Here is a 184,464-nt window from a genome sequence, read left to right on the forward strand (position 1 = left end):
TTCCAGACGCTGCATGACACGCGCGTCGAGCTGGGCTCCGCAAAATGCGATGCGTCTGTATCCCTTGTCCAGCAGATGACGGGTCATTTCAGCGCCAGCTGCAATCTGAGAAAAACCTACGCTGTAGCAATCGGGCCCCGTGCCAGGCTCGCGCAACTCCATGAGATGCACGCGCGGCACGGGATTGGCAGCCAATAATTTCCGCGACTCTTCGCTGTGATCAAACCCGGTCAGCAACAGCCCGGCAGGCCGCATGGGCAGATAGGCCCGCAGCAACTGCTCTTCCTCCGCAGGGTCGTAGTGGGTCACACCGATCAGCATGTGATAGCCCTGGGCAAACAGCACCTTGTGCACAGCCTCCAGGACCTCCACAAACAAGGTGTTGGAGAGCATGGGGACCAGTACCAGCACCTGGGTGCTTTTTTGCGAGGCCAGTGCACGTGCAGCCAGATCGGGCACATAACCCAGAGAAGCCGCAACCTCGCGCACTTTGTCGACCAGGGCTGCAGCCACTCTGCGCTCTCCGCGCAAGGCTCTGGAGACCGTCATCGGACTCACGCCCGCAGCCTGTGCCACATCACTGAGGGTGACACGCCCGCTGGCACGAGATCGCCTTGAAGAAGCGCTGTCTGCCGGGGTTTCACTCTTGGTACGGGTCTCGAGAGGCAAGGGAATCTCCTAGTCAGATGCCTGAGGTTTTTTGAGTATGATAGCGCTATCCAGACTTGAAATGAAGTCTGTAGAAGCAGCTTGATGAAAGCACTGACTTGCCTTCGACCAAGGTCTGAAGCCAATCGCAGAAAGCAGCAGGCTGCTCATTTTTTAACCACGTCGGATAGCGCTATCCAAAAATGACTCAAAGCAAGATCCAGCCTCATGGCACCATGTCGGCACTCGTCGTCATGGGAGTTTCCGGCTGCGGCAAATCGAGCGCAGGAGAAGCCATCGCCCGTCAACTGGGGTGGACCTTGGTAGAAGGAGACAGCTACCACTCCCCCCAGAGCGTGGCCAAGATGCAGGCCGGCATTGCCCTGACGGATGCCGACCGCGAAGGCTGGCTGGAACGCCTGGCGCAGCGACTGGCTCAGGCAGATGCCGAACACGGCCTGGTGCTGACCTGCTCGGCGCTCAAGCGCAAGTACCGCGACCAGTTGCGCAGCGCCCAGCAGCTGGGTTTTGTGTTTCTCGATCTCGACTATGCCACGGCCCTGGAACGCGTCCAGACCCGACCCGGGCATTTCTTCTCGCCCGACCTGGTGGCCAATCAGTTCACGACGCTGGAAGACCCGCGTCAGGAGCCCGATGTTCTGACCGTCAGCGCCACCATGAATCTCAACGACATCGCGCTCGCGGCCCGGCAATGGGCAAGGCGCGAATCCCAAGCATAAAGACAGCAGGAGACAGCCAATGTCTGAAGATCGCAAAGAGGCACAGGGCCGCAAGCCATGGCTCAAGCGCCTGGCCGAAGGCCTGATGGTGCTGGCCCTGGCCGGCATGGTGGTTGCCGTTTTCGTCAACGTGGTGCTGCGCTACGTTTTCCACACCAGCATCGTCTCCTATGAGGAGATCTCGCGCCTGCTGTTTGTATGGCTGGTGGCCATCGGCGCCATCGTGGCGGCTTTCGAAGGCGCCCACCTGGGCTTTGACATGGTGACATCGCGGGTTGGCCCGATCACCCGCAAAGTCCTGTTCTGGGTCTCGCAACTGCTGATCGGCGCCTGCATGGCCCTGCTGCTGTGGGGCTCCTGGGAGCAGGTCGTTGCCGGCTGGAGCAGCTACAGCACCGTGCTGGGCTATCCCCTGGCTCTGGGCGCAGCGGCGACGCTGGTGCTGGCCATAGGCATGCTGCTGGTCGTGGTGCGCGACATGCTGCGCGGCACCCCGTCCGAATCTTCTGAAACCAGCGTGGAGTAAGGAGAGCGCCATGGTCGTTACCCTGATTTTTCTCGCCGTGCTGATCGGCGGCATGGTGATCGGCATGCCGATTGCGCATGCACTGATACTCACCGGTGTCGCACTGATGTGGCACCTGGACTTTTTCGACACCCAGCTGCTCGCGCAGAACCTGCAAGCCGGGTTCGACAATTTCCCGCTGCTGGCCGTGCCATTCTTCATCCTCGCAGGTGAGCTGATGAATGCCGGCGGCCTGTCACGCCGCATCATCGATCTGGCCCGCGCCTTTGTCGGTCATATCCCGGGTGGCCTGGGCTATGTGGCCATCGGCGCTGCCGTGCTGCTGGCCTCGATGAGCGGATCGGCCATTGCCGACACCGCCGCGCTGGCCACCATCTTGCTGCCGATGATGCGCGACCAGAAGTATCCCGACAGCTACAGCGCCGGCCTGCTGGCTTCAGGCGGCATCATCGCCCCCATCATTCCGCCTTCGATGCCGTTCGTGATCTACGGCGTCACCACCAACACCTCCATCAGCAAGCTGTTTCTCTCGGGCGTCGTTCCCGGCCTGTTCATGGGCAGCTTTCTGATTGCTGCCTGGTGGTTCATCGCGCGCAAATACCAGCTGACCTCGGGTGAACGCGTGAGCTGGGGCCTGCGCCTCAAGGCACTGGCCAAGAGCTTCTGGGCCATGATGATGCCTGTCATCATTCTGGGCGGCCTCAAGGGCGGCGTCTTCACGCCGACCGAAGCCGCCGTGGTGGCCGCGGTCTACGCGCTGTTCGTGTCCATGGTGGTCTATCGGGAGATGAGCTGGAGCAGGCTCTACGAAGTCTTTCTGGGCGCATCCAAGACCACCGCCGTGGTGATGTTCCTCTGCGGTGCGGCCACTGTGACCGCCTACATGATCACGCTCGCCGACCTGCCCAATATGCTGGCCGACAGCTTCTCGGGCCTGCTGGATCAGCCCATGCTCTTCATGGCCGTGATGATGCTCTTCCTGCTCGTGGTCGGCACCGCCATGGATCTGACCCCGACCATTCTGATCTTCGGTCCGGTCTGCGCACCGCTGGCCGTCAAGGCCGGCATCGATCCCGTGTACTTCGGCTTCATGTTCATCTATGTGGGCTGTATCGGCCTGATCACCCCCCCTGTGGGCACGGTGCAGAACGTGGTGGCCGGGGTTGGCAGGCTGCGCATGGAAACCGTGATTAAGGGCACCAATCCCTTCCTGATGGTCTATGTGCTGCTGGCCGTGCTCTTCGTGATCTTCCCTCAGCTGGTCACGGGTCCGCTCAAATGGATGCACTGAGAACGGCATGCCATCCATGAAAGATCTTAGATTCATAGCATGGTGCGCACTGCAATCAAGCGCATCACGACAGTTCCAATTTCATCAAAGGGCCCAGGCCCAATCAAGCAAGGAGACGGGTATGCGTATCAAATTTGCAGTCGCAGGACTCACGGCAATGCTGCTGGCCGCCGGCGCCGTTCAGGCGCAGGACTTCAAACCCCGCCTGGTGCGGTTCGGCTACGGCCTGGTGGAGGACTCCAACCAGGGTCGTGCCGTGCGCATGTTCGCCAAGGAAGTGGAAAAGGCCAGCGGTGGCAAGATGAAGGTCCGCGCCATCGGCAACGCATCCCTGGGCTCGGACACGCAGATGCAGCAGGCCCTGATCGGCGGAGCCCAGGAAATGATGGTCGGCTCCACCGCCACGCTGGTGGGTCTGTCGCCCGAAATGGCGATCTGGGACACCCCTTTTCTGTTTGCCAACACCAAGGAGGCCGATGCCGTGCTGGACGGCCCCGTGGGAGAGAAGGTCAAGGCCACTCTGGAGCCCAAGGGCATGGTGGGTCTGGTCTATTGGGAAAATGGATTTCGCAATCTGACCAACAACAAGCGCCCCATCACCAAGCTGGAAGATCTGCAGGACGTGAAGCTGCGCGTGATGCAGAACAACGTCTTCCTGGACAGCTTCAAGACCCTGGGTGCCAATGCCGTTCCCCTGCCCTTCTCAGAGCTGTTCACGGCGCTGGAAACCAAAGCCGTGGACGGTCAGGAAAACCCCTTCAACACGGTGCTTTCGAGCAAGTTCTATGAAGTGCAGAAGTACCTGACCGTCTCCAACCATGTCTACAGCCCCTGGATCGTGACGGTCAGCAAGAAGTGGTGGGACACGCTGAGCCCCGCCGAGAAGAAGGTGCTGCAGGATGCGGCGATCAAGAGCCGTGAATTCGAGCGCAAGGACACGCGCGAAGAAGCCGCCAAGGCTCTGGCCGAGATCAAGACCAAGGGCATGCAGGTCAACGAGCTGCCAGCCGCCGAAGCAGGCCGCATGCGCGACAAGCTCGGCACCGTCAATGCCGGCATTGCCAAGTCCGTGGGTCAAGGTACCTGGGACTCTGTGCAGGCAGCCGTCAAGCAAGCTCGCGCCAAATAAGCGCCCAACCATGGAGCCATGCCCCGGGCATGGCTCTGACTCATTCCAAGACAATGCCTGCGCCCCAAGCACAGGCCTTGCTGCCCAAGGACTTTCATCATGGCACTTCACCCCGTTCTGGACCAGGTGACGCGGCGCATCCAGGAGCGCAGCCGCGCCAGCCGCTCCGACTATCTGGCACAGGTCGATGCCATGGCCGCGCGCCCTCCACAAGTACGCACCATGGGCTGTGCCAATGTGGCCCACGCCTTTGCGGCTCTGCCCGGCACGGACAAGATTCGCATCGTTGAAGAAAAAGGCTCCAATGTCGGCATCGTCACGGCCTATAACGATGTGCTCTCCGCCCATGCACCGTTTGCGCATTACCCCGATATTCTGAAAGACGAGGCCAGGCGCAACGGCGCAACGGCTCAGGTGGCCGGCGGTGTGCCGGCCATGTGCGACGGCGTGACCCAGGGCATGCCCGGCATGGAGCTGAGCCTGTTCAGCCGCGACACGATTGCCATGTCCACCGCCGTGGCTCTCACGCATGACACTTTCGATGCGGCCCTGATGCTGGGCGTCTGCGACAAGATCGTTCCCGGCCTGCTGATCGGCGCCCTGCACTTCGGCCACCTGCCCATGGTGTTCGTGCCTGCCGGCCCCATGACTTCGGGCCTGTCCAACAGCGACAAGGCCAAGGTACGCGAGCAGGCGGCGCAGGGCCTGGTCGGCCGGCAGGAGCTGCTGGCAGCAGAAAACGCGGCCTACCATGACCAGGGCACCTGCACCTTCTACGGAACGGCCAACAGCAATCAGATGCTGCTCGAAGCCATGGGCCTGCATGTTCCCGGCACAGCCTTCATCAACCCCGCCGACGCAGAGCGTGAACTGCTCACGCGCGAAGCCATGCGTACCGTGCTGTCCATCACCCGGGGCCGCCGCTTTGCCCCCATAGGGCATGTCGTGGACGAGCGCTGCATCGTCAACGCCATGGTGGCCCTGCTGGCGACCGGCGGCTCCACCAATCACCTGATCCACTGGGTGGCCGTGGCCCGAGCTGCCGGAATCGTCATCGACTGGGATGACTTCGAGCAGCTGTCCGCGGTGGTTCCCCTGCTGGCCCGCGTCTACCCCAATGGCAGCGCCGATGTGAATCAGTTCCAGGCCGCAGGCGGCCCTGGCTACGTGATCGCCCAGCTGCTGCAGGCCGGACTCATGCATGGCGATGTGCTTACGGTTAGGCCCGAGGGGCTGGCCGCCTTCGGGCGCATCCCCCATGTCGAAAACCATCAGTTGCAATGGCAGGATGCGGGCATCTCCGGCGATGACACTGTTCTGCGCCCTGCCAGCCGCCCCTTCAGCCCTACGGGCGGCTTGAAGCTGCTCAAAGGCAATCTTGGCCGCAGTGTCATCAAGATCAGCGCCGTACCTGAAGATCGCCACGCACTGCGGGCACCGGCATGGGTCTTTGATTCGCAGGATGAATTGCAGGCGGCCTTCAAATCCGGTGCGCTGGAGCAGGCCTGCCAGACCAATGGCTTCAATGGCGTCGTCTGTGTGGTGCGCTGGCAGGGTCCGCAGGCCAATGGCATGCCCGAGCTGCACAAGCTCACCCCTCCGCTGGCCGTTCTGCAAGGCAAGGGCTATGTCGTGGCCCTGGTCACCGACGGCCGCATGAGCGGCGCATCGGGCAAGGTCCCGGCGGCCATCCATGTCAGTCCCGAAGCGCTGGCTGGCGGCCCGCTGGCCAAGGTACAAAGCGGAGACATCATCGTGCTCGATGCCCCCACCGGCCTGCTGCAAGCCGAGCTGACGGATGCCGAATGGGAAGCCAGGCCGCTGGCCATCATGCCGCCAGCGTTGCAACAAGCCAATCACCGCGGCCTGGGCCGTGAACTGTTTGCCGGATTCCGGCGCAATGCGCTGAGCGCAGAAGAAGGAGCTTGCACATGGCTGCTCAAATGACCGCCTTGTCCATCATGCAGGATGCACCGGTGATTCCGGTCATCGTGCTGCACAACGCAGAGCATGCGGTGCCCATGGCCAAAGCACTGCTGGCCGGCGGCATCAGGGTTCTGGAGGTCACGCTGCGCACGCCTCAGGGCCTGGCCTGCATAGAGGCCATCGCCAAGCAACTGCCCGAAGCCATCGTCGGTGCGGGCACCGTGCGCAATGCAGCCGATGCCGCGGCGGCTGCTCGGGCCGGCGCAAGGTTTGCCGTCAGTCCCGGCTATACCTGCAAGCTGGGCCAGGCCTGCCGCGATCTGAACCTGCCGCTGCTGCCCGGTGTTGCAACCAGCAGCGAAATCATGATGGCTCAGGAAGATGGCTTTACCGAGCTCAAGTTCTTCCCCGCCGTGCAGTCGGGCGGCATCCAGATGCTGAAGGCCTGGCAAGGTCCGTTCGGAGAGCTGCGTTTCTGCCCCACGGGCGGCATCTCGCCCGGCAACGCGGCGGAGTTTCTGGCGCTGTCCAATGTGGTCTGCGTGGGCGGCTCCTGGCTGGTCCCCGCCAGTGCCGTGGAGAGTGGCAACTGGTCGCTCATCACCGAGCTGGCTCAGGCCACGCAGGCGTTGAGAAGCTCTCGCACGGCCTGAGCAAGACAAGGCCTCATCCATAAAAAAAAGCCCGGTCAGCTCCAAGCCGACCGGGCTTTTCCATGTCTTGGCGACTCAGGCATCCGGCAGCGACTTGGTTCGCTCCAGAAGCTTGCGACGCGTTGCCTCGTCATCCATCAACTCGAACCAGATCGCATTGAGCACGGCAAAGGCTGCTGCCAGCGGCAGACCCAGCAACCAGGCGAAATACCACATAAGTTTCCTTTCATTCGGCCCATCCAATGCATGGGCCAACAATATTCGAACCGCCCCCCACACAGAAGGAAGAACGCAGCATGGCGTCTGAGGGGCGTCCCATCTCAATACGAGTGGCCCTGACCGGTCACGATGGCCTTCACGTCCACCTTGCCTCGCAGCACCGAGTACACCCAGCTGGTATAGGCCAGGATCAAGGGCAGGAAGATCAGCACGCAGACCAGCATGATGAACAGCACAACATGGCTGGAAGACGAGTCCCAGACCGTCAGACTGAAGCGCGGATCAATGCTGGAGGGCAGGATCATGGGGAACATGGCAGCGCCCACGGTCAGGATGATTCCGGCAATCGCCAGGCCGCTTGCCAGCAGCGCCAGCCACTCGCGACGGCTGCGCAAGCCGATGGCCACGATCAGCGGCATGAGCAGGCCGATACCGGGCACCAGCCAGAGCCAGGGATAGGACTTGAAGTTGGCCATCCATGCACCGGCAGCCACGGCTGCGGTCTTGTTCAAGGGGTTGGAGGGACCGACGGGGTTGATCTCGCTGGTAATCACATAGCCGTTGATGCCTGTAGCCAGCCACAGGCCGGCAACCGCAAACAGCACGGTGGTCAGCACGGCAAACCATGTGCCATACCTGGCGGCGCGGTTGGCGACTTCTCCATCGGTCTTGAACATCAGCCAGGCCGCACCATGCATGAGCAGCATGGACAGCGAGACCAGACCGCACAGCAATGCGAAAGGCGTGAGCAGGCCGAAGAAGCTGCCGTCGTAGTAAATGCGCATATCGTCACCCAGACGAAATGGCACGCCGAGGATCACATTGCCCACTGCCACGCCGAACAGCAGCGCTGGCACCAGACCCGTGATGCACAGCACCCAGTCCCAGCGGTTGCGCCAGGCTGCATCTTCATGTTTGCTGCGGAACTTGAACGCCACGGGACGCAGGATCAGCGGCACCAGCACGGCAAACATGGCCAGGTAAAAGCCCGAGAAGGACACGGCGTAAAGCTGGGGCCAGGCCGCAAAGATGGCACCGCCACCCAGAATCAGCCACACCTGATTGCCTTCCCACACGGGGCCGACTGAGTTGATGGCCGTACGGCGCTCGACATCGGTCTTGGCCGTGGCGCGCAACAGGCCCATGGCGCCGAGGTCAAAGCCGTCGGTGACGGCAAAGCCCACCAGCAGCACACCGAGCAGCAGCCACCAGATGAGGCGCAGCACGTCATATGAAATCAGTTCATGCAAGATCATTTGGTTGCTCCTCTCAGCTTTGGCCGCGTGCCAGCTTCTTGATCATGGGTTCGTAGAGGCTGAGGTGAGGTTCGCTCTCATGCTCGGGGCCCTTCTTGATGGCCTTGACCATCAGCTTGAGCTCGATAACCAGCAGCACGGTGTAAATCAGCACAAAGCCGGCAATGGTCAGCAACAGCGTCTTCGCGCCCAGATTGGAAACCGCCATGGCCGTGGGCAGCACGCCTTCGATGATCCAGGGCTGACGACCCAGCTCGGCCACCACCCAGCCGCATTCGGCGGCGATCCAGGGCAGCGGAATCGAGAACACGGCAACCTTGAGCAGCCAGGGGTAGGCATCCAGCCTGTGGCGGGCAGCCAGCCAGAAGAAGGTGCCGGTCAGCACGATGAAGAACATGCCCAGGGCCACCATGATGCGGAAGGTCCAGAACAGCGGACCGACCGGCGGCACGGTATCCATTGCTGCCTGATGGATCTGTGCTTCGGTCGCCTTGCGTGGGTCATCCACATAGCGCATCAGCAGCAGGGCGTAGCCCAGATTGGCGCCATTGTTCTCAAAGCGCAGGCGTGCCTCGGCGGGAATCTCGGCATCGGTCCTGGCCTTGCGAATGGTTTGCAGCGCGTCATAGGCGTCGATACCGTTGCGGATATTGCCCTCGGCGCTCTTGACCAATTCGTTGATGCCGGGAATTTGGGTGTCCAGCGAACGCGTACCGATCAGGCCCATGACCCATGGGATGTGCACGGCAAAATGGGTCTCGCGCGCCTCGCGGTCGGGGAAACCAAAGGCCGTGAAAGAGGCCGGTGCGGGCTCGGTCTCCCACATGGCTTCGATCGACGCCAGCTTCATCTTCTGGTGTTCCGAGGACAGGTAGCCGGATTCGTCACCCAGCACTACCACCGACAGCGAAGCAGCCAGACCAAAGGATGCGGCCACCGTCATCGAGCGCTTGGCCAGATGGATGTGACGACCCTTGAGCAGATACCAGGCCGAAATACCCAGCACGAACAGCGAGGCCATGACATAGCCCGCCGACACCGTGTGCACAAACTTGGCCTGTGCCACGGGATTGGTGAGCACGGCAAAGAAGTCATTCACTTCCATGCGCATGGTCTGGGGGTTGAAAGTAGCACCCACGGGGTTCTGCATCCAGCCATTGGCGACCAGAATCCATAGTGCCGAGAAGTTGGTGCCTATGGCCATCAGGCAGGTGACGATCAGGTGCTTGACCTTGGAGAGGCGATCCCAGCCAAAGAAGAACAGGCCGACAAAGGTCGCCTCCATGAAGAAGGCCATCAAACCCTCGATCGCCAGCGGCGCACCAAAGATGTCGCCCACATAGTGGCTGTAGTAGCTCCAGTTCATGCCGAACTGGAACTCCATCACCACGCCGGTGGCCACGCCCATGGCGAAGTTGATGCCGAACAGCACGCCCCAGAACTTGGTCATGTCGCGCCAGATGGCTCGTCCGGTCATCACATACACCGTCTCCATGATGGCAACGAGTATGGACAGGCCCAGTGTCAGCGGCACAAACAGAAAGTGGTAGAGCGCCGTTATCGCAAACTGCAGTCGCGATAAATCGACGATGTCGAGGTCCATGGTCAGGTCCTTTCTCTCGGTACTTCAAAAATCAATCGGAAAAACATATGGACTGCGGTGCAACAGCACCCAGCGCATCGGGTCGCAGCCTTGCCATCAACTGCTCAAACTCTGGCGTGCCGCGCAGGGCTTGCGTTCTTACCTGTCCTGCCTGCAGATACACAATGCGATCGGCGAGGCTCGCCTCACGCTGCCAATGCGTGGCAAAAATCAGCGTTCGCGAGCCGCTCTCAGCCGCCTGCACCAACCGCTTCAGCACATCGGCAGCAGTGACGGCATCCAGTCCCTCCGTCACCTCATCAAGCAGCCAGCAGCGGTCCGGGCTCAGCAGCAGTCTGGCCAGTGCCAGCCGGCGCGACTGGCCTCCGGACAGACCCAGGCCGCCTTCACCCAGCATGGTGTCCAGCCCCTGTGGCAGGGCCATGACGTCGCTTCTGAGACCTGCAGCCTGCAGGACGCCCCACAGTTGCTCATCGTCGGCCTTGGCATCGGCAAGCCTCAGGTTGTTGCGCAGGCTGTCCTGAAAAAGCTCGGTTCTCTGTGTCATCCAGCTGCAGCCGCGGGCCTGAACCACGCCTTCGTCCGGCTGCAGCTCACCCGCCATCAAATGCAGCAAGCTGGTCTTGCCTGCACCGCTGCTGCCGATCAGCACCACGCGCTCGCCCTGGCGCACGTTCAGGTCTATCGGACCCAATTGACGAAGTCGGACAGACTGCAGGCTGACGGCCAGCTTCTGCACAGGCTGCTGCGGACTCTCTGCCGCTTCGGCCTTGGCCGCCAGCGGTGGAGCCAGCCTGCGCAGCGCCAGCCAGGTACGCCCGGCCTGTTCTGCCCCTCTGCGCAGAGCTGCAAACGGCTCCATTGCCGACAGTGCCAGCAAAATACCCAGCGCAGCAACCGGCGCGTTGATGCGGCCCTGTTCCATCAACCAGGCCATCAACAGCACGGATGCGCTCAAAGTAATGGCAGACACCGCACCATAAGCCTGGGCGGCAGCCGCTTCGGATTGATAAAGCCGCTCATCGGCCTGGGCGCAGCGCGCATCGCTGTGCAGCACTTGCTGCACCTGGGCAGGCAACTGGCCTGCCATTAGCAGCTCGGTCTGGCCTGCAACCAGATCCACGGTTTGGGCACGCATGGCCTCCAGTGCCATGGCACGGCGTACAGCGGCCTTGCGGCTGCGCAAGCCATGCCACAGGGCAATGCCCCAGCCAGTCAGCAGCATCCACGCCAGGGTCAACAGGCCCAGCCACCAGCGCATGAACCCGTAGGCCAGAGCCGCCAGCAAGGCCGCGCCCAGCGCCGCTACGGCGGGCACCAGCAGGCGCAGATAAAGATTGTCCAGGGCATCCACATCGGAGGTCAGACGCTGCAACAGCCTGGCCGGGCGCTGCAGCAGCAGACGGGCGGCCTGCGGGCGAGCCCAGCTCAGGAACAGTCTCTGGCGCAAAGCGGCCAGCACAGCCAGTGTGGCGTCGTGAGTCACCAGGCGCTCGGCATAGCGGGCACCGGTGCGGCCCACAGCCAGCAGGCGAATGCCGGCCGAGGGCATGAACACATCGAACACCAGGGCCGTGGCAGGCACCAGCCCGGCCAGGGCCGTGGCCGTGATGAACCAGCCCGACAAACCCAGCAATGCCATGCCCATCAGCACCGTAAGCGCTGCCAGGGCGGCACCTCCCAGCCACAGCTTGTGCGGCGCCATCTGGCCCAGCAGCTTCAGCATCTCGCGCATTGAAATGGCTCGCATCTTCATGGCTGCGGCTCCCGCGCCGGTCGCAGCAGCGGCAGCTCGATCACGCGATCCATGGCAGCGGCCAGCTGTGCATCGTGGGTGGCGACCAGCATGGTGCGCCCCCTGGCCATATGGCGCAGAGACTGCGTAATCTGGGCTGCTGTCTCGGGATCCAGATGAGCAGTAGGTTCATCGACCAGCAGCAGTCCGGCCCGTGTCTGCGCGGCCATACGTGCCAGAGCCAAACGTACCACCTCGCCACCGGAAAGGCCTGCGCCGCCCTCACCCAGGCTTGCGCCGGGGCGATGCTCCAGGGCCTCATCAAGTGCCGCCAGCTGCGTAGCTTCGGCAATCTGCTTGGGTCCTACCGAGCTGCGCCCCAGCGCAATATTGCGCGCGGCCGAGCCGGCAAAGACATGGGGCAACTGACCCAGCCAGGCCATGCGCCGGCGCAGCTGGGTAGCACTGCCGGTCTCAAGCGTTTGCCGGTCGATTTCGATACGGCCTTGCTGTACCGGCAAAAGGCCAGCAATCTGCGCCAGCAGCACGGATTTGCCGCTGCCGCTGGGACTCCACAGCGCCACATGCTCGCCGGCCTGTATGTGCAAAGACAGCGGCGCGAGGCTGGAGTCACTGCCTGGCGCCTGAACCTTGAGTCCCGAAACGCTTACGGACACAGGCTGGCCAGGCCATGACTGCTCATCGACCGGAGATGCTTCAGCGGCATGTTGTGCACCGACAATCTGCATGGACTGCGCCTGCATGCTCTGCAAGGTCTGCAGTGCGGCCTCGCCTGCGGCTCTGTCATGCCAGACGGCCGAGAGATCGCGCAAAGGCTCGAAAAATGCCGGCGCCAGCAGCAGCACGAACATGGCTTGGCCCAGACCGAGCTTGTCGCCCCAGGCGCCGAAATTCAGCGTGCCCAGCAGGTGAAAACCTATATAGACGGCCACCATGGCCACACCCAGTGCCGAGAAAAGCTCCAGCACCGCAGAAGACAGAAAGGCAATGCGCAGCACGCGCATGGTGCGGGTGCGCAGGTCTTCGGCATGGTCACGCAGCCGCTGGCCCGTCAGCTCCACGGCATGCAGTGCACGTAGCGTGCTCAGGCCACGCAGGCGGTCCAGCAAGAAAGCGTTCATATGACCGAGCTGCAGCATCTGCTCTTCGCTGGCCGCCTTGGCACGCCAGCCCACGATCGCCATGAAAAGCGGAATCAGCGGCGCGGCAACCATCAAAATCAGAGCAGCGACCCATGACTGCAAGGCCACGGCAGCCAAAATCACCAAGGGCAGCAGACGCACACGCCACATCGCGCTCTGGTAACGCGCCAGCCACGGAACAATGGCCTCGGCCTGCTCGGCCATGGCGCTAGCCGCCTGGCCGGAAGCTGGGCGGCTCTTGTCCAGCGGCGATGTCTGAGCCAGCGACTGCGCCACCCGGGCGCGCAAGCTGCTGAGCTGCGCGCGCGCTGCACGGTTAGCCAGCATGCCGCCATGGCCTTCTGCCCAGGCTCGCAGCAAGCCCAGCAACAACACGCCAGCAGCCATGGGCCAGACGGCGGCCCTGCCCTGACCGTTGGCCATGAGTTGCACAGCCCAGGCCAGCAAGGCTGCCTGCGGCAGCCATATCAGCCCGGCAAACACCTGCCACACAGCTCCCGCGCTGAGGCGACGGATGACGCTCGCCAACTCGGCATGTGCTGTATCGACCTGTTTGTCGGTGGAGGAAGAAGGGGTGTGTTGCATTTCTCAATTTTCAGTATTTACTGAAATTAACGGAATACTACTCTTCTTTTGACAATCATCATGACTTGATATGCAAAAGCCAATTGCAGGACCAGGCCTACATTGATACGCATCAACTCCGAAGCGATTTAATAAGGGTTAACCCTTGCACAAGTCGTGCTTGAGCAACATCAAGTGAGCAAGCCGCCCATAAAAAACGGCGTCCGAAGACGCCGTTGACACAGAAGATAGTGAGCTGCCTCAGGCAACCAGCAGGCTTGCCTTGGCTTCGGCGTACTCACGCTTGAGGCGAGCCACCAGCTCCGCCGTGGACTGCACCTTGTCAATGGCACCGATACCCTGGCCACAGCCCCAGATATCTTTCCAGGCCTTTTGCGCACCGCCGCCAAAATTCATCTTGCTGGGGTCTGATTCGGGCAGGTTTTCCGGATCCAGACCGGCCGCACGAATCGAAGGTGCCAGATAGTTGCCATGCACGCCTGTGAACAGATTGCTGTAGACCACGTCGTCGGAGCTGCCCTCGACGATCGCCTGCTTGTAGGCTTCTACGGCACGCGCCTCGTCGGTGGCAATGAAGGCCGATCCGATATAGGCAAAGTCCGCACCCATGGCCTGGGCCGCCAGAATCGAGCCACCCGTGGCAATCGAGCCGGACAGCGCCAGAGGGCCGTCAAACCATTGGCGAATTTCCTGCACCAGGGCAAATGGGCTCTTCACACCCGCATGGCCGCCAGCACCGGCTGCCACGGCGATCAGGCCATCGGCACCTTTTTCAATGGCCTTGCGAGCAAACTTGTTGTTGATGATGTCGTGCAGCACCACACCGCCCCAGCCATGCACGGCCTGATTCACATCTTCACGCGCACCCAGGCTGGTGATGATGATGGGCACCTTGTACTTGGCGCAGACCTGCATGTCGTGCTCCAGACGGTCATTGCTCTTGTGCACGATCTGATTGATGGCGAATGGTGCAGAAGGGCGATCGGGATGGGCCTTGTCCCAGGCCGCCAGAGTCTCGGTGATCTCTGCCAGCCAGTCCTCCAGCTGCTCGGCCGGGCGGGCATTGAGAGAAGGCATGGAGCCGACGATACCGGCCTTGCACTGCTCGATGACAAGCTTGGGATTGCTGATGATGAAAAGCGGCGAGCCGATGACAGGCAGAGCCAGCTTTTTGAGGGCAGGTGGCAGCTTGGACATGTGTTGTCTCCTTCTTCGTTTTATCAATAAAAAAGGGCTGTAGCGTTTGTTCCAGATACGCAGGCAGCTCTTATTTCAGAAGCAGTTCGAAGGACGGCTCACTGTTTGCACCCCTGTGCCGACGGTGAAGCCGTCCGACTGGCCTTTGGCCAGTTTCGCCTGCCATGGCGCCACTCCCTGTCCCCAGGGCAACAGTTTTGCCTTCTCTGTGTACGGAGGAGCATCGTGATGGGAGCAGGCGCAAAAAAGGCCTGAGCGCGGTGCTGCGTCAGGCCTTGGTTTCTTACTGCGTCACACGCCCGGCGGCATTGACGATGGACAGGTCCACATATTTGGATCCCACTTGACCGGGCTTGAAGTTCACCCAGTAGCCACCCAGGTCATAAGACTCCAATCCGCGCAAGGCGGCACTCATTTTTTCCGGCGTCACCGGCTGGCTGCGACGCATGGCCTCCACGATGACTTTGGCATTCACAAAGCCTTCCATCATCGCAAAGCTCACCGGAACGTCCAGGGACTTGCCCGCAGCAATCGTCGCGTCGCGAAACTCCTTGTTGAGCTTGCCCGAGACCTTATAGGGACTGGGCACCACCTGGGCAATCGACAGACCGCTCATGTACTCCACAGGAAGACGCTTGGCCAACTGCTCGATATCGGCCTCGGCCGTGGCATAGACCTGGGCAGTACCGCCCTCCATGCGATATGCCTCGACAAATGCCGCCGTGGCAGGGCTGGAAGCCACCAACAGGATGGCTTGAGGCGAAGTCTTCGCAGCCTGCAGCTCCTGCACAGCCTTGTCCGAGCCACCTCGGCTCTTGAGCATGGCCGATGCGACCAGCTTGGCCCCGCTGGGGTTCACGGCCTTGGTCACCAAGGCCGTCAGCTCCTGTGCATCGGGACGCTCCTCGAACACCAATGCCAGCCGCGTGATGCCTACGGTGGCCAGGTGGGTGGAAATCTTTGCGATCTGCTCGACAAGCCCTGCACGCGTGGAGAACATCTGGGGTGATGCCAGCACACGGGTATCCGTGCTCTGATAACCCACCAGCGGAATCTGCGAGCCATCCAGAGCCTTGCTCTCCAGCAAGGCCAAGAGATTGCGATTGCCGAAATAGCCTGCCAGCACCACGGGCTTGGATTCGCTCAGCAGCTTGCGCGTCTTGGTCACGGTCTCTTCGGGATGGCCCACATCATCGAGCACGGCCAGCTCCACAGGCTGGCCCTGTACACCACCGGCCTTGTTGACTTGGTCAAAGTACAGACGCATGCCCTGCGCATAGGCCCGCCCCTGACTGGCTTCGGCCCCCGACATCGGGGCCACCTGCCCTACCGTCCAGGCCTGTGCCACCAAAACAGCACCTGCACACATGGCGACCAAACCGGCTCGCGCCAACACCCAATGCTTGCGATTCATTCAGAGTCTCCCTCTCCATCAATGCAGTGGGTCTGAAGCGCCCATGCAGCTGCCGAATTATTGTTGATGACCTGACCTGTACGAGCCAGGCGCCCATGGAAAAAGAGGGGCTTGAAGCCCCTCTTTTGATGTGCGCCAAATTACAGCGCGTTGACCAGTTCGGGCACAGCCGTGAACAGATCGGCTTCCAGACCGTAATCGGCCACCGAGAAGATCGGTGCTTCGGGGTCCTTGTTGATCGCCACGATCACCTTGGAGTCCTTCATGCCCGCCAGATGCTGGATCGCGCCCGAGATGCCGCAGGCAATGTACAGCTGGGGCGCCACGATCTTGCCCGTCTGGCCCACTTGCAGGTCGTTGGGCGCGTAGCCCGCATCAACGGCCGCACGGCTGGCACCGATGGCCGCACCCAGCTTGTCGGCCAGAGGGGTGATCACTTCGGTGAACTTCTCGGCCGAGCCCAGAGCACGGCCACCGGAGACGATGATCTTGGCTGCCGTCAGTTCGGGACGGTCGCTCTTGGTCACTTCGCGGCCCACAAAGGCGCTCTTGCCGCTGTCGGCCACGGCTGCCGCCGTTTCCACGGCCGCCGAGCCGCCAGTGGCAGCGGCTGCGTCAAAGCCGGTGGTACGCACGGTGATGACCTTGACGGCATCGGCGGACTGCACGGTGGCAATAGCGTTGCCCGCATAGATGGGGCGCTCGAAGGTGTCGGCGGAGTCGACCTTGGTGATGTCGCTGATCTGGGCCACGTCCAGCTTGGCGGCCACGCGGGGCGCCACGTTCTTGCCCGAGGCGGTCGAGGGGAACAGGATGTGGCTGTAGTTGCCGGCAATCGCCAGCACCTGGGCGGCGACGTTCTCGGCCAGGCCGTCCTTGAGGCTGGCGCCGTCGGCATGGATGACCTTGGAGACACCGGCGATCTGGGCGGCAGCGGCTGCTGCAGCGGCTGCACCTTCGCCAACCACCAGCACATGCACATCACCGCCGCAAGCCTTGGCAGCCGTCACGGTGTTCAGGGTCGCAGTCTTGATCGAAGCGTTGTCGTGTTCTGCAATAACGAGAGAAGTCATTTGTCGTTCTTCCTTTAGATCACTTTGGCTTCATTTTTCAGCTTGTCGACCAGAGCGGCCACATCGGCCACCTTGACGCCAGCGCCACGCTTGGCAGGCTCGGAGACCTTCACGGTCTTGAGGCGGGGCGTCACGTCCACGCCCAGGTCTTCGGGCTTGAAGGTGTCCAGCTGCTTTTTCTTGGCCTTCATGATGTTGGGCAAGGTGACGTAGCGGGGCTCGTTCAGGCGCAGGTCGGTGGTGATGACGGCGGGCGTGGACAGGGCCACGGTTTCCAGGCCACCGTCCACTTCGCGAGTGACGTTGACCTTGTCGCCGGCGACTTCGACCTTGGAGGCGAAGGTGGCCTGGGGCAGATCGGCCAGGGCCGCCAGCATCTGGCCGGTCTGGTTGGCGTCGTCGTCGATGGCTTGCTTGCCGCAGATGATCAGGCCGGGTTGCTCCTTGGCGACCAAGGCATTGAGCAGCTTGGCCACGGCCAGGGGCTGCAGCTCGACATCGGTCTCGACCAGGATGCCGCGATCGGCACCGATGGCCATGGCCGTGCGCAGGGTTTCCTGGCACTGGGCCACGCCGCAGGAGACTGCGATGACTTCGGTCACCACGCCTTTTTCTTTCAGGCGCACGGCTTCTTCGACGGCGATTTCGTCAAAGGGGTTCATGCTCATCTTGACGTTGGCGATGTCCACACCCGTGCCGTCCGACTTCACGCGGACCTTGACGTTGTAGTCCACCACGCGCTTGACAGGGACCAATACCTTCATTGCTGCGGCTCCTTAATGATTACTGCATTGACGTTTACGTAAACTGGATTCATTTTATGCGGCACCGCAACACTCTCTGCACAATTTTCCAGACAATCTGCCCGGAGATCTGTGCAGCAGCCTTCGCAGGTGGAACGGCATAAAAAAGAACGACCGTTCAATTTTATGCACAAGCCTTGCGAAATCATGGGTCTCAGATGGGTCAAATCAGGGTAAAACCTAGGAATTGAGTCCATCAGTGCCATGCCTGCATCCAGATAGGCCTCACGGTAACACTGCCAGAAAGCGGCCTCGTCGTTCAAATGGACGGGCCGAAAACACAAGACTCCGCGCTGTGAACGACGCCATCCACGCAGCTCCGCCTGCCCAACAACGAAGGCCGGGGAGCGCAAATCCAGGGTTTAGCGCCAGCGAGGCCGGCGCTTTTGCGCAAAAGCCTGAGCGCCTTCCTGCGCGTCGGCATCCAGCATATTGGTAGCCATGGTCTGACCCGCCAGCTGATAAGCCGACTCCAGGCCCATTTCACGCTGGCGATAGACCAGCTCCTTGCCCATTCTGATGGCCACCCGGGGCTTGCTCACGATGGCAGACACCACCTCTTCCACCCCGGCATCGAGCCGCTCCGGCTCGACCACGCGATTGAGCAGACCGTAGTGCAGAGCCGTCTGCGCATCGATGAACTCACCCGTCAGCAGCATTTCCATGGACTGTTTGATCGGCATGTTGCGCACCAAGGGCACGCTGGGCGTGGAGCAGAACAAGCCGTATTGAATGCCGCTGGTGGCAAAGCGAGCCTCGCTGCTGGCCACGGCCAGATCACACTGCGCCACCAACTGGCAACCTGCTGCCGTTGCGATGCCCTGTACTCTTGCAATGACGGGAACAGGCAGCTTCTGAATCGAGAGCATCATGCGGCTGCACTGGGCAAACAGCTGCTGGTAGTAAGCCAGCTCCATATGGGCCGCCATGTCCTTGAGGTTATGCCCGGCGCAAAAGGCCTTGCCTTGGGCGGCCAGCACCACCACACGCGCCTGCTCGTCCTTGGCCACGGCATCCAGCGCCGACTGCAGGGCCATGAGCATTTCACTGCTCAAGGCGTTGAAACGCTGCGCGTCGCTCAACGTGATGCGTGCCACGCCGCGCTCATCCTGACTCAGTTGTACCAAGGAATCGCTCATTGCTGTCACCCTGCTTTCGGACTAGATATCGGCCAATACGCGCAGATGTGCTTCCACGCTGCGCGCCAGCGGGTCCATTACGTAACCGCCTTCGAGGCAGGAAACAATGCGACCCTTGGAAAAACGCCGTGCGATGTCCTTGATGCGAGTGGTGATCCAGGCAAAGTCGTTTTCCGTCATGCCGAGCTGGCCCATATCGTCTTCGCGATGCGCATCAAAGCCGGCGCTGATGAAGATCATCTCGGGCTTGAATGCTTCGAGGCGCGGAATCCACATCATCTCGATGATCTCTCGAATGTCCATGCCCTTTGTGTAAGCGGCCACGGGCACGTTGAGCATATTGGAGGCCGGGTCCTTGTCGCCGCTGAACGGGTAGAAGGGATGCTGGAAGATGCCGCACATCAGCACGCGCGGATCACCGGCCAGGATGTCTTCCGTGCCGTTGCCGTGATGTACATCAAAGTCGATCACGGCCACGCGCTTGAGATGGTGGCGCTCCAGCGCATACTTGACGCCCACGGCCACATTGTTGAAAAAGCAAAAACCCATGGCCTGGTTGCGCGTGGCATGGTGACCAGGCGGGCGCACGCTGCAAAAGGCATTTTCCAGTTCACCGGCCAGCACGGCATCGGTAGCAGCCAGTGTGGCCCCTGCAGCACGCAGTGCGGCCTTGAAGGTGTGGCGGTTGATGGAGGTATCTGTGTCGAGCTGCCTGTGCTCGGGCCCGCCAGCTGCCAGCTCCTGCTCCAGCCGGTCGGTCAGGCCCTGCAGGGCGGCAATATGCATGGGGTCATGCGCCAGCTCGATCTCTGCCAATGATGCCAGCGGCACATTGCAGCGCTCCAGCGCATCGCCCACGCCGCTGACCAGCAGCCTGTCCTCTATCGCGTCCAGCCGCGCCGGGCATTCAGGGTGGCCCGGCCCCATCTCATGCAACCAGCAATCCCGGTGGGTGAAATAACCTGTCTTGCCCACAGTCATGTCTCCGCTATCGCTTATTTAGGATATGTTTCTGCCATGCATGCACAGAACACAATTAATGCGCTTTTGAGTCAGCTTAACACGGTGATGGAGGGCAAGCCGGATCAGGTCAGAGACGGTGTCGCCTGTTTGCTGGCAGGCGGTCACCTGCTGATCGAAGACGTTCCTGGTGTAGGCAAGACCACCCTGGCCCATGCGCTGGCACGCAGTTTCGGCCTGCAGTTCTCTCGTGTGCAGTTCACCGCCGACCTCATGCCCAGCGACCTCACGGGGGTCTCCATCTACGATCGCGGACAAGAGGCTTTTGTGTTCCATCCCGGGCCGGTGTTTGCTCAGGTATTGCTGGCCGACGAAATCAACCGCGCCAGCCCCAAGACCCAGAGTGCGCTGCTCGAAGCCATGGAGGAGCGCCAGGTCACGACCGAAGGCAAGACCCACAGCCTGCCCGCACCCTTCTTTGTGATTGCCACCCAGAACCCCCTGGAGCAGCTGGGAACCTTCCCGTTGCCCGAAAGCCAGCTGGACCGTTTTCTCATGCGCATCAGCCTGGGCTATCCCTCGCGCGATTCCGAGCGCAAGCTGCTCGCGGGCAATGGCCGGCGCGCCGCTGCCGATGCACTGCTGCCCGTCATCTCCCAGCAGCAGCTGCAGCAACTGCAGGCTGCTGCTCTGGCCGTGCATGCCAGCGACGCCCTGCTCGACTATGTGCAGGATCTGATTGCCGCCACACGCAACGGCCAGTGGTTTGCCCAGGGCCTGTCACCACGCGCAGGCATCGCGCTGCTGCGTGCGGCCAAGACCATCGCGCTGATGGAAGGCCGCGACTATGTGGCGCCCGACGATGTGCAAGCCATACTCCCTCAGGTGATTGCCCACCGTCTGGTTCCCGTGGGCCATGCAGGCCGTGGTGCCGTGGAGCAGGTGCGCGCCATGATGCAAGCCGTACCGCTATCTTGATGCTGCCGATGTATTTCGTCATGAATTTCATAACATGAAGCGCTCGGCATCAAAGGGCGAGCAGCCAGAGACTTCCAATATCTTCCAGCGGCTCTCGCCCCGCGCCAGGGTGCGCGAGTGGATGTTTGCACGTCTGCCGCGCAGCGACCAGCTCACGCTGACCCAGGGCAATGTCTACATCCTGCCCTCGCGCGCGGGCTGGGCCATGCTGGCCACGCTGATCGTGCTGTTGATTGCTGCCATCAACTACCAACTTAACCTGGGCTACCTGCTCACGTTCCTGCTGGCAGGCAGCGCGGCCGCCAGCATGGTTGTGGGCCATGGCAATCTGCGCGGTCTGCAGTTGAGCCTCAGCGGCGCAGGTACTCAAGGCAACGCGTCGGGCGGCTGCTTTGCCCATGCGCCCTGCCCCATGCATATCAGCCTGCACAATGCCCGCCGCTCGCGTCGCTGGGGCATAGGCCTCGCATTGCACAAGACCCGGCACAACACCGATCACTCTGATGCCTGGACCTGGGTCGACATTCCCGAGCAGGGCAGCACCGCCGTGCAGCTGAGCTTCATGCCCACACGTCGCGGCCGGCAGGAGCTGCCCGCCATCTCCATACTCACGCGCTACCCGCTGGGCGCATTTCGCGTCTGGGCTCTGTGGCGGCCCCAAACCCTGGTCTGGGTCTATCCCGCACCTGAAACCCATGCCCCGCCGCTGCCAGCCGCCAGCCCCGAAGCCGGCGGCCGCAGCAGCGCCCAGGTACGCAGCGGTGATGAATTCGATGGCGTGCGCAGCTATCAGACTGGCGACCCGCTCAAGCTGGTGGTATGGAAGAAAGCGGCTCAGTCCTTTGCCGCAGGCAGCCACCAACTGGTCAGCCGCGACCGGCCCATGGCCCACCATCACCGTCTCTGGCTCGATGCGCGCCATACCGGCCTGGCCGACCATGAGGCGCGGTTGTCGCGCCTTGCCGCCTGGGTGCTGATGGCTCAGCAGCAAGGCCGTACCTGGGGCCTGCGCCTGCCCGGAGGCCAGGAAATCGCGCCGGCCAGCGGTGTACAGCACACCACGCGCTGCCTCGAAGCATTGGCCGCCTGTCCATGAAAGCAACCGCCTCTTCCGCCGGCAGCAGCTGGCTGCAGCGCCTGACTGCCCTGCCGCGCGATGCACGGGACACGCTGTTTCTGCTCGCCGTCATCGCTTGGATCATGCTGCCTCAGGTTCAGCACACACCTTGGTGGACCAGCGCCTTTGCCTCAGTCCTGTTGCTGTGGCGCGCACGCCTGGCACTGACCAGCGCCCCCCTGCCCAGCCGCTGGGTGCTGGCGGGCGTACTGACCATCGCCATTGGAGCGACCTGGGCCACGCACAAAACGATTGTGGGCCGCGATGCCGGCGTGACCCTGGTCGTCATGCTGCTGTCGCTCAAGACACTGGAGCTGCGCGCGCGGCGCGATGCCATGGTGGTGTTCTTTCTGGGCTTTTTTGTACTGCTCAGCAACTTTTTCTATTCGCAGTCCCTGCCCACAGCCATGGCCATGGTGCTCGGGCTGATGGGCCTGCTCACAGCCCTGGTCAACGCCCATATGACGGCCGGCAAGCCTCCATTGACACAGGCTCTGCGCACTGCAGGCTGGCTCGCGCTCTGGGGAGCGCCCGTGATGGTGTCGCTGTTTCTGTTTTTTCCGCGCATGACACCGCTATGGGGCGTGCCATCCGATGATATGGCCGGGCGTTCGGGCCTGTCCGAAAGCATGCGCGTGGGCGAGGTCGCCTCGTTGGCCATGGACGACAGCGTGGCCCTGCGCATCCGTTTCGATACCCCCGAGGGCAAAGAGCCGCCGGCCAACGCCCTGTACTTTCGCGGCCCGGTTCTCAGCCAGTTCGATGGCCGCCGTTGGCAGGCCGACCCTGTGCTCGACGCCATGGCCATGCCTCAGTTGCGCGTGAGCGGTGAACCCATCCACTACCAGATGCTGATCGAGCCGAGCAAGCGTCGCTGGCTGACCCTGCTGGATGCCGCCAAGACCGAACCGCAGATTCCGCCGGGCGCCTCGGTAGGCAGGCTTCGCATGAGCTCCAGCCTCCAGTGGCTGAGCTGGCGCCCGATTATCGATGTGCTGCGTGTCGATGCCCAAAGCCATCTCGACTTCAGTCATGGGCCGCTGCAGCTCACTCCAGAGCTCAAGCGCTATCTGCAACTGCCAGCCGGCAGCAACCCACGCACACAGGCTTTGGGCGAACATTTGCAGGCCGAATTGCGCGCCCAGCCGGGCGCCGGCGCGGATACTGACAGGCTGATCGCCTCCGCCCTGCAGCGCCTGAAAACCGGCGGCTACACCTACACACTGGAGCCCGGCGTGGTCGACAGCGACCACACCGCCGATGACTTCTGGTTTGACAGCAAGCAAGGCTTTTGCGAGCACATCGCCTCAGCCTTTGCCGTGCTCATGCGCAGCATGGGAGTGCCCGCGCGCATCGTGACCGGCTACCAGGGCGGCGACCGCAACAGCGTGGACAATTACTGGACCGTGCGCAACAGCGATGCCCATGCCTGGACCGAGGTCTGGATTGCCGGCCGGGGCTGGGTCCGTGTGGATCCCACGGGCGCTGTCGCACCCAGCCGGGTCGGCCAGTTCCAGCGCCTGAGCCCTCCCCCCGGTGCCTTTGCCAGCGCCGTTGGCAACTTCGTCGATACCGGCACGCTGGAGAAGCTGCGCGCCGTCTGGGAGGCCGTCAACAACCGCTGGAACCAGTGGGTAATCAACTACACGCAAAGCCGTCAGCTCAATCTGCTGCAGAGCCTGGGCTTCGAATCGCCAAGCTGGACGGATCTGCTGCGCCTGCTGGCGGGCAGCTTGAGCGCTCTGGCGCTGCTGTGGCTGATCTGGGCCCGCGCCACACGTCCGCAACGCGACGGCTGGAGCCAGCTCATGCACGCTGCCAGACTGCGGCTGCAGCGCGCAGGCATAGCGAGCGGTGCCTGCGACTCCGCGCGCAGCCTTTCGCGCCGCGTGCAGGAGAGCTGGGCCAAGGAATCTGCATCCGCACCCCTGGCTACGGCCGTATCCGACTGGCTGCTGGACATGGAAAGGCTACGCTATGCGCCATCCTCCAATACCGAAGTCACCGAATTGAAGTCCTTGCGCCGACGCTGGCTGTCCATCCGGAAGCAACGCTGGCCCTATCCCTCAAGAAATAAAACATGAGCATCACCCTCAATAACAGCAAGCACCTCAAAGCTAAAACACTGAGTACTCTGGCCCTGTGCCTGCTGACCGCCAGCGTCATCGCCGCACCGGCCAAAAAAGCCGTCCGCAAGGCAGCACCGGCTGCCGTAGCCACGGCTGCAGCCGCCACGGCCGTGGCCTATGCCGGTCGGGGCGACGCCATGCAACTGGCCGAAGAAATCGCAGTCCGCCGCGATCTGCCTGTCGACTGGGTGCGTGCGCAGCTGAGCGAAGCGCGCAACCTGCCCGTGGTCACACGCCTGATGACGCCGGCCGGCAAGACCTTTGTGAAGAACTGGACGGTATACCGCAGCCGCTTTATCGACCCCGTGCGCATACGCGCCGGCGTGAAGTTCTGGCAGGCCAACCACCAGGCGCTCGCGCGTGCCGAGCAGCAGTTCGGCGTGCCCGCAGAGATCATTGTCGGCATCATCGGCGTGGAAACCATTTACGGCCGCAACATGGGCAACTTTCGCGTGATGGATGCCCTGGCCACGCTGGCACTGGACTTTCCGCAATCCCACCCTCGCGCCCAGGCCCGCACCGACTACTTCCGTGGCGAGCTCGAGCAGGTGCTGGTCACGGCCAGCCGCACGGGCGGTGACCCGTTTGCGCTACGCGGCAGCTATGCCGGCGCCATGGGCCTGGGTCAGTTCATGCCCACCAGCTGGGACAAGTACGCGGTCGACTTTGACGGTGACGGTCGCATAGACCTGTTCAACAGCGCCACCGACGCCATCGGCTCGGTCGCCAACTACTTCGTCGGCCATGGCTGGAAGCCAGGCCTGCCCACAGCCTTTACCGTGGACATGCGCGCCCAGGGTGAGAATCTGGCAACCCTGCTCGCACCCGATATCAACCCCACATTCACTGCCGCGCAGATGGCAGAACGTGAAGTACGTGTGCTGGGCGCCGACAACTATGAGCGTCCGCTGGCACTGATCGAGCTGAAAAACGGCAGCTCCGGCCCCACGGAGTACATCGCGGGTACCGAGAACTTCTACGCCATCACGCGCTACAACTGGTCGGCGTTCTATGCGCTGTCGGTGATAGAGCTGGGGCGCGAGGTACATGAAGCCTATCTGGCCAGCCAGACCGCCTCTGCCACACGCAACTAGATTCATTCGAGCTGCAGCGCATTTCCAACAAGCGCTGGCAGCTATTGATTCGATAGTTCTCCGGCCACTCAAAAGCGCTTCATCTGGCACTGACCAGGCATCTCTGCCCTGGCCGCAGCAATCTCGCGCACTACCTTGAAGCCGTAGCCCGAGCCTTCCACATCGAAGTCCACGCCTGCGCTGCCTCTTTTTTCCATCATGCCAACCACCAGCGATTGCTGAAACTGGTGGTCTGCCGCCCGCATGCTGCCCGAGCGGCCCGCCATCTGGACCCTGGCATGCTCCATGGCGTGGGCCACGGCGACGGTGTCCGTGCTGCCGGCTTTTTCGAGGCTCTGCGCAAGAGCCTCGATCATGAGCTGCATGCGCATATGCACATAGTCGTCCTGCGGCCTGGGAAAGCGCTGACGGAAGGACTGGTAGAAGGCGCGGCTCTCGGCCGTGGGCACATTGGGCAGCCAGTCGGCCACTGCCAGCACCTTGCCCACACCGGCATCACCCAAGGCCGCCGGAGCGCCCAGTGCATTGCCGTAGAAGGTGTAGAAACGCCCTTCATAGCCTGCCTCGCGCGCAGCCTTGACGAGCAGCATCAGATCATTGCCCCAGTTGCCGGTGATCACGGCCTGGGCACCGCTTTGCTTGATCTTGACCGCATAGGGCGCAAAGTCCTTGACGCGGCCCACGGGATGCAACTCGTCGCCCACGATGCGCACATCGGGCCGTTGCACGCCAAGCTGGCGCCTTGCCTCGCGCAGCACGGCCTGGCCAAAGCTGTAGTCCTGCCCGATCAGATAGGCACTGTGTACGGCCTTGTCGTCCTTGATGACCTCCATCAGCGCAGCCATGCGCATATCGGCATGGGCATCGAAGCGGAAATGCCAGAAGCTGCAGCGCTCGTTGGTCAGCGCCGGGTCCACGGCCGAATAGTTCAGATACAGCACACGGCGCGAAGGGTCTCGGCTGTTGTGCTTGTCGATGGCGTCGAGAAGCGCCGCCGCTGTGGCCGACGAGTTGCCCTGCATGATAATGCGCGCACCGCTGTCTATGGCCGCGCGCAGCGCCGACAGCGCCTCTTCGTTCTGGCCCTTGCTGTCATAGCGCTCTATCACCAGCTCATGCGGACCGTCGGCCAGGCTCACACCGCCGCGCGCGTTCACCCGCTCGGTCGCCCACAGCAGATTGCGGAACACGGCCTCGCCCGTGTTTGCAAACGGGCCCGAAAGACTCTCCACCAGTGCCAGCCTGATGGGTTGCGCAAGCTTGGCATTGGCTGCAGCCACAGCAGCGCCAGCAATGCCGAACGGCGCGCATAGTAGTGGCAACTGCAGGTATTTCAAGACATCACGACGCAATTTATTCATCAAAAAAACCTCTTGAAATGCGCTTGCCACCACCTACCTATGAATCAAGCGGCAACAACGCAAGCCGCGCAGTTTAAAGGAGTTAAACACCATGTTCTTCGCCCCTGTGATGAGCCGTAATACCTTTGTATCCCCTCGCGCCGCCGACTTGGCCCTGCAACGTTTTCTGCAGGAAACCCTGGGCGCTGCAAGCCCCGTACAACGCCAGGTTCAAGTCAGCCGCGACGACCAATTCACGACCCTGACCCTGGATGTGCCAGGCCTGGCACGCGAGCAACTCAAACTCTCGCTGGAAGGCTCTGTCGTCAAGCTCGAAAGCGTGGAAGGCGCTGCCCGCCAGGTCAGATACACCTGGGATCTGGGCCATGAAATCGATGCTGCCAACAGCAAGGCCAAGCTCGAGCATGGAGTGCTGACGCTGACCCTGGCCAAGCTCGAGCCCCAGAGCAAGGCCGTGACGCTGAGCATCGAATAAGCGCTGGTTTACGCCGACCGGCCAGCCTCATCCTTTCTTCCATCTCCTCTTAGCAAGAGGTCGGCCGGAAAGCACAAAGCCCGCACTGCCTTGGCGTTGCGGGCTTTTTTCATGCCAATGCCATGGCCGATTCCGGGAGTTGAGCTGATTCGGCGCTTTGGCCTACAGGCGCAGACTGCCGGTGCGTGTCGCGCCGCCATCTTGAATTCCTACACTGTGGGTTCAGCCGGGTGCGCCATTGCTGCACCGCTTTCCAACCCCCGCTTGAGGAATTCACCCATGGCGAAAGTGCTGGTTCTCTACTACTCCATGTACGGACATATCGAAACCATGGCTCAGGCCGTGGCCGAAGGCGCCCGCAGCGTCAGCGGTGCCGAGGTCACCGTCAAGCGCGTGCCCGAAACCATGCCCGAGGATGTCTTCAAGAACGCAGGCGGCAAGGCCAATCAGGCCGCAGAGGTCGCCAGCCCCGCCGAGCTGGCCGGCTACGACGCCATCCTGTTTGGCGTGCCCACGCGCTTTGGCAATATGCCGGGCCAGATGCGCAGTTTTCTCGACCAGACCGGCGGTCTCTGGGTCAAGGGGGCCTTGATCAACAAGATCGGCAGTGTCTTCACCTCGACCGGCACCGGCGGCGGCCAGGAAATGACGGCCACTACCACCTGGGCGACACTGGCCCATCACGGCATGATCATCGTGCCGCTGGGCTATCCGCTGCCCGAACAGACCAATCTGAGCGCGGTCAAGGGCGGCAACTCGCCTTATGGTGCCTCGACGATTGCGGGTGCCGATGGTTCGCGCCAGCCTCATCCCGACGAGCTGAGCATTGCCCGCTACCAGGGCCAGAACGTAGCGAAACTGGCCGTAAAGCTGGCCGGATAAACGCAGGCAACCATGAAAAAAGCAGCCACCTGGGCTGCTTTTTTGCTGTACGGACTCACCTGAGCGAATCCAGCGGCCAGCGCGGCTTCACATCAAACGCGTATTCATGCAGGGCCTGCTCGCGTCCCGCCTGTATCCGCATGGCGGCAGCCATGGCAATCATGGCGCCGTTGTCGGTACACAGATGCAGCTCGGGGTAATGCACGCGGATCTTGTGCTTGGCGCAGGCTTCATTGAGCTGTTCGCGCAGCTGCTTGTTGGCACCCACACCTCCCGCCACCACCACCCGCTTCATGCCGGTCTGCTTGAGTGCAGCCATGGTTTTCTTGACCAGCACATCCACAATCGCGGCCTGCGTGCTGGCGGCCAGATCGGCCTTGCGCGCTTCCAGCTCTTCACCCAGCTTCTTGGCCTGGGTCAGCACAGCCGTCTTGAGGCCGGCAAACGAAAAGTCCAGGTCACCCGAATGCAGCAAAGGGCGAGGCAGCTTGAAGGCCTGAGGATCGCCGCCCTCCGCCAGCTTCGAGAGCACGGGACCGCCCGGATAGGGCAAGCCCATGAGCTTGGCCGATTTGTCGAAAGCCTCGCCCGCAGCATCGTCGATGGTTTCACCGAGGATTTCGTATTCGCCCACGCCGTCCACACGCATGAGCTGGGTGTGCCCCCCCGAGACCAGCAGGGCCACAAACGGGATCTCCGGTGGGTCGGCACTCAGGAAAGGCGAGAGCAGATGGCCTTCGAGGTGGTGCACGCCCAGCACAGGCTTGTCCAGCGCGGCTGCCATGGCACAGGCTGCACCGGAGCCGACCAGCAAAGCCCCGGCAAGACCGGGTCCGCGCGTAAAGGCAATCACATCGACGTTTTCGAGCTGCTCTCCGGATTCGGCCAACACCTTCTCGGTCAGCGGCAGCACACGGCGAATATGGTCACGGCTGGCAAGCTCGGGCACCACGCCGCCATAGGCGCGGTGCATTTCAATCTGGCTGTGCAGCGCATGACTCAGCAAGGTGGGCACACCTTGACCGTCCGGCGTGCGCACCAGGGCCACACCGGTTTCATCACAAGAGGATTCGATTCCCAGGATCAGCAAACTCATGGCCGCAAGTGTAGGACTTGCGCCCTCCAGATGCAGAAAAGGCGGGCATTAGCCCTGCCCGCCTTCGCTATTCAATTCATAGCATCCTACGGTTGATTCACATTGGGGGTCCCGGAAATATAGTGTTCCAGCTGATGAATCGTGAACTGCTGGGCCGAGATGATTTCCTTGACGATGTCACCAATCGAAATCAGCCCCTGCAGCTCGCGGGTCTCGTTGATCACGGGTAGATGGCGCATGCGATTGCTGGTCATCAGTGACATGCACTCCTCGCTGGTCTGGCGCGGCAGCACGCAATGCACCTTGCGCGTCATGACCTCGTCCACGCGCGTGCTGGCCGAGCTTCGCCCTTGCAAAGCGATCTTGCGCGCGTAGTCGCGCTCGGTCACGATGCCCGCGATCTCGCCACCTTCCAGCACCAGCAGTGCGCCAATGCTTTTTTCCGCCATGAGCTGCAGTGCAGCCAGCATGGTGTCGGAGGGAGAAACGCTGTAGATAGTGCTGTTGCCCTTGGTGCGCAGAATTTCGGCGACGGTCGTCATCTGGTTCTCCTTTCTGGATCGGCCTGTCATGCAAAACGCATGACGACATGACCAGTGTGAGAATCCTGCTGCATTGCGGCAATCAGGCTATGCCCGTATACAAAAACAAAAAAGGCAGCCAAAGCTGCCTTGATACTGTCACTCAATCCGGGCTCAGCGCCGACCGCCCAGCAGTCCCGCGCCCAGCTTGAACAGATCTCCGGCATCAAGCTTGCCGTCGCCATTCTGATCGAGCAGGCTGCCAAGGATGCCTCCTGCCGCACCGCCTTGCGACTGGATCTGGCCACGCTCCTGATCCAGGGCATTGCCCAGGTCGCCGGCCCCCATGCCCTGCGTCTGGACCCGATTGGCCAGAAAAGACATCACCAGCGGAGCCAGCAGGGCCAGCAACTGACCTGCATTGCCACCCAGGCCCGTGGCCTGACCCAGCCGGGACTCGGCCTGCTGCTGCTGACCGCCAAAGATATTGCCCAGGATGGCACCTGCATCCAGCTGCGAGTTACCGGCACCGGAGCCGCCTCCCAGCACCGAGCCCAGAATGCTGCCCAGCCCACCCAGGCCGCCAGCCGCACCGGCGCCACCGCCCGCTGCGCCCAGCAGGCCACCGAGCCCGCCCAACAGCCCTCCCATATCCATCGCTCCATTGGCACTGCTGTGATCGCGCTGCAGCGCACCGAACAGATCGGCAGCTCCCTGAGGCTGGGCCGTGTTCTGGCCCAGCGCACCAAACAGCATGGGCAGCGCCACACCCACGGCCTGCTCGGCCTGCACAGAGTCGATGCCCAGCTGCTGGGCCAGACCCTGCATGGGAGCGCCCTGCAGCTGGCCCATGAGTTCGTCGGTCAAAGATGCGTTAGCGGTCATTTCAACACTCCTCAAAAACAGCGCACATGGTACGCGCGCCCTGTGTCCCGAAATGTGATCAATGTTCATTCACTACGCAAGCCCCTCCCGGGCTATAGACCATTGAGGCGGCCCGCGCCCTGGACAGGGCCTCCTGCAGGCCGCAGCGTCCGGTGACGGCTTGTCTCAGAAGGAGTGCGAGATGCCCACCAGCAGCGAGCGTGGCCTGCTGCCCTTGGGAACCGAAGGTCCGGCATTGCTGGCGCTGTTGATGGTGAACGCTGCGTCGGCCTCGTTGCGGATTGCGGAGACACCCGCATACAGCTTGGTGCGCTTGGACAGCGCATGGTCGTAGCGCACGCTCAGGGCACGGGCATCGCTGTTCGCACGCGCACGCCCCTGGAACTGCCCATAGGACAGCAGCACCTGCCCTGCCGTGCTGACCGGTATGGTCATGCTGGCTTCAAAGAAGCGTCCGCGCTTGCTGGCTGCATCCGGTAGATCATCTTCGCGGGTGGAAAGCAGCAAGGCCGCCCTGGCCACCTTGAAGTCATAGGAGCCGCCCAGCAAGCGATAGCGGTCGGTGTTCTGGGCCGTGGTGCGACGCTCCCACAGCGAGGCCCCCAAGCTCCAGGGACCGCGCGTGTAGTCCAGCGAGCCGCCGAACTGGCGCCCCACACTGGTGCCGGCGTTCTCACCGAACGAGTACATGCCCCGCACCACCAGTCCCGCCATGGAAGCCGACTGAAAGCGCAGCGAGTTGTCGGCGCGCAGCACCGTGCCGTCACGGAAATAGTTGGCGGCGTTGCCCCAGATCAGGCCCGTCAGAGCATAGGAAGCCAGCGAGGTATGAAACGTGGTGTAGTGGCGACCTACCGTCAGCTGACCCCAGTCGCCGCCCATGCCGACAAAGATCTGCCGACCGAAGGCCAGCCCTCCTTGACCGCGCTCGCCGGTATCGGCATTCAGTCCGGCCTCCATCACGTACAGCGCACGCAGGCCACCGCCCAGATCCTCAGTCCCGCGAACACCCCAGCGCGAGCCCGCCAGGACACCGCTTTCCGCGCGCAGGGTGCGACCCGCGCCGGTGGACACCGACTCGGCGGCCATGTCCACCACACCGTACAGCGTGAGCTGGGATGTGGCGGGCGCTGCGGTCTGGGCCTGAGCCAGCGAGCATGTGGAGATGAAGGCAGCGGCCACGGCCAAGCCTCCCGATTGCAAGGATGTCATGAAGTCTCTCTTTTTTAATAATGGATGGGGCTCGCGGCAGAGTCCTACCGCTATCGAGCCGCTGACAGCAGCATCCGCCGCAGTTGCGGGGACACCGTGTGGGAGTCCGACGCCTCAGATGGCGCCGGCCGCGCTCATTCGAGGCGGATGTTCTTTTGCGTGATCAGGCTGCCGTAGATGCGTGCATCGTTTTCGATGCGCCTGGCCAGCGAGGCGGCGCTGGTATCGTCGATGCGCCAGCCCTGGGCAAGCAGCTTGCTGCGGATATCGGGAGCATGAAGAATCTTTTCCAAGGCCGCGGCCAGCTTGGCGCGATGCTCTGCAGGCATGGAGGCCGGTGCCATGACCGCATTCCAGACTTCGATGTCCACATTGCCGGCACCAATCTCGGGCATGGCCGGGACGCCGGGCGCGAGCGGGCTGCGCTTGCTGGAACTCACGGCCAGGGCGGCCAGCTTGCCGGACTGGACCAGGGGCATGACGGTGGAGGCCGGCAGCAAGGCCATCTGCACCTGATCGCCCATCAAGGCGTTGACCACGGCAGGACCGCCGTTATAGGGCACATGCTGCAGATTCAGGCCCATGGCTTCCTTGATCAGCTCCACGCCCAAGTGGCCGCCGGACCCCGTGCCCACCGAGCCGTAGTTGCCCTGGGTCCCGGTCTTGAGCGCCTTGAAATAGGCGCCCGCATTCGCAGCCATGGACTTGGGAGCCACCAGCACCAGAGGGGCCGAGCCGATCATGGCCAGCGGTGCGAGATCCTTGATCGGATCGTAGGGCAGCTTGCTGTAGAGAAACTTGGAGCTGGTCAACGGGCCGTTGCCGATCACGCCTATGGTGTGGCCGTCGCCGGCCTTGGCCACGGCGTCGGCGCCGATATTGCCGCTGGCGCCCCCTTTGTTCTCCACCACCACAGGCTGCCCCAGGGCCTTGGTCAGGGGCTCGGCCAGCAATCGGGCCTGCACATCGGGCGAAGAGCCGCTGGCATAGCCGACGATCAAACGTATGGGGCGGGTGGGCCAGTCAGCCTTGCCCTGGGCCTGAGCCACCAAGGGCAGGCAGACAGCGGCGCACAGCAGCAGGGCAGCCCGGCGCACGGGCATCGATTTTTTTGTCATCTTCATGTCTCCAGAATCTCGGTCTCAGTCTCGGATCAACAATCGGCGTATCCAGCCATCAGTTCCATCATCGGTGGCAGGCGTCCGCTGGCGGGCAGGGCAAGCTGCGAACGGTACACCCGGGTTTGCAGGACAAAGTCCCTCTGCTGCGGCTTTTCGAGGTGATGCGCCTGCATTCGGTCGGCCCACCATTGGCTGCCTTGGGCGCATGCCGGTCCATCCAGATGCTCGGCCAGCATGACCACCGTGACTTCCCCCTGGGCCTGCTCGACAATGCGCTCCCCGCCAACGGGGTAGTGCAAGCAACGCTCCACAGGCACCACGCCCGCCGTGACACGCAGCAGACGCCCTTGCCGCACCGCCTGCTCCGCCCAGCGGGCTGCCTGCGCGGCCCAGGCCTGCGCATCGGTGGTGACGGCCTTGAGCGTCGTCAACGCCGCACCGCTGGATGCTCCAGCCTGGACCTGCAATAGGCAGGGCCTGCGCATGAAAGCACTCAGGCACGGCCGCATGCGTGCCGACCAGGGCGTGGGATTGGCGATCACATCCGCATACTCGGCCGAGTCCAGGGCTGCCAGAGACTCCAGACCGTAGAGCGTGAAGTATCCACAGGCGCCGACATAGCGATGGCCGTAGACAAAGCCTGGCAAGCCCACGCGCTCGGGAACATGCTCGAGGGCATGCCAAGCCTCGTATTCTGCGCGAGCCTCGGGCCGGTCGATGTCGTTCCACAAGGCCAGAAAGGCGCTGCTCATGATGCAGAACCCGCGCCGGGCTGAATCAGCACCTTGCTCGCCAGCCGCGCGCGCGCCAGGTCAAAACCCTGCCCGGCCTGCGCAAGCGGCACGCGATGGGTGATCATGAGGCGCAGTTGATCTTGATGGGTCTGCATGAATTCAACAACCTCCAGCCAGCAGCGCTCGGGCGTGCGATAGGAGCCGCGCAGCTGCTGATGACGTCGCACCAGGGCCGTCAGATCCAGCGGCACGGGAGCGGAATGAATGCCGGCGATCACCAGCACGCCATGGGTCTTGAGCGCTCGCAGGGCCGGCGCCAGCACGGCAGCCGCCCCGGTGGCTTCGATCACCACATCAAAGAGAGCTTGTTGCGTGTACGCGGCAAGGGCTTCGTCGATGTCCTGCCCCTCGAAGTCCAGCAAATCCTCGAACCCCATGGAGCGCAGGACCTCCAGCCGCGCGGCATCGCCATGGCCGGCAACCACCACCTGGGCCGCCCCTGCGGCACGCGCAAACAGCGCAATGCCCTGACCGATATTGCCGGGCCCCAGGATCAGCACGCGATCGCCAGGCTGGACATTGCCCGTGCGCACGGCTTCGAAGCTCACCGACAGCGGCTCGGCCAATGCCGCAACCTCGGGGTCCACGCCGTGTGGAATCGGCACGCAATTGCGCAGGGGCACGGCCACATACTCGGCAAAGCCCCCATGGCGCATGACACCGATGCCGCGGCGGGTGGTGCAGGCATCGAAGTCGCCGGCACTGCAACTGGGGCATCTGCCGCAGGTGACCGAAGGCCGCACCGCCACCAACTGGCCCAGGGGCAGGTGCTCGGCCCCCTCGCCTCTGGCCACGATCTCGCCGCTGAACTCGTGACCCACGGTCACCGGCAGCGCGGCCTGCAAAAAGTGATAGCTCGCCGTCCAGGCATCGATATGCAGATCCGTACCACAGACACCGGTGGAATGAACCCGCAGCAGCACCTCACCTGCGGCAGGCGACGGCATGTCGACCTCGTTGAGCTTCAGTCCCTTGGCGGACTCGGTTTTTTGCAAGGCTTGCATGAGAGAGGCAATGCATGCGTGGACATGCATCTCAGAACGAACAGGATCGGCAGTGTTGCCGCCATTCATTCATATGTCCAACACTGATTTAATATAAAACTCATACTTTCTAAATATGGATTTATTCAGGCATGGAACTGAGACATCTGCGCTATTTCGTGGCGGTTGCCGAGCAGGGCAACGTCAGCAGGGCCGCCCGCAAGCTATTCATCGCCCAGCCGCCGTTGTCGCAGCAGCTCAAGCAACTCGAGGATGAGGTCGGCACGCAGCTCTTCACCCGCCTGCCGCGCGGCATGCAGCTCACCGCTGCGGGCGAGTCGCTGCTGGAAGATGCGCGCGCCATATTGGCGCGTGCCGAGCAAGCCCCCTTGCGCGCGCGCGAACGAGAGCGCAGCAGCCAGACCGTGCTGCGCCTGGGGCTGGTTCCCTCGGCCATGCAGTCACTGCTGCCCGGCTTGCTGCGGGATGTGGCAAAGGCCGGCTGTGATGTGCAGATCGAAGCTCGCGAAATGATTTCCTCCCAGCAGCAGCGGGCCTTGCGCCAGGGCGAGCTGGAACTCGGCTTTGCCCGCCCCGGGCACAGGGAGGCCGACGAGCTTGAGCTGGCCAGCATTGATGACCCCTATTGCCTGGCAGTTCCGGCCTCCCACCCTCTGGCCGGAGGCAGTGGAATGCTGGATCTTCAAGCTGCCGTGCATCAGCCCTTTGTGGGCTTCACCCGCTATCAGGACACTGACTACTTCGATCGCACTGTCGCGCTGTGCGCCGAGGCCGGCTTCACTCCGCTGATACGCCACGAGGCTGGCCAGCTGGTGAATGTGCTGGCACTCGTGGCCTGCGGTCTGGGCGTGGCCATCGTGCCGGCATCCTTCGCGATGTTCCACCGCGAGCAGATCGTGTTCCGGCCGCTTCGGGCTTCGCGCCAGGTCAGCCGGCTCGCCGTCCTGGCGTCTGCCGAAGCGCTCAAGAGCAACCCGATGCTGGACCTTGTCGTCCAGCTCGCGCAATCCCAGCTGCAGGCCCTGGCTGCACAGCTGGCGCAACAGGGAGCGACGGAGTCTCGAGCACAGCCGGTTTGATTTATATAACCAAATCGTCTGACAACTCATGGTTTTTATAGCGACAATTACGTTAATCATGAGCATCAGCCACTACATCAAGGAAATCGGTCGCGGCACCAAGGGCGCGCGCTCTCTTTCGCGGGCCCAGGCCTGCGATCTGATGGGGCAGGTGCTGGACGGCAAGGTCAGCGATCTGGAGCTGGGCGGCTTTTGCATTGCCATGCGTTTCAAGGGCGAAAGCGCCGAAGAGCTGGCAGGCTTTCTCGACGCCACCCAGCAACGTCTGCCCGTGTGGCCGCAGGCCCATAAGGCCCAGCCCGTGGTGGTCATCCCCAGCTACAACGGCTCGCGCAAGCTGGCCAACCTCACACCGCTGCTGGCTGGTTTGCTGGCGCAGCAAGGCCTGCCGGTGCTGGTGCACGGCAGCCATACCGAAGACAAGCGCCTGGGCACGGACCAGGTGTGGCGGCAACTCGGCTGGACGGCCATCGAGCGCCCCGTCGCTCTGGAGCCTGGAGACAAGGTCTGGATGCAGACCCGTCACCTGCTGGCGCCGCTGGATCGGCTGCTGCAGATTCGCCGCCAGATGGGCCTGCGCAACCCCTCGCACAGCATCGTCAAACTGCTGGACCCCATCCATGGCAGCAGCACCGCGCAATCCGGGCTGGTGCTGGCCAGCTATACCCACCCGGCCTATGCCCAGCCCATGCTCCAGACGCTGGCCCTGCGCGCAACCAGTGCGCTGCTGGTGCGCGGCACGGAGGGCGAGGCCGTGGCCGCTCCTCACCGCGAACCCGTGAGCACGGGTGTGATTGCCGGAGAAATCTGCTTTGAGCGCTCTTCCCTGCACAGCAGCCAGCTCGCATCCGGCACCGAGATCAGTGCCCCGGAACAAGATCTGAATGCCGAGCAGACAGCCCGGCTGACGCTGGACATTCTGAACGGCCAGTTGCCTGTGCCGGCGCCGATCGCGCAACAATTGGAACAGATACAAGCCCTGCACCAGGCCATGCAGGTCACCGATGCCGGCGCTGCCGCCAGCCGCGCCGCACTGCAAGCCTATAACCGCAGCCCCGACTGAGACCCCCACAATGACTGCCATTTCCCACAGCCCCAATCAGCGCGGCTCCTGCACCCTGGTGGGTGCCGGCCCCGGCGACCCCGAGCTGCTGACCATCAAGGCCGCCAAGGCCATTGCCGCAGCCAGCGTGCTGTTTGTCGACGATCTGGTCAGCGATGGTGTGATGAGCCACGCCTCGCCATCTGCCCGCGTGGTCTATGTGGGCAAGCGCGGCGGCTGCAAGAGCACCCCCCAGGCCTTTATCGAAAAGCTCATGATTGCTGCCGTGCAGGACGGCGAACGCGTGGTGCGCCTCAAGGGCGGGGACCCCTTCATCTTTGGCCGTGGCGGCGAAGAGGTCGAACATCTGCGTGAGGCCGGTATCGAGGTGGATGTAATCAATGGCATCACCTCCGGTCTCGCGGGCCTGACCAGCCTGGGCGCCCCGCTGACCCACCGCGACCGCGCGCATGGCGTGCTTTTCATGACCGGCCATGCCAAACCCGGCGACAGCGGCCCCGACTGGCGCCAGATTGCTGTCACGGCCCATGCGGCCAAGCTGACGCTGGTGATCTACATGGGAGTGAGCAGCGTGGAGCGCATCAGCAGCGAGTTGCTCAGCGGCCTGCCCGGCAGCACGCCCGTTGCCGTGATCCAGCATGCCAGCCTGCCGCAGCAGCGGCATGCGCTGACTTTGCTGAAGGATTTGCCGCAGAGCATTGCCGAGCATCAGCTGGGCAGCCCCAGCATCATCATCGTCGGCGATGTGGTCCAGGGTATTGCCGCCTGGCAGAACCAGCCCCAAGCCTTGCCGCAATCAGCGGCCGCCTGAGACTGGACCGCCCCCGGGCTGTCCCGCAACCCAGGCTAGCGGCGACCCGACTCAGGGCGTACGAGTCTCGGCGAAGCGCTCGGCCAGCTCCTTGCGCAGTTCCTTGCGGATGATGGCGGCGTCCCAGCGGCGCTTTTCCTCGTCGGTTTCGAGCTGCAGCGGAGGCACGGGGGCAGGCTTTTTGTCATCGTCCACGGCCACCATGGTGAAGAAGCAGCTGTTCACGTGGCGCACCACCTGGCTGCGAATCTCCTCGGCAATCACCTTGATGCCGATTTCCATGGAGGACTTGCCGGTGTGGTTCACGCTGGCCAGAAAAGTCACCAGCTCACCTACGTGGATAGGCTGCAGAAACATCACCTGATCCACGCTCAGCGTCACGACATAGCGGCCCGCATAGCGGCTGGCGCAGGCATAGGCAACCTGGTCCAGCAATTTCAAGATGGCGCCCCCGTGCACATTGCCGGAGAAGTTGGCCATGTCAGGCGACATGAGCACGGTCATGCTCAGCTGGTGGGATGGTGTATTCATGGGGCGCGATTCTAGAAGTGATCCGGAACGCACGCTGAACCCTTGCGCATACCCCAATGGGACAATGGGCTGCAGATATAAACAAGTACCGACTTACACCGTGCTGTAAGTCTCAGGAGTGCGTCTTGCAAGTTCTGTTTCCCAACCCCTTCGGCCAGCCCGCCGCCAGCGCACAGGAAGTTGCAGCGCTGCAGGCACACATTGGCTTCTCAGATGCTTATGCGCAGTTTCTGATCACACAGAACGGCTTTTCCATGTATGCGCTGGAACAGGCCTCAGACCACGCCAGCTATCTTCATGACAGCACCGAGATTGCCAGCGAAAGCCACGCCAACTTTGCCGACCTCTTCAGCTTTGGCGCGCAACAGCATCAGGAAGACCTGAAAACCGTACAGTCCGAATTTCTGCTGGCCCGCTGGTTCGTGGCCATTGGCCACGACCAGGGTGGCAACCCATTTGTGGAAGTTCTGCACGGTCGGCACAAAGGAAAGATCGGCAGTCTGGACCACGACCTTTTTCTGGGCGCCAGCGATCTGCAGGAATTCTTCGGCGATATGGAGCTGGAGCATATTGCGGCACTCAGCCTCGCCGATCAGGCCGACGCACTGTGCGACTCCAAGCTGGGCCTGATCTGGTTTCACGCCAGTGACCTGAATCACTTTACGGCCTGCTGCATTCACTGCGACGACGGTTTCTGGGGCTTTGTAGTGGACGAGCCCAAAATCTGAGGCATCTGGGACAATCGCGGCCTTGTTCTTGCTCCATCGCTCTGCCTGCCGTGTCCTCCTCTTCACAGGTCCCCTTCCAGATTTTTGACGCCATCATCATCGGCGCCGGTGCCGCCGGCCTGTTCTGCGCGGCCCAGGCCGGCCAGCAGGGCCTGAAGGTGCTGCTGATCGATCATGCGCCCAAGGTGGCCGAGAAGATCCGCATCTCGGGCGGCGGACGCTGCAACTTCACCAACCGCGATCTGGACGTGCGTGCGCCGCACAAGCATTTTGTGGGGCAGAACCCCCAGTTCTGCCGCTCGGCCCTCTCGCGCTTCACGCCTGCCGACTTCATCACGCTGATGGACAGGCATGGCATTGCCCACCACGAAAAGCACAAAGGCCAGTTGTTTGCCGACCATTCGGCCGAGGACATCATCGCCATGCTGCTGGCCGAGTGCAGCGCGGGCGGCGTGCAGCGCTGGCAACCTTGCCAGGTCAAGAAAGTAGTATTTTCGTCATCAAACCAAGATACAGAAAGCGATTGCAGCTATCAGATTGAAACCGATCGTGGCCTGGTAGAGGCCACCAATCTGGTCATTGCCACCGGCGGCCTGAGCATTCCCAAGATAGGCGCCACCGACTTCGGCTACCGCCTGGCCCAGCAGTTCGATCTGCCGCTGATCGAGCGCACGCCTGGCCTGGTGCCCATGACCTTCGACGGCGAAGGCTGGCAACCCTACGCGGGCCTGGCCGGTCTGGCCCTGCCCGTGGAAATCAGCACCGGCAGTAAAAAGGAGCGCATGAGCTTCCACGAGGATTTGCTGTTCACCCATCGCGGCCTCTCCGGCCCTGCGGTACTGCAAATCTCCAGCTACTGGAAGCCCGGCACCCCGCTGCAGATCAATCTGCTGCCTGGCGTGGATCTGGCAGAGGTGCTGGCCCAGGCCAAGCTCCACTCGCGCAAGCTTGTGGCCAACGAGCTGGCCGCCCACCTGCCCGCGCGCCTGGCCGATGCCTGGGTCAGCCGCATGCCCGAGTTGCAGCGCCCCATCAACGAGGCCAGCGACAAGGCCCTGGCCAGACTGGCCGAGCAGCTGTCGCGCTGGGAGATCACTCCCACGGGTACCGAGGGCTATAAAAAAGCCGAGGTCACGCTGGGCGGCGTGGACACCAAGGTGCTGTCCCAGCAAACCATGGAATGCAAGACCCGGCCGGGCCTGTACTTTATCGGCGAGGTGGTGGACATCACCGGCTGGCTGGGTGGCTACAACTTCCAGTGGGCCTGGGCCAGTGCCGCCGCCTGCGCCCAGGCCATGGCGGAAAAGCAATCGGTCATGGCTTGAGCGACTGGAACCGAAGCGCCTGCCGCCATGAAAAAAGGATGGTTGAGCCATCCTTTTTTGCTGCCAGCGCCTCCGGCGCACCATCCGGTCAGGCAGAAAACTCCTTGCCTTCATAGTGCTCGGGAACCTTGAGCTGCCCCGAGGCGATGGCAGCCGACGCCTTGGCCACGCGCTCGCGCACAGCGGCGGCCACGCCCTGGCCCATTGTCAGGCGTACGGCCGCCGGGTCGCTCAGACCAATCTTGCGAATACCCGGGCCGGGCGCACCGCGCTCCTGCATGTCCTTGACGGCCAAGAACGCGCCAATGCCCACATCGGCCCAGGCGGAAGCGACGAACACCTGCGGGTCCACCGTGGTCCAGTCGATCACATTGCCAATCTGGCGCGTGCCCGCTTCGCGGCAGGCCTGAGTCACGCCATCGCGGCCGGAGTTGAGCATGGTGAAGATCACATCGGCACCGGCAGCCATCTGAGCCTTGGCAATGCGGTGCGACAAAGCGTTGTCGTCCTGATCGCCCGAGAAGTTCGTCAGCAGCTTGACCCTGCGGTCGGTATCGCGCACACCGGCCGCATAGGCAGCACGCCCCTTGAGCCCCGGGGGCACGCGAATGCCCGACATATGGCCGACCACACCGGTTTTGGTGGTCAGCGCCGCCAGCACGCCCGCCAGATAGGCCGACTCTTCCTGCAGCACGTCATAGCTGCAGAGATTGCCTCCCTGTACCGCGCCCTGGGTCACGACGAACTGGGTTCTGGGAAAGCGCGCTGCGACTTCGGCTGCGGCCTGATTGTTCTGCCCGCCATGGGCAATCACCAGTTGCGCACCCTGCTCCGCAAGCTGTGCAAGAGCCGGCACCAGCAACTCCTTTCTGGGCGCCATGCCGTCGAGAAAGCGGGTCTGCACGCCCAGCTCCTGGCGTGCTTTTTCCAGGCCGCGCCAGCCGGCCTCCATAAAGCCCTTGTCGCTGCGCGAGCCCGCAAACAGACCGCCCACCACCAGGGAACCGCCGGATGCGGCAGGCCCGGAAACTCCGGCCCTGCCGGCACAGGCCGTCAATGCCAGCAAGCCCGGCACGGCTACGGCCGAAGCCATCCATTGGCGACGCGAAATAAATGAGAAATGAGAAGCGCTGGACAAGATGAAAGCTCCTTGAACACAGAAAAACAGCGACGCGCACAGGCACGAAACCCACTTATTCCTCGACCTCGGTCACGAAATAAAGCCTCCAAACTGTATGCAATTTCCGTGCACACGGTGCTCCCAAGAAACCCCAGCGCCGGGCTCGGCTGTCCTGGCGCCTGGGCAGCACCGTGCTCTTGCATTGCGCATCCGGCCTCGCTCCGCAATACACGCGACTTGAACGCGCCGACAGTCCAAAAGGCACAATGGCGGTGCCTGAATCTGGTCTGCGACAACGCCCTGCCTGCTGCCGCAAAACCATGCACGCGCGACCGATGCCGAATTGCTTCACGCCCCATTCAAGACGCAGCCCAAGTCTTGGTCTATAATGCTCGACTTTGCTGGCATTACCCCGTCGGCCATACTAGTTAAAAAGTGGCGGGGAAACCGCTGTTCACGGCTCTCAGGCCCGATCTTCCCGAGAACCCTCTGTCAGCACAGATATATCTGGAAATTAAATGACTACCATCCGCGTCAAAGAAAACGAGCCCTATGAAGTTGCCCTGCGCCGCTTCAAGCGCACCATCGAAAAGCTGGGTCTGCTGACCGATCTGCGTGCTCGCGAGTTCTACGAAAAGCCCACAGCCGAGCGCAAGCGCAAGAAGGCTGCTGCCGTGAAGCGTCACTACAAGCGCGTTCGCAGCATGCAACTGCCTAAGAAGCTGTACTAATCGTTGATTAGGACCAGTCGGCCTTAAAACAGCCGCAAACCCGCGCTCGGGACGCCAGGCGCGGGTTTTTTGTTTTCTGGCCACTGCCAAGCCTGCCCGGCTGCGCAGTGACCTCCCAGCGCATGGACAGTCAGCGTCCGTTCGCCCACCCCAAGGAGAAAGCCATGAGCCTGAAAGCCCAGATTACCGAAGACATGAAGACCGCCATGCGTGCCAAGGACAGCGCGCGCCTGGGCACCATCCGCCTGCTGCAGGCCGCGATGAAGCAAAAGGAAGTGGACGAGCGCATCGAGCTCGACGACGCCGCCGTCATCGCCATCGTCGACAAGCTGATCAAGCAGCGCAAGGACTCCATCGCCGCCTTCGAAGCCGCCAACCGCAGCGATCTGGCCGATGTGGAAAAGGCCGAAATGGAAGTGCTCAAGGTCTATCTGCCCGAACGCATGGGCGAGGCCGAGATCACCACAGCCGTGCAGGCCATCGTGGCCGAACTGGGTGCCTCCGGCCCTGGCGACATGGGCAAGGTGATGGGCGCCGTCAAGGCCCAGCTGGCCGGCAAGGCCGATATGGGCCTGGTGTCCGCTGCCGTGAAAGCCGCGCTGACCCAATAATTGGCAACCGGCCTGAGCCGTCACGCGGCATCAGGCTCAAAAACAGAAGCTGCTTGCGCTTGCTGTACATATCTTTCAAATTAAAAACAGTCTGAAATTCATGTATATCAAACGATAGCAGCTTCTTTTTTTATAGCATTTCTGAATCCCATGGGCGCCTGTTTGCTGAAGAACTCCTGCAGGAACTCGACGCAGACCCGCACCTTGGCCGAGCGCTCCAGCCGTGTCGGATAGACCGCCCAGATATTCGCCTGCTGCTGCCACTCGGGCAGCAACTGCAGCAGGCTGCCGGCCTGCAGATCGGCCGCCACATCCCAGAGCGAGCGCAGCACGATGCCATGGCCGTCGCGCGCCCATTGCACGGCCATCTCGCCATGATTGGTGGACAGCGGCCCGGTCACTTTCACGCTGCGCTCCTGACTGCCCGAGCGCAGTTTCCAGACACCGAAGGGATGGTCACGCTCCTTGATGACCAGGCAGTCATGCGCAGCCAGCTCGTCGAGCGTGCGCGGGCTGCCGCGCCGCTGCACATAGGCCGGGGCCGCACACAGCACGCGATGGTTGTCGGCCAGATGCCGGGCAATCAGGTGCGGGGCGATCTCGTCGCCCACGCGTACGTCTAGATCGAAGCCCTCGGCCGCAACATCGACGATGCAGTCAAACACCTCCAGGCGCAGCTGCAGCGCCGGATATTGCGCAATCAGCTGCGACAGCGCGGGCGCCACCACATTGCGACCAAAGCCGAAGCTGGTGGACACCCGCAGCAGGCCGCGCGGCTGGCGCCGCGTCACATCCACCTCCTGCAGCAGATGCTCGACCTCGTCCAGAATGCGCTGCGCCCAGTGGTAGACGCGCTCGCCCTGCTCGGTGACAGCTACCCGCCGTGTGGTGCGATGCAGCAGCTTCACGCCCAGCTCCTGCTCCAGCAGGCGGATGCGCTTGCTGACAAAGGCCGGCGAAGCATTGTGCGCGGCCGCAGCCTCGGCAAAGCTGGCTTTGCGCACCACGGTGGTGAAGACACGCAGGTCTTCGGGCGAGGGCATTTTCTGCACGATCTGTAAACAATCAGGCCACGATCAGTCAATTGTATTCAGTTATGTAAGGTGCAGAATACCGCCAGGCACAGGCTGAGCCGCTGCCTCGCCACCCAACACATTCACGAGAGAGCACCATGTCCACTCCCAAAAAGATTGCAGTCATCGCCGGCGACGGCATCGGCAAGGAAGTCATGCCCGAAGGCCTGCGCGCGCTGGAAGCCGCAGCCAAGCGCTTCGACCTGCCGCTGGAGTTCCACCATTTCGATTGGGCCCATTGCGACTACTACGCCGAACACGGCCAGATGATGCCCGACGACTGGAAGGCCCAGCTCTCGGGCATGGACGCCATCTTCTTCGGCGCCGTGGGCTGGCCCGCCACCGTGCCCGACCATGTCTCGCTGTGGGGGTCCCTCCTCAAGTTCCGCCGCGAATTCGACCAGTACATCAATCTGCGTCCGGTGCGCCTGTTCGAAGGCGTTCCCTGTCCCCTGGCCGGTCGCAAGCCCGGCGACATCGACTACTACGTGGTGCGCGAGAACACCGAAGGCGAATACACCTCGCTGGGCGGCGTGATGTTCGAAGGCACAGACCGCGAGATCGTGATCCAGGAATCGGTCTACTCGCGCAAGGGCGCCGACCGACTGCTCAAGTACGCGTTCGATCTGGCCCAGAGCCGCGCCAAGAAGCACGTGACCCTGGCCACCAAGAGCAACGGTATCGCCATCAGCATGCCCTGGTGGGACAAGCGCGCCGACGATGTGGCCAAGGACTACCCCGAAGTCACGCTGGACAAGCAGCACATCGACATCCTGACCGCGCGCTTCGTGCTTCAGCCCGGCCGCTTCGACGTGGTGGCCGCCACCAATCTGTTTGGCGACATCCTGTCCGACCTGGGTCCCGCCACCACGGGCACCATCGGCCTGGCACCATCGGCCAACCTCAACCCCGATCGCAACTTCCCCTCGCTGTTCGAGCCCGTGCATGGCTCGGCGCCCGACATCTACGGCAAGAACATCGCCAACCCCATCGCCATGGTCTGGTCAGGCGCGCTGATGCTGGACTTCCTGGGCCGCAGCGAAGGTGCCTGGCGTCAGGCCCACGACACCATCGTGGCTGCCATCGAGCACACGATCAAGGCCGGTCCGCTGACGCCCGATCTGGGCGGCAAGGCCGATACCACCGAGGTGGGCAAAGCCATCGCGGCGGCCATCGCCAACGCCTGATGACTCCTGGCTGGCTGCGGCCGGCCTGATTCAAGATGAGAAGCACCCCGTGCAGACAGGACCTGCACCTGGGTGCTTTTTCACGCCTGCGCCGCCAGGCCACCGGCTGCGGCGCGGCTTCAGCCCGGGGATTTGGCTTTGGCTTGCGAAGCCGGTTTTCTGGCCGCCCGGGCCTGGGCATTGCGCTGCGCAGCGGCCTGCACCAGCGCCTGGAACGCTGCGCCGTCGAGCGCTTCGCCGACATGCAGGTCTATGGCCCGGCGCGTGGCTCCTTCAAGACTGGCATTGAACAGGCCGGCCGGATCGGCCAGGGCCGCGCCATGCGCGAAGGTCAGCTTGACCACGGCCTTGTAGGTCTCGCCCGTGCACAGAATGCCGTCCTGCGACCATACGGGCGTTCCACGCCATTTCAGTTCTTCCACCACGGCGGGCAAGGCCTCGCGGATCAGCGCCCGCACGCGGGCCAGCATGGCGCCGCGCCAGTCGTCCAGGCCGGCAATCCTGGCATCGATCAGAGCCGAAGCCTCGGGGCCGCTGACAGGTTCGGCCGAAGGTGCAGGCATGGGTAGCAAGGCAGTCATAGATGGGTCTCCATGGTTGGACCTGGAACCATGTCCGGCACAAGGCTCAAGACATGGGACAAGGATTGCACCACGGTAGCACGCCAGAGCAGAGCGGTCCCAGAGTGCCAGCCCGCCCTATATCAGGCTCATACCAGGCTCAGCCCAGCTCCCCCGCAACCTCGCGCAGGCATTCGACCAGCAAGCCCGTGGTCGGCGTCAGCGGCTGGCCACGCAAGGTGATCAGCCCCACGGGCGGCAGATCAATGGGCACGACCAGATCCAGCATGGCCAGTGTACCCAGGGCAGCATGGCAGCGGGCCACGCCACGCGCCATGAAGGCCACGGCCCCGCGCTGGTGCACAAAGGTCAGCTGCGAGAGAAAGGACGCAGTCTCCACGATGTCGGCCGGCGGATGCAGGCCGTGGGCATAGAACTGCTGCTCCAGCTTCACACGCAGCGAGGCCCAGGGCGGCGGCAGCACGCAGGGATGCTCCGCCAGGGCCTGCCAGCTGGCCGCGCCCGGCGCCAGCAGCGCATGCCCAGGCCGCACCACGGCCACCATGGGATCGTCGTACAGCGCCTCGGTCTCCAGATCGGGCGCGGCATAGCCGGGCTCCAGCCGTCCCACGAACAGATCCAGTTCGCCCAGGCGCAGTTTGGGCAGCAGGCGCGTCAGATCCCCCTCCTCCACCATCACCGTGGTCTGGACCGAACGCGCCTTGAGCCGCTCCACGGCGCGCGCCAGCAGCACCGGCGTGGCCACCACCATGGCCCCCACACTGGCGCGCCCGCGGGCACCGCTGGCCTCGGCAGCCATCTCGTCGCGCGTGCGTTCGAAACCGGCCAGCACCGAGCGTGCAAAACGCACCATGCTGACACCGGCTGCCGTGGGTTCGGTGCCGCGCGTGGAGCGCTCGAACAGAGCCATGCCCAGCATGCGTTCGACCTCGGCCAGAGTCTTGGAGACGGCAGGCTGGGTCACTGCCAGAAACTCGGCCGCACGGCCCAGGTGGCGGAACTGGTCCAGCGCCACCAGCAGCTGCAGATGGCGCAGCTTGAGGTTGGAGCGCAGCACACGATCGATCTTGCTCATGGGGCTTCATTACCTAATAGTTATGAAGAGAGTCTATCTTTTCATTGGATTGTCATGGAGCAGTTTTGAACAATCGGGGCTGGCAGTTCATATAACGACAGGAGACAAGCGATGATCCCCCCACACAGCAGCCGACGCAGCTTTGTGCTCGGCACCCTCGGCGCAGCCACGCTCGGCACTTCCACCCGCCTGCTGGCCCAGACCTGGCCCGAACGCCCCATCACCTTCATCTGCCCCTGGCCTGCCGGCGGCACGGCCGACCAGTCCATGCGCGCGCTGTGTACCGTGGCCAGCCGCATCCTGGGCCAGGCGATTGCAGTGGAAAACCGCGCCGGAGCCTCGGGCATGATCGGCTCCAAGGCCCTGGCCTCGGCGAAGCCCGATGGCTACACCATCGGCCAGATCCCGATCTCGGTCACGCGCTTCTCCCAGCTGGGCACGCTGCAGGCCGATCCGCGCAAGGACTACACCTATATCGCGCGTACCTCGGGCCAGACCTTCGGTATCGCCGTGCCGGCCAACTCGCGCTTCAAGACCCTGCAGGACTTCGTCGCCGCCGCCAAGGCCAAGCCCGGCAGCATCACGTACGCCCACGCCGGCGTGGGCGGCGCCACGCATGTGGGCATGGAAGAATTTGCGGCCGCAGCCGGCATACAGCTCAGCCACGTGCCCTACAAGGGCGGCGCCGAGGCGCTGCAGGGCGTGCTGGGCGGCCATGTGGACGCGCTGGCCGACTCCAGCTCCTGGGCTCCGCATGTGGAAGCCGGCAAGCTGCGCCTGCTGGCCACCTGGGGCGAGCAGCGCACGCCGCGCTTCAAGGACGTGCCCACGCTCAAGGACCTGGGCTACAACGTGGTCGTCGATGCGCCCAACGGCATCGGCGCGCCCAAGGGCCTGCCGCCCGCCGTCGAAGCCAAGCTGCGCGATGCCTTCCGCCAGGCCGTGGCCAGCCCCGAGTTCAAGTCCGTGGCCGACAGGCTGGACGCCCCACTGCTCTACCTGGACGGCCCCGACTACGCCAAATATGTGAACACGGTCTACCAGAAGGAAGCCGTGCTCATCGACAAACTCAAACTGCGCGAGCTGATGCGCTGACGCGCCGCGTCCCCGCCGCATCCCCACCGCCTCAAGCCCGCCATCCCCGGACTCCAAGATGCTCTCCTCCTCTTCCCTGCTGCACCTGCACCCCAACGACAATGTGCTGGTGGCCAAGACCGCCCTGGCCCTGGGCCAGGACATTCCCGAGCTGGGAGTGCGCACGCGCGCCCAGGTGCCGGCCGGCCACAAGATCGCGGCACGCCGCATCGCCGAGGGCGAGCAGGTCAAGAAGTACGACACGGTGATCGGCGTCGCCACACGCGACCTGGAGCCTGGCGACTATGTGCACAGCCACAACCTCAAGCTGGTGGACTACTACCGCGACCCCTCGTTCGGCGCCGACGTGCGGCCCGTCCAGTATGTGCCCGAGGAGCAGCGCGCCACTTTCCAGGGATTTGTGCGAGCGGGCGGCGGCGTGGGCACGCGCAACTTCATCGGCATCCTGTCCTCGGTCAACTGCTCGGCCACCGTGATCAAGCGCATTGCAGCCCACTTCACGCCCGAGCGGCTGGCAGCTTTCCCCAATGTGGACGGCGTGGCCGCCTTTGCCCAGAGCAGCGGCTGCGGCATGTCCTCACCCAGCGAGCACTTCGATGTGCTGCGCCGCACCCTGGCCGGCTATGCGCGCCACCCCAACCTGGCGGGCGTGCTCATCGTGGGCCTGGGCTGCGAACGCAACCAGGTCGATGCATTGGTGGATTCGCAAGGCCTCAAGGAAGGCCAGTTGCTGCGCACCCTGGTGATGCAGGAAGTGGGTGGCACGCGCGCCACCATCGAAGCAGGTATTGCCGCCATCGAAGAAATGCTGCCCATCGCCAACCAGGCGCAGCGCAGCACCGTCAGCGCCGCCCATCTCAAGATCGGCCTGGAATGCGGCGGCTCGGACGGCTTCTCGGGCATCACTGCCAACCCCGGCCTGGGCGCGGCCATGGACATTCTGGTGCGCCACGGCGGCACGGCCATTCTGTCCGAGACACCCGAGATCCATGGCGTGGAGTTCATGCTCACGCGCCGCGCCATCAGTCCCGAAGTCGGCCAGAAGCTGCTGGACCGCCTGGCCTGGTGGGAACGCTACGCAGCCGGCCAGAACGCCCAGTTCAACGGCGTGGTCGGTCATGGCAACCAGGCCGGCGGCCTGGCCAACATCTTTGAGAAATCCCTGGGCAGCGCCATGAAGGGCGGCACCACGCCGCTGCGCGCCGTCTATGAATATGCCGAGCCCATCACCGAACACGGCTTCGTCTTCATGGACTCGCCGGGCTACGACCCGGTGGCCTCCACGGGCCAGATCGCCAGCGGCGCCCAGCTGATCTGCTTTACCACGGGCCGCGGCTCCATGTTCGGCAGCAAGCCCGCACCCACCATCAAGCTGGCCAGCAACACCCCCATGTACAAGCGCCTGCAGGAAGACATGGACATCAACTGCGGCGTGGTCGTCGACGGAGAGCTGACCGTGCCCGAGCTGGGCCAGCAGATCTTCGAGCAGATCCTGCACCATGCCAGCGGCGAGCCAACCAAGAGCGAAGCCCTGGGACTGGGCGACCATGAATTCGTGCCCTGGCATCTGGGCATCGTGAGCTGAGGAAAACGCATCTTCCAGAGCTTCCCGCCCATATCCAATCTTCACTTTCTGCGATTTTCACCATGAACGCCACGCCACTCAGACTGCAACGCACCGAACTGCAGCGCAGCGCCAACTTCATCGCCGGTGTCTGGATGCCTGCTGCCAACGGCGCCAGCTTTGCCGTGACCGATCCGGCCACGGGCAACACCATCACCAGCGTGCCAGATTCAGGTGCGGCCGATGCGCACGCCGCCGTGGACGCCGCCCAGGCCGCCCTGCCCGCCTGGCGCAAGCTGCCGGCCAAGCAGCGCGCTGCCATCATCAAGCGCTGGAACGATCTGGTACTGGCCCATCAGGACGATCTGGGCACGCTGATCTCGCTGGAGCAGGGCAAGCCGCTGGCCGAGGGCAAGGGCGAAGTGGCCTATGCAGCCAGCTATATCGAATGGTTCGGCGAGGCCGCCACGCGCATGAATGGCGAAGTCATCCCAGCGCCCGTGCCGGGCCGGCGCATGTTCGCCCTGCTCGAACCCGTTGGCGTGGTCGCCGCCATCACGCCCTGGAACTTCCCGGCCGCCATGATCGCGCGCAAGATCGCACCCGCGCTGGCTGCGGGCTGCACCGTGGTCTGCAAGCCGGCCGAGGACACGCCGCTGACCTCGCTGGCTCTGGTGCTGCTGGCGCACGAAGCCGGCGTGCCGGCCGGTGTGCTCAACATCGTCACGGCTTCGCGTGAGCGCACGCCCGAGGTGGTCGATCAATGGCTGGATGACAGCCGCGTGCGCAAGATCACCTTCACAGGCTCCACGCCCGTGGGCAAGCATCTGGCACGCCGCAGCGCCGACACGCTCAAAAAGCTCTCGCTGGAACTGGGCGGCAATGCGCCCTTTATCGTCTTCGAGGATGCCGATGTGGCAGCCGCCGTGGACGGCTTCATGGCCGCCAAGTTCCGCAACGGCGGCCAGACCTGCGTCTGCCCCAATCGCGTCTTTGTGCACCGCACCGTGTACGAGGCCTTTGCCCAGCAACTCAGCGCCCGCGTGGCAGCCCTGCACGTGGGCCCGGCCAGCGACCCGGCCTCGCAGATCGGCCCCATGATCAATGACCGTGCGGTCGAGAAGATCGCCCGCCATGTGGAGGACGCGGTGACCAAGGGCGCCAAGGTCCTCACCGGCGGCAAGCGCCTGACGGAACTGGGCCCCACCTACTACGCCCCCACCGTGCTCTCGGGCGCCACGGCCTCCATGGCCTGCGCCTGCGAAGAAACCTTCGGCCCGGTGGCTCCGCTGACCGTGTTCGACGACGAGGCCGAGGTCATCGCCGCCGCCAACGACACGCCGTTCGGTCTGGCCGCCTATTTCTACAGTCAGGACATACGTCGCATCTGGCGTGTCGCCGATGCCCTGGAGTCGGGCATCGTGGGCGTCAACGAAGGCGCTCTGGCCGCCGAGGCCGCGCCCTTTGGCGGTGTCAAGGAGTCAGGCTACGGCCGCGAAGGCTCGACCCACGGGCTCGACGATTACCTGCACACCAAATACGTCTGCCAAGGTGGATTGGATTGAATGCAGGACACCTCCCTGAGGCGCTGCGCGGCCAGCCCAGACCCTTGCTTGGCGTCTCTGGCTTGTGCCGCGCCAGTTACAGGCGCCACGCCTATTCACCGGCACTCAGCCCTTTCACTGAATCGAGACCCTCATGCCCGCACTGAACCCCTTCAAGACCGCCATCGCCGCACGCCAGCCCCAGGTCGGGCTATGGCTGTCCATGGCCGCCCCCTACCTGGCCGAAGCGGCCGCCACCACAGGCTATGACTGGTTGCTGATCGACGGCGAGCATGCGCCCAACGATCTGCGCAGCACGCTGGGTGCGCTGCAGGCCGTGGCGCCGCACGGCGCCCAGCCGGTGGTGCGAGTCGTGGAAGGCAGCACGGCCCTGATCAAGCAGATGCTGGACATTGGCGCCAAGACACTGCTCGTGCCCATGGTGGACACGGCAGACCAGGCCCAGGCCATCGTGGCCGCCACGCAATACCCGCCCCTGGGCGTGCGCGGCGTCGGCAGTGCCGTGGGACGTGCCTCTCAGTGGAGCAGCCGCGCCGACTATCTGAATGTGGCCGACGACGAGGTCTGCCTGCTGGTGCAGGCCGAGACCACCACGGCCCTGAAAAATCTCGAAGCCATCTGCGCCGTGGACGGCGTGCACGGCGTCTTCATAGGCCCGGCCGACCTGGCTGCCTCCATGAGCCACCGCGGCAACCCCGGCCACCCCGAGGTGCAGGCTGCCATCGAGGCAGCGATGCGGACCATTGTTGCCAGCGGCAAGGCTGCAGGTACGCTGACCTCGGACCCCGCGCTGGCACAGCGCTACCTTCAGCTCGGCTGCAGCTTTGTGGCCGTGGGCGTGGATGTGCTGATGTTCGTGAATGCCGCGCGCAAGCTACGTACCCAGTTTGCCGGCTCCACGGTGGCGGCCCCGGCACTGCCAGGAGCCGCCTACTGAAGCCTTGAAGCACCGTGCAGAAGTTGCAACCATGCCCGCATATCCTGATGGAAATGTCGCAGAGCCGCCCAAACCTCGGTCGCATCACAATGCGCGTGGCCTCTCAGCCACATCTGCACATCAAGTCATCGCTGCTGGAGCGCTCTGTGCCGAACCTCTGCACCGCAAGTTCATGCGGCGACGGCGCCTGGCGCGGTCGGCGGGTTGGCGGCCAGCCAATGCTCAAACTCCTTCGGTGCCAGCGGCCGGGCGAACAGAAAGCCTTGCGCCACCGGGTAGCCCTGCTCGCACAGCATCACGCTCTGCGTTGGCGTCTCCACTCCTTCCGCCACCACGGTCAGGTGCAGACTCTTGCCAATGCCCAAAATAGCACTGCTCAACGCCCGAGCCGCCTCGTCATGTTCAAGATCGGCCACGAAGCTGCGATCCAGCTTGAGTTCGCTGACCGGCAGGCGGCGCAGATAGCTGAGGCTGGAGTAGCCGGTGCCGAAATCATCCATGGACAGGCGCACGCCATGCGCATGCACCTCGTCTATGGTCTTCATGGTGCTGGGGTTGGTGTCCAGCAAAATGCTTTCCGTCAGCTCCAGGGTCAGGTCCTGCGGCACCAGATCGTTTCGGTCCAGCGTGTCGGCGATCATCCGAGGCAAATCCAGATTGTGAAAGCTCGATGGCGACAGATTGACCGATACCGCGGGAACTTCCATCCCCCTGGCCCGCCACTGCGACAACTGGCGACAGGCTTCTTCCAGTGCCCAGCTTCCCAGATCGGCGATCAGCCCGCACTCTTCTGCCAGCGGGATAAAGCGGGCAGGCGAAATCTCGCCCAGCTCGGCATGGGTCCAGCGCGCCAGGGCCTCCACGCCATACAGACGGCCGGTGGCCATTTCGATCTGAGGCTGATAGTGCAGACGCAGGCCGCCGCTTTTGAGCGCCTTGCGCAGTGCAGTCTCCAATGCCAGGCGCTCCTGGGCCAAGCGGTTCATTTCGCTGCTGAAGAAACAGAAACGGCCGCGCCCCTTGCTCTTGGCCTGGTACATGGCCATGTCGGCACGATGCACCAGGGTCTCCATATCCCTGCCGTCCATGGGAAACATTGCAATGCCCACGCTGGCGGATATGGTCAGCGAGGTGTCGGCAATATTCAGAGGCTCTGACAGCAACTCCTGCAGGCGTTCGATGGTATTGGCCACATGCTCCGCATCGCATTGCGGCAGCACGGCAACAAACTCGTCACCCGACAAACGCCCGGCAATATCGGAACTGCGCAGCACGCGCTGTAATCGCGTCGCGACATTGCGCAGCAATTCATCCCCGACAGGATGACCCAGAGAGTCATTGACCTGCTTGAACCGGTCCAGATCGATGAACAGCACCGCCAACTGCTCGTCATTGCCGGCAGCCGACGCAATCGCCTGATCGGCCTTGGCCTGCAGCAGACTTCGATTGGGCAATCCGGTCAGGCCGTCGTAGAAAGCCAGCTGACGAATGCGCGCGCGCGACAGCTCACGCTCCAGCGCCAGGGCGCACAGATGAATGCAGGCATCCACCAGTTGCTGGTGAAAAGCCGAGGCATCCCCGGTCAGCTGCTCCCGGTAATAGAACGCGAAAGTACCGATCGGCTTGCCGCCACTGTTGCAGATGGGAGTGGACCAGCAGGCTTTGAACCCCAGCGGCAGGATCAGGTGCTTGAAATCCGCCCACAGCGGGTCTTTTGCAATATCGTCCACCAGCACCGGCGCGTTGCGCCAGGCTGCTGTGCCGCACGAACCCACGTTAGGACCTATGGCCAGCCCCTCGATCAGCGCCGAATAGGACTGGGGCAGGCTTGGCCCGGCCAGCGGGTGAAGCAGCCCCTGGGCATCCACCTCGAGAATCGATGCCGTCACCTCCGGAGCAATCCTCTCGACCTCCAGGCACACCATCTCCAGCACCTCCACCAGCGGCCGCTCGCGTGCCATGGCTTCCAGCACGCGGTGCTGCAAGGCCTCATGCATCTTGGAACGCGTGATATCGGTCAGCATCGACACCGTGTATTGCCAGTGCCCGTCCGCGTCGAGGATGGGGTTGCTGATGACCTTGGCCCAGTAGCGCTGACCGTTCTTGCCGACCACTATTTCCTCGCGCCCCACGGGCTGGCCGGCGCGCAGCTCCGAACGGTACAGATCCACCGAAGCCTCGGACACCTGGGGAGCCAGCAGGGCAATCGGCATGCGTCCCGCGACCTCCTCGGAGTGCCAGCCGAACATGCGCGTAAAGCCGCCGTTGACATGCACGATGCGTGAGCTTCCATCACTGATGACCACTGCCGTATCGGAGGCATCGGCCACCAGGGACAAGCGACGCAGGTGCTCCTGCTGCGCCTGCTCCCGGGCGCGCCGCTGCGTGACGTCGGTAGCGATCTTCAGAATATGCATCACCCGGCCCTGGGCATCCATCACCGGTGAATAGGTAGCCTCCAGCCAGCAACTGCTGCCATCGCTGCGTAGTCGCTCCACCACTCCGGAGTAGGCATTGCCTGCACACAGATGCGTCCAGATTTCCCGATACCTGGCACTGTCGGCCAGACGCGCAGAGCAAAAACTGCGATGTGGGCGACCCAGAGACTGCTCACGCGTAAAGCCCATGAGCTGCAGATAGTTGTCATTGGCACGGTGCAACGCCCCATCCAGGCCAAATTCAGCCATGGCCATTACCCTGTCCAAGGCCTGCAGCTGGGCCAGCTGCAGCTCAGGAGGCATCGCGCCAATATCTCCCTCTCGCATCATTATTCCTTTGCATATTCGCATCCCAGGCCGGCTCGAATCCGGAATGGAAAAGTCATGCTTTTATCTGGATGCCGGCAATAATAATGACGAAAACGAGATTCAATATTCGTGATTCAGGCCGAGTGTTCAAAAAAACTTCGATCGACAACCGCTATTGACTTGCGAGCCTGTGCTGCGCTGGCAAAGTGCTCTGCCGGGCAGTCACAGGCTGCTGCGGCAGAGCAGCGGTGTGCCCTGCTATCAGCCAGCCGGTGTCTCAGCGCCGCCATTTGCCGCCAAACTGGTTGACCACCATGCCCAGCAGAACGCCCAGCGTACCCAGCCATTGCAGGCCATTGGGGGCTTCTCCCAGCAGCAGCATGGCCGACAGCAGACCGATCACCGGCACCAGCAGCGACAAAGGTGCCACGGTGCTGGCCGCATAGCGCTGCAGCAACCGCGTCCACAGACCATAGCCCAGCAAGGTGGACAGAAAAGCCAGATAGGCGATCACCCCAAGCTCGCTCCAGCCTATGGACTGCAGCTGCGAAGCCACCGAATCCGCGCCATCCACCCACAGGGACAGCAACAGCAGCGGCAGCATGGGGAAGACGCTGGTCCAGACGATGAAGGACACCGGCTCATACGAGCCTTGCTTGGCCGCCATCCGCGTCAGCAGGTTCGAGCCGGCCCACATGGCAGCGGCGCCCACGGTCAGCACAAAACCGATCAGCGTCATATCCGATGCCCCCTCACCATGGGCTGCACCGATCAGCAGCAGTCCGGCAAGAGCGATGAGCAGACCCAGCCATTGCCAGCGCTGCGGTTTCTCGTGCAAGAACGCAGCCGCCAGCAGCATGGTGATGAAGGCCTGGGTCTGCAGCACCACGGATGCCATGCCGGCAGGCATGCCCAGCTTCATGCCGGTGAACAGCAGGCCGAACTGCCCGACCCCTTGCACCAGACCGTAGGCGGCCAGCAGACCCCAGGAAAGATTTTTGGGCGGACGCACGAACAGCAGAAATGGCAGCGATGCCGCGGCAAAGCGCAGCGCGCACAGCAGCAGGGGCGAGAGCTTGGCCAGCCCCCACTTCATGACCACGAAATTAAGACCCCAGACCACGATGACGATGATGGCGCTGAGCCAGTCCGGACGGCTCATGCCGGAGGTGGGTGAGGATGCAGAACTCATGACACTGACAACTGATATTGGATTTTCTAGATCAAGCCCCCTAGTATGACTTGCCATCAGTCATGGCTGGCTGCGAAAGCGGTCAAATCGAACACCGGGACTGCAAACGGTCTTACTTGAGCAGATACCGGTCCATTTTGATCGGCAGCATGAGCAAGGCCTTGAATACATACAGGACGATCAAAGTGCCGCTGAAGTCGCCCAGAATCATCACCAGAAGCTGGTCCATCTGAAAACCATCCCCTATGACGACGGACCAGGCCTGGTGCAGCAAGGCATTGCTCAGTCCGTAGATCACACTGAGCCACAGCAGGCGACGCGGCGTGAGATCACTGAGAGATCGCCCGAGCCCCATCCATTTGCGAGCTGCGCAATAGGTGCCATAAGGGGCAAGCGTGGCCATGATGCCGCCCGCAAATGCCCGCAGCCAGTCATCCGGGAAAAAGTAGAAGTTGCAGACCAGCCATGACACGGCAAAAAGCCCGACCACGCCCGCCTCCGCAAAAAGCAGGGTACAAAGCAGACGAGCGCCTGCAGGCAGGTAAATCCAGTTGACGCCCCTGACAAATTCCAGTTCGGAGAAAATCCACTGATTAAGAGCCAGCATCGCCAGGAACAGCAAAGCCGTGATAACCGCCACCGAAAATTGCGTCCAAATGTTCTTCATGCGCTGCCGCCGAGCTTGTTCACTGTCTGCACAGTATTATGAGTGCCGTTTATTCGCTCTTCGTTAGCGGCGCGTCGCCTGTTTTTGCCTTCTCATGCCAAAGTCCCTGTCTGCCGATATCTATTTACGCTTTCTGCACCTGGCAGCGACCATCCGCAACCTGCCAGTGCTGCCCGCACTGGATCCACTGGAGGAACGCCTGCTGGAGCAAATCGCCAATGCCGGCACGCGCCAGGAGCGTCTTTGCGTCCGGGATCTGATGGCCCAGCGTGAACTGGGGTCTCCGGCCACGATTCACACCCGTCTGAAATCCATGCGCCAGAAAGGCTGGATCCTGCTGGCCGATACCGAGGATGCCAGACGCAAGCAGATCGAGCTCAGTGCCGATGCCCACAAGCATTTCGAGAAACTCTCGCACTGCATAGTTCAGGCCGCAGCCGAGAGCTGATGCAGAAATGAAAAAAAGCAGCCACCGGGCTGCTTTTTTTCATGGAGCGACCGACAGCGATCAGCTGCCAGCCACCTTCATGCGATTGATCAGCATGGAGCCCACGGTCTTGGCACCATAGTTATAGGCATCGGCTCCGATGGCCTCTATGCCCTTGAACATGGTCTTGAGGTTGCCCGCGATCGTGATTTCGTCCACGGGGAAAGCGATCTCGCCGTTCTCCACCCAGAAGCCGCTGGCGCCGCGCGAATAGTCGCCGGTCACATAGTTCACGCCCTGGCCCATCAGCTCGACCACGAACAGGCCCGTACCCAGCTTCTTGAGCATGGCATCCAGATCATCGCCCGCCTTGGTGCGGCGCGAAGTCATGACCAGATTGTGCGAGCCGCCGGCATTGCCCGTGGTCTTCATGCCCAGCTTGCGCGCCGAGTAGCTGGACAGGAAATAGCCTTCCACGCGACCGGCATCGACCACCTTGCGAGCCTGCACGCGCACGCCCTCTTCGTCAAAGGGCGAGCTGCCCTTGCCGCCCAGGACAAAGGGGTCTTCCTCGACATCGATGTGCTTGGGGAAGATGGGCTTGCCCATGGAGTCGAGCAAGAACGTGCTCTTGCGATAGAGCGCGCTGCCGCTGACGGCCTGCACAAAGCTGCCCAGCAGGCCGGCGGCCAGCGGAGACTCGAACAGCACCGGGCATTCGGTGGTCGGGATCTTGCGGCTGCCCAGACGGCTCAGTGTGCGCTCTGCGGCGTAGCGGCCCACGGCCTCTGGCGAGGCCAGATCGGCAGCATTGCGCATGGAGCTGTACCAGTAGTCGCGCTGCATCTCGCCATTCTTGCCGGGCAGCTTGGCGATGGGCGCCACCGACATGCTGTGGCGCGAGCTGGCGTAGCCGCCACGAAAACCGTTGGTATGGGCCGTGAAGAAATGGCTTTGCTGGGCCGAGACGCCCGCACCTTCGCTGTTGCTCACGCGGCGGTGGGTCTTGAAGGCGGCCTCCTCGCAGCGCAGCGCCATCTCCGCAGCGGCTTCGCTGGTGATATCCCATGGATGGAACAGATCCAGATCGCGGTGCGTGCCGGGCAGCGCGATATCTGCGCTGTCTGGCAGGCGGGCAAACGGGTCTTCTGCGGTGAAGCGGGCGATGTCATAGGCAGCCTGCACGGTCTGCTTGATGGCGGCTTCGGAGAAGTCCGAGGTGCTGGCATTGCCCCGGCGCTGGCCCAGATAGACGGTCACGCCCAGCGACTTGTCGCGGTTGCGCTCCACGGTCTCCAGCTGGCCCTTGCGCACGCTGACCGACAGGCCGCAGCCTTCGGAAGCCTCGGCGCCGGCGTCCGTCGCACCCAGCTTTTTGGCATGCTGCAAAGCCTGGTCCACCAGCCCCTCGAAAAAGGCTTGGCTGAAGCTGAAACCGGCTTGCGGTGCGGATTGGGCCTGTGCACTGGAAGTGCTTGTATTGCTGGAGCGAGGTTTTTTCATAGCGGCGGATATGATAGCCGCCACTGCGGCGCCCTCTGCGCTGCCACCGATATTGCCCCCTTACCATGTCACGCAAACCCACCAAAGGCTATTTTGTTCGCGGAAAGTTCGTTGCCGAAGGCAGCGAGCTGGACCTTGAGCTGAAGGCCGAACTCAAAGGCACTTACGACTCCACCAAGACCGACCTCAAGCGCGAAAGTGATGCGCTGCAGGATCTGGGCAAGGAGCTGATGACGCTGCGCAGCGACCTCTTCAAGCGCCTGCAGTTGTCCGACCAGTTGATCGACGCGCTGGCCGAAGCCAAGCGCATCACCAACTTCGAAGGCAAGCGCCGCCAGATGCAATATGTCGGCAAGCTCATGCGCAAGCTGACGCCGGAACAGGTCGCGGCCGTCAAGCAGGCACTGGACGAGCAGCGCAATGGCTCGGCCAGCGAAAAAATGTCGCTGCAGGTGGCCGAGCAATGGCGCGACCGCCTGATCGTCGAGGAAGCGGCACTGTCCATCTGGCTGGAGCATTTCCCCGGCACCGATGTGCAGCAACTGCGCTCGCTGATCCGCCAGTCGCGCAAGGACATCGACAAGGCCAAGGAGCAAGCCGCCGCAGCGGCCGCTGCCGCCGGCCCCGATGCCGAGCCCAAGGAAGTCAGCAAGGGCCGCGCCTACCGCGACCTGTTCCAGCTGGTGCGTGAGCAACTGGCCAGCGCCGGCAAGGCCGGTGCGAGCGCCGAGGATGACGGCGATGAGTGATGCGCCCGTATATCTTCACGATGCCGTGAAGATCGGCATTGTCTCCATCAGCGACCGCGCCAGCAGCGGCGTCTATGAAGACAAGGGCCTGCCCGCGCTCCAGGAATGGCTGAGCCGCGCGCTCAAGAACCCCATCCAGTTCGAGCCGCGCCTGATTCCCGACGAGCAGGCCGGCATCAGCGCGACGCTGATCGAGCTGGTCGATGCAGGCTGCAGCCTGGTGCTGACCACCGGCGGCACCGGCCCCGCGCTGCGCGATGTGACGCCCGAGGCCACCCTGGCCGTGGCCCACAAGGAAATGCCGGGCTTTGGCGAGCAGATGCGCCAGATCAGCCTGGCTTTTGTGCCCACGGCCTTACTCTCGCGCCAGGTGGCGGTGATACGCGGCAGCAGCCTGATCATCAATCTGCCGGGCCAGCCCAAGGCGATTGCCGAGACGCTGGAAGGCCTCAAGGACGCCGACGGCAAATCCAAGGTCAATGGCATTTTTGCCGCCGTGCCCTATTGCATCGACCTGATCGGCGGCCCCTATCTCGAAACCCATGACGAGATCTGCAAGGCCTTTCGCCCCAAGACCGCGATTCGCGCACCGCGCACTGCATAGCCTGCAGCACCAGGTGCAATCCCTGCCAAAACGTCCACCAAAGCAGCCTCCGGGCTGCTTTTTTCATGGCGCTCACGTGGCATGGCTGCTGCGGGTATCTCGCTGCAATCGCTATCAGAATAAAAGCACTTTGCGCCTTTCATTCATGGACTTCAGCAATAAATCAATATGAAATCCATGGACAACAAGCGCTAGCAGCTATCAAAGCTGGTGTATCCCTTGGGATTTCCCGCAAGTGCTTGCCCCGATGCCAGACGCAATCGCCGCCCCTAGCATGTTTGCTGCGATGCAGCGACAGCGGCCACCCGCCGCCCGGACGCTGCACGCTCTCTCCACATTTCTCATAATTTTCAGGAGACTCCATGCATCGCTTGTCCCAGTCTGCGCCCTCTGCCTGCCTGCTGGCTCTCGCCCTGACGGCGGCCTTCGCGGCCCCCGTCATGGCACAGGAAAAAGTCAAGATCGGCTTCATCACCGACATGTCCAGCCTCTATGCCGATGTGGAAGGCAAGAACGGTGCCGTTGCCATACAGATGGCAATTGACGACTTTGGCGGCAAGGTACTGGGCAAGCCCATCGAGCTGCTGACGGCCGACCACCAGAACAAGGCCGATATCGCGGCCAGCAAGGCCCGCGAATGGATAGACACGCAAGGCATCAGCCTGGTGTTCGGCGGCACCAACTCCGCCACCGCCCTGGCCATGGCCAAGGTCGCGCAGGAGAAAAAGCGGGTCTTTATCGACAATGGCGCGGGTAGCTCGGCACTGACCAACGAGCAATGCAGCCCCTATACCGTGCACTACGCCTTCGATACCGTGGCCCTGGCCAAGGGCACGGGCGGAGCCGTGGTGGACACCGGCGGCAAGAACTGGTTCTTTGTGACGGCCGACTATGCCTTCGGCCATGCACTGGAAGCCGACACCAGCAAGATCATCGAAGCGCGTGGCGGCAAGGTGCTGGGCTCGGTCAAGACGCCGCTCAACGCCAGCGACTTCTCCAGCTTCATGCTGCAGGCCCAGAACAGCAAGGCGCAGATCCTGGGCCTTGCCAATGCCGGCGGAGACACCATCAACTCCATCAAGGCGGCCAAGGAATTCGGCGTCACCAAGAACATGAAGCTGGCCGGCCTGCTGGTTTTCTTCAGCGACATCCACAGCCTGGGCCTGAAGAACACCGAAGGCATGCAGTTCACCGCCCCCTGGTACTGGGACATGAACGATGGCTCGCGCAAGTTTGCCGACGCCTTCATGGCCAAGACCCAGCGCCGCCCCAGCGAGATCCAGGCTGCCGACTACTCGGCCACCATGAACTACCTCAAGGCCGTGGAAAAAGCCGGCACGCTCGATGCCGACAAGGTCATGGCCACCTTGAAAAGCACCAAGATCGACGACTTCTTCGGCCAGGGCTACATCCGCGAAGACGGCCGCTATGTGCACGATATGTACCTGATGCAGGTCAAGTCGCCGGCCGAATCCAAGGGCACCTGGGACTATTACAAGATCATCAAGAAGCTGCCTGCCGAGCAGATCTGGACCACCAAGGCGGAAAGCAAATGCCAGTACTGGCGGTGACTTGAACCCGCGAGGCATACGCCCCGCATCGGAACAACGGACAGCAAGCCGCGGCAGCTGTCCGTTTTTTCATGGCAGCAGTTCCAGCAGCTCCAGGCTTCAACCCGTAACAAACTTACATCGCGATATTTGCGCCTTATCGAGATGGACCTGACGGGCGGCGTCCCCAGCGACCCTTTCCAAGCCGAACGCCGCAGACTCTGCTCCATTACGGAACAAAAAGGCAGGCCCTCGTGCCTGCCTTTTTTCATGGCGACGGGCGAAAGCGCCTGATGCACAAGCGCCGCAGCCCGGCTTCAGCTCAGGTCAACGTGCCGTGGTGTCGGTCGATGCATTGACGATGGGAATGTAGAAATCGCCGCCCGCCTGATTGAACTCCGCCGCCTTGGCCTGCATGCCCACGGCAATGCTGTTCTCGGCGCTCACGCCTTGCTGCTTGGCAAAGTCGCGCACTTCCTGGGTGATCTTCATGGAGCAGAACTTGGGTCCGCACATGGAGCAGAAATGGGCCACCTTGGCGCTGTCCTTGGGCAGGGTTTCGTCGTGGTAGGCCTGGGCCGTGTCGGGATCCAGTCCCAGGTTGAACTGGTCCTGCCAGCGGAAATCGAAGCGCGCCTGGGAGAGGGCATCGTCACGCGAACGCGCGCCCGGATGGCCCTTGGCGACATCGGCGGCATGGGCCGCAATTTTGTAGGCGATGATGCCCTGCTTGACGTCGTCGCGGTCGGGCAGACCCAGATGCTCCTTGGGCGTGACATAGCACAGCATGGCCGTGCCGAACCAGCCGATCATGGCCGCGCCGATGGCCGAAGCGATATGGTCGTAGCCGGGGGCGATGTCTATGGTCAGCGGGCCCAGGGTGTAGAACGGAGCCTCGTGGCAATGCTTGAGCTGCTCGGTCATGTTCTGCTGGATCATGTGCATGGGCACATGGCCGGGGCCTTCGATCATGGTCTGCACATCGTGCTTCCAGGCGATCTGCGTCAGCTCGCCCAGCGTGGCCAGTTCGGCAAACTGGGCATCGTCGTTGGCATCGCTGGCGCAGCCGGGACGCAGGCCATCGCCCAGCGAGAAGCTCACGTCATACTGCTTCATGATGTCGCAGATATCCTCGAAATGCTCGTAGAGGAAGCTCTCGCGGTGATGAGCCATGCACCACTTGGCCATGATGGAGCCGCCGCGCGAGACGATGCCGGTGCGGCGCTGGGCCGTGAGGTGGATGTAGGCCAGGCGCACGCCGGCGTGGATGGTGAAGTAGTCCACGCCCTGCTCGGCCTGCTCGACCAGGGTGTCACGGAAGATCTCCCAGGTCAGATCCTCGGCAATGCCGCCGACCTTTTCCAGCGCCTGGTAGATGGGCACGGTGCCGATGGGCACGGGCGAGTTGCGCACAATCCAGTCGCGCGTGGTGTGGATGTTCCTGCCGGTGGACAGGTCCATGACATTGTCCGCCCCCCAGCGAATGGCCCAGACCAGCTTTTCCACCTCTTCCTCGATGCTGGAAGTCACGGCCGAGTTGCCGATGTTGGCGTTGATCTTGACCTTGAAATTGCGGCCGATGGCCATGGGCTCGATTTCAGGGTGGTTGATATTGGCCGGAATGATGGCGCGGCCGCGCGCCACTTCGTCGCGCACGAATTCGGGTGTGATGATCTTCGGGATCGCTGCGCCCAGGCTGTTGCCGGCCAGGCGCAGCTCGCGCGCCGCGTCCTGCTGGTACTGCGCCATCCATTCACGGCGACCGTTTTCACGCAGGGCCACATACTCCATCTCGGGCGTGATGATGCCGCGCTTGGCATAGTGCATCTGGGTCACGTTCTGGCCAGATTTGGCACGGCGCGGCTGGCGCTGCAGCGCGGCCGCCTCGGCGCGCAACTGGTCCACGCGTGCATCTTCCTCGCCGCGCTTGCCGCCGTCGTCCAGCGCCACACGCAGGCGACCCACGTAGTATTCGCTGTCGCCGCGCGCTTCGATCCAGGCACCTCGCACGCTGGGCAAGCCCTGGCGCACGTCGATCTGTACGGCGGGGTCGGTATAGGGACCCGAGGTGTCGTAGACGCTGACCTGCTCTCCATTGGTGAGCGCAATATCGCGGACCGGCACACGCAGCTGCGGATGCAGCGCGCCACTCAGATAGCTCTTGGTCGATGCGGGAAACGGCTGGCGCGACTGTGCCAGCAGCTCGGCAAAACGGGCGGCATCGGGGGCATGACCTGCAGCAGGCGTAAAAATGGAATCAGGGGCGTTCATCGCAGTCTCCTCAAAGCGGTTGAAGTGCATCAAACGCTCCGTGGAGTGCGGCCCTGCTCTGATCTTGCCCTGCACGGGCCCGGCCCGCTATGGGGTATCCGGCCTGTGCCGCCGAAATTCTGCAATTTCGGCCTGGTTCTTCACGCACCGGCTGTCCAGAAAAGACAAAACCCCAGTGCGCGAGGCGCCTGGGGTTTGCTGTGCCTATGGCTTTCAGGGTTGGCACTCGCGCCAGTTGCCCTGTCAATCCATCGGCCCTGCGTCAGGGTCCCGCTCTTCTTCCGCCGGTATGAACCGGATCAAGTTCGTCGGGTTCGCCTGCACTGTTTTCACAGTGACTGGCATCTCAGCGCTTTCGCACACCCCGGAGCTGCACGCAGTATAGGCTGGTTTTGCCACAATTTGCGCACTCTTGAAGCTGTTTAACTATCCTGACCCTCAAGCGTCTAATCCGCCGTTCAATCCAGCCCCTGCAACACCAGCCATTCATTGCTGGCAGCACGGCTTGCGCGCCACTGGTTGATGGGCGCGCTGACATCCTCGTAGCCCAGGGCGATGCCGAAGGCAATCTGGTAGCCATCCGGCAATGCCAGCTGTTCGATCAGCATGTCGTTGTACATGCGCCAGAAGCCCTGGGCACAGGTGGCCAGACCTTTCTCCACGGCCAGCAGCATGAAGGACTGCAGATAGATGCCCAGATCCACCCATTGCGCATAGCCCATGCGCTCCTCCACGGCCACGAAAATGCCCACGGGCGCACCGAACATCTGGCCGTTCTTGGCCAGTTGGGCCAGACGTGCTGCCTTGTCCTCTCGACCGATATTGATTGCGCGGTAAAGATCTTCGCCGTTTCCAAAGCGGCGACTGCGGTAGGGTTCCCACAAACCGGGTGGATAGGACAAGCCGGGGCGCTGCACGGCCTCGGTCTCCCTGGCCCTGGCGCACAGATCCTTGAGCGCCTGTCCGCCCACTGCGGTCACACGCCAGGGCTGCATATTGCCGCCGGACGGCGCCTGTGCTGCGGTCTCCAGCAAGTCCCGCAACGTGGCAGCAGCCACGGCCTGCGGCAGAAAAGCGCGCACCGAACGACGCTGCTGCAATGCTTGACGAATATCCATCTCTTCTACTTTCCTAAATCGCTGGTGTGCAGTGTAGGAGCTTGCGGCATTTTCCCGAGTCGCCGTGGATACCTTGTCGCAGCCGCCCCGGTGCTTGCCCTGATGGCGCGCCCTGCTCCAACTGCGACCATGCTGGCTGCCCGTCGCAGTGACTGGGTACTCACCACCTCAGGAGATGACTCTGATGAAGCCTCGCTCTGTTTGCTCCGCTACCGCTTTTTCCCCAAGAACATTGACGCTGGCACTGGGATGCCTGCTGACCGCTGCAGGCGCTCAGGCGCAGGACAAGATTCGCATCGGCTTCATCACCGATATGTCGGGCCTCTATGCCGATGTGGACGGCAAGGGCGGAGCCATGGCCGTGCAGATGGCCGTGGACGACTTTGGCGGCAAGCTGCTGGGCAAGCCCGTCGAGGTGCTGACGGCCGACCACCAGAACAAGGCCGATATCGCGGCCAGCAAGGCACGCGAGTGGTTCGACACCCAGGGCATGAACATGCTGATCGGCGGCACCACCTCCAGTGCAGGTCTGGCCATGGGCAAGGTAGCCGATGAGAAGAAAAAGGTCTACATCATCAACGGCGCGGGCACTTCGGCCCTGACCAACGACCAGTGCAGCCCCTATTTCGTGCACTATGCCTATGACACCGTGGCGCTGGCCAAGGGTACGGGCAAGGCAGTGGTGGAGCTGGGCGGCAAGAGCTGGTTCTTTCTGACGGCCGACTATGCCTTTGGCCAGGCGCTGGAAGCCGACACCACCCGCGTGGTCAATGCCGCTGGCGGCAAGGTGCAGGGCAACGTCAGGCACCCGCTGAACACAGCCGACTTCTCTTCCTTCCTTCTGCAGGCTCAGAACTCCAAGGCCCAGATTCTGGGCCTGGCCAATGCAGGTGGCGACACCATCAATGCCATCAAGTCGGCACGCGAGTTCGGCCTGACCAAGACCATGAAGCTGGCCGGCCTGCTGCTGTTCAGCTCCGACATCCACAGCCTGGGCCTCAAAGCCACGGAAGGCCTGATGTTCACCGACAGCTGGCATTGGGACCTGAATCCCGAAAGCCGCAAGTTCTCGGATCGCTTCTTTGCCAAGTTCAAGAAGATGCCCACCTCGCTGCAGGCAGCCAACTACTCGGCCGCCATGCAGTATCTGAAGCTGGCCGAGAAGCTGGGCACGACGGATGCCGACAAAATCATGGCCGGCTTCAAGGCCACGCCGCTATCGGACTTCTATGCCAAGGGCGTGATCCGCCCCGACGGCCGCTACGCTCACGATATGTATCTGCTGCAGGTCAAGGCACCGGCCGAATCGAAGAAGGCCTGGGATTACTTCAAGGTGCTCAAGACCCTGCCCGGCGACCAGGTCTTCACCACCAAGGAAGAGAGCAAGTGCGCTCTGTGGAAGTAGTCGGTCGGCATTGAAGAAGCGGCCGGGTTGCCTGCATGGCACCCGGCTTGATGCCTTGCGCTTCGTCCTCGCCTTCTTGCCACGCAAGAAGAAGCGTCAAGCGACTGCCCGCACCGGCATCAAGACAAGGCTCATTCGAACCCGCGCATCTCGCACCATTCCCCGGGCTCTGCCCTGGTGGAGCGCCACTGGTTGATGGGTGCCGCGCTGTCCTCATAGCCCAGTGCCATGCCAAAAGCGATCTGGTAGCCCTGCGGCAGCGCCAGATGCCGGCTCACAAAATCGCTGTAATTGCGCCAGAAGCCCTGGGCGCAGGTGGCGAGCCCCTTTCCGGTCGCCAGCAGCATCAGCGATTGCAGATAGATGCCCAGATCCACCCACTGCGCATGCAACATGCGGTTCTCGACCGCGACGAATACGCCTACAGGTGCGCCAAACATGTGAGTGTTCCGGGCTAGCTGCAGCAGCCGCCCACTCTTGTCCTCACGCCCCATGCCTATGGAACGATAGAGATCCTCGCCATTGTCAAAGCGGCGGCTGCGATAGGGCTCCCACAGCTGAGGTGGATAGACCAGGGCCGGATCAGAGTTGGGGGTCGCCGCAGGCATGGCCTGGCGCAAGGCCTGAAGGCTGTCCCCCGTCAGCGCTATCACGCGCCAGGGCTGGAGGTTGCCGCCTGAAGCCGCAAGTCCGGCCTGCGCCAGCAAATCCCTGACCAGCGCCGCATCCACCCTCCTTGGCAAAAAAGCACGCACCGAATGGCGCTGCTGCATGGTCTGTTCCACATTCATCATTGCTTGCCTCGGGTTTGAGTTGGCAAGCAGTCTCGGCCGGACAGGCAGGGCTTTCGCCCCTCAAATCGACTACGGGCAAGCACCATGAAAAAAGCCAACGACAGGCGTTGGCTTTCACTGGCAGAGCAGAAGTATCAAGCGATCCATGGACAAGCGCCTGGGGTTTACTTGCCCAGAATCTGATCGATCTTGTCCTTCTGGAATGCCTCGGGTCGTTCGGACTCGCAGGGCACACAGTCCTTTACATGGCCTTGAATCGAGAGCTTCTCGATGGCAGCCCACAGCAGTGCAATCTGCTTTTCATGGCCGGCAGCGCCTTCGGACAGAGAGCGCATGGCCTGGGCCACGGGGTCGACTTCGGCCGTCACGCCATAGGCGGTGAAGCCGCTCTTGCCGCAATCCTCGTCAATCACGACAGCCGTTTGCGCCTTGGCCTCGACCTTGGGTGCCGACTCATGCTCGGTCACATCGGCGCTATGCCCGGTCTTGCTGGGAATGATGCGCGCCGGAATGCCCACGGCAGTCGCACCTGCAGGCACGGGCTTGATGACCACGGCATTGCTGCCTATCTTGGCACCATCGCCTACCTCGAAGCCGCCCAGCACCTTGGCGCCGGCACTGACCACCACGTTCTTGCCCAGCGTAGGGTGGCGCTTGGCGCCCTTGTAGAGCGAGGTACCTCCCAAGGTGACACCGTGATAGATGGTGCAGCCATCGCCCACCACCGCGGTTTCGCCGATCACGACACCCATGCCGTGATCGATGAAGACCTCGCGACCAATGACGGCACCGGGGTGGATTTCAATGCCGGTGAACCAGCGCCCCATGTGCGAGATGAAGCGCCCCAGCCATTTGAAGCCATGCGTCCAGCACCAGTGCGCAGGACGCTGCAGCCAGATGGCGTGCAGCCCCGGATAACAGGTGATGACCTCCCAGGTGCTGCGGGCCGCGGGGTCGCGGTCAAGAATGCACTGGATGTCGGAGCGCAGGCGATCAAGCATCAAATAACAACGTGAGGAATGTTTAGCTTGTGAAGTCTAGCGGGTTGGTGGCTGGCTCTGCAGCATGGCTTTGGCAACACCGCGAAGAATATGGATTTCTTCCTGGGTCAGCTGCGCGCGGTTGAAAAGCTGGTTAAGCCTGGGCATGAGCTTCTTGGGTGCTGCCGGGTCCAGAAAGCCGATATGGGCCAGGGCCTGCTCCCAGTGGCCCAGCATACCCTGCACCTGGGCCATGTCGGCGCGATGCGCCTCAGGCGTGTGCTCCACCACGGGAAAACCACCCAGTGCCACGCGCCAGTCATAGGCAACGACCTGAATGGCCGAGCCCAGATTGAGCGAACCGAACTGCGGATTGGACGGAATCGACAGCGCCACATCACAGCGATAGACATCGTCGTTGCTCATGCCAAAGCGCTCGCAACCGAACAGAAATGCCACGCCCTTCTGGTTGCAGGCCGCACCGGATGTGGGCAGGTTATCGGTCAGACCTGCGTCTACTTCAGACACAGAGCGCACATCGAGCTCTCCTTTCAGGAGCAACTCGAAATGCTCGCGCGGAGTGCGTGTAGGCGGGCCGAAGTCGCGTGGCGTCATTGCCGTCGCGCACATATGGCTGATGCCATCCAGGGCTTCCTCCAGGGTGTCGACCACGCGGGCCTTGTCCAGCACATCCAGTGCGCCACTGGCACGCTGAATGGTTTCTTCCTTGCGCAGCACGTTCTTGTAGCGTGGGCGCACCAGCACCAGGTCGTCGAAGCCCATGGTCTTGAGCGCTCGGGCAGCCGCGCCCACATTGCCGGCATGGCTGGTTTCAATCAGTACGAATCGGGTTTTCATCAACGCAGAACAATGCAAAAGGCCCCACTTGTGGCCTTGATAAGACAGCAGACTACGCGGCCAGCTCTCTCTGACATCCGCAAGCACCGCAGAGAAGACCCTCGGGTCGCCGGGACGAACAAGCAAAAAACGCGCAGCCTGGGTAGAATTGCGCCCATTGTCGCCGCCCCGCATCGCCGGTCGCGGCTTTTACGTTCTTACCCGCGTAGTTCAGCCCAGTTTTGCTCCGGGCTGCATCGCCAACGCACTCACAATTTATGTCGAACTCCCTGCACCCCATGCTCAACGTGGCCATCAAGGCTGCTCGCGCCGCTGGCGCCCTCATCAACCGTGCCGCACTGGATGTGGAATCGGTGCGCGTTGCGCAAAAGCAGGTGAACGACTTTGTGACCGAGGTAGACCAGGCGGCCGAGCGCATCATCATCGAGACGCTGCTCAACGCCTACCCCCAGCATTCCATCCTGGCCGAAGAATCGGGCAGCGAACACGGTGCCAAGAACTCCGACCATGTCTGGATCATCGACCCCCTGGACGGCACCACCAACTTCATCCACGGCTTCCCCGTGTACTGCGTGAGCATCGCCCTGGCCTACAAGGGCAAGATCGAGCACGCAGTGATCTATGACCCCAGCCGCAACGACCTGTTCACGGCCACCAAGGGTCGCGGAGCCTATCTGAACGAGCGCCGCATCCGCGTCTCCAAGCGCACCCAGCTGCGTGATTGCCTGATCTCCACGGGCTTCCCCTTCCGCCGTGGCGACAACTTCAAGCAATACATGCTGATGCTGGGCGAAGTCATGCAGCGCACCGCCGGCGTGCGTCGCCCCGGCTCCGCAGCCCTGGACCTGGCCTATGTGGCTGCCGGCTTTGCCGACGGTTTCTTTGAGTCCGGCCTGTCCATCTGGGACGTGGCTGCCGGTTCTCTGCTGGTCAGCGAAGCCGGTGGTCTGGTGGGCAACTTCACGGGTGAAGCCGACTTCCTGGAACAACGCGAAATCTTGGCCGCCAACCCACGCATCTATGGTTCGCTGATCCCCGTGCTGGGCAAGTTCAGCAAGTTCGCCACCGCTGGCGAAAAAGCGGCCGTGCGTCAGGCTGTCAAGACTGGCGAATTCGAAGCCCCCGCCGAGGAAGACACCGAGGCGGTGGCCGAAGAAGGCCAGATGAACGCAGAATAAAAAAGGCGGTCGCCCCACGACTGCGGAAAGGGCCTGGTCCGGTGGACCAGGCCCTTTTTTATTGCTGCCAGGCCGCCCCGAGGCAATAGACGCTCCTTGGGGGCAGCGTCCACAAGCAATGGACAAGCGTCGGAGGTGTATTTCTCTCCACAGAATCCACAAACTCCCGGTCCAGAATCTGCCCGACGATAAATGGGCAGAACAATATGATGGACTTCTTCAGCCAGCACTGGGCGCTGGCCATTGACTGGGTATCCATGCATGCGGTGACTCCCGTGGTCAACGCACTCCATATTGCCGAGGCAGCGGGCGATCCGCGCGAGATAGCCGCTGGCATCCTGATCGCGCTGCTGCAGCTGTTTCTGATCGGCTGTGTGATGCGGCCGCTGGAGAGCCTGATCCCCGCCGAACGCTGGGCCGACCGCCGCCACACCACGGTGGACCGCAACTACACCCTGCTCATGCTGCTGGGCCTGTTTCCGCTGTTCAGCTTTTTGATCCTCATGCCGGTCGCCCATATGCTGGGCGGCGGGCCAGCCACCGAGGTGGCCAGCGGCCTCAAGGCCTGGCTGCCCTGGTTTGAAGGCCACCCCTATATATTGTTTGCCGTGTACTACGTCGTCTACGACTTGACGTATTACTGGATGCACCGCGCCCAGCACGTCATTCCCTGGTGGTGGGCCATGCACAGCATGCACCACAGTCAGCGCCAGATGAGCTGCTGGAGCAACGACCGCAGCAACTATCTGGACGGCATGCTGCAAAGCTTTGTGCTGGCCAGCGTAGGTCTGGCCATGGGTGTGGAGCCATCCGAGTTCGCCATGCTGGGTCTGCTCAGCGAGCTGGTGCAGAACTTCTCCCATGCCAATGTAGCGCTGCGTCTGGGCTGGCTGGGCCAAATGGGCGAGCGCCTGCTGGTCGGCCCACGCTTTCACCGCAACCACCATATGCTGCGCGATGCCGAGCGCCCCGAGCGCCACAACTGCAACTTCGGCCAAGTTCTGCCCTGGTGGGATCAGTTGTTCGGCACCGCCCTCTATCACGACGAGGAACTACGCCCCACGGGCGTGAGTGACCCCGAGGTCGATGCCGACAACGAGCGCGGCCTGATCGCCATGCAGTGGTACACCTTGAAGCGCTTCTGGGGAGCCTTCAGTTGCCGCGCGGGCTGGAGGCTGGGCGATGTGTCCTTCGGCCCGGGCTACCGCCCCATTCATGACGACGATCAAGGCTCTGGCTCTCAATCCGAGCAAGGCGTGCAGACGGCCTCTGCCAAATAGCCAAAAAACAGCCATGCCCCCTGCTATTGGGCATCACGGATAATGCAGCATTCGGCGCCCGCCCAGCACCGGCGCGGCGCCCCATGTTTTGCATACCGCTGAAGCGATGACCCAGACAAGCACAGAATCCCCGTCGCTGCCCTACTCCCCAGACATGACTGACCTCTCGGCGCATACGCCGATGATGCATTGGTTTTTTCACCTCTGAAGAACATACAGATTCCGAAAAACTTACGCCAAAAGCTACGCCATCAAAAGCACAAAAAAGCCTCCACTGTCGGAGGCTTTTTTTGTTTCACAGGAACTGAGCTAACCGGCTTTGCAATCCTTGATACCTATTATCAATCAATAGGTTACATAGCAACCGCGCACACCCGCATAAATATCAGAACCCCAACCTACCCCACCGCACCAGCAGCCCGTAGTTCAACATAGTCGCAGAAATAGACAAGAAGGTTGTAGTCTCATTCACTCATAGGCGGAAAAGAAGCTATCGTTGATTCAAACCTTTAATAGGAGGAGCTTTGAATATCTATATCCCTGCAATTATTCGCCCTGGAACGTGGTTGCAACTTCCTGACCCAGAGATATCGCGTGAAGTAGAACAGATGTTGTACAACATGGAGGATAAGGTAGCTGAGGCGTCTATCACGTTGTCTTTGTTTGAAGCAGCCAATTCTTCAAGCTCTATCGAGTCCAATGATGACCAGGAGAAGGTCAGGGAAATTCGTAAGGAAGTGCGCGAGCTGGTTAAGCAGGAATTTGGTGATCAGTACCATCAAGACTATGACCGCTACAGCCTAGAGTGCGATCTGAGAATTTTAAGGCGCAAGACAGAGCTTGGGATTGTGCCTCGTTCATACAAACACAAGGTCCCTTTCATTCACGCTCACTCATTCATCTATGCAGTTGATTCCTTCGGGAAGTTCTTGGACGCGATATGTAGCTATCCAAATTTACCGGGGGCAGTTACAACACTTAAAGACAAATTTTATACAGATCTACCAACAATACGAAAGATTCGGAACTCAGCTCTACACATAGAAGATCGATCCCGCGGCTATGGCAGTCCAAGGGAGAGAGACAGAGGAATAAGAATGCAGACTAATGGATTCTTGGGGCTTAGCAATCTCGAAGGCAGCCATCTTTGCTACACCATCGATGATGGGACATACCAAAGGGTTTCCATTAGCAGTGACACACTAGGTACTATGGTCGAGATATTGAATCAGCTGCTCAGCTCATTCGAGTGGGAAGGACCTCCTCGGGTTTCGCCATAATGAGCTGCAGCGCTGCTGTCACAACCGGGGCAATGTAACTTCACGCGAGCCTCTCGGCATAAACCGTTACCCCAAAAGATCAAGTCGGCACCAAAAAAAAGCCTCCCCCAGTGCCGAAGCACCAGGGGAGGCTTTCATTTTTCCACGGACTTGAGCGGCTGCTTGCAGTTGGCCAGGGCCGTCCGCAGCAGGATCTCATAGCCCTTCCGGCGCTCAATCTCGGCGCCGGCAGCTTGGACATACATATCCACATCAGCGTCGCCAGGCAGGTGCTCGGTCGGCATATTGGGTCGCTCAGGCTCGGGCTCATCGCAGGGCACCGGCACAGCGACCTTGACCTGCTGGATCTCGACCCTCGCCGGCGGCGTCGCACCGCAACCAGCCAGGAGGACAGCGGCCGCCAGCGCAGCCGAGAGTAGGGGTAGACAGCGCATCACTGGCCTTCTCCAGGCTTCCGGGACGCCAGCAGCTCAGCCACTCGGGCCTGTGCGCTTGCGCATGCGTCACCTGGCACAGCGGCCGGCGTGCTCAGGATCTTGTCCGAGCGGGCCTTGTGGCCAGCAGCCACAGCAGCGGCTTGCACACGGGCCTGATCGCGCTCCTGCTTGAGGCCTTCACCGGCCAGCAGCAATGCATCGACCGCCTTTGTGCACACGTTTGCACTCTCGCGCGCCAGCGATTCCTTATCGGCCGCATGATCGGCATCGGATCTGGCCAGGGCTGCATTGTCGCGCTGCCCCACGTACATCCAGGCCAGGCCCACATTGCCCGCTAAGCTCAACAGCAGCGCCAGGGCAAGCGCTGCCGCAGCTTTTGCTGCGGCCGTCATACCGACTGAATCCCCACCATAGTGGTTTTGCCGTCGACCGTGATCACGCGGTTGACCGCCTGCAGGGGGATGCGGGTGGACAGGTGTACCCACTGAGCGCCGCCCACGCTCTCGTAGATGATCTGCCCGATGCCCAGCACACTGATCTGCGGTGCCAGAGCCTTGGCCACCTCATAGGGCGTGCCGTATGCCGGGATCTTCACATCGGCTGCCATGCCCTGCGCGTGGTCGCTCGATGTGACACCACCGACAGCCGCATTGACTTGGCGATTGCGATAGCCACTGGTGACGATGACGGCCTTGCCGCCGAGGAATGTGCGCACGCGCTCCAGCATCTGGGCCGTGCGGTGCAGTTGCTGCAGGGCATCAGCGGTCGGGGTGTTGTCCAGCCCGAGCTTGCGTGCGGTGCTACTGGCCACCAACTCGGCCAAGGTGAAATGTTCTGTCAACTTCATGGATCAACCCTCCTTAAAACGGGTGCGAATGATGAGAAAAGTGAAGCCTGCGATGACGCAGACATCGGCAAGGGTTGGTGGTGTGGGCCGCAGCCATGGCGCCACCAGGGCGCCAGCACCACCCAGAGCGAGCAGCGCCCAGGCGATGGCCTTGAGCCAGGCCACCAGGCGAGTGCGAGGGGCAAGCCCCGGCATGCAGGGCGCAGTGCGCTCCAGCTTGTTGAGCGCCTCGGCCACGACGACCAGGCCGCAGAGCCAGTGCAGCACGCTGAGCAAAGTGATCACGGGATAAAACATGGTCAGCCCCCTTCCGCCTGGTCAGGCTTTGGCAGGTACTTGCCAATGAGTGCCCGCAAAAAGCTCTGCGCGCCCGCGCCCACCAGGCAAGCCATGGGCAGCAGGACGGTCTCGGGAACGATGGCCACCAGCAGCACCAGAGGCGTGAGGTAACCCGCCGTGATGGAGCTGGCCCAGGCCACGGCCATGCGACGCATAGCCAGGCGCACCATGTCCCGCCATGTGTCGCTGCTGCCTGGCACGGTGTTCAACAAGATGATTGCGATCAGGCTGCCCAAAAAGCCGGCGAGCAGCACGTCAGCACGCAGACCCAGCGGCACACCGAATGCCGTGAGCGCTTGCGTGGAGACGGCGGTGCCGACGAGGGTCACTGCCGTCGCGGTCGATGAAGGTTCTGCCATCTGATGCCCTCCCTCGGGCAGAAAAAAACCCGCACAGGGCGGGCTCGGTGGGTTTGAATTGGAGTCAACGGGTGTGCAGCCAGGTCTGGGATGCAGCGTGCAGGTTCACGGGATCAAAGCGCCAGGCCTCCTCCTCAGCAATGCCCAACGCTGCGGCCGCTGACTCGCTGCAGGTCCAGCGCTGGGACTTCTGAGGGATCACCCAGGACACAAAGCCCAGGATGAGCTGCCAGTCGTATAGCTCGCCCTCATGGGCCTTGAACCATTGAGCAGCCGCAAGCGGGTCGCAATCGACCTTGACGATGTCCCAATGGTCAGGGTCCAGCACCACGCGCTTGAAGCGGACGCCGCCCTTCTTGCCAGGCCGGCGCGGGGAGAACGCCGGCAGCGCCTCGGCAGCCACGCTGCTGGCACACCACAAAGAACCGTCCTGGCCATAGGCTGCAGTGCCATCAGGCATGAGCTGGCCCACTCCATCGCTCGGCTCAAACACCACCTCTGAATGGCTGTACGGCGCCCGCAGGCGCAAACGGATGATGCGATTGAACAGGCCCTGCAGGCCTGGCCGCGTTACCTTGTAGCTCGCAACCAGCATCACAGGGCTCCTGCTTGAATGAACAGCTCATCAATGCCGGCGTCATCCAGGCCGATGGCGTGGCCCAGCTCGATGAGCAGCGGTCGCTCGCGCTCAAAGTCCTGGCTGTCATCCCATTCGATCTGGGCGAGCTGCCGCTGCTGTGGATCTGGGATGGCATCAATCGCCGGTTGGACTGCAGCGAACAATCCGGCCAGCGCCAAGGCCTGGCGCGCTTGGCGGCGGGTTACGCGGGCAGGAACACGCGGGGGCGCCACGTCATCACTGCCGGCAAACACACGGTCCGGCGTTGCAGGTGCATCAATCTCGTATTGCTGCAACTCGGGCACACGCTCGGATAGGTTGACGTGCCATCCGGGAACGGCCGCCATCTCGGCCACATCGCCCTCCGGGCCATGGATAACGTTGCCAGTTGGGCGCTGAACGAGCCCCACTACATCAACAGCCACTGCACCGATGTACGCGGGTAGAAAGCCGTCTACCGCCCAGGGGGCAAGGGCATGACGCCCTGCCGCTTCATCCTCAAACCGCAGGTAAATCATCATGCTGTGAGCCTTTTAAGTTGTGCATCGGTGATCTGACCGCTGTAGATAGCAAGACGCGAGAGACAGCCACCCAAAAACCCGTTGTTAACCACACTGCGCCCCAAACGTATCTGCGAGAGATTCACAGGGAAGTCCCGTGGGCGTGAAGTATCTTGCGCAATGAGAGAGCCCGCAGCTAATGCCGCAGTCTTGGCAATCGCATCAAAGCTCAATCCCACATTGAGTGGCCGTCCCGTGACGTTCCCACCAGACTGGCCGACTCCGCCTTTGTTGACCCACCAGCTTGTGCGATTGTTGGCGCCCGAAAAAAAGGCGTAAGCGTGATCTGCACCGGTATCTGCAGGATTGAGGGCGGTCCACAGATATGCATTGGCAGTGTTAGCCGTTGCCAGGCCTGCGATCGAGGCAACAACAGCACCGATTGAGGGAAGCGTGTAGTCAATGCTTAGCAGGTCTGCAGCACGAGTCACCGCCGCGTTGACTGTCGGTATAAATGTCGTTGCGAACTCACCCTGCTCGAACTGTCCACATGCAAACTCGCAGTTGACGATGTCAGTGTCTCCAGGCGTTCCGAAAATGGCAGCCGCGAACGTAATCCCCTCACCGATAGTCAACGCAAAGCTGTAACGAGTCCAACGGTCAGTCAATATCAGTGGCGACGAGTAGATATTGTTGCCATCAGACTGCCGCACACGAAAGATGACGCGATTGGACGGCGAGTCCGGAAGCAGTCTCGCGTATATCGAAAACACATGACGCGCGCCAGCAGTTACAGGCACCGAAGTGTTATAGAGACTGGCCGCATCGGGTGAGATAGTGAAGTTGCGCAGACCCAGCACCCGCCCATGACTTCCGCTGCTCAGAAAGCCGGTCGTAGTGCTCCACTGCGCAGCAGAGCCCTTTGTCCAGCCTTGAGCCATATCGGTGGCATAGGTCAATACATTGGTCCTGGACTCCTCAATCAGCAGACCCAGGCACTTCCCGTTCAAATCGTGATGGATGCGCGGGACGTTGGCAGCCAGCGTACGTAGTTTGCCGTCAGGACCAATGCATGTGGCAGTGCTCGCCCGGGTGCATTGGATCAATGGATGCACGCGGCCGCTGTTGGCAAAGTCCAGAAGCAGGGACGGCCGCAGGGCCGGATAGTTTTCAATCACGCTCATGTCCAGCTCTCCGAGCGGCTGCGGATAACTCCGTCGAAGCCGTGAAACTTGATGGTGGTGGTGGTGTCGCTGACGTACTCGCGCCAGATATCGCCTGGCCTGCTGTCGCGCACATGGCGGCTGACGACAGTGGTGGACAGGGCATCTAAGAAGGCGAGCTGGCCCAGGTGCTGGCCCGCTGGGACTTGATCTGGCCCCGTGCCCACAGGCAGGTTCATGACCTCGGTCCAGTTCACCGTGTCCGTGCTGGGGTCGGCGGTGGTCCTGCCTGCGACCAGGCGGCGATAGATGAGCCCGCTAATGGGGCTCCATGCCTGATTGCCTGCAGCGTATGTGACCGTGGCGTCCCAACGTGCGGCCGCAGCGCTGGCCACAACCAGGTCAGAGGCATTCTTCGCACTGGCGGCCGACAATGCCGCCGCAGCAGCTGCTGCAATCGTGCTCAGGTTGAACTGGTTGTTTTCCGCAGCCTGCAGGTTTGCAGCCTCTGCAAAAGCCACCAAGGCCAACAGAAAGGCATCCGCTCTCGGGTCGAAGTTCACCGGGTCCGTGGACTGTGGCGGTGGCGGTAGTTGTGGAATCAGCGTCATGTGAGACTTTCAATTTCCAGGGAACACAGGTTCGTCGTCGAATAGGCGACCTCCAGGGAAAAATCCCGGTAGAAGCCATAGATCGTCATGGGGCTGTAGCGCTCTACGTCAGGCACGCCCAGCCAGACGCATGGCGTAGCACGCACCTTTTCTAGCTCGCGCTGCACAGATGGATAACGTTCACCGGGCTGCTCCAGGACCACCGACATGCGGCGGCTGAAGCGCCCTGGCTCAAAGGTCTGCACACCGTCTGCGCTGGTGGCCTTCTTGCTGTAGTCAACGATTGAAGTGCTGGCCCCCAGCTTGGCGTTGCCCAGGTCAAACTGATTGCCCACCACAATGGCAGCGCATGCCGCCGGCCCCTTGATGGTGATCTCCAGCCTGGAGCCAGTGGATGGCACCAGGCCGGTAAACACAGCATCGGGGATCTGCTCGCTGGTGCGGTAGAAATACTCGTACCAGCTGGCAGGCGGTCGGATCAGCTGCTTGTCAAAGGTCGCCAGCACCGTGTTGGCGGCGCTGCGTTGCGTGATCTGCAGGCGTGAGCCCACCAGGCCAAACAGCGCGACCGCATTGATACGGCCAGGAACAACCACCGTGGTGGTGAGGTCTCCGGTCGTCACAGTCGAGGTGCTGGGCTCCCCATCGAACATGGACCAACGGTTAGACGGCGCTGCCAGTTTCCAGTACAGCGGCTCAGTCGGCGGGTACTTGCCCAGCGCAGGGCCCTGCACGCATTCGTAGGTCTTCCCATTCGCTGGCAAATACACCCGACTGTTGAGCGCATAGCTGACGGTGGCCGAGTAGTCGGGGTCCGCAGCCCCTGCACTACTGGCCGTCACCATGGCCGGCGTGAGCTTAGTTGGCCGGATCAGCAGCATCAGCAGCCTCCACCTGCACCACCAGGTGCTCGTTTTCAACATTGCGCACAGGCATTCCCTCCACAGTGATGCGGTCGACGTTGCGCTGCAGTCGACCTGTATTGACAGCGCCTGCCTCCGCAGCAGCGGCCACCTTTTGCAGCAGCCCAGTGAAATCGCGCCGCTGCTGCTGCATCTCGTCGACCAGCGGCCGCAGATCCACACCAGGGCTTTGCATCAGCTGAGCAACCACGGGCGGCTGAGCCCCGGCCAGCAGGCGGGCGGTCTGCTCGGCGCTGTAGTACCGGGCCGCCCCGGTCACTTCCAGCTCGCGGCCGCGCTCACCCACGAGACGCAGGCCGCCGGCGTGCAAACCACCCTCGGCAAATGCAGGAACCGCCTGACCGCGCAACACCGCGATCACGGCCCGCAGGCCATCCCGCGTGGTATCCGTGCCCGCCTTGATGGCCTCCACCATCAGCTGCTCGGTGCTTTTGGCACCGGCCTCCAGGGCGGCCAGCGTGCTGTCGATCTGGCCCAGCAGGCCCAGGCTTTCTTCCTGGTAGTTCTTGGGCGCCTCCTTGTCCAGGCGGTTGGCCACAGCCTCGGCACGGGCCAGCATGGTTTGCACCAGGCTGCTGTATTCGGAGCTGGATAGCCCCGCCTCCTGCGCCTTCTGCAGCAGTGGGTTGAGCAGCGAATTCAGCTCATTGCCGTAGCCGGCCAACGTCTCCCCGGAGGTGGACATGGCCATGCTGTAGGCGACGTTGAAGCGCTCCTGCAGGTTGGCAAACTGAGCCGGCGTGTCCAGCATGCTGAAGCGCACATCGGCCACGGTTTGGCGCAGGCCTGCAGCGCTGTCGCCCATGGTCTGGGCCAGTTGAGCCTGGCTTTGATACCAGGCCACCGTCTCTTCCCGCAGCTTGCTGAGGTTGGAGACGGCCTTGCCGCTGTCCATGCTGTACTTCTGCAGGGCCGCCACATAGTCCAGCTGCGCCTTTTGAGCGTTGCCGGTCGCGGCAGATTGCTGTGCCCGCGCTGCCGCGAGTGCCTGCTCTGCCGTGGTGGCCTTGGCCGCCAGTGCTGCAGCCTGCTCTCGCAAGCCTGCCGCCTTGGCCTGGTTGGCTGCTTCATTGGCTGTTGCCGCCTTGTACGACTCCATCATCTGCAGGTAGGTGGCGGTGCTGCTGTAGCCGTCACTCAGGCCCGACTTGCCCAGCCTTGTGAGCTGGTCCGCAAAGGCCTGGATCTCGGCCGTAGGCAGGTTCTGCATCTTGGCCAGCATGTTGGCCTGCGTGTCGTTGTAGGTCGCAAGGCCTGCCAAGCCGCCAGACATTGACTCGCCCCAAACCCCATCCTGCACTTTGCCAAAGCGCAGATAGGTAGCCACCAGGTTGCGCGCCGCGTTGCCGCGCTGCGCCTCCAGTTGGGCCGCAGAGTTGTACAGACCTGGTGAGCGGTTGGCGTTGTTGGCAACGGCCGCAGACCATTCAGCCTCGCGCTGCTTGACCAAGGTATCAGCCTTGGCCAGCGCCGCCTGCGCGGACGCGATGCCGTTCTGATTGGGCAAGGCCACGGTTTGCGCCTTGACCTGCTCGCGGATCTGCGCCGGCGTCATGACGCGCGGCGCGATGATGCTGATGGCCGCCTCACGCACCGCCTCGCGCTCGCTGGCAATGTCTGCCAGATTGCTGCGTATGCGGTTGGCGATCAGGTCGAACACGCCCACCACCGTGGCAGAGAACGTGCGAACGTCTACCCCATCCAGCGCCTTGGCCAGCCCGTCGATGTCCACCACCGTCCCGGATGCCGAAGCCTGCATGTCCATGATCTCGGCACGCAAGCGCTGCACAGCAAGCTGCGCAGGGTCGAGCGCCGAGGTCACGGTCTGCACACGGTCCCCGAACACCAGCACACCGCTGGAGGAGTCCCCCAGGATTTTGTTGATGATGGAGACACTGCCTGCAAACCGATCCGACTGCGTGACCACGGCCGCCATGGCGTCCTGCGCGATCTTCATGCCCGGCGCCACTGCCGCCGCCTTGGTGTAGGTGGCGATCAGATCGGCCGCAGCAGCACGGGCCAGCTCGTCCAGCATGGTGGCCGTCTCATCGAACTGGGGCGCCATCTTGATCAGCGTGGCATAGGCCTCGCGGCCGCTGGCCGTAGTCAGATCCAGGCTGCCCACCAGCTGACGGAACTGCTCGCGCGACTGCGGCAGCGTCAGGCCCAGGGCCTCCAGCTGCTTGCGCATTGCGTCGGTGCTCTGGTTCGCCCGCTCGGCCTGCGTGTAGTAGGCCTGGTAATAGGCCTCGCTGGCAGAGATATAGGCATCCAGGCCGCCGAAGCGGTCCACCAGGTCGCTGGCCATGCTCGCACCAGCCAGGCCCACATCAAACAGCTTGCCCCGTGTGACCTCCAGCGTGGTATTGACCACGCCCAGGCTACCAGTGAGGCGCTGCAGTGTTGCGGTGGCCGTCTCGCCGGCCTTGGTGTACTGGGCTGTACCCAGCACCAGGGCGGCCATTTCATCGCCAGCCGCAGCCATTTCCTCTTGCAGACGCGCTGCCACCTGGTCGCCAGACAGCCCCTCGGTGGAGAAGCGGATCTTGCGGGTGTAGGTGGCAACGGCATCGGCAGAGACGCCAAGCGCCTTTGCCTGCTGCGTGATGCTGGTCTGCAGGGCCGCGAAAGTGGCCTGGATCTGGGCATTGCCCTCCATCGCACCATAGTCGGTCCAATACTTATTGGAGCCAAACCAGCCGCCCGACTTCTTGTAGTCAGCATAAGCCCGAAGATCGCCCCCCAGCTGACCGTCGATGCCCTCGCCTCGCTTAGTGACCTTGCCGCCAAAGATTCCTTTGAGCCCACCAGCCAGGCTGAGCACAGCCAAGCCACCAGCAACCCAAGGCAAGGCCGAAGCAACAGTAGCCCCCAGCCCCACCGCACCAGAAGCGCCCGCCGTTGTTGGCCCCGCAAGGCCTGCAGCAAGGCTGGCGCCCTTCATGCCGGCAGCAAAGCTGGTCAAAGCATTGGAGCCCAACATCGTGCCCAGCGTGCCAATTGCGCCGCCGACAGACGAAACCAATCCACCGCTCACAGCGCTGTACAAGGAAGAAAGGCTATTGACGCCCCCCAACATACCGGCTGCACCATTGGCTCCTGCTGTCTGAGGACCAAGCCCCAGAATAGAGGTAACCGATGAGCCCACGGGCTGCGCAATGGTCTGGATCACCGGACGGAAGACCAGTGTGCGCCCCAGGTTCTCTAGGTATTCACCGAATGTTCTCCCTCCATCCATCAGCTGGTCAGTCAAGCTTTGACTGATTTGATTCACGCCTGTCTGCCACTCTTGCACGCTGGCCTGTGCAGCTTGCGCCGATGCCTCACGGGATTCTCGCGTGCCCATCAGCACCATGCGCTCACGCAACAGCTCGATCTCCTGCTGCAAAGAGGCCTGCTCACGAGTCATCGTCCCTGTCAGTTGCGCTGCTCGCTCCATCTCGGCAAGCTGTTGCTCCTTGGTGAGCAGCACGGATTGCGCTCGCAAGCGCAACACATTGGCCTGCTGAACCGCATTGAGACCGATCAGCTCGATCTCTTCGCGCAGAGACTTGTTACCAGCATTGAGTTCATCTACGGTCTTGGCCTGGTCGCCCCACCACTGCTGCCGATATGCCCTCTCCTCTTCCAGCGCTTTGACCTGTTGCCGCTGTAGCTCTAGCTCCTGCTCCAACGACTCGATACTGTTGAGGCGGGCCTGCACCACTTCACGCTGGGCCTGAGACAATCCCGACAGTGAGCTCTTCAGATCCTGCTCAACCTTTAGGCGCAACTTGGCGGACTCGGTCAGTGCATCGCCCGTGCTCAGCTCCAGCTTCTGCGCTGCAATCTTGTCGTCAAGCGTCTTCAGGGTGCCTGCATAGGAGGTTTGCAACTGCTTGGCTGATTGCGCAGAGCCTTTTGCGCCCTCATCCATAGACTTGAGCTTTTCACCCACCCCCTGCAGGCGGGCCTCCAACTTCTGCGCTTCTGGCGAGTCGCCCAGGCCCTGCGCCCGCAGACGCTTGAGCATGGCATTGATTTCATCGCCTTTTTTGCGCACTTCAGCCATGGACTCTGCCGATGACTTGAAGCCGGATGAGGACTTGAGCAAGCCATCTGCCAGCCCTTTCAGCGCATCATCGGTTACTGTGAGCGCCTTGTAGCCATTCACGCTGTTAGCCAATGCCGCCAGATCGCTTCCTGCCGAGGGCTTGTTGGCTGCTGCGCTGGCAGCACGCTGACGTGCCGACAAAATGGCCTCAGTCTGTGCATCAACAGCAATGCGGGCCGCCTGAGCATCAGACACCATCTGCCGATGGATCTCTGCTGCGCCCGCAAAGTCACCACGCGCTATGGCTGCAGCCTGTGCAGCCAAGCCGCCAAGCTCCGTGCCAACGCCCTTCAACACATACTTGACGTTGGTACCCAGCACTGCGACCGTCTCAAACGCAACGGCCAGACCATCCTGCACAGTTTTGAAGGCACCGCTCGCAGAGGCTCCCTCAGTGGCTACCTCATTCGTAGCCTGCAGGATAGTGTTGAGATTCTCCAGGGCTGTGGAAGCGAGCGTGACGCTCTCATAGATGAAGCCGCCAGTATTGTTCTGGTTGACTGTGCGAAACAGTTCATCCCAGGTATCACCCAAAGCAGCAATAGCACCGTCCAGCGTCTGAGCTCGCTCAGCCATAGCTGAGGCAAACTGGTTATTGCCGATGGCCTCTAGGTATGCCGTGATTTCCTCGGAGCTTTTGCGCACCGTCGTTGTCACGCCCTGAAACGTGAACTTGACGTTCTCGCCCTCTTGCGAGGACTTGACGCCAAATTCCTTCAGGCGTTCAAACTCTCCAGACGATGCATCAGCCACTGCCTCGATCATCTGCAGCAGATCCTTGCCCATGGCTGAGGCCGTGTTGCCAAAGCTGGTCAGGGATTCTCGGGTTGGATTCAACCCCAGAGCCTTCATCTTGACAAAGGCCTCTGTGGCTTGTGCCAGACCATAGGGGGTGTCCTTGGCAAAGTCCTTGAGCCACCCCATTTCACGCTGCGCTGCAGCCGAGCTGCCTGTCACCGTGACGAGCGAGCTATTGAGCACGTCAAACTCGCGCTGCACGGAAACCAGCTTGTTGACAGTCCCGGCCACTGTGATACCTGCAGCCAGCGTTTTGAAAAGATTGCCTGCTGTGGTGCGCACAGAATCAACAGAATCCTGAATGCGCTTGGCAGAGGCCAGCGCCTGCTGCTCGCTCTTGTTGAGCCCTTGCGTGAACTGGGCATACTCCAGCGCGAGCTTGACGACCAGCGAACCCAGTGCCGACATAGCTACTCCTGCTCTTCCGCCTCGCGGATCTCGTTGAGCGCCTGCAGGGCAGCGCGCTCCATTAGTTCGATATCACTCATGACCGCACGCCGAAGACGGGGCCGCACGTGGATCTGCAGCCAGGCCAGCACGCCGGCGTAGTTCAGACCGACCCGCACACCGGCCATGCCGGCAAACTGCCATTGGGTACTGATGCCCAGCCAGGCGCGCACGCTGCGCAGGTTGTCGTGATGGACTTCAAAGGCTGCGTGCTCAGCGGCTTTGCTGCCATCCTCGACAAGCTGGGCCGCGCGCTCGATGTCCTCAGCGGGTGCGCCAAAGGCCCGCATGGCCTCCAGGACCGATTCATCCACCGCCCAGGGGTCGGGCTGGACCTGACGAATCCCGGCCCACCAGCGCGCGGCCTCGATCAGTTTTTTTGCTTGGCGCCGCTGTTGGCACTCATGAAGGCCAGCACGACTTCACGTGCTGCACCAGGCAGGGCCTTCAAGGCCATCAGGTTATCGGGAGTGAATTCGACCGGCTTGCGCTGCAGGTCCTCCATTTCCCAGCCGACCAGCACCTCGTCCACCACGTCCTTGAAGGTCATGCTGGCGAGTTCGCGCTGACGGTCATCGTCCACGCGCTTGAAGATGCCGATGAAGTGCTCTTCACGCCAGCCGCTGTCGGTCTTGACTTGGACGGTGACTTTTTCCTTGAAGGTTTCCTTGCGGGCCAGGTCAAACATGGGGTATCTCCTGAAATCAAACGAGAAAAGAAAAAGGGCCGCAGCAGTTGCGGCCCTTGTCGGGGTTGTTGAAAGTGGGAGCGGTCAGCGGACGATGACCACCAGCTCGTCATTGCCCACCACTGGGTTGACGTCGAAAGGCATGGTCATCATCACGTTGGATGCATCGTCCTGCAGGGTGAACGGGCCAGGCTGGATGGACGGCATCTGCAGCTCCACGATGTTGCCGGCCGTAGTGCCGTGCACGATGTTGAGCGGGCCGCCCGTGCTGGTGCGCACGACCTCTGCCCAGTCCTTGGTGGTGACCTTGGGGAACTCCATGGTGATGGAGCCCGTAGGCTGACGGTCGGCGCTGGAAGGGCCCGCGCAGTTGATCAGCTCGCGCCAGGCCAGTTGGTTGGCCCAGTTGATGCTGAATGCGCTGGTGCAGGCTGCATGCCCGTGGATCTCCAGCGTGGGTGTGTTCTTCTTGCCCACCGTGAACGGTTGCTTGAACTTGGTGTAGTCCACGCCCGTGGGCATCGCCACCTCGGAGGCCGGGGAGTAAGTGCCCAAGAACTCGAACTTCATCACGGGGATGCCCTTGGCGTTCAGCTCAAAGGTGACCGTGCCGCGCGCATCCTCCATCTTGAAGAGCGTGCCGTCCACATAACCGTACATGGTCATGACGGGCTCGCCATCGCTCACGGGCGAATAGCGCACGTCCGTGCCAGCCGTGATGGTCTGCGAGAAGCCGCATGCCATGAGGATCGGTGCCCAGGCCGGCACCGTGCCGACGGCACCGCTTCCGGCCAGCTCCACTTCAAAGCTGAATTTGCGGTGCTCGCCCACCGTGAGCTTGCCGCTGTTGCCCTTGTAGGGACGGATCAGCTCGCGGGAGACTTGCTCTGCAGCAATGGGCTCGGGGGTGAAGCCGCGCACCAGAACGGCATTGGCTGCAGCAGTGGGAACCACTGCCGTGCCCACCACCGTCTGCACGGCCGCCAGCAGCAGCATCTTTTTCATAGACTTTGCCATGGTGATCTAACCTTTCTTCAGTTGAATCATTCAGCCGAGGGCTCGGCGGCAGGCGCCTGCACTTCGGCCGCCGGATCGGGCTTGCGCTCGCCTGTAACTGGGTCACGCACAAAGCAACCGGCTTTGCCGTGGAACTCATCCACGGGAAGCGGTGCACTAGGTTTGTGCTCGGCGGGCTTCTCGGGCTTGGTTTGTGCAGACGTGTGCACAACCTGCGCAGCCTTGGGCGCAGTCTTTTCTTTAGTGGTCATGGTGATGTGAGAGAGTTTCAGTAGCGAGGTGTACGCAGCACCACCGTGACGTGGCGCCCATACTTCTTAGGGTCGGGCTCATAGACGGCATCGCCGCTAGAGTCCTCGTACTGGAAGCAGTCCAGGGCTTCCATAGCGGCGCGGATCGGGCCGGTTGCGGGCGAGGTCGGGATCAAAGCATCCAGTTCCTCCAACGTGTCGGCCAGGGCCACGATCTGGACCGTGTGCTGGTCGTAGCCACCGCCCATGCACCAAGCGTCCTCGGGGTTGGTCTCCACGTTGAAGACCACCGCAGGGAACTGGGGCCGGGGCGGCAGCTCGATGGCCCAGCTGTTGGGCACGTCCTGCAGGGCAGCAGTAATGGTTTCGTGAATGGTCGGCATCAACTGCCCCCCTTGAGCACTTCCTGCACCACCGCCTTGCCCATGGCGTCGATGGCCTGAGTGCGCTTGCGCTCCAAAGCAGGTTGGATGAAGGGCTTGGGCGCCACATGGGCAACCGCCTCCTGGCGACGCTTGCGAATGGACCGGCTGCCGCTGGCACTGCGCCGGGGAACGATCTTGTGACCCAGCTCCACAAAGCGCCAGTAGTAGGGGTCGTTATCGCGGCGGGTGACGACACGGCCCGCGCTGTTGACGGCCAGGGTTTTGTTACCCTGGTTGCGCACCTTCTTGGTCTGCTCGCGGCCATGACGCACACCCAGGTGAATCTGCTCAGTGCCTGGTGGCGCCTTGGATTCACGCTTGATGGCGATGTTTTTGATCATGTCTCCAGAGACCTTGGAGCCGTTGGCCGTGGCAATCGCAATCGCCTCGGCCTTGAGCACGCGCCCGCCGGCCACCACCACCTTGCGCGCAACACGCTTTTGCATGTCAGTGCGCACTCTCGTGAACTCGGCCCGCATCTCGCCAATGCCGAGGGTTTCGGTTTTAGCCATTGTTCAGACCGCTTTCACAAGTAAGAACAAGAGATTCACGGCGCCCAGCAAAGTTGTTCACATGCTTGATGTCGAAGACTTCATCGCCGTGCAACAGCCGCATGGTGGCTTTCACGCCTGGCATCCAGCGAATGATGAACTCCGTGCGAGCTGTAGCAACCTCGCCACCCTGCGAGGTGGCACTGCGCTCATTGCCGCTGAAGTCGCGCCGGCTGGCTGGCAGATCTGTCGCGAAGTCCAGCCAGGTGCGGGTGATGCCGCCGCTCCTGCCCTTGCCCACCTCCAGGCGCTGCAGCGAAACGCGTTCATTGAGTTTGCCCGCCTGCATGTCAGCACCCCATACGCCGCAAGGGCCTCAAGCACGCGCGAGCACCAGTAGGCAGCTGCGTTGCAATGGTGCCGGTCACTGTTTCTTCACGATTGGCATAGAGATCACCAAGCATCAACAAGATGCCAGCGCGAACCATGTCAGTCACGATCAGCGGGTCAGGCTTCAAGGCCTGGCCGGAAGCCTCCGCATCTGCCAGGTCCTGCGCCGTTGCAAACACATCGCGGTCAAGGTATTCGACGGCAATCTGGATGGCGGCATTCAGCTTGAGCTGGATGTCGGGATCTTCCAGATCAGAGACAACTCGCAAATGAGCCTTGGCCTGCGCCAGGGTGACAAGCGGAGTTGCCATGATCAAGCCTCGGGTTGTGCCGGCCCCGACTCGGCAGCAGGGTCTGCAGCGGGAGACTCTGCCGCGTCTTGTGCAGACGTATGCACAGGGGCGTCAGGCTGGCCGTCGCCGCCAACGGGAGCCTGACCAGCGCTCGCCGATAGATCAGCCGGCCCCGCGTTCTGGCTGTTATCACCAGGGCCGGCAGGCTTTGTTTCTCTCGGTCGCTGGGTAGCCGCACGACGTTTCGAGGCTTCAGGCTTGGTTTCCTGCGGCTTGACTTCGCGCACCATGCCGTGGCGCTTGTAGTGATCAAGCGTGATCTTGTCCAGGCCTTCAGGCAAGTCATCGCCAGGGCGCAGCAGTGTGCCGCCACGCATAAATGTCTTGGCTATTTCAAATTCCATATCAATCTCCAGAAAGGCAAAGGCCAGCCGCTTTGCAGTGGCTGGCCTTTGCGGTTGAAAACCGGCAGATCAGGGAGCAGTGAAATCGCCCGACACGATAGCGGCGGGACGCTCCACCGTGAAGCCCAGGCGCTCTTCGATCAGAATGGCGACCATGTTCTTGACAGCGAAGTCGGCATGCTGTTCCAGGACACGCACTGTGACCTCTTCACGGTCATAGATCGTTGCCGCAAAGCCGGAGCCAGCCAGGAAGTTATTTGCGGGCAGGCTGTACGCCTCCACAACCTGCTTACCCCAGATACGCGGAGCAGCACCGTCCGTAGGCGTGCCGAAGATGTAGGCCCCGTCGGTGGTCTTCATCATCTGGATGATGGCCCAGTCGTCAAGGCTGAGGGTGGCGAAGGTGGCCGGATAGCCTGCCTTGGCAACCTGCAGGAATGCCCAGCGCAGGTAATCAATAGAGGTATGCGCAGGTCCACCTGCGGCCACCACAGGCATGCCCGCCTTGCTGAATGGCGTGGCTTGCGGCTCCAAACCCAACAGTGTGCCGTTGAGACCGTCACCGAACAGCAGCTGCTGCTCTTCGTTGAGTTTGATGCCATAGCGGCCGCGGCCGTCGATCAAACCCTGCAGCTGCGGCGCATCAGACAGCACCTGGCGGCTGGCAGGGAACCAGTGCGCAATCGTTTCGACAGAGCTGGTCTTCTTCTCGAAAGTCAGGCCCGACTCGTTCTTGGCCGAGCCTTCACCATTCTGGGGACCTGCGTTGTTGGTGAAGAGCTTTTCCTGCACCCACTCGATGGCATTGGTAGCAATGCTCACGGCCTGGAACAGATCGCGCACCAGCAGAGGCTGCTCAGGCCCCATGACCAAAGCCGCCTGGTAAGGCTGAATCAAAGCGCCCGCGCTTGCTGCCGCGCTGGTGATGGCTGCCTTACCAAACAGCGGGGCATTCATGGTAACGATCTCGACAGAGCCACCGCGATAGCTCTTGCAGACATCGGATGCTGCGGCCAGCTGCCCCAGAGACTTGTGCTGATCACCGCCACCGCCCAGCAGATTCGCGGCCTTCTTGGCCAGTTCGGTCACCTCGTCGTTCAGACGCTCCAGCGTCTTTTCGGACTTTTCGACCTTTTCGACCGCGTCCTGAAATGCGGCCTTGGTCACTGCATCGGCCTTGCCGTCCTGCATTTCTTTGTGGAGCTTTTCCACGCGGCCGTCCAAGTCGGTGTGTGCCTTCTTCATGTCGGCGACGGCATCTTTTGCGGCCTTGGCCACATCAGTCAGCTCGCCCAGTGCCTTGCGCACATCGCCGCCGACCTCACCAGTCATAGCCATGGGCATAGCACCAGCCGCCGCCAAAGCAGCCCAGGCGTCATGAGAGATGAGCGGCATTCCGGCCAGGGTAGCGACGGCCAGAATTGCCATGACGGTGATAAAGCCGACCGTCAGATGTTTACGGGTAATTTGCATATTTCAACTCCAGTCAAAGTTGCGCGTGAGGTTTTTGAGTTCGTCTGCCAGCGTCTCGCTGTCCAGGCCACCATCGCGGTGGTCTAGCGACTTGAAGCCGCCAGCAGCCAAGGCCTTGGCCTCGCGCTGGCTGTATCCGAGGCCACGCAGCTGCGCCTCGAAATCTCGAATGCTTTTCACGGAATCCACCAGGGCCGAGGGGTTCATGCCGAAGGGAACCAGGCTGAACTCCCACAGAACGGCTTCCTTGATGATGCGAACGTAGTCACCGCCACGTTCTTCGTAAGTGGCCCCGCCGTAGGGGATGTCGAACCCAACGCTGAGCCCGTCCAATACGCCGGACTTCATCAGCTCATAGGCATCGCGGACATAGCTCACGCCGAGCGTGAGCTGGCCATCCACACGCAGCCCGTGCTCGTCCTGCTCAAACTTGGCTTTGCCAGCCAGTTGGTTGAGGTTGTGGTGCATGGCAATACGCACCTGGCCATCACGAGTGGTCTTCACACTTGTGAAGGCGCCGGGCAGAATGACATCCCGCCCGAGATCCACGTTGTTGAAGACTGCCGCATACCCAGTAAAGCTGCCGTCAGCCTTGGCTTCCTTGATTTCAATCGGCGCTATCAGGTGATCCATCAGGCACCTCCTTTGTTTTTGAGAAGTACGTCCTCCAACAAGCCGTTGGGAGCCATGTTGATGGGGACCATCAGGTCGTCGCAGTTGCCGCCGCGCAAAGGCAAGTCCTCCCAGGCCCGGATCTCGTCTTGTGAGATCGCACCGGCAAGGCGCAGCTTGTAGTAGTAGTCGGCGCGCTGAGTGCTGTCGCCCCGCAACAGACCTCGATAGTCGAATGCGAAGAACATGCCGTCGCGCCGCTCCTGCGGCGTGAGCAAGCAGCTGTTCATCGACTTCTCAATGCGGTTGGTGTACGGCATGAAGGTGTAGTCGATGAGATGCTTGTTGGCCTGCTGATCGTTCGCATAGCTGGACTGGTCGTCCTCCATCAAGAAGCGCAAAGGCGTGCGATAGATGCGGGCCATATCAGCGATCTGATGCTTGCGCGATTCAAGGAACTGCGCTTCGTTATTTGGCGTGCTGATCGGCGTGTACTGGGTTTCCCCGTCCAGCACCGGCAGCTCGCCTTTCTCGCGGCTGTCCTGCAGGTATTTGGCAAAGCCCGCCCGGATCTGGTCTCTGGGCTTCTCGCCAAATTCGGCCTTTGTAGTCAGGATGCCCTGCGGGCGCCCGCCGCTGCCAAAGAACTCGGCCGCATATTTGTCCAGCGCCATGGTGAGCGCCATGCTGTTGCCATGCAGTCGATGGGGAGCGAAGCCTTCCAGCTCACCCACATTGCCAAACCCGCGCACAGGCATGATCTGTTCGCGCTTGAGCGGCAGAAGCTGCCCGTTACGCATGGAGAGGTAATACAGAAGGCTGCCGTCCTGGCGCACCTCTGGACGCACCCTGCTCTTTAGCACTGGCTGGATACTGATAATCCGCCCTGTTGATTCAAACCTGGGGCAGTAGTTGTAGGCCTGCCCCTGGGTTGCAATGCTGACGCACATGGCCTCGATCCATTCGGGCGAGGTCATGTATTCATTGGGCTGGCTGTGCACCATGTCGTAGCGGTAGTCGTCTTTGGCCTTTTCGCGCCCGGTCTTGGTGGTGCGATACAGGTGCAAAGGCAGCACGCCGATAACTTCAGAGATCAGCCGAATGGCCGAAAAGGCCGCAGTGATCTGCAGTGGCGTCACGTCATTGACGTTGACCTTGGCCCATGTTTGACCAACGCCCAGCACGTTCCAGCCCTTGGGGTCGGTAAGCGTGAGGTCTGATCCTTTGAGCGCCCAGTTTGCAGTCTGCAGCAGGGCGCGGCGAATGAGGTTCATGTCGTCTCTTCTGCAAACGATTCCCAGAAGGCCTTGGTCTTCTGAGATCGGGTTTCGGGTTCCGCAAGCGCCATGGCACGACCAAGGGCCATCAGCATTGCGATGGCGCCGTCGATCTTGTCTTCGCTGCGGTTCTTGGTCGGGCTTTTCAGCTCGTTGTATTTGCTGGTGAGAACCACCAGATTGCTCACCATCCACGACATGACAGGGTTGCCGTCGTGCCGGAGCTTTCCGGCCTTCACCAAGGCTTCAATCTCCTGCAGCGGCTGCGTGAAGAACAGGCTGCGCTGGGTGATCTCGACCATAGGCAGACCAGCATCAATGCACTGCCTCGCCCAATAGCTGGAAAGCGCGGGGTCATATCCCACTTCCTGCAGGTCGTGCAGATCCCGGTCGGCCTTCAGGTCGGTCGTGATCATGTCGAAGTCAGTCAGATTTCCAGGACTGACCTTGACCCACCCCTGATCGATCCAGCCTGGCATCTGAGCAGTCTTGCTTTCCTTGGCAGCCACCTCGTTGTAGTACAGACGTGTGCACACGTTCCATATGCCATCACGCTGGAATACCTTCACGTTTGCTGCGAAGTCACTTTTCTCTGCCAGGTCTACCCCGTTCCAGGTTGCGACATCTGCGAAGTCGGTATCGCGCAGTGAATGGTCGGCACAGGCATGCCAAGCCTCCATGTCCATCCAATTGGTGCCGGCGTTGGTCCAGACATTCAAATGCTTCGTGAGGAAGTTTCCCCGGCTGCTGGGTGTCGCCAGCGCCTTGGTGCGCGTGGCCTCCAGCTTGTCTAGCTTGGCGCTGATGCCCAGATTGGGATTAGCCTTGCGCCAGACCTTGGAATCTTTCCAATCGTCGCCCTCGTCAATCGTGTAGATGACCCCGAACCAGGTCTCATCAGCATGTGTGCCTTCCAGTACCTTGATGGTGTAGCTGCGCAGCTCAAAGCAAATGCCGCCCGTGTCTTTGCCGGCCGTGGTGATGGCAGAGATCAGAGGCTGACTGCGCGCGCCGTCAGCGGACTCGATCACGTCCCAGAGGTCGCGCTTCTTGTGAGCGTGCACCTCATCGACTGCTGCGCCGTGGACGTTCAAGCCGTCCTGGGTGCTGGCCTCAGCATTGAGAATCTTGAAGCTGCTTGCAGTGGTCGGGCACGTGATGTCGTGACGGCCGACCGTGACACCGAAGCGCTCACGGAATTCGCTATCGCGCAGCACCATCTCACGGGCCGTGTCGAAGACTTCGCGGGCTTGCTCCCCTGTGGTGGCTGCGCTATAGACCTGCGCGCCGGGTTCATCGTCGGCAAATGCGAGAAACAGGCAGCGGCCAGCGGCACGTGTGCTCTTCGCGTTTTTTCGGGCAATCTCCTCGTAGCTGCGACGAAAGCGGCGCAGGCCAGTGTCCTTGTGCACCCAGCCGAATAGCTGGAACTCGCAGAAGATCTGCCAGTCCTCTAAATGGATCTTGGCGTATCGCACCATGCCGTCTTCATAGACGGGCTTGGCCCACTCCCCCTTGATGTGGCAGAGCAGCTCCTGAAACTGGCACTCACGCCCGCCTTTGCGAACGTCGATGACGTACGGAAAATCATCGGTGCCTTGGTTCTCCAGATCGCGCATGAAGCGCTTGCAGGCCAGTCGTTCGTACTTGCCCGCAACCTCCTCGCCGGCAATGACACGCTGGGCATAGGCCTTGGAGCGTTCAAAGTATTCGGCGTGAGGGCGTGACATGGCAATCAATCGAAGTCGTTGAACCCTCGCGGCGACGCACCACCAGCTGGCGGCGCAGCAGGATTCGATTCATTTTTTCCGCCATCGCCTTCAAACAGCTGCAGCTGCGCGCGAATCGCGGTCGTGACATTGGCCTGCTCTGCAGGCGATAGGCCGAACTTGGCCAGGAGCGACAGCATCATCTGGCGCTCGCTCTTCAGGATCTGATACCTGGGGTGCTGCATCGGCAGCCCATTCGGGCTGACCACCTCGAAAGCTTCCATTGGGTCTTTGCCCTGGGACCGCAAGAGGTTCTGCTTGGCACGCAGCGAATGGCGCAGCTCTTTCACATCCGAGACCGTCTCGCACAGCTCCTCGAAGATGTCGGAATAGACAACCGATATCAGGTTGTAGCGCAGCAGCTCGACACTCAAGCGCTTCCAGACTTTGCGCGCACCAGGGCTCAAGCCCTTGGGCACACTGGGCATGCCCGCCTCGGGACGGAATGTGCTGTCCAGGTTGACGGCCAGCGGACGCTTTCCCCGATTTCCTTCCAGCACTTTCAGCTCTGCAGGCTTAGCAGCTGGTCCACGTTTTGCCATTGAATCCTCCTTCCTCGGCTACCCCCCCCCACCCCCTGAAACCTGCGCACGCAAAAATTTGGCGGGGCGGTCGGTTTCCGGTCGGGTCAAGGTGGACTTTTTTCACCCCCCTCCCCCTGCCCGGTCTCACAAATGAGAATCCCTCTCATTCGCCTCGATATCCGGCCCACGCCCGCCTGACGCCGCGTGTCCGCTCGGCCTTGCTCTTGGTGTCGTGGTGCTCATCGCACAGGGGCTGCACGTTGGACTCAACGTCCTGGCCGCCCTCTTCCAAAGAGACGATGTGATCACGCTGAGTGGCCAGCTTGACGAGGCCCAGCTTGACGCACTCACGGCACAGCGGCTCGCGGGCAAACAACTCAGCGCGCAGACGCTGCAGCGGCCTGCCCGTTATGCGCTTGGCAGCGGCGGGCTTCTTCGACCAGGACTGCTTCGGATGCTTTGGACATCGGCCCGTGCCATCGCGGACCAGCACGCCACAGCCAGGATGCGAGCAAGGGCGCGGGGCAGCTGATGGCACGGTGATGTCTCCTGAATATTTGCTGGTTACGGCTCCAGCGTTGATGGCGCAACCGTTGAGTGGTCTCGCATTCAAGTGCCAACCTCAAATGCTGTGTCGTTCACCCAGACACACGGCCCCTAGCGCTCTAGGCATCGCGGTAATGGGGAGGCCCGGCATTACTCCACCTCTGTGGTGCCAGTTGGTTTTTATTGCTCGTACCTCAGCGAGCTGTTGGGGCTTGAGGATTCCGGCTCAAGCGCGCCCAAAAGAAAACCCCGCACAGCGCAAACTGGCGGGGTTCCTGGGCAAGTACTCAGCGGTTAGGGGCACTGAGCACTAGCTTGCCGCAAATGTACTGCAACTCTCTATGTGGAAAAACTCCCCTGCTGCTGCGCATGGGGCCGTTTCCGCTCTTTCTCTTGGGCCAAGGCCACGAACCAGGCATCAATGGCACGGTCTGCAGCATCCAGCTGCGCATGCACTGTTGACGGAGCGCGGCCTATCTGGCGGGCGGTGCCCGTCACGCCCAGGTCAAGGACATAGATGCAGTGCAGCGTCTGATACAGATGGGACTTGCCGCCCTTCAACGACTCCACCGCCTTGTCCGTCTCCTCGGCCTCCAGGTGCAACACTGGCATGACGGACTCGCGGTTCTTCTGTGGCTGCTCAACGCTGGTACCCCAAACAGCCAGGATGTTCTGCGACGGGAAGCCTAGCCCATTGTTGTCACGCCGTGCCCGCCACAGCGCCCAGTTGTCCAGGCGGCGCTTGATGTGCTCAATCCGCGCCATGGTCAGGAGCCCCCCAGATCACCATGCCCGGCGATCATGCACACGTGTGCACAACCAAAACGTGCCATCAGACGCGAGACCTCAACCGCCCGAGCAAACCGCGTGAACGGAGCACCAACCACTTCACCACCCTCGCAGGCCCAGAAGAAGTCGGGCCGCCCAGTCAGGCCCATGCGCACGATGCCCCACACAGCCTTGTCCTTCTCGGCGTAGCGCAGGATCGTCTTGTAAACCTCGGGCATCTTGGCCCTGATTCGGTGCTGCCCCTGTGTGATCAACCAACGCTCATGTTCTGACCACTGACTGCTCACTTTCTGATCTGTTGTCCCTTTGTCCATTCTGTCCACCCTTTGTATATAGAGTTCAGAGAACCCGCCTGCAAGCCACGCGCACGCGCACCTGCACCCCTAACGCATCGGCCTGTGCCCGCCCGCCAGTCCAACTTCGCAGACACCAGGACACCGCAACCATTCGGCAATGCAGCAGCCTCAACCCTGAAAATCAGGAGAAGGGGTATCTGGTGAGGTCCATGCAAAACGCATGGACATCGTGGACATGGACAGACATCAACCGATAGGCACACCAAAGCAGGCCATCCCCGCCACTGCACCGCAGGCCTGGCACACCATTGCCATAGCCACTACGTGGACGCGAATCACGCCTCCAGCCACGTAGGCAGTGCAGCGCGATTCAGGCGCTGCCCTCCATTGAAAAGATTGGTAATCAGAAGGGCGCATCGTCCCCGTCCCATGCCACGGCGTGGTCAGGCGCAAAGTCAGCCGGCAGGGGCGGAGCAACATAAGTCACGCCCTCTTCCACGACAGCGGCCGGAGCCATCGCTGGCGCCTGCTCATCCAAACCACCCACACGCTCTTGCGGCGGCCAGTTCTTCGGGCGCACATAGCCCCAAGGCCTCGGCGCCACACTGCTACGCTTGCGCTCCCAGCCCTCATGCTTGAGCCAGCTGGTGATCTGCCCCTGCAGTCCAGGCGGCGCCTTGGCCGGGTCTGCACCCAAGGCCTGCACCAACTGCGGCAAGGTCACAAAGTCGGCCAGTTCATTGACCACGCTCTGGATACCGTTCTGCATGGGCACCCGAGTCAGCACATACAACAGCTCGCCATCGACGGCGGTTTCCACCAGGCGGCTCTCCTGCATCGGCTTGAACAGGCGCTCCTCCTGCTCACCCGAGGGCGAGTAAGCCTCGCCCTGCAGATAGCGCGCAAAGGCCTCGGCCAACAGCTGCTCGCGGTACTTGGCCACGAACTCGGTATTGATCTGGCGCTTGACCGGGATCGGCCAGAAGCGCCGGTTGCCCGTGCGGTCGCGCAGGTATGTGTCCTCATTGGTGGTGCCCACCAGCACGCACTGGCGCGGGAAGGATTCCACCGTGCTGCCATAGGCCACCCGGTAGCGGTCCACCTTGGCCGAGATAAAGGCCTTGATCGCGCCCACCTCTGACTTGCTGAAATGGGTCAGCTCGGCAATCTCATACAGCCACAGGCCTTGCACCTGCTCCTGCGCTTCCTTGCCCTTGCCCACTTCAAACGGCGTATCGCTGAAATATTCGCTGGTGGCCAGCGTCTCCACCAGCGTGGACTTGCGCAGGCCCCCGTTGCCCTCAAGCACCGGGCAATAGTCAAACTTGCAGCCTGGCTCCATCACGCGGTAGACCATGCCCAGCAGCCAGAACCGGCCCACCAGGCCCAGGTACTCAAACAGCGCGGGCTTGATCGTGTCGGGCTTCTCGCCCAGCACATGCACCAGCCAGTTATCCACGCGAGGCTTGCCATCCCACTTCAGGCCAGTCAGATAGTCCCTGATCGGGTGATATCGGCGCGTGGCCGCGACCGTCAACATGCCCTCTTCCAGCGCGGCCTTGCTGATGCTCGGCAGCCCATAGGTATCGGTCAGCCACTTGCCCAGCAGCAGAGAGTCAGCATTGCGAATCTCGCCGGGCTTGGCATAGGGCCAGGGCCAGGCCTTGCGGCACTGCACCGTATTGCGCAGCTCATCAAAGCCCAGCACATCCTTGATATCCGGCAGGCGCTCCAGGCAGCGAATCACAAACTTGCGCGAGACATTCCAGCGCGACTTCTCGCTGTCGTAGTAGTACGACATCCAGCTCGGCACCAGATAGCCGCCGATCTTGACCATATCGTCGTCAAAATCGTCATCATCAGTGCCGCCCGTGCCAACGGGATCATCGTTTTTTGGCGGCTTGCCACCGCTGCCACCCGCTGCCGCAGGGGCGTCAGCCTGAGCGGGCGCGTCTGCAGTCGCATCCGCAACCGGCAAAGGCTGCGCCCGGCCAAAGAAGGCCAGCACATCCTCACCCGTCCAGCCTTCATCATTGATGGCGTCCTTGCAGTCCCAGCCGCTGGGCTTCGCGCCCGGCTCAGGAATGGGCAGCAGTTGCACCGTGCAGCCATGGTCAGCCTGTAGATGCGCGCCGATGCCCAGCATCGCTCCCATGCCGGGCTGCTTGTGTGCAGGCAACAGGGGCTTGGTCAGCTGCAGCGCTTCCTTGGCTACAGGGTCATCTTTGACACTGGCTTGCTCATCGCGCGTCAGGCGCTCACGCTGGGCATCGCAGTCAGGCCACAGCAGCACCGTGCCCCCGGCCAGCCAGTCCCAGCCTGCCTTCTTCCACGCCTTGCTGCCACCAGCCCAGCTGGCCACGCAATAAATGCCGGGCGACACTGCATCCAGCACCTGCTGCAGCACATCCGCCTTCAGCTCCCCCTCAACCAAAATGACCGTGCGGCCATCGGGCAGGGCATGACTGGGGAAGTACAGCGGGCGCGGCTCGTCCCATGTTTTCCACTTCCAAGACCGCGAGCCATCCCGCGCACTGCTGCAGAAGGTATAGGGCAGCGTATCCTTGCTGTCATTGCTGGTGCGGTAACGCATCACAAAGCCATGCAGGTCATCACCAACGCGGTACTCGGCCTTGTGCTCCAGATCCTGAGGTTGACGATGATGGTGGGCAAAGGTCGGCTGCTGTGCGTTCTCAGGCACAGGGCGCAGCGTGCTCCACTCTTCCTTTTGGCTGGTCTTGTCAGCCTTGGGCGCAGGTGCTGGGCGCGGGTTCGCAGCAGGCACCACTGCTGCCCCGCTGGCCTGCTTCACCAGCCCGGCCACACTCTCCAGCTTTTCTTCACGCGCCACCTGAATGGCAGCCTTGGCATTGCTTAGGTCGTGAATGGCCGCATACAAGCCAATCAGATCATTGCCCTGGTCGCCAGTCGCAAAGTCGGCCCACTTCCCGGTTTTCACATTGACACTGCAGCTATGCCCGTGCCCACCGCTCAAGTCGGCGCACCGGTACTCATGCCCGTCAAACTGCCCACCAGGCAGCCAGCGCGGCACCAGATTCTCTGCATCGGCCAGCAGCGCTTCACGCAGCGGACCGAATTGAATGGGCGGCAAAGATTCACGGTGCTGGTTCATGCAACACCCCCTTGCCACCCCTGATAGAACATCGACACGCCGGCGTCCCTAACACCAGCGACGTGCACCAAAACCATCCCTTACCCCCAGAGCTGCATGGCCTGCGAGAGGCCGACGAAATCCGCCTCATTGGCGGCATGAACTTGATGTGGCAGCGCGTACTCGGCTGCCGGTCGATTGCGTCTAGGCACCTTGCGCTGCCCACAAATCACAAGGCGGCCATAGCGCTTCATCTTTGGGACCGTGTTGCGGATGGCGTTGAAGGCCACGGGTGCCGAAGCCATCAAATGGGCGGCAATCTCTGCCAGGGTCGGGCTGCGCTCAGGCGTCCAGAGCTGCTCCACGGCCTGCTCGATGGCCAGGCTGATTTCTCCTGCGGGCCTCATCGCACACCACCCTTGCCCCAGCGCGCCGTGGTATCTGCGTTCTGGGCTTTCAGATCTTCCATCAGCACATGCCCTGCAGCCAGCACGCAGGCCCAGGCGGCATAGCATTCGCGCAGCTCGTTGTCGCAAAGCACGCCGTCAGCGCGGGCCTTGGTCACCACGCCCACCAGATCGGCGCATTCATGCATCACCCTGGCCAGGCTTTCCAGCGTCATCTGGCCGCGCTCCACACTGGGCAGCGGCACCAGCATCTGGCCCACGCGGGCAGCCTGCAGCTGCAACAACTCCAGCGCACCAGGCGCCCCCACGTCGTGGCAAAACTCCATGGCCTCCTGAGCGTCCTGCAGGCCCAGCTTGAAGCCCGCTGCACCGCGAATTTCCTTGTCCAGGGTGCTGTGCGGCTTTTTCATGCGCTCTGCCAGCACAGTCAAACCGCCGGGGTAGTTGCGCGCCATGCGGCGCAATGCGTCGTTCAGTTCCATATCCACCCCCAGGACTTATTCGCCATAGCTGCAGGAGCCATGTGCAAGCACACTGCCCCCATGAATAAAAAAGCCCACCACCCGCAGCACAGCAAGCCGCACACACCTTCCCGCGTGTGCAGCGCCTTGATGGATCGAGGAGACGAAACGCCCGGCAGCTGTACAGCTCCGATCTGGGCGGTGGGTGAAAGTCAGGCCGTCAGCCATGGGCCGACTCCTGCGAAGAACACTGCTGGCCGTTGACTTCAGCCACTTGCGCCATATCACGCGCATGGAAGTGATCAAGCAGCGGCTGAATCGTGTTCACGCGCGGATCTGGCCGACCGCCATAGAAGAATTTGCGAATGAAGCTCACCTTGACCCCTGTATCAAGGGCCAGCTGCTCAAAGCCAGCCGTACCGACTTCGGTCAGCTTTTGATGGAGATATTCAGTGATTGGGACGTTCATTAATAAACCCATAGACCGATTTCGGTATGAGTATGCCATACCGATATCGGTACAACAAGGTCAAACAATGTTTGACATGAACAAACCAGCCAATCAGACACTTGTGGACAACGTGGCCTTGCTCATCAAAGGCAAAGCGATTGGACGCCTGCGTGATGAGATGAAGGCTGCAGGCTATGCAATCGGACAGGGCACGCTTGCTCGAATCATTGCGGGTGACACAGGCGTTCGCATGGAGTCAATCCAAAAATTCGCTGACTTCTTTCAGATCAGTACTGGTTCACTACTCCATGAGCCCATCGAAGAAGGCGAGAACGACTTTGTTCCCGTGGCACGCCTCAGCGTCCAGGTTGGCGCAGGCAACGGCCGCCCGGTTGATGTAGTGACAGAGCTAGGCCTTCTCCAGTTCCGTAGAGACTTTCTACGATCAGCGGGAGTCAGCCCCATAAATTCCGCCGTTGTCACTGTTAAGGGAATGAGCATGGAACCGACCATCCGCGACGGCTCCGTGCTGCTACTAAACCGCGCCGACCGGGAACCACGTGCAGGCCAAATCTATGCATTTTCTTGGGATGGAGAAATGCTAGTGAAACGATTCCAGCTTGTTGGAGGCCAGTGGCGCGCGGTCTCGGACAACGCGGACAAGAGCGAGTACCCAGACATCATCATTGATGGCAAGGCTGAAACCCTCATCCAGGGCAGAGCAATTTGGGTAGGTTCAAAACTCTGATCCAAATACCACCAGCAAGGGCCGCAAGGCCCTTTTTTGTTGCCTTTGTACCGAAGCACATGCTGACACACAAAATAAATGTCGCATTCATACCGATTTCGGTATTGATCTTTCATACCGATATCGGTACATTCCAAACCGTCGCAGCAATGCGATGGGCTCCACGGCATCGACCGGGCCAGCCCCGGTCGTTAACAACCTGCTGAGCACATACGGCACCCCTTGGTGCCTTGCCCTGCCCCGTGCAGGGCAAACCTAAGCGTTTTGCCACCCCGGCCAAAGCGCTTAGGTTTGTGCCGCGCCCGTGGTTCTTCTCCTCCCTCCCTTTCTTACTTGCCACGGGCTATGCGGCCTTTTCTTCAGGCGCAAAAAAGCCTGCTGCTTGCAGGCCTGGTGTCTAAACGGCGCGGTCAGTTCTTGGGTGTGACCTGCCAGGCAGCCCAGTCCGGAGCGCCGTCATTGAGCGGTGGAAGATCAGACCAGGAGCAGCGCTTAGCAAGGCTGTTGCGGGCCTCCTTCAACCCCCTGAGACTGATGTCGAGTGAAATTCCTGTACGCAGCACAGTTCCACCAGTCACTCGCAGGTTGGGCATATCCAAAACCTCGGCGACAAAGACCGGCACAGTGATTACGTTGTTGTCCGCGTCAGGGACCGTCTCCATCTCGCTAGGAATGGCTTTCCCGAACCGGTATTGAAACGCAGTGATACCGCCATGCCCCTTGAAGTCGAGCTTGAAAGCATCCTTGCTTGTGTAGTAGACATTCCTGGCTTTGACAGGCTTTTCATACAAAACAGTACAGACCTGCTCATCAGTCATTGGGTGAGTAGAGATCACCGCGCGCCAATCGCCAAACTTCTTTTGGTAAGTGATATCTGAGGCCACTGCAGGCAAAGTAATAGCCAGCAAGCAGGCGCACACACAGCGTCTGAATTTCATTGATCCCTCTCCCTGCTAATTGATTAGCCAATCCTACCAGCCACCCCGAGTGGTGCCGCATGTGCTCAGCAGGACCAGCCCGCCCCGACCAGGCGGGTTTTTTCTTGCCCAAGGAGCAGAGGATGAGCACCACACAAGCCTGTGCACACGTGTGCACAGCACCCCGAATACAGAGTGCACACGCGTGCACTAGCAAGCATCCATTGAACGGGTTCCCCTTTATGTCGGCTCTCGCGCGATGCGATATCTGGATCTTGATCGCAGCTGAAAACCGAGCATCAGCCGAGGTCTTGCGCGCGCACTGGTCGAAGCTCAAGAACAGCAAAGTATCGAACGCCATCCTCGACGGTGAATTTGCACTAACCGAATGCGCACGAACCGACGAAGACAAAGCAATTCAGTACGGCGGACTCCTTCACATCGGTGTAAACGCCGCTGTTCAAAAGGCTCGAGAACTACACGAGCTGCGTGCAAAAAGGCGCCAGGAGGGCAAATGCTGACCCGCTACATCGTCACCTGTGGCGGCAAGCGCCGCACCACCCTTGCCACCAGCAGCTGTGCCGCAATCGACCGCGCAATGGTTCGCTTCGGCAACGCCCATCCCATCAGCGCACGGAGGGCCGCAGCGTGAAGACCATCCACAACACCAACAAGGCCCTGCTGCGCGTGCTGGGTCTGGAGGACATGAAGTACATCCAAGCCGTCGATGTCGCGCTGCGCCCTCGTCAACTGCCCGAAGTGACCGTCCGCATGACCGTCGATCTTCCCGCTGGGAGCGATACCCAGGTCTTCCGGTTGATCGCGCCGCTAACTGCTGTACCACGCCCCTGCCTGGATCTGGACGCGATGTGCCGTCTGGCCTGCGAGCGACTGCGGCACCGCATCGAGGACGACGCACACGAGGCCATCAACCACTGCGCCTACGACAGCTACGACCGCGCAAAGCAGTACACCGGCTTTGTCCGCGAGTTGATCGAAGAGAGCAACCCCTATCCATTTTGAGGGCGGACATGAGCGCACCAATCATTCAACTGGACGGGGAACCCACACCCCGCATGCTCAAACGTACCCGGCAGGCCTATATCCGCTGGGCGGCATTCTGTGCAGCGGCCCTGACCTTGACTGCACTGCGCGTGGCGATTGACGCGGGAGTCATTTGATGCCCAACGCATTGACCGACACCCAGATCGAACTGAGCGGCGTGCTGCTGCAGGACGCCGAGGTTCGCACTCGCCCCATGGGCGACGACAACACCGCCATGCCCGTGCTCTGCCTGGTCATGCAGACAGACGGCCGCTCCACCGCCCCCGTGCGGGCAGAGCAGGTCTACCCAGCCGCAATGCGTGGCGATGCCGACCGTGCAGCCCGCGCCTTGAAGAAAGGCATGCGCGTCACGGTCTGGGCACCCATCGCCGAGCTGCGCACCACGCTGGGCATGTCCACCCGCATCCAAGTCCACGGCCGCGACACGCAGGCCCACGCAACCACACCCAAGGAGGCAGCACATGCCCACGCTTGACCCCGTTATCGTTGCCCTGACCGGCCCCGCCGAAGTAGGCAAGGACACCGTAGGCGACTACCTGGTTGAACACCATGGCTTCGCAAAGCTGGCCTTTGCCGACACGATCCGCAATGAAGTCGGCCGCGCCTTTGACTTGTCGGTCAAGCTGCTGGAACAGCGCGAGACGAAGGATCACCCCATGTCTGCGCTGGCCCTTGGCCGCTGCATGGATGCTGCTTTCGTCCACCGCGTCTGGAGCCACCCCGGTCGTCGCGGCGCCGACGACCTGCGAACACCCCGCAGCCCGCGCCAGATCACGCAATGGTGGGGCACTGAGTACCGCTGCGCTGATGATCCTTACTACGTGGTCGATGCGCTCACTACGCGATTCGTCAAGGCTCACAGTGAAGGCCAGCAGCGCTTTGTAGTGACTGATGTACGCAAGGGCATCGAGGCCGACCTGCTGCGTGAACTGGGCGCCAGCCTCTGGCAGATCACCCGACCCGGCTTTGATCCCAAGCCAGATGCACACAGCACCGAAACCACCGGCGCCGAATTCAAACCCGATCACCAGCTGGTCAACAACCACAGCATCACACACCTGCACAAGCAGGCCTATGCGCTCCTGGCCAAGCTCGTCAAAGCTCAGGAGGCAGCATGACCACGTCGAAGCTCACCCCAGAGCAACTGGCAGAAAACCGCCGTCTGTCTGACCTCGCCATCAAGAACGCAAAACGAGTCTTGAAGCCCGGCGACCGCCTACGCGTCACAAAGTGCCCCGGCACCAAGCGCTGGATCACCTTCGCAGGATGGGACGGCATATGGATCGTCTCCAAATCAGGGATCAACGACTTCAGCCCACGCTGCGTAGACCGCTTGAACGATCAAGTAATTGACTTCACCCAGGAGGCAGCATGACACGCACTGTGTACGTGGCCCGTCGCCCCTGCGGCTGCCTTCAGGGCTTTGCCGTCACAGGCACGCCAAGTCAGGACAAGGATGCCAGCAAGTATGTCGGCCGCTGGATACGAGATGGTTTCCCCGTGGATCGACTGGAACTCACGGATGACGAACAGATAGCAGCCACCCGATGCGAGGAGCACACAAGCCATGACTGATACCCAAGATACCGTCACCCTGGCCATGCCCACGCCCGGTGGCGGCGAGGCCATGCAGCACCTGCGGGTGCTGAGCATCATCGCCAGCAAGACCAACCCTCGCAAGTTCTTCTGCCCCTTCAAACTCACCGAACTGGCCGAGAGCATCAAGGCAACCGGGGTGCACCAGCCCATTCTTGTGCGCCCCCTGCCTGAATCACGCATTCAAGAAGAGCTTGCCCAGGCCAGGCTGGAGGGGCGTGAGCCCGCCCAGTATGAGCTGGTGTGCGGCGAGCGACGCTGGCGCGGAACCCAGATGGCCGGCCTGGAGTACATCCCGGCAATGATCCGCGAAATGACGGACGCCCAAGCCCTTGAAGCGCAAATCATCGAGAACCTGCAGCGCGAGGATGTGACAGCGCTTGAGGAAGCCGAGGGCTATCAGGCTCTGATGAAAGAAAGCGGCATGAATGCCGATGAGGTCGCAGAAAAGATCAAGAAGAGCCGCGGCTATATCTATGCCCGTCTGAAGATCCTTGACCTGTGCCCCGAGGGCCGCGAGGCCATGCGCCAGGGGGAGTTGGATTACAGCTGCGCTCTACCCATTGCCCGCATTGCCACCTTCGACCTGCAGCGCGAGGCCCTGGAGTGGGCCACCAATTCCAGATCCAGAACCCACTGGGGCGAGAAGCCCAGCGCCCGAGAAGTGCAGGAGCACGTCAAGTCCAACTACATGCTGGACTTGCGCAAGGCACCGTTCAGCCGAAAGGATGCGGATCTCTGCCCCACTGCCGGCGCCTGCGTTACCTGCCCCCATCGCACCGGCGCCGCAGCCGAGCAGGAGGAGGAAAACAAGAGTGCAGACGTGTGCACAAACCCGCCTTGCTACCGCAACAAGGAGCAAGCCCACGCCGACCAGCTCCGCAAACAGGCCCAGGAGCGCGGCTGCGAAGTTCTGGACGAGAAGGAAGCCAAGCAGTTGATTGGCACCTACTACAGCGACTTCAGCGGCGTGCCTGGCTACAAGCGTCTGGATAGCCAGCGGGACTGCCCCATCGAGGGCAAGACGCTGCGCAAGGCCATCGGCGCCAAGATCATGGAGCAATCGGGCATCAAGCCCACCATGATCACGAACCCCAACAACCCCAAGGAACTCATACCCTGCGTGACCTCCGAGCAGGCCCAGCAGCTGCTGCAGATGGCCGGCCACGCAGAGGCCGAGGAGAAGCTGGCCACAGAAGCGCTGCAGCGCGCCGAGCGCGAGGAAAAGGAAGCCACGACCCAGGCGAAGGAAAACTACGAGCGCGCCTGGCGCCTCGATGTTCTGCAGTCTGTCGTGAAGCGCCTTCAACAGGAAGAGCAAGCCCACCAAGCCTCCCTCACGCCAATGTCCAAGGCCGGCATTCGCTTGGCTGCCCAGCGTCTGGCAGGCCAGCTCAACGGCGACGACTCCAAGCTGCTGTGCAAGCTGCTGGATCTGGGCAAGGTCGTGCCCAAGGAAGCGATCAAGCAGGCCGCCGACGACTGGAGCAATCCCGAACTGCTGACCGGCTGCATCATCGCCCTGCACGACCGTGGTTTTTGGAACCGCTACGACTACGACACAGACAGCTACAAGCCCAACACCAACACCGAGCTGCTGGCCATGGCCGAGGCCTGCGGTGTTGACGTGGAGGCTGCAAAGGCCAAGGCCCAAGCCAATATGCGCGCGGCCGAAGCCGCCCGAAAGGCCGCTGCCACCCCTCAAACTGCCGCCCCGAAGGCCGATCTACCCCAACACCCCGCTGCGCGCGCTGGCGGTGATGGCGGGCAAGGCAAGGCCCAAAAAGGCAAGAAGCCCGCTGCGCAGGCCAGCGAAAAGCCGAAAACCAGCGCTGCGCATGCGTCTGCCCAGATCGCTGAGGCGTTGCAAGAGTTGGAAGGATCAGGCGCGGCCGCAGCCGCGCAGGGCAACGATGGGGCGCCTGTGGCTGTCGCCCAGGCACCCATATCAGGCGCTAAAGCGCAAGGCGACAAAGCAGCCCCTGTAGCCGCAAGGGCGGCTCATGGTCTGCCGCCCTCCTCCGAGATCGAGGACGACTTCCCCTACCCGGACGATGACGCACAGCAGCCTGCTGATGCGCAGGCTGCGGCCGCGGACGGTGGCCAAGGCAACGCAGACGCGAAGACAGGGGCTGCACTCAAGGTATGGACTGCCGACGAGCTGCTGGGTGAGCGCGTGCGTGTGCTCGCCAACGCCACAGGCAAGAAGCAGAAGCCTTGGATTGACTACGAAGGCACTGTGACCGTCAAAACAGGAGCAGACAGCGTGATCGCAAGCATCTATCGTGCGCCCCGATGCAGCCCTGTCATCGTGGAATTCAAAACAGACATGTTGGAACTCATCACCCCCGAGGTGCAGGCATGACCAGCGACGAAAAAATCTGCACCAAATGCCGTGAGTCCTGGCCGAACACCACGGAGTTCTACCGCCGCACTTCTTCGAGAAAGAAGCACCTGCAAGGGTACTGTATTGCCTGCCTCAGTGACTACAACAGAGGCCCGGCTCCGACTGAATGGAAGACCCCAATCAGCAGCCAAAGCGGCCTGCCCGCAACCGCCTTGCAGGGAATTTTCCGCAGCCTCGTGATGGGAGCAAGAGCATGAGACGCAAGCACTTCTTTCAATCCGGTCCGCGTCATGTTCGTGACCCGCGCATGGTCCTCAACCAGCACAACAGCAAGCTCAAGCCTGCCGAGGTTGCCGAGACCATGGGCTCACTGCGCACAGCCTTTGCACACATGCGCGAAGGCGTGGCCACCCACAACGAATACGCGGTTCTGCATTCCAGCATGCTGATTGCACAAGAGATAGAGCAGATCGGCGTGGTGCGCGGCCTGCAGGAGCACATCACGGCCGCACTCCAGGCCTGCGCCTCCTACCAGGAGCGCAGCGGCTATGCCGAGAACTGGGTGCCCAGCGATATCCACTTCCATGAGCTGGATGCACTGGGCTCGATGCTAGATCTGCACGAGTACCAGTTGCAGCAGCTCACCGCACGCGAAGTGCACCTAGCTGCACAGCGCCTAGTGGCCCGCACCAAGTCCGCCGGCGGCGATGTCTACCAGGCAGACAACAGCATGACCACCCTGACACCCCACAAACAAGAACAAAGAAAGCGAGCTTAACCATGGCCACCATCGCATTCAACTGCACTCCCGCAGCACTGGACAAAGAAATGGCTGCTGCCTACTGCTCCGTAGGCATCACCATGTTTGAACAAATGGTCCAAGACGGCACAGCGCCGAAAGCCCGTCGCTTCCCTGGACGCCGACGCGTGGCCTGGCTGCGCTCAGAACTCGACGCCTGGCTGGCTGGACTGCCACTGTCCGACCTGCTGCCGCCGGATAACACTGGAGCGAAGAAGCCACGCAGAGCAATCCCCTAGCCCACTAACCGAACTGAGCCATCGTGTGCACGATGGAATGAAACACGAGTGGGCGTGGGCAGGCATCTCCAACAATTCAGCCCGCCTCACTTCGCCACCAGCTCTCTCTCCTTACATTCCCTCTCAAAATCCAGCGCAGCTTTTTTGTCACCAAGGTAACGTGGCACTCCTTCAATCGCCATAAACCCACCCATTGGTCTCTCGTGGTGTCCGAGCATTAGCCCCCCGTGACAGTTATGAGCATGGCAATCACTGATATAAAAATTATTGTTTGTCACGAGTATGTTTTCTGGCCTAACAAGAACCTCTACACCGTTCCTTAGGAATCGACCACGTTTAATAATTACCTTGTTTGGTGGGGCAAACTCAATCTCCAGAAGAATCTTCCGGTGCGCCTCACGCAAAGTCAGGGTAGTACCAACCAGCTGAACATCCCATGGACTCATTGCGTAAAACAACTGATTGTTTTTGATGTGTAGGACAGGGACATTGAACTCGTCGAAAGCGACAAAGTTCAACAGCAAATGCCCATCGGTAAGAACGAGGCCAACCAAGGCGACTCCGTCAATGCTTAATGGAACCATCACAGTTCCGTATCCTTTATCCTCACAAGTGAAGCTATTACCACCAATAACCACCTCCGCCCGCTTGCCTGAGAAATGAAGGTTGTATGGCTTTGAAACGCCTTCGCGCAGATTAAAAGGTGCTGCATTAGCTTGGCGGACGACTTCTTTGGGCATCAATCCTCCAGTCTTTTCACGATGGTGCTGGTCGCATAGAAGCGTAATTTCATCAGCCACGTGACGCTTGACTTGCGCCCACTCCTCCATGTGTTCGTATTCATAAAGGGGTAAACCACAAATAACGCAGCCAAATCCGCAGCGCTGACGGATCTCCCTCTGAATTGGCAGTGGTATGTTTCTGCTAGTGCACTCCGCTTGTTCAGTCATGGCTCCCTCTTCTTAATAGGCTCAAACAGTACCATCTAGCCATAAACATCATTGCAGGACAAGTTCTTCCCAATGCTGAGACAGCCTGGTTAGCCACTCTCGCCGCTCTTTGTCATACGTGTGACGGTTGTAGACACCCACAATGCCGCTGGGCAAGTGCCCAAGTACCGCTTCGGCCACGCCGTCTGGGCACCCCAGCATTGCGAGCGTCGTTCGGACCGTGCGGCGCAGGTCATGCGGCGCCCACGGCTCAATATCCAGCTTCATCTTCCCGTTGGCACCCAATCGGCCGCTGGTTCCCGGCCGACTGCACCACGCGGCAACACCTAGCACTTTCTGCTCGACATGAGGCAGAGCCGAACCAGGCTGCGAAGGGAAGAGATGGCCAGCCCCATATGCCGCAATGCGCCGGCGCACCAGCACCAGGGCACGCCCCACCAATGGCACTCGTAGGTCAGTTGCCAAGTCATTGCGAGCCATCTTGAGCTTGCCACGCGGAATGGTCCACCACCAGCCATCTGCTTCTTGAGTGACCTCCTGGCCCATCATCTGCACCAGCTCGGAACCACGGCATCCCGTCCACAGGTACAACGTAAAAAGATCATCCAGCAGGCTGGACAAGTTGGGCAAGAACCGAATCAGCGCCACAACCTCAGCGCCTTGAAGCGCACGGAGGTTTACCCCCTGGTGCTCGCCATCGACGATCTTCCCCCGGCTGCGCAGCTTTCCCTTGAGTATCAGCCGCCACCAATTAGGGGTCTCTTCAGAGATCCGGCCAGCATCGAGGGCATAGTCCCAGGCAGCCCCCAGCTCCGTGCGCAAATTGTTGGCCAGGACAGGCGTGCTCGCACCGACCTTCTCCAGCAATGCAAACGCGTGCGTGCGCTTCACATCCTCTGGCTTCATGGGCAGCAGAAAATCGCTGTAGCCCAACATCAGGCGCCGTGTCTCCTTCTGCCCCTTGAGCTTTCGGTGCCGCTCCACATGGCCCTGCAGATAGTCCTCGATAAGGCGCTCGACGGTATAGATACCCTGCGCCCCTTTGAGATGCGCCTTGGCCTTGGCCACTGCGCCGGCACGCTTCTTTTCCTTGGCCAGGTCTTCGCCTGCATCACGCCTGGTGCGCAATTCATCCCATACACCCAGCGCTGCAGCGTAGGTCATGCCAGGCCATTGCCCCATGGCCACCTGGCGCATGCGCCCATCGATGGGGCTTTTATATCTGTATGTCCAAGTCTTGCGCGTGGCAGTAGCCACAAGTCGCAGGCCAGGAGCATCATCGACAATAATGTGCTCCCCAGCCGCCAGAGCCTTGGCCTTCTTCGCATCGAACCCCATGCCGCAGTTCCTGATTGGCGTAGGTTTCCCGAGAGGACCCCAACCAGCTCGGCGTAGATTCATAAAGATCAACGCCAAAAACCTACGCCAAAGTGCGAAGTTTAGATGGGTTTTGGCATGACACAGACATACTGTAAATAAAAACAGCAAACCATACTAAGTGATTGATTTAATTAATTGTTATGAGTGAATCCTGGATAAATCAAGCACTTAGCGGCGGCGATATCTCTGCACATACACCTATGATGCAGCAGTACTTCAAGCTCAAAGCCGACCACACCGACACGCTGGTTTTCTACCGCATGGGTGACTTTTACGAGCTGTTCTTTGGCGATGCCGAAAAAGTCACGCGCCTGCTGGACATCACGCTGACCACGCGCGGCCAGACCGCAGGCCAGCCCATTCCCATGGCCGGCGTACCTTTCCACGCCCTGGAAAACTATCTGGGCCGCCTGATCAAGATGGGCGAGTCGGTGGCGATCTGCGAGCAGGTCGGCGAAATCGGCGTGGGCAAGGGTCCGGTGGAGCGCAAGGTCGTGCGCGTGGTCACGCCCGGCACACTGACGGACAGCGAGCTGCTCTCCGACAAGAGCGAAGCCATTCTGCTGGCCCTGCACACCGCCGGCCGCCAGCGCGTGGGACTGGCCTGGATGGCCATGACCCAGGGCCGCATTCACATGGCCGAATGCGCGGCCGATGAACTGGGCGCCTGGCTGTCGCGCATCGCGCCCAGTGAAGTGATCTACAGCGCCGGAGTCACCGAGCGCTTCGAGCAAGCCCTGTTTGCCGTCAAGCACAGCGGCGCCATCAGCTGCCCTCTGTCACCCCGCCCTGACTGGCAGTTTGACTCGGGTCTGGGCGCGCGCAAGCTGCTGGAGCTGCTGGGCGCGGCCAGCCTCAAGGCCTGGGAGGCCGAGGGTCTGCCGCTGGCCCATGGTGCCGGTGCCGCCCTGCTGTCCTATGCCGAACATACCCAGGGCCGCAATCTCACCCATATCCACGCCATCCAGGTGCAGCGTGACGACGAGCTGATTGCCCTGCCGCTGGCCACACGCCGCAATCTGGAGCTGGTCAAGACGCTACGCGGCGAAGATACGCCCACGCTGTTTTCGCTGCTGGACAGCTGCATGACCGGCATGGGCAGCCGCCTGCTCAAGACCTGGCTGCTGGAGCCAGAACGCAATCGCAAGGCCGCCATGCAACGCCTGGAAGCGATTGGCGTGCTGCGCGGCACGGGCGCGGGCATGGCCCCCTGGCAAGCCCTGCGCGCCGAGCTCAAGGGCGTGAGCGATGTGGAGCGCATTACCGCCCGCATCGCCCTGCGCCAGGTGCGCCCGCGCGAGCTGGTGGGCCTGTCCAAAACACTGGAAAAAGCGAAGCTGCTGGCACAGTCCGGACAGGCTCCGTCGGCCTATCTGACGCAGATCTTCAGCGACCTGATTCCGCCCGAAGGCTGTGCCGAGCTGCTGGCGCGCGCTATTCATGAAGAGCCCGCAGCGCTGGTGCGGGACGGCGGCGTGATCGCCACAGGCTTTGACGCCGAACTCGACGAGCTGCGCGCCATCCAGAACAACTGCGACGAGTTTCTGCTGGAGCTGGAAGCCAAGGAAAAGCTGCTCACTGGCATTCCCAACCTGCGCGTGCAGTTCAACAAGGTGCATGGCTTCTATATCGAGGTCACCAACAGCTACAAGGATGCGGTACCCGAGCGTTTTCGCCGCCGCCAGACGCTCAAGAACGCCGAGCGTTACATCACGCCCGAGCTCAAGGCTTTCGAGGACAAGGCCTTGTCGGCCCAGGAGCGAGCGCTGCAGCGCGAGAAGTTCCTGTTCGAGCAACTGCTCGACCAGCTTCAGCCCCATGTGCCCCAGCTCACGCGCGTGGCCCAGGCGATTGCCGCACTGGACGTTCTGTGCACGCTGGCCGAGCGCTCGCTGACGCTGAACTGGGCCAAGCCGCAGTTCGTCAGCCAGCCCTGCATAGAGATCGAGGCCGGTCGCCACCCCGTGGTGGAGGCACGCATGGCAGAGACCTCCAGCGGCAGCTTCATCGCCAACCACACGCGCATGAATCTCAACACGCGCATGCAGATCATCACCGGCCCGAACATGGGCGGCAAATCGACCTATATGCGCCAGGTGGCCTTGATCGTGCTGCTGGCCAGCATGGGCAGCTATGTGCCCGCCAGCGCCTGCCGCCTGGGGCCCATCGATGCCATCCACACGCGTATCGGCGCCGCCGACGATCTGGCCAATGCCCAGTCCACCTTCATGATGGAGATGACCGAGGCCGCGCAGATTCTGCATTCGGCCACGCCCCACTCCCTGGTGCTTATGGACGAGATCGGTCGCGGCACCAGCACCTTCGACGGACTGGCCCTGGCCAGCGGCATTGCCAGCCAGCTGCATGACAAGACCAAGGCGTTCACGCTGTTTGCCACGCACTACTTCGAGCTGACCGAGCTGCCCGCCAAGGCCAAGGCCGCCGTCAACGTGCATGTCAGCGCAGCGGAGTCGGGCAGCGACATCGTGTTTCTGCATGAGATTCAGGCCGGCCCCGCCAGTCGCAGCTACGGTATCCAGGTCGCCAAGCTGGCCGGCATGCCCGCTGGCGTTCTCAACCATGCGCGCCATGCGCTGGAGGCACTCGAATCCCAGGCCGGCGAGAACGAGCTGCAGGTCAATCTGTTCGATGCGCCGGAGCTGGTGGACGCTAGCGCCGCGCCCAGCCCGCTGGACCAGGCCATGGCCGACGTCAACCCCGATGCGCTGAGCCCGCGCGAAGCGCTGGAAGTGCTCTACCAGCTCAAGAAACTGAGCACCAGCGCCGCCTAGGAACACGTTCCAAGCCTTGCGGACTCAAGCCCGGGCCTGATCTCTTCAGGCCCGGCTTGCGTTCAGGCCTCCAGCAGTTGCGGCTGCCGCTCCTGCACGGACAGGCTGCGCTGCGGTACTTCGCCCAGCTTGAAGGCAGACACCTCGCCTATCAGGCGTGCAGCCTGCTCGCGCAGGCTGGTCGCTGCAGCGGCCGACTGCTCGACCAGCGCTGAGTTCTGCTGCGTGGCATCGTCCAGCCCGGCCACGGACTGGTTGATCTCGGCAATGCCGCGCCCCTGGGTCTGCGAAGCATCGCTGATCTCCTCGATGATCCGCGTCACCCTGGCCACGGCGTCCAGCAGCTCCTGCATGGTGGCGCCCGCATGCTCCACCTGCTGCGATCCGCTGCCCACCTGGGTCACGGAGTCGGTGATGAGCTGGCGCACTTCCTTGGCAGCTTCGGCCGAGCGCTGGGCCAGGCTGCGCACCTCGGCCGCCACCACGGAAAAGCCACGGCCCTGCTCGCCGGCACGCGCAGCCTCCACGGCTGCGTTCAGCGCCAGGATATTGGTCTGGAAGGCGATGGAGTCGATCACGCCGATGATGTCGGCAATCTTGCGCGACGAGTGGTTGATGCCCTCCATGGTCACCACCACTTGCTGGAAAGCTGTTCCGCCACGCTCGGCCACGCCGCGCGCCGACTGCGCCAGCTCACCCGCACTGCGCGTGGCCTCAGTATTGGCCTGCACGCTGTCCGTCAGCACCGACAGCGATGCCGCCGTCTGCTGCAAGGCGCTGGCCGCCTGTTCGGTGCGCTGACTCAGGTCCTGGTTGCCCTGGGCCACCTCGGAGCTGGCCACGGAAATCGAATCGGCGGCCTGGCGCACAGCCCCAACCATGCGCTCCAGCGACGAGACAAAGCGGTTGAAGGCCGAGGCCAGCGCCCCCACCTCGTCATTGCTCTCCACCGGCATGCGACGGCTCAGATCGCCATGGCCGTCGGCAATCTCCTCCAGCATGCGCGCCGCGCGCCCCACGGGTGCGGCAATCGCCCGGCTCACCAGCCAGATCACCAGCAGACCTATGCCGCCGCCCACCAGGCCGGCCACGGCAGAGGTCAGCGCAATGGTTCGCCGCACGCCGCCGAGCACCTGGGCCTCGGGCAGCTCGGCAATCACGTACAGATCCAGCTCGGGCACATAGGAGGAAGCGATCAGCTGGCGGCCCGACGGCGCCTCGTACATGGCATGGGCAAAGCGCTCGCGGTTCAGCAGCGCAGCGCTGAGCTCGGCGCTGAAGCCGGGCCGGTCCTTGAGCCAGTGCTTGCCATCCACCAGCACCGGGTCGCGGTGCACGAGAATGCTGCCGTTGCCGCGCACCAGGGAGACCGAACCGGACTCGCCCACCTGGTAGGCGCGCACGGCCTGCGCCAGCTCATCCACCGACAGGCCCAGGCCCGCAATGCCTTGTCTGCCCTGGCCCGCATCGAAGCGGACATTGATGAAGAGCATATAGGCGTTGGAGCTCACGTCCTTGTCGATTTCCAGCACCTGCGACTTGTCCCCGGCCAGCAGCTCATAGAACCATTGGTCACCCTGGCCCTTGGGCGCCAGCTTGCGCATCGGCCCCTGCTCACCGAAATACTGGCCCGTGGTTCCCGACACCCAGAACACCGATGAGGCCCCGGCCTGCTGCTTGACGGCCTGGGCGTATCTGGCCCACGCGGCATTGCCATCCTCGGGCTCGCCCGCGGCTTCCCAGTCCAGCACAAAGCTGTTGCCGGCGACCGACCTGGCCATGGCCAGCGGCGTACCGATCTGGCGCAGTATGTCGTTGCGGATCTCCCCCACCACGGCCGGCAGCTCCTGACCAACCACACGCTCGCGCAGGCTGGCGCCCGTCAGCACAAAACCCAGCGCCGTGGAAATCGCCACGAACAGCAGCAGGCAGCTCACCATGCTGGACATGAGCTTGGTCCGTATCGACAGGTTGCGAAATGCGTGCATGGGATTCCCTCTTCTAACCAGCTGTAAGCAAGTGTTCGATCAAGGGGCGGCATCTTCTCACGCATACAGGCGCTGCATCTCAGGGACTTCCTCAGCCCGGCCCCACAGCCGTGCCTGGGCAGGGCATTGGCAACAGTTACAGGGCCGCCAACGGCACTATTAAAACCCTTCTAAAATCGCGTTGCAGCCTGCGTTTACAGCTATACATTCAGAAGCACTCGACGCTTGCTGCATCTGGTGTTCATACGTTTTTCATTATTGTCTCTATCAGCCATGACATACTGCGTCGCCCTCAAGCTCAACGCCGGCCTGGTGTTTCTGTCCGACTCCCGCACCAATGCCGGACTCGACCAGATCAGCACCTTCCGCAAAGTCATGCTGTATGAGCAACCGGGCGAGCGCTTCATGGTGCTGCAATCGGCCGGCAATCTGTCCATCACCCAGTCGGTGCGCGAGCTGCTGGAGAGCTTTCAGCTGCACGACACGACCACGGACGAGATGCTGACCATCTGGAATGTGCGCAGCATGTTCGATGCCGCGCGCGTGCTGGGCGCGGCCGTGCGCCATGTGCATGAGCGCGAAGCCACGGCGCTGCAGCGCGCCGGGGTGGACTTCAATGTCTCCATGATTTTTGGCGGCCAGATCCAGGGCGAGCGCATGCGCCTGTTCCAGGTCTATTCGGCGGGCAACTTCATCGAGGCCACGGGCGAGACGCCCTATTTCCAGATCGGCGAATCCAAGTACGGCAAGCCCGTGCTGGACCGCGTCATCACTTCCGAGACCCCGCTGGACGAAGCCGCCAAGTGCGCGCTGGTGTCCATGGACAGCACGCTCAAGTCCAACCTCTCGGTGGGCCTGCCGCTGGATCTGATCGTCTACGAGAACAACCGCTTCGCCACGGACCGCATTGTCTGCCTGGACGCCGACAACCCCTATCTGCGCATGCTGCACGACAGCTGGGGCGAGCGCCTGCGCCATGTCTTCGACAGCATCGACGATCCGGCCTGGGACGGCGGCCAGACCGACACGCCGATTCGCATCCACAGCCCGCGCGCCCATCCTCTGGTTAAAGTGGGAGCACCTGCTGCATCACGCTCGGCCCATGGACTGGGTGCAGGCAATATTCCGCCCGCCGCGCTGCGCCAGCCCGTGGTGCCGGCTCAGGCTGGCCTGAGCATGGCCGATGAATACCAGCGCCTGCAGACGGCAGAGGAGCAGGCGCGCATGCAAAGACAGGCAGGCCTTTCAAGGCGCTAAACTGATCGACGCTCCGACGCCCCTTTGGGGCGTTTTTCATATCCAGCCCGCCTCTCATGTCCCAGCCCACTGCAACAACCGGCAAGCCCAACACCCTGCCCGTGGTCTTCGCGCACGCCAACAGCTTTCCCATCGGCACCTATCGCCTGCTGTTTTCTCTGCTGCGCCAGCGCGGCATCGAAGCCGGCGGCGTGCAGCGCTTCGGCCACGACCCTCTGCATCCCGTCACCAACCACTGGCCGCATCTGGTGGACGAGCTGATCGAATACATCGAGCAGCAGGTCGAGCGACACGGCCAGTCGGTCTATCTGGTGGGCCACTCGTTGGGCGGCATTCTGAGTTTCCAGGCCGCCTCCAAACGCCCCGATCTGGCGCGCGGCGTGCTGCTCATCGACTCGCCCCTGCTGGGCGGCTGGAAGGCGAACGCCGTGGGCCTGGCCAAGCAGACGCAGATCGTGGCCTCGGTCTCCCCCGGCAAGATCAGCCAGCGCCGACGCACCACCTGGGCCAGCAACGAAGAGGCGCTGGAGTATTTCCGCGGCAAGAAGGCCTTTGCCCAGTGGCATCCGCAGGTGCTGCAGGACTATGTGCAGCACGGCCTGGAGGACGACCAGGGCAAGCGCAGCCTGCTGTTCAGGCGCGAGGTGGAAACCGCCATCTACAACACCCTGCCCAGCAATCTCAACAACCAGCTCAGGCGTCACCCGGTGCGCTGCCCGGTGGCCTTCATCGGCGGTCGCTCGTCGGTGGAGATGCGCCAGGTGGGCATGGAGATGACGCAGCGCATCACCCGCGGGCGCATCACCATGCTGGACGGCGGCCATCTGTTTCCCATGGAGCGGCCCGAGGCCACGGCTGCCGCCATCGAGGCTTCGCTGCTCAATATGGAGCAGACCATTTTGCAGAAATCTGCTGGCAGCACTCATAAATAAGTAGCATCTTGCGCTTTTCAGCTAACGATTTCAGTATCAAAACAACCTGAAATTCAATCAGAACAAGCGCTGCAAGCTATTAAAAAAGCCGCTTGCTATCACGCAAGCGGCTTTTTTGTGGGCAGCGCCAAGCCGCTCAATGGTGCCAGTCCACGATGCCGGTATAGGCCGTCACCAGCACGATGATGCCGAAAACGATGCGGTACCAGGCAAAGGGCACAAAGCTGTTGGTGGAGATAAAGCGCAGCAGCCAGCGCACGCACAGCCAGGCGCTGATGAACGAGAAGATCAGGCCCACGGCAAACAGAGGCACATCCGCCATGGACAGCAGCGCGCGCTCCTTGTAGAGGCTGTAGACGCCCGCGCCGATCAGCGTGGGCATGGCCAGGAAGAACGAGAAGTCCGTGGCGGCCTTGCGCGACAGGCCCATGAGCATGCCGCCGATGATGGTGGAGCCGCTGCGGCTGGTGCCGGGCACCAGGGCAAAGCACTGCACCAGGCCGACCTTGAGCGCATCGAGAGCCGTCATATCGTCCACCGACTGCACGCGGGTGGCAGCGGCAGGGCGGTTCTCGGCCCACAGAATCACGAAGCCGCCGAGGATGAAGGTGGTCGCCACGATGACCGGCGTGAACAGATGCTCCTGCACATATTTGCCGAACAGCAGCGCCAGCACCACGGCAGGCAAAAAGCCGATGATGACGTTGAGCGCGAACTTCTGTGCCTGGCGGCTGCTGGGCAACTCCACCAGCGTGTCCCGGATCTTCTGCCAGTACACCAGCATCACGGCAAAGATGGCGCCGGTTTGGATCGCAATCTCAAACACCTTGGCCTTGCCTCCGACAAAACCCATCAGCGAACCCGCCAGGATCAGGTGGCCGGTTGAGGAAATCGGCAAGAACTCGGTCAGCCCTTCCACAATGCCCATGATGGCGGCCTTGACCAGCAATAAAGTATCCACGCGAATCGTCCTTTGGATGCAGGGTTGAAGCAAAGCCGCCCATTATCCGCTCGCCATTTTCCCGCTCGCGCTCACAAGACCTTTTCCGCCCGCCAATCGACAGACAATCGCAAACTTTTACAAGACATGGTTGGTGATTCTGGGCAAAGTCACGCGCCTGTGCTGCAATAGCTGCGCGCCGGTTGTCGGCGTTTTTTCAAAAATCACACCATCATGAAAAAATTTGTGGTCCTGGCTGTCGTGTCCCTGGCCTGCAGCATGAGCATGGCTGCCGGCGACAAACCCAAAACCGCCCAGCAGCAGCTCATGGGCACCTGCAACACTGAAGCCACCGGCAAAAAAGGCGATGAACGCAAGGAGTTCATGAAGTCCTGCCTGTCCGACGGCAAGAAGCGTCAGCAGGAACGCATGAAGAGCTGCAATGCCGACGCCGCCGGCAAAAAGGGCGACGAGCGCAAAGCCTTCATGAGCGAGTGCCTGAAGAAGGACTGAACCGCCTTAGCGGCTTTGCCGATTCCGCGCAGCGCGCAATGCACAAAGCCACCGCAAGGTGGCTTTGTGGTTTCAGGCAGCGGCCGAGGCCGTTCGCCGGGCGCGGCGTTTTTTTAACCAGATGACGACGCCGGTAATGGACAGCATGGCCACCATCACGCCGACCACCGATATCAGCACACGCCCGAAGGTGCCCAGGATGCGGCCGCTGTGCAGCGGCAGCTGCAGTTGCACGAAGACATCGGCTCCCGTGCCGTGCCAGGGACGATAGCTGCCCAGCACCTCGCCGCTTTCCGAGCTCACATAGACATTGGACAGCCCCATGCCCATGGCCCCGGTCTCGTCATCGGGATCGAAGAAGGACACGTTGTAGAACGGGAAATCCCCGCCATACCAGATGCCGCCGGCCTCGGTCTTGATGCCCAGCCGCACCGCCTCCTTGCGTGCGATCTCAATGGCCGTGGCAAAACCGATCTTAGGCTCGATAAAGCTGCCCAGAGGTGCCGGCTTGAGCGTCTCGTAGGGGCCGGGCGTGGTGGTCGACACCTTGCTCATCACGGGATAGAACACCTCGCGGTAGAGATTGATCGAGAACGAGGTGAAGGCCACGATGACGATTACCCCCCAGATCCACAGCGCACCTGCGCGGTGCAGGTCGAAATTGAGCTTGTAGGCACCGGCGCCCCAGCGTATGCGCCAGGACGGCATCCAGCGCGCCCACCAGGACTTGCCGCCAGCCTTGGCGGGCGCGTCCTGCGCCGCAGCCGCCTTCTTCTTCACCGGCAGGGTCAGCACCAGCGCCCAGAAGCTGTCGGCCAGCCACAGCAGTGCGAGACCGCCCATGAACCAATAGCCCCAGCGGTTGCTGCCCGCAAACGTGGGACTGAGCAGGCTTTCATGCAGATGGCGCAGCCAGGGCATGAGATTGCGCCAGCTCAGGGCCAGGCTCTTGGAGTCACGGTGGCCGGTGATGACTCCCGTCACCGGGTCCACGAACACCGTGTTGTAGCCCAGCACATGGGGCTTGCCCGTGGCCTGGGCCACCAGCGGGCGCACCAGAAAGGAAGCCGCCTCGCCCTCGCGCAGGCCCAGGCTCATATACGAGATCTCGGCGCGCGCATCGGCTGCCTGCACGGCCTGGGCCAGTTGCAGCGGCGTCTGCAGCGGGCCGCGTCCCGGCGTGTGCAGCATGTCGGCATTGAGCCAGTCGTCGATTTCATGATCCCACGAGAGCACCGCTCCCGTGAGACCGGTCATGACCAGGAAGGCCGCGAGAAACAGGCCGACCCAGCGATGAACCACGGTCCACAGAGCTCGCATCAGAAGTCCACGCTGGCGGTCAGCGAGAAGGTACGCGGCGCGCCCTGCACCAGATAGCCGTTGGTGGCATAACCGCCGACCGAGGCCCAGTAGTTGCGGTTGGCCACGTTGTCCACGCGTGCATTCAGGGTCACCAGCTTGCCGCCGACGTCCATCAGATAGCGGGCGCCCAGGTCAAAGCGGGTCCAGGCCGGCACGCGCTGGCTGTTGCCGGCATTGGCGTACTGCGCGCCGGTATACATCAGCCGCGCATTCAATGCCAGGCCGTGCACGCCCGGCACGTCCCAGTCAGCGCCGATATTGGCCTGGCTGCGGGGCACGCCCACCACGCGCTTGCCATCATTGGCGCCACTCGCCGTGGTCAGGTATTTTGCGTCCAGCAGAGTCAGGCCGCCGAGCAAGCGCAGGCCCTTGACGGGCTCGCCGAACACATTGAACTCCAGACCGCGATTGCGCTGCTTGCCGAACACGCCGTAGACATTGTTCTGCACATAGGCGCTGGGCATGCTGGTGGTGAAGAAGGAGACGCTGGCGCCGATATTGCCGCCGTCGTATTTGAGGCCTGCCTCCTTCTGGCGGGAGACATAGGGAGCGAACACCTGGCCAGCATTGCTGACCACCTGGCCTCCGTTGGTCATGGGTGCGCTGCCGCCCTTGGCCAGCCCTTCGATGTAGTTGGCATAAGCCGACACCTCAGGAGTCAGCTTGAACACCAGGCCCGCCACCGGAGTCACGCGGCTCTTGTCGTAGTTGCCCGAGCTTGCGCCCGTCGTTGCATCGAAGCCGTCGACCTTGATGCTCTGGTAGCGCATGCCCACCGTCAGCAGCAGGCGCTCGTCCATGAAGCCCAGGGTATCGGCCAGCGCCAGACTGCTGGTCTTGATGCGCTCGGTCTCGCGCGGGCTGCCCAGTATGCCTCCCAGTCCGGTATAGCCAGGCGCAGGCAGGGCCACCGGGTTGTAGATGTTGTTGCTCTGGCCGGTTGCGTAGTTATAGCCCCAGGCATTGCGCTCGCTGGAATCGAAGGCCGACAGCGAAGCCACCACCGAATGCTTGACCGAGCCGGTCTCAAACTTGCCGCGCAGGCCCAGCTCGCCGGTCTTGACGCGGTTCTTGCGCGTGTTGTCGAAGCGGTTGACCGTGGCATCGCCTGCCGCGCTGGACAGCGTCAGGCCCGACAGCGCGTTGTCCTCGCTGCCCCGGCGCATGCCCACAGCGGCCCAGCCAGTCCATTGGTCGTTGAAGTCGTACTCCCCGCGCACCGTGCCGAACAGGTCACGGCTGTTGGAGTAGGTCCAGGGCTGGGCGTAGTTGGTCTTGCTGTCCGGAGCAGCCGGAATGGGTAGATTGCCCGAAGGTGTCAGCGAGGGACGCGGCGCCGTCAGCTTGTGTTCCTGCCAGCCCAGATCGGCCGACAGGCGTGCACGGCTGCTGCGCCAGTCCAGGCCCAGCGAGCCGACTGTGGTGTGAACCTTCTCGCTGCTCACGCCGGTGCCACCGCTGCGCCGCGCAAGATTCAGGCGCACACCTGCTGCATCATCGGGGCCGAAGCGGCGAGCCACATCAGCAGCCGCGTAGGCCTGCCCGCCACTGGCGCCACCCAGGGTCACACGATTGAGCGGCTCGTTGCCCGCACGCTTGGGCACCACATTGATGAGGCCGCCCAGACCGCCACCGCTGACGCTGCCGGCGCCCGCGCCGCTGAGAAAGGCATTCGCTCCGCGAAACACCTCCACACGTTCCACGAACTCCGACGCCATGTACTGGCGCGGCACCAGACCGTACAGGCCGTTATAGGCCACATCGTCGGAATACAGCACAAAGCCGCGCACAAAGTAAGCCTGCTGGAAGTTACCGAAGCCGCGTGCCGAGCGCACGCCGGCATCGTTGAGCAACACATCGCCCACGCTCTTGGCCTGCTGATCCTGAATCAGATCACTGGTATAGCTGGTGGCGGAAAACGGGGTCTCCATCATGTCCTGGTTTCCAAGCACGCCGACACGCGCGCCGCGCGCCACCTGCCCACCCGCAAAAGACTTGGCCAGACCCTGGGCCGAAGCATCGGCGCTGGCCTCCACGGTCACGGTCTGCAGGGCAGCTTCTGACTCAGTGCTGGAAGTCTGGGCAAAAACACTCTGCTGGCTGCACAGTGCGAGAGCAGCCAGGGAAATCGGTCGGAGCAGGAACATTATTAATGTTATTGAGAATGATTTTCAGAATCGTTAATTTTAATAATCAATCTCCTTTGCCGATGCCTAACACCCTGAGATCTCAACGGGATCCAAGGCAGGCTGCAAGTCCTGAAGCTGCCGCGTGATATGTGTGCGCGCACAAACAAACACAGGCAAAACCAGTACACCACTCACACCTGCTGAGGAGCAACTGGCTCCCGTGTCTGGTCACTTCGTCGCAAAGCACTGGTCGGCAGCAGGCCCGGCTTGCACAGTCATGTGCAAGCACCAGGAGCCAGCCATGACACTCACACCTCTGATTGCCTTTCACATGGGTTGCGCCATCGCAGCCACCTTGACCGGAGCCACTGCACTCTGGGCCAGGCGCCAGGCCGGCCCGCTGCCCTGGCTGCACAGAATCGCAGGCTATGGCTTTGTGCTGCTCATGCTGGCCACCGCCATCTCCGCCTTGTTCATACGCGACTTCAAGCTGCCCAACTGGGCAGGCTTCACGCCCATTCATCTGCTGATTCCCGTGACGCTGGGCAGCCTGGCGCTGTCCTTCTGGCATCTGGCCCATCGACGCATTGCCCAGCATCGCAGCGTCATGCGCAAGCTGTACTTCGGCAGCTGCGTCGTCGCTGGACTGTTCACGCTGCTTCCGGGCCGGCTGCTCGGCAATCTGCTGTGGCAGCGATTGGCCTGATCCCCGTTCTCACCCCCACACTCGACAAGGAAAAGACATGAACCCGATCTCTGAAGACGCTCTGCGCCAGCTGGCACGCCGTCGCGCCGGCATGAAGCTGGGCTGGTATATCCATGCAGCGGTCTATGCTGCGGTGAATCTCGGGCTCATGGCCCTGGCCCTGAGCCAGGGACGGCACTGGGCCGTCTACCCGGCTCTGGGCTGGGGTCTGGGCCTGCTGATTCATGGCGCAGTGGTCTGGCTGCTGGCACCCGGCAGTCCGCTCTTTCAACAACTGCTGGAGCACGAGCTGAAAACGCTGCAGCGCAGCGAAAAACGCTAGATGCCATGCCACCCATCACCTACCATGCCCGTCATGTCCATGTTTGCGCCCGCACCCCTCTTTCGTCACGCCGGCATCACCGTGGCTGCCTGTCTGCTGATCGCTGCGGCCTTGACGGCACTCGGCCAGGGCCTGTGGGATGTCAATCTCGCCTATTCGCTGGCCATAGGCCTGATCAGCTGGCTAAGCATCGATCTGCTCAGGCTGCGCTGGCGCGAGTCCGACGAGATCCCCTGGCCGCGCGGCATGCGCGGCATGGCCGTGGTGCCGCTGGGAATTGCAGCAGGCCTGATTCTGGGCAATCCGCTGGGTAGTTTCTACGTTCAGCAACTCCATCCCGAACTGCCCGCCGCAGCCCGGCCCTCGCTATGGTTGCCGCTTGCCATCACCATGGCGACCAGCATTGCCATGTCCTGGGGCTTTTATGTGGTGGGCAAGTCGCGCCATCTGCAAATGCAGGCAGAGCAGGCCCAGCGCCAGGCCGCCGAAGCCCGGCTCAGCCTGCTGCAGGCCCAGCTGGAGCCGCATATGCTGTTCAACACCCTGGCCAATCTTCGCGTGCTGATCACCACCGATGCGCCACGCGCCGAGCAGATGCTCGATCATCTGATTGCCTACCTGCGAGCCACGCTGGCCGGCTCGCGCCACGGCACCCACAGTCTTGCCAGCGAATTTGCCTTGCTGGCCGACTATCTGGCCCTGATGCAGATCCGCATGGGCGACCGGCTCAGCTATGGCCTGCATCTGCCCGCTGAACTGGCCGAACTGCCCGTGCCAACCCTGCTGCTGCAACCGCTGGTGGAGAACAGCATTCGCCACGGACTGGAGCCCCAGCTGGCCGGCGGCCACATTGCCGTTCAGGCCGGCATGCTGGATGACAGCCATCTTTTGCTCAGCGTGCATGACAATGGCCTGGGCCTGCCGGCGCTGCCTGGCGAGCCCCCTTCCGGCTCCGGCTTTGGCCTGCAGCAGATTCACGAACGCCTGGCCAGTCGCTACGGCAGCGCTGCCCGCTTCGATCTGACGGCAGACAGCGCAGGCGGAACCAGGGCCTGCATCGTATTACCCCTGAAGTCCCAGCCATGAACACCAGTCCGCCACGCGCCCTGATTGCCGAAGACGAACCGCTGCTGGCCCTGGCATTGCAGCAGTTGCTGGGCCAGCTCTGGCCCCAGTTGCAGATCGAGGCCAGGGTGGCCGACGGCATCAGCGCCGTGCAGCAGGCGCTGGAGCGGCTGCCCGATCTGCTGTTCCTGGACATTCGCATGCCCGGCCAGACGGGGCTGGAAGCCGCCGCCGAAATCGCCGATGCCTGGCCTGAGGAGCAAGCACTGCCGGCGATTGTCTTTGTCACCGCCTACGATCAGTACGCCCTGGCGGCCTTCGAGGCCTGCGCCATGGACTATCTGCTCAAGCCGGTGCAGGCGGCGCGCCTCGGCCAGACCGTGCAGCGCCTGCAGCAGTGGTGGCAGCAGCGCCAGCCGGTACAGGGCACGGACCTTGCCATGCAGAATCACCGTCAGCTCGAACAGCTGCTCGGGCTGCAGCAGCAACTGCTGGGGCAGGTCCCCGCCGCGCTGCAGATCATTCAGGCCAGCGTCGGCAACCAGATCCATATGGTGAGGGTGCAGGACATCATCTACCTCGAAGCCGCCGACAAATATCTGCGCGTGCTGACGGCCGCTCAGGAGTATCTGATCCGCACCCCGCTCAAGGATTTGCTGCCGCAGCTCGACGCCCGCGAGTTCTGGCAAATCCATCGCGGTACCGTGGTGCGCGTTCAAGCCATTGCCAGCGCCCAGCGTGACGAGTCCGGGCGCCTGAGCCTGCTGCTGCGTGACCGCCCTGAAAAGCTGGCCGTCAGCCGTCTATACGCAACACGGTTCAAGGCGATGTAGCCAGCTCCATCACATCCTCCCAGTCCACCCCCTGCATGGCATCCCAATGCGCCACGATGACGCTGCGGGGTCGCGCCGGGTTCTTGAGCTCGGCTGCCATGGCAGCCAGCGCATGCTGCACATAACGCTCGGACGGCTTGTCCAGCGCCGCCAGCGGCTCGTCGATCAGTACCAGCTCGGCTGCGCTGGCCCAGCCAGCGGCCATCCACAGCTTGCGCTGCGTGCCCGACGACAGGGCCAGCAGCGGCTTGTGCAGATGCGGCTCCAGCCCGAAGCCCTGCACATGCTGCTCGAACTGCTGCTGTGACCAATGCGGATACAGCGTGCGCTGCAAAGCCACCCAGCTCTCGGCCGGCATCTGGCTATAGACATCGTTGAGCGGCTGGCGTGGGTCCTGCCAGAAGCAGGAGCTTGCAGCCAGGCGGCCGTTATCGGCGAACGGATAGTGCAGCAAGCCCATGCGCAGCGGCAATTGCCCAGCCAATGCCTTGAGCCAGCTGGTCTTGCCCGTGCCCTCGTCGCCTTGCAGCAGACACAACCCTGCATGCCAGCAATGCGAGGCCTCATGGGCCACCACCCGGCCCGGGTAGCCGAAGCTCACCTGCAGAGCCTGCACCATGCAGAGCGACTCGCAGCCATCATCGAGTTCAGAATTCATAGCTGACAACGCCTTTGTATATATGTCCACGGCTGATTGTGTCCAAAGAACCCACGGCCATGCGCAAAGCAAGGCACAGGCACAATGGCGTCCCTCTCAACAGCGCGCAATATGCCATGGCTCTGGATTATCTGGAATTCGATTACAGCGAAGATGAAGAAGGCACGGGCACCTGGGACGCCATGGCCAGCGTCAAGGCCGAGCGCGTACCAGCTTTGGCCGGCGAAATCGAATCCCTGCTGCGCTGGGCCAGCCAGAAGTTTGCTGGCCGCCAGGGCGCCCTGGAAGACGGCAATGACTGGGACTATGACCTGCAGGCGCAGGACGACGACGGCGAGCCCCTGAGCGCCCGCTTCGACAGGGCAGCAGGCAGGCTGGAGCTGCAGGCCTCGGCCACGGGCCGCACCACGGTCAGCCTCTGCCTTTCGGGCTCCACGCAGTTCGGCGATGCACTGCGCCAGGCCTTTGATCTCGAAGCCTGACATCCGGGCCTGCAGCCACGGCGCTTGAAGTCAGGTGCGTGCTGTGCACAATGGAAGGCTCAAAGCGATTTGCAAAGGCAATGCCATGACCGAGCGACTCTCTGCCCCGTTTGTCATCGAGCAATTCATCAAGGCACCTCGCGAGCTGGTCTATGCGGCCTTCACGCAAGGCGAGCACCTGAGTCACTGGATGCGCCCGCCCGGCATGGTGATGACGCAATGCGAAGTGGATGCACGCGAAGGCGGCAGCTTTCATTACGGCATGCGTGCCGAAGCCATGCCCCAGGCACCCGCGATGTGGGGCAAATGGAGCTTCAGGGAGCTGAAAGCGCCCGAGCGCATCGTCGTCGTGGTGCAGTTCAGCGATGCCGCAGGCGGCGTCACGCGCCACCCGATGGCGCCGCAATGGCCGCTCTATACCCTGTCGACCACCACGCTCGGCGAGGAAGCCGGCGGCACACGCCTGCATCTGGAATGGCGTGCCCTTAACGCCAGTGCCGTGGAAGAAGCGGTGTTCGACAGCTCGCACGCCAGCATGAACATGGGCTGGAGCGGCAGCATGCAGTTGCTGGCCGGCTATCTGGCCAGGATACAGGCGGCCTAGCGATCCATATCCTGTCGCTGCCTGGGTGGCTCGGCCGCATTTCTGCGACTGGCCCCGGCACGCCCGGCCTTGCTCCACTGATAGTCCACGCCGTCGGGCGTCTTGCCATCCTCGACCGCAGACACGCCTACGGGCCCGACCATATCGCGCAACTCCGACGAAATCACCACATGGGCATGGCGCTCGTCCTTGCGCAGTTGCTGGCACAGGGCCAGCGCCTCGCTCATCTGCGCGTCGGAGAAGGCCCGGCATTGCGGCTGCCAGACCGGTGTCTGACCCTCGGGCTTGGAGTTGCGCAGGTAGAAAACAGCAATGCTCATGGCTTGATCTTCACAACAACAGAGCCACGGTTGTAACCCAGAGCACAAGCCTGCACGGCGCGCTCACTCTTTGCGCTGCCCGGCGTCCAGCGGCTCCCAGTGCCCTGCCACATTCTTTAGCAAGGTGTTCACGGCCGTCAGCCTGCGGTTTCTGACGCTGTTGAGGCTGTTCTGGGCGCCGAGCACCGTCGTCTGGGCCGAGAGCACATTCAGATAGGCCACGATGCCGGCCTGGTACTGGTTGTTGGCCACGGTCAGCGACTTCTGCGCTGCGGCCAGGGCCTCGGTCTGCACCTGCTCCTCCTGCGCCAGATTGACGGCAGCGACCAGGTTGTCCTCCACCTCCTGCAGCGCAGTCAGCACAGTCTGCTTGTAGGTGGCAGCATTCAGGTCCAGCGTGGCACGGGCCGACTCCACGGCCGCCGAACGCGCTCCACCGTCAAACAGGCTCATGGCCAGCGCCGGTCCCAGCGACCAGAACAGATTCGGTGCATTGAGCAGATCGGAGAGCACGGAGTTGCGATAGCCCGCCGATGCCGACAGGGTCAGCGAGGGAAAATAGGCCGCACGCGCCACGCCGATCTGCGCATTGGCCATGGCCACGCGGCGCTCGGCGGCAGCGATGTCGGGGCGCCTCTCCAGCAAGGTGGAGGCCAGCATCTCGGGCACTGCAGGCGGCGTCGGCAGGTGGCCGGTCACCGGCAGGCTGAAATTGGCCGGGGCCTTGCCCAGCAAGGCCGCCAGCGCATGCTCGTACTGGGCACGCGTGATGCTGGCCTCCAGCAGGCTGGCCTGGGTGCTCTTGTACTGGGACTGGGCCTGCGCCACATCGGCCGAAGACACCACGCCCGCCTGGTAGCGATTCTGCGTGAGCTTCAGGCTTTGCTCGTAGGCCTCCAAACTCTCCTGCAGATACTTCATCTGCGCCTCGGCGGCACGCAGCGAGAAATAGGTCTGGGCCACCGATGCCTGGGCCGACAGACGGGCCGCAGCCAGATCGTCGGCACTGGCCTGGGCCGAAGCGCGGCTGGCATCCACCGCGCCAGAAAGCTTGCCCCAGAGATCCAGCTCCCAGCTGGCGCTCAGGCCCAGCGAGAAGTTGTTGTTGATGCTGCCGCTGCGCGCCACGTTCTCGCCATTGGTGTTGCTGTAGGTGCCGCCGCCAGTCAAGGCACGCGAGCCGCTGCCCGTGGTGCCGAGCGTGGGCAATTGCGCGGCGCGGCTGCTGGCGACGGCGGCCTGGGCCGAGCGCAGACGGGCCACGGCCTGCTCCACGCCGGGATTGCCTGCGGCTGCCGCCTGCTGCAGCTGATCCAGCGTGCTGTCGCCATACACCGTCCACCACTGGTCGGGCACTGCCGCGGCCGGGCTGGCCGCCGAGCTCTGCGCCGGTTGCCAGATGCCGAACTGCGCAGCCTGCGGAGTGGCTTCCTTGAACTGCGCGGGCACTTCCAGCTTTGGCACTTGATAAGCAGGCTGAGTGGAGCATGCGGCCAGCAAGACAGCGACAACGATCGGCAATAGACGGGGAAGCGAGCGAGGCAGCGCCATGACGGATGTATTCATAAAAGTGAGCTGCTTGCGCTTCTCCTGACTGGATTTGAAGCCGATTTGATTCAAAAAGTGTGCTGGCATATTCATCTCACTTCGCCTCAACCATGGCAGAGGCCTGGCCGCCGCGCTTTCTGGCCGGACGGCGCGCCCAGAGGCGCAGCACGCTGCGGCGCACACGGTCCAGCAGCACATAGACCACGGGCGTGGTGTAGAGCGTGAGCAACTGGCTCAGCAGCAGGCCACCCACGATCGCAATGCCCAGGGGCTGGCGCAGCTCGGCACCGTCGCCCCGGCCCAGGGCCAGGGGCAGCGCGCCGAACAAGGCCGCCATGGTGGTCATCAGAATGGGGCGCAGGCGCAGATGGCAGGCCCGATAGATGGCCTGGGCCGCCGTGGCATGGCCGCCTTTCTCGCGCTCCAGCGCAAAGTCGATCATCATGATGGCGTTCTTCTTGACCAGTCCGATCAGCAGGATCACGCCGATGAAGGCGATCAGCGAGAACTCGGTCTTGAACCACATCAGCGCCAGCAGCGCGCCCACGCCGGCCGAGGGCAGCGTGGACAGAATCGTCAGCGGATGGACCAGGTTCTCGTAGAGGATGCCCAGCACCAGATAGATGGTGATGATGGCCGCGAGGATCAGCAGGGGCTGGCCCGCCAGCGCCTGCTGGAAGGCACCGGCCGAGCCACTGAAGCTGCCGCGGATGGACACCGGAACGCCCAGCTCCAGCATGGCATTGCGGATCGCATCATTGGCCTGCGACAGCGAGACATTGGGCGCCAGGTTGTAGCTCACGGTGCTGGCCGGCGTGCCGCTCTGGTGCTGCACGGACAGTGGCGTGGTCGAGGTGGTGATCCTGGCAAAGGCCGTCAGCGGAATCTGCTGGCCCGCGCTGTTGACGAAGAAGAAGCCACGCAGCGTCTCCGGGCTCTGCAGATACTGGGACGAGGCCGTCATCACCACGCGGTACTGGTTGAGCGGGTTGTAGATCACGCCCACCTGGCGCTGACCGAAGGCGTCGTTGAGCGTGTTGTCGATCTGCGCCACCGTCAGGCCCAGGCGCGTGGCCTGGTCACGGTCTATGACCAGCTTGGTCTGCATGCCGTTGTCCTGCACGTCGCTGTTGACATCGGTCAGCTCCGGCAGGGTGGACAGCACCTGGCGGATGCGCGGCTCCCACAGGCGCAGCTCGGCCGTATCGTCGGCCTGCAGCGTGTACTGATAGGAGGACATGCTCTGGCGCCCACCGATGCGCACATCGCTCTGGGTCATCATGAACAGCCGCGCACCCGGTTCATCCTTGAGCTTTTCACGCAGGCGGTTGATGACCTCGTCGCTGGACACCTTGCGCTCGGCCATGGGCTTGAGCGACATGAACATATTGGCCGAATTGGCCTGGCCGCCGCCGGTAAAGCCGGTCACATACTCCACGGCCGGGTCCTGCTGCACCACATCGAGAAAACGCTTGATGCGGCGCTCCATGGCCTGAAAGGACGTGGACTGGTCGGCACGGATGAAGCCCATGACACGGCCTGTGTCCTCGCTGGGCATGAAGCCCTTGTCTATGGTCTGGTAGAGATGGATGTTGAGGCCGATGACCGCCACCAGACTGAGCAGCACCACGGGCTGGTGGCGCAGACCCCAGGCCAGGGTGTGACGATACAGCGCCGTCACTCGCAGCTCGAAGCGATCCATGGCCAGCGAGACGCGCAACCAGAGCGCATCCCAGCGGCGCGTGAACGGGCGCCGGGCACGCTCGGCGCGGCGGCGCTCCTCCTCTGCCGGTGTGCGCAGCAGAGCCGCGCACATCATGGGCGTGGTGGTCAGCGAGATGATCATGGAGACCAGAATCGCCGCCGACATGACCACGGCAAATTCACGAAAGAACCGCCCCACGATGCCGGCCATGAACAGAATGGGCACGAACACCGCAATCAGAGACAGGCTCATGGAGACAACGGTGAAACCGATCTCGCGCGCGCCCTCGATGGCCGCCTGCATCGCGGACTTTCCACGCTCCATGTGGCGCATCACGTTCTCCAGCACCACGATGGCATCGTCCACCACAAAGCCTGCGGCCACCGTCAGCGCCATCAGCGAGAGGTTGTCCAGCGTATAGCCGCACAGGTACATGACGCCGAAGGTCCCCATCAGCGAGGCAGGCACGGCCACGGCCGGAATCAGCGTGGCGCGCAGCCGGCGCAGAAAGACGAACACCACCATGATGACCAGCGCTATCGAGATCAGCAGCGCGTTCTGCACCTCCTTGACCGAGGCGCGCAGCGTGGGCGTGCGGTCCGAGATCACCGTGACATCGATGGCCGGATTGATGGAGGCCCTGAGCTGGGGCAGCATGGCGCGCACCTTGTCCACGGCCTGCAGGATGTTGGCGTCGGGCTGCTTGAACACCTGCAGCAGCACGGCGGGCTTGCCGTTCATCACGCCGTAGTTGCGTATGTCCTGCACGGAGTCGGTGACATCGGCCACATCGGACAAGCGCACGGCATTGCCGTTGTTCCAGCGCAGCACCAGCGGCGCGTATTCGGCGGCGGTGCGGGCCTGGTCGTTGGTCGCCACCTGCCAGTAGTGGTCTTCGCGCTCTACTGCTCCCAGGGGGCGGTTGGCATTGGTGGAGGTGATGGCCGTGCGCACCGCATCCAGCGATACGCCGTTGGCGGCCAGCCGCACCGGGTCCAGCTCCACGCGCACGGCCGGCAGCGCGCCGCCGTTGATCGATGCCTGACCCACGCCCTCCACCTGGGCCAGCTTCTGCGCCAGCACCGTGGAGGCCGCGTCATACATCTGGCCGCGCGTGAGGGATTCGGACGTCAGCGCCAGAATCATGATGGGCGCGTCGGCCGGGTTGACCTTGCGATAGGTCGGGTTGCCCGGCATGCCCGAAGGCAGCAGCGTGCGCGCCGCATTGATGGCGGCCTGCACATCATGGGCCGCGCTGTCCACCGTGCGCGTCAGATCGAACTGCAGCGTGATGCGCGTGCTGCCCATGCTGGAGCTGGAGGTCATCTCGTTGACGCCGGCAATCGCGCCCAGGGCGCGCTCCAGCGGCGTGGCCACGGTGGCCGCCATGGTGTCCGGCGCCGCGCCTGGCAGGCTGGCGGTCACCGATATCGTCGGATAGTCCACCTGCGGCAGCGGCGCCACAGGCAGCTGGAAATAGGCCACGCCGCCCACCAGGGCCATGCCGATGGTCAGCAGCAGGGTCGCAATGGGCCGGAAGATGAAGGGCGTGGAGATGCTCATGGACGCGCCCCGTCCCGGCCGCCGTCCCCGCCCTCGCCCATGACTTCGGCCTCGGAGTGCAGCACATGCTTGACGGCCGGCAGGCCGCGCCTGGTTCGCCAGCCCTCGGCCCAGCTTTCAAAGGTCAGATAGATCACCGGCGTGGTGAACAGCGTCAGCAGCTGGCTCAGCAGCAGACCGCCCACCAGGGTCACGCCCAGGGGCTGGCGCAGCTCGCTGCCCACGCCGGTTCCCAGCATCATGGGCAGCGCGCTCAGCAAGGCCGCCAGCGTGGTCATGAGAATCGGGCGAAAGCGCAGCAGACAGGCCTGGTAGATCGCGTCGCGCGCATTCATGCCTTCCTCGCGCTGGGCGTCCAGCGCGAAGTCGATCATCATGATGGCATTCTTCTTGACGATGCCTATCAGCAAGATGATGCCGATGATGGCGATGATGTCCAGATCAAGCCCCGCCACCAGCAAGGCCAGCAGCGCCCCCACGCCCGCCGACGGCAGGGTGGAGAGAATCGTGATCGGGTGAATCGTGCTCTCGTAGAGCACGCCCAGCACGATGTACATGGTGATGATGGCGGCCAGCACCAGCAGCAGGGTATTGGAGAGCGAGGCCTGGAAAGCCAGCGCCGCGCCCTGGAACTGCGTGTCCACCGAGAGCGGGATCTGCCCTTCGTCGCGCAGCTGGGCGATGATGGCCTGGGCCGCCTCCACCGCATGGCCCAGCGAGACGCCGGAGGCGGTATTGAAGGAGATCGTGGCCGCGGGCAGCTGCCCGACATGGTTGACGGCCAGCGCCATCGGGCGCTCGCTCACCGTGGCAATCGAGGACAACGGCACCGGCGCACCGTTGCTCGATGCGGCATAGATGTTCTGCAGGGCCTCGGGCCCGATCTTGAACTGCGGCGCCACCTCCAGCACCACGCGGTACTGGTTGGACTGCGTGAAGATAGTCGAGATCAGACGCTGGCCAAAAGCGTTATAGAGCGCCGAGTCCACCGACGAGACCGTCACGCCCAGGCGGCTGGCCTGGGCCCGGTCGATCTGCACATAGGCCTGACGGCCCTGGCTCTGCAGATCGCTGCTCACATCGAGCAGTTGAGGCAGTTGCTGCAGACGCTCGACCAACATCCTGGTGCTGGCCGTGAGCTGGTTCATGTCCGGCGAGGAGAGCAGCAGTTGGTACTGGGTGCGGGCCTGGCGATCCTCTATGGTCAGGTCCTGCACGGGCTGGGCATAGAGGCGGATGCCGGGCACGGCGCGGGAATCCTCGGCCAAGCGGTTGAGCACCACGGGCAGACGGTCGCGCTGGGCATGGGGCTTGAGGTCGATCTGGATGCGGCCGGTATTGAGCGTGGTGTTGGTGCCATCCACACCGATAAACGAGGAGATGGATGCCACGGCCGGGTCCTTGAGCAAATGCTCGGCCAGCGCCTGCTGGCGCTCGGCCATGGCGGCAAAGGAGATGGACTGGTCGGCCTCGGTGGTCGCGGCAATCGTGCCCGTATCCTGTTCAGGGAAAAATCCCTTGGGCACGACGAAATACAGCAGCACCGTGACCACCAGCGTGGCGATGAACACCAGCCAGGTCAGCTTGCTGTGATCCAGCACCCAGGTCAGCATGCGGCCGTATTCGGCAATCACCTTGTCGAAAGAGCGCGCCACCGCAGCGCTGAAGCCCTTGGACTGCGCCCGGTTCTTCTCGCCCTCGGGCTGGTGGCGCAGCAGGCGCGCGCACAGCATGGGGGTGAGCGTGAGCGAAACCACGGCCGAGATCAGGATCGCCACCGTCATGGTGATGGCGAATTCGTGGAACAGACGGCCCACCACATCTCCCATGAACAGCAGCGGAATCAGCACCGCGACCAGGGAGATGGTCAGCGAGATGATGGTGAAGCCGATCTGCTTGGCACCCTTGAGCGCGGCCTGCATGGGCGGCTCGCCCTTTTCCACATAGCGGGCGATGTTCTCGATCATCACGATGGCATCGTCCACCACAAAGCCCGTGGCAATGGTCAGGGCCATCAGCGTGAGGTTGTTGATGGAAAAGCCCGCCAGATACATGACGCCGAAAGTGCCTACCAGCGACAGCGGCACCGCTACGCTGGGAATCAGCGTGGCCGATGCACTGCGCAGGAACAGGAAGATCACCATCACCACCAGGGCGACGGCCAGGGCCAGCTCGAACTGCATGTCCTTGACCGAGGCCCGAATGGTCACGGTGCGGTCGGTCAGCACTTGCACGTCAATGGAGGCCGGCAGGGTCTCCTTGAGCTGGGGCAGCAGGTTCTTGATGGCATCGACCGTTTCGATCACATTCGCGCCGGGCTGGCGGCGAATATTGAGGATCACGGCCGACTTGGAGCCGGTCTCGGGCGTGCCCGACCAGGCGGCCAGACGCGTGTTCTCGGCGTCGTCCACGGTCTGCGCCACATCGGACAGGCGCACGGGGTTGCCGTTCTTGAAGGCGATGATCAGGTTGCGGTACTCGGCCGCCGACTGCATCTGGTCGTTGGCATCGATGGTCGATGCGCGGTTGGGGCCATCAAAGCTGCCCTTGGCGGTCTTGACGTTGGCCGCAGAGATGGCGGTGCGCACATCATCCAGCGTCATGCCGAAGCTGGCCAGCGCTGCGGGGTTGGCCTGGATGCGCACGGCCGGGCGGCGCGCACCGGCAATGGCCACCAGGCCCACACCCTTGACCTGGGAGAGCTTGGGCGCAAGGCGGTTCTCCACCAGATCGTTGATCTTGATGACGGGCAGCGAAGGCGAGCTGATGGCCAGCGTCAGCACCGGCGCATCGGCCGGGTTGACCTTGCTGTAGAGCGGGGGCATGGGCAGGTCGCTGGGCAGCAGATTGGTGCCCGCGTTGATCGCGGCCTGTACCTGCTGCTCGGCCACGTCCATGGACATATCGAGCGCAAAGCGCAGGCTGATGACCGATGCGCCGCCCGAACTGGTCGAGGACATCTGGTCCAGGCCCGGCATCTGGCCGAACTGGCGCTCCAGCGGTGCCGTGACGTTGGAGGTCATCACATCGGGGCTGGCACCGGGGTAGAGCGTGGTGACCTGTATGGTGGGGTAGTCCACCTCGGGCAGGGCCGAGATGGGCAGCAGGCGGTAGGCAAGAATGCCCGAGATCAGCACCGCCACCATCAGCAAGCTGGTGGCGATGGGCCGAAGAATGAAGAGGCGCGAGAGATTCATGATGGCCGCAGGCTCTGACTATGCTCAGCGACCCGTGCCACCGGCTGCCGTACCGGTCTGGCCATTGGCTTCGCGCTCAGCGCGCAGCTTCTGGAAGAAAGCGCGGCGCTCTTCGGGCGACAGGGCCTCCAGCTTGGCGCGCTGCTCGGGAGTCAGCTGGGGGCGCTCACCCCGACCCTCGGATCTTTCCGTGCGAGCCTCGCCGCCTTCACCACGCTCGGCGCCGGCCTGAGGCCTGGCCTCGTTCGCAGCCGCAGGCTTGGCCTCCGGCTTGGCTTCTGCCTTGGGGTCCGGCTTGGAGGGACTGCCCTGCGCCTCGCGCGGCTGATCGCCACGGGCGTCCGCGCCGCGAGGTCCCTGGCCTGGGCCCGCATTGCCGCCATTGGCACCACGCTCGGCGCGCAGCTTCTGGAAGAACTCCTTGCGTTCCTCGGGCGTCATCTTGGAGACTTTTTCACGCTGCTCGGGACTGAGGTTGCGCATCATGCCGCGCGGCTGGTTGGCTGCATCCTGCACGGCCTGGTCGACCTTCTTGACCTTTTCGGAGTCCACCACCGTCACCTGCGCGCCTTCGCGCAGGCGGTCGATGCCGTCGGTCACCACCTTGTCGCCGGGCTCCAGCTCGCCGCGCACGCTGACATAGTCACCGTCCGTCACCCCCACGGTGATCTTGCGCTGGGTGACCGTGTTGTCGGGCTTGACCAGATAGACAAAGTTGTTCTGCACCGCATTCGCGGGCACGACCAGTGCCTGATCGATCTGGCGCAGCTGCAGCTTGACGTTGACGAACTGATTCGCGAACAGTTTGCGCTCGGCGTTGTCAAACGAGGCCTTGGCCTTGACCGTGCCCGTGGTCGTGTCGATGGTGTTGTCCAGCGCATTGAGCTGGCCCTTGGCCAGCATCTGCTTTTGCTCGCGATCCCAGAGCTCTACGGGCATGAGCTTGCCCTCGCGCAGTTGCTGGGCCAGCGTCCCGACATGGGCTTCGGGGATGGAGAAAACGGCATCGATGGGGCGAATCTGGGAGATTGTCACCAGTCCGTTGGTATCGGAAGGGTTGACCACGTTGCCGAGGTCGGCCTGGCGCAGGCCGAGGCGGCCCGAGATGGGAGCCGTGATCCTGGTATAGCTCAGCTGCAGCTTGGCCGCATCGACCTGGCCCTGGTCGGCCGCCACCGTGCCCTGCAGCTGGCGCACCAGCGCGGCCTGGGTATCGACCTGCTGGCGGGCAATCGAGTCCTGGGCCTGCAGCTCCTTGTAGCGCTGCAGATCGAGCTGCGCATTCTTGAGCTGGGCCTGGTCGCGTGCCAGAGAGCCCTGCACCTGCGCCAGCGAAGCCGCAAAGCTGCGCGGGTCGATCTCGGCCAGCAACTGACCTGCCTTGACCTCGTCCCCCTCCTTGAAGTGCAGCTTGAGCAGCTCGCCCGAGACCTTGGCGCGCACCACGGCCGTGGCGCGTGCATTCATCGTACCGATGGCGCTGACGAGCACGCGCATGTCGCGCTGCTCCACCAGGCCTACGCTCACAGGCTGAGCCTGGCTCACGCCGCCGGGGCCGCCCGGCCCTGCGCGACCATTGCGCCCTGCACGAGCACCGGGCCCGCCTGCTCCTTGCTTAGGAGCTGCAGACGCAGACGTATCGCCGCTTGCACCCTGTTTTTGCGCATACCACCAATAGCCACCGCCAGCGGCTGCCAGGGCGAGCACCACACTGGCAAGCAAGACGGGCCGGACCTTGCCCTGCTGTAAAGAATGACGATTGGGGTGCAATTTGGATGAGCTGGACATGGTTGAGCGCAGGAATTTCGAGCCTGAATTGGCGCCAATGGTATCCAGTTGCAATCAAACCCCGGGTCAGGCAGCGCCGGCTTTGCCAGCATTTACCCCCGCTTTACCTTGGGTTTACCTGCTGAAGTTCCGTATTCGGAGACTTAAACAGTGCTGACTTTCATAGCAGCAATGACGGCTTTTTCAGGCCTCATGCTTGGCGGCTGACACTGCCCCTTGCTGCGTCCGCCATGCGGCGCAGGGAATCCGGCTCCAAGGAGAAACCCATATGACCACCGAACGCCTGACCAATCACCCCGAAGAAGCCGCCGTGCGCGTGCCGCTGGAGCTGTATATGCGCGGCCATGCCGAAGACAATGCCGAGCACATGCGCGCAGCCTTCATGCCCACGGCCCGGCTGGAGTCCGTGCGCGAAGGCCCGCTGACCTCCTGGGACCTGGACTTCTACTGCCAGCGCTTCAAGAACACGCCCGCTGCCGACGAAGCCACGCGTCGCCGCGTCATCGACTCCCTTGACATCGTGGGCACGGCCGCCATGGCCAAGGTCACGCTCTACCACGGTGCCGTGACCTTCACCGACTACTTTGTGCTGCTCAAGACCGAGCAGGGCTGGAAGATTGCCAACAAGGCTTTCCACGCCCAGCCTCAGTAAGGTTTGGCCACCTGCACCAAGCCCCTGGCCTCAGGCTCAGGGGCTTTTTTTATTCATGCGCTGGTCAACGAGTCAGCAGCCAGAGCGCGCCCAGCACGATGACAGCCCCCAGGCCCCAGGCCCAGACGGGGATGCCGGACGATTCGCGCGGCGGCGCCGAGGGTGTGGCGTCCAGCGGGGCGTAGCTGGTGGAGGCCGCGTCGTGTTCCCAGGAGCGTGTATCCGGCTCCTCCGTACCGCCTTCGTCTTCGGGTTGCTCGCTCGGGTAGCGCTGCTGCATCAAGGCCTCGAAGCGCGCAAAGAAGTCCTCGGCCATGCTCTTGGCCGCACCGTCGATCAGGCGCTGGCCCAGCTGGGCAATCTTGCCGCCGACCTGGGCCTGCACCTCGTACTGCAGCTCGCAATGCCCTGCATCGATGGGCGTCAGATCCACCTTGGCCTGGCCCTTGCCAAAGCCGGCCACACCGCCCTGCCCTTCAAAGGCAATCGTGTAGCTCTTGGGCGGCTGCACGTCCGACAGCGTGACCCGGCCGTTGAACTTGGCCGATACCGGACCGATCTTCACGGACATGATCACCGCATAGGAGCCATCGCCCGCATCCTCAAACTTCTCGCAGCCGGCCAGGCATTGCTGCAAGGTTTGCGGATCGTTGAGCGCCTCCCAGGCCTGCTGCTGGCTCACGGCAAGAGGACGGCTGGCATGCATTTCCATGGTGTTCTCCTTTTCAATCTCGGTGTGGCAGTTGCAGCAGCTTCGCCAGATGGGCAGCCAGTTGCTGCAACGACTGCAGGTTGTGCACGGCCAGCATGGCATGGCTGTGACGATGCAGTACCTGCGCGCCTTTGGCCAGCGGGGCATACCCGTCAAAACGCAACAAGGGGTTGAGCCAGACAATGCGCGCACTGTGCCGGGCCAGCCACTGCAGCTCCCGCTCCAGCAGCGCACTGTCGCCGGTATCCAACCCGTCGCTGACCAGCAGCACCAGGGTACGCCGCCCCACCAGATGGCGCGCCCCCTGTCGGCGCAGCTGTGCCAGGCACTCTCCCAGGCAGGTACCGCCGCCGAAATCGTCGATGTCGTGATTGAGCTGGGCCAGCATGGCATCGGGGTCGCTGTAGGCAAAAGCCCGGTTCAGCTCCTGCAGGCCGGTTCCCATGCTGTAGACATGGCGGCGCAGCTGCGGATAGCGCCGGGGGCTGGTGGCCTGGTGCAGAAATGCCAGCAGCAGACGCACATAGCGCTCCATGGAGCCCGAGACATCGACCAGCGCCAGCCAGGGCATGGGCAGCCGCTTGCGCCTGCGCCATTTGAGACTAGCCAGCTCGCCGCCCGTGGCCGCCGCTGCCTTCAGACTGGCGGGCCAGTGCACGCGCAGTCCCGAGGCGCGCAGCTCGCTTCTGCGACTGCGATAGCTAGGCAGCGGCAAGCGGATATCGCGCGCCAGCTGCTGCACCAGGCGGTACTCGCTGGCACTGAGCTGGTTGAAATCCGCATGCTGCAGCCTGTGTCGGTCGCTGGCCGACATGGCAGCATCCAGCGTCAACTCCTCGCTCGCGGTCTTTTGCTGTGCGGCGCGAATCGCCGACAAGGCCTCCTGCACACGCGGCCTGTGACGCGGCCTGGCAGCCTCCGGCGCGCCCGGCAGCAACTGGCTTAGAAGCTGCTGCGCCACCTCGGGATTGCAAAAGTAGGCCGCAAATAGCTCGCGAAAGACCGCCAGATCCTGTTCACGCGAAACCAGCACAGCCTCCAGCGCGGCGGCCACGTCCTCGCGGTTCATGCCCACCAGCATCAGGCCTTGCTGGGCCAGCGCCAGGCGCTCGGCATCCACCGCCAGCCCCGCGCGGCGCAGGGCTCGGCCAAACCCCAGCAGATTGACGGGCAGCTTGCCGCTGCGCGCATCGCCCCACCAGCTCACGCTTGCGGAACGGGCTGGCGCCTGCGCCTGCAGCTCAGGCTGTGGCATCGGGCTCCAGCAATTGCTGCAGACGCTCTGGCGTGAGCGCGGCCACGTCCTCACGCTGCTTGAACAGAATGCCCGCCGTCTCGTGCACCAGCTCGGGGTCTATGACCAGGGTGTCGAGCGCCACCAGCGCCTTGGCCCACTCCACGCTTTCGGCAATGCCGGGCGTGCGCTCGAAGGCATCGGCAAACGGGCGGCTGCGCAGCCGGTCCACAAAGCGCGCGATCTGCTCGGTCAAGGCCGCTGCGGCCTCAGGCACCTTGGACTGGACAATGGCCAGCTCGCGCTCGCGCTCGGGATAGTCCAGCCAGTGATAGAGACAGCGGCGCTTGACCGCGTCATGCAGATCACGCGTGCGATTGCTGGTAAGAATGGTGACCGGCGGCAGTTGGGCCCTGATGACCCCGAGCTCGGGAATGCTGACCTGGTACTCTCCCAGATACTCGAGCAAAAAGGCCTCGAAAGGCTCGTCGGCCCGGTCCACCTCGTCAATCAGCAGCACCGCGCCGGGCGCGGGCGCCTGCAGGGCCTGCAGCAAAGGCCGGCGCACCAGATAGCGCGGCTGATAGACCTCCTGCTCGACAGCTTCCAGTTCCGCCGCACCACGCAGCTCGGCCGCGCGCAGATGCAGCAGCTGCGCCGCGTAATTCCACTCATACAGCGCTTCACGCTGCTCCAGGCCGTCATAGCACTGCAGCCGGATCAGCTGCCGCGCCAGCACCTGGGACAGCGCCTGAGCCAGCGAGGTCTTGCCAACGCCCGGCTCGCCCTCCAGCAGCAGGGGCCGCTGAAGCCTGAGCGCCAGAAACACGGCCGTAGCCAGACGCCGGTCCGCGAAATAGCCGACCTCCTTCAAGGCGGCCAGCAGCCCATCCACCGACTCCAAAGCGCTGTTCACATCAGTATTCATAGCTGCCTGCGCTTTATCCATATAGGCTAGAGCCACTTTCCTTCAAATTCAGTACAAAACAAAACCAAGCCAGGGCGCTCTGCAAGAACGAGACAGCAAGCAAGGGCCGCCCCGCAGCGAGGCTGTTGCCCCCTCCCGCGAAGCGAGAGAGGGGAAAGCTGCCAAGCCACTCAGACTGAGAGCAGTTGATCCACCGCCCGCTGCGTCAGGACGCTGATCAGCTGCGCCCGGTAGCGCGCACTCGCGTGCAGATCGCTGTTGAGCTCGCTGTCGTCGATAGGCACTGCAGCCGCCGAAGCGGCCGTGAGACTCTGGTTGAGCGCCGCTTCCAGGCCTGCGTGGCGGAAGACCGATAGTCCCGCGCCGGTCACGGCCACATGCACGCCCTGCCCCGTCTGCGCCACAAACACGCCCACAAGCGCAAAGCGCGAAGCGGGCTGCTTGAACTTGATATAGGCGGCCCTTCTGGGCACCGGAAAGCGCACGGCCTTGATCAGCTCGCCCTCTTCCAGTGCCGTGGTGTACATGCCCTGGAAGAAGTCGTCTGCCGCTATCTCGCGCCGCTGGGTGAGCACGGTGGCGCCCAGACCCAGCACCGCACTGGGATAGCATGCCGCGGGGTCGTTGTTGGCCAGCGAGCCGCCCATCGTGCCTCGCGCGCGCACCTGCCGATCGCCAATGCCGCCCGCCAACTCGGCCAGCGCGGGAATGGCGTGCTGCACCTCGCGGCTGGCGGCGACATCGGCATGACGGGTCATGGCGCCGATCTCGACCTGATCACCGCTGACGCGGATTCCCGCCAGACCATCGACCTGGTTGAGGTCCACAATCGCGCCGGGCTGAGCCAGGCGCAGCTTCATGGAAGGAATCAGGCTCTGGCCGCCGGCCAGAAACTGCCCGCTGGCAGCGCTCACCTCATCCAGCGTCCGGGGATTGGAGTAACTGAAGGCATACATATGTGTTGTCCTCTCTTCCTCTCAGTCAGGTGTGTGCAGGCCACAGTCAGGGGCGTGCAGCATCGATGGCTTCCCACACGCGGTGCGGACTGGCAGGCATGTCCAGATCCTTGACGCCCAGGGAATGCAGAGCATCGAGCACGGCATTGATCACGGCTGGCGGCGAGCCTATGGCCCCGGCCTCGCCGCAGCCCTTGGTACCCAGCGGGTTATGGGTGCATGGCGTGCAGACCGTACCCAGCTTGAAGTCGGGCAGATCGTCGGCGCGGGGCATGGCGTAGTCCATGAAGCTGCCGGTCAGCAACTGACCCGAGTCACGGTCGTAGACGCAGTTTTCCAGCAGCGCCTGGCCTATGCCCTGGGCCAGTCCGCCATGGACCTGACCCTCCACGATCATGGGGTTGATGATGGTGCCGAAATCGTCCACGGCACTGAAGCGGTCGACACGCACCACGCCCGTGGCAGGGTCCACCTCGACCTCGCAGATATAGGTGCCGGCCGGGAAAGTGAAGTTGGTGGGGTCGTAGAAAGCGGTCTCGTCCAACCCCGGCTCCAGCTTGTCCAGCGGATAGTTGTGCGGCACATAGGCCGTCAGCGCAATCTGGGCGAACGGCAGCTTTCTGTCGGTGCCGCGTACCGTGAACTCGCCTCCCGCGAAGTCGATGTCGGCATCGCTGGCCTCCATCAGGTGGGCGGCAATCTTCTTGGCCTTGGCCTCGATCTTGTCCAGCGCCTTCATGATGGCCGCACCTCCGACGCTGATGGAGCGCGAGCCATAGGTACCCATGCCAAAGGGCACGCGGCCCGTATCGCCATGGACGATCTCCACATGCTCGACGGGAATGCCCAGTCGGGCCGCCACCACCTGGGCAAAAGTGGTCTCATGCCCCTGACCATGACTGTGCGAGCCCGTAAACACCGTCACGCTGCCCGTGGGATGGACGCGCACCTCGCCGCACTCGAACAGACCGGCACGAGCGCCTAGCGCCCCGGCAATATTGCTGGGAGCAAGGCCACAGGCCTCGATGTAGCTGCTGTAGCCCAGGCCGCGCTTGAGTCCTTTGGCCTCGCTGGCTGCGCGCCTGGTCGCAAAGCCCGCCACATCGGCCAGTTGCTCGGCCTGATCCATGCAGGCCTTGTAGTCGCCGGTGTCGTACTGCAGCGCCACTGGCGTCTGATAGGGAAAGCTGGTGATGAAGTTGCGGCGCCGGATCTCCGCCTGGGACAGATTCATCTCCCAGGCACAGCGGCTGACCAGGCGCTCAAGCAGATAAGTGGCCTCGGGGCGGCCTGCACCCCGGTAGGCATCCACGGGCGAAGTGTTGGTGAACCAGGCATCGACCTCGATATGGATTTGCGGCGTGGTGTACTGCCCCGCCAGCAGCGTTGCGTAAAGAATCGTCGGAACGGCGCTGGCAAAGGTGGACAGATAGGCGCCCAGGTTCGCATCGGTGTGCACGCGCATGGCGAGGAACTTGCCATCGGCGTCCATGGCCATCTCGGCATGGCTGACATGGTCGCGGCCATGCGCATCGGTCAGAAAGGACTCGCTGCGATCGGCCGTCCACTTGATATTGCGGTTGAGCTTCTTGGCCGCCCAGGTCAGGCAGACATCCTCGGCATACAGAAAGATCTTGGAGCCGAAGCCGCCGCCCACATCGGGAGCAATCACGCGCACCCTGCTCTCGGGCAGGCCCATGACGAAAGCCGTCATCAGCAGCCGCTCCACATGCGGGTTCTGGTTGGCCACGTACAGTGTGTACTCATCCATGGCGCGGTTGTAGCTGCCGATGGCCACGCGCGGCTCCATGGCATTGGGGATCAGCCGGTTGTTGACCAGATCCAGCCGCGTCACATGGGCCGCGCCCGCAAACACGGCATCCACGGCTGCCTTGTCGCCTATCGCCCACTGGTAGCAGCGGTTGTCGGGAGCGATATCGTGAACCACGGCGCCGGGCTTTTTGCCACCCGCCGCATCGGCCACGTTCACGACCGCAGGCAGCACCGCGTAATCGACCTCCACCAGCTCGGCCGCATCGCGTGCCTGCTGCAGGGTCTCGGCAACCACCATGGCCACCTGGTCGCCCACATAGCGCACGGTATCGAGGGCCAGGATCGGGTGCGGCGGCTCCTTCATGGGCTCGCCATTGGTGCTGGTGATCAGCCAGCCGCAGGGCAGGCCGTTGATGCCGGCGGCCGCCACATCGGCGCCCGTGAGCACGCCGACCACGCCTGGCGCCGCCTTGGCGGCATCCACGTTGACGCTGCGCAGCCTCGCGTGGGCATGGGGCGAGCGCACAAATACCGCATAGGCCTGCGCGCCCAGCGTGATGTCGTCCGTGTACTGGCCTGCGCCGGTCAGAAAGCGATCATCCTCGCGGCGCAGAACGGCTTCGCCGATATGCGGCAGCTTGGAAAAGTCAGATGCACCCATGGTGTGTCTCCTCTTCTAGTTGTGATGCGCGGCTCAGCTGGCGCTCATGCCGTCGCGACCCACTTTGACGGCAGCGACGATGTTCTGGTAGCCCGTGCAGCGGCAGATATTGCCTTCGAGCAGTTCGCGGATCTCGGCATCGGTGGCCTGAGGCTTCTGGCGGCACAGATCCACCGCACTCATCACCATGCCGGGCGTGCAGAAGCCGCACTGCAGGCCATGGCACTGCTTGAAGGCCGCCTGCATGGGATGCATGGTTCCATCGGCAGCGGCCATGCCCTCTATGGTCTGCACCTCTGCGCCCTGGGCCTGCACGGCCAGCATGGTGCAGGACTTGATGGCCTTGCCATTGACCAGCACCGTGCAGGCTCCGCACTGGCTGGTATCGCAGCCCACATGGGTGCCCGTCAGGCGCAGCTGTTCACGCAGCGCCTGCACCAGCAAGGTATTGGGGGGGACGTCAATGCTGGCCGCGCGGCCATTGACCGTGAACTGAACATTCATCGTGATGCCTCCTGCCTTTATCCGAAGAATTGGGTAACAAAGCACAACCGCACTCTCTATGGTGGGCAGTTACCGCCATGCAAGGCGCTAGGGTTGACCCCCAAGCCAGACGAAACACGCACAGATATTCTCAAAATGAAACACTGTCCGGAGTCCGCATGTCGCCCGCCAGCCCCGCCATTTCCGCGCAAGCCGCAGCGCATCCAGGTGCACGCCATTCCCTGCTTGCCCAGGCCAGGCAGCAGTTGCTGGCGATGGACTCATCCCATGCGCTGGCACCGTCTGGCCTGGCTCCCTGGCTCTGGCGCTCGTGGCAGCGCTGCGTGGCGCAGGGCCGTCATCCCGCGCAAAAAGTGGAGTTCGAGGCCCTCGGACCTCACGCGCTGCGCCACGCCCAGGACAAGCACCAGTTGCTGCTGCAGGCTGCACGCCCGGTCATGACGCAGCTGGTCGCGGCCGTGGGTGCCATGCGCTACTTCTGCCTGCTGACCGATGCCCAGGGACTGGCACTTGAAGTGCAAGGTCCCGTCGACCATAGCGATCTGCGTGCGCTGGCCGTAGGCCGTGTCGGCGTGGATCTGTCCGAGCGCGGCGTGGGCACCTCGGCCATAGGCGCGACACTGGCCGAACTCAGCCCGGTATGGCTGCACAGGCAGGAGCATTTCTTTGACGATCTGCGCGACTACAGTTGCGCAGGCGCTCCGGTATTCGGCCCTCAGGGCGAGTGTCTGGGCATGCTGGACATCACCGGCATTGATGTACCCGAGCGCCCCGAACTGCTGCTGCTGGCACTGCGCTGCGCACGCGCCATCGAAGATCGATTGCTGCGGGCCCTGCCTCATACCCTGCTGCTGCGCGTGAACTGGCCCGGCGGACCTCTGGGCCAGGAAGGCGAAGGCCTGATGGTATTTGATGCCGAAGGCCGATTGCTGGGCAGCAATACCGTGGCCAGGCAACTGGTGCCGCGTCCTCTGCAAGCCCCTGGGGGGGACTCGCTCATCCAGAGCCATGAGCTGCTGGCCCTGCCCTGGAGTCATCTGATCGAACATGCGCGCCAGCGGCCCGAGGCGCCACTGCAACTACCGCTGTGGTCCGGTCTGCGCCTGCTGGCACTGGCACAGGCCGGTCCCTTGCTGCGTGTCCCAGTCATGCAGGGTTCCGGCGCAGCCTGTCAGGCAACATCTGCCAATGCCATGACCACACCGCTGCGCACCAGCGAGTTGCTGCTGATTCAGCAGGCCATGCAGGAGGCTCACGGGAATGTAACCTTGGCAGCTCGCAACCTGGGATTGAGCCGGGCCACGCTCTATCGCCGGCTGGCCAGCAAATAAGAGGTCTTGAACCGGATCTGATGCAGTTTGGCTCTCTACGGATTTGCCCTAGTTTCAGCGCAAAAACGCCCTCCACGACAGCAGGCGCACACTAGCAAGCAAGCCCATGAAAAATACAAAATACCTCAATAAAACAATCATATAAGCTGCACCAGCCGTGCACTTTCAGCTATCGTACATATAGCAGGCACAACTGACGCTCGGACGCCACATTTGCGTGCGTATTTGTAAAAAACACCATACCTGCGTCCGTAGAATCTCCAGTTTGGTTCAAAAACTCAGATCGCCCTGAGGCTTACCAGCCCCAACAGCGCGACGCATACACAGCCTACTTTTTGGAGACACCATGCAGGCTTTACTCGCCCTGTCCAGGGCTATCGACAGGCTCAACGCCTTTGTCGGCAAATATTCCATCTGGCTGATATTTGCCGCCACCTTCATCAGCGCCGCCAACGCCATTGTTCGCAAGGCCTTTGACACCAGCTCCAATGCCTTTCTGGAAGTCCAGTGGTATCTGTTCGCATGGTCCTTTCTGATTGCTGCGGGCTACACCCTGCTGCATCGCGAGCATGTACGCATCGACGTGATCAACAGCCGTCTGTCCAAAAAGGCCCAGGTCTGGATCGACATCATCGGCTTTGCCTTCTTTCTCACCCCGCTATGCCTGACCATTCTGTGGCTGAGCATGCCGGTGGTAATTCAGATGTACCAGTCCGGCGAAATGTCGGGCAACCCCGGCGGGCTGATCCGCTGGCCCGTATGGACGGCGATTCCTGTGGGCATCACCTTGCTGCTGCTGCAGGGCATCTCCGAGCTGATCAAGCGCATTGCCTTCCTGACCGGCGACGGCCCCGACCCCATGGGCAAGCTCAGCGACAAGAGCGCCGAGGAAGAACTGGCCGAGGCCCTGCGTGCCGAAGCCGATCGCAAGCAGGCTGAGGCGCTGGCCGCCCAGGCCAAGGCATAACGGTAGCGGGAGACAATCGATGGAATTTATCGCTACCAACTACGCCCCCATCATGTTTGCGGGGCTGATCTGCTTTTTGCTGCTGGGATTTCCCGTAGCCTTCAGCCTGGGGGCTGCAGGCCTGGCCTTCGGCTTTCTGGGCATCGAACTGGGGGTCTTTCCCTCCTCCGTGATGGCCTGGCTGCCCCAGCGCCTGATCGGCATCATGGCCAACGACACCTTGCTGGCCGTTCCCTTTTTCACTTTGATGGGCCTGATTCTCGAACGCTCGGGCATGGCAGAGGACCTGCTTGACACTGTCGGCCAGGTGTTCGGTCCCATCCGCGGCGGTCTGGCTCTGGCCGTGATCTTTGTGGGTGCACTGCTGGCCGCCACCACCGGCGTGGTTGCTGCTTCGGTGATTTCCATGGGCCTGATCTCTCTGCCCATCATGCTGCGCTATGGCTATGATCGTCGTCTGTCATCGGGCGTGATTGCAGCGTCTGGCACGCTGGCACAGATCATTCCGCCCTCGCTGGTGCTGATTCTGATGGCCGACCAGTTGGGCAAGAGCGTGGGCGATATGTACAAGGGCGCCTTCATTCCCGGCTTCATGCTCATGGGTCTGTATGTTCTGTGGGTGGTGATTCTGGCCATCTTCAAGCCCAAGATGGTGCCTGCCCTGCCTGTGGAGGCACGTATCTACCGCGAAGCCAATGGCAACGGTGGCTATACCTCGCTGGCCGTGGTCATGGGCATCTCGACCATCGTGGCCATCTTCCTGGCCAATCACATGGCCGACCTTCACACCTGGTGGCAGGGCAAGGAAGTGCTGGATGTACCCACTGACGAGAAAATCGTCACCGCCATGTGCGGCGGCACATTCATCGCCTTTGTGATCGCCTCGCTCAACCGGGTTCTCAAGCTGGGCCTGCTGTCCAAGCTGGCCGAGCGCGTGACCTTTGTGCTGATCCCTCCGCTGCTGCTGATCTTCCTCGTGCTGGGCACCATCTTCCTGGGCATTGCGACTCCGACAGAAGGCGGCGCCATGGGAGCCATGGCCGCACTGATCATGGGTTTTGCCCGCCGACGCCTGAACATGGACCTGCTCAAGCAGGCCCTGGCCTCGACCACCAAGCTGGCTAGCTTCGTGATGTTCATCATGATCGGCGCAACCACCTTCAGCCTGGTGTTCCAGGCCGCCGACGGCCCCAAGTGGGTGGAACACCTGCTGACCAGCCTGCCCGGCGGCCAGGTGGGCTTCCTGATCGTGGTCAACATCATGATCTTCTTCCTGGCCTTCTTCCTGGACTACTTTGAACTCTCGTTCATCGTGGTGCCGCTGCTGGGACCCGTGGCCGAGAAGATGGGCATCGACCTGATCTGGTTCGGCGTGCTGCTGGCCGTGAACATGCAGACCTCGTTCATGCATCCGCCCTTCGGTTTTGCACTGTTCTTCCTTCGCTCGGTCGCTCCGGACAAGCAGTACGTCGACAAGGTCACGCATAAGGTCATCGAGCCCGTCACCACCATGCAGATCTACAAGGGTGCCGTGCCTTTTGTGCTGATTCAGCTGGTGATGGTGGGTGTGCTGATCGCCTTCCCCGGCATCGTGACCGGCGCGCTCGACAAACCGGTGGTCGTGGACATGAACAAGGTGGGCGACGAGATGCTCAACCAGCTCAACGATGCTGGCGGTGGCTATGGCGCAGACAACCCCTTCGGGGCCCCTGAGGGCGGCGAAGAAGGCTCTGCAGTGCCAGCGGCCCCTGCCGAAGGCAACCAGCCTGCCCCGGCCGCACCCGATGCAGGCGGCTATGGCTCGGATGATCCGGCCAAGGCCCTGCAGGACTCACTGAACGCAGCTCCTGCGAGCAAGTAAATCTTCGCCCCTCCGCTGATACAGCCCCGGCTCGCCAGAGCCGGGGCTTTTTCATTGGGCAGAGGTTGCCGAGTGATAGATTTGCTGTTTTCCCAGAAAACCGCAATGACCATCGCCGAATTGCTGACGGCCATCCGTCAACCGTACGCAGACCTGCTGTCACAGGCCGCCAATGCCCAGGACTCTTATGTGGAGCCGGCCTATCGCAACAGCGATGGGACGCTGGCCACAGAAGGTGCATGGAATCTGCCCTGCCGGGTCGATGTCATCCCCGTATCGGAAGACAGCGCAGAACCTGTACAAGTGGATTCACAGACGCGGCTCGATTTCGAACCCATTCATTTCCGCATCGGTGATTCCGCAGTGGAGCTGCAGCCCTTTGTCTGGGACTGGCTGTCGCTGGAAGTGCAAGGTCTGACAGAAGAGAAGGCCTCCAAGGCACTCATCGACTGGTTCAACGATTGGTTTGATGGAGATGATGAAAACGAGCCGGATGCAGCGGGGCTGCAGCAGGTCGTTCACTTCATGTCGGACCCGCAAGTCCTGGCAGGAGGAGTGAAAGCGACCATAGATCTTGGCTCTGCACCTGTCGAAGCCCTGGAAGATTTGCTGTTTGCGCTATCTGACGCAGGAGCCGCTCAACTCAGGCTCGCATGATTTCGGGCACATGAAAAAACCGCAGCAAGCTGCGGTTTTTTTGCAGCCAGCGCATGGCGCCGGCAGTCTTGAGTCTGACTGGAATCAGATCTTGGCAGTCGCCATGTACTGATTGAAGGGGTACTCGGAGAAGCGGTTCCACAGAATCTGGTCGCGCTGGAAGGCGCGCATGTCCTGGTGGATCTTCTTGAATTCGGGCGACTTGGCTTCGTGCTCGGCAAACACTTCCATGGAGGCCTTGAAGCCGGCATCCATCAAAGGCTTGGGGAACATCTTGAGCTGGGTCTTGTTGGCCACCAGGCGCTTGATGGCCTGAGGGTTCAACACCTGGTACTTGCTGGTCATATCAGCGGCAGCCACGCGGGTTGCGGCGTCCAGGATCGCCTTGTTCTCGGGCGACAGCGCGTTGTACTTCTTGATGTTGATGAAGAACTCCAGCTCGGCAGAGCCTTCCCACCAGCCGGGGTAGTAGTAGTAAGGCGCAACCTTGTTGAAGCCCAGCTTTTCATCGTCGTAGGGACCGACGAACTCCACGGCGTCCAGCGTACCCTTTTCCAGAGCCTGGTAAACATCGCCTGCGGGCATGTTCTGCGCCACCACGCCCAGCTTGGCCATGGCCTCGCCGAACACGCCGCCGCCCAGACGCATCTTCAGACCCTTGAGGTCTTCCACGGTCTTGATTTCCTTGCGATACCAGCCGCCCATCTGGGTCGTGGTGTTGCCGGCCGATGCGGTCTTGAAGTTGTACTTGGCAAAGAAGGCGTCAAGGAGCTTGCGGCCGTTGCCATGATCCTTCCAGCCGTTCATCTGCAGTGCGGTCAGGCCGAAGGGCACGGCGCAGCTGAAGGCGAAGATGGGGTCCTTGCCGGTGAAGTAGTAGGCAGCGGTCTGCGCCATGTCAATGGTATCGCCCTGCAGCGCATCCACCACACCGAAAGCGGGCATCAGCTCGCCAGCGGGGTGCACCGAAATCTCGAACTTGCCGCCCGACATGGCCTTGACCAGTTGCGACAGCTTTTCAGCACTGCCGAAGATGGTGTCCAGCGACTTGGGGAAGCTGGAGGCCAGGCGCCAGCGCACAGCGGCCTGGGCGTGAACAGCAGGTGCTGCACCCGCGGCCAGAACGCCGGCGATACCGGCATTTTTCAGAATGGAACGACGATCCACTTTAGTCTCCTTGAGGAACGAATTGAGCTGATACAGACCACTGATCTATGCCAGCTTGTTTTATGCAACAGGCACAAAATGTACACGAGCCAACCGTTTCGCAAGCGCTAAAAAGTGACCGTTCGCTTAAGAAGTTCTACCTAGTGATGCGCATCAAGTCTGATGCCCAATTGAAAACAATCAATCACTACAGACGTACCGCACTCATATAGCTGGCATAGCGGAACTCGGAGAAACGATCCCAGAGCAACTGGTCGTGCTGAAATCCGCGCATGCTTCTGTGAATTTTCTTGAACTGCGCCGACCTGCCCTCATGCTCGGCCATGGTGGCCATCACGGCCTTGAACCCCGCATCCATGAGCTCGCGCGGAAAGGCTCGCAGTTGCACGCGTTCGCTGAGCAGCTTCTTGAGCGCTGCGGGGTTGTACGCCAGGTACTTGGCAGTCAGATCCTTGGCGGCCAGCGCCGCTGCGGCCTCCACCATGGCGCGCAGCTCGGGCGTCAGGGCCGCAAAGGCCTTGGCATTGATGAAATAGGCCAGCTCTGCACCGCCCTCCCACCAGCCCGGATAGTAGTAGTAAGGCGCGATCTTGCCGAAGCCCAGCTTCTGGTCGTCATAAGGGCCGACGAACTCCACCGCATCGAGGCGGTTCTTTTCCAGCGCCTGCTGCGCATCGGCAATTGGCATGTTGACGGCCTGCACGCCCAGCTTTTGCAGCGCATCACCCAGCAAGCCGCCGCCAGCGCGCATGCGCAGACCATGCAGATCCTGCACGGTCCTGATTTCCTTGCGGTACCAGCCCCCCATCTGCGTGCCGGTGTTGCCGGCACTCAGACTCTTGATGTTGTACTGGGCGTAGAAGTCATCCATGAGCTTGCGCCCGCCGCCCCACTCCATCCAGGCATCCATCTGCCGCGCCGTCAGACCAAAGGGCACGGCGCAGCCCAGTGCAAAGCAATAGTCCTTGTCGGTGAAATAGTAGGGAGCGGTCAAAGCCATTTCGACCGAGCCGTTCTGCACCCCCTCCATCACGCCAAAGGCAGGCATCAGCTCACCTGCAGAGTGCACGCTGACCTCGATCTGCCCACCGGACATGAAGCGCAGAGATTGGGCAAATTTTTCTGCTCCGCCAGAAATGGCGTCAAGGACTTTGGGAAAACTCGTCACCAAGCGCCAGCGCAGCACTTCCTGGCTGCGCACCGCAGGAGCCACGCCCGCTGCCAGCACACCAGCCATGCCCACATGTTTGACGAGTGAGCGACGATCCATGAATATTTCTCCGCTAGTAGTTGTCCATTGCAAAGCCGGCTGCAACAGCCTGATCACAGGCCGGCAGCCACAGGCATTCTAGAAACGCAGACGCCGGCCGTGTGGCGATTCGCGGTTGCCGTCAGTTTTCTTGACGACAAGCAAAGAAAAAGGCCCTTCGATGAAGGGCCTGGTTTCAGTCCATCAGGACTTACGCAAACAAGGATGCAGCAACGGCCTGCCCCATCTGGAGCGTGCATCTGCCTGAACCCGTTTTGCGTAAACGATGTCCCTGTCGCCTCAGCCCGCAGCCAGACGCTTTCGGATGGAGGCCTCGATGCCTGCCGCATCCAGCCCCTGCAGCGCAAGCAGCTTGGCGGGGTCGCCATGCTCGATGAACTCGTCGGGCAGCCCCAGCTGCAGCACGCTCTTGCTCAGGCCATGGGCGGCAAGGCTCTCCATGACGGCACTGCCAGCGCCCCCCATGACGCAGCCTTCTTCCAGCGTGACGATGAGCTCATGATCTGCAGCGATCTGGAGCAACAGCTCTTCATCGAGAGGCTTGGCCCAGCGCATATTGGCCACGCTGGCATCCAAGGCTTCGGCAGCCTGCAAGGCCGGGTACAGCAAGCTGCCGAAGGCCAGAATCGCCACCTTTTTGGAGGCCGACTCACGGCGCATCTCGCCCTTGCCAAAGGGCAGGCCTTCCAGGCTGTCAAGCGGAGTCACGCCCACCCCGGCGCCGCGCGGGTAGCGCACGCAGACAGGGTGATCCTGCTCATAGGCCGTGGTCAGCAACTGGCGCGTTTCACGTTCGTCCGCCGGGCAGGCCATGCTCATATTGGGAATGCAGCGCACAAAGGCGATGTCGTAAGCGCCAGCGTGTGTGGCACCGTCGGCGCCCACCAGACCGGCGCGGTCCAGCGCAAACACCACAGGCAGGTTCTGCAGCGCAACGTCGTGGATCAGCTGGTCATAGGCACGCTGCAAGAAAGTGGAATAGATGGCCACCACGGGCTTGACGCCTTCGCAGGCCATACCGCCGGCGAAAGTGACTGCATGCTGCTCGGCGATGCCCACGTCGTAATAGCGGCCGGGAAAGCGCTTGTGGAACTCCACCATGCCCGAGCCCTCGCGCATGGCGGGTGTGATGCCGACCAGACGCTGGTCCTTGGCCGCCATATCGCAGAGCCAGTGACCAAACACCTGGGTGAAGGTCTGCTTGGCAGGCGTGGCTGGCTTGACCAGACCGACCGCCGGGTCGAATTTCCCGGGGCCGTGATAGGCCACGGGGTCGGCCTCGGCCAGCTTGTAGCCCTGGCCTTTCTTGGTGACCACATGCAGGAACTGAGGACCCTTGAGACCCTTGATATTCTCCAGCGTGGGAATCAGCGAATCGAGATCATGACCATCGATGGGACCGATGTAGTTGAAGCCGAATTGCTCGAACATGGTGGCAGGCACGACCATGCCCTTGGCCTGTTGTTCCAGACGCTTGGCCAGCTCCAGCAAGGGCGGCACCTGCTTCAGGACGCTCTTGCCCACATCACGGGCCTTGGCGTAGAACTGGCCGCTCATCAGCTGGGCCAGATAGCGATTGAGCGCGCCCACGGGCGGGCTGATGCTCATGTCGTTGTCATTGAGGATGACCAGCAGGTTGGCGTCATGCACGCCGCCGTTGTTCAGCGCCTCGAAAGCCATGCCGGCCGTCATCGCGCCGTCACCGATCACGGCAATGGCCCGCCGGTCTTCACCTTTTTGCTTGGCGGCCAAAGCCATGCCCAGCGCAGCAGAGATGCTGGTCGACGAGTGCGCCGTGCCAAAGGTGTCGTATTCGCTCTCGGCCCGCTGGGGAAAGCCGGACAGGCCACCGAACTGGCGCAGCGTGCCCATGCGATCACGGCGACCGGTCAATATCTTGTGCGGATAAGTCTGATGGCCCACATCCCAGACGATGCGGTCATAGGGCGTGTTGAACACCGAGTGCAGCGCCACGGTCAACTCCACCGTCCCCAGGTTGGAGCTGAGGTGCCCGCCAGTCCTGGAAACGCTGTCGATCACATAGGTGCGCAGCTCTGCGGCCAGGCTTTTGAGCTGGGAGCGCGAGAGGCCGCGCATGTCTGCGGGATCGTTGATGCTGTGCAGCAGGGAAGAAGTATTCGTGGACATGTTCTATATTTTTAATAGCTGCTAGTGTTTACCAATACTGGATTACAGGGCTTCTCTATTAAATTTCAGTGGGTGCGCTGCACAACCATATCGGCCAGTGCGGCCAGGGCCTGGGTGTCGGCCAATCCGCTGCGCGTCAAGGCGGCGTGAGCCTGCTGGCGCAACTGCTCGGCATGGGCTCTTGCCGCCTCCAGCCCCAGCAGCGACACAAAAGTGGGCTTGTCATTGGCCGCATCCTTGCCGGCCGTCTTGCCCAGCGTTGCGGAGTCGGCCACCACATCCAGAATGTCGTCCACCACCTGGAAGGCCACGCCCAGTGCCTGGCCATAGTCGGTCAGCGCGGCCAGTGCCCGGGCATCGGTCTGTGCATTGCAGGCGGCCCCCATGAGCACGCTGCCCAACAGCAGCGCACCGGTCTTGAGACGGTGCATCTCGCGCAACTGCGCCTCGCTCAGTTGCTTGCCCACGCTGGCCAGGTCAATGGCCTGGCCGCCGGCCATGCCTTGGCTGCCCGCCGCTGCGCCAAGCAGGCGGCACAGCCTGGCCTGCATGGAGCAGGGAATGCCGTCGTCGTCAGGCAGCAACAACTCGAACGCCAGGGCCTGCAGGGCATCGCCGGCCAGCAGGGCCGAGGCTTCGCCAAACTGCACATGCACGGTGGGCTTGCCACGGCGCATGGTGTCATTGTCCATGCAGGGCATGTCGTCGTGCACCAGGGAATAAGCGTGAATCAGTTCTACGGCACAACCTGCGCGCAGCGTGGCCGCAGCCAGACCGCCCACCGCCTCGGCGGCCGCCCAGACCAGCAGCGGTCGCAAGCGCTTGCCGCCATCGAGCACGGCGTAGCGCATGGCCTCGCCCAGGCCCGCAGGTGCATTGATGCCCACCCAGCGCGACAGCGCATCTTCGGTGCGCGCCAGTCGCTCCTGCATCCAGACGGAAAAATCCAGGGCAGGCTTGCCCTCGTTCAAAGGCGTCGATGGTTCGGCAATCATTGATTCATTCATGGGCTGCATCTTCAAGGCAAAAAGCGCGGACGCCGGGATCAGTCCTGGGTCCAGGCGGACAGCTTGCCTTCGTCCAGTACCTTGACCTGCTCCTGCACGGCTTCGAGCTGGCTGCGGCAAAAACCCAGCAGCTCGGCCGCACGCTGGTAGCCGCTGAGCATCTGCTCCAGCGGAAGCTGACCCGATTCGATCTGCGCAATCAGTTGTTCCAGCTCCTGCAAAGCAGCTTCATAGCTGACAGGCTGTTCGGATTTTTTGGCGGCAGCGGCCTTGGGCATGGATGGTGTGGGCTATGTTGGACGAAAACGACGATTTTAGGCGTCCCTGCACCATTGGCGTGCAATGCCCGCAAAGCCGGCAGGCGGGAGATGTCTTGGCTGTGACTTCCGGTCAGGTCGATGCCGTCCGCACCAGCCTTTTTGACGACCTGCCACGGTTTGCGGACGGCTGGCAGCTTGCTGACAGGACCCTTCGCTACAACGTCGAAATAACGTCAATACACGTACCAGAAAAACGGAAATAACCCCACAGCCTATAATCCCATTCCCGTCAAGCCGGCCACGTGCCTGGTCATCCGGTCGGGCAAACGAGTCGGCTGGCCATGCGCCACCGTCCATTGCCTGAGGCCCGTGTCCAGACAAGGCCGGTTTCGTTTTTTACCGTGTGCGCACGTGCACCCTCCCTGTGGGGAGTCTTTAGGTCAGGTCATCCATGACTGATTTAAGTCTTCAACTGCAGCAGGCCGCAAGCCAACTACCAGTTTCAAGTTATTTCGACGAGGCGCTGTTCCAGCGTGAGTTGGAAACGATTTTCAAGCGCGGCCCGCGCTACGTGGGTCACCAGCTGGCCGTTCCCGAGATAGGCGACTACTACGCCCTGCCTCAGGAAAAAGAGGGGCGGGCGCTGGTACGCAATGCCAAAGGCGAGATCGAGCTGATCTCCAACGTCTGCCGCCACCGCCAGGCGGTGATGCTCAAGGGGCGCGGCAATCTGCTGTCCGAAGGCAAGGGCCATGCCGGAGGCAATATCGTCTGCCCGCTGCACCGCTGGACCTACAGCACCAGCGGCGAGCTGCTGGGCGCCCCGCATTTCAGCCACGACCCCTGCCTGAACCTCAACAACTACCGTCTGCGCGAGTGGAACGGACTGCTGTTCGAGGACAACGGCCGCGACATAGAGGCCGATCTGGCCGGCATGAAGCTGCGCGAGCAGCTCCGGTTCGACGGCTTCGTGCTCGACCATGTCGAGATGCACGAGTGCAACTACAACTGGAAGACCTTTATCGAGGTCTATCTGGAGGACTATCACGTCGGCCCCTTCCACCCCGGTCTGGGCAACTTCGTCACCTGCGACGATCTGAAGTGGGAATTCGCCAGCGAGTACTCGGTGCAGACCGTGGGCGTGGCCCCCGGCTTCGGCAACCCGGGCTCGGACATCTACAAGAAGTGGCACGAGGTGCTGCTGGCCTACCGCAACGGCGAACTGCCCGATCGCGGCGCCATCTGGCTGACCTACTACCCCCACATCATGGTGGAGTGGTATCCGCATGTGCTGACCGTCTCGACCCTGCACCCGCTGGCCGTGGACCGGACGCTGAATGTGGTGGAGTTCTTCTACCCTGAGGAAATCGCCGCCTTCGAGCCCGAGTTCGTGCAGGCCCAGAAGGCCGCCTACATGGAAACCTGCATCGAGGACGACGAGATCGCCGAGCGCATGGACGGCGGCCGCAGGGCGCTTTATGAACGCGGCGACAACGAGGTCGGCCCCTATCAGAGCCCCATGGAAGACGGCATGCAACATTTCCATGAGTGGTATCGCCGCATCATGGGCGACAGCGTCCCCCAACGCTGAATGAGGTAAGCCTCAAGACTGATAGCTGCTATCGCTTACCCCATAAGCACAGCAGCTATTTTTTATGCTGAATTGAGCGAGATATGCAAGCCCTGTGGATGGTGTTGGCCGCGTTGATTTTTGCGGTCATGAGTGTGTGTGTGAAGTTTGCCTCCCAGGACTTCAATGCGGCGGAGATCGTGTTCTACCGCGGCCTGGTCAGCATGGCGCTGCTGGTCTGGCTGGCCAGGCGCAGCGGCGTGACGCTGACCACCCAGTACTCGCGCGAGCATGCCTGGCGCAGCTTTGTCGGCGTGATCTCCATGGGTGCCTGGTTCTACGCCATCGGCCATCTGCCGCTGGCCACGGCCACCACGCTCAACTCCATGAGCAGCATCTGGATGGCGGTCTTTCTCATCGCCCAGGGCCTGTGGATGCGCCACACGCTGCGCAAATCCTATGCGGCCGAGCCCGAAACCCGCCGCGCCATTCCGCCCTTTCCCTGGGGCCTGGTGTCCACGGTGGTAGCGGGCTTTGTCGGCGTGCTGCTGGTGCTGCGCCCGACCAGCGCCCCGGCCAGCGAATGGGTGGCCGCACTCGGCGGCCTGTTTGGCGGCATGTTTGCGGCCATGGCCTATATGCAGGTGACCACCCTGTCGCGCCTGGGCGAACCTGAAACCCGCGTGGTGTTCTATTTCTCGGTGGGATCGGCCATTGCCGGCGGCATCACCATGCTGTTCACCGGCATCTCGCCCTTCCCCGGCTGGAGCGCTCTGTGGCTGCTGCCCGTGGGCGTGCTGGCCGCCGTGGCCCAGGTCTGCATGACCAAAGCCTATGCCTCGGCCGGCAGCAAGAGCAACACCCTGGTCGTCGCCAATCTGCAGTACTCGGGCATTGTGTTTGCCGCCCTGCTCAGCCTGGTGCTGTTCGGCGAAAGCATCCCTCTGATCGGCTGGCTGGGCATTGTGCTCATCGTTGCCAGCGGAGCCGCAGCAACCGCCTTACGCTCCAGGGGCTAGCCATGGCAGCGGTGCCTGGCGCCTTCGCCATGCACGTCAGCAGCCCCAGCCTGCCGCGCAGTCCACGCCGGATCTGCGCGGCTTGCCATATCCAAACAATGAAGCCTGCAGGGCTCAGGCGCTGCGACCCGATCGCATAATGGTCTGCATGCCGCAAGACTGCACGCCATGCCGTCTGCAGCCGTTCAATCTTTGGAGCAGCAAGCCATGAACCACTCGGCGCCCGAGCACTACAACACCCTGATTTCCGTCGAAGAGCTGGCCCGGCTCAAGGCCAGCGGCAAGCCCTTGATGGTGTTTGACTGCAGCTTTGACCTCATGAATCCGCCTGCCGGCCGCGAGCAATATCTGCAGGTCCATATCGATGGCGCCCTGTTCGCCGATCTGGACAAAGACCTCAGCGCACCGCACGGAGCACCCGGCGAAGACGGCCAGGTCGCCACCAGCGTGCAATCGGCCTCCGGCGGCCGCCACCCCCTGCCCACGCGCGAGCGCTTTTCCGCCTGGCTGTCGTCCATAGGCTTTGCCAACAATATGCAGGCCGTGGTCTATGACCGCAACGCCGCCAATTACTGCGGCCGCCTGTGGTGGATGCTGCGCTGGGCCGGCCACGATGCCGTGGCAGTGCTCGATGGTGGACTGCAGGCCTGGCAGGCGGCCGGCCAGGCGGTGGGCAGCAAGGAAGAGCCCCGCCATTTCCAGTCCAACTTTGAACTGGGCCAGCCGCTGGAGACACTCAAGACCGTAGGCCAGGTCGAGGCCGACCTGGGCCAGGCCACCCAGACCCTCATCGATGCCCGGGCCCCGGCCCGCTACCGCGGCGAGGTCGAGCCCCTGGACCCCGTGGCAGGCCATATTCCGGGTGCACTGAATCGGCCGTTCAGCAGCAATATCGCGGCCGATGGACGCTTCAAGCCCGCAGCGCTGCTCAAAGCCGAGTTTGATCAGTTGCTGGCCGGACGCGATCCCGCCAGCGTGGTGCACCAGTGCGGCAGCGGTGTCAGTGCCACGCCCAATGTGCTGGCCATGCGCATTGCCGGCTTTGCGCCCACAGCCTTGTTTGCCGGCAGCTGGAGCGAGTGGTGCAGCCAGCCCTCCCGCCCGGCCGAGCGAGGCTGAGCTGCCATATGCCGGTGTCGCGTCAGGCACCGGCTTTGAACAAGCACGCTCCCCCGCGTTTGCCGGGTTCACTCCCTGGGCCGCGGACAGAGCGCACCGTGATCACCGTAGACAGGCGCAAGCGCGGTGCGGCACGCTTGCTCAGCGCCAAGCCAGACCAGACCAGGCCCATTGCTTCTCGGCGCTCCGGGCCTTGGCGAAATGGCCGAGGACCATGTCCGCACTCGCATGTCGATGCAGCTTGGCAACCCGGATCCGGGCCGCTATCACAGGAAATCCCAGCGGCCTTTTTTTCATAGGCGATCAGATACCGAATAAAAAGCCGCCTATTTGCTCGTTTGTCATCTTCCGGACAGATTCACAATACATGCACCAGTGGAATCCGGCCTGACGCAATGTCAGCCCCCACCCGGCACTCCGAGTCATCCCGAAGGACGGCAAGGCAGTAAGGGAAATCCTACATGCCTGCCTGTGAAACCAGACCGGCGATACCGACGCTCCCCGACTTCAGTTCGATCAGGGCTTGAAACACAATTCATTTCAACAGATCGAAACACTTTTAACGTCTTGTTTGTGTGCGCCGTGACGGTCTGTCGAGATTGAAAGGACTGGACCCATGAACAACGAACAACTGCTTGCCGAGATCCGCGAAGCCAACCTCACCTATCTGATGCTGGCCCAGACCCTGATCCGCCAGGACAAGGCCGAGGCCGTGTTCCGTCTGGGTCTGAACGAAGAGTCCTGCGACCTGCTGGGCTCGCTGTCTTCGGCCCAGGTGCTCAAGCTGGCATCGCGCAACACCTTGCTGGCCAGCTTCCGCGCCGACGACGAAATGGTCTGGAGCCTGCTGACCAACCACAGCAGCAACAAGATCGGCAATGCCGCCACCAATACGCTGCACGCCAACATCCTGATGGCCAGCCGTGTCTCCGAAGTGCTCTGAGCACCCGCTAGCGACTACCTGGTTTTAAGGAGAGATTGATGCCCGCCGCCAAGACTGCCACCAAAAGCGTTCTGAACGAATCCAAGCAAATCGAGCGCGCCGCCATGCTCATCGAGATGGGCGCCCGCATGCAGGTGCTGGAGTCCGAGACCACGCTGTCTTATGAACGCCTGATCCGGCTGTACAAGGAAATCTCGGGCAAGTCTCCGTCCAAGGGCCAGTTGCCGTTTTCCACGGACTGGTTTCTGACCTGGCAGGAAAATATCCACAGCTCGCTGTTCCTCAACATCTACGAATACCTGTCCAAGGGCGTGGAGCTGGACTCGGCCGAGCAACTGACCAAGGCCTACCGCCTCTATACCGAGCAGATCCAGGCGGCCGAACTCGAGGTGCTGCTGTCCTTTACCCGCGCCTGGCGCCTCGTGAAGTTTGTCGATGCGCAGATGCTGACGCGCACGCAATGCTCGGTCTGCAAGGGCCAGTTCGTGACCGAGCCCTACGAGAATGCGCGCCACTACCAGTGCGGCCTGTGCAACCCTCCCGCGCGCGCCGGCAAGAGCAAGGCCGCCGGATCCTTAATGCTTCACTAACCCCCTGAGCGGCTGCGCCGCTTCCCCCTCTCTCTTCGGGATGGGGACGGCAGCCTCGCTGCGCGGCGGCGCTTGCTCGCTGCCTCCGGCCTGGAGCACGCCAGTTTTAAAGCTCAACTTTCATAGCTGGTAGCGCCATACAACAAAGGGTTTGAAGCATTTATTGGCCTCAAACCCTTTATGCGTTGGCGCATGCAGCTCCTAAAGATGCAGCCTATCTTCCGTGATCTGCTGCGGCGGCTTCAGCGTGTCCGGCCTTGATGGCCGAGAAACTGCGACAGCGCTTGCTGGATGGCTCGCCATGCAAGCGCGCTTGTTTGAGGACTCTTCAACTTCCATAGCTGGTAGCGCCATTCAACAAAGGATTTAAAGCAGATAAATGCTTCAAACCCTTTATTCATTGGCGACATAAGCTCCCAATTCAGGAGCAGCCATCAGCGACCTCAACCCGTGTTGCGCACTCCGGCGGCAATGCCGTTGATGGACAGGTGGATGCCGTTCTTGACCCTGTCGTCAGTCTGTCCCGCACGCCAGCGGCGCACCAGCTCTACCTGCAGGTGGTTCAGCGGATCGATATAGGGGAAGCGGTGGCGGATGGAGCGCGCCAATGCGGAGTTGTGCTCCAGGCGCTGCTTGTCGCCCGTGATCTGGTTGAGCGCTTCCACCGTGCTCTGCCACTCGGCTTCGATCGCGCCGAAGATGCGGCGGCGCAAGCGCGTGTCGGTCACCAGCTCGCTGTAGCGCGAGGCCAGGTTCAGGTCGCTCTTGGCCAGCACCATGTCCATGTTCGAGAGCAAGGTGCGGAAGAACGGCCACTGGCGGTACATCTTCTGCAGCAGCGCCAGTTGCGCCTTGGCATCCTTGCCCGGACGGTGGATAAAGGCCTGGATCGCCGAGCCGAAACCGTACCAGCCCGGCAGCGTCAGTCGGCACTGGCCCCAGCTGAAGCCCCAGGGAATGGCGCGCAGGTCCTCGATGGCCTGAGTCGCCTTGCGCGATGCGGGGCGCGAGCCGATATTGAGTTCGGCGATCTCGCGAATCGGCGTGCTGCTGAAGAAGTAATTGGTAAAGCCCGGAGTCTCGTAGACCAGCGCGCGATAAGCCGCCATGCTGGTTTCGGACAGAAACGCCGCGGCTTCCAGGAAGGCCTTGGTCGCCGGCTTGGTCGGCTGCAGCAGCGTGGCCTCCAGCGTGGCGGCCACCAGGGTCTCCAGGTTGCGGCGTCCGATCTCGGGGTTGGCGTATTTGGAAGCGATGACCTCGCCCTGCTCGGTCAAGCGGATCTGACCGCGCACCGTGCCTGGCGGCTGCGCCAGAATGGCCTGGTAGCTGGGGCCGCCGCCACGCCCCACGGTGCCGCCGCGGCCGTGGAACATGCGCAGCCGGATGCCGTAGTGATCGGCCAGATCGTCAAACAGATCGACCAGCGCAATCTCGGCCCGGTATAGCTCCCAGTTGCTGGTGAAGATGCCGCCGTCCTTGTTGCTGTCGCTGTAGCCCAGCATGATGTCCTGCTCGCCACCGCTTTTTCGGACCAGCTCGGCAATGCCGGGCAACTGGTAGTAGCGGCGCATGATGGGCGCGGCATTGCGCAGGTCCTCGATGGTCTCGAACAGCGGCACCACGATCAGATCGCATTGCGCGCCGTCCTGCAGGGTGCCGCGCAGCAGGCCCACTTCCTTTTGCAAAAGCAGCACCTCGAGCAGATCGCTGACGGTCTCGGTGTGGCTGATGATGCAATGACGAATCGCCTCGCTGCCCAGGCGCTCGCGCAGGCGCTTGGCGGTCTCGAAGATGGCCAGCTCGCTGCGGGTGTGGTCACCGTAGTCAGCGCCCATCACGCGCAAGGGTCGTGCGTCTTCGAGCAGGCGCACCAGCAGCGCGCATTTGGCGTCTTCTTCGAGCAGGCTGTAATCGAGCTCGACCTTGGCGACCGAGAGCAGCTCGCGCACCACTTCCTCGTGCTTGTCCGAGCTTTGGCGCAGGTCCACCGTGGACAGATAGAAGCCAAAGACCCGCACGGCACGCATCAGCGGGCGCAGGCGCTGCGGCGCCAGGGCATCGCCGTGATAGCGCGACAGCGAGTCGTCAATGATCTGCAGATCGGCCAGAAAGGCGTCGGCCGATGCATAGGCATTCTGGGGCGCCACGGCATGGCGTGCCGCCTCGCCGCCCGTCAGCTGCCTGAGCGTCGCGGCCAGCCGCGCATAAATGCCCGTCAGCGCCCGGCGATAAGGCTCGTCGCTACGATGCACATTGTGGTCGGGCGAAGCATCGGCCAGTGCCTGCATCTCGGACGTGATGTCCACCAGATTGGCCGACAGCGACAGCTCGCCGCCCAGATAGTGCACCTCGCGCAGATAGTGGCGCAGCGCCACATCGGCCTGGCGCGACAGGGCCAGCTCCAGACTCTCGGCCGTCACAAAGGGGTTGCCGTCGCGATCACCGCCAATCCATTGGCCCATGCGCAAAAAGCTCTGCTCGGGCAGCTTCTCGCCCAGCTCCTGCTCCAGCTGCTCGTAGATCTTGGGGATCTCCTGCAGGAACGTGGCCTCGTAATAGGACAGAGCGTTCTCGATCTCGTCGGCCACCGTCAGCTTGGAATGACGCAGCAGCCGCGTCTGCCACAGCTGGGCCACGCAGGCTCGCAGTTGCGCCTCCACCCGCGTCAGCTCGCGTGGGGTCAGCGCGTCCTTGGCGCTGTTGTAGAGCTGGGCGCGCATCAGGATATCGTCGCGCTCGGCCAGCAACTGGGCGATGCGGCGCTCGGCCGTCAGAATGCTCTGGCGCTGCACCTCGGTGGGGTGAGCAGTCAGCACGGGCGAGATGAAACTCTTGGCCAGCGTATCGACCACGGTGGCCGTCGAGATGCCCGCCCAGCGCAGGCGCGCCAGTGCCACCTCGATGCTGCCTTCCTGCGTGTTGCCGGCGCGCTCGTGCACGGCGCGGCGGCGGATGTGGTGGCGGTCTTCGGCCAGATTGGCCAGGTGCGAGAAGTAGGTGAAGGCGCGAATCACGCTCACCGTCTGATCGCTGGACAGTCCCTTGAGCAGCTTCTTGAGCGCCTTGTCGGCCGCCTCGTCGGCATCGCGCCTGAAGGCCACCGATAGCTGGCGCACCTGCTCGACCAGCTCGTAGGCCGGCCCGCCTTCCTGCTCGCGAATCACATCGCCCAGAATGCGCCCCAGCAGCCGTATGTCCTCGATCAGCGGCAAATCCTTGTCGGTCTTGCGCACCGGCTTGTCGCCATGTTTGTCTGTATGTGCGGCGCTCTTGGGGCGGGCGGAAGGCATGAACTATTCTCCTTGGGCACGGTGTAGGGCAACTTGCCATGCTAGCATTCCCCGTTACCCGCTTGAGACCGCGCCGTCATGAAATTTTCTGCATCCTCACCCACATCCATCGTCATTGCCACACGTGAGAGCCAGCTGGCCATGTGGCAGGCCGAGCATGTGCAGGCGATCTTGCGCGGCCGCGGCCACAGCGTCGATCTGCTGGGGATGACGACCAAGGGCGACCAGATTCTGGACCGAGCCCTGTCCAAGGTGGGCGGCAAGGGTCTGTTCGTCAAGGAGCTTGAAGTGGCTCTCGAGGAAGGGCGCGCCGATCTGGCCGTACATTCCTTGAAGGATGTGCCCATGGAGCTGCCCGAGGGCTTTGTGCTGGCCTGCGTGATGACGCGCGAAGACCCGCGCGACGCCTTTGTCTCCAACCGCTATGCATCGCTGGACGAGCTGCCCCAGGGGGCCGTGGTCGGCACCTCCAGCCTGCGTCGCCAGGCCCTGCTGCAGGCGCTGCGCCCCGATCTCAGGATCGAGGCCCTGCGCGGCAATGTCAACACCCGCTTGCGCAAGCTCGACGAAGGTCAGTACGACGCCATCGTGCTGGCAGCCGCCGGCCTGATGCGCCTGGAGATGAGCGAGCGCATCCGCGCCAGGTTCGACCCGGCCCAGATGCTGCCCGCTGCCGGTCAGGGCGCGCTGGGCATTGAGGTGCGCGCGGATCGCCAGGACATCATCGACGCCCTGGCCCCGCTGGCCCATATGCCCACCTGGCTGACCGTGACCGCCGAGCGAGCCGTCAGTCGCTGCATGGGCGGCAGCTGCTCCATGCCGCTGGCCGCCTACGGCCGCTTTGAAGGCGACACCCTGCACATGGATGCAGCCTGGGGCGATATGGAGGGCAGCAAGGGCCTGGTGCGCGTGCAGGCCAGCGCCAGCGTCACGGACTTTGCCAGCGCCAACGCTCTGGGCGAGCAACTGGCCGCGCAGCTGCAAGCCGCGGGTGCCGTGCCTGCGGCGCCCAGGCAGGACTGAGCCGCGCCTGCCCATGCGCCGCGTTCTGGTCACCCGCCCCTTGCATGATGCAAAACCCTGGGTCGATGCGTTTCGCGCCCGCGGCCTGCTGGCCGAGGCCTTGCCGCTGATAGGCATAGGGCCCTGCACAGACCCGGCTGCACACCAGGCTCTGCTGAAGGCGCGACAGTTGGCGCTGAAACCCGGTCACTACCGGGCCGTGATGTTTGTCAGCGGCAATGCGGTGCAGTATTTTTTTGCCCAGGATCAAACTCCAGCGTTCGATGCTGAAGCGTTGCTAGCGCCTGATACCAGGGCGTGGACCCCCGGCCCGGGCACAGAGCGGGCCCTGCTAGAAGCAGGACTGGCCTCTCTCCAGATCGACGGCCCTTCGCCTGACGCAGCGCAGTTCGAGTCCGAAGCGCTTTGGCAGAACGTCCACGGCCAGGTTCGCCCTGGCGACCGCGTGCTGATCGTGCGCGGCACCAGCCCTTCGACCGCCCCTGTCGTCGGTAATGCAGGCATGCAAATCCCGTCCACACAAGGTGCAGGCCGTGACTGGCTGGCATCCCGGCTGCGCGAAGCCGGAGCCGAGGTGGAACTGCTGGCTGTGTATGAGCGCCAGCTTCCCGTATGGACGGCGCAGCAGCTGGATTTGGCCCGGCAAGCCGCCAGCGACGGCAGCCTGTGGCTGTTCAGCAGCTCGGAAGCTGTTGCCAACCTGCAACAGCTGCTACCCCAGCAGCAATGGCACTCTGGGTTAGCGCTCACCACCCATGAACGCATTGCCAGCAAAGCACTTTCAGCAGGTTTCGGTCGGGTTTTGCACAGTCGCCCAAGTCTGGACGATGTGGTTGCGTCTATAGAATCGGCTCTATGAGCTCCGATGCCATCCCCACCTCCGACAACCAACCCTCAGCCTCCCCTTCCAGCCAGGACCCTTCCGTGCCCGCTCAGACCGGGCGTGGTGCGCCCACAGCTCTGGTGCTGACGCTGGGAGCGGTGGCTGCCGCAGCCCTGGTCGCCTGCGGCATGCTGTGGCAGCGCGTGGGCAATATGCAGGAGCAGCTGGCGCGTCAGTCGGCGCAGTCCGGCGCGCAGTCGGTGGAGGCTCGCACCCTGGCCAAGGACGCCCAAGATCTGGCTCGCGACAGCGCAGCGCGTGTCTCCGTGATGGAGGCGCGTGTGGCCGAACTCAGCCTGCAACGCAACCAGCTCGAAGAGCTGATGCAAAGCATGTCGCGCTCGCGCGATGAAAACCTCGTGGCTGATATCGAATCCTCGATACGCATGGCCCAGCAACAGGCTGAACTCTCAGGCAGCCTGCAGCCATTGGTGGCGAGCCTCAAATCAGCCAGAAAGCGCGTGGAAAGCACGGCCCAGCCGCGTCTGGCGCCCGTCGTGCGCGCCATTGATCTGGATCTGGACAAGCTCTCGCGCATGAGCGTGACGGACACCACGGGGGTGCTCAGCCGTATCGAAGACCTGATTCGCCAGGTGGATGACCTGGCTCTCATCAACGATGTGGGCCGCCCGCGTGCGCGCGATGCCCAGCCCCGCAAGACGGCGGCCGCTCATGACACGCCCGAGGACGCCAGTCTCTCCCTCACTCAATGGGCCTGGTGGCAGGGCCAGGGTCAGCGGGTCTGGGACTCCTTCAAGGATGGCGCGGCCGATCTGGTGCGCGTGCGCCGCATCGATCACCCCGAGGTGGCCCTGCTGGCCCCCGAGCAGGGCTATTTTCTGCGCGAGAACCTCAAGCTGCAACTGCTCAACGCCCGTCTGGCCCTGCTGTCGCGCCAGTGGGAATCGGCGCGCGCCGACCTCAGCGCTGCTGGCACCCTGCTCAACAAATACTTTGACGCACGCTCACGGCGCACTCAGATCGCCCAGGCTCAGTTGCAGCAGATTCAGGCCAATCTGCATACGGGCGGACGCGTGGAGCTTGAAGACACGCTGAACGCTCTGACCACAGCGGCCGCCGGCCGCTAATCGAGGAGGACACAGAAATGCGCGCCGCCTTGTGGTTGATGGGTCTGTTTGCCGTGGCCGTGGCCATGGCACTGTTTGCTGGCAATAACCAGAGCTCGGTCACCTGGTTCTGGTCGCCCTACCGGGTGGACATGTCGCTGAACCTGGCCCTGGTTCTGCTCTTTCTGGCTTTTGTGCTGCTTTATGCCGCGCTGCGTGCCCTGGCAGTGCTGCTGCAGATGCCGCATCAGGCACGCCGCTGGCGCATGCAGCAAAAAGAGCGCGGCATGAACCAGAGCCTGCTCGAAGCGCTCTCGCATCTGCAGGCCGGCCGCTTTTTGCGCGCCCGCAAATCGGCTCTGGCCGCCTTGTCCACCGAGCAATCGCTGCGCGAAGCAAAGGCCGGCCTGCCTTATGGCGAACGCCTGAACGCAACAGCCCATCTGATCGCCGCCGATGCCTCCCACGCCCTGCAGGATGCAGCCTTGCGCGACAAGCACTGGCAACAGGCTCTGGACGTGCTGCCCATCCCCGGCAACACCCAGGACATGGAAATTCGCGAAGGCGCCCAGATGCGCGCGGCCCGCTGGGCACTGGACGACCGCGATGCCGCCGAATCGATTCGCCGTCTGGGCGAGTTGCCGCTGGGCGCAGGCCGCCGCACGATTGCCCTGCGCATCAAACTCAAGGCAGCACGCCTGTCTGGCGACACGCAGGCGGCGCTCGACACCGCCCGTCTGCTGGCCAAGCACCGCGCCTTCTCTCCCGCGGCCTCGGCCAGCGTGGTCCGCGGCCTGTTGCTGGCCAGCATTCGCGACGCACGTGACACCTCGTCGCTGCAGCAGTTCTGGCTGTCGCTGGACGAAGACGAGCGCGCCATGCCCGAAGTGGCCATCCCTGCCACGGAACGCCTGATCGAGCTGGGTGGCGAAGCCCAGCAGGCACGCGCCTGGCTGCTGCCCGTGTGGGAGCATTTGCTGACCCAGCCAGGACCGCGCACGGAAACCCATCTGCCCAAGCTGGTGGAGGTGTTGCAGTCAAGCCTGGGCAAGCTGGATGGAGCCTGGCTGGCTCGCATGGAAGCCGCAGCCAATGCCAACCCGCGCGAGTCGCGCCTGCAATACCTGGCCGGCATGGCCTGCGTGCAGCGCGAGCTATGGGGCAAGGCCCAGCAGTTGCTGACCCGCGCCGCACCGCTGCTGCAAGACCCCCAGCTGCGTACCCGCGCCTGGCAGCGCCTGGCGCTGATGGCCGAGCACCGTGGCGATATGGAGGCCTCGGCCATCGCCTGGAAGCTCGCAGCCCAGGCCATGGTGGTGCTACCGGACAATCCGGCGCAGGACGAATAAGCGCGCTCCGATACGACTCACAAGCAACAGGCAAGCCGCGACTGCGGCATGGAGTCGTGCGCACTCTGTGCGGCCAACGCCCCTGCGGCCCTCTGGCGCAAAGCAAAAGGCCACGGCCGCCGCGGCAAGCCGCGAGCGACCGTGGCCTCAAGCCTGGTCCGGAGTTACTTGCTGTGTTCTATGGTCTTCACATGCTCCGCCACCTGCGCGGCAGTCACGTCGCCAGGGCGACCACCCCAGGTCTGACGCATGTAGTTGACCAGCTCGGCCATCTCCTCGTTGCTGAGCTTGTCGGCATAGCCGGGCATGGTCTGCATGCGTTCGCCATGGGCCAGATCACGCTCGTGCACGCCTTCGCGGATCACGCGAATCAGGTTGATGGGCGTGGGGAACATGGCCGTGGTGTTGGTGCTCATAGGCACCGACGAATGCGGCTGACCCTGGCCCTGCACACCGTGGCAGCCTGCGCACAGGCCCAGGTACAGGTTCTCGCCCTTGACGCTGGTCTGCCCCTCGGCAGCCTTGAGCTTGGGCCCGGGCATCTCGCGGTTCTGGGTCAGATAAGCGGCCATGGCGCGCACATCGGCCTCCGCCATGCGCGAGGTGGAATGCTCGAGCACCGATGACATGCGGAAAGTCATCACCCCTTGCGGCGACAGTCCGGTGCGGAAGAACTTGACCAGATCGTCCTTGGTCCAGCCGCGCTCGCTCAGCGCATCGGGGGTCAGCGCCGGAGCGTAGGAACCTTCGATGGTATTGCCCTCGAGATAGCGCGAGCCATCCATGGCAAAGGTGGCCTTGGTGCGCGGGCTGTGGCATTCGGCACAGTGGCCCAGCACATCCACCAGATACTTGCCGCGCACCAGTTCGTCCACCGACATGTCGAACTCCTTGGCGGCGGGGCGATTGAGCGCATTCCACATGGCCACGGCAGGACGGATGTTGAACGGGAAGTTCATCTCGCTGGGCTTGTTGGCGACTTCCACGGCCGGCTGCTTCATCAGCCACACCCAGAGTGCATCGACATCGGCACGCGTGATCTGGTGGTAGCTGGCATAGGGCATGGCCGGATACAGGTTCTTGCGCCCCGGCGCCATGCCGGCAGCCACTGCGCGGTAAAGATCGTCGGCCGTCCAGCCGCCGATGCCGTGCTCCTTGGAAGGCGAGATATTGCTGCCGTAAAGCGTTCCCATGGGTGTGACCATGGGAACGCCGCCCGCCAGCTCCGCGCCCGTGGCGGGCGAGCTGTGGCAGGCCGCGCAGTCACCACCGCGAAACACCTGCTCTCCGCGCTTGTATAGCGCATCGAACTCCTGCGGGCCCAGCTTGGCAAAGTCCACCGTGGCGGGCGGGACGTCGCCGCTTGCGCTGCCGTACAGATACATGCCGCCGGCCACGAGCGCACCCACAACGGCGGCTGCGCCCAGGCCCTTGATCCAGGTCTTAGCCATTGTTGACGACCTCCTTGCTGCGCTTGCCCGTGGTCAGGCCCGGCGTCTTCAGGATCACGTCGCGCACCGCGTTGTAGTAGCGCACATAGCCAGTGCAGCGGCAGATATGGGGCTCAAGCTGCTCCTCGATGGCTTTTTCCACCTCATCGGCAGGCACGGGGTGCTTCTGGAGCTTTTCCACCAGCACGGTGGCCGAGTTCACGAAACCCGGCGTGCAGTAGCCGCACTGAAAGGAGTAGTGCTCGAGAAAGGCCTTCTGCACCGGCGAGGGATGGACTACGCCCTTGTCGTCCACCGAAGCAATGCCCTCCACGGTACGAATGGTCTTGCCGTTGAGCCAGGTCACGCCGGTCACGCAGGCGGGCACGGTGATCGAGCCTTTTTCAGGGTCGTCGACGATGATGGTGCAGGCGCGGCACACGCCCTGGCCGCAGCCCAGGCGCGTGCCGTTCATGCCCGCGTACTCCTGCAGGAACTCGATCATCATCAAGTCCTTGGGAACGTCGACGGGGCCTACCTGTTTGCGATTGATGGTGGCGGAGAATTGAATACGGTCCTGCATCACAGTGCCTCTTTGATTTTGTCGGGGGTCACGGGGGTCGCATGGAAGCGCTTGCCCGTGGCATGGGCGATGGCGTTGACGCAGGCGGCAACCACCGGAATCATCACCACCTCGGCCATGCCCTTGGGCGGATCGGTGCGCGACAGCGGCGGCAGCACCACGCCCTCGACCTTCCACACGGCCACTTCGCTGGCACGCGGCACGTGGTAGCGGTTCAGGTTCCACTGGCCGTTGCCGGGGCCGGTCTCATGGAGCGGCAGGTCTTCGTACAGCGCATGGCCAATGCCCATGGCCACACCGCCCTGGATCTGGCCGGAGACCAGCTCGGGCACGATCTGCGTGCCGCATTCCAGCCAGGTCTTGTGCGAGAGGATGTTCACCTTGCCCGTACCCGGGGCCACGGACAGCGCCACCATGGTGGCGCAAGGCGCGTAGTACACCGTGCCCGCATTGGTGCGCTGCACCGGCGGGTAATAGACCTTGTCGCGTGCGATGAAGGCATAGCCGCCGGATTTCATCGCGGCCTTCTTGGCCTCGCCAGCTCCCTTGCCGTACTGCACGGACAGGGCGTCGATCATGGCCTGGAACTTCCTGCCCTCGACCGTGAAGTCGGCCTTGGCCCAGGCCCAGCGGTTGAAGGCGTGCACGCACACGCCGGTCACGATGCCCAGCTCGTGCGCGCGCTCGGCCAGGCGCTCAAGGCTCAGCGGCTCCAGGCCTTCGGCCACGAGCATGCGCTCGCGCCACTCCAGCATGTCTTCGGTGACGGTGCTGGGCAGCAACTGTCCACCACCTTCCTTGCCGGACCAGATCGACTGGGCAGCCGGCCACAGGCAGAGCTTGAGCAGCAACTGCGCCGCCTGCTGCGTGGCGTGGCGGAAGTAGTAGGCCGAGTTCGAGGCCGATACCGGCGAGACCAGGCGCGGTGTCCAGGTCGGGTCCCGCGCCAGCTCGTCCTCCTTGGCCTGGGGCGTGGTGTAGGGCTCGTCCTTGGTATGCAGCGGCAGGTTGTCCCAGTGGTTCACCGCGAAGTCCACGTCGTCCGCCGGGCGCCCCAGGAAGGGCTCGACCGCCACCAGCTGTGCCGTGGTGCTGCCGGTGCCGATCTCGGTGGCGATGTGGCGCATCTTGATGCGGCCCTCGGGCGTGATCTCAAGCTGCGCGATCGAGGCTTCTGCCCCCGTGCCGAAGTCCTTTTGCACCGCACCGAAGCCTATGCCGTAGCGCAGGCCGGGGTTGGCTGCCTCGAAGTCGGCCTTGCGCTTGGCGCGCTCGGTCCACATCGGGTCCTTGGCGGCCATATCCAGGATCTCGCCGATACGCAGATGACCCGAGGGCGAGGCGCCCTGGGTGTTCTTCATGCTGCTCTTGAGCACATTGCGCCGGCGCAGCTCGATGGCGTCCAGGCCGATCTCCTGGGCGATCTCATCGACCAGCATCTCGGTATAGGCCATGGATTGCACCGTGCCGTAGCCGCGCATGGAGCCGGCCGTGACGCCGATGGAGGGGTACACCTCGGTCGACAGGTCGCTCTCGGGGAAGTAGTAAATGGATTGAGCCGCGGTCACTGCCACCGTGCCCACCGAGGGGCTGAAGTTGGTCACGCCGCCGCCGTCGCCCACCATGTGGCAGGTCAGCGCGTGGAACTTGCCATCCTTGTCCACCGAGATCGCTGTCTCTACATCGAAGGGATGGCGCTTCAGGGCGAACTGGAAGTGCTTCCAGCGGTCCAGCGCCAGCCGCACCGGGCGGCCCTGGGCGTACAGCGACGCCAGCGCCACGTAGAACGGGAAGGGGTGGTGCTCCTTCTGGCCGTAGCCCACCGTGTAGGAGCTGATGTAGTCGAGCTGGTTCAGCGCCAGCTTGCTGTCCTTGAGCATGTGCATCACATGCTCGGCCGTGCCGTAGGGCGCCTGGCTCGCTGCGACCATATGCAGCGCACCGCTGCCCTGCTCATACCAGGCCAGGCCGTTTTCCATTTCCATGGCCACATGCTCGATGGACTGGCTGTAGTACTTGCGTGCAAAAGCGCGCAGTCCGTCCTTGGGCTGCTTCATCTCGGCCTGGATGCGGGCCGACTCGCCCATCAGCGCGCCGAAGGCGGGATGGCTGCTGTCGGGCCAGTGCACGCCTTTTTCATCGAGCTGAGGCCAGATGACGGTGTTCTTCATGGGCGAGAACCTGTCCTCGCCATAGCCGTCCTTGCCCTGCACGCGTACATAGCGCGCGGCCACATAGGGCGCGCGCGGTGGCTGGGCAGCCTCGGCACCGAAGCGGAAGATCGCGTCGTTGAAGCGCAGGCGCTGGTTGGCCACGCGGAACTTCTCGTAGTCGTGCCAGATGGCCACGGCCACGGGGTGACCCAGCATGGGCGAGACCTGACCCTTCTTGACGAAGAATTCGCCGTAGAAGCCCGGCTCGGGCATTCCCACGCCGTCGGCGGCGATGGACTCGGCGTCGATCAGCACATCAGGCTGGTAGTCGCTGCCCAGCACCGACAGATCCAGGCCTTCGTAGATGCGGTCGGCGCGCGGGATGTGGATGGTCAGCGCGTGCGACTGCTGCGCAGGCCAGCCCTGCATGTCCCTGGCGCGCAGGTCGATGGCAAAGACCTTCTGCCCGGTGACCTTGGCCATGCCGTCGCGGCGGTAATTGAGCGTGTTGCCACTGATCCAGTGGGTCTCCTGACCGCTTGCGGGCGTTATCAATTCCGCAAGTGCGTCTTTGACCGGGCGCACACTCGCAATCACGCCCATGGCGGCGGCAGCCTTCAGAAAACTGCGCCGATTCAAGTCCAGTTTGGACACGGTTCCAACTCCTTGCTGCAATGCGCACAGCAACAGCAAGGACTGGCGTGGGCACATCGCTAGATGACTATGTATTCCCGGACGTTGTATGCGTCCGAGAGTCAAAAAGCAGGTGATAACGGCTGCAGTTGTTGTCGGCATTTCTGCCCACATATCGCCAGCCTTGGCCGTCCGCCACGCTTTGGTCTTTTAAAAGACTAAGAGGCGCGGAGTATAAAAACAGCGGCCTGCATGATTTCTCGCCACCCAAATTCACAAGTTAAATACTCGGAAAATTGATACTCATCAATACCGACTTCCTTCATTAGTGCTTGTCGTGCAAAACGGCATGCGCCCACTTCGCTGTGCATCGAATGTTCGATGACCTTGCTGAAGCCAGCGCTTTTTGGTTCGGACATTCAGCTTTTTTGAATCGAGCCCTCAATCCTGCTGAACCTTTTTGCATTCGCCGCTTCATACACTGCATATCAATTTCAGCAGGCCTCCAGCGCCCGCGACCCGCACTTTCTGATTGCAGTTTCCATGAACTCGAGCTCCCGCTATACCGGTACCGCCATCGCCCTGCACTGGGTTCTGGCCTTGGCACTGATCGGCATCTTCGCCTTTGGCCTCTATATGACAGGCCTGCCTTTCTCGCCCACACGCCTCAAGTACTTCAACTGGCACAAATGGGCCGGCATGACGATTCTGATCCTGTCCGTGCTGCGCCTAGTCTGGCGCATCACCCACCGACCACCGGAGCTGCCCGAAGCCGTCACCCGCACCATGCCAGGCTGGCAGCGCATGGCCCACCATGGCGTGCATCACCTGATGTATGCGCTGTTCTTTGCCATCCCGCTGGTGGGCTGGATGTACAGCTCGGCAGCAGGATTTCCCATCGTGCTGTTCGGACAATTGCCCCTGCCTGACCTGGTGAGCAAGAGCCCCGGGCTGGCCGAAGCGCTCAAGCCCTGGCATGGCTATCTGGCCTATGCGCTGGCAGCCCTGGTGGTGATGCATATCGCTGCCGTCATCAAGCATCAGATCATTGACCGCGACGGACTGCTGTCACGCATGGTTCCGGGCCAATAGTCCCCCCCTGAGCGGCGTTGCCGGGGCGGCCCCGCCGCTTCCCCCCAGGGGGACAACAGCTTTGCTGCGCGGCGGCGCTTGCTTGCTGTCTCGCTCCTTCAAGCCGTACCGGCTTTTGAGTTTTTTGTATGTTCATCACAAGGAGTTTTTGATGAAAGTCCTTTTTTCCTCTGCACTGATTGCAGCCGCTTTCCTGGGCAACACCGCACAGGCCGCTCAAGCCCTGGTGCCCGCACAGAGCGCCGTCAACTTTGAAGCCAAGCAGATGGGCGTGCCGCTCAAGGGCCACTTCAAGAAGTTCGACGCCCAGATTGCCTTCGACGCCGCCAAGCCCGAGAGCAGCAAGATCCATTTCACGGTCGATACCGGCAGCGCCACCATGGGCGCCAAGGAAACCGATGCCGAACTGCCCAAGGCAGACTGGTTCAACGTTGCCAAATTCCCTCAGGCCACTTTTGACTCCAGTGCCGTCAAGGCTCTGGGCGGTGGCAAGTTCCAGGTGGACGGCACGCTGACCATCAAGGGCAATGCACAAAAGGTGAGCCTGCCCGTGACGCTGACCCAGTCCGGCGCCACCACCACGGCCGCCGGCACGCTGGCGCTCAAGCGTCTGAACTTCAAGATCGGCGATGGCGACTGGAAGGACACCTCCATGGTGGCCGACGAGGTCAATGTGCAATTCAAGCTGGCTCTGACTGGCGTCGGCAAGCTCTAAGCGTTTCTCGGCTCCAGCGCTTGATAGGCAAGCGCTGAAAGCTCATGTTTTGATAGTTCCAATCCCTGAAGGAGTATTCACCATGCGTTCCACTCTGTTCGCTCTGGCCGCTGCGTCCCTGTTTGCCACCGCTGTCCAGGCGGCACCAGCCACTTACGCCATCGACCCCACACACACGTTTGCGACTTTCGAGATCGATCACTTTGGCGCCTCCACCAACCGTGCCCGCTTCGACAAGAAGAGCGGCAACGTGCAGTTCGACAAGGCAGGCAAGACCGGCAAGGTCGATGTCGAGCTGGACATGACATCGGTGAACTCCGGCACCGCCGCTTTTAACAAGCATCTGCAAAGCGCCGACATCTTTGACGTCGAGAAATTCCCCAGCGCCAAGTTTGTCTCCGACAAATTTGTCTTCGACGGCGACAAGCTCAAGGAAGTAAGCGGCCATCTGACGCTCAAGGGCAAGACCGCCCCCGTTACCCTCAAGGCCAACAAGTTCACCTGCTACGAAAGCCCCATGCTGCAAAAGCGTGAAGTCTGCGGCGGCGACTTTGAAGCATCCATCGACCGTACCCAGTGGGGCGTGGACTACGGCATCCCCTATGGCTTCTCCAAGCAAGTGCGCCTGGTCATGCAGATCGAAGCCGTGAAGCAGTAATCCAGGTCCGCAAAGACTCTCGAGTGAAGCCCCTTGCGGGCTCTCTCTTTGGCCCGGCCCGTGCAAGCGGTCCGGGCTTTTTTGCGTCTGCAGCCTGCTTCAGACACAAATCCCTTTCATTAAAAAATTTACTTTAGGTTAATTGATTACGAATAGTAGAATAATCTCACTCACACAATTGAAGGAGACATCGCATGAGCCAAGCCGCCCCTACCCCGGTTTACTCCCAGCCCCGGCGTGCAGACATGAGCCAGCTGCCCGCACCTGCAGCCGTGCAGCAGTTGCACCACTACGCCTACAAGGCCAAGGATGCAGAAGAGACTCGTCACTTCTACGAGGACATCCTCGGCCTGCCGCTCTACCACATCATCCAGAGCGACTACGTCCCCTCCACGGGCGAGTACTGCCCCTACACCCATTTCTTCTTCCGCCTCAAGGACGGCTCCTTCATCGCCTTCTTCGACATTGGCGACGACGAAGCGGCCCTGCCCTCACCCAACACTCCGATCTGGATCAATCACATCTCCTTCCGCGTGGACTCCGTGCAGGAGCTGGAAAACACCAAGGCCCGCCTGCAGGCCTGCGGCGTGGAAGTGCTGGGCGTGACCGATCACCACATCTTCAAGAGCATTTATTTCTTCGACCCCAACGGCATCCGCCTGGAGCTGACGGCCCAGCTGGCCGACGAGCTGCAGATGCTCAAGGAAAGCAAGACCGCCCATGCACGCCTGGACGAGTGGACGGCCCGCAAGGAGCAGTGGCGCAAGGAACGTGCCGAGGGCAAGTCCAGCGCTCCCCTCAAGCCGCAGAACAACGACCGGCCGGAGTTTGTTCCTGGTAAGTAACACCCCCTGAGCGGCTACGCCGCTTCCCCCAAGGGGGACACGACGCCCTCGCTGCGGGGCGGTTGGGGCCGCCCAGGCCTTGCTCGACGTCTCTGGCGTGGTACATCAAGCGAAGTCTCTCTAATTCAATAGCTACAAGCGCTTGATAAATAAGCGCAAGAGGGCGAAATAAGACCTACCGCGCTCATCACCGGATCGGATCGCTAAAATCATTGGCAATCCGTCCTTATCTTTCATGCAGACGGCATCCCTTTTCAGGATGCCGTTTTCATTTCCAGAGTTCTTGTACCGCAGCCATGAGCGACACCATTCAACAGCCCGGCCTCGACAGCCTCTCCAAGTCTTTTGAACCTGCCTCCATCGAAGCCCATTGGGGCCCTGAGTGGGAAAAGCGCGGCTACGGCAATGCCGGCTATCGCGGCACAGGCAAGCCCGGTACCGAAGCTACCGCTGCAGGCAACAACTTCTCCATCCAGTTGCCCCCACCCAATGTGACAGGTACGCTGCACATGGGTCATGCGTTCAACCAGACCATCATGGACTCGCTGACACGCTACCACCGCATGAAGGGCTACAACACGGCCTGGATTCCCGGAACCGACCATGCAGGCATCGCTACCCAGATCGTGGTGGAGCGCCAGTTGCAGACTCAGGGCGTGAGCCGCTATGACCTGGGCCGCGACGAGTTCACCAAAAAGGTCTGGGAGTGGAAGGAAAAGTCCGGCGACACCATCACCACCCAGATGCGCCGCATGGGCGACACCGTGGACTGGAGCCGCGAATACTTCACCATGGACGACAAGCTGTCCAAGGTGGTGACCGAGACCTTTGTGAAGCTGTACCAGCAAGGCCTGATCTACCGCGGCAAGCGCCTGGTGAACTGGGATCCGGTGCTGCAGTCGGCAGTCTCAGACCTGGAAGTCGAGAACCAGGAAAAGGATGGTTCGCTCTGGCACATCGCCTACCCGCTGACCAGCGGCGAAGGCAATCTGGTGGTCGCAACCACCCGCCCCGAAACCATGCTGGGCGACGTGGCCGTGATGGTCCACCCCGAAGACGAGCGCTATCGTGCCCTGATCGGCCAGACTGTGACGCTGCCCCTGGTGGGCCGCCAGATCCCCATCATCGCCGACGAATATGTGGACCGCGAGTTCGGCACCGGCGTGGTGAAAGTCACGCCTGCGCACGATCAGAACGACTATCAGGTGGGCCAGCGCCACAAGCTGCCCATGATCTGCGTGCTGACGCTGACCGCCAAGATCAACGACGAAGCGCCTGAAAAATACCGCGGCATGGACCGCTTCGTGGCCCGCAAGGCCATCGTGGCCGACCTGGAAGAGCTGGGCCTGATGGTCGAGATCAAGAAGCACAAGCTGATGGTGCCCATCTGCGACCGTACCGGCCAGGTGATCGAACCCATGCTGACCGACCAGTGGTTCATCGCCATGAGCAAGGTCAGCGACCAGGACCCGAGCGGCAAGTCCATCGCCCAGAAGGCCATCGACGCCGTCGCTTCCGGTGAAGTTCAGTTTGTGCCCGAGAACTGGGTCAACACTTACAACCAGTGGATGAACAACATCCAGGACTGGTGCATCTCGCGCCAGCTGTGGTGGGGCCACCAGATTCCTGCCTGGTATGACGAAGAAGGCAATATCTACGTTGCCAAGAACGAAGCCGAAGCCCAGGCACAAGCTGACAAGGTTTCCCCTGGCAAGAAGCTGACCCGCGATGCCGACGTGCTGGACACCTGGTACTCCTCCGCCATGGTGCCTTTCAGCACCATGGGCTGGCCCGATCAGGGCCACGCGGCCGATGACGACTTCAACCTCTACCTGCCCTCCTCGGTACTGGTGACGGGCTACGACATCATTTTCTTCTGGGTCGCCCGCATGATCATGATGACCACGCACTTCACAGGTCGCGTGCCGTTCAAGCATGTCTACATCCACGGCCTGGTGCGCGATGCGCAAGGCAAGAAGATGAGCAAGTCCGAAGGCAATGTGCTGGACCCCGTGGATCTGATCGACGGCATCTCGCTGGAGCCGCTGCTGGAAAAGCGCACCACCGGCCTGCGCAAGCCAGAGACCGCTCCTCAGGTGCGCAAGAACACTCAAAAGGAATTCCCCGAAGGCATCCCCGCCTACGGAGCGGACGCACTGCGCTTCACCTTTGCGGCCCTGGCATCGCTGGGCCGCAGCATCAACTTCGACAGCAAGCGCTGCGAGGGCTACCGCAACTTCTGCAACAAGCTCTGGAATGCTTCGCGCTTTGTGCTGATGAACTGCGAAGGCCATGACTGCGGCCTGGCACCCCACACCAAGGAGCAGTGCCAACCGGGCGGCGAGTTCGCCGGCTATATGCACTTCAGCCAGCCCGACCGCTGGATCAGCTCGCAGCTGCAAAAGGTCGAGGCAGAAGTGGCCAAGGGCTTTGCCGAGTTCCGCCTCGACAACGTGGCCAATGCCATTTACGACTTTGTCTGGAACGAGTTCTGCGACTGGTATCTGGAAATCGCCAAGGTGCAGATCCAGACCGGCAACGAGGCCCAGCAGCGCGCCACGCGCCGCACGCTGATCCGTACGCTGGAGGCGATTCTGCGCTTGGCCCACCCCATCATCCCGTTCGTGACCGAAGAGCTGTGGCAGCAGGTCGCCCCCGTGGCCGGACTCAAGGGCGAGTCCATCGCCGTGGCACGCTACCCCGAAGCACAGCCGGAGAAGATCGACGAAGCCTCTATCGCCTACGTGGGCCGCATCAAGCAGATGGTGGATGCCTGCCGCGCGCTGCGTGGCGAGATGGGCGTGTCGCCCGCTCAACGCCTGCCGTTGCTCACCGTGGCCGGCAATGCCGAGGACTCGGCATTTATGCGCGCCAATGCCGACGTGCTCAAGAACCTGGCCAAGCTCAGCGAAGTCAAGGTGTTCGATGACGAAGCCGCATGGGCCACCGCCGCACAGACTGCTCCGGTCAACGTCCTGGGCGACATCCGCATGGCTTTGTTTGTCGAAATCGACGTTGCAGCCGAGAAGGCCCGCCTGTCCAAGGAAGCCAAGCGCCTCGAAGGCGAGATCGTCAAGGCCAACGGCAAGCTGAGCAACGAGGCCTTCTGCGCCAAGGCTCCTGCCGCAGTGCTGGAACAGGAGCGCAAGCGCCTGGCCGACTTCGGCGCGACACTGACACGCATCAACGAGCAGCTCGCTCGTCTGGGCTAAACCCCGCTAAACTCTCTCCAAAACAAGGCGCAGGCAACTGCGCCTTTTTTCCATCCAGAAAAGACAAGCACATGAGCAATCAAACCCGCGTCCGCAAAGCCGTGTTCCCAGTTGCAGGCCTGGGCACCCGTTTTCTGCCCGCCACCAAGGCTTCACCCAAGGAAATGCTGCCTGTGGTGGACAAGCCGCTGATCCAGTACGCCGTGGAAGAGGCGTACGAGGCAGGCATCCGCGACATGGTCTTTGTCACCGGCCGCAGCAAGCGGGCCATTGAAGACCATTTCGACACTTCGTACGAACTCGAGAACGAGCTGGAGAATGCCGGCAAGCAGGCCATGCTGGACCTGGTGCGCAGCGTCAGCCCTGCCGATATGAACTGCCTGTTCGTGCGCCAGCCCCGCTCCCTGGGCCTGGGCCATGCCGTTCTGTGCGCGCAACCCCTGGTCGGCAATGAACCCTTTGCCGTCATCCTGGCCGACGACCTGATGACAGGAGAGAATGGCGGCCCCGGCGTGATGGCGCAGATGACGGCCGCTTTCCAGAAGCAGGGCCGCTCTCTGCTGGCCGTTCAGGAAGTTCCGCTCGAGCACACCAAGCGCTACGGCATCGTAAAGGGCGAGCCCGCAGGCGGCCCACTGATGCGCATCGACGAGATCGTGGAGAAGCCCGCTCCCGAGAAAGCGCCATCGCGCATGGGTGTGGCGGGCCGCTACGTACTGACACCCGCCATCTTCGACGAGATCCGCAACCAGCCAAAGGGTGTGGGTGGCGAGATCCAGCTGACCGATGCCATCGAACGACTGATGGCTCATGAAGCCGTCTATGCCTTCCAGTATGCTGGCAAGCGCTATGACTGTGGCAGCAAGGAAGGCTTTCTGGAAGCCACGGTGGAGCTGGCGCTGCAGCACCCCGATGTGGGCGACAGCTTTCGCGAATACCTCAAGAACTTGAGCCTGTAAGCAAGATCGGCCAAAGCCGCTCTGATGACAAAAGGCCTGCACTTGCAGGCCTTTTGTCCGTCCAATGCTCTCAGGCCGATTTAGCGCTCAGCGCCGACGCAGGATATGGATGAATTCATCACCGACCGTCTGCTGCTCGACCAGTTCATTGCCGGTCTGCTTGGCAAATGCCTGGAAGTCCCGTATCGAGCCGGTATCCGTGGCCACGACCTTGAGCAGCTGACCGCTTTGCATGGCAGCCAGCGCCTTCTTGGCCTTGAGAATGGGCAGCGGACAGTTCAGGCCGCGGGTGTCAACTTCTTGATCTACTTGCATGGGGTGGATTCCTCGTCAGCGCCGATTGTAGAAAAACCAGGCGCTGGCAGTGCCAGCGCGGTCTTTGCTCAATCCAGAGCCGGTGCCACCGTAAAGCGAGTGTCCTCAGCCCAGCGTCGCACAGGCCATTTGGCGGGATCAGGCTCCGGATTCTGGCCGGGACGGAAAGCGCCAAAGCGCGGCTCGAAGCCTTTTTGCTTGATCCACTCTGCCAGAGCGTAGCCCGTGCCTGCAGGCCAGCACAGCGACTCCTGGGCCGTCTGCCAGCGGTATTCCAGCAGCTCGGGCGAGAGCTTCACATCCTCAGGTCGGCCCTGCACGCGCACATGGTAGGCAATCAGCACCTGATTCATGCGCAGAAACTCCGAGCAGCACAGCAGACGCAGTGCCTTCACGCGCAGCCCCGTCTCTTCGAGAACCTCGCGACAGATACCGGCTTCTGGCGATTCACCGGCTTCCATAAAGCCCGTAATCAGGCCGAAAACGCCCTCTTGCCACAGCGCATTGCGCGCCAGCAGCACCCGGCCGTCATCACCCTCCACCACAGCCGCCAGCACCGGCGTGGGATTGCCCCAATGCGTGAACCCGCAACTCGGGCAACGCAGACGCTGCACCTCGCCGCTGTCCTCGCTGGCCACAATCCATTGCAGCTCAGTCGCGCAGTTGGAACAAAAGCGGACTTCATAAGCCATGAAGCTCTCCGTATTCTTGATATTGGTAGCACTCAGCGCTTGATGGATAAGCGCTGACTGTCATTTGGAGCTTTGATTGTCTTTTGCGCTATCACGCAAAAGACATTGCTCATGCCGGAAACACGCCTGTAGAGAGGTAGCGATCGCCACGGTCGCACACCACAAACACGATGGTGGCGTTCTGCTCGCGTTTGGCAATTTCCTGGGCCACCCACAGTGCCCCGGCGGCCGAGATGCCCGCGAAGATGCCCTCTTCGCGCGCCATGCGGCGGGCCATGTCTTCGGCATCGTCCTGCGTCACATAGACCAGCTCGTCAACCAGCGAAGCGTCATAGATCTTGGGCAGATACTCCTCGGGCCACTTGCGGATGCCAGGAATGCGCGATCCCTCGGAAGGCTGAGCGCCGATGATCTTGATGTTCGGGTTCTTTTCCTTGAGGAACCTGGCCACGCCGGTAATGGTGCCGGTAGTACCCATGGCACTCACAAAGTGGGTGATCTCACCACCGGTCTGCTCCCACAGTTCCGGCCCTGTGGTTTCATAGTGGGCCCTGGGATTGTCGGGGTTGGCAAACTGATCCAGCAGCACACCCTTGCCCTGGGCCACCATCTGGTCGGCCAGATCGCGCGCATATTCCATGCCGCCGCTCTTGGGCGTCAGAATCAGTTCGGCGCCGTAAGCCTTCATGGTCTGTGCGCGTTCGATGGACAGGTCCTCGGGCATGATCAGAATCATGCGATAGCCCTTGATGGCTGCAGCCATGGCCAAGGCAATGCCGGTGTTGCCCGACGTTGCCTCGATCAGTGCGTCGCCCGGCTTGATCTCGCCGCGCTCTTCAGCACGCTGGATCATGGACAGCGCAGGCCGGTCCTTGACGGAGCCAGCCGGGTTGTTGCCTTCGAGCTTGCCCAGCACTACGTTTGCACGTTCACGGTTTGCATCCGCGCCGATGCGTTGCAATGCCACCAGCGGCGTGTGACCGATAGCATGTTCGATGGTCGAATAAGTTTTCATGTCCAATACTGTGCCATAATTCGCGTCTGCGCTAAGCGAAGCCCGGGTGGTGAAATTGGTAGACGCAGGGGACTCAAAATCCCCCGCCGCAAGGCGTGCCGGTTCGATTCCGGCCCCGGGCACCATATACAAAAAGCCGTTAAGTCTCAAAGACTTAACGGCTTTTTTCTTTGCCGCAATGGTCCCCTCGCAATTTGCGATTTGGCGCATCTCAAAAAAACGATTAGCGCAAAAACCATGCGACGACATCCGAAAGCATGCCTGTGTCCTCCCGCTTGCATGGCGAGATGGCAGCTCTCGCTTTGGGCAGAGGCGCGGACCTCAAGCCCCAGCCAACAAGGCGTCAGTCGACCTGGCATCCCGCACGCCTCGTAATTTCCCGCATGCAAAAAAATCACCCAAATACCGTGTATCCCGTGCATTAGCGCAGGTTCGCGATATGCCGACCAGCTCGTAATTTGCACCCACGAAGCAGGCAGGCGCGGCGGGAACGTCATGTCCCTCCGAAGGGTAAAAGTAGATCAAAATACGCACGGAATACAAATCGTTCGTATTCGACAACAATGTCAGAGCCACTCCTACATTGGACATAGCTATCAGAACTTAATACTTATTGCATTAATTAACGCCAGCTCATCCACCCAGCACACGAGCTCAAGAAACCATATGTCTACGGATAGCACGTCACGCTTCACAAAGAATGTCATCCCTATGGATGAGGTTCTGACACGGACTGGGTTATCAAGATCGATGCTCTACAAGCTGTTGCGCAAGGACAAGTTTCCTCATCCCACACCGATGAGCAACAGAGCCATTGGCTGGTTTGAAACGGATGTCGAAAGCTGGCTGCAGGCGAGCAAAGCAATTCGCCAAGCAAACCTGGTTCTACCTGTCGTCTACATGGCGGGAAAAATGGGGGCAGCTTTAGACAATGAGAACCCGGGCAGAGAGTTTTCCTGTTGGCGAATCTTCGACGTATCCAGATCCAAGGCACTTGGTGATCTAGGGATCGAGAATTCAGATACCGATGTGCTGATCGCGCCGCCGGAAGAAATGCTATTTCACGGAACTCGTACGAGGTTCATGTATTCAGGCCCGTGGAAAGCGAGAAATGGCAGCCATGGATACATGCATGGCGCGAACTCTTACTCTCCCTCCAACCCACAAAGCGCAGCCTATCGCGGAGCTCTTCAAGGCATCTCACGGGCCGACGTTGTTGTCGCCTATCTCGAAGACCTGGAGGCTTTTGGAACGCTGGTTGAGATCGGCTATGCAAGAGCGGGCAATAAGAGAGTGATCGTGATTACTGCACCTGCCCTCAAGAAGCAGCGACGAGACCAAGACTGGGACCATGGCATCTGGTTCGCTATTCGGGCGGCTGATAGACACATCGAACTACCAGACCATCCTGGCTCCAGCCAGAGCGACCTCTGGCGATCAGCACATGCGCATGCAGCATCGGTCATTTCGGAGTGGTATCCCCATTCATTGACTCCCCCTCCTAGTGCCGCCGAATAGAGTGCAGTGGTCAGCTCAGATTTACTTCATAAGGAGGCCGCCTCACGATCTCCCGTCCCGCCCACTCGTTGAATGTCTCGAACAGCTATTGCAACAGGGCAACCTCATTCTTGTCACCGGCAATGAAGAGGCTGGCAAACGAATCCGCGCCATTCCTATGTGCGACATGCGCAACTTCGCGGCCGACCCATCCATGACATCGATGAAGCGTCAAAGCTGCTGGATCGCAGCCATGTGAAAGCAGCACGCAAGCTTTGTCCAACAAGGACCACATGCTTGAAAGTGACCAGGTAAAAGCTCCTTCCACCTCATGAAAGAAATTTCTCTATCAAGAAACCTGCAAAAAATATTTCAGACTCAAATATCATTTCAATATGAGATTTCAGACAGAGTATTTTTACATTTAAGACCTAGAACACAGTTAACAACAGTATTCAAATAATTCCCATCAATATTGCACATCTGACGGCTTGTGCCCTGGTTCTTACTTGCATTTTTCCGTAAATATTTTTTATATGCGTTGACACAGTCAAAGGGCTTATTTGCAAGTAGGACGCAACCTCGAGAGAGCTTTTTCCTTGGGCTATCAATTTTAATATTTCCACTTCTCTTTCAGTCAGAGACTCAAAGCTCTTGTGTTTGAAGATACTTTCCTCATGAAAATTGGCCTTGAATATTTTTGGAATGATTTTCTTCGCCACTACTGGAGATATAGCGGCTCCACCATTCGCAACTTCCAGCACAGCTTGCGAGTAGCTTCCAAACCATGAGTTCTTCACTAGGTACCCAACAGCGCCTCTTTTAAGAGCATTCATGGCCGCGTCGTCGTTTTCACTTGCAGAAATTGCAATGCTCAGCACGTCAGGCCTCTTTAGCTGGATCGATTCCAGCAACTCGGTTCCTTGGCCTTCACCAAGAGACAGGTCAATGAGGAGCACATCGAACTCTTGCAAAAAGATGTTCTTACGAGCCTCTCTGTAACTGGAGGCCTGCCCAACCAGAAGAGTGCGCGGGTCACGCATGAGCTCCTGCGAGATCACATTCCTGACATGGCTGTCTTCGTCAACCAGAAAGACTCGCACCGGCTGGTTCTGCTGACCCTTCATGTCGGACGGCCACATGCGCCCAAAGACAGTAGATGTGACTTCTGCACTGCCTGCATCATCAAACCGTGAGCTCATAAATGCGTCGGATAGATACATGTGACACTCCATTTGATGAGTCGATTTCTTGGGAATCTCGCGAAAAAATAGAATTCATCCCATTGAAAATCCACAAAAAACAAATAAAGAAAAATAAGGTTTAAATTTTTACAAATTAATACTTGAATACAAGGTATTAACTCAATCTAATCACAAAAATAGATGTAAACCCTTTATTTTTGAAACAATGGACATATAAAATAAAAAGAAATATAGATTACATTTTTTAGCATTGTAAGAATTTTCCAACAAGCACTATTCTTTCAATAGCACATCATCCACAAGCCACAACAAATCAATCATTTTTTTCATCATTTTAAATTCTTCAAAAAATATCTTTGAATGGGGTATTACTGTTTCTCCGTCGTTTTCTGAAACTGCCCTCACCGAAAGCAGTTTTGGAACGTAACAAAGCACTCCAGAACTTGTTGACGGTTAACACTGGCCTTTGCGAACCAGCATCGGTCTCTCGCTCACACACTCTCAGTTGTCTGGGAACTCGCTATTCAAAGGAATGATCATGAAAAAGTCTC

Annotated in this window: 174 protein-coding genes, 1 tRNA gene and 1 riboswitch (1 of these 176 cut by a window edge); of the genes, 76 read left to right on the forward strand and 99 right to left on the reverse strand. The window is 62.2% G+C overall.

What is annotated here, in order from left to right; all coding sequences use genetic code 11:
• A protein-coding gene (locus AAIL66_RS08230; RefSeq protein WP_034356900.1) for a LacI family DNA-binding transcriptional regulator crosses the window boundary here: on the reverse strand, window positions 1-669 show its 5' portion. It extends 405 nt beyond the left edge of the window; 669 of the gene's 1,074 nt are visible here — the first part of the coding sequence; it begins with the start codon at window positions 667-669; the stop codon falls past the left edge of the window.
• 182 nt (window positions 670-851) lie between these two features.
• Here AAIL66_RS08230 and AAIL66_RS08235 point away from each other — a divergent pair, with 182 nt between their 5' ends.
• From AAIL66_RS08235 to eda, 6 genes are all read left to right on the forward strand, one after another.
• Window positions 852-1,388 (forward strand): gluconokinase, encoded by a 537-nt coding sequence (locus AAIL66_RS08235; RefSeq protein WP_045840389.1) that lies wholly within the window; start codon window positions 852-854, stop codon window positions 1,386-1,388.
• 19 nt (window positions 1,389-1,407) lie between these two features.
• Entirely contained in the window at window positions 1,408-1,914 is a 507-nt protein-coding gene (locus AAIL66_RS08240) for a TRAP transporter small permease (protein WP_012839280.1), read from the forward strand.
• A 10-nt stretch (window positions 1,915-1,924) separates the two neighbouring features.
• Window positions 1,925-3,205 carry a TRAP transporter large permease subunit gene (locus AAIL66_RS08245; protein ID WP_034356902.1) on the forward strand — a complete coding sequence of 427 codons (1,281 nt, stop codon included), beginning with the start codon at window positions 1,925-1,927 and terminating at the stop codon, window positions 3,203-3,205.
• Window positions 3,206-3,326: 121 nt separating this feature from the next.
• Window positions 3,327-4,334, forward strand: coding sequence for a TRAP transporter substrate-binding protein (locus AAIL66_RS08250; RefSeq protein ID WP_003065736.1), 1,008 nt, complete (start codon window positions 3,327-3,329; stop codon window positions 4,332-4,334).
• A gap of 99 nt (window positions 4,335-4,433) precedes the next feature.
• On the forward strand, window positions 4,434-6,281 hold the full coding sequence (edd, locus tag AAIL66_RS08255; RefSeq protein WP_343496443.1) for a phosphogluconate dehydratase: 1,848 nt from the start codon (window positions 4,434-4,436) through the stop codon (window positions 6,279-6,281).
• On the forward strand, window positions 6,266-6,913 hold the full coding sequence (eda, locus tag AAIL66_RS08260) for a bifunctional 4-hydroxy-2-oxoglutarate aldolase/2-dehydro-3-deoxy-phosphogluconate aldolase (protein ID WP_343496444.1): 648 nt from the start codon (window positions 6,266-6,268) through the stop codon (window positions 6,911-6,913). Before edd ends, eda begins: the two co-directional genes overlap by 16 nt.
• A 75-nt stretch (window positions 6,914-6,988) precedes the next feature.
• Here eda and cydX read toward each other — a convergent pair whose 3' ends face one another.
• The 11 genes from cydX to AAIL66_RS08315 form a co-directional block, all read right to left on the reverse strand.
• Window positions 6,989-7,129, reverse strand: coding sequence for a cytochrome bd-I oxidase subunit CydX (gene cydX / locus AAIL66_RS08265; protein WP_003053063.1), 141 nt, complete (start codon window positions 7,127-7,129; stop codon window positions 6,989-6,991).
• Window positions 7,130-7,233: 104 nt separating this feature from the next.
• The gene (gene cydB / locus AAIL66_RS08270; protein ID WP_034380747.1) at window positions 7,234-8,388 is read right to left on the reverse strand and encodes a cytochrome d ubiquinol oxidase subunit II; all 1,155 of its coding nucleotides are present in this window, start codon (window positions 8,386-8,388) and stop codon (window positions 7,234-7,236) included.
• Window positions 8,389-8,401: 13 nt separating this feature from the next.
• Window positions 8,402-9,991: a cytochrome ubiquinol oxidase subunit I gene (locus AAIL66_RS08275; protein ID WP_034356909.1), complete on the reverse strand. Its 1,590-nt coding sequence runs from the start codon at window positions 9,989-9,991 to the stop codon at window positions 8,402-8,404.
• 31 nt (window positions 9,992-10,022) lie between these two features.
• On the reverse strand, window positions 10,023-11,747 hold the full coding sequence (locus tag AAIL66_RS08280; protein WP_343496445.1) for an ATP-binding cassette domain-containing protein: 1,725 nt from the start codon (window positions 11,745-11,747) through the stop codon (window positions 10,023-10,025).
• On the reverse strand, window positions 11,744-13,474 hold the full coding sequence (gene cydD, locus AAIL66_RS08285) for a thiol reductant ABC exporter subunit CydD (protein ID WP_343496446.1): 1,731 nt from the start codon (window positions 13,472-13,474) through the stop codon (window positions 11,744-11,746). Before cydD ends, AAIL66_RS08280 begins: the two co-directional genes overlap by 4 nt.
• Window positions 13,475-13,714: 240 nt before the next feature.
• On the reverse strand, window positions 13,715-14,671 hold the full coding sequence (locus tag AAIL66_RS08290) for a nitronate monooxygenase family protein (RefSeq protein ID WP_034356911.1): 957 nt from the start codon (window positions 14,669-14,671) through the stop codon (window positions 13,715-13,717).
• 283 nt (window positions 14,672-14,954) lie between these two features.
• On the reverse strand, window positions 14,955-16,085 hold the full coding sequence (locus AAIL66_RS08295) for an ABC transporter substrate-binding protein (protein ID WP_034356912.1): 1,131 nt from the start codon (window positions 16,083-16,085) through the stop codon (window positions 14,955-14,957).
• Window positions 16,086-16,225: 140 nt separating this feature from the next.
• On the reverse strand, window positions 16,226-17,158 hold the full coding sequence (locus tag AAIL66_RS08300) for an FAD-binding protein (RefSeq protein ID WP_148748547.1): 933 nt from the start codon (window positions 17,156-17,158) through the stop codon (window positions 16,226-16,228).
• 14 nt (window positions 17,159-17,172) lie between these two features.
• Window positions 17,173-17,922 carry an electron transfer flavoprotein subunit beta/FixA family protein gene (locus AAIL66_RS08305; RefSeq protein WP_242882034.1) on the reverse strand — a complete coding sequence of 250 codons (750 nt, stop codon included), beginning with the start codon at window positions 17,920-17,922 and terminating at the stop codon, window positions 17,173-17,175.
• Between the two features lie 401 nt (window positions 17,923-18,323).
• Complete coding sequence (locus AAIL66_RS08310; protein ID WP_343496447.1) at window positions 18,324-19,100, reverse strand: enoyl-CoA hydratase; 777 nt, start codon at window positions 19,098-19,100, stop codon at window positions 18,324-18,326.
• Window positions 19,101-19,121: 21 nt separating this feature from the next.
• On the reverse strand, window positions 19,122-20,081 hold the full coding sequence (locus AAIL66_RS08315) for a histone deacetylase family protein (RefSeq protein ID WP_003053043.1): 960 nt from the start codon (window positions 20,079-20,081) through the stop codon (window positions 19,122-19,124).
• Between the two features lie 36 nt (window positions 20,082-20,117).
• Here AAIL66_RS08315 and AAIL66_RS08320 point away from each other — a divergent pair, with 36 nt between their 5' ends.
• The 4 genes from AAIL66_RS08320 to mltB are packed head-to-tail and all read left to right on the forward strand — an operon-like array spanning window position 20,118 to window position 25,378.
• Window positions 20,118-21,038 (forward strand): AAA family ATPase, encoded by a 921-nt coding sequence (locus tag AAIL66_RS08320; RefSeq protein WP_034380034.1) that lies wholly within the window; start codon window positions 20,118-20,120, stop codon window positions 21,036-21,038.
• Window positions 21,039-21,072: 34 nt separating this feature from the next.
• Window positions 21,073-22,134, forward strand: coding sequence for a DUF58 domain-containing protein (locus AAIL66_RS08325; RefSeq protein WP_059441126.1), 1,062 nt, complete (start codon window positions 21,073-21,075; stop codon window positions 22,132-22,134).
• Window positions 22,131-24,239, forward strand: coding sequence for a DUF3488 and transglutaminase-like domain-containing protein (locus AAIL66_RS08330; protein ID WP_343496448.1), 2,109 nt, complete (start codon window positions 22,131-22,133; stop codon window positions 24,237-24,239). Before AAIL66_RS08325 ends, AAIL66_RS08330 begins: the two co-directional genes overlap by 4 nt.
• A complete protein-coding gene (mltB, locus tag AAIL66_RS08335) occupies window positions 24,236-25,378 on the forward strand; it encodes a lytic murein transglycosylase B (RefSeq protein WP_343496449.1) in 1,143 nt (380 codons plus the stop codon). The genes AAIL66_RS08330 and mltB overlap by 4 nt, the downstream gene beginning before the upstream one ends.
• A 68-nt stretch (window positions 25,379-25,446) precedes the next feature.
• Here the strand turns inward: mltB and AAIL66_RS08340 are convergent, their stop codons facing one another.
• Window positions 25,447-26,739, reverse strand: a complete 1,293-nt coding sequence (locus AAIL66_RS08340; protein WP_034380045.1) for a branched-chain amino acid ABC transporter substrate-binding protein — start codon at window positions 26,737-26,739, stop codon at window positions 25,447-25,449.
• A gap of 91 nt (window positions 26,740-26,830) precedes the next feature.
• Between AAIL66_RS08340 and AAIL66_RS08345 the strand changes: the two genes are divergently transcribed.
• Together AAIL66_RS08345 and wrbA are read left to right on the forward strand one after the other, a co-directional pair.
• On the forward strand, window positions 26,831-27,214 hold the full coding sequence (locus AAIL66_RS08345) for an Hsp20/alpha crystallin family protein (RefSeq protein ID WP_034380047.1): 384 nt from the start codon (window positions 26,831-26,833) through the stop codon (window positions 27,212-27,214).
• A 279-nt stretch (window positions 27,215-27,493) separates the two neighbouring features.
• A complete protein-coding gene (gene wrbA, locus AAIL66_RS08350) occupies window positions 27,494-28,096 on the forward strand; it encodes an NAD(P)H:quinone oxidoreductase (protein WP_034380050.1) in 603 nt (200 codons plus the stop codon).
• 55 nt (window positions 28,097-28,151) lie between these two features.
• Here the strand turns inward: wrbA and tsaD are convergent, their stop codons facing one another.
• From tsaD to AAIL66_RS08385, 7 genes are all read right to left on the reverse strand, one after another.
• Window positions 28,152-29,192: a tRNA (adenosine(37)-N6)-threonylcarbamoyltransferase complex transferase subunit TsaD gene (tsaD, locus tag AAIL66_RS08355; protein ID WP_343496450.1), complete on the reverse strand. Its 1,041-nt coding sequence runs from the start codon at window positions 29,190-29,192 to the stop codon at window positions 28,152-28,154.
• 86 nt (window positions 29,193-29,278) lie between these two features.
• Window positions 29,279-29,734, reverse strand: a complete 456-nt coding sequence (locus tag AAIL66_RS08360) for a CBS domain-containing protein (RefSeq protein WP_034352679.1) — start codon at window positions 29,732-29,734, stop codon at window positions 29,279-29,281.
• 153 nt (window positions 29,735-29,887) lie between these two features.
• Window positions 29,888-30,598 carry a DUF937 domain-containing protein gene (locus tag AAIL66_RS08365; RefSeq protein ID WP_034389452.1) on the reverse strand — a complete coding sequence of 237 codons (711 nt, stop codon included), beginning with the start codon at window positions 30,596-30,598 and terminating at the stop codon, window positions 29,888-29,890.
• Between the two features lie 165 nt (window positions 30,599-30,763).
• Complete coding sequence (locus AAIL66_RS08370; RefSeq protein WP_034409321.1) at window positions 30,764-31,810, reverse strand: porin; 1,047 nt, start codon at window positions 31,808-31,810, stop codon at window positions 30,764-30,766.
• A gap of 134 nt (window positions 31,811-31,944) precedes the next feature.
• Complete coding sequence (locus AAIL66_RS08375; protein ID WP_052088957.1) at window positions 31,945-32,913, reverse strand: tripartite tricarboxylate transporter substrate binding protein; 969 nt, start codon at window positions 32,911-32,913, stop codon at window positions 31,945-31,947.
• 50 nt (window positions 32,914-32,963) lie between these two features.
• Window positions 32,964-33,683 carry a hypothetical protein gene (locus tag AAIL66_RS08380; RefSeq protein WP_343496451.1) on the reverse strand — a complete coding sequence of 240 codons (720 nt, stop codon included), beginning with the start codon at window positions 33,681-33,683 and terminating at the stop codon, window positions 32,964-32,966.
• The gene (locus AAIL66_RS08385) at window positions 33,680-34,729 is read right to left on the reverse strand and encodes an alcohol dehydrogenase catalytic domain-containing protein (protein ID WP_241781308.1); all 1,050 of its coding nucleotides are present in this window, start codon (window positions 34,727-34,729) and stop codon (window positions 33,680-33,682) included. Before AAIL66_RS08385 ends, AAIL66_RS08380 begins: the two co-directional genes overlap by 4 nt.
• A 131-nt stretch (window positions 34,730-34,860) precedes the next feature.
• Here AAIL66_RS08385 and AAIL66_RS08390 point away from each other — a divergent pair, with 131 nt between their 5' ends.
• Genes AAIL66_RS08390 through cobA form a run of 3 tightly spaced genes read left to right on the forward strand, consistent with a single transcriptional unit; the run spans window position 34,861 to window position 37,682 of the window.
• Window positions 34,861-35,808, forward strand: coding sequence for a LysR substrate-binding domain-containing protein (locus tag AAIL66_RS08390; RefSeq protein WP_034409333.1), 948 nt, complete (start codon window positions 34,861-34,863; stop codon window positions 35,806-35,808).
• A 58-nt stretch (window positions 35,809-35,866) separates the two neighbouring features.
• On the forward strand, window positions 35,867-36,871 hold the full coding sequence (gene ybiB, locus AAIL66_RS08395) for a DNA-binding protein YbiB (RefSeq protein WP_034352702.1): 1,005 nt from the start codon (window positions 35,867-35,869) through the stop codon (window positions 36,869-36,871).
• Window positions 36,872-36,881: 10 nt separating this feature from the next.
• The gene (cobA, locus tag AAIL66_RS08400; protein WP_343496452.1) at window positions 36,882-37,682 is read left to right on the forward strand and encodes a uroporphyrinogen-III C-methyltransferase; all 801 of its coding nucleotides are present in this window, start codon (window positions 36,882-36,884) and stop codon (window positions 37,680-37,682) included.
• Between the two features lie 51 nt (window positions 37,683-37,733).
• Here the strand turns inward: cobA and AAIL66_RS08405 are convergent, their stop codons facing one another.
• Window positions 37,734-38,213 (reverse strand): acyl-CoA thioesterase, encoded by a 480-nt coding sequence (locus AAIL66_RS08405; RefSeq protein ID WP_003069412.1) that lies wholly within the window; start codon window positions 38,211-38,213, stop codon window positions 37,734-37,736.
• Window positions 38,214-38,338: 125 nt separating this feature from the next.
• Between AAIL66_RS08405 and AAIL66_RS08410 the strand changes: the two genes are divergently transcribed.
• Window positions 38,339-38,941, forward strand: a complete 603-nt coding sequence (locus AAIL66_RS08410) for an SMI1/KNR4 family protein (protein ID WP_045839847.1) — start codon at window positions 38,339-38,341, stop codon at window positions 38,939-38,941.
• Window positions 38,942-38,991: 50 nt separating this feature from the next.
• The gene (locus AAIL66_RS08415; RefSeq protein ID WP_034389458.1) at window positions 38,992-40,266 is read left to right on the forward strand and encodes an NAD(P)/FAD-dependent oxidoreductase; all 1,275 of its coding nucleotides are present in this window, start codon (window positions 38,992-38,994) and stop codon (window positions 40,264-40,266) included.
• Window positions 40,267-40,354: 88 nt separating this feature from the next.
• Here AAIL66_RS08415 and AAIL66_RS08420 read toward each other — a convergent pair whose 3' ends face one another.
• A complete protein-coding gene (locus AAIL66_RS08420; RefSeq protein WP_242607262.1) occupies window positions 40,355-41,404 on the reverse strand; it encodes a BMP family protein in 1,050 nt (349 codons plus the stop codon).
• A 500-nt stretch (window positions 41,405-41,904) separates the two neighbouring features.
• Between AAIL66_RS08420 and rpsU the strand changes: the two genes are divergently transcribed.
• Complete coding sequence (gene rpsU / locus AAIL66_RS08425) at window positions 41,905-42,117, forward strand: 30S ribosomal protein S21 (protein WP_003052999.1); 213 nt, start codon at window positions 41,905-41,907, stop codon at window positions 42,115-42,117.
• 164 nt (window positions 42,118-42,281) lie between these two features.
• The gene (locus AAIL66_RS08430; protein WP_343496453.1) at window positions 42,282-42,728 is read left to right on the forward strand and encodes a GatB/YqeY domain-containing protein; all 447 of its coding nucleotides are present in this window, start codon (window positions 42,282-42,284) and stop codon (window positions 42,726-42,728) included.
• A gap of 107 nt (window positions 42,729-42,835) precedes the next feature.
• Here AAIL66_RS08430 and AAIL66_RS08435 read toward each other — a convergent pair whose 3' ends face one another.
• A complete protein-coding gene (locus AAIL66_RS08435; protein ID WP_343496454.1) occupies window positions 42,836-43,771 on the reverse strand; it encodes a LysR substrate-binding domain-containing protein in 936 nt (311 codons plus the stop codon).
• A 128-nt stretch (window positions 43,772-43,899) separates the two neighbouring features.
• Here AAIL66_RS08435 and AAIL66_RS08440 point away from each other — a divergent pair, with 128 nt between their 5' ends.
• A complete protein-coding gene (locus tag AAIL66_RS08440) occupies window positions 43,900-44,988 on the forward strand; it encodes a tartrate dehydrogenase (protein ID WP_034389461.1) in 1,089 nt (362 codons plus the stop codon).
• A 119-nt stretch (window positions 44,989-45,107) separates the two neighbouring features.
• On the opposite strand, the gene AAIL66_RS08445 is transcribed toward AAIL66_RS08440, so the two are convergent.
• Together AAIL66_RS08445 and AAIL66_RS08450 are read right to left on the reverse strand one after the other, a co-directional pair.
• Window positions 45,108-45,569 carry a DUF1801 domain-containing protein gene (locus AAIL66_RS08445; protein ID WP_034389462.1) on the reverse strand — a complete coding sequence of 154 codons (462 nt, stop codon included), beginning with the start codon at window positions 45,567-45,569 and terminating at the stop codon, window positions 45,108-45,110.
• Between the two features lie 139 nt (window positions 45,570-45,708).
• On the reverse strand, window positions 45,709-46,644 hold the full coding sequence (locus AAIL66_RS08450) for a LysR substrate-binding domain-containing protein (protein ID WP_343496455.1): 936 nt from the start codon (window positions 46,642-46,644) through the stop codon (window positions 45,709-45,711).
• Window positions 46,645-46,755: 111 nt separating this feature from the next.
• Between AAIL66_RS08450 and AAIL66_RS08455 the strand changes: the two genes are divergently transcribed.
• From AAIL66_RS08455 to AAIL66_RS08470, 4 genes are all read left to right on the forward strand, one after another.
• On the forward strand, window positions 46,756-47,739 hold the full coding sequence (locus AAIL66_RS08455) for a tripartite tricarboxylate transporter substrate binding protein (protein WP_343496456.1): 984 nt from the start codon (window positions 46,756-46,758) through the stop codon (window positions 47,737-47,739).
• A gap of 58 nt (window positions 47,740-47,797) precedes the next feature.
• Entirely contained in the window at window positions 47,798-49,324 is a 1,527-nt protein-coding gene (locus AAIL66_RS08460; RefSeq protein ID WP_343496457.1) for an altronate dehydratase family protein, read from the forward strand.
• 62 nt (window positions 49,325-49,386) lie between these two features.
• Window positions 49,387-50,868, forward strand: a complete 1,482-nt coding sequence (locus tag AAIL66_RS08465; protein WP_343496458.1) for an NAD-dependent succinate-semialdehyde dehydrogenase — start codon at window positions 49,387-49,389, stop codon at window positions 50,866-50,868.
• A gap of 133 nt (window positions 50,869-51,001) precedes the next feature.
• Window positions 51,002-51,805: an HpcH/HpaI aldolase/citrate lyase family protein gene (locus tag AAIL66_RS08470; protein ID WP_343496459.1), complete on the forward strand. Its 804-nt coding sequence runs from the start codon at window positions 51,002-51,004 to the stop codon at window positions 51,803-51,805.
• A 170-nt stretch (window positions 51,806-51,975) separates the two neighbouring features.
• On the opposite strand, the gene AAIL66_RS08475 is transcribed toward AAIL66_RS08470, so the two are convergent.
• The 3 genes from AAIL66_RS08475 to AAIL66_RS08485 all read right to left on the reverse strand — a co-directional run bounded on the left by AAIL66_RS08475 (window position 51,976) and on the right by AAIL66_RS08485 (window position 56,411).
• Entirely contained in the window at window positions 51,976-54,570 is a 2,595-nt protein-coding gene (locus tag AAIL66_RS08475; RefSeq protein ID WP_045839968.1) for an EAL domain-containing protein, read from the reverse strand.
• 259 nt (window positions 54,571-54,829) lie between these two features.
• A complete protein-coding gene (locus AAIL66_RS08480; protein ID WP_034352742.1) occupies window positions 54,830-55,744 on the reverse strand; it encodes an EamA family transporter in 915 nt (304 codons plus the stop codon).
• A gap of 112 nt (window positions 55,745-55,856) precedes the next feature.
• A complete protein-coding gene (locus AAIL66_RS08485) occupies window positions 55,857-56,411 on the reverse strand; it encodes a hypothetical protein (RefSeq protein WP_034389464.1) in 555 nt (184 codons plus the stop codon).
• A 94-nt stretch (window positions 56,412-56,505) separates the two neighbouring features.
• Here AAIL66_RS08485 and AAIL66_RS08490 point away from each other — a divergent pair, with 94 nt between their 5' ends.
• A complete protein-coding gene (locus tag AAIL66_RS08490) occupies window positions 56,506-56,859 on the forward strand; it encodes a hypothetical protein (protein WP_003069365.1) in 354 nt (117 codons plus the stop codon).
• A 60-nt stretch (window positions 56,860-56,919) separates the two neighbouring features.
• Here AAIL66_RS08490 and pmbA read toward each other — a convergent pair whose 3' ends face one another.
• Window positions 56,920-58,341 carry a metalloprotease PmbA gene (gene pmbA, locus AAIL66_RS08495; RefSeq protein ID WP_012839320.1) on the reverse strand — a complete coding sequence of 474 codons (1,422 nt, stop codon included), beginning with the start codon at window positions 58,339-58,341 and terminating at the stop codon, window positions 56,920-56,922.
• Between the two features lie 65 nt (window positions 58,342-58,406).
• Here pmbA and yjgA point away from each other — a divergent pair, with 65 nt between their 5' ends.
• The 3 genes from yjgA (at window position 58,407) to AAIL66_RS08510 (ending at window position 61,265) form a co-directional block, all read left to right on the forward strand.
• On the forward strand, window positions 58,407-59,090 hold the full coding sequence (gene yjgA / locus AAIL66_RS08500; RefSeq protein WP_034409367.1) for a ribosome biogenesis factor YjgA: 684 nt from the start codon (window positions 58,407-58,409) through the stop codon (window positions 59,088-59,090).
• Entirely contained in the window at window positions 59,083-59,694 is a 612-nt protein-coding gene (mog, locus tag AAIL66_RS08505; protein WP_343496460.1) for a molybdopterin adenylyltransferase, read from the forward strand. Before yjgA ends, mog begins: the two co-directional genes overlap by 8 nt.
• 362 nt (window positions 59,695-60,056) lie before the next feature.
• Window positions 60,057-61,265, forward strand: coding sequence for an ABC transporter substrate-binding protein (locus AAIL66_RS08510; RefSeq protein ID WP_034389468.1), 1,209 nt, complete (start codon window positions 60,057-60,059; stop codon window positions 61,263-61,265).
• 306 nt (window positions 61,266-61,571) lie between these two features.
• On the opposite strand, the gene thiC is transcribed toward AAIL66_RS08510, so the two are convergent.
• Together thiC and AAIL66_RS08520 are read right to left on the reverse strand one after the other, a co-directional pair.
• On the reverse strand, window positions 61,572-63,515 hold the full coding sequence (thiC, locus tag AAIL66_RS08515) for a phosphomethylpyrimidine synthase ThiC (RefSeq protein ID WP_034389497.1): 1,944 nt from the start codon (window positions 63,513-63,515) through the stop codon (window positions 61,572-61,574).
• Between the two features lie 259 nt (window positions 63,516-63,774).
• A riboswitch (TPP riboswitch) is annotated at window positions 63,775-63,892 on the reverse strand.
• 81 nt (window positions 63,893-63,973) lie between these two features.
• Complete coding sequence (locus tag AAIL66_RS08520) at window positions 63,974-64,633, reverse strand: nitroreductase (protein WP_343496461.1); 660 nt, start codon at window positions 64,631-64,633, stop codon at window positions 63,974-63,976.
• A gap of 184 nt (window positions 64,634-64,817) precedes the next feature.
• Here AAIL66_RS08520 and AAIL66_RS08525 point away from each other — a divergent pair, with 184 nt between their 5' ends.
• On the forward strand, window positions 64,818-66,038 hold the full coding sequence (locus AAIL66_RS08525; protein WP_343496462.1) for an ABC transporter substrate-binding protein: 1,221 nt from the start codon (window positions 64,818-64,820) through the stop codon (window positions 66,036-66,038).
• Between the two features lie 131 nt (window positions 66,039-66,169).
• Here AAIL66_RS08525 and AAIL66_RS08530 read toward each other — a convergent pair whose 3' ends face one another.
• From AAIL66_RS08530 to AAIL66_RS08540, 3 genes are all read right to left on the reverse strand, one after another.
• The gene (locus AAIL66_RS08530; RefSeq protein WP_343496532.1) at window positions 66,170-66,829 is read right to left on the reverse strand and encodes a nitroreductase; all 660 of its coding nucleotides are present in this window, start codon (window positions 66,827-66,829) and stop codon (window positions 66,170-66,172) included.
• A gap of 167 nt (window positions 66,830-66,996) precedes the next feature.
• On the reverse strand, window positions 66,997-67,833 hold the full coding sequence (gene cysE / locus AAIL66_RS08535) for a serine O-acetyltransferase (protein ID WP_012839329.1): 837 nt from the start codon (window positions 67,831-67,833) through the stop codon (window positions 66,997-66,999).
• Between the two features lie 36 nt (window positions 67,834-67,869).
• Complete coding sequence (locus AAIL66_RS08540) at window positions 67,870-68,670, reverse strand: RNA methyltransferase (protein WP_034352771.1); 801 nt, start codon at window positions 68,668-68,670, stop codon at window positions 67,870-67,872.
• A gap of 257 nt (window positions 68,671-68,927) precedes the next feature.
• Here AAIL66_RS08540 and AAIL66_RS08545 point away from each other — a divergent pair, with 257 nt between their 5' ends.
• From AAIL66_RS08545 to AAIL66_RS08555, 3 genes are all read left to right on the forward strand, one after another.
• Window positions 68,928-69,848, forward strand: a complete 921-nt coding sequence (locus AAIL66_RS08545) for an inositol monophosphatase family protein (protein WP_343496463.1) — start codon at window positions 68,928-68,930, stop codon at window positions 69,846-69,848.
• Window positions 69,849-70,054: 206 nt separating this feature from the next.
• Window positions 70,055-71,128: a sterol desaturase family protein gene (locus tag AAIL66_RS08550; RefSeq protein ID WP_343496464.1), complete on the forward strand. Its 1,074-nt coding sequence runs from the start codon at window positions 70,055-70,057 to the stop codon at window positions 71,126-71,128.
• A gap of 524 nt (window positions 71,129-71,652) precedes the next feature.
• Complete coding sequence (locus AAIL66_RS08555; RefSeq protein WP_343496465.1) at window positions 71,653-72,408, forward strand: hypothetical protein; 756 nt, start codon at window positions 71,653-71,655, stop codon at window positions 72,406-72,408.
• Window positions 72,409-72,542: 134 nt separating this feature from the next.
• Here the strand turns inward: AAIL66_RS08555 and AAIL66_RS08560 are convergent, their stop codons facing one another.
• The 32 genes from AAIL66_RS08560 to AAIL66_RS08715 form a co-directional block, all read right to left on the reverse strand.
• Window positions 72,543-72,842 (reverse strand): hypothetical protein, encoded by a 300-nt coding sequence (locus AAIL66_RS08560; RefSeq protein ID WP_343496466.1) that lies wholly within the window; start codon window positions 72,840-72,842, stop codon window positions 72,543-72,545.
• Window positions 72,842-73,237 carry a hypothetical protein gene (locus AAIL66_RS08565; protein WP_343496467.1) on the reverse strand — a complete coding sequence of 132 codons (396 nt, stop codon included), beginning with the start codon at window positions 73,235-73,237 and terminating at the stop codon, window positions 72,842-72,844. Before AAIL66_RS08565 ends, AAIL66_RS08560 begins: the two co-directional genes overlap by 1 nt.
• Window positions 73,234-73,692, reverse strand: a complete 459-nt coding sequence (locus tag AAIL66_RS08570) for a D-Ala-D-Ala carboxypeptidase family metallohydrolase (RefSeq protein ID WP_343496468.1) — start codon at window positions 73,690-73,692, stop codon at window positions 73,234-73,236. Before AAIL66_RS08570 ends, AAIL66_RS08565 begins: the two co-directional genes overlap by 4 nt.
• Before the next feature lie 3 nt (window positions 73,693-73,695).
• Window positions 73,696-73,989, reverse strand: a complete 294-nt coding sequence (locus AAIL66_RS08575) for a hypothetical protein (RefSeq protein ID WP_045839860.1) — start codon at window positions 73,987-73,989, stop codon at window positions 73,696-73,698.
• 2 nt (window positions 73,990-73,991) lie between these two features.
• The gene (locus AAIL66_RS08580; RefSeq protein WP_249334112.1) at window positions 73,992-74,390 is read right to left on the reverse strand and encodes a hypothetical protein; all 399 of its coding nucleotides are present in this window, start codon (window positions 74,388-74,390) and stop codon (window positions 73,992-73,994) included.
• Window positions 74,391-74,454: 64 nt separating this feature from the next.
• Entirely contained in the window at window positions 74,455-74,985 is a 531-nt protein-coding gene (locus tag AAIL66_RS08585) for a hypothetical protein (RefSeq protein ID WP_343496469.1), read from the reverse strand.
• Window positions 74,985-75,530: a hypothetical protein gene (locus tag AAIL66_RS08590; RefSeq protein ID WP_343496470.1), complete on the reverse strand. Its 546-nt coding sequence runs from the start codon at window positions 75,528-75,530 to the stop codon at window positions 74,985-74,987. Before AAIL66_RS08590 ends, AAIL66_RS08585 begins: the two co-directional genes overlap by 1 nt.
• A complete protein-coding gene (locus tag AAIL66_RS08595) occupies window positions 75,527-76,693 on the reverse strand; it encodes a hypothetical protein (protein WP_343496471.1) in 1,167 nt (388 codons plus the stop codon). Before AAIL66_RS08595 ends, AAIL66_RS08590 begins: the two co-directional genes overlap by 4 nt.
• Window positions 76,690-77,283 carry a hypothetical protein gene (locus tag AAIL66_RS08600; RefSeq protein ID WP_343496472.1) on the reverse strand — a complete coding sequence of 198 codons (594 nt, stop codon included), beginning with the start codon at window positions 77,281-77,283 and terminating at the stop codon, window positions 76,690-76,692. Before AAIL66_RS08600 ends, AAIL66_RS08595 begins: the two co-directional genes overlap by 4 nt.
• A complete protein-coding gene (locus AAIL66_RS08605; protein WP_343496473.1) occupies window positions 77,280-78,164 on the reverse strand; it encodes a hypothetical protein in 885 nt (294 codons plus the stop codon). The genes AAIL66_RS08600 and AAIL66_RS08605 overlap by 4 nt, the downstream gene beginning before the upstream one ends.
• Window positions 78,142-83,505, reverse strand: coding sequence for a tape measure protein (locus tag AAIL66_RS08610; RefSeq protein ID WP_343496474.1), 5,364 nt, complete (start codon window positions 83,503-83,505; stop codon window positions 78,142-78,144). Before AAIL66_RS08610 ends, AAIL66_RS08605 begins: the two co-directional genes overlap by 23 nt.
• A gap of 2 nt (window positions 83,506-83,507) precedes the next feature.
• A complete protein-coding gene (locus AAIL66_RS08615) occupies window positions 83,508-83,858 on the reverse strand; it encodes a DUF1799 domain-containing protein (protein WP_343496475.1) in 351 nt (116 codons plus the stop codon).
• 56 nt (window positions 83,859-83,914) lie between these two features.
• Window positions 83,915-84,232: a hypothetical protein gene (locus tag AAIL66_RS08620; RefSeq protein WP_343496476.1), complete on the reverse strand. Its 318-nt coding sequence runs from the start codon at window positions 84,230-84,232 to the stop codon at window positions 83,915-83,917.
• Between the two features lie 84 nt (window positions 84,233-84,316).
• The gene (locus tag AAIL66_RS08625; RefSeq protein WP_343496477.1) at window positions 84,317-85,237 is read right to left on the reverse strand and encodes a phage tail tube protein; all 921 of its coding nucleotides are present in this window, start codon (window positions 85,235-85,237) and stop codon (window positions 84,317-84,319) included.
• Window positions 85,238-85,275: 38 nt separating this feature from the next.
• Window positions 85,276-85,500: a hypothetical protein gene (locus tag AAIL66_RS08630; RefSeq protein WP_343496478.1), complete on the reverse strand. Its 225-nt coding sequence runs from the start codon at window positions 85,498-85,500 to the stop codon at window positions 85,276-85,278.
• Window positions 85,501-85,517: 17 nt separating this feature from the next.
• On the reverse strand, window positions 85,518-85,883 hold the full coding sequence (locus tag AAIL66_RS08635; protein ID WP_343496479.1) for a hypothetical protein: 366 nt from the start codon (window positions 85,881-85,883) through the stop codon (window positions 85,518-85,520).
• The gene (locus tag AAIL66_RS08640) at window positions 85,883-86,437 is read right to left on the reverse strand and encodes an HK97-gp10 family putative phage morphogenesis protein (protein ID WP_343496480.1); all 555 of its coding nucleotides are present in this window, start codon (window positions 86,435-86,437) and stop codon (window positions 85,883-85,885) included. The genes AAIL66_RS08635 and AAIL66_RS08640 overlap by 1 nt, the downstream gene beginning before the upstream one ends.
• Complete coding sequence (locus AAIL66_RS08645; RefSeq protein WP_343496481.1) at window positions 86,430-86,765, reverse strand: phage head closure protein; 336 nt, start codon at window positions 86,763-86,765, stop codon at window positions 86,430-86,432. The genes AAIL66_RS08640 and AAIL66_RS08645 overlap by 8 nt, the downstream gene beginning before the upstream one ends.
• A gap of 1 nt (window position 86,766) precedes the next feature.
• On the reverse strand, window positions 86,767-87,117 hold the full coding sequence (locus tag AAIL66_RS08650) for a head-tail connector protein (protein WP_343496482.1): 351 nt from the start codon (window positions 87,115-87,117) through the stop codon (window positions 86,767-86,769).
• 2 nt (window positions 87,118-87,119) lie between these two features.
• A complete protein-coding gene (locus AAIL66_RS08655) occupies window positions 87,120-87,503 on the reverse strand; it encodes a hypothetical protein (protein WP_343496483.1) in 384 nt (127 codons plus the stop codon).
• A 69-nt stretch (window positions 87,504-87,572) separates the two neighbouring features.
• The gene (locus tag AAIL66_RS08660) at window positions 87,573-88,976 is read right to left on the reverse strand and encodes a phage major capsid protein (protein ID WP_343496484.1); all 1,404 of its coding nucleotides are present in this window, start codon (window positions 88,974-88,976) and stop codon (window positions 87,573-87,575) included.
• Between the two features lie 3 nt (window positions 88,977-88,979).
• Window positions 88,980-89,609 (reverse strand): HK97 family phage prohead protease, encoded by a 630-nt coding sequence (locus tag AAIL66_RS08665; RefSeq protein ID WP_343496485.1) that lies wholly within the window; start codon window positions 89,607-89,609, stop codon window positions 88,980-88,982.
• Window positions 89,609-90,862, reverse strand: coding sequence for a phage portal protein (locus tag AAIL66_RS08670; protein ID WP_343496486.1), 1,254 nt, complete (start codon window positions 90,860-90,862; stop codon window positions 89,609-89,611). Before AAIL66_RS08670 ends, AAIL66_RS08665 begins: the two co-directional genes overlap by 1 nt.
• Window positions 90,859-92,595 carry a terminase TerL endonuclease subunit gene (locus tag AAIL66_RS08675; RefSeq protein WP_343496487.1) on the reverse strand — a complete coding sequence of 579 codons (1,737 nt, stop codon included), beginning with the start codon at window positions 92,593-92,595 and terminating at the stop codon, window positions 90,859-90,861. The genes AAIL66_RS08670 and AAIL66_RS08675 overlap by 4 nt, the downstream gene beginning before the upstream one ends.
• A gap of 5 nt (window positions 92,596-92,600) precedes the next feature.
• Window positions 92,601-93,062, reverse strand: coding sequence for a P27 family phage terminase small subunit (locus AAIL66_RS08680; protein WP_343496488.1), 462 nt, complete (start codon window positions 93,060-93,062; stop codon window positions 92,601-92,603).
• 259 nt (window positions 93,063-93,321) lie between these two features.
• Window positions 93,322-93,696 (reverse strand): HNH endonuclease signature motif containing protein, encoded by a 375-nt coding sequence (locus tag AAIL66_RS08685; RefSeq protein ID WP_343496489.1) that lies wholly within the window; start codon window positions 93,694-93,696, stop codon window positions 93,322-93,324.
• Between the two features lie 347 nt (window positions 93,697-94,043).
• Window positions 94,044-94,469, reverse strand: coding sequence for a hypothetical protein (locus tag AAIL66_RS08690; protein ID WP_343496490.1), 426 nt, complete (start codon window positions 94,467-94,469; stop codon window positions 94,044-94,046).
• A 2-nt stretch (window positions 94,470-94,471) separates the two neighbouring features.
• Window positions 94,472-94,711, reverse strand: a complete 240-nt coding sequence (locus tag AAIL66_RS08695; protein ID WP_343496491.1) for a hypothetical protein — start codon at window positions 94,709-94,711, stop codon at window positions 94,472-94,474.
• A gap of 481 nt (window positions 94,712-95,192) precedes the next feature.
• Complete coding sequence (locus AAIL66_RS08700; protein ID WP_343496492.1) at window positions 95,193-97,922, reverse strand: VapE domain-containing protein; 2,730 nt, start codon at window positions 97,920-97,922, stop codon at window positions 95,193-95,195.
• Window positions 97,923-98,002: 80 nt separating this feature from the next.
• Window positions 98,003-98,308, reverse strand: coding sequence for a hypothetical protein (locus tag AAIL66_RS08705; protein ID WP_034409427.1), 306 nt, complete (start codon window positions 98,306-98,308; stop codon window positions 98,003-98,005).
• On the reverse strand, window positions 98,305-98,790 hold the full coding sequence (locus AAIL66_RS08710) for a phage regulatory CII family protein (protein WP_343496493.1): 486 nt from the start codon (window positions 98,788-98,790) through the stop codon (window positions 98,305-98,307). Before AAIL66_RS08710 ends, AAIL66_RS08705 begins: the two co-directional genes overlap by 4 nt.
• 199 nt (window positions 98,791-98,989) lie before the next feature.
• The gene (locus AAIL66_RS08715; RefSeq protein ID WP_343496494.1) at window positions 98,990-99,238 is read right to left on the reverse strand and encodes a hypothetical protein; all 249 of its coding nucleotides are present in this window, start codon (window positions 99,236-99,238) and stop codon (window positions 98,990-98,992) included.
• A 67-nt stretch (window positions 99,239-99,305) separates the two neighbouring features.
• Between AAIL66_RS08715 and AAIL66_RS08720 the strand changes: the two genes are divergently transcribed.
• Window positions 99,306-99,968 (forward strand): S24 family peptidase, encoded by a 663-nt coding sequence (locus AAIL66_RS08720; RefSeq protein WP_003069262.1) that lies wholly within the window; start codon window positions 99,306-99,308, stop codon window positions 99,966-99,968.
• Window positions 99,969-100,378: 410 nt separating this feature from the next.
• Here the strand turns inward: AAIL66_RS08720 and AAIL66_RS08725 are convergent, their stop codons facing one another.
• The gene (locus AAIL66_RS08725; RefSeq protein WP_343496495.1) at window positions 100,379-100,906 is read right to left on the reverse strand and encodes a hypothetical protein; all 528 of its coding nucleotides are present in this window, start codon (window positions 100,904-100,906) and stop codon (window positions 100,379-100,381) included.
• A 493-nt stretch (window positions 100,907-101,399) separates the two neighbouring features.
• On the opposite strand from AAIL66_RS08725, the gene AAIL66_RS08730 reads away from it, so the two are divergent.
• Genes AAIL66_RS08730 through AAIL66_RS08780 form a run of 11 tightly spaced genes read left to right on the forward strand, consistent with a single transcriptional unit; the run spans window position 101,400 to window position 106,931 of the window.
• Complete coding sequence (locus AAIL66_RS08730) at window positions 101,400-101,537, forward strand: hypothetical protein (protein WP_343496496.1); 138 nt, start codon at window positions 101,400-101,402, stop codon at window positions 101,535-101,537.
• On the forward strand, window positions 101,534-101,908 hold the full coding sequence (locus AAIL66_RS08735; RefSeq protein WP_343496497.1) for a hypothetical protein: 375 nt from the start codon (window positions 101,534-101,536) through the stop codon (window positions 101,906-101,908). The genes AAIL66_RS08730 and AAIL66_RS08735 overlap by 4 nt, the downstream gene beginning before the upstream one ends.
• Window positions 101,909-101,916: 8 nt before the next feature.
• Window positions 101,917-102,066, forward strand: coding sequence for a hypothetical protein (locus AAIL66_RS08740; protein ID WP_343496498.1), 150 nt, complete (start codon window positions 101,917-101,919; stop codon window positions 102,064-102,066).
• On the forward strand, window positions 102,066-102,425 hold the full coding sequence (locus tag AAIL66_RS08745; RefSeq protein ID WP_343496499.1) for a hypothetical protein: 360 nt from the start codon (window positions 102,066-102,068) through the stop codon (window positions 102,423-102,425). Before AAIL66_RS08740 ends, AAIL66_RS08745 begins: the two co-directional genes overlap by 1 nt.
• Window positions 102,412-103,068, forward strand: coding sequence for a hypothetical protein (locus AAIL66_RS08750; protein ID WP_343496500.1), 657 nt, complete (start codon window positions 102,412-102,414; stop codon window positions 103,066-103,068). Before AAIL66_RS08745 ends, AAIL66_RS08750 begins: the two co-directional genes overlap by 14 nt.
• The gene (locus tag AAIL66_RS08755; RefSeq protein WP_343496501.1) at window positions 103,065-103,325 is read left to right on the forward strand and encodes a hypothetical protein; all 261 of its coding nucleotides are present in this window, start codon (window positions 103,065-103,067) and stop codon (window positions 103,323-103,325) included. Before AAIL66_RS08750 ends, AAIL66_RS08755 begins: the two co-directional genes overlap by 4 nt.
• On the forward strand, window positions 103,322-103,525 hold the full coding sequence (locus AAIL66_RS08760) for a hypothetical protein (RefSeq protein WP_343496502.1): 204 nt from the start codon (window positions 103,322-103,324) through the stop codon (window positions 103,523-103,525). Before AAIL66_RS08755 ends, AAIL66_RS08760 begins: the two co-directional genes overlap by 4 nt.
• On the forward strand, window positions 103,518-105,911 hold the full coding sequence (locus tag AAIL66_RS08765) for a ParB/RepB/Spo0J family partition protein (protein ID WP_343496503.1): 2,394 nt from the start codon (window positions 103,518-103,520) through the stop codon (window positions 105,909-105,911). The genes AAIL66_RS08760 and AAIL66_RS08765 overlap by 8 nt, the downstream gene beginning before the upstream one ends.
• A complete protein-coding gene (locus tag AAIL66_RS08770) occupies window positions 105,908-106,150 on the forward strand; it encodes a hypothetical protein (protein WP_343496504.1) in 243 nt (80 codons plus the stop codon). Before AAIL66_RS08765 ends, AAIL66_RS08770 begins: the two co-directional genes overlap by 4 nt.
• Complete coding sequence (locus tag AAIL66_RS08775) at window positions 106,147-106,671, forward strand: hypothetical protein (RefSeq protein ID WP_343496505.1); 525 nt, start codon at window positions 106,147-106,149, stop codon at window positions 106,669-106,671. The genes AAIL66_RS08770 and AAIL66_RS08775 overlap by 4 nt, the downstream gene beginning before the upstream one ends.
• A 2-nt stretch (window positions 106,672-106,673) precedes the next feature.
• On the forward strand, window positions 106,674-106,931 hold the full coding sequence (locus AAIL66_RS08780; protein ID WP_343496506.1) for an AlpA family phage regulatory protein: 258 nt from the start codon (window positions 106,674-106,676) through the stop codon (window positions 106,929-106,931).
• Between the two features lie 86 nt (window positions 106,932-107,017).
• On the opposite strand, the gene AAIL66_RS08785 is transcribed toward AAIL66_RS08780, so the two are convergent.
• Window positions 107,018-107,881: a hypothetical protein gene (locus AAIL66_RS08785; RefSeq protein WP_343496507.1), complete on the reverse strand. Its 864-nt coding sequence runs from the start codon at window positions 107,879-107,881 to the stop codon at window positions 107,018-107,020.
• Between the two features lie 48 nt (window positions 107,882-107,929).
• Complete coding sequence (locus tag AAIL66_RS08790; protein WP_343496508.1) at window positions 107,930-109,219, reverse strand: integrase arm-type DNA-binding domain-containing protein; 1,290 nt, start codon at window positions 109,217-109,219, stop codon at window positions 107,930-107,932.
• A gap of 242 nt (window positions 109,220-109,461) precedes the next feature.
• Between AAIL66_RS08790 and mutS the strand changes: the two genes are divergently transcribed.
• A complete protein-coding gene (mutS, locus tag AAIL66_RS08795; protein ID WP_343496509.1) occupies window positions 109,462-112,053 on the forward strand; it encodes a DNA mismatch repair protein MutS in 2,592 nt (863 codons plus the stop codon).
• 62 nt (window positions 112,054-112,115) lie between these two features.
• On the opposite strand, the gene AAIL66_RS08800 is transcribed toward mutS, so the two are convergent.
• On the reverse strand, window positions 112,116-114,041 hold the full coding sequence (locus AAIL66_RS08800) for a methyl-accepting chemotaxis protein (protein ID WP_343496510.1): 1,926 nt from the start codon (window positions 114,039-114,041) through the stop codon (window positions 112,116-112,118).
• A gap of 273 nt (window positions 114,042-114,314) precedes the next feature.
• Here AAIL66_RS08800 and AAIL66_RS08805 point away from each other — a divergent pair, with 273 nt between their 5' ends.
• Together AAIL66_RS08805 and AAIL66_RS08810 are read left to right on the forward strand one after the other, a co-directional pair.
• A complete protein-coding gene (locus tag AAIL66_RS08805) occupies window positions 114,315-115,298 on the forward strand; it encodes a proteasome-type protease (protein ID WP_034352787.1) in 984 nt (327 codons plus the stop codon).
• Window positions 115,299-115,354: 56 nt separating this feature from the next.
• A complete protein-coding gene (locus tag AAIL66_RS08810) occupies window positions 115,355-116,230 on the forward strand; it encodes an alpha/beta hydrolase (protein WP_343496511.1) in 876 nt (291 codons plus the stop codon).
• A gap of 136 nt (window positions 116,231-116,366) precedes the next feature.
• Here AAIL66_RS08810 and AAIL66_RS08815 read toward each other — a convergent pair whose 3' ends face one another.
• The gene (locus AAIL66_RS08815) at window positions 116,367-117,191 is read right to left on the reverse strand and encodes an undecaprenyl-diphosphate phosphatase (protein ID WP_003069230.1); all 825 of its coding nucleotides are present in this window, start codon (window positions 117,189-117,191) and stop codon (window positions 116,367-116,369) included.
• A gap of 213 nt (window positions 117,192-117,404) precedes the next feature.
• On the opposite strand from AAIL66_RS08815, the gene AAIL66_RS08820 reads away from it, so the two are divergent.
• The gene (locus AAIL66_RS08820; protein WP_003052901.1) at window positions 117,405-117,683 is read left to right on the forward strand and encodes a PsiF family protein; all 279 of its coding nucleotides are present in this window, start codon (window positions 117,405-117,407) and stop codon (window positions 117,681-117,683) included.
• A 72-nt stretch (window positions 117,684-117,755) separates the two neighbouring features.
• Here the strand turns inward: AAIL66_RS08820 and AAIL66_RS08825 are convergent, their stop codons facing one another.
• Together AAIL66_RS08825 and AAIL66_RS08830 are read right to left on the reverse strand one after the other, a co-directional pair.
• Window positions 117,756-119,003, reverse strand: coding sequence for a PepSY-associated TM helix domain-containing protein (locus tag AAIL66_RS08825; RefSeq protein ID WP_343496512.1), 1,248 nt, complete (start codon window positions 119,001-119,003; stop codon window positions 117,756-117,758).
• Window positions 119,003-121,192: a TonB-dependent siderophore receptor gene (locus AAIL66_RS08830; protein ID WP_343496513.1), complete on the reverse strand. Its 2,190-nt coding sequence runs from the start codon at window positions 121,190-121,192 to the stop codon at window positions 119,003-119,005. Before AAIL66_RS08830 ends, AAIL66_RS08825 begins: the two co-directional genes overlap by 1 nt.
• A 283-nt stretch (window positions 121,193-121,475) precedes the next feature.
• Between AAIL66_RS08830 and AAIL66_RS08835 the strand changes: the two genes are divergently transcribed.
• Genes AAIL66_RS08835 through AAIL66_RS08850 form a run of 4 tightly spaced genes read left to right on the forward strand, consistent with a single transcriptional unit; the run spans window position 121,476 to window position 124,100 of the window.
• Window positions 121,476-121,880, forward strand: coding sequence for a DUF2306 domain-containing protein (locus tag AAIL66_RS08835; RefSeq protein ID WP_034352920.1), 405 nt, complete (start codon window positions 121,476-121,478; stop codon window positions 121,878-121,880).
• 37 nt (window positions 121,881-121,917) lie between these two features.
• Window positions 121,918-122,202, forward strand: coding sequence for a 2TM domain-containing protein (locus tag AAIL66_RS08840; RefSeq protein WP_343496514.1), 285 nt, complete (start codon window positions 121,918-121,920; stop codon window positions 122,200-122,202).
• Window positions 122,203-122,226: 24 nt separating this feature from the next.
• Window positions 122,227-123,288: a histidine kinase gene (locus tag AAIL66_RS08845; RefSeq protein ID WP_343496515.1), complete on the forward strand. Its 1,062-nt coding sequence runs from the start codon at window positions 122,227-122,229 to the stop codon at window positions 123,286-123,288.
• Window positions 123,285-124,100, forward strand: a complete 816-nt coding sequence (locus AAIL66_RS08850) for a LytTR family DNA-binding domain-containing protein (RefSeq protein ID WP_343496516.1) — start codon at window positions 123,285-123,287, stop codon at window positions 124,098-124,100. The genes AAIL66_RS08845 and AAIL66_RS08850 overlap by 4 nt, the downstream gene beginning before the upstream one ends.
• Here AAIL66_RS08850 and AAIL66_RS08855 read toward each other — a convergent pair.
• Complete coding sequence (locus AAIL66_RS08855; RefSeq protein WP_045839900.1) at window positions 124,087-124,758, reverse strand: ATP-binding cassette domain-containing protein; 672 nt, start codon at window positions 124,756-124,758, stop codon at window positions 124,087-124,089. The genes AAIL66_RS08850 and AAIL66_RS08855 overlap by 14 nt on opposite strands.
• A gap of 116 nt (window positions 124,759-124,874) precedes the next feature.
• On the opposite strand from AAIL66_RS08855, the gene AAIL66_RS08860 reads away from it, so the two are divergent.
• Together AAIL66_RS08860 and AAIL66_RS08865 are read left to right on the forward strand one after the other, a co-directional pair.
• A complete protein-coding gene (locus AAIL66_RS08860) occupies window positions 124,875-125,240 on the forward strand; it encodes a hypothetical protein (RefSeq protein ID WP_343496517.1) in 366 nt (121 codons plus the stop codon).
• Window positions 125,241-125,325: 85 nt separating this feature from the next.
• Window positions 125,326-125,844 carry an SRPBCC domain-containing protein gene (locus AAIL66_RS08865; RefSeq protein WP_063664002.1) on the forward strand — a complete coding sequence of 173 codons (519 nt, stop codon included), beginning with the start codon at window positions 125,326-125,328 and terminating at the stop codon, window positions 125,842-125,844.
• Here the strand turns inward: AAIL66_RS08865 and AAIL66_RS08870 are convergent.
• From AAIL66_RS08870 to AAIL66_RS08890, 5 genes are all read right to left on the reverse strand, one after another.
• Entirely contained in the window at window positions 125,841-126,164 is a 324-nt protein-coding gene (locus tag AAIL66_RS08870) for a hypothetical protein (protein ID WP_343496518.1), read from the reverse strand. The genes AAIL66_RS08865 and AAIL66_RS08870 overlap by 4 nt on opposite strands.
• 63 nt (window positions 126,165-126,227) lie before the next feature.
• Entirely contained in the window at window positions 126,228-127,805 is a 1,578-nt protein-coding gene (locus AAIL66_RS08875) for an efflux transporter outer membrane subunit (RefSeq protein WP_343496519.1), read from the reverse strand.
• Window position 127,806: 1 nt separating this feature from the next.
• A complete protein-coding gene (locus tag AAIL66_RS08880) occupies window positions 127,807-130,980 on the reverse strand; it encodes an efflux RND transporter permease subunit (protein WP_343496520.1) in 3,174 nt (1,057 codons plus the stop codon).
• Window positions 130,977-134,177 carry an MdtB/MuxB family multidrug efflux RND transporter permease subunit gene (locus tag AAIL66_RS08885; protein ID WP_343496521.1) on the reverse strand — a complete coding sequence of 1,067 codons (3,201 nt, stop codon included), beginning with the start codon at window positions 134,175-134,177 and terminating at the stop codon, window positions 130,977-130,979. The genes AAIL66_RS08880 and AAIL66_RS08885 overlap by 4 nt, the downstream gene beginning before the upstream one ends.
• A gap of 24 nt (window positions 134,178-134,201) precedes the next feature.
• The gene (locus AAIL66_RS08890) at window positions 134,202-135,965 is read right to left on the reverse strand and encodes an MdtA/MuxA family multidrug efflux RND transporter periplasmic adaptor subunit (protein ID WP_343496522.1); all 1,764 of its coding nucleotides are present in this window, start codon (window positions 135,963-135,965) and stop codon (window positions 134,202-134,204) included.
• Window positions 135,966-136,233: 268 nt separating this feature from the next.
• Here AAIL66_RS08890 and AAIL66_RS08895 point away from each other — a divergent pair, with 268 nt between their 5' ends.
• Complete coding sequence (locus tag AAIL66_RS08895) at window positions 136,234-136,617, forward strand: nuclear transport factor 2 family protein (RefSeq protein WP_003069196.1); 384 nt, start codon at window positions 136,234-136,236, stop codon at window positions 136,615-136,617.
• Window positions 136,618-136,681: 64 nt separating this feature from the next.
• On the opposite strand, the gene AAIL66_RS08900 is transcribed toward AAIL66_RS08895, so the two are convergent.
• From AAIL66_RS08900 to AAIL66_RS08925, 6 genes are all read right to left on the reverse strand, one after another.
• Window positions 136,682-137,329: a carbon monoxide dehydrogenase subunit G gene (locus AAIL66_RS08900; RefSeq protein ID WP_034409473.1), complete on the reverse strand. Its 648-nt coding sequence runs from the start codon at window positions 137,327-137,329 to the stop codon at window positions 136,682-136,684.
• A 13-nt stretch (window positions 137,330-137,342) separates the two neighbouring features.
• Window positions 137,343-138,584 (reverse strand): VWA domain-containing protein, encoded by a 1,242-nt coding sequence (locus tag AAIL66_RS08905; protein ID WP_253233331.1) that lies wholly within the window; start codon window positions 138,582-138,584, stop codon window positions 137,343-137,345.
• Window positions 138,571-139,491, reverse strand: coding sequence for a MoxR family ATPase (locus AAIL66_RS08910; protein ID WP_253233330.1), 921 nt, complete (start codon window positions 139,489-139,491; stop codon window positions 138,571-138,573). The genes AAIL66_RS08905 and AAIL66_RS08910 overlap by 14 nt, the downstream gene beginning before the upstream one ends.
• Window positions 139,492-139,661: 170 nt before the next feature.
• Entirely contained in the window at window positions 139,662-140,447 is a 786-nt protein-coding gene (locus AAIL66_RS08915; RefSeq protein WP_343496523.1) for a xanthine dehydrogenase family protein subunit M, read from the reverse strand.
• Between the two features lie 46 nt (window positions 140,448-140,493).
• Window positions 140,494-142,881, reverse strand: a complete 2,388-nt coding sequence (locus AAIL66_RS08920) for a xanthine dehydrogenase family protein molybdopterin-binding subunit (RefSeq protein WP_343496524.1) — start codon at window positions 142,879-142,881, stop codon at window positions 140,494-140,496.
• 33 nt (window positions 142,882-142,914) lie between these two features.
• Window positions 142,915-143,385 (reverse strand): (2Fe-2S)-binding protein, encoded by a 471-nt coding sequence (locus AAIL66_RS08925; protein ID WP_034352836.1) that lies wholly within the window; start codon window positions 143,383-143,385, stop codon window positions 142,915-142,917.
• Window positions 143,386-143,543: 158 nt separating this feature from the next.
• On the opposite strand from AAIL66_RS08925, the gene AAIL66_RS08930 reads away from it, so the two are divergent.
• The 4 genes from AAIL66_RS08930 (at window position 143,544) to AAIL66_RS08945 (ending at window position 148,201) form a co-directional block, all read left to right on the forward strand.
• Window positions 143,544-144,716, forward strand: a complete 1,173-nt coding sequence (locus tag AAIL66_RS08930; RefSeq protein WP_343496525.1) for a helix-turn-helix domain-containing protein — start codon at window positions 143,544-143,546, stop codon at window positions 144,714-144,716.
• A 346-nt stretch (window positions 144,717-145,062) separates the two neighbouring features.
• Window positions 145,063-145,683: a TRAP transporter small permease subunit gene (locus AAIL66_RS08935; protein ID WP_003069181.1), complete on the forward strand. Its 621-nt coding sequence runs from the start codon at window positions 145,063-145,065 to the stop codon at window positions 145,681-145,683.
• Window positions 145,684-145,702: 19 nt separating this feature from the next.
• Window positions 145,703-147,544, forward strand: coding sequence for a TRAP transporter large permease subunit (locus tag AAIL66_RS08940; RefSeq protein WP_045839907.1), 1,842 nt, complete (start codon window positions 145,703-145,705; stop codon window positions 147,542-147,544).
• 105 nt (window positions 147,545-147,649) lie between these two features.
• Entirely contained in the window at window positions 147,650-148,201 is a 552-nt protein-coding gene (locus AAIL66_RS08945) for a hypothetical protein (protein WP_034352845.1), read from the forward strand.
• Window positions 148,202-148,285: 84 nt separating this feature from the next.
• On the opposite strand, the gene dctP is transcribed toward AAIL66_RS08945, so the two are convergent.
• The 5 genes from dctP to xseB form a co-directional block, all read right to left on the reverse strand.
• Complete coding sequence (gene dctP / locus AAIL66_RS08950) at window positions 148,286-149,368, reverse strand: TRAP transporter substrate-binding protein DctP (protein WP_003069176.1); 1,083 nt, start codon at window positions 149,366-149,368, stop codon at window positions 148,286-148,288.
• 187 nt (window positions 149,369-149,555) lie between these two features.
• Window positions 149,556-150,638, reverse strand: a complete 1,083-nt coding sequence (locus AAIL66_RS08955) for an ABC transporter substrate-binding protein (RefSeq protein WP_034352848.1) — start codon at window positions 150,636-150,638, stop codon at window positions 149,556-149,558.
• A 279-nt stretch (window positions 150,639-150,917) separates the two neighbouring features.
• Complete coding sequence (gene dxs, locus AAIL66_RS08960; RefSeq protein WP_034352851.1) at window positions 150,918-152,786, reverse strand: 1-deoxy-D-xylulose-5-phosphate synthase; 1,869 nt, start codon at window positions 152,784-152,786, stop codon at window positions 150,918-150,920.
• Between the two features lie 65 nt (window positions 152,787-152,851).
• Complete coding sequence (locus tag AAIL66_RS08965) at window positions 152,852-153,793, reverse strand: polyprenyl synthetase family protein (protein WP_045839982.1); 942 nt, start codon at window positions 153,791-153,793, stop codon at window positions 152,852-152,854.
• A 38-nt stretch (window positions 153,794-153,831) separates the two neighbouring features.
• A complete protein-coding gene (gene xseB, locus AAIL66_RS08970; protein ID WP_003069159.1) occupies window positions 153,832-154,071 on the reverse strand; it encodes an exodeoxyribonuclease VII small subunit in 240 nt (79 codons plus the stop codon).
• A gap of 433 nt (window positions 154,072-154,504) precedes the next feature.
• Here xseB and AAIL66_RS08975 point away from each other — a divergent pair, with 433 nt between their 5' ends.
• From AAIL66_RS08975 to flhC, 5 genes are all read left to right on the forward strand, one after another.
• On the forward strand, window positions 154,505-155,644 hold the full coding sequence (locus AAIL66_RS08975) for an aromatic ring-hydroxylating dioxygenase subunit alpha (RefSeq protein ID WP_034352859.1): 1,140 nt from the start codon (window positions 154,505-154,507) through the stop codon (window positions 155,642-155,644).
• 83 nt (window positions 155,645-155,727) lie between these two features.
• On the forward strand, window positions 155,728-156,642 hold the full coding sequence (locus tag AAIL66_RS08980; protein WP_034352862.1) for a DMT family transporter: 915 nt from the start codon (window positions 155,728-155,730) through the stop codon (window positions 156,640-156,642).
• 207 nt (window positions 156,643-156,849) lie between these two features.
• A complete protein-coding gene (locus AAIL66_RS08985) occupies window positions 156,850-157,761 on the forward strand; it encodes a sulfurtransferase (protein WP_034380569.1) in 912 nt (303 codons plus the stop codon).
• A gap of 616 nt (window positions 157,762-158,377) precedes the next feature.
• Window positions 158,378-158,704 carry a flagellar transcriptional regulator FlhD gene (flhD, locus tag AAIL66_RS08990; RefSeq protein WP_003069145.1) on the forward strand — a complete coding sequence of 109 codons (327 nt, stop codon included), beginning with the start codon at window positions 158,378-158,380 and terminating at the stop codon, window positions 158,702-158,704.
• A gap of 38 nt (window positions 158,705-158,742) precedes the next feature.
• Window positions 158,743-159,294, forward strand: coding sequence for a flagellar transcriptional regulator FlhC (gene flhC / locus AAIL66_RS08995; RefSeq protein ID WP_003052834.1), 552 nt, complete (start codon window positions 158,743-158,745; stop codon window positions 159,292-159,294).
• 443 nt (window positions 159,295-159,737) lie between these two features.
• Here flhC and ppc read toward each other — a convergent pair whose 3' ends face one another.
• A complete protein-coding gene (ppc, locus tag AAIL66_RS09000) occupies window positions 159,738-162,587 on the reverse strand; it encodes a phosphoenolpyruvate carboxylase (RefSeq protein ID WP_034352866.1) in 2,850 nt (949 codons plus the stop codon).
• A 78-nt stretch (window positions 162,588-162,665) separates the two neighbouring features.
• Between ppc and hemC the strand changes: the two genes are divergently transcribed.
• From hemC to AAIL66_RS09020, 4 genes are read left to right on the forward strand one after another with little or no spacing between them, the layout of a single operon-like run.
• On the forward strand, window positions 162,666-163,610 hold the full coding sequence (gene hemC / locus AAIL66_RS09005; protein ID WP_054075193.1) for a hydroxymethylbilane synthase: 945 nt from the start codon (window positions 162,666-162,668) through the stop codon (window positions 163,608-163,610).
• 13 nt (window positions 163,611-163,623) lie between these two features.
• Window positions 163,624-164,469 (forward strand): uroporphyrinogen-III synthase, encoded by an 846-nt coding sequence (locus AAIL66_RS09010; RefSeq protein WP_343496526.1) that lies wholly within the window; start codon window positions 163,624-163,626, stop codon window positions 164,467-164,469.
• Window positions 164,466-165,581, forward strand: a complete 1,116-nt coding sequence (locus AAIL66_RS09015; RefSeq protein ID WP_343496527.1) for a uroporphyrinogen-III C-methyltransferase — start codon at window positions 164,466-164,468, stop codon at window positions 165,579-165,581. Before AAIL66_RS09010 ends, AAIL66_RS09015 begins: the two co-directional genes overlap by 4 nt.
• Window positions 165,582-165,598: 17 nt before the next feature.
• Window positions 165,599-166,909 (forward strand): heme biosynthesis HemY N-terminal domain-containing protein, encoded by a 1,311-nt coding sequence (locus AAIL66_RS09020; RefSeq protein WP_034409517.1) that lies wholly within the window; start codon window positions 165,599-165,601, stop codon window positions 166,907-166,909.
• A 164-nt stretch (window positions 166,910-167,073) separates the two neighbouring features.
• Here the strand turns inward: AAIL66_RS09020 and AAIL66_RS09025 are convergent, their stop codons facing one another.
• From AAIL66_RS09025 to AAIL66_RS09040, 4 genes are all read right to left on the reverse strand, one after another.
• Window positions 167,074-168,360, reverse strand: coding sequence for a cytochrome c (locus AAIL66_RS09025; RefSeq protein ID WP_343496528.1), 1,287 nt, complete (start codon window positions 168,358-168,360; stop codon window positions 167,074-167,076).
• On the reverse strand, window positions 168,353-168,922 hold the full coding sequence (locus tag AAIL66_RS09030; protein ID WP_003052822.1) for a (2Fe-2S)-binding protein: 570 nt from the start codon (window positions 168,920-168,922) through the stop codon (window positions 168,353-168,355). Before AAIL66_RS09030 ends, AAIL66_RS09025 begins: the two co-directional genes overlap by 8 nt.
• Window positions 168,922-171,729: a molybdopterin cofactor-binding domain-containing protein gene (locus AAIL66_RS09035; RefSeq protein ID WP_343496529.1), complete on the reverse strand. Its 2,808-nt coding sequence runs from the start codon at window positions 171,727-171,729 to the stop codon at window positions 168,922-168,924. Before AAIL66_RS09035 ends, AAIL66_RS09030 begins: the two co-directional genes overlap by 1 nt.
• A gap of 197 nt (window positions 171,730-171,926) precedes the next feature.
• Window positions 171,927-172,127 (reverse strand): hypothetical protein, encoded by a 201-nt coding sequence (locus AAIL66_RS09040; RefSeq protein WP_034352884.1) that lies wholly within the window; start codon window positions 172,125-172,127, stop codon window positions 171,927-171,929.
• Window positions 172,128-172,251: 124 nt separating this feature from the next.
• Between AAIL66_RS09040 and AAIL66_RS09045 the strand changes: the two genes are divergently transcribed.
• The 6 genes from AAIL66_RS09045 (at window position 172,252) to galU (ending at window position 179,189) form a co-directional block, all read left to right on the forward strand.
• Window positions 172,252-172,800, forward strand: coding sequence for a cytochrome b (locus AAIL66_RS09045; RefSeq protein WP_343496530.1), 549 nt, complete (start codon window positions 172,252-172,254; stop codon window positions 172,798-172,800).
• Window positions 172,801-172,951: 151 nt separating this feature from the next.
• Window positions 172,952-173,515 (forward strand): YceI family protein, encoded by a 564-nt coding sequence (locus AAIL66_RS09050; protein ID WP_003069127.1) that lies wholly within the window; start codon window positions 172,952-172,954, stop codon window positions 173,513-173,515.
• Window positions 173,516-173,597: 82 nt separating this feature from the next.
• A complete protein-coding gene (locus AAIL66_RS09055; protein WP_034352888.1) occupies window positions 173,598-174,173 on the forward strand; it encodes a YceI family protein in 576 nt (191 codons plus the stop codon).
• 194 nt (window positions 174,174-174,367) lie between these two features.
• Window positions 174,368-175,018, forward strand: a complete 651-nt coding sequence (locus AAIL66_RS09060; RefSeq protein ID WP_003069123.1) for a VOC family protein — start codon at window positions 174,368-174,370, stop codon at window positions 175,016-175,018.
• Window positions 175,019-175,314: 296 nt separating this feature from the next.
• Window positions 175,315-178,230 carry a valine--tRNA ligase gene (locus tag AAIL66_RS09065; protein WP_063664030.1) on the forward strand — a complete coding sequence of 972 codons (2,916 nt, stop codon included), beginning with the start codon at window positions 175,315-175,317 and terminating at the stop codon, window positions 178,228-178,230.
• A 71-nt stretch (window positions 178,231-178,301) separates the two neighbouring features.
• A complete protein-coding gene (gene galU, locus AAIL66_RS09070) occupies window positions 178,302-179,189 on the forward strand; it encodes a UTP--glucose-1-phosphate uridylyltransferase GalU (protein WP_034352895.1) in 888 nt (295 codons plus the stop codon).
• Window positions 179,190-179,276: 87 nt separating this feature from the next.
• Here the strand turns inward: galU and AAIL66_RS09075 are convergent, their stop codons facing one another.
• The 3 genes from AAIL66_RS09075 to cysM all read right to left on the reverse strand — a co-directional run bounded on the left by AAIL66_RS09075 (window position 179,277) and on the right by cysM (window position 181,211).
• A complete protein-coding gene (locus AAIL66_RS09075) occupies window positions 179,277-179,504 on the reverse strand; it encodes a sulfurtransferase TusA family protein (protein WP_034352897.1) in 228 nt (75 codons plus the stop codon).
• A gap of 68 nt (window positions 179,505-179,572) precedes the next feature.
• Entirely contained in the window at window positions 179,573-180,196 is a 624-nt protein-coding gene (locus tag AAIL66_RS09080; RefSeq protein WP_003069116.1) for an NUDIX domain-containing protein, read from the reverse strand.
• 109 nt (window positions 180,197-180,305) lie between these two features.
• Complete coding sequence (gene cysM / locus AAIL66_RS09085) at window positions 180,306-181,211, reverse strand: cysteine synthase CysM (RefSeq protein ID WP_003069113.1); 906 nt, start codon at window positions 181,209-181,211, stop codon at window positions 180,306-180,308.
• 40 nt (window positions 181,212-181,251) lie between these two features.
• Here cysM and AAIL66_RS09090 point away from each other — a divergent pair.
• Both AAIL66_RS09090 and AAIL66_RS09095 read left to right on the forward strand, forming a co-directional pair.
• Window positions 181,252-181,336, forward strand: a tRNA-Leu gene (locus AAIL66_RS09090).
• A gap of 541 nt (window positions 181,337-181,877) precedes the next feature.
• Window positions 181,878-182,729 carry an AlpA family phage regulatory protein gene (locus AAIL66_RS09095; protein ID WP_034380410.1) on the forward strand — a complete coding sequence of 284 codons (852 nt, stop codon included), beginning with the start codon at window positions 181,878-181,880 and terminating at the stop codon, window positions 182,727-182,729.
• Window positions 182,730-183,163: 434 nt separating this feature from the next.
• On the opposite strand, the gene AAIL66_RS09100 is transcribed toward AAIL66_RS09095, so the two are convergent.
• Complete coding sequence (locus AAIL66_RS09100) at window positions 183,164-183,931, reverse strand: response regulator transcription factor (protein WP_034352905.1); 768 nt, start codon at window positions 183,929-183,931, stop codon at window positions 183,164-183,166.
• Between the last annotated feature and the right edge of the window lie 533 nt (window positions 183,932-184,464).

The sequence above is a fragment of the Comamonas sp. F1-6 genome (genome assembly GCF_039581415.1).
In the GTDB taxonomy this organism is placed as follows: domain Bacteria; phylum Pseudomonadota; class Gammaproteobacteria; order Burkholderiales; family Burkholderiaceae_C; genus Comamonas; species Comamonas thiooxydans.

Bases quoted from the DNA above. Each gene is read 5' to 3' on its own strand.
- AAIL66_RS08235 (WP_045840389.1), top strand. From the start codon at position 852: ATGACTCAAAGCAAGATCCAGCCTCATGGCACCATGTCGGCACTCGTC.
- AAIL66_RS08240 (WP_012839280.1), top strand. From the start codon at position 1,408: ATGTCTGAAGATCGCAAAGAGGCACAGGGCCGCAAGCCATGGCTCAAG.
- AAIL66_RS08245 (WP_034356902.1), top strand. From the start codon at position 1,925: ATGGTCGTTACCCTGATTTTTCTCGCCGTGCTGATCGGCGGCATGGTG.
- AAIL66_RS08250 (WP_003065736.1), top strand. From the start codon at position 3,327: ATGCGTATCAAATTTGCAGTCGCAGGACTCACGGCAATGCTGCTGGCC.
- edd (WP_343496443.1), top strand. From the start codon at position 4,434: ATGGCACTTCACCCCGTTCTGGACCAGGTGACGCGGCGCATCCAGGAG.
- eda (WP_343496444.1), top strand. From the start codon at position 6,266: ATGGCTGCTCAAATGACCGCCTTGTCCATCATGCAGGATGCACCGGTG.
- cydX (WP_003053063.1), bottom strand. From the start codon at position 7,129: ATGTGGTATTTCGCCTGGTTGCTGGGTCTGCCGCTGGCAGCAGCCTTT.
- cydB (WP_034380747.1), bottom strand. From the start codon at position 8,388: ATGATCTTGCATGAACTGATTTCATATGACGTGCTGCGCCTCATCTGG.
- AAIL66_RS08275 (WP_034356909.1), bottom strand. From the start codon at position 9,991: ATGGACCTCGACATCGTCGATTTATCGCGACTGCAGTTTGCGATAACG.
- AAIL66_RS08280 (WP_343496445.1), bottom strand. From the start codon at position 11,747: ATGAAGATGCGAGCCATTTCAATGCGCGAGATGCTGAAGCTGCTGGGC.
- cydD (WP_343496446.1), bottom strand. From the start codon at position 13,474: ATGCAACACACCCCTTCTTCCTCCACCGACAAACAGGTCGATACAGCA.
- AAIL66_RS08290 (WP_034356911.1), bottom strand. From the start codon at position 14,671: ATGTCCAAGCTGCCACCTGCCCTCAAAAAGCTGGCTCTGCCTGTCATC.
- AAIL66_RS08295 (WP_034356912.1), bottom strand. From the start codon at position 16,085: ATGAATCGCAAGCATTGGGTGTTGGCGCGAGCCGGTTTGGTCGCCATG.
- AAIL66_RS08300 (WP_148748547.1), bottom strand. From the start codon at position 17,158: ATGACTTCTCTCGTTATTGCAGAACACGACAACGCTTCGATCAAGACT.
- AAIL66_RS08305 (WP_242882034.1), bottom strand. From the start codon at position 17,922: ATGAAGGTATTGGTCCCTGTCAAGCGCGTGGTGGACTACAACGTCAAG.
- AAIL66_RS08310 (WP_343496447.1), bottom strand. From the start codon at position 19,100: ATGAGCGATTCCTTGGTACAACTGAGTCAGGATGAGCGCGGCGTGGCA.
- AAIL66_RS08315 (WP_003053043.1), bottom strand. From the start codon at position 20,081: ATGACTGTGGGCAAGACAGGTTATTTCACCCACCGGGATTGCTGGTTG.
- AAIL66_RS08320 (WP_034380034.1), top strand. From the start codon at position 20,118: ATGCATGCACAGAACACAATTAATGCGCTTTTGAGTCAGCTTAACACG.
- AAIL66_RS08325 (WP_059441126.1), top strand. From the start codon at position 21,073: ATGAAGCGCTCGGCATCAAAGGGCGAGCAGCCAGAGACTTCCAATATC.
- AAIL66_RS08330 (WP_343496448.1), top strand. From the start codon at position 22,131: ATGAAAGCAACCGCCTCTTCCGCCGGCAGCAGCTGGCTGCAGCGCCTG.
- mltB (WP_343496449.1), top strand. From the start codon at position 24,236: ATGAGCATCACCCTCAATAACAGCAAGCACCTCAAAGCTAAAACACTG.
- AAIL66_RS08340 (WP_034380045.1), bottom strand. From the start codon at position 26,739: ATGAATAAATTGCGTCGTGATGTCTTGAAATACCTGCAGTTGCCACTA.
- AAIL66_RS08345 (WP_034380047.1), top strand. From the start codon at position 26,831: ATGTTCTTCGCCCCTGTGATGAGCCGTAATACCTTTGTATCCCCTCGC.
- wrbA (WP_034380050.1), top strand. From the start codon at position 27,494: ATGGCGAAAGTGCTGGTTCTCTACTACTCCATGTACGGACATATCGAA.
- tsaD (WP_343496450.1), bottom strand. From the start codon at position 29,192: ATGAGTTTGCTGATCCTGGGAATCGAATCCTCTTGTGATGAAACCGGT.
- AAIL66_RS08360 (WP_034352679.1), bottom strand. From the start codon at position 29,734: ATGACGACCGTCGCCGAAATTCTGCGCACCAAGGGCAACAGCACTATC.
- AAIL66_RS08365 (WP_034389452.1), bottom strand. From the start codon at position 30,598: ATGACCGCTAACGCATCTTTGACCGACGAACTCATGGGCCAGCTGCAG.
- AAIL66_RS08370 (WP_034409321.1), bottom strand. From the start codon at position 31,810: ATGACATCCTTGCAATCGGGAGGCTTGGCCGTGGCCGCTGCCTTCATC.
- AAIL66_RS08375 (WP_052088957.1), bottom strand. From the start codon at position 32,913: ATGCCCGTGCGCCGGGCTGCCCTGCTGCTGTGCGCCGCTGTCTGCCTG.
- AAIL66_RS08380 (WP_343496451.1), bottom strand. From the start codon at position 33,683: ATGAGCAGCGCCTTTCTGGCCTTGTGGAACGACATCGACCGGCCCGAG.
- AAIL66_RS08385 (WP_241781308.1), bottom strand. From the start codon at position 34,729: ATGCAAGCCTTGCAAAAAACCGAGTCCGCCAAGGGACTGAAGCTCAAC.
- AAIL66_RS08390 (WP_034409333.1), top strand. From the start codon at position 34,861: ATGGAACTGAGACATCTGCGCTATTTCGTGGCGGTTGCCGAGCAGGGC.
- ybiB (WP_034352702.1), top strand. From the start codon at position 35,867: ATGAGCATCAGCCACTACATCAAGGAAATCGGTCGCGGCACCAAGGGC.
- cobA (WP_343496452.1), top strand. From the start codon at position 36,882: ATGACTGCCATTTCCCACAGCCCCAATCAGCGCGGCTCCTGCACCCTG.
- AAIL66_RS08405 (WP_003069412.1), bottom strand. From the start codon at position 38,213: ATGAATACACCATCCCACCAGCTGAGCATGACCGTGCTCATGTCGCCT.
- rpsU (WP_003052999.1), top strand. From the start codon at position 41,905: ATGACTACCATCCGCGTCAAAGAAAACGAGCCCTATGAAGTTGCCCTG.
- AAIL66_RS08430 (WP_343496453.1), top strand. From the start codon at position 42,282: ATGAGCCTGAAAGCCCAGATTACCGAAGACATGAAGACCGCCATGCGT.
- AAIL66_RS08435 (WP_343496454.1), bottom strand. From the start codon at position 43,771: ATGCCCTCGCCCGAAGACCTGCGTGTCTTCACCACCGTGGTGCGCAAA.
- AAIL66_RS08440 (WP_034389461.1), top strand. From the start codon at position 43,900: ATGTCCACTCCCAAAAAGATTGCAGTCATCGCCGGCGACGGCATCGGC.
- AAIL66_RS08445 (WP_034389462.1), bottom strand. From the start codon at position 45,569: ATGACTGCCTTGCTACCCATGCCTGCACCTTCGGCCGAACCTGTCAGC.
- AAIL66_RS08450 (WP_343496455.1), bottom strand. From the start codon at position 46,644: ATGAGCAAGATCGATCGTGTGCTGCGCTCCAACCTCAAGCTGCGCCAT.
- AAIL66_RS08455 (WP_343496456.1), top strand. From the start codon at position 46,756: ATGATCCCCCCACACAGCAGCCGACGCAGCTTTGTGCTCGGCACCCTC.
- AAIL66_RS08460 (WP_343496457.1), top strand. From the start codon at position 47,798: ATGCTCTCCTCCTCTTCCCTGCTGCACCTGCACCCCAACGACAATGTG.
- AAIL66_RS08465 (WP_343496458.1), top strand. From the start codon at position 49,387: ATGAACGCCACGCCACTCAGACTGCAACGCACCGAACTGCAGCGCAGC.
- AAIL66_RS08470 (WP_343496459.1), top strand. From the start codon at position 51,002: ATGCCCGCACTGAACCCCTTCAAGACCGCCATCGCCGCACGCCAGCCC.
- AAIL66_RS08475 (WP_045839968.1), bottom strand. From the start codon at position 54,570: ATGCGAGAGGGAGATATTGGCGCGATGCCTCCTGAGCTGCAGCTGGCC.
- AAIL66_RS08480 (WP_034352742.1), bottom strand. From the start codon at position 55,744: ATGAGTTCTGCATCCTCACCCACCTCCGGCATGAGCCGTCCGGACTGG.
- AAIL66_RS08485 (WP_034389464.1), bottom strand. From the start codon at position 56,411: ATGAAGAACATTTGGACGCAATTTTCGGTGGCGGTTATCACGGCTTTG.
- AAIL66_RS08490 (WP_003069365.1), top strand. From the start codon at position 56,506: ATGCCAAAGTCCCTGTCTGCCGATATCTATTTACGCTTTCTGCACCTG.
- pmbA (WP_012839320.1), bottom strand. From the start codon at position 58,341: ATGAAAAAACCTCGCTCCAGCAATACAAGCACTTCCAGTGCACAGGCC.
- yjgA (WP_034409367.1), top strand. From the start codon at position 58,407: ATGTCACGCAAACCCACCAAAGGCTATTTTGTTCGCGGAAAGTTCGTT.
- mog (WP_343496460.1), top strand. From the start codon at position 59,083: ATGAGTGATGCGCCCGTATATCTTCACGATGCCGTGAAGATCGGCATT.
- AAIL66_RS08510 (WP_034389468.1), top strand. From the start codon at position 60,057: ATGCATCGCTTGTCCCAGTCTGCGCCCTCTGCCTGCCTGCTGGCTCTC.
- thiC (WP_034389497.1), bottom strand. From the start codon at position 63,515: ATGAACGCCCCTGATTCCATTTTTACGCCTGCTGCAGGTCATGCCCCC.
- AAIL66_RS08520 (WP_343496461.1), bottom strand. From the start codon at position 64,633: ATGGATATTCGTCAAGCATTGCAGCAGCGTCGTTCGGTGCGCGCTTTT.
- AAIL66_RS08525 (WP_343496462.1), top strand. From the start codon at position 64,818: ATGAAGCCTCGCTCTGTTTGCTCCGCTACCGCTTTTTCCCCAAGAACA.
- AAIL66_RS08530 (WP_343496532.1), bottom strand. From the start codon at position 66,829: ATGAATGTGGAACAGACCATGCAGCAGCGCCATTCGGTGCGTGCTTTT.
- cysE (WP_012839329.1), bottom strand. From the start codon at position 67,833: ATGCTTGATCGCCTGCGCTCCGACATCCAGTGCATTCTTGACCGCGAC.
- AAIL66_RS08540 (WP_034352771.1), bottom strand. From the start codon at position 68,670: ATGAAAACCCGATTCGTACTGATTGAAACCAGCCATGCCGGCAATGTG.
- AAIL66_RS08545 (WP_343496463.1), top strand. From the start codon at position 68,928: ATGTCGAACTCCCTGCACCCCATGCTCAACGTGGCCATCAAGGCTGCT.
- AAIL66_RS08550 (WP_343496464.1), top strand. From the start codon at position 70,055: ATGATGGACTTCTTCAGCCAGCACTGGGCGCTGGCCATTGACTGGGTA.
- AAIL66_RS08560 (WP_343496466.1), bottom strand. From the start codon at position 72,842: ATGCGCTGTCTACCCCTACTCTCGGCTGCGCTGGCGGCCGCTGTCCTC.
- AAIL66_RS08565 (WP_343496467.1), bottom strand. From the start codon at position 73,237: ATGACGGCCGCAGCAAAAGCTGCGGCAGCGCTTGCCCTGGCGCTGCTG.
- AAIL66_RS08570 (WP_343496468.1), bottom strand. From the start codon at position 73,692: ATGAAGTTGACAGAACATTTCACCTTGGCCGAGTTGGTGGCCAGTAGC.
- AAIL66_RS08575 (WP_045839860.1), bottom strand. From the start codon at position 73,989: ATGTTTTATCCCGTGATCACTTTGCTCAGCGTGCTGCACTGGCTCTGC.
- AAIL66_RS08580 (WP_249334112.1), bottom strand. From the start codon at position 74,390: ATGGCAGAACCTTCATCGACCGCGACGGCAGTGACCCTCGTCGGCACC.
- AAIL66_RS08585 (WP_343496469.1), bottom strand. From the start codon at position 74,985: ATGCTGGTTGCGAGCTACAAGGTAACGCGGCCAGGCCTGCAGGGCCTG.
- AAIL66_RS08590 (WP_343496470.1), bottom strand. From the start codon at position 75,530: ATGATGATTTACCTGCGGTTTGAGGATGAAGCGGCAGGGCGTCATGCC.
- AAIL66_RS08595 (WP_343496471.1), bottom strand. From the start codon at position 76,693: ATGAGCGTGATTGAAAACTATCCGGCCCTGCGGCCGTCCCTGCTTCTG.
- AAIL66_RS08600 (WP_343496472.1), bottom strand. From the start codon at position 77,283: ATGACGCTGATTCCACAACTACCGCCACCGCCACAGTCCACGGACCCG.
- AAIL66_RS08605 (WP_343496473.1), bottom strand. From the start codon at position 78,164: ATGCTGCTGATCCGGCCAACTAAGCTCACGCCGGCCATGGTGACGGCC.
- AAIL66_RS08610 (WP_343496474.1), bottom strand. From the start codon at position 83,505: ATGTCGGCACTGGGTTCGCTGGTCGTCAAGCTCGCGCTGGAGTATGCC.
- AAIL66_RS08620 (WP_343496476.1), bottom strand. From the start codon at position 84,232: ATGTTTGACCTGGCCCGCAAGGAAACCTTCAAGGAAAAAGTCACCGTC.
- AAIL66_RS08625 (WP_343496477.1), bottom strand. From the start codon at position 85,237: ATGAAAAAGATGCTGCTGCTGGCGGCCGTGCAGACGGTGGTGGGCACG.
- AAIL66_RS08630 (WP_343496478.1), bottom strand. From the start codon at position 85,500: ATGACCACTAAAGAAAAGACTGCGCCCAAGGCTGCGCAGGTTGTGCAC.
- AAIL66_RS08635 (WP_343496479.1), bottom strand. From the start codon at position 85,883: ATGCCGACCATTCACGAAACCATTACTGCTGCCCTGCAGGACGTGCCC.
- AAIL66_RS08640 (WP_343496480.1), bottom strand. From the start codon at position 86,437: ATGGCTAAAACCGAAACCCTCGGCATTGGCGAGATGCGGGCCGAGTTC.
- AAIL66_RS08645 (WP_343496481.1), bottom strand. From the start codon at position 86,765: ATGCAGGCGGGCAAACTCAATGAACGCGTTTCGCTGCAGCGCCTGGAG.
- AAIL66_RS08650 (WP_343496482.1), bottom strand. From the start codon at position 87,117: ATGGCAACTCCGCTTGTCACCCTGGCGCAGGCCAAGGCTCATTTGCGA.
- AAIL66_RS08655 (WP_343496483.1), bottom strand. From the start codon at position 87,503: ATGGAATTTGAAATAGCCAAGACATTTATGCGTGGCGGCACACTGCTG.
- AAIL66_RS08660 (WP_343496484.1), bottom strand. From the start codon at position 88,976: ATGCAAATTACCCGTAAACATCTGACGGTCGGCTTTATCACCGTCATG.
- AAIL66_RS08665 (WP_343496485.1), bottom strand. From the start codon at position 89,609: ATGGATCACCTGATAGCGCCGATTGAAATCAAGGAAGCCAAGGCTGAC.
- AAIL66_RS08670 (WP_343496486.1), bottom strand. From the start codon at position 90,862: ATGAACCTCATTCGCCGCGCCCTGCTGCAGACTGCAAACTGGGCGCTC.
- AAIL66_RS08675 (WP_343496487.1), bottom strand. From the start codon at position 92,595: ATGTCACGCCCTCACGCCGAATACTTTGAACGCTCCAAGGCCTATGCC.
- AAIL66_RS08680 (WP_343496488.1), bottom strand. From the start codon at position 93,062: ATGCCCAGTGTGCCCAAGGGCTTGAGCCCTGGTGCGCGCAAAGTCTGG.
- AAIL66_RS08690 (WP_343496490.1), bottom strand. From the start codon at position 94,469: ATGGCGCGGATTGAGCACATCAAGCGCCGCCTGGACAACTGGGCGCTG.
- AAIL66_RS08695 (WP_343496491.1), bottom strand. From the start codon at position 94,711: ATGCCCGAGGTTTACAAGACGATCCTGCGCTACGCCGAGAAGGACAAG.
- AAIL66_RS08700 (WP_343496492.1), bottom strand. From the start codon at position 97,922: ATGAACCAGCACCGTGAATCTTTGCCGCCCATTCAATTCGGTCCGCTG.
- AAIL66_RS08705 (WP_034409427.1), bottom strand. From the start codon at position 98,308: ATGAGGCCCGCAGGAGAAATCAGCCTGGCCATCGAGCAGGCCGTGGAG.
- AAIL66_RS08710 (WP_343496493.1), bottom strand. From the start codon at position 98,790: ATGGAACTGAACGACGCATTGCGCCGCATGGCGCGCAACTACCCCGGC.
- AAIL66_RS08715 (WP_343496494.1), bottom strand. From the start codon at position 99,238: ATGAACGTCCCAATCACTGAATATCTCCATCAAAAGCTGACCGAAGTC.
- AAIL66_RS08720 (WP_003069262.1), top strand. From the start codon at position 99,306: ATGTTTGACATGAACAAACCAGCCAATCAGACACTTGTGGACAACGTG.
- AAIL66_RS08725 (WP_343496495.1), bottom strand. From the start codon at position 100,906: ATGAAATTCAGACGCTGTGTGTGCGCCTGCTTGCTGGCTATTACTTTG.
- AAIL66_RS08730 (WP_343496496.1), top strand. From the start codon at position 101,400: ATGCTGACCCGCTACATCGTCACCTGTGGCGGCAAGCGCCGCACCACC.
- AAIL66_RS08740 (WP_343496498.1), top strand. From the start codon at position 101,917: ATGAGCGCACCAATCATTCAACTGGACGGGGAACCCACACCCCGCATG.
- AAIL66_RS08745 (WP_343496499.1), top strand. From the start codon at position 102,066: ATGCCCAACGCATTGACCGACACCCAGATCGAACTGAGCGGCGTGCTG.
- AAIL66_RS08750 (WP_343496500.1), top strand. From the start codon at position 102,412: ATGCCCACGCTTGACCCCGTTATCGTTGCCCTGACCGGCCCCGCCGAA.
- AAIL66_RS08755 (WP_343496501.1), top strand. From the start codon at position 103,065: ATGACCACGTCGAAGCTCACCCCAGAGCAACTGGCAGAAAACCGCCGT.
- AAIL66_RS08760 (WP_343496502.1), top strand. From the start codon at position 103,322: ATGACACGCACTGTGTACGTGGCCCGTCGCCCCTGCGGCTGCCTTCAG.
- AAIL66_RS08765 (WP_343496503.1), top strand. From the start codon at position 103,518: ATGACTGATACCCAAGATACCGTCACCCTGGCCATGCCCACGCCCGGT.
- AAIL66_RS08770 (WP_343496504.1), top strand. From the start codon at position 105,908: ATGACCAGCGACGAAAAAATCTGCACCAAATGCCGTGAGTCCTGGCCG.
- AAIL66_RS08775 (WP_343496505.1), top strand. From the start codon at position 106,147: ATGAGACGCAAGCACTTCTTTCAATCCGGTCCGCGTCATGTTCGTGAC.
- AAIL66_RS08780 (WP_343496506.1), top strand. From the start codon at position 106,674: ATGGCCACCATCGCATTCAACTGCACTCCCGCAGCACTGGACAAAGAA.
- AAIL66_RS08785 (WP_343496507.1), bottom strand. From the start codon at position 107,881: ATGACTGAACAAGCGGAGTGCACTAGCAGAAACATACCACTGCCAATT.
- AAIL66_RS08790 (WP_343496508.1), bottom strand. From the start codon at position 109,219: ATGGGGTTCGATGCGAAGAAGGCCAAGGCTCTGGCGGCTGGGGAGCAC.
- mutS (WP_343496509.1), top strand. From the start codon at position 109,462: ATGATGCAGCAGTACTTCAAGCTCAAAGCCGACCACACCGACACGCTG.
- AAIL66_RS08800 (WP_343496510.1), bottom strand. From the start codon at position 114,041: ATGCACGCATTTCGCAACCTGTCGATACGGACCAAGCTCATGTCCAGC.
- AAIL66_RS08805 (WP_034352787.1), top strand. From the start codon at position 114,315: ATGACATACTGCGTCGCCCTCAAGCTCAACGCCGGCCTGGTGTTTCTG.
- AAIL66_RS08810 (WP_343496511.1), top strand. From the start codon at position 115,355: ATGTCCCAGCCCACTGCAACAACCGGCAAGCCCAACACCCTGCCCGTG.
- AAIL66_RS08820 (WP_003052901.1), top strand. From the start codon at position 117,405: ATGAAAAAATTTGTGGTCCTGGCTGTCGTGTCCCTGGCCTGCAGCATG.
- AAIL66_RS08825 (WP_343496512.1), bottom strand. From the start codon at position 119,003: ATGCGAGCTCTGTGGACCGTGGTTCATCGCTGGGTCGGCCTGTTTCTC.
- AAIL66_RS08830 (WP_343496513.1), bottom strand. From the start codon at position 121,192: ATGTTCCTGCTCCGACCGATTTCCCTGGCTGCTCTCGCACTGTGCAGC.
- AAIL66_RS08835 (WP_034352920.1), top strand. From the start codon at position 121,476: ATGACACTCACACCTCTGATTGCCTTTCACATGGGTTGCGCCATCGCA.
- AAIL66_RS08840 (WP_343496514.1), top strand. From the start codon at position 121,918: ATGAACCCGATCTCTGAAGACGCTCTGCGCCAGCTGGCACGCCGTCGC.
- AAIL66_RS08845 (WP_343496515.1), top strand. From the start codon at position 122,227: ATGCCCGTCATGTCCATGTTTGCGCCCGCACCCCTCTTTCGTCACGCC.
- AAIL66_RS08850 (WP_343496516.1), top strand. From the start codon at position 123,285: ATGAACACCAGTCCGCCACGCGCCCTGATTGCCGAAGACGAACCGCTG.
- AAIL66_RS08855 (WP_045839900.1), bottom strand. From the start codon at position 124,758: ATGAATTCTGAACTCGATGATGGCTGCGAGTCGCTCTGCATGGTGCAG.
- AAIL66_RS08860 (WP_343496517.1), top strand. From the start codon at position 124,875: ATGGCTCTGGATTATCTGGAATTCGATTACAGCGAAGATGAAGAAGGC.
- AAIL66_RS08865 (WP_063664002.1), top strand. From the start codon at position 125,326: ATGACCGAGCGACTCTCTGCCCCGTTTGTCATCGAGCAATTCATCAAG.
- AAIL66_RS08870 (WP_343496518.1), bottom strand. From the start codon at position 126,164: ATGAGCATTGCTGTTTTCTACCTGCGCAACTCCAAGCCCGAGGGTCAG.
- AAIL66_RS08875 (WP_343496519.1), bottom strand. From the start codon at position 127,805: ATGAATATGCCAGCACACTTTTTGAATCAAATCGGCTTCAAATCCAGT.
- AAIL66_RS08880 (WP_343496520.1), bottom strand. From the start codon at position 130,980: ATGAGCATCTCCACGCCCTTCATCTTCCGGCCCATTGCGACCCTGCTG.
- AAIL66_RS08885 (WP_343496521.1), bottom strand. From the start codon at position 134,177: ATGAATCTCTCGCGCCTCTTCATTCTTCGGCCCATCGCCACCAGCTTG.
- AAIL66_RS08890 (WP_343496522.1), bottom strand. From the start codon at position 135,965: ATGTCCAGCTCATCCAAATTGCACCCCAATCGTCATTCTTTACAGCAG.
- AAIL66_RS08895 (WP_003069196.1), top strand. From the start codon at position 136,234: ATGACCACCGAACGCCTGACCAATCACCCCGAAGAAGCCGCCGTGCGC.
- AAIL66_RS08900 (WP_034409473.1), bottom strand. From the start codon at position 137,329: ATGGAAATGCATGCCAGCCGTCCTCTTGCCGTGAGCCAGCAGCAGGCC.
- AAIL66_RS08905 (WP_253233331.1), bottom strand. From the start codon at position 138,584: ATGCCACAGCCTGAGCTGCAGGCGCAGGCGCCAGCCCGTTCCGCAAGC.
- AAIL66_RS08910 (WP_253233330.1), bottom strand. From the start codon at position 139,491: ATGAATACTGATGTGAACAGCGCTTTGGAGTCGGTGGATGGGCTGCTG.
- AAIL66_RS08915 (WP_343496523.1), bottom strand. From the start codon at position 140,447: ATGTATGCCTTCAGTTACTCCAATCCCCGGACGCTGGATGAGGTGAGC.
- AAIL66_RS08920 (WP_343496524.1), bottom strand. From the start codon at position 142,881: ATGGGTGCATCTGACTTTTCCAAGCTGCCGCATATCGGCGAAGCCGTT.
- AAIL66_RS08925 (WP_034352836.1), bottom strand. From the start codon at position 143,385: ATGAATGTTCAGTTCACGGTCAATGGCCGCGCGGCCAGCATTGACGTC.
- AAIL66_RS08930 (WP_343496525.1), top strand. From the start codon at position 143,544: ATGTCGCCCGCCAGCCCCGCCATTTCCGCGCAAGCCGCAGCGCATCCA.
- AAIL66_RS08935 (WP_003069181.1), top strand. From the start codon at position 145,063: ATGCAGGCTTTACTCGCCCTGTCCAGGGCTATCGACAGGCTCAACGCC.
- AAIL66_RS08940 (WP_045839907.1), top strand. From the start codon at position 145,703: ATGGAATTTATCGCTACCAACTACGCCCCCATCATGTTTGCGGGGCTG.
- AAIL66_RS08945 (WP_034352845.1), top strand. From the start codon at position 147,650: ATGACCATCGCCGAATTGCTGACGGCCATCCGTCAACCGTACGCAGAC.
- AAIL66_RS08955 (WP_034352848.1), bottom strand. From the start codon at position 150,638: ATGGATCGTCGCTCACTCGTCAAACATGTGGGCATGGCTGGTGTGCTG.
- dxs (WP_034352851.1), bottom strand. From the start codon at position 152,786: ATGTCCACGAATACTTCTTCCCTGCTGCACAGCATCAACGATCCCGCA.
- AAIL66_RS08965 (WP_045839982.1), bottom strand. From the start codon at position 153,793: ATGAATGAATCAATGATTGCCGAACCATCGACGCCTTTGAACGAGGGC.
- xseB (WP_003069159.1), bottom strand. From the start codon at position 154,071: ATGCCCAAGGCCGCTGCCGCCAAAAAATCCGAACAGCCTGTCAGCTAT.
- AAIL66_RS08975 (WP_034352859.1), top strand. From the start codon at position 154,505: ATGACTGATTTAAGTCTTCAACTGCAGCAGGCCGCAAGCCAACTACCA.
- AAIL66_RS08980 (WP_034352862.1), top strand. From the start codon at position 155,728: ATGCAAGCCCTGTGGATGGTGTTGGCCGCGTTGATTTTTGCGGTCATG.
- AAIL66_RS08985 (WP_034380569.1), top strand. From the start codon at position 156,850: ATGAACCACTCGGCGCCCGAGCACTACAACACCCTGATTTCCGTCGAA.
- flhD (WP_003069145.1), top strand. From the start codon at position 158,378: ATGAACAACGAACAACTGCTTGCCGAGATCCGCGAAGCCAACCTCACC.
- flhC (WP_003052834.1), top strand. From the start codon at position 158,743: ATGCCCGCCGCCAAGACTGCCACCAAAAGCGTTCTGAACGAATCCAAG.
- ppc (WP_034352866.1), bottom strand. From the start codon at position 162,587: ATGCCTTCCGCCCGCCCCAAGAGCGCCGCACATACAGACAAACATGGC.
- hemC (WP_054075193.1), top strand. From the start codon at position 162,666: ATGAAATTTTCTGCATCCTCACCCACATCCATCGTCATTGCCACACGT.
- AAIL66_RS09010 (WP_343496526.1), top strand. From the start codon at position 163,624: ATGCGCCGCGTTCTGGTCACCCGCCCCTTGCATGATGCAAAACCCTGG.
- AAIL66_RS09015 (WP_343496527.1), top strand. From the start codon at position 164,466: ATGAGCTCCGATGCCATCCCCACCTCCGACAACCAACCCTCAGCCTCC.
- AAIL66_RS09020 (WP_034409517.1), top strand. From the start codon at position 165,599: ATGCGCGCCGCCTTGTGGTTGATGGGTCTGTTTGCCGTGGCCGTGGCC.
- AAIL66_RS09025 (WP_343496528.1), bottom strand. From the start codon at position 168,360: ATGGCTAAGACCTGGATCAAGGGCCTGGGCGCAGCCGCCGTTGTGGGT.
- AAIL66_RS09030 (WP_003052822.1), bottom strand. From the start codon at position 168,922: ATGCAGGACCGTATTCAATTCTCCGCCACCATCAATCGCAAACAGGTA.
- AAIL66_RS09040 (WP_034352884.1), bottom strand. From the start codon at position 172,127: ATGTCCGAACCAAAAAGCGCTGGCTTCAGCAAGGTCATCGAACATTCG.
- AAIL66_RS09045 (WP_343496530.1), top strand. From the start codon at position 172,252: ATGAACTCGAGCTCCCGCTATACCGGTACCGCCATCGCCCTGCACTGG.
- AAIL66_RS09050 (WP_003069127.1), top strand. From the start codon at position 172,952: ATGAAAGTCCTTTTTTCCTCTGCACTGATTGCAGCCGCTTTCCTGGGC.
- AAIL66_RS09055 (WP_034352888.1), top strand. From the start codon at position 173,598: ATGCGTTCCACTCTGTTCGCTCTGGCCGCTGCGTCCCTGTTTGCCACC.
- AAIL66_RS09060 (WP_003069123.1), top strand. From the start codon at position 174,368: ATGAGCCAAGCCGCCCCTACCCCGGTTTACTCCCAGCCCCGGCGTGCA.
- AAIL66_RS09065 (WP_063664030.1), top strand. From the start codon at position 175,315: ATGAGCGACACCATTCAACAGCCCGGCCTCGACAGCCTCTCCAAGTCT.
- galU (WP_034352895.1), top strand. From the start codon at position 178,302: ATGAGCAATCAAACCCGCGTCCGCAAAGCCGTGTTCCCAGTTGCAGGC.
- AAIL66_RS09075 (WP_034352897.1), bottom strand. From the start codon at position 179,504: ATGCAAGTAGATCAAGAAGTTGACACCCGCGGCCTGAACTGTCCGCTG.
- AAIL66_RS09080 (WP_003069116.1), bottom strand. From the start codon at position 180,196: ATGGCTTATGAAGTCCGCTTTTGTTCCAACTGCGCGACTGAGCTGCAA.
- cysM (WP_003069113.1), bottom strand. From the start codon at position 181,211: ATGAAAACTTATTCGACCATCGAACATGCTATCGGTCACACGCCGCTG.
- AAIL66_RS09095 (WP_034380410.1), top strand. From the start codon at position 181,878: ATGTCTACGGATAGCACGTCACGCTTCACAAAGAATGTCATCCCTATG.
- AAIL66_RS09100 (WP_034352905.1), bottom strand. From the start codon at position 183,931: ATGTATCTATCCGACGCATTTATGAGCTCACGGTTTGATGATGCAGGC.